229 protein-coding genes, 3 tRNA genes and 3 pseudogenes (1 of these 235 running past the window's edge) are annotated in these 220190 nt (G+C 71.3%); 107 read left to right on the plus strand and 128 right to left on the minus strand.

The window, feature by feature from the left end:
* Positions 1–377: transposase (locus AC07EG_RS16430; protein ID WP_478253940.1), on the plus strand; the 377-nt coding region annotated here is incomplete at its 5' end.
* Positions 378–920: 543 nt separating this feature from the next.
* On the opposite strand, the gene cqsA is transcribed toward AC07EG_RS16430, so the two are convergent.
* The 11 genes from cqsA to AC07EG_RS16485 all read right to left on the minus strand — a co-directional run bounded on the left by cqsA (position 921) and on the right by AC07EG_RS16485 (position 8146).
* Complete coding sequence (gene cqsA / locus AC07EG_RS16435) at positions 921–2123, minus strand: alpha-hydroxyketone-type quorum-sensing autoinducer synthase (RefSeq protein ID WP_478253941.1); 1203 nt, start codon at positions 2121–2123, stop codon at positions 921–923.
* A 604-nt stretch (positions 2124–2727) separates the two neighbouring features.
* Entirely contained in the window at positions 2728–3060 is a 333-nt protein-coding gene (locus AC07EG_RS16440) for a hypothetical protein (protein WP_478253942.1), read from the minus strand.
* Positions 3061–3312: 252 nt separating this feature from the next.
* Positions 3313–3948: a hypothetical protein gene (locus AC07EG_RS16445; protein ID WP_478253943.1), complete on the minus strand. Its 636-nt coding sequence runs from the start codon at positions 3946–3948 to the stop codon at positions 3313–3315.
* A gap of 369 nt (positions 3949–4317) precedes the next feature.
* Positions 4318–4518 (minus strand): hypothetical protein, encoded by a 201-nt coding sequence (locus AC07EG_RS16450; RefSeq protein WP_478253944.1) that lies wholly within the window; start codon positions 4516–4518, stop codon positions 4318–4320.
* Positions 4519–4679: 161 nt separating this feature from the next.
* On the minus strand, positions 4680–5138 hold the full coding sequence (locus AC07EG_RS16455; protein ID WP_478253945.1) for a BTAD domain-containing putative transcriptional regulator: 459 nt from the start codon (positions 5136–5138) through the stop codon (positions 4680–4682).
* Positions 5096–5344 carry a hypothetical protein gene (locus tag AC07EG_RS16460; protein ID WP_478253946.1) on the minus strand — a complete coding sequence of 83 codons (249 nt, stop codon included), beginning with the start codon at positions 5342–5344 and terminating at the stop codon, positions 5096–5098. Before AC07EG_RS16460 ends, AC07EG_RS16455 begins: the two co-directional genes overlap by 43 nt.
* A gap of 424 nt (positions 5345–5768) precedes the next feature.
* On the minus strand, positions 5769–6254 hold the full coding sequence (locus AC07EG_RS16465; protein ID WP_478253947.1) for a hypothetical protein: 486 nt from the start codon (positions 6252–6254) through the stop codon (positions 5769–5771).
* A 116-nt stretch (positions 6255–6370) separates the two neighbouring features.
* The gene (locus AC07EG_RS16470; RefSeq protein ID WP_478253948.1) at positions 6371–6730 is read right to left on the minus strand and encodes a hypothetical protein; all 360 of its coding nucleotides are present in this window, start codon (positions 6728–6730) and stop codon (positions 6371–6373) included.
* Positions 6730–7035, minus strand: coding sequence for a DUF6355 family natural product biosynthesis protein (locus AC07EG_RS16475; RefSeq protein ID WP_478253949.1), 306 nt, complete (start codon positions 7033–7035; stop codon positions 6730–6732). Before AC07EG_RS16475 ends, AC07EG_RS16470 begins: the two co-directional genes overlap by 1 nt.
* 11 nt (positions 7036–7046) lie before the next feature.
* Complete coding sequence (locus AC07EG_RS16480) at positions 7047–7493, minus strand: hypothetical protein (RefSeq protein ID WP_478253950.1); 447 nt, start codon at positions 7491–7493, stop codon at positions 7047–7049.
* A 179-nt stretch (positions 7494–7672) separates the two neighbouring features.
* Positions 7673–8146 (minus strand): DinB family protein, encoded by a 474-nt coding sequence (locus AC07EG_RS16485; RefSeq protein ID WP_478254352.1) that lies wholly within the window; start codon positions 8144–8146, stop codon positions 7673–7675.
* Positions 8147–8869: 723 nt separating this feature from the next.
* Between AC07EG_RS16485 and AC07EG_RS16490 the strand changes: the two genes are divergently transcribed.
* On the plus strand, positions 8870–9529 hold the full coding sequence (locus AC07EG_RS16490; RefSeq protein ID WP_478253951.1) for a lytic polysaccharide monooxygenase auxiliary activity family 9 protein: 660 nt from the start codon (positions 8870–8872) through the stop codon (positions 9527–9529).
* 276 nt (positions 9530–9805) lie between these two features.
* Here AC07EG_RS16490 and AC07EG_RS16495 read toward each other — a convergent pair whose 3' ends face one another.
* A complete protein-coding gene (locus AC07EG_RS16495; RefSeq protein ID WP_478253952.1) occupies positions 9806–10792 on the minus strand; it encodes a DsbA family protein in 987 nt (328 codons plus the stop codon).
* Between the two features lie 90 nt (positions 10793–10882).
* Here AC07EG_RS16495 and AC07EG_RS16500 point away from each other — a divergent pair.
* Positions 10883–12288 (plus strand): annotated as a pseudogene (locus AC07EG_RS16500) (MmyB family transcriptional regulator).
* On the opposite strand, the gene AC07EG_RS16505 reads toward AC07EG_RS16500, so the two are convergent.
* The 4 genes from AC07EG_RS16505 to AC07EG_RS16520 all read right to left on the minus strand — a co-directional run bounded on the left by AC07EG_RS16505 (position 12289) and on the right by AC07EG_RS16520 (position 16307).
* Positions 12289–13236, minus strand: coding sequence for a LysR family transcriptional regulator (locus tag AC07EG_RS16505; RefSeq protein ID WP_478253953.1), 948 nt, complete (start codon positions 13234–13236; stop codon positions 12289–12291). It abuts the pseudogene before it with no gap.
* Between the two features lie 46 nt (positions 13237–13282).
* The gene (locus AC07EG_RS16510) at positions 13283–13594 is read right to left on the minus strand and encodes a hypothetical protein (RefSeq protein WP_478253954.1); all 312 of its coding nucleotides are present in this window, start codon (positions 13592–13594) and stop codon (positions 13283–13285) included.
* 134 nt (positions 13595–13728) lie between these two features.
* The gene (locus AC07EG_RS16515; RefSeq protein WP_478253955.1) at positions 13729–15057 is read right to left on the minus strand and encodes an MFS transporter; all 1329 of its coding nucleotides are present in this window, start codon (positions 15055–15057) and stop codon (positions 13729–13731) included.
* A 515-nt stretch (positions 15058–15572) separates the two neighbouring features.
* A complete protein-coding gene (locus tag AC07EG_RS16520) occupies positions 15573–16307 on the minus strand; it encodes a helix-turn-helix transcriptional regulator (protein ID WP_478253956.1) in 735 nt (244 codons plus the stop codon).
* 54 nt (positions 16308–16361) lie between these two features.
* Here AC07EG_RS16520 and AC07EG_RS16525 point away from each other — a divergent pair, with 54 nt between their 5' ends.
* On the plus strand, positions 16362–17513 hold the full coding sequence (locus AC07EG_RS16525; RefSeq protein ID WP_478253957.1) for an MFS transporter: 1152 nt from the start codon (positions 16362–16364) through the stop codon (positions 17511–17513).
* Between the two features lie 54 nt (positions 17514–17567).
* Positions 17568–18407, plus strand: a complete 840-nt coding sequence (locus tag AC07EG_RS16530) for a hypothetical protein (RefSeq protein ID WP_478253958.1) — start codon at positions 17568–17570, stop codon at positions 18405–18407.
* A 152-nt stretch (positions 18408–18559) separates the two neighbouring features.
* Here AC07EG_RS16530 and AC07EG_RS16535 read toward each other — a convergent pair whose 3' ends face one another.
* Entirely contained in the window at positions 18560–19009 is a 450-nt protein-coding gene (locus tag AC07EG_RS16535) for a winged helix-turn-helix transcriptional regulator (protein WP_478253959.1), read from the minus strand.
* An 85-nt stretch (positions 19010–19094) separates the two neighbouring features.
* Between AC07EG_RS16535 and AC07EG_RS16540 the strand changes: the two genes are divergently transcribed.
* The 6 genes from AC07EG_RS16540 to AC07EG_RS16565 all read left to right on the plus strand — a co-directional run bounded on the left by AC07EG_RS16540 (position 19095) and on the right by AC07EG_RS16565 (position 24629).
* Positions 19095–20312, plus strand: coding sequence for an MFS transporter (locus AC07EG_RS16540; RefSeq protein ID WP_478253960.1), 1218 nt, complete (start codon positions 19095–19097; stop codon positions 20310–20312).
* A 34-nt stretch (positions 20313–20346) separates the two neighbouring features.
* Positions 20347–21198 (plus strand): alpha/beta fold hydrolase, encoded by an 852-nt coding sequence (locus tag AC07EG_RS16545; RefSeq protein ID WP_478253961.1) that lies wholly within the window; start codon positions 20347–20349, stop codon positions 21196–21198.
* Positions 21199–21447: 249 nt separating this feature from the next.
* Positions 21448–22410, plus strand: a complete 963-nt coding sequence (locus AC07EG_RS16550) for an ATP-binding cassette domain-containing protein (RefSeq protein ID WP_478253962.1) — start codon at positions 21448–21450, stop codon at positions 22408–22410.
* On the plus strand, positions 22407–23231 hold the full coding sequence (locus AC07EG_RS16555) for an ABC transporter permease (RefSeq protein ID WP_478253963.1): 825 nt from the start codon (positions 22407–22409) through the stop codon (positions 23229–23231). The genes AC07EG_RS16550 and AC07EG_RS16555 overlap by 4 nt, the downstream gene beginning before the upstream one ends.
* Positions 23232–23247: 16 nt before the next feature.
* Positions 23248–24126 (plus strand): helix-turn-helix domain-containing protein, encoded by an 879-nt coding sequence (locus tag AC07EG_RS16560; RefSeq protein WP_478253964.1) that lies wholly within the window; start codon positions 23248–23250, stop codon positions 24124–24126.
* 59 nt (positions 24127–24185) lie between these two features.
* Positions 24186–24629, plus strand: a complete 444-nt coding sequence (locus AC07EG_RS16565) for an SRPBCC family protein (RefSeq protein WP_478253965.1) — start codon at positions 24186–24188, stop codon at positions 24627–24629.
* A 221-nt stretch (positions 24630–24850) separates the two neighbouring features.
* On the opposite strand, the gene AC07EG_RS16570 is transcribed toward AC07EG_RS16565, so the two are convergent.
* The 3 genes from AC07EG_RS16570 to AC07EG_RS16580 are packed head-to-tail and all read right to left on the minus strand — an operon-like array spanning position 24851 to position 26841.
* A complete protein-coding gene (locus tag AC07EG_RS16570) occupies positions 24851–25780 on the minus strand; it encodes a hypothetical protein (protein WP_478253966.1) in 930 nt (309 codons plus the stop codon).
* Positions 25781–25816: 36 nt separating this feature from the next.
* Entirely contained in the window at positions 25817–26278 is a 462-nt protein-coding gene (locus tag AC07EG_RS16575; protein WP_478253967.1) for a VOC family protein, read from the minus strand.
* The gene (locus AC07EG_RS16580; protein WP_478253968.1) at positions 26275–26841 is read right to left on the minus strand and encodes a DinB family protein; all 567 of its coding nucleotides are present in this window, start codon (positions 26839–26841) and stop codon (positions 26275–26277) included. Before AC07EG_RS16580 ends, AC07EG_RS16575 begins: the two co-directional genes overlap by 4 nt.
* Before the next feature lie 62 nt (positions 26842–26903).
* Here AC07EG_RS16580 and AC07EG_RS16585 point away from each other — a divergent pair, with 62 nt between their 5' ends.
* From AC07EG_RS16585 to AC07EG_RS16595, 3 genes are all read left to right on the plus strand, one after another.
* Entirely contained in the window at positions 26904–27851 is a 948-nt protein-coding gene (locus AC07EG_RS16585) for a helix-turn-helix transcriptional regulator (protein WP_478253969.1), read from the plus strand.
* Positions 27852–27968: 117 nt separating this feature from the next.
* Positions 27969–28517 (plus strand): snapalysin family zinc-dependent metalloprotease, encoded by a 549-nt coding sequence (locus AC07EG_RS16590; RefSeq protein ID WP_478253970.1) that lies wholly within the window; start codon positions 27969–27971, stop codon positions 28515–28517.
* 303 nt (positions 28518–28820) lie between these two features.
* Positions 28821–29222 carry an arsenate reductase ArsC gene (locus AC07EG_RS16595; protein ID WP_478253971.1) on the plus strand — a complete coding sequence of 134 codons (402 nt, stop codon included), beginning with the start codon at positions 28821–28823 and terminating at the stop codon, positions 29220–29222.
* Positions 29223–29481: 259 nt separating this feature from the next.
* On the opposite strand, the gene AC07EG_RS16600 is transcribed toward AC07EG_RS16595, so the two are convergent.
* On the minus strand, positions 29482–30084 hold the full coding sequence (locus tag AC07EG_RS16600; protein ID WP_478253972.1) for a response regulator transcription factor: 603 nt from the start codon (positions 30082–30084) through the stop codon (positions 29482–29484).
* On the minus strand, positions 30081–31247 hold the full coding sequence (locus AC07EG_RS16605; RefSeq protein WP_478253973.1) for a sensor histidine kinase: 1167 nt from the start codon (positions 31245–31247) through the stop codon (positions 30081–30083). The genes AC07EG_RS16600 and AC07EG_RS16605 overlap by 4 nt, the downstream gene beginning before the upstream one ends.
* An 81-nt stretch (positions 31248–31328) precedes the next feature.
* On the opposite strand from AC07EG_RS16605, the gene AC07EG_RS16610 reads away from it, so the two are divergent.
* The 4 genes from AC07EG_RS16610 to AC07EG_RS16625 all read left to right on the plus strand — a co-directional run bounded on the left by AC07EG_RS16610 (position 31329) and on the right by AC07EG_RS16625 (position 34112).
* Complete coding sequence (locus AC07EG_RS16610; RefSeq protein ID WP_478253974.1) at positions 31329–32213, plus strand: ABC transporter ATP-binding protein; 885 nt, start codon at positions 31329–31331, stop codon at positions 32211–32213.
* A 26-nt stretch (positions 32214–32239) separates the two neighbouring features.
* On the plus strand, positions 32240–32959 hold the full coding sequence (locus AC07EG_RS16615) for an ABC transporter permease (RefSeq protein WP_478253975.1): 720 nt from the start codon (positions 32240–32242) through the stop codon (positions 32957–32959).
* A gap of 96 nt (positions 32960–33055) precedes the next feature.
* On the plus strand, positions 33056–33661 hold the full coding sequence (locus AC07EG_RS16620; RefSeq protein ID WP_478253976.1) for a VOC family protein: 606 nt from the start codon (positions 33056–33058) through the stop codon (positions 33659–33661).
* A gap of 259 nt (positions 33662–33920) precedes the next feature.
* Complete coding sequence (locus AC07EG_RS16625; protein ID WP_478253977.1) at positions 33921–34112, plus strand: hypothetical protein; 192 nt, start codon at positions 33921–33923, stop codon at positions 34110–34112.
* On the opposite strand, the gene AC07EG_RS16630 is transcribed toward AC07EG_RS16625, so the two are convergent.
* Positions 34095–34733 carry an HD domain-containing protein gene (locus AC07EG_RS16630; protein WP_478253978.1) on the minus strand — a complete coding sequence of 213 codons (639 nt, stop codon included), beginning with the start codon at positions 34731–34733 and terminating at the stop codon, positions 34095–34097. The genes AC07EG_RS16625 and AC07EG_RS16630 overlap by 18 nt on opposite strands.
* Before the next feature lie 70 nt (positions 34734–34803).
* On the opposite strand from AC07EG_RS16630, the gene AC07EG_RS16635 reads away from it, so the two are divergent.
* The gene (locus AC07EG_RS16635; RefSeq protein WP_478253979.1) at positions 34804–35742 is read left to right on the plus strand and encodes a GlxA family transcriptional regulator; all 939 of its coding nucleotides are present in this window, start codon (positions 34804–34806) and stop codon (positions 35740–35742) included.
* Between the two features lie 383 nt (positions 35743–36125).
* Here the strand turns inward: AC07EG_RS16635 and AC07EG_RS16640 are convergent, their stop codons facing one another.
* The 3 genes from AC07EG_RS16640 to AC07EG_RS16650 are packed head-to-tail and all read right to left on the minus strand — an operon-like array spanning position 36126 to position 38486.
* Positions 36126–37382 (minus strand): RNA polymerase sigma factor, encoded by a 1257-nt coding sequence (locus AC07EG_RS16640; protein ID WP_478253980.1) that lies wholly within the window; start codon positions 37380–37382, stop codon positions 36126–36128.
* Between the two features lies 1 nt (position 37383).
* Positions 37384–37752, minus strand: a complete 369-nt coding sequence (locus AC07EG_RS16645; protein ID WP_478253981.1) for a YciI family protein — start codon at positions 37750–37752, stop codon at positions 37384–37386.
* Positions 37753–37802: 50 nt separating this feature from the next.
* Positions 37803–38486, minus strand: coding sequence for a DUF998 domain-containing protein (locus AC07EG_RS16650; protein WP_478253982.1), 684 nt, complete (start codon positions 38484–38486; stop codon positions 37803–37805).
* Between the two features lie 193 nt (positions 38487–38679).
* Here AC07EG_RS16650 and AC07EG_RS16655 point away from each other — a divergent pair, with 193 nt between their 5' ends.
* A complete protein-coding gene (locus tag AC07EG_RS16655; protein ID WP_478253983.1) occupies positions 38680–40065 on the plus strand; it encodes a glycoside hydrolase family 30 protein in 1386 nt (461 codons plus the stop codon).
* A gap of 6 nt (positions 40066–40071) precedes the next feature.
* On the opposite strand, the gene AC07EG_RS16660 is transcribed toward AC07EG_RS16655, so the two are convergent.
* Positions 40072–40797: an NBR1-Ig-like domain-containing protein gene (locus AC07EG_RS16660; RefSeq protein ID WP_478253984.1), complete on the minus strand. Its 726-nt coding sequence runs from the start codon at positions 40795–40797 to the stop codon at positions 40072–40074.
* 272 nt (positions 40798–41069) lie between these two features.
* Here AC07EG_RS16660 and AC07EG_RS16665 point away from each other — a divergent pair, with 272 nt between their 5' ends.
* Complete coding sequence (locus AC07EG_RS16665; RefSeq protein ID WP_478253985.1) at positions 41070–41894, plus strand: peptidoglycan-binding domain-containing protein; 825 nt, start codon at positions 41070–41072, stop codon at positions 41892–41894.
* Positions 41895–42108: 214 nt separating this feature from the next.
* Here AC07EG_RS16665 and AC07EG_RS16670 read toward each other — a convergent pair whose 3' ends face one another.
* Positions 42109–43023 (minus strand): helix-turn-helix domain-containing protein, encoded by a 915-nt coding sequence (locus tag AC07EG_RS16670; RefSeq protein WP_478253986.1) that lies wholly within the window; start codon positions 43021–43023, stop codon positions 42109–42111.
* A 71-nt stretch (positions 43024–43094) separates the two neighbouring features.
* Between AC07EG_RS16670 and AC07EG_RS16675 the strand changes: the two genes are divergently transcribed.
* Entirely contained in the window at positions 43095–44093 is a 999-nt protein-coding gene (locus AC07EG_RS16675) for a saccharopine dehydrogenase family protein (protein ID WP_478253987.1), read from the plus strand.
* Here the strand turns inward: AC07EG_RS16675 and AC07EG_RS16680 are convergent.
* Positions 44074–44955 carry a LysR family transcriptional regulator gene (locus AC07EG_RS16680; RefSeq protein WP_478253988.1) on the minus strand — a complete coding sequence of 294 codons (882 nt, stop codon included), beginning with the start codon at positions 44953–44955 and terminating at the stop codon, positions 44074–44076. The genes AC07EG_RS16675 and AC07EG_RS16680 overlap by 20 nt on opposite strands.
* 88 nt (positions 44956–45043) lie before the next feature.
* Between AC07EG_RS16680 and AC07EG_RS16685 the strand changes: the two genes are divergently transcribed.
* Positions 45044–46207, plus strand: a complete 1164-nt coding sequence (locus AC07EG_RS16685; protein ID WP_478253989.1) for an MFS transporter — start codon at positions 45044–45046, stop codon at positions 46205–46207.
* Positions 46208–46548: 341 nt separating this feature from the next.
* A pseudogene (locus tag AC07EG_RS16690) lies at positions 46549–46782 on the plus strand (IS110 family transposase); the annotation flags it as partial.
* Between the two features lie 305 nt (positions 46783–47087).
* Here AC07EG_RS16690 and AC07EG_RS16695 read toward each other — a convergent pair.
* The 7 genes from AC07EG_RS16695 to AC07EG_RS16725 form a co-directional block, all read right to left on the minus strand.
* The gene (locus AC07EG_RS16695) at positions 47088–47585 is read right to left on the minus strand and encodes an SRPBCC family protein (protein ID WP_478253990.1); all 498 of its coding nucleotides are present in this window, start codon (positions 47583–47585) and stop codon (positions 47088–47090) included.
* A 178-nt stretch (positions 47586–47763) separates the two neighbouring features.
* A complete protein-coding gene (locus tag AC07EG_RS16700; protein ID WP_478253991.1) occupies positions 47764–48345 on the minus strand; it encodes a GNAT family N-acetyltransferase in 582 nt (193 codons plus the stop codon).
* Complete coding sequence (locus AC07EG_RS16705) at positions 48345–49724, minus strand: sensor histidine kinase (protein ID WP_478253992.1); 1380 nt, start codon at positions 49722–49724, stop codon at positions 48345–48347. Before AC07EG_RS16705 ends, AC07EG_RS16700 begins: the two co-directional genes overlap by 1 nt.
* Positions 49721–50407 (minus strand): response regulator transcription factor, encoded by a 687-nt coding sequence (locus AC07EG_RS16710; protein ID WP_478253993.1) that lies wholly within the window; start codon positions 50405–50407, stop codon positions 49721–49723. The genes AC07EG_RS16705 and AC07EG_RS16710 overlap by 4 nt, the downstream gene beginning before the upstream one ends.
* The gene (locus tag AC07EG_RS16715) at positions 50404–51255 is read right to left on the minus strand and encodes a hypothetical protein (protein WP_478253994.1); all 852 of its coding nucleotides are present in this window, start codon (positions 51253–51255) and stop codon (positions 50404–50406) included. The genes AC07EG_RS16710 and AC07EG_RS16715 overlap by 4 nt, the downstream gene beginning before the upstream one ends.
* Positions 51252–52001 (minus strand): ABC transporter permease, encoded by a 750-nt coding sequence (locus tag AC07EG_RS16720; RefSeq protein WP_478253995.1) that lies wholly within the window; start codon positions 51999–52001, stop codon positions 51252–51254. The genes AC07EG_RS16715 and AC07EG_RS16720 overlap by 4 nt, the downstream gene beginning before the upstream one ends.
* On the minus strand, positions 51998–52909 hold the full coding sequence (locus AC07EG_RS16725; protein WP_478253996.1) for an ATP-binding cassette domain-containing protein: 912 nt from the start codon (positions 52907–52909) through the stop codon (positions 51998–52000). Before AC07EG_RS16725 ends, AC07EG_RS16720 begins: the two co-directional genes overlap by 4 nt.
* Before the next feature lie 95 nt (positions 52910–53004).
* Here AC07EG_RS16725 and AC07EG_RS16730 point away from each other — a divergent pair, with 95 nt between their 5' ends.
* Genes AC07EG_RS16730 through AC07EG_RS16740 form a run of 3 tightly spaced genes read left to right on the plus strand, consistent with a single transcriptional unit; the run spans position 53005 to position 54630 of the window.
* Positions 53005–53427, plus strand: coding sequence for a hypothetical protein (locus tag AC07EG_RS16730; protein WP_478253997.1), 423 nt, complete (start codon positions 53005–53007; stop codon positions 53425–53427).
* Entirely contained in the window at positions 53411–53509 is a 99-nt protein-coding gene (locus AC07EG_RS16735; protein ID WP_478253998.1) for an ATP-grasp domain-containing protein, read from the plus strand. Before AC07EG_RS16730 ends, AC07EG_RS16735 begins: the two co-directional genes overlap by 17 nt.
* 8 nt (positions 53510–53517) lie before the next feature.
* Positions 53518–54630: an SMI1/KNR4 family protein gene (locus tag AC07EG_RS16740; RefSeq protein WP_478253999.1), complete on the plus strand. Its 1113-nt coding sequence runs from the start codon at positions 53518–53520 to the stop codon at positions 54628–54630.
* A gap of 68 nt (positions 54631–54698) precedes the next feature.
* Here the strand turns inward: AC07EG_RS16740 and AC07EG_RS16745 are convergent.
* The 6 genes and pseudogenes from AC07EG_RS16745 to AC07EG_RS16770 all read right to left on the minus strand — a co-directional run.
* Positions 54699–54815, minus strand: a pseudogene (locus AC07EG_RS16745) (hypothetical protein); the annotation flags it as partial.
* 257 nt (positions 54816–55072) lie between these two features.
* A complete protein-coding gene (locus AC07EG_RS16750; RefSeq protein ID WP_478254000.1) occupies positions 55073–56029 on the minus strand; it encodes a Gfo/Idh/MocA family protein in 957 nt (318 codons plus the stop codon).
* Positions 56017–57387 carry an NDP-hexose 2,3-dehydratase family protein gene (locus AC07EG_RS16755; protein ID WP_478254001.1) on the minus strand — a complete coding sequence of 457 codons (1371 nt, stop codon included), beginning with the start codon at positions 57385–57387 and terminating at the stop codon, positions 56017–56019. Before AC07EG_RS16755 ends, AC07EG_RS16750 begins: the two co-directional genes overlap by 13 nt.
* Complete coding sequence (locus tag AC07EG_RS16760; protein WP_478254002.1) at positions 57359–58672, minus strand: class I SAM-dependent methyltransferase; 1314 nt, start codon at positions 58670–58672, stop codon at positions 57359–57361. The genes AC07EG_RS16755 and AC07EG_RS16760 overlap by 29 nt, the downstream gene beginning before the upstream one ends.
* 132 nt (positions 58673–58804) lie before the next feature.
* On the minus strand, positions 58805–59410 hold the full coding sequence (locus tag AC07EG_RS16765) for a dTDP-4-dehydrorhamnose 3,5-epimerase family protein (protein ID WP_478254003.1): 606 nt from the start codon (positions 59408–59410) through the stop codon (positions 58805–58807).
* A gap of 6 nt (positions 59411–59416) precedes the next feature.
* Positions 59417–60610: a DegT/DnrJ/EryC1/StrS family aminotransferase gene (locus AC07EG_RS16770; RefSeq protein WP_478254004.1), complete on the minus strand. Its 1194-nt coding sequence runs from the start codon at positions 60608–60610 to the stop codon at positions 59417–59419.
* A gap of 185 nt (positions 60611–60795) precedes the next feature.
* On the opposite strand from AC07EG_RS16770, the gene AC07EG_RS16775 reads away from it, so the two are divergent.
* The 4 genes from AC07EG_RS16775 (at position 60796) to AC07EG_RS16790 (ending at position 63869) form a co-directional block, all read left to right on the plus strand.
* The gene (locus tag AC07EG_RS16775; protein ID WP_478254005.1) at positions 60796–61527 is read left to right on the plus strand and encodes a class I SAM-dependent DNA methyltransferase; all 732 of its coding nucleotides are present in this window, start codon (positions 60796–60798) and stop codon (positions 61525–61527) included.
* 39 nt (positions 61528–61566) lie between these two features.
* Positions 61567–62904 (plus strand): nucleotide disphospho-sugar-binding domain-containing protein, encoded by a 1338-nt coding sequence (locus AC07EG_RS16780; RefSeq protein ID WP_478254006.1) that lies wholly within the window; start codon positions 61567–61569, stop codon positions 62902–62904.
* Between the two features lie 107 nt (positions 62905–63011).
* The gene (locus AC07EG_RS16785; RefSeq protein WP_478254007.1) at positions 63012–63422 is read left to right on the plus strand and encodes a VOC family protein; all 411 of its coding nucleotides are present in this window, start codon (positions 63012–63014) and stop codon (positions 63420–63422) included.
* A 21-nt stretch (positions 63423–63443) separates the two neighbouring features.
* Positions 63444–63869, plus strand: coding sequence for a helix-turn-helix transcriptional regulator (locus AC07EG_RS16790; protein ID WP_478254008.1), 426 nt, complete (start codon positions 63444–63446; stop codon positions 63867–63869).
* A gap of 5 nt (positions 63870–63874) precedes the next feature.
* Here AC07EG_RS16790 and AC07EG_RS16795 read toward each other — a convergent pair.
* Positions 63875–63948 (minus strand) — tRNA-Leu (locus AC07EG_RS16795).
* Positions 63949–64058: 110 nt separating this feature from the next.
* On the opposite strand from AC07EG_RS16795, the gene AC07EG_RS16800 reads away from it, so the two are divergent.
* Positions 64059–64280 carry a DUF3618 domain-containing protein gene (locus tag AC07EG_RS16800; RefSeq protein WP_478254009.1) on the plus strand — a complete coding sequence of 74 codons (222 nt, stop codon included), beginning with the start codon at positions 64059–64061 and terminating at the stop codon, positions 64278–64280.
* Positions 64281–64535: 255 nt separating this feature from the next.
* On the opposite strand, the gene AC07EG_RS16805 is transcribed toward AC07EG_RS16800, so the two are convergent.
* Together AC07EG_RS16805 and AC07EG_RS16810 are read right to left on the minus strand one after the other, a co-directional pair.
* Complete coding sequence (locus AC07EG_RS16805) at positions 64536–64916, minus strand: hypothetical protein (RefSeq protein ID WP_478254010.1); 381 nt, start codon at positions 64914–64916, stop codon at positions 64536–64538.
* 140 nt (positions 64917–65056) lie between these two features.
* Entirely contained in the window at positions 65057–65668 is a 612-nt protein-coding gene (locus AC07EG_RS16810; protein ID WP_478254011.1) for a TetR/AcrR family transcriptional regulator, read from the minus strand.
* 89 nt (positions 65669–65757) lie between these two features.
* Here AC07EG_RS16810 and AC07EG_RS16815 point away from each other — a divergent pair, with 89 nt between their 5' ends.
* A complete protein-coding gene (locus AC07EG_RS16815) occupies positions 65758–67236 on the plus strand; it encodes a flavin-containing monooxygenase (protein WP_478254012.1) in 1479 nt (492 codons plus the stop codon).
* A gap of 55 nt (positions 67237–67291) precedes the next feature.
* Here AC07EG_RS16815 and AC07EG_RS16820 read toward each other — a convergent pair whose 3' ends face one another.
* From AC07EG_RS16820 to AC07EG_RS16830, 3 genes are all read right to left on the minus strand, one after another.
* Positions 67292–67765 carry a helix-turn-helix domain-containing protein gene (locus AC07EG_RS16820; RefSeq protein ID WP_478254013.1) on the minus strand — a complete coding sequence of 158 codons (474 nt, stop codon included), beginning with the start codon at positions 67763–67765 and terminating at the stop codon, positions 67292–67294.
* Positions 67766–67955: 190 nt separating this feature from the next.
* A complete protein-coding gene (locus AC07EG_RS16825) occupies positions 67956–69617 on the minus strand; it encodes an LCP family protein (protein WP_478254014.1) in 1662 nt (553 codons plus the stop codon).
* A 118-nt stretch (positions 69618–69735) separates the two neighbouring features.
* Complete coding sequence (locus tag AC07EG_RS16830) at positions 69736–71931, minus strand: phospholipase (protein WP_478254015.1); 2196 nt, start codon at positions 71929–71931, stop codon at positions 69736–69738.
* A gap of 274 nt (positions 71932–72205) precedes the next feature.
* On the opposite strand from AC07EG_RS16830, the gene AC07EG_RS16835 reads away from it, so the two are divergent.
* Both AC07EG_RS16835 and AC07EG_RS16840 read left to right on the plus strand, forming a co-directional pair.
* Entirely contained in the window at positions 72206–72913 is a 708-nt protein-coding gene (locus tag AC07EG_RS16835) for a response regulator transcription factor (protein ID WP_478254016.1), read from the plus strand.
* 128 nt (positions 72914–73041) lie between these two features.
* The gene (locus AC07EG_RS16840) at positions 73042–75105 is read left to right on the plus strand and encodes a BTAD domain-containing putative transcriptional regulator (protein ID WP_478254017.1); all 2064 of its coding nucleotides are present in this window, start codon (positions 73042–73044) and stop codon (positions 75103–75105) included.
* 117 nt (positions 75106–75222) lie between these two features.
* On the opposite strand, the gene AC07EG_RS16845 is transcribed toward AC07EG_RS16840, so the two are convergent.
* Together AC07EG_RS16845 and AC07EG_RS16850 are read right to left on the minus strand one after the other, a co-directional pair.
* Positions 75223–76671 (minus strand): GGDEF domain-containing protein, encoded by a 1449-nt coding sequence (locus AC07EG_RS16845; RefSeq protein ID WP_478254018.1) that lies wholly within the window; start codon positions 76669–76671, stop codon positions 75223–75225.
* Between the two features lie 580 nt (positions 76672–77251).
* On the minus strand, positions 77252–78436 hold the full coding sequence (locus AC07EG_RS16850; protein ID WP_478254019.1) for an MFS transporter: 1185 nt from the start codon (positions 78434–78436) through the stop codon (positions 77252–77254).
* A 416-nt stretch (positions 78437–78852) separates the two neighbouring features.
* Between AC07EG_RS16850 and AC07EG_RS16855 the strand changes: the two genes are divergently transcribed.
* Positions 78853–79749 (plus strand): SDR family NAD(P)-dependent oxidoreductase, encoded by an 897-nt coding sequence (locus AC07EG_RS16855; RefSeq protein ID WP_478254020.1) that lies wholly within the window; start codon positions 78853–78855, stop codon positions 79747–79749.
* 36 nt (positions 79750–79785) lie between these two features.
* Here AC07EG_RS16855 and AC07EG_RS16860 read toward each other — a convergent pair whose 3' ends face one another.
* The 4 genes from AC07EG_RS16860 to AC07EG_RS16875 form a co-directional block, all read right to left on the minus strand.
* Positions 79786–81645 carry an AMP-dependent synthetase/ligase gene (locus tag AC07EG_RS16860; RefSeq protein WP_478254021.1) on the minus strand — a complete coding sequence of 620 codons (1860 nt, stop codon included), beginning with the start codon at positions 81643–81645 and terminating at the stop codon, positions 79786–79788.
* 163 nt (positions 81646–81808) lie between these two features.
* Positions 81809–82993, minus strand: coding sequence for a TetR/AcrR family transcriptional regulator (locus AC07EG_RS16865; RefSeq protein ID WP_478254022.1), 1185 nt, complete (start codon positions 82991–82993; stop codon positions 81809–81811).
* Between the two features lie 31 nt (positions 82994–83024).
* A complete protein-coding gene (locus AC07EG_RS16870; RefSeq protein WP_478254023.1) occupies positions 83025–84848 on the minus strand; it encodes an AMP-binding protein in 1824 nt (607 codons plus the stop codon).
* 68 nt (positions 84849–84916) lie between these two features.
* On the minus strand, positions 84917–86050 hold the full coding sequence (locus AC07EG_RS16875) for an LLM class flavin-dependent oxidoreductase (RefSeq protein ID WP_478254024.1): 1134 nt from the start codon (positions 86048–86050) through the stop codon (positions 84917–84919).
* A 765-nt stretch (positions 86051–86815) separates the two neighbouring features.
* On the opposite strand from AC07EG_RS16875, the gene AC07EG_RS16880 reads away from it, so the two are divergent.
* The 8 genes from AC07EG_RS16880 (at position 86816) to AC07EG_RS16915 (ending at position 93051) form a co-directional block, all read left to right on the plus strand.
* Positions 86816–89296 (plus strand): nitrate- and nitrite sensing domain-containing protein, encoded by a 2481-nt coding sequence (locus AC07EG_RS16880; RefSeq protein WP_478254025.1) that lies wholly within the window; start codon positions 86816–86818, stop codon positions 89294–89296.
* A complete protein-coding gene (locus tag AC07EG_RS16885) occupies positions 89296–89712 on the plus strand; it encodes a roadblock/LC7 domain-containing protein (RefSeq protein WP_478254026.1) in 417 nt (138 codons plus the stop codon). Before AC07EG_RS16880 ends, AC07EG_RS16885 begins: the two co-directional genes overlap by 1 nt.
* Entirely contained in the window at positions 89709–90071 is a 363-nt protein-coding gene (locus tag AC07EG_RS16890) for a DUF742 domain-containing protein (protein WP_153029808.1), read from the plus strand. Before AC07EG_RS16885 ends, AC07EG_RS16890 begins: the two co-directional genes overlap by 4 nt.
* Positions 90052–90657: a GTP-binding protein gene (locus AC07EG_RS16895; protein WP_478254027.1), complete on the plus strand. Its 606-nt coding sequence runs from the start codon at positions 90052–90054 to the stop codon at positions 90655–90657. Before AC07EG_RS16890 ends, AC07EG_RS16895 begins: the two co-directional genes overlap by 20 nt.
* A 229-nt stretch (positions 90658–90886) precedes the next feature.
* The gene (locus tag AC07EG_RS16900) at positions 90887–91354 is read left to right on the plus strand and encodes an RNA polymerase sigma factor (protein WP_478254028.1); all 468 of its coding nucleotides are present in this window, start codon (positions 90887–90889) and stop codon (positions 91352–91354) included.
* On the plus strand, positions 91335–91928 hold the full coding sequence (locus AC07EG_RS16905; protein ID WP_478254029.1) for a methylated-DNA--[protein]-cysteine S-methyltransferase: 594 nt from the start codon (positions 91335–91337) through the stop codon (positions 91926–91928). The genes AC07EG_RS16900 and AC07EG_RS16905 overlap by 20 nt, the downstream gene beginning before the upstream one ends.
* Positions 91925–92215: a hypothetical protein gene (locus AC07EG_RS16910; RefSeq protein ID WP_478254030.1), complete on the plus strand. Its 291-nt coding sequence runs from the start codon at positions 91925–91927 to the stop codon at positions 92213–92215. The genes AC07EG_RS16905 and AC07EG_RS16910 overlap by 4 nt, the downstream gene beginning before the upstream one ends.
* Positions 92216–92439: 224 nt before the next feature.
* Complete coding sequence (locus AC07EG_RS16915) at positions 92440–93051, plus strand: superoxide dismutase family protein (RefSeq protein WP_478254031.1); 612 nt, start codon at positions 92440–92442, stop codon at positions 93049–93051.
* A 1-nt stretch (position 93052) separates the two neighbouring features.
* Here AC07EG_RS16915 and AC07EG_RS16920 read toward each other — a convergent pair whose 3' ends face one another.
* Positions 93053–93610 (minus strand): hypothetical protein, encoded by a 558-nt coding sequence (locus tag AC07EG_RS16920; RefSeq protein ID WP_478254032.1) that lies wholly within the window; start codon positions 93608–93610, stop codon positions 93053–93055.
* 310 nt (positions 93611–93920) lie between these two features.
* Between AC07EG_RS16920 and AC07EG_RS16925 the strand changes: the two genes are divergently transcribed.
* The 6 genes from AC07EG_RS16925 to AC07EG_RS16950 all read left to right on the plus strand — a co-directional run bounded on the left by AC07EG_RS16925 (position 93921) and on the right by AC07EG_RS16950 (position 99033).
* Positions 93921–94778, plus strand: coding sequence for an NAD(P)-dependent oxidoreductase (locus tag AC07EG_RS16925; protein WP_478254033.1), 858 nt, complete (start codon positions 93921–93923; stop codon positions 94776–94778).
* A gap of 168 nt (positions 94779–94946) precedes the next feature.
* A complete protein-coding gene (locus tag AC07EG_RS16930) occupies positions 94947–96251 on the plus strand; it encodes a sensor histidine kinase (protein ID WP_478254034.1) in 1305 nt (434 codons plus the stop codon).
* Positions 96248–96691, plus strand: coding sequence for a roadblock/LC7 domain-containing protein (locus AC07EG_RS16935; RefSeq protein WP_478254035.1), 444 nt, complete (start codon positions 96248–96250; stop codon positions 96689–96691). Before AC07EG_RS16930 ends, AC07EG_RS16935 begins: the two co-directional genes overlap by 4 nt.
* Before the next feature lie 62 nt (positions 96692–96753).
* Positions 96754–97095 carry a DUF742 domain-containing protein gene (locus AC07EG_RS16940; protein ID WP_478254353.1) on the plus strand — a complete coding sequence of 114 codons (342 nt, stop codon included), beginning with the start codon at positions 96754–96756 and terminating at the stop codon, positions 97093–97095.
* A 31-nt stretch (positions 97096–97126) separates the two neighbouring features.
* Entirely contained in the window at positions 97127–97762 is a 636-nt protein-coding gene (locus AC07EG_RS16945; protein WP_478254036.1) for a GTP-binding protein, read from the plus strand.
* Positions 97763–97803: 41 nt separating this feature from the next.
* A complete protein-coding gene (locus tag AC07EG_RS16950; RefSeq protein WP_478254037.1) occupies positions 97804–99033 on the plus strand; it encodes a styrene monooxygenase/indole monooxygenase family protein in 1230 nt (409 codons plus the stop codon).
* Here the strand turns inward: AC07EG_RS16950 and AC07EG_RS16955 are convergent.
* From AC07EG_RS16955 to AC07EG_RS16970, 4 genes are all read right to left on the minus strand, one after another.
* A complete protein-coding gene (locus tag AC07EG_RS16955; protein ID WP_478254038.1) occupies positions 99030–100046 on the minus strand; it encodes a medium chain dehydrogenase/reductase family protein in 1017 nt (338 codons plus the stop codon). The genes AC07EG_RS16950 and AC07EG_RS16955 overlap by 4 nt on opposite strands.
* Positions 100047–100121: 75 nt before the next feature.
* Entirely contained in the window at positions 100122–100679 is a 558-nt protein-coding gene (locus AC07EG_RS16960; RefSeq protein ID WP_478254039.1) for a TetR/AcrR family transcriptional regulator, read from the minus strand.
* Positions 100680–100818: 139 nt separating this feature from the next.
* Positions 100819–101196 (minus strand): DUF427 domain-containing protein, encoded by a 378-nt coding sequence (locus AC07EG_RS16965; protein ID WP_478254040.1) that lies wholly within the window; start codon positions 101194–101196, stop codon positions 100819–100821.
* A gap of 24 nt (positions 101197–101220) precedes the next feature.
* Positions 101221–102234 carry a serine hydrolase gene (locus tag AC07EG_RS16970; protein ID WP_478254041.1) on the minus strand — a complete coding sequence of 338 codons (1014 nt, stop codon included), beginning with the start codon at positions 102232–102234 and terminating at the stop codon, positions 101221–101223.
* A 126-nt stretch (positions 102235–102360) separates the two neighbouring features.
* On the opposite strand from AC07EG_RS16970, the gene AC07EG_RS16975 reads away from it, so the two are divergent.
* The gene (locus AC07EG_RS16975; protein ID WP_478254042.1) at positions 102361–102735 is read left to right on the plus strand and encodes a hypothetical protein; all 375 of its coding nucleotides are present in this window, start codon (positions 102361–102363) and stop codon (positions 102733–102735) included.
* A gap of 41 nt (positions 102736–102776) precedes the next feature.
* Complete coding sequence (locus tag AC07EG_RS16980) at positions 102777–103877, plus strand: calcium:cation antiporter (protein ID WP_478254043.1); 1101 nt, start codon at positions 102777–102779, stop codon at positions 103875–103877.
* Here AC07EG_RS16980 and AC07EG_RS16985 read toward each other — a convergent pair.
* From AC07EG_RS16985 to AC07EG_RS17010, 6 genes are all read right to left on the minus strand, one after another.
* Positions 103874–105361: a long-chain-fatty-acid--CoA ligase gene (locus AC07EG_RS16985; protein WP_478254044.1), complete on the minus strand. Its 1488-nt coding sequence runs from the start codon at positions 105359–105361 to the stop codon at positions 103874–103876. The genes AC07EG_RS16980 and AC07EG_RS16985 overlap by 4 nt on opposite strands.
* Positions 105358–106239 (minus strand): bile acid:sodium symporter family protein, encoded by an 882-nt coding sequence (locus tag AC07EG_RS16990; protein WP_478254045.1) that lies wholly within the window; start codon positions 106237–106239, stop codon positions 105358–105360. The genes AC07EG_RS16985 and AC07EG_RS16990 overlap by 4 nt, the downstream gene beginning before the upstream one ends.
* Positions 106240–106288: 49 nt before the next feature.
* Complete coding sequence (locus AC07EG_RS16995; RefSeq protein WP_478254046.1) at positions 106289–106909, minus strand: hypothetical protein; 621 nt, start codon at positions 106907–106909, stop codon at positions 106289–106291.
* An 84-nt stretch (positions 106910–106993) separates the two neighbouring features.
* A complete protein-coding gene (locus tag AC07EG_RS17000) occupies positions 106994–107857 on the minus strand; it encodes a 1-aminocyclopropane-1-carboxylate deaminase/D-cysteine desulfhydrase (RefSeq protein WP_478254047.1) in 864 nt (287 codons plus the stop codon).
* Complete coding sequence (locus AC07EG_RS17005) at positions 107858–108517, minus strand: peptidylprolyl isomerase (RefSeq protein WP_478254048.1); 660 nt, start codon at positions 108515–108517, stop codon at positions 107858–107860. It lies immediately after the preceding gene.
* The gene (locus AC07EG_RS17010) at positions 108514–108960 is read right to left on the minus strand and encodes a MarR family winged helix-turn-helix transcriptional regulator (RefSeq protein WP_478254049.1); all 447 of its coding nucleotides are present in this window, start codon (positions 108958–108960) and stop codon (positions 108514–108516) included. Before AC07EG_RS17010 ends, AC07EG_RS17005 begins: the two co-directional genes overlap by 4 nt.
* 87 nt (positions 108961–109047) lie before the next feature.
* Here AC07EG_RS17010 and AC07EG_RS17015 point away from each other — a divergent pair, with 87 nt between their 5' ends.
* Positions 109048–110112, plus strand: a complete 1065-nt coding sequence (locus AC07EG_RS17015) for an NAD(P)/FAD-dependent oxidoreductase (protein WP_478254050.1) — start codon at positions 109048–109050, stop codon at positions 110110–110112.
* On the opposite strand, the gene AC07EG_RS17020 is transcribed toward AC07EG_RS17015, so the two are convergent.
* Genes AC07EG_RS17020 through AC07EG_RS17040 form a run of 5 tightly spaced genes read right to left on the minus strand, consistent with a single transcriptional unit; the run spans position 110090 to position 113340 of the window.
* Positions 110090–110722: a hypothetical protein gene (locus AC07EG_RS17020; protein WP_478254051.1), complete on the minus strand. Its 633-nt coding sequence runs from the start codon at positions 110720–110722 to the stop codon at positions 110090–110092. The two genes, AC07EG_RS17015 and AC07EG_RS17020, sit on opposite strands and share 23 nt — an antisense overlap.
* Positions 110719–111429, minus strand: coding sequence for an ABC transporter ATP-binding protein (locus AC07EG_RS17025; RefSeq protein WP_478254052.1), 711 nt, complete (start codon positions 111427–111429; stop codon positions 110719–110721). Before AC07EG_RS17025 ends, AC07EG_RS17020 begins: the two co-directional genes overlap by 4 nt.
* Entirely contained in the window at positions 111426–111785 is a 360-nt protein-coding gene (locus AC07EG_RS17030; protein WP_478254053.1) for a hypothetical protein, read from the minus strand. Before AC07EG_RS17030 ends, AC07EG_RS17025 begins: the two co-directional genes overlap by 4 nt.
* Positions 111782–112108 carry a PadR family transcriptional regulator gene (locus AC07EG_RS17035; protein ID WP_478254054.1) on the minus strand — a complete coding sequence of 109 codons (327 nt, stop codon included), beginning with the start codon at positions 112106–112108 and terminating at the stop codon, positions 111782–111784. The genes AC07EG_RS17030 and AC07EG_RS17035 overlap by 4 nt, the downstream gene beginning before the upstream one ends.
* A gap of 44 nt (positions 112109–112152) precedes the next feature.
* Positions 112153–113340: an MFS transporter gene (locus tag AC07EG_RS17040; protein WP_478254055.1), complete on the minus strand. Its 1188-nt coding sequence runs from the start codon at positions 113338–113340 to the stop codon at positions 112153–112155.
* Positions 113341–113454: 114 nt separating this feature from the next.
* Here AC07EG_RS17040 and AC07EG_RS17045 point away from each other — a divergent pair, with 114 nt between their 5' ends.
* Positions 113455–115437, plus strand: coding sequence for an AfsR/SARP family transcriptional regulator (locus AC07EG_RS17045; protein ID WP_478254056.1), 1983 nt, complete (start codon positions 113455–113457; stop codon positions 115435–115437).
* On the opposite strand, the gene AC07EG_RS17050 is transcribed toward AC07EG_RS17045, so the two are convergent.
* Positions 115422–115913, minus strand: coding sequence for a sigma factor-like helix-turn-helix DNA-binding protein (locus AC07EG_RS17050; RefSeq protein WP_478254057.1), 492 nt, complete (start codon positions 115911–115913; stop codon positions 115422–115424). The two genes, AC07EG_RS17045 and AC07EG_RS17050, sit on opposite strands and share 16 nt — an antisense overlap.
* A gap of 402 nt (positions 115914–116315) precedes the next feature.
* Between AC07EG_RS17050 and AC07EG_RS17055 the strand changes: the two genes are divergently transcribed.
* Positions 116316–116708, plus strand: a complete 393-nt coding sequence (locus AC07EG_RS17055) for a hypothetical protein (RefSeq protein WP_478254058.1) — start codon at positions 116316–116318, stop codon at positions 116706–116708.
* 40 nt (positions 116709–116748) lie between these two features.
* Here AC07EG_RS17055 and AC07EG_RS17060 read toward each other — a convergent pair whose 3' ends face one another.
* Together AC07EG_RS17060 and AC07EG_RS17065 are read right to left on the minus strand one after the other, a co-directional pair.
* Positions 116749–117201 (minus strand): MarR family winged helix-turn-helix transcriptional regulator, encoded by a 453-nt coding sequence (locus tag AC07EG_RS17060; RefSeq protein WP_478254059.1) that lies wholly within the window; start codon positions 117199–117201, stop codon positions 116749–116751.
* Positions 117202–117218: 17 nt separating this feature from the next.
* Positions 117219–118067: an SAM-dependent methyltransferase gene (locus AC07EG_RS17065; RefSeq protein ID WP_478254060.1), complete on the minus strand. Its 849-nt coding sequence runs from the start codon at positions 118065–118067 to the stop codon at positions 117219–117221.
* A 116-nt stretch (positions 118068–118183) separates the two neighbouring features.
* Here AC07EG_RS17065 and AC07EG_RS17070 point away from each other — a divergent pair, with 116 nt between their 5' ends.
* The 6 genes from AC07EG_RS17070 to AC07EG_RS17095 all read left to right on the plus strand — a co-directional run bounded on the left by AC07EG_RS17070 (position 118184) and on the right by AC07EG_RS17095 (position 126039).
* Positions 118184–118621: a hypothetical protein gene (locus AC07EG_RS17070; RefSeq protein WP_478254061.1), complete on the plus strand. Its 438-nt coding sequence runs from the start codon at positions 118184–118186 to the stop codon at positions 118619–118621.
* Between the two features lie 207 nt (positions 118622–118828).
* The gene (locus AC07EG_RS17075) at positions 118829–119362 is read left to right on the plus strand and encodes an EF-hand domain-containing protein (RefSeq protein ID WP_478254062.1); all 534 of its coding nucleotides are present in this window, start codon (positions 118829–118831) and stop codon (positions 119360–119362) included.
* A 108-nt stretch (positions 119363–119470) separates the two neighbouring features.
* Entirely contained in the window at positions 119471–120907 is a 1437-nt protein-coding gene (locus AC07EG_RS17080; RefSeq protein ID WP_478254063.1) for an amino acid permease, read from the plus strand.
* A 23-nt stretch (positions 120908–120930) separates the two neighbouring features.
* The gene (locus tag AC07EG_RS17085) at positions 120931–121230 is read left to right on the plus strand and encodes a helix-turn-helix domain-containing protein (RefSeq protein WP_478254064.1); all 300 of its coding nucleotides are present in this window, start codon (positions 120931–120933) and stop codon (positions 121228–121230) included.
* 144 nt (positions 121231–121374) lie between these two features.
* Complete coding sequence (locus AC07EG_RS17090; RefSeq protein ID WP_478254065.1) at positions 121375–124614, plus strand: tetratricopeptide repeat protein; 3240 nt, start codon at positions 121375–121377, stop codon at positions 124612–124614.
* Positions 124615–124626: 12 nt separating this feature from the next.
* Positions 124627–126039 carry a phenylacetate--CoA ligase family protein gene (locus AC07EG_RS17095; RefSeq protein WP_478254066.1) on the plus strand — a complete coding sequence of 471 codons (1413 nt, stop codon included), beginning with the start codon at positions 124627–124629 and terminating at the stop codon, positions 126037–126039.
* A 69-nt stretch (positions 126040–126108) separates the two neighbouring features.
* Here AC07EG_RS17095 and AC07EG_RS17100 read toward each other — a convergent pair whose 3' ends face one another.
* From AC07EG_RS17100 to AC07EG_RS17125, 6 genes are all read right to left on the minus strand, one after another.
* Positions 126109–126525, minus strand: coding sequence for an SsgA family sporulation/cell division regulator (locus AC07EG_RS17100; RefSeq protein ID WP_478254067.1), 417 nt, complete (start codon positions 126523–126525; stop codon positions 126109–126111).
* 282 nt (positions 126526–126807) lie between these two features.
* A complete protein-coding gene (locus AC07EG_RS17105) occupies positions 126808–127467 on the minus strand; it encodes a PIG-L deacetylase family protein (RefSeq protein ID WP_478254068.1) in 660 nt (219 codons plus the stop codon).
* A 15-nt stretch (positions 127468–127482) separates the two neighbouring features.
* Positions 127483–129348, minus strand: coding sequence for an ArnT family glycosyltransferase (locus AC07EG_RS17110; protein ID WP_478254069.1), 1866 nt, complete (start codon positions 129346–129348; stop codon positions 127483–127485).
* Positions 129345–130586: a bifunctional glycosyltransferase family 2/GtrA family protein gene (locus AC07EG_RS17115; RefSeq protein WP_478254070.1), complete on the minus strand. Its 1242-nt coding sequence runs from the start codon at positions 130584–130586 to the stop codon at positions 129345–129347. Before AC07EG_RS17115 ends, AC07EG_RS17110 begins: the two co-directional genes overlap by 4 nt.
* A gap of 164 nt (positions 130587–130750) precedes the next feature.
* Positions 130751–131686, minus strand: coding sequence for a threonine ammonia-lyase (locus AC07EG_RS17120; RefSeq protein ID WP_478254071.1), 936 nt, complete (start codon positions 131684–131686; stop codon positions 130751–130753).
* Positions 131569–132246, minus strand: coding sequence for a CDP-alcohol phosphatidyltransferase family protein (locus AC07EG_RS17125; RefSeq protein ID WP_478254072.1), 678 nt, complete (start codon positions 132244–132246; stop codon positions 131569–131571). Before AC07EG_RS17125 ends, AC07EG_RS17120 begins: the two co-directional genes overlap by 118 nt.
* 255 nt (positions 132247–132501) lie before the next feature.
* On the opposite strand from AC07EG_RS17125, the gene AC07EG_RS17130 reads away from it, so the two are divergent.
* From AC07EG_RS17130 to AC07EG_RS17160, 7 genes are all read left to right on the plus strand, one after another.
* Positions 132502–133473 (plus strand): zinc-dependent alcohol dehydrogenase, encoded by a 972-nt coding sequence (locus AC07EG_RS17130; protein ID WP_478254073.1) that lies wholly within the window; start codon positions 132502–132504, stop codon positions 133471–133473.
* A gap of 3 nt (positions 133474–133476) precedes the next feature.
* Positions 133477–133875: a 6-pyruvoyl trahydropterin synthase family protein gene (locus tag AC07EG_RS17135; RefSeq protein ID WP_478254074.1), complete on the plus strand. Its 399-nt coding sequence runs from the start codon at positions 133477–133479 to the stop codon at positions 133873–133875.
* Positions 133872–134909 carry a glycosyltransferase family 4 protein gene (locus AC07EG_RS17140; protein ID WP_478254075.1) on the plus strand — a complete coding sequence of 346 codons (1038 nt, stop codon included), beginning with the start codon at positions 133872–133874 and terminating at the stop codon, positions 134907–134909. The genes AC07EG_RS17135 and AC07EG_RS17140 overlap by 4 nt, the downstream gene beginning before the upstream one ends.
* Complete coding sequence (locus AC07EG_RS17145; protein WP_478254076.1) at positions 134906–135691, plus strand: methyltransferase domain-containing protein; 786 nt, start codon at positions 134906–134908, stop codon at positions 135689–135691. The genes AC07EG_RS17140 and AC07EG_RS17145 overlap by 4 nt, the downstream gene beginning before the upstream one ends.
* A 74-nt stretch (positions 135692–135765) precedes the next feature.
* Positions 135766–136413 (plus strand): GTP cyclohydrolase II, encoded by a 648-nt coding sequence (locus tag AC07EG_RS17150; protein ID WP_478254354.1) that lies wholly within the window; start codon positions 135766–135768, stop codon positions 136411–136413.
* Positions 136413–137204 (plus strand): inositol monophosphatase family protein, encoded by a 792-nt coding sequence (locus AC07EG_RS17155; protein WP_478254077.1) that lies wholly within the window; start codon positions 136413–136415, stop codon positions 137202–137204. The genes AC07EG_RS17150 and AC07EG_RS17155 overlap by 1 nt, the downstream gene beginning before the upstream one ends.
* Before the next feature lie 69 nt (positions 137205–137273).
* Complete coding sequence (locus tag AC07EG_RS17160; RefSeq protein ID WP_478254078.1) at positions 137274–138296, plus strand: lysylphosphatidylglycerol synthase domain-containing protein; 1023 nt, start codon at positions 137274–137276, stop codon at positions 138294–138296.
* Here AC07EG_RS17160 and AC07EG_RS17165 read toward each other — a convergent pair.
* Both AC07EG_RS17165 and AC07EG_RS17170 read right to left on the minus strand, forming a co-directional pair.
* The gene (locus AC07EG_RS17165; protein ID WP_478254079.1) at positions 138210–138893 is read right to left on the minus strand and encodes a creatininase family protein; all 684 of its coding nucleotides are present in this window, start codon (positions 138891–138893) and stop codon (positions 138210–138212) included. The two genes, AC07EG_RS17160 and AC07EG_RS17165, sit on opposite strands and share 87 nt — an antisense overlap.
* A gap of 24 nt (positions 138894–138917) precedes the next feature.
* Positions 138918–139604: a TetR/AcrR family transcriptional regulator gene (locus AC07EG_RS17170; RefSeq protein WP_478254080.1), complete on the minus strand. Its 687-nt coding sequence runs from the start codon at positions 139602–139604 to the stop codon at positions 138918–138920.
* Between the two features lie 70 nt (positions 139605–139674).
* Between AC07EG_RS17170 and AC07EG_RS17175 the strand changes: the two genes are divergently transcribed.
* Positions 139675–140781 (plus strand): FAD-dependent oxidoreductase, encoded by a 1107-nt coding sequence (locus AC07EG_RS17175; protein ID WP_478254081.1) that lies wholly within the window; start codon positions 139675–139677, stop codon positions 140779–140781.
* Positions 140782–140857: 76 nt separating this feature from the next.
* Here the strand turns inward: AC07EG_RS17175 and AC07EG_RS17180 are convergent.
* Positions 140858–140930: transfer RNA gene (locus tag AC07EG_RS17180), tRNA-Lys, on the minus strand.
* 187 nt (positions 140931–141117) lie between these two features.
* On the opposite strand from AC07EG_RS17180, the gene AC07EG_RS17185 reads away from it, so the two are divergent.
* The gene (locus AC07EG_RS17185; protein ID WP_478254082.1) at positions 141118–142350 is read left to right on the plus strand and encodes a L,D-transpeptidase; all 1233 of its coding nucleotides are present in this window, start codon (positions 141118–141120) and stop codon (positions 142348–142350) included.
* Positions 142351–142562: 212 nt separating this feature from the next.
* On the opposite strand, the gene AC07EG_RS17190 is transcribed toward AC07EG_RS17185, so the two are convergent.
* Together AC07EG_RS17190 and orn are read right to left on the minus strand one after the other, a co-directional pair.
* Positions 142563–142638: transfer RNA gene (locus tag AC07EG_RS17190), tRNA-His, on the minus strand.
* Positions 142639–142697: 59 nt separating this feature from the next.
* A complete protein-coding gene (gene orn, locus AC07EG_RS17195; RefSeq protein ID WP_478254083.1) occupies positions 142698–143306 on the minus strand; it encodes an oligoribonuclease in 609 nt (202 codons plus the stop codon).
* A gap of 139 nt (positions 143307–143445) precedes the next feature.
* Between orn and AC07EG_RS17200 the strand changes: the two genes are divergently transcribed.
* Both AC07EG_RS17200 and AC07EG_RS17205 read left to right on the plus strand, forming a co-directional pair.
* On the plus strand, positions 143446–143826 hold the full coding sequence (locus AC07EG_RS17200; protein ID WP_478254084.1) for a DUF3224 domain-containing protein: 381 nt from the start codon (positions 143446–143448) through the stop codon (positions 143824–143826).
* 31 nt (positions 143827–143857) lie between these two features.
* Positions 143858–144445: an ArsR/SmtB family transcription factor gene (locus AC07EG_RS17205; RefSeq protein WP_478254085.1), complete on the plus strand. Its 588-nt coding sequence runs from the start codon at positions 143858–143860 to the stop codon at positions 144443–144445.
* Positions 144446–144496: 51 nt separating this feature from the next.
* Here the strand turns inward: AC07EG_RS17205 and AC07EG_RS17210 are convergent, their stop codons facing one another.
* From AC07EG_RS17210 to AC07EG_RS17225, 4 genes are all read right to left on the minus strand, one after another.
* Positions 144497–145390, minus strand: a complete 894-nt coding sequence (locus AC07EG_RS17210) for a S1C family serine protease (RefSeq protein WP_478254086.1) — start codon at positions 145388–145390, stop codon at positions 144497–144499.
* A gap of 87 nt (positions 145391–145477) precedes the next feature.
* Complete coding sequence (locus AC07EG_RS17215) at positions 145478–146806, minus strand: M20 family metallopeptidase (protein ID WP_478254087.1); 1329 nt, start codon at positions 146804–146806, stop codon at positions 145478–145480.
* Positions 146803–147564, minus strand: coding sequence for a class I SAM-dependent methyltransferase (locus AC07EG_RS17220; RefSeq protein ID WP_478254088.1), 762 nt, complete (start codon positions 147562–147564; stop codon positions 146803–146805). The genes AC07EG_RS17215 and AC07EG_RS17220 overlap by 4 nt, the downstream gene beginning before the upstream one ends.
* Positions 147565–147600: 36 nt before the next feature.
* Positions 147601–148383: a ribosomal RNA small subunit methyltransferase A gene (locus tag AC07EG_RS17225; protein WP_478254089.1), complete on the minus strand. Its 783-nt coding sequence runs from the start codon at positions 148381–148383 to the stop codon at positions 147601–147603.
* Positions 148384–148709: 326 nt separating this feature from the next.
* Between AC07EG_RS17225 and AC07EG_RS17230 the strand changes: the two genes are divergently transcribed.
* From AC07EG_RS17230 to AC07EG_RS17240, 3 genes are all read left to right on the plus strand, one after another.
* Positions 148710–149696 (plus strand): DNA-3-methyladenine glycosylase family protein, encoded by a 987-nt coding sequence (locus tag AC07EG_RS17230; protein WP_478254090.1) that lies wholly within the window; start codon positions 148710–148712, stop codon positions 149694–149696.
* A gap of 131 nt (positions 149697–149827) precedes the next feature.
* Positions 149828–150547 (plus strand): M50 family metallopeptidase, encoded by a 720-nt coding sequence (locus AC07EG_RS17235; protein ID WP_478254091.1) that lies wholly within the window; start codon positions 149828–149830, stop codon positions 150545–150547.
* Positions 150548–150602: 55 nt separating this feature from the next.
* Positions 150603–151844 carry an aldehyde dehydrogenase family protein gene (locus tag AC07EG_RS17240; protein ID WP_478254092.1) on the plus strand — a complete coding sequence of 414 codons (1242 nt, stop codon included), beginning with the start codon at positions 150603–150605 and terminating at the stop codon, positions 151842–151844.
* 59 nt (positions 151845–151903) lie between these two features.
* Here AC07EG_RS17240 and AC07EG_RS17245 read toward each other — a convergent pair whose 3' ends face one another.
* The 8 genes from AC07EG_RS17245 to ccrA form a co-directional block, all read right to left on the minus strand.
* Positions 151904–152119 (minus strand): ribbon-helix-helix domain-containing protein, encoded by a 216-nt coding sequence (locus AC07EG_RS17245; RefSeq protein WP_478254093.1) that lies wholly within the window; start codon positions 152117–152119, stop codon positions 151904–151906.
* A gap of 202 nt (positions 152120–152321) precedes the next feature.
* Positions 152322–153017, minus strand: a complete 696-nt coding sequence (locus AC07EG_RS17250; RefSeq protein ID WP_478254094.1) for an HD domain-containing protein — start codon at positions 153015–153017, stop codon at positions 152322–152324.
* A gap of 76 nt (positions 153018–153093) precedes the next feature.
* Complete coding sequence (locus AC07EG_RS17255) at positions 153094–153732, minus strand: hypothetical protein (protein ID WP_478254355.1); 639 nt, start codon at positions 153730–153732, stop codon at positions 153094–153096.
* Positions 153733–153738: 6 nt separating this feature from the next.
* Positions 153739–154677, minus strand: a complete 939-nt coding sequence (locus AC07EG_RS17260; RefSeq protein ID WP_478254356.1) for a hypothetical protein — start codon at positions 154675–154677, stop codon at positions 153739–153741.
* A gap of 216 nt (positions 154678–154893) precedes the next feature.
* Entirely contained in the window at positions 154894–156000 is a 1107-nt protein-coding gene (locus tag AC07EG_RS17265; RefSeq protein ID WP_478254095.1) for an adenylate/guanylate cyclase domain-containing protein, read from the minus strand.
* A gap of 1 nt (position 156001) precedes the next feature.
* The gene (locus tag AC07EG_RS17270; protein ID WP_478254096.1) at positions 156002–156451 is read right to left on the minus strand and encodes a universal stress protein; all 450 of its coding nucleotides are present in this window, start codon (positions 156449–156451) and stop codon (positions 156002–156004) included.
* A gap of 35 nt (positions 156452–156486) precedes the next feature.
* Complete coding sequence (locus AC07EG_RS17275) at positions 156487–157647, minus strand: chromosome segregation protein (protein ID WP_478254097.1); 1161 nt, start codon at positions 157645–157647, stop codon at positions 156487–156489.
* A gap of 22 nt (positions 157648–157669) precedes the next feature.
* Positions 157670–159010, minus strand: a complete 1341-nt coding sequence (ccrA, locus tag AC07EG_RS17280) for a crotonyl-CoA carboxylase/reductase (RefSeq protein ID WP_478254098.1) — start codon at positions 159008–159010, stop codon at positions 157670–157672.
* 227 nt (positions 159011–159237) lie between these two features.
* Here ccrA and AC07EG_RS17285 point away from each other — a divergent pair, with 227 nt between their 5' ends.
* Both AC07EG_RS17285 and AC07EG_RS17290 read left to right on the plus strand, forming a co-directional pair.
* Positions 159238–159600 (plus strand): SPW repeat protein, encoded by a 363-nt coding sequence (locus tag AC07EG_RS17285; RefSeq protein ID WP_478254357.1) that lies wholly within the window; start codon positions 159238–159240, stop codon positions 159598–159600.
* Between the two features lie 67 nt (positions 159601–159667).
* Positions 159668–160261 carry a TetR/AcrR family transcriptional regulator gene (locus AC07EG_RS17290; RefSeq protein WP_478254099.1) on the plus strand — a complete coding sequence of 198 codons (594 nt, stop codon included), beginning with the start codon at positions 159668–159670 and terminating at the stop codon, positions 160259–160261.
* A 7-nt stretch (positions 160262–160268) separates the two neighbouring features.
* Here the strand turns inward: AC07EG_RS17290 and mce are convergent, their stop codons facing one another.
* Complete coding sequence (mce, locus tag AC07EG_RS17295) at positions 160269–160721, minus strand: methylmalonyl-CoA epimerase (protein ID WP_478254100.1); 453 nt, start codon at positions 160719–160721, stop codon at positions 160269–160271.
* A 126-nt stretch (positions 160722–160847) separates the two neighbouring features.
* Between mce and AC07EG_RS17300 the strand changes: the two genes are divergently transcribed.
* A complete protein-coding gene (locus tag AC07EG_RS17300; protein WP_478254101.1) occupies positions 160848–162047 on the plus strand; it encodes an acetyl-CoA C-acetyltransferase in 1200 nt (399 codons plus the stop codon).
* A gap of 1 nt (position 162048) precedes the next feature.
* Entirely contained in the window at positions 162049–163014 is a 966-nt protein-coding gene (gene meaB, locus AC07EG_RS17305; RefSeq protein ID WP_478254102.1) for a methylmalonyl Co-A mutase-associated GTPase MeaB, read from the plus strand.
* A gap of 116 nt (positions 163015–163130) precedes the next feature.
* On the opposite strand, the gene AC07EG_RS17310 is transcribed toward meaB, so the two are convergent.
* Together AC07EG_RS17310 and AC07EG_RS17315 are read right to left on the minus strand one after the other, a co-directional pair.
* Positions 163131–163826: an MBL fold metallo-hydrolase gene (locus tag AC07EG_RS17310; RefSeq protein WP_478254103.1), complete on the minus strand. Its 696-nt coding sequence runs from the start codon at positions 163824–163826 to the stop codon at positions 163131–163133.
* Between the two features lie 57 nt (positions 163827–163883).
* Complete coding sequence (locus AC07EG_RS17315; RefSeq protein ID WP_478254104.1) at positions 163884–164477, minus strand: TetR/AcrR family transcriptional regulator; 594 nt, start codon at positions 164475–164477, stop codon at positions 163884–163886.
* A 112-nt stretch (positions 164478–164589) separates the two neighbouring features.
* On the opposite strand from AC07EG_RS17315, the gene AC07EG_RS17320 reads away from it, so the two are divergent.
* On the plus strand, positions 164590–165402 hold the full coding sequence (locus AC07EG_RS17320) for an SDR family NAD(P)-dependent oxidoreductase (protein ID WP_478254105.1): 813 nt from the start codon (positions 164590–164592) through the stop codon (positions 165400–165402).
* Positions 165403–165435: 33 nt separating this feature from the next.
* Here the strand turns inward: AC07EG_RS17320 and pdxR are convergent, their stop codons facing one another.
* Positions 165436–166842 (minus strand): MocR-like pyridoxine biosynthesis transcription factor PdxR, encoded by a 1407-nt coding sequence (gene pdxR, locus AC07EG_RS17325; protein WP_478254106.1) that lies wholly within the window; start codon positions 166840–166842, stop codon positions 165436–165438.
* 46 nt (positions 166843–166888) lie between these two features.
* Here pdxR and AC07EG_RS17330 point away from each other — a divergent pair, with 46 nt between their 5' ends.
* Positions 166889–167341: a carboxymuconolactone decarboxylase family protein gene (locus AC07EG_RS17330; RefSeq protein ID WP_478254107.1), complete on the plus strand. Its 453-nt coding sequence runs from the start codon at positions 166889–166891 to the stop codon at positions 167339–167341.
* The gene (locus AC07EG_RS17335; RefSeq protein WP_478254108.1) at positions 167338–168060 is read left to right on the plus strand and encodes an isocitrate lyase/PEP mutase family protein; all 723 of its coding nucleotides are present in this window, start codon (positions 167338–167340) and stop codon (positions 168058–168060) included. The genes AC07EG_RS17330 and AC07EG_RS17335 overlap by 4 nt, the downstream gene beginning before the upstream one ends.
* A 59-nt stretch (positions 168061–168119) precedes the next feature.
* Here the strand turns inward: AC07EG_RS17335 and AC07EG_RS17340 are convergent, their stop codons facing one another.
* Genes AC07EG_RS17340 through AC07EG_RS17360 form a run of 5 tightly spaced genes read right to left on the minus strand, consistent with a single transcriptional unit; the run spans position 168120 to position 172996 of the window.
* Positions 168120–169121, minus strand: a complete 1002-nt coding sequence (locus tag AC07EG_RS17340; protein ID WP_478254109.1) for an ABC transporter substrate-binding protein — start codon at positions 169119–169121, stop codon at positions 168120–168122.
* A 35-nt stretch (positions 169122–169156) separates the two neighbouring features.
* Entirely contained in the window at positions 169157–170206 is a 1050-nt protein-coding gene (locus AC07EG_RS17345; RefSeq protein WP_478254358.1) for an ABC transporter permease, read from the minus strand.
* A gap of 2 nt (positions 170207–170208) precedes the next feature.
* Positions 170209–170973, minus strand: a complete 765-nt coding sequence (locus AC07EG_RS17350) for an ATP-binding cassette domain-containing protein (RefSeq protein WP_478254110.1) — start codon at positions 170971–170973, stop codon at positions 170209–170211.
* Positions 170970–172013 (minus strand): class I mannose-6-phosphate isomerase, encoded by a 1044-nt coding sequence (locus AC07EG_RS17355; protein WP_478254111.1) that lies wholly within the window; start codon positions 172011–172013, stop codon positions 170970–170972. Before AC07EG_RS17355 ends, AC07EG_RS17350 begins: the two co-directional genes overlap by 4 nt.
* Positions 172010–172996: a LacI family DNA-binding transcriptional regulator gene (locus AC07EG_RS17360; protein WP_478254359.1), complete on the minus strand. Its 987-nt coding sequence runs from the start codon at positions 172994–172996 to the stop codon at positions 172010–172012. The genes AC07EG_RS17355 and AC07EG_RS17360 overlap by 4 nt, the downstream gene beginning before the upstream one ends.
* A 284-nt stretch (positions 172997–173280) precedes the next feature.
* Between AC07EG_RS17360 and AC07EG_RS17365 the strand changes: the two genes are divergently transcribed.
* Positions 173281–173646 carry a DUF3817 domain-containing protein gene (locus tag AC07EG_RS17365; protein ID WP_478254112.1) on the plus strand — a complete coding sequence of 122 codons (366 nt, stop codon included), beginning with the start codon at positions 173281–173283 and terminating at the stop codon, positions 173644–173646.
* Positions 173647–173693: 47 nt separating this feature from the next.
* Here the strand turns inward: AC07EG_RS17365 and AC07EG_RS17370 are convergent, their stop codons facing one another.
* On the minus strand, positions 173694–174194 hold the full coding sequence (locus AC07EG_RS17370; RefSeq protein ID WP_478254113.1) for a MarR family winged helix-turn-helix transcriptional regulator: 501 nt from the start codon (positions 174192–174194) through the stop codon (positions 173694–173696).
* An 88-nt stretch (positions 174195–174282) separates the two neighbouring features.
* On the opposite strand from AC07EG_RS17370, the gene AC07EG_RS17375 reads away from it, so the two are divergent.
* Together AC07EG_RS17375 and AC07EG_RS17380 are read left to right on the plus strand one after the other, a co-directional pair.
* Positions 174283–174573, plus strand: coding sequence for an MTH1187 family thiamine-binding protein (locus tag AC07EG_RS17375; RefSeq protein WP_478254114.1), 291 nt, complete (start codon positions 174283–174285; stop codon positions 174571–174573).
* Positions 174574–174604: 31 nt separating this feature from the next.
* The gene (locus tag AC07EG_RS17380) at positions 174605–175570 is read left to right on the plus strand and encodes a tetratricopeptide repeat protein (protein WP_478254115.1); all 966 of its coding nucleotides are present in this window, start codon (positions 174605–174607) and stop codon (positions 175568–175570) included.
* A 48-nt stretch (positions 175571–175618) separates the two neighbouring features.
* On the opposite strand, the gene AC07EG_RS17385 is transcribed toward AC07EG_RS17380, so the two are convergent.
* Positions 175619–177064 carry a neutral zinc metallopeptidase gene (locus tag AC07EG_RS17385; protein ID WP_478254116.1) on the minus strand — a complete coding sequence of 482 codons (1446 nt, stop codon included), beginning with the start codon at positions 177062–177064 and terminating at the stop codon, positions 175619–175621.
* Between the two features lie 93 nt (positions 177065–177157).
* Positions 177158–178558, minus strand: a complete 1401-nt coding sequence (locus AC07EG_RS17390) for a neutral zinc metallopeptidase (protein WP_478254117.1) — start codon at positions 178556–178558, stop codon at positions 177158–177160.
* A gap of 75 nt (positions 178559–178633) precedes the next feature.
* Between AC07EG_RS17390 and glgP the strand changes: the two genes are divergently transcribed.
* Both glgP and AC07EG_RS17400 read left to right on the plus strand, forming a co-directional pair.
* Positions 178634–181192: an alpha-glucan family phosphorylase gene (gene glgP, locus AC07EG_RS17395; RefSeq protein WP_478254118.1), complete on the plus strand. Its 2559-nt coding sequence runs from the start codon at positions 178634–178636 to the stop codon at positions 181190–181192.
* Between the two features lie 66 nt (positions 181193–181258).
* Positions 181259–182491: an SGNH/GDSL hydrolase family protein gene (locus AC07EG_RS17400; RefSeq protein ID WP_478254119.1), complete on the plus strand. Its 1233-nt coding sequence runs from the start codon at positions 181259–181261 to the stop codon at positions 182489–182491.
* A 284-nt stretch (positions 182492–182775) separates the two neighbouring features.
* Here AC07EG_RS17400 and AC07EG_RS17405 read toward each other — a convergent pair whose 3' ends face one another.
* Positions 182776–183168 (minus strand): rhodanese-like domain-containing protein, encoded by a 393-nt coding sequence (locus AC07EG_RS17405; RefSeq protein ID WP_478254120.1) that lies wholly within the window; start codon positions 183166–183168, stop codon positions 182776–182778.
* Positions 183165–183710, minus strand: coding sequence for a cysteine dioxygenase (locus tag AC07EG_RS17410; protein WP_478254121.1), 546 nt, complete (start codon positions 183708–183710; stop codon positions 183165–183167). Before AC07EG_RS17410 ends, AC07EG_RS17405 begins: the two co-directional genes overlap by 4 nt.
* 331 nt (positions 183711–184041) lie before the next feature.
* Here AC07EG_RS17410 and AC07EG_RS17415 point away from each other — a divergent pair, with 331 nt between their 5' ends.
* The 4 genes from AC07EG_RS17415 to AC07EG_RS17430 are packed head-to-tail and all read left to right on the plus strand — an operon-like array spanning position 184042 to position 187852.
* Positions 184042–184854: an ABC transporter ATP-binding protein gene (locus AC07EG_RS17415; RefSeq protein WP_478254122.1), complete on the plus strand. Its 813-nt coding sequence runs from the start codon at positions 184042–184044 to the stop codon at positions 184852–184854.
* A 58-nt stretch (positions 184855–184912) separates the two neighbouring features.
* Positions 184913–185692 carry an enoyl-CoA hydratase/isomerase family protein gene (locus AC07EG_RS17420; RefSeq protein WP_478254123.1) on the plus strand — a complete coding sequence of 260 codons (780 nt, stop codon included), beginning with the start codon at positions 184913–184915 and terminating at the stop codon, positions 185690–185692.
* 3 nt (positions 185693–185695) lie between these two features.
* Entirely contained in the window at positions 185696–186673 is a 978-nt protein-coding gene (locus tag AC07EG_RS17425; protein WP_478254124.1) for a class I SAM-dependent methyltransferase, read from the plus strand.
* Positions 186674–187852: a THUMP-like domain-containing protein gene (locus tag AC07EG_RS17430; RefSeq protein ID WP_478254125.1), complete on the plus strand. Its 1179-nt coding sequence runs from the start codon at positions 186674–186676 to the stop codon at positions 187850–187852.
* Here the strand turns inward: AC07EG_RS17430 and AC07EG_RS17435 are convergent.
* The gene (locus AC07EG_RS17435) at positions 187836–188492 is read right to left on the minus strand and encodes a response regulator (RefSeq protein ID WP_478254126.1); all 657 of its coding nucleotides are present in this window, start codon (positions 188490–188492) and stop codon (positions 187836–187838) included. The two genes, AC07EG_RS17430 and AC07EG_RS17435, sit on opposite strands and share 17 nt — an antisense overlap.
* Positions 188489–189586 (minus strand): sensor histidine kinase, encoded by a 1098-nt coding sequence (locus AC07EG_RS17440; RefSeq protein WP_478254127.1) that lies wholly within the window; start codon positions 189584–189586, stop codon positions 188489–188491. Before AC07EG_RS17440 ends, AC07EG_RS17435 begins: the two co-directional genes overlap by 4 nt.
* Before the next feature lie 109 nt (positions 189587–189695).
* Between AC07EG_RS17440 and AC07EG_RS17445 the strand changes: the two genes are divergently transcribed.
* A complete protein-coding gene (locus AC07EG_RS17445; RefSeq protein ID WP_478254128.1) occupies positions 189696–190268 on the plus strand; it encodes a copper resistance CopC family protein in 573 nt (190 codons plus the stop codon).
* On the opposite strand, the gene AC07EG_RS17450 is transcribed toward AC07EG_RS17445, so the two are convergent.
* The 5 genes from AC07EG_RS17450 to AC07EG_RS17470 form a co-directional block, all read right to left on the minus strand.
* Positions 190265–191041 carry an ABC transporter permease gene (locus tag AC07EG_RS17450; RefSeq protein WP_478254129.1) on the minus strand — a complete coding sequence of 259 codons (777 nt, stop codon included), beginning with the start codon at positions 191039–191041 and terminating at the stop codon, positions 190265–190267. The two genes, AC07EG_RS17445 and AC07EG_RS17450, sit on opposite strands and share 4 nt — an antisense overlap.
* Positions 191038–192018, minus strand: coding sequence for an ATP-binding cassette domain-containing protein (locus AC07EG_RS17455; RefSeq protein ID WP_478254130.1), 981 nt, complete (start codon positions 192016–192018; stop codon positions 191038–191040). Before AC07EG_RS17455 ends, AC07EG_RS17450 begins: the two co-directional genes overlap by 4 nt.
* A 150-nt stretch (positions 192019–192168) precedes the next feature.
* Positions 192169–192852 (minus strand): PadR family transcriptional regulator, encoded by a 684-nt coding sequence (locus AC07EG_RS17460; RefSeq protein WP_478254131.1) that lies wholly within the window; start codon positions 192850–192852, stop codon positions 192169–192171.
* Between the two features lie 66 nt (positions 192853–192918).
* The gene (locus AC07EG_RS17465; RefSeq protein WP_478254132.1) at positions 192919–194382 is read right to left on the minus strand and encodes a prenyltransferase/squalene oxidase repeat-containing protein; all 1464 of its coding nucleotides are present in this window, start codon (positions 194380–194382) and stop codon (positions 192919–192921) included.
* Between the two features lie 204 nt (positions 194383–194586).
* The gene (locus AC07EG_RS17470) at positions 194587–195216 is read right to left on the minus strand and encodes a poly-gamma-glutamate hydrolase family protein (protein WP_478254133.1); all 630 of its coding nucleotides are present in this window, start codon (positions 195214–195216) and stop codon (positions 194587–194589) included.
* A 174-nt stretch (positions 195217–195390) separates the two neighbouring features.
* Here AC07EG_RS17470 and AC07EG_RS17475 point away from each other — a divergent pair, with 174 nt between their 5' ends.
* The 4 genes from AC07EG_RS17475 (at position 195391) to AC07EG_RS17490 (ending at position 197768) form a co-directional block, all read left to right on the plus strand.
* Positions 195391–195615 (plus strand): hypothetical protein, encoded by a 225-nt coding sequence (locus AC07EG_RS17475; RefSeq protein WP_478254134.1) that lies wholly within the window; start codon positions 195391–195393, stop codon positions 195613–195615.
* A gap of 185 nt (positions 195616–195800) precedes the next feature.
* The gene (locus AC07EG_RS17480; RefSeq protein ID WP_478254135.1) at positions 195801–196199 is read left to right on the plus strand and encodes a VOC family protein; all 399 of its coding nucleotides are present in this window, start codon (positions 195801–195803) and stop codon (positions 196197–196199) included.
* Positions 196196–196927, plus strand: coding sequence for an SRPBCC family protein (locus tag AC07EG_RS17485; protein ID WP_478254136.1), 732 nt, complete (start codon positions 196196–196198; stop codon positions 196925–196927). Before AC07EG_RS17480 ends, AC07EG_RS17485 begins: the two co-directional genes overlap by 4 nt.
* Positions 196928–197066: 139 nt before the next feature.
* Positions 197067–197768 (plus strand): SRPBCC family protein, encoded by a 702-nt coding sequence (locus tag AC07EG_RS17490; RefSeq protein ID WP_478254137.1) that lies wholly within the window; start codon positions 197067–197069, stop codon positions 197766–197768.
* On the opposite strand, the gene AC07EG_RS17495 is transcribed toward AC07EG_RS17490, so the two are convergent.
* A complete protein-coding gene (locus tag AC07EG_RS17495) occupies positions 197759–198625 on the minus strand; it encodes an alpha/beta fold hydrolase (protein ID WP_478254138.1) in 867 nt (288 codons plus the stop codon). The genes AC07EG_RS17490 and AC07EG_RS17495 overlap by 10 nt on opposite strands.
* Before the next feature lie 67 nt (positions 198626–198692).
* Here AC07EG_RS17495 and AC07EG_RS17500 point away from each other — a divergent pair, with 67 nt between their 5' ends.
* Positions 198693–199511, plus strand: a complete 819-nt coding sequence (locus AC07EG_RS17500; RefSeq protein ID WP_478254139.1) for a helix-turn-helix transcriptional regulator — start codon at positions 198693–198695, stop codon at positions 199509–199511.
* Entirely contained in the window at positions 199508–200425 is a 918-nt protein-coding gene (gene pip, locus AC07EG_RS17505; protein ID WP_478254140.1) for a prolyl aminopeptidase, read from the plus strand. The genes AC07EG_RS17500 and pip overlap by 4 nt, the downstream gene beginning before the upstream one ends.
* A gap of 817 nt (positions 200426–201242) precedes the next feature.
* Here pip and AC07EG_RS17510 read toward each other — a convergent pair.
* A complete protein-coding gene (locus AC07EG_RS17510; protein ID WP_478254141.1) occupies positions 201243–202034 on the minus strand; it encodes an ArsR/SmtB family transcription factor in 792 nt (263 codons plus the stop codon).
* A 64-nt stretch (positions 202035–202098) separates the two neighbouring features.
* Complete coding sequence (locus AC07EG_RS17515; protein WP_478254142.1) at positions 202099–202656, minus strand: TetR/AcrR family transcriptional regulator; 558 nt, start codon at positions 202654–202656, stop codon at positions 202099–202101.
* Between the two features lie 82 nt (positions 202657–202738).
* On the opposite strand from AC07EG_RS17515, the gene AC07EG_RS17520 reads away from it, so the two are divergent.
* Positions 202739–203680, plus strand: coding sequence for an alpha/beta fold hydrolase (locus tag AC07EG_RS17520; RefSeq protein WP_478254143.1), 942 nt, complete (start codon positions 202739–202741; stop codon positions 203678–203680).
* Here the strand turns inward: AC07EG_RS17520 and AC07EG_RS17525 are convergent.
* Complete coding sequence (locus tag AC07EG_RS17525; RefSeq protein WP_478254144.1) at positions 203588–204325, minus strand: maleylpyruvate isomerase family mycothiol-dependent enzyme; 738 nt, start codon at positions 204323–204325, stop codon at positions 203588–203590. The genes AC07EG_RS17520 and AC07EG_RS17525 overlap by 93 nt on opposite strands.
* 42 nt (positions 204326–204367) lie before the next feature.
* On the opposite strand from AC07EG_RS17525, the gene AC07EG_RS17530 reads away from it, so the two are divergent.
* A complete protein-coding gene (locus AC07EG_RS17530; RefSeq protein ID WP_478254145.1) occupies positions 204368–205246 on the plus strand; it encodes a helix-turn-helix domain-containing protein in 879 nt (292 codons plus the stop codon).
* Between the two features lie 505 nt (positions 205247–205751).
* Here the strand turns inward: AC07EG_RS17530 and AC07EG_RS17535 are convergent.
* Positions 205752–206114 (minus strand): MerR family transcriptional regulator, encoded by a 363-nt coding sequence (locus AC07EG_RS17535; protein WP_478254146.1) that lies wholly within the window; start codon positions 206112–206114, stop codon positions 205752–205754.
* Between the two features lie 65 nt (positions 206115–206179).
* Here AC07EG_RS17535 and AC07EG_RS17540 point away from each other — a divergent pair, with 65 nt between their 5' ends.
* The 3 genes from AC07EG_RS17540 to AC07EG_RS17550 all read left to right on the plus strand — a co-directional run bounded on the left by AC07EG_RS17540 (position 206180) and on the right by AC07EG_RS17550 (position 208673).
* Positions 206180–207325: an MFS transporter gene (locus tag AC07EG_RS17540; protein WP_478254147.1), complete on the plus strand. Its 1146-nt coding sequence runs from the start codon at positions 206180–206182 to the stop codon at positions 207323–207325.
* A 43-nt stretch (positions 207326–207368) separates the two neighbouring features.
* Complete coding sequence (locus tag AC07EG_RS17545; protein WP_478254148.1) at positions 207369–207728, plus strand: MerR family transcriptional regulator; 360 nt, start codon at positions 207369–207371, stop codon at positions 207726–207728.
* Positions 207729–207794: 66 nt separating this feature from the next.
* Complete coding sequence (locus tag AC07EG_RS17550) at positions 207795–208673, plus strand: NAD(P)-dependent oxidoreductase (protein ID WP_478254149.1); 879 nt, start codon at positions 207795–207797, stop codon at positions 208671–208673.
* Here AC07EG_RS17550 and AC07EG_RS17555 read toward each other — a convergent pair.
* From AC07EG_RS17555 to AC07EG_RS17570, 4 genes are all read right to left on the minus strand, one after another.
* On the minus strand, positions 208648–209445 hold the full coding sequence (locus tag AC07EG_RS17555) for an SGNH/GDSL hydrolase family protein (protein WP_478254150.1): 798 nt from the start codon (positions 209443–209445) through the stop codon (positions 208648–208650). The genes AC07EG_RS17550 and AC07EG_RS17555 overlap by 26 nt on opposite strands.
* A 91-nt stretch (positions 209446–209536) precedes the next feature.
* Positions 209537–210952 (minus strand): FAD-dependent monooxygenase, encoded by a 1416-nt coding sequence (locus AC07EG_RS17560; RefSeq protein ID WP_478254151.1) that lies wholly within the window; start codon positions 210950–210952, stop codon positions 209537–209539.
* A gap of 274 nt (positions 210953–211226) precedes the next feature.
* A complete protein-coding gene (locus AC07EG_RS17565; RefSeq protein WP_478254152.1) occupies positions 211227–212378 on the minus strand; it encodes a C40 family peptidase in 1152 nt (383 codons plus the stop codon).
* 2 nt (positions 212379–212380) lie between these two features.
* Positions 212381–213340 (minus strand): nucleoside hydrolase, encoded by a 960-nt coding sequence (locus AC07EG_RS17570; RefSeq protein ID WP_478254153.1) that lies wholly within the window; start codon positions 213338–213340, stop codon positions 212381–212383.
* A gap of 55 nt (positions 213341–213395) precedes the next feature.
* Here AC07EG_RS17570 and AC07EG_RS17575 point away from each other — a divergent pair, with 55 nt between their 5' ends.
* Entirely contained in the window at positions 213396–214160 is a 765-nt protein-coding gene (locus tag AC07EG_RS17575) for an acyltransferase (RefSeq protein ID WP_478254154.1), read from the plus strand.
* 135 nt (positions 214161–214295) lie between these two features.
* Positions 214296–215498, plus strand: coding sequence for a M14 family zinc carboxypeptidase (locus AC07EG_RS17580; RefSeq protein ID WP_478254360.1), 1203 nt, complete (start codon positions 214296–214298; stop codon positions 215496–215498).
* Between the two features lie 12 nt (positions 215499–215510).
* Here the strand turns inward: AC07EG_RS17580 and ilvA are convergent, their stop codons facing one another.
* Together ilvA and AC07EG_RS17590 are read right to left on the minus strand one after the other, a co-directional pair.
* A complete protein-coding gene (ilvA, locus tag AC07EG_RS17585) occupies positions 215511–216782 on the minus strand; it encodes a threonine ammonia-lyase IlvA (RefSeq protein ID WP_478254155.1) in 1272 nt (423 codons plus the stop codon).
* A gap of 47 nt (positions 216783–216829) precedes the next feature.
* On the minus strand, positions 216830–218254 hold the full coding sequence (locus AC07EG_RS17590) for a short-chain fatty acyl-CoA regulator family protein (protein ID WP_478254156.1): 1425 nt from the start codon (positions 218252–218254) through the stop codon (positions 216830–216832).
* A gap of 222 nt (positions 218255–218476) precedes the next feature.
* Here AC07EG_RS17590 and aceA point away from each other — a divergent pair, with 222 nt between their 5' ends.
* The gene (gene aceA, locus AC07EG_RS17595; RefSeq protein ID WP_478254157.1) at positions 218477–219763 is read left to right on the plus strand and encodes an isocitrate lyase; all 1287 of its coding nucleotides are present in this window, start codon (positions 218477–218479) and stop codon (positions 219761–219763) included.
* A 106-nt stretch (positions 219764–219869) separates the two neighbouring features.
* Positions 219870–220190: the start of a malate synthase A gene (gene aceB / locus AC07EG_RS17600; RefSeq protein ID WP_478254158.1), read on the plus strand. It continues 1281 nt past the right edge of the window; 321 of the gene's 1602 nt are visible here — the first part of the coding sequence; it begins with the start codon at positions 219870–219872; its stop codon lies beyond the right edge, outside the window.

Consider the following 220190-nt stretch of genomic DNA (forward strand, 5'->3'; position numbering starts at 1 on the left):
CGGTCCTGCTCACCGGCGGCAACCGCAACGACGTCATCGGCCTGGAGCCGCTGCTGGACGCGGTGCCCAACGTGCGCGGCCGAGGTGGGCGTCCGCGTCGACGCCCGAAGACCCTGTACGCCGATCGCGGCTACGACCACGACAAGTACCGTCGACGCCTGCACGCCAGGGGCATCGCCTCTCGGATCGCGCGCCGCGGTGAACTTCACGGCTCCGGCCTGGGCACCGTCCGCTGGGTCGTGGAGCGCACGATCGCCTGGTACCACGGCATGAAACGCCTGCGCATCCGCTGGGAGCGCCGCGACGACATCCACGAAGCCTTCCTCGGCTTGGCCACCTGCATCATCTGCTGGCGACACGTCGCACGAATTTGTTAGGAACTCTTAGCTCCACAGTTTCCAAGATCGTCCGACTTGCCTTTGTGTGCAGGTCAGGCGATTTTTTTTGTCGCAGTGAAGCTTCGTTCTTGGCGCGGCGTCCTTCAGTTATCCCACTGTGTCGCCCAATCGGGTAAACATCCGTGATGTCTTACGGAGTCCCTGCTGTGAGGCTGACGGTCAGCTAACTCGAACTCGGGAGGCCGTGCGGCGCTGGGGCGTGTGAAAGCCTTCCGCCTGGCCGTTGATGTGGACAAGTGTCGACCGCTGTCGTCCTGTCCGAGCCTCTCGGGCTTCCCGCGGCTCGCAAGTGCCCTCGGCGGGCGTGCCAAAGGATGGGAACAGGGCTGGCCGGCGACTTCACGCGGCAGCTTGGTCGTGGAGTCATCATTCGACCTGTCTGCGCCCGAGTAGCGGCCTGGGTGACGGGCCGTTGGGACCCGTCACCCAGGCCGGGCGTTCCGTCTCCGAGTCGAGTGGCCGTAGCACTTCCTCAATCGGACCTGGAGTTGCTCCCGGTGTTGCGGGTGCTCACCGGCGGAGTCAGGAGGTGGGTGAGCGGCGTGCGGTGATGAGGGGGCGGACGGCTTCGCTGGCGTGGAGGATGCGGTCCAGGTCCTGGTCGGTGAGGTCGCAGTGAAGGGAGAGCCGTAGCGCGGTGCGGTTGCGCGGGGTGGCGGGGGGACAGAAGACGGAGCCGAACACGTCGTGGTCTTCCATGGCGTCGCGTACGCGGATGACGGTTTCGTCCGGGCCGGTGGGCAGCGACATGATGTGGGCGCCCGAACCTCGAAGGTCGTACCCGAGGCCGGTGAGACCTTCTCGCAGGACGGTGGCGACTTCGCGCAGGCGGGTACGGCGCCATTCGTCGTGGCGGACGACATCCAGGGTGGCGGCGATCTGCACCAGGTCGGAGGGCACCAGGGTGGAGGCGAACACGGCCGGGTAGGAGGTCATCTTGAAGTACTCGACGAAGTCCTCGTCCGGGCAGGTGATGTAACCGGCCCGTTTGGCGAACGCCTTCGACAGGCTCGTCGTGCGGAAGTGCACCCGCGCCGTCAGCCCCGCCTGCGCGACCATGCCCGCACCCCCGGGTCCGTGGGTGCCCAGCGAGTGCGCCTCGTCGACGACCAGGACGCAGCCGGTCTCCTCGGCGACATCGCACAGTGCGGCCAGTGGCGCGAGGCTGCCACACACGCTGTACATCGAGTCGACCGCGATCACTCCGGGCCCGTGCTCCTCGATGCGCCGCAGCAGGTGAGCGGTGTCGTTGTGCCGGAAGGGCCGTGCCGTGGCGCCGGCCGCTTTGGCCCCCGCCCACAGCGACATGTGGGCCAGCATGTCCACGTACACCGGCACCTCAGGTCCGGCCAGGGTCTGCAACAGCCCCACGTTGGCGTCGTACCCGGACTGGGTGAACACGCCCGCCTCCGAGCCGAGGTAGCGGGCGAACTCCCGCTCCAGCACGGTCTGCGGGTGCTCCTCGTGCAGCAGCACCGCCGAGGCCAGCCTCGCTCCCCGCATCGCGTCGAGAGACTCCACCACGGCGTCCACGATGCGTTTGTCGCCGGCCAGACGCAGGTAATCGTTGCTGTCGACCACCGTGGAGCCCGGACTGGGCAGGCGCCGGCCCCGCAGGATGTGACGGCCATGCCACCGGCCCCGGATCCCCGCCGCGTGAAAAGCCTCCACGCGATCCTGGACGAACGAAGGGAGCAGGGAGCCGGCGGCAGAAGAATCGGTCATGTCGTGCAATGTAGGGCCCGCAGCTCAGCGCCACGGCCTTGCTGCACAGGCACGTTCGGGTGATCCGCAGCGGCTGTGTGCGGGCGCGGCACACGCTTTTCAGCAAGGTGCCTGGTCCTGAACCGCCGTGGTGTTCCCTGACAACCGCATCCAGCCGCCCGGCCGGTCACCTTGCGGTTCGGGCAGCTGAAGAGGTGTCCGTGGTTCCGGCGCCGACCGCTACCAACCGGCTGACGTGGCAGGTTCGGCGGCTCCAGCCGATCACCTGCCCACGCCAGCGCTTGGCCTGGAAGCAGCCATTTCGGGCCGGTTTCGTCTCCCGGGCAGGCACGCCTGCGCAGGAGCTGCCGCAGCGGTGCCGTCGCCTGGCCGGACCAACTGTTGCAGCAGGAGCGCCATGCTCGTGTTCGCGCTTTGCTGCTGCCGGTCCTGCTCGTGCTCATCCAGTTCGGACTGGATGACCATGAAGGACTACCGCGAGGAGACCCACGGCGAGATCTGCCAGGACTACGGGGCCGGACATCGCGCACGGGAAGATCAGCGGTGGTGGTGCGTGAAGTCCGCCAGCGCCCGCTACGAGCAGCCGCAGACGCCTGGCGGCCGATCAGCGCACGGGCTGGGTGATACAGCTCCTGAGGGCTTCCGCAGAGGCCAGAATGTCCGTCTGGGGCACGGATGCCACGCACTGCGTCGTGGTGGCGATCTCTTCCGCGGTGGAGCTGGGAACACCGGCGCACACGGCCTGGATTTCCAGGTGCGCCAGCGATCCGCCCACCTGCTGTGCGCATCGGGCGAGCTGGTCGACCAAGCTCTGTTCCTCGGCTTGAGCGGCGACCGGTGCGGCGGCACCCAACACAGCGGCCAACATGACCGCACCAATAGCCGTTCGACGCATCATCAATCGCCTAACTCTCTTCGCGAACCGGTGGATGGTCACAGGCTGCCACATCCCGATTCCGAGGAGTGGTGGGAGGCCACCCGTCGACGCCGCCCCACTGATCGAGGCGACGTCCCGGATCCTGGTCGGCGAGCGCCACGAATGCGGCTTTACTCCCTCGGGGCGAAGAATTCCAAAGCGATGCCATCGGGCTCCGTGGCGTTGAGGTGGTGTCCCCATTGGTCTTCCACGATTCCGGAGTTCGGCACGGCCAGCTGGTCCAGCCCGGGAAAGCCAGGCTTTCCCGGCTTTTCACGTGAATGCCGAGATGGTCGAGCCCGACACGGGAAGGCCGGAACCGATCGGCCGGTGAACAAGGTGGGTGCTCAGCCGCCGGCCACGAAGCGCCCCGTCCGGAGCGAAGGCGCTTCCGCGGTCGGCGATAGTTCGGCCACCCAGGTCTGCCGATTGCGGCACGGGGGCGCTGGTGTGACGTCGTCGGGCCGGTCTACCCGCCATGGCCACCTGGTGGGCTGGCGCCGGGTCTCGGACGATCGCGATCGGCTGAACCGGCCGATCGAGGCGACCAAGTTGACGAAGAGGTTGAACAACACGGCGAGCAGGCCGACGACGCTGACCAGGCAACGCGGCGATGCCGCCAGCCCGCGGTGGAACGGGCGTGGAGGTAGGCGGCGGCAAGGTGCAGCGCGCTGGCGTACCGGGGACGAGGAACACACCGCTGGCCATGATCGCGGCGGCGACGTGGACGACGATCCAATACGGCTGCAGCGGGACGACTTCGGCGTAGAGCAGCTTGCCCGCGACGAACAGCAGAAGCACGGTGGCCAGTAGCACGAAGACCGCGGTGCGGCGGACGTGGTGTTCGGCCACGACGTAGAGCCAAGCGATGCTCGTGATGAAGCCGGCAGCGGAGACGTATCCGAGCATGTTGCCCCACGGCACCCGCGCGCTCGCGATGCCGCGGAGCGGTGCTGGGGGCGCTGGGGCTGGCCGAGACGGAAGAGTTGATCGCCCCTGCGCTGTTGGTTGAGTCGCCGGCCACCGAGGCGACGCGCTTCGCAAGCCATCCCGGCGGGTACCACGCAGGGCGGTGGCGGCAGGCTCCCGGCCCGTCTGTTGTCCAGCGCGTCCGGCGGCGTCGAATAGGACCACGTCTCCGGCTCACAGCGGTACCGGTCAACAGCGCAGCAGCACCGCGACCCCTTTGCGGGACCGCGGTGCTGGAATGGGACGAGGGCATCAGGTCACATGTCGCGGTTGCGCATCGCGGCACCTCCCCTTCTGTTCATTGTGTATCTAGTACACCAGAATGGTTTGCGACTGGGTGCGGCATTCAGCACTGGTTGAATGCTCAAGGTCCGCTCGGAGGCGTCCCATCGCGTCACGGTATTCACGGGTGAGACCAGAGGGCCAGTCGGTGTGGGTGAGCTGATCGATCGAGCCGACCTGGACGAGGTCGCGGAGCTCGTCGGTGATCGCTTCACGCAGCGCCTGCACGCAGTCCCCGGCATTCGCGGTCTCGTAGGGGCGTACGGCGTTGTTGATACCGGCCCGTAGCGAGGCTCCACGTGGCGGCTGAGGGTGAGGGTGTTGTGACGGTGATCCAGCTGGGGTCACCCCCTCTCGCAGGGCCGCTGTGGCGTTCGGTTCCGGAGCGGTCAGAGCCTGCTCCGGCAGCGGTGAGAAACGAGCTGTTCCATGACCGGGCGGCAGCGCCGGGCGGTCAGCAGGCGCTGCCGCGCCACACGGTCTCCGGGCGGAGCGGACCGGACGGGGTGTGACCACGCAGGTCCGCGTACAACTGGCCGCCGGGGAACAGGTGCAGGTTCTGGTGGGCGCAGCGCAGCGCGAGCCAGGTCTTCCCGACGCCGCCCATGCCGACCACCGCCACCAGCACGTGCGCTCCGGCGTTCTGAGCAGCCTTGTCCGACTCCACCAAGTCGGCTTCGCGGCCGATGAACAGCGATGGTGACGGGGGATCTGCCGCCAGGATGCGCTGGTGCGGTTCCCGCAGGAGGGGGTCGGGCCGACCCCAGTTCCGTGACCAGCAGGTGCCGCGTTCGCCGGTAGTGCGTCAGCGCGCCGGACTGCTGGTCGCCGCGGTACAACGCGAGCATGAGCTGAGCGACGGCGCGCTCGTCCAGCGGCCGGTGCTCGGAACGCGCCAGGCCAGCTCGGGGAGCAGTTCCCGGTGCCTGTCGCAGTCCAGCGCCTCCCCGGCCAGCGCCAGCGCGTGCCGCGGCTCCGGCTGGTCCCTGCCCAGGGCGCTCAAGTGGTGGAAGCGGGGCACGTCCACGCGGTCGACCAGCCTGTCCACCGGCACCACGCGGTTGTCGCCACTTGCTGCACCCCTATTGGACACCGGGTGTGGGGGAGTGGTCCAACGTTGGAGCCGACCTCGAGCTGCTGCTCGACCGGCCGGAGCGGGACTTTGTCGGCGGAGAGGGCACCGGGGAAACAGCGGAGGTCGACCGGGGGACGCGGCGTCGCATCGCGCGGCTGATCCTGCGCAAGCTGCGCGCCGATACCGACGATCCGCGGTGGTCCAGTTCCGTGCTCGAAGACGCGGTGGATGCGACGCCGGCGATGCCGGGTGCTGACCCACCCCACCCCACCCCGCCGACGGCGTACCTGGCGGCCCGCCCCCTGCCGGTCGAGCACGCTCCCCGGCGGCCCTGTCGTCCACGGAGGGCTCACCGTTCCACACCGAGACGACCACGCTGTACGAGGACGACTGAACTTCTGCGTCAAGCCGGTGAAATCCGCAGCACGGCCGAACTGCCCACCACCGCGACGACCCGCACGACCGCCTTGTTGAAGGTGACCGTCGCGCCGGGGCGCGCTGCCACGAGACTGCCCGGTGTTCCGGCCCTGAGCCGGTTGGTGCAAGCGTCGACCGGATCGCAACCGGAGGAGAAGTCCGTGCCGGTCGTCTCGAACGCCAGGCTCACGGAGCTGTCGTCGATCGACTCCACGGACAGCGTGGCTCCGGCGGCTTCGGGGAGGCGGATCGGCCCGGTGGCGGAGACCCGCACTTCGCAGGTGCCGTCCGTGCACGCGGCCAGCTCGGTTCCATCGGCAGCCGAGGGCAGCACGGCCGGGGGTGAAGTGCTGGGCGCTGTGGTGGACGTGACGGGCGGAGGTTCAGGCGGCGGCGGTTGCTCCTGCTCCGGCGCGCACCCTGCCATCACGAGTAGGGCGACTCCGCCCAACAGCGGCACCAATCGTGTCATGGGTACACGGAACCACGGGTCGCCGGGACCGCTCCCGGACGAGTTCGCGCCGAAGCCCGTGGAACGCTGCGCTGACGCGAGAACGTCGTGCGCACCACGGGCTCGGGCACCCCGCATCAGTAGATGTTCACCTTGGTGACGGTGGTGTTCGCGTCGAAGCCACCGCACTGCCACTTGCCGAAGTAGACCGTGCCCCGCGCGATGTCGGGGCGGGTGTACTCGATGAAACCGGCGTTGTTGTGGCTGCACCAGTACGCCGAGTTCCCGATCCACACCCCGGCCGAGCCGCGGTTGGCGAAGCAGGTGATGCGGGCGCCGTCGTTCCGGACGTACAGGTAGCCGTTGCTGCTCGCCGTGTCGTAGTCGCAGATGAACACGTTGGTCAGCACGTGCGGTTCTTCGGCGGCGGTCGCCACCCCCGTCGAAAGGGCGAACGCCGTGGCGGCCACCGCCGCCACCTTCCCCAGTGCGCCCATCAGCAGAGCCTTCCCGCGTAATAGGCGTATTGCACGTTGTTGGTGAAACCGAGCCGGGTCGTGCCGGGGCCGACGCACATTTCGTCCGGCACGAAAATGTTGCCCCGCAGCTTGATGACCACCCAGGTGCTCGAGTCGCAGTGCGTGTAGTAGGCGTTGATGCCGAGGACGTCGGTGTCGTAACCGCAATCCAGGGCCATGGTGCCCGGCGCTTCTTCGGCGGTTGCGGTCACCGCGCCGCCGAGGCCAGCGGCCGCCGTCAGTGCCAGTACCGCCGCTCCGCGGCGCAATACCCTTGCGAACATGGTGTCCCCTCTCAGCGGCTGATGGTCACGCAGGCGAACCCGCTGCTGTGCCAGGTGTTGTCCGCTTTCATGTCGGAGCAGACCTGCGAACCGTCCCGCATGTTCGCGTTCAGGCTGAAGGTGACCCAGGTGCGCATGACGCCGCACTGGCTCTTGCCGTTGCGGTGCCACTGCTGGCCGTTGTCGTAGTAGCCCCAGACGTGGAACTCCCTGTCACAGACCGGCCACGGCTTCCCGTGCGGGTGAGCCGCGGTGACGTCGGTGACGAAGAGCCCACTGCCGTTGACGTTGACGCACACCGGGCCCCACTGCGGGAAGTTGCAGTGGTCCGCGCCGGTCACACCGACCTCGCCCGACGGCGCCGGAGCCGTCTGCGTGGCGGAGGCGGGGTTCATCACCAGCAAGGACAACAGGAATGCGGCGGCGACGACCAGTACGGTCCGAAACTGTCTTTTCACGGTTCCTCCTGTGTAGTTTTGCGAGCAATCGGATCTCACCCCACGCCGTCACGATTGGTGAAGACCATTCACCGCGGCTTGAAGGGCGGACGGGCCGCTCGAGCGGCGCTCCGGTGTCGGCGAAGGCCACGGGCAGGGCAGTCGTGGGCCTGTGCTCGTGCAGGTTCCGCTGGAACGGGTCACCTGGACGCGCTGTCCGCCCCTGCGCCGCCTCGAGCCCGCGTAGGAGCGGTCAGTTGTTCGCGCAGGATGTCGCCGTGGCCGGCGTGCCGGGCGAATTCCTGGATCATCGCGAGCAGGGTCCAGCGCAGGCTGACGGTGCCTTCACGGGGGTTGTCCTTGGTGTCGTCCAGGTCGAAGCGGGCGGCGATCTCCCGTGACCGCCGGCTGGCGCGTTCGAACTCGGCGATCACGTCGGCCACCGTTTCGTCGTCGGCGACGGAGAAGGTGCCTTCGTCCCGGTTCGAACAACCGTCGCATTCGGACTCGTCCAGGCCGGCCCAGAAACGCTGGAACCAAATGCGTTCGGCCGCGGCGGCGTGCTTGAGCAACGAGATCGGGGTGGTCAGCGAAGCGACGAGCCGTCGCCGGGCTTCGGTTTCGGAGAGACCGCGGACGGTTTCGATCAGGGCTTCGCGGTTGTGGTCGAGCATGTCCTCGATGACCACTCGCTCGACGCCGTTGGTGTGCAAGGGTTTCTCCGTTCATTTCGGGCGTGCGGAAGTACCCCGCGCGGAGGGGGTGACCAGAAAGGGAAATCGCCAGAGAAGGCGTAGAAGTGGTCATCCTAGGGCGCCGCCGAGGACGGGGTCAACCTCACTCGGAGGGGGAACCGGCGGCGAGCCCGATTGAGCGGGCCGGGGCCCGGGTGGAGGCGGTGGTGCCGGTCGACCCAGTGGTCCACTTCGCCGAGGTCGATCGCCTGGAAGAGGCTGTTCCGGACGGGGCCCGCTTTTTGCCTCGCCGCCGGGCAGGTTGGGGCCGGGGTAGCGGGAGCGGTCGAGGCGACTGGTCGAACAGGGCGGAGTCGGGCTTGGCCCCGCCGTTGCTGACGAATCGCGCCGAGCCGGACCTGAGCACGAACGACTTGCGGTCGGCGTGGCCGGAGATGAAACCACCGCGTCCAGGCCCCGGACGGCCACCGGGTCGGCCGCTCGCCGCTGCTCCGGAACGACGGCCGGGGTGGGCTTGGCCAGCAGTCGGCCGACGATCCACGCCGTGCACACAGCGACGTCCCGGCCGCCACCCCGGCACGCCTGCCCGTTCCTTGGTTACCCATTGCCTCATTGCGGTTCGAGTGGGTGACGTCTACACTCAGGCCGTCTGGGAGCGCTCCCAAATCGATCACTGCTCGTCCCGAGAACGGAGGACCACCCATGCGTATGCGCAGCACCTTCCGGTCCGTGGTCAACCGGCGGAGCCTGCTCGCGCTGGTCGTCGCCACGCTGTTCAGCACGTTCGTCTGGATCCCGACGGCGTCGGCACACGGCACCATCGTGGGTCCGCGCACGCGTGCCTACCAGTGCTGGCAGGACTGGGGCAGCCAGCACACCAATCCCGCCATGCAGCAGCAGGACCCCACCTGCTACCAGGCCTACCAGGCCAACGCCGACACCATGTGGAACTGGATGAGCGCGCTGCGGGACGGGCTCGGCGGCAACTTCCAGGGCTCGACCCCCGACGGCCAGCTCTGCAGCAACGCCCTGTCGCGCAACAACGCGCTGAACAACCCCGGGCCGTGGCGGGCCACCAACATCGGCAGCAACTTCACCATGCACCTGTACGACCAGGCCAGCCACGGTGCCGACTACTTCCGGGTCTACGTCAGCAAGCAGGGCTTCGACCCCACCACCCAGCGCCTCGGCTGGGGCAACCTCGACTTCATCACGCAGACCGGTAAGTTCGCGCCGGCCAAGGACATCAAGTTCAACGTCCAGACCTCCGGCTACACCGGACGCCACGTCATCTTCACCATCTGGCAGGCGTCCCACCTGGACCAGGCCTACATGTGGTGCAGCGACGTGAACTTCAGCTGAGGTGAAGCGGCCCGGTGCTCCGGCACCGGGCCGTTTCCTTTTCCGCAGAGAGGTATCCGAGCTACCGCCGGCCCCCGAATCGGACCCGCTGCTGACCGACGCGAGAGGGCATCGCGTTACGGGACTGGAAGACCCGCGCCCTCGTCGACTGGGCGGCGGGGCGTTCCTTCGCCCGGGGCGACGGCGAAATCACCACGGCGGCACGCCCTGCTCCACCGGGTCGATCCCCGGCGAGGTCTCACCATCGACGACTACGCCGCGCTCGAAGCGTGGCTCTCATCGGCCTAGGGCCTCCCGTAGCACTTCGACGCTGGTGGCGCCGGTGATCACTTCGCCGTTGCCGAAGACGAAGTGCGGGACGGTGGTGACACCGGCTCGTCGTGCTGCGGCGGCCTGGCCGACCACGTCGGTGCGGCCCTCGTCGGAGGCGAGGAAGGCACGCACCCGGTCGCCGGGCATACCGACTCGTTCGGCCAGGTGGACGAGTGACGTGTGGTCGGCGATGTTCACGCCGTCGCGGAAATAGGCGTCGAAGAGAAGAGTCGCCAACGCGGATTGCACCGCGGCACCGCGTTCCCGGAGGGCGGGCCACCGCAGTCGGTGCGCGGTCAGGGTGTTGACGGCGATCGCCCGGTCGAAGCGGTACTCGAGTCCTTCGGCAGCACCGAGTTGCGTCATCCCGCCGAGCATCGTTCCGGCCTGGGCCGCACCGAACACTTCGACGACGGCGTCCATCGCCGGTCTGGGTTCGGAGGGCGCGCCGGGGAGCAGCTGGTACGGGCGGTGGACCAGGTCGACCGGCAGACCGGCTGCCGCGCGGTGGAACTGGTGCGTGCCGAGGCGGCACCACGGGCAGGCGAGGACCTCGTCCAGCACGGCGGCCAGCGCGCTTTCCCGGCGTTCACCGGGAGCGACGACCCCGGCGGGGGAATCGGTGAAGTCGAAGTCGTGGTACGAGCTGATCGCGACCTGGGCGTGCACGTCGGCGATCTTGCTCTCCCCCGTGGTCCGCCGCAGTTGTTCGGCGGCGCGGGTGCCGCCGAACAGCCCGTAGCTGACGATTCCGGCGGCCTTGTCGTTCCGTTCCGCGTACAGGTAGTCGATGGCGTTCTTCAGCGCCGCGGGAACGGCGCTGTTGCATTCCGGGGTGACGAAGGCAAAACCGCCGAACCCGCCGGCTTCGGCGACCCACCCGCCCACGTCCGCCACACGGCGTCCCGGCCGGGTGCTGCCCAGGATGATCCCGATTCGGAGCAAGCTCATACCGGTGAGCGTTCCGCGGCCGAGGGAACCGGGCCAGGCTCCGGTTTTCCTGCCTCGGCAGGGCACCTTCGCGTCATGCAATCGAAGTCCATGAGCGAGACGGAGCTGGGCGCGTTCCTGCGGGCGCACCGGGAAGCGGTGCCGCCCGCCGCGGTCGGGCTGCCGAACGGCCGGCGGCGCCGCACGCCCGGGCTCCGCCGCGCGGAACTGGCCACGCTCGCCGGGGTCAGCGTCGACTACCTCACCCGGCTGGAGCAGGGGCGCGACCGCAGCCCGTCCACCCAGGTGCTCACCGCGCTCGCGGAGGCGCTCGGCCTGTCCCACGAGGAACGCGTCCACCTCCACCGGCTGGCGAAGACCACCAGCGGCGGCATGTGCGAAGGGGCGCTCGCCGCGATACGGGCCCAGACGGTGCGCCCGGCCGTGCGGGCGCTGCTGGACCGGCTGGAGCCCGCGCCCGCGCTGGTGGTCAACCGGCCCGGCGACCTGCTGGCGTGGACGGCCGGGTTCGCGCGGCTCGCCGGTCCGACCGGGTGGACCCCGAGCCGCCGAACCCGATCCGGTACGCGTTCACCGATCCGCGGGCCCGCGACGCCCATCCGGACTGGGCCGTGGTCGCCGACGAGCGGGCCGCGGCACTGCGGGCCGAGGCCGCGCTCGGTGATCCGCACGCGACACTGCTCGCCGAGGAATTGACGGCCGTCGACGGCTTCCGCGACCGGTTCGCGGGCTCGGCCGCGCTGCCCGCACGCACCGGTGTCGAGCGGTGGGCACACCCAGAAGCAGGGGAATTGCGGCTGGCGTTCGAAAGCCTGGTGCTGCCCGACCCCGACGAGCAGCGGCTGGTGGTCTACCTCGCCGCCGACGAGGCCACGGCCGCCGCCCTGGACCGCCTGGTCGCGATTCCCAGCGCCTGGCCGGGGCGAGGTCGAATCGGGGGCCTGCCGTTCGTGGTCTCTGCAGAGGACACAGCGCAGAGAGGACGAACCATGGCCGAGGAGAACGTGCGTGCCACCCGGACCTTCACCGCGCCCGTCGAGCGGGTGTTCGCGGTGCTGGCGGATCCGACCACCCACGCCGCGATCGACGGCACCGGCTGGGTGCGGGCGGCGGCCGACCGGGTGCCGTTGACCGGGGTGGGGCAGCTGTTTCGGATGGAAATGCACCACGACGGCCACCCGGACGGGGACTACCGGGTGGTCAACCGGGTCGAGGTGCTGGAGCCGCCGCGGGCGATCGGGTGGCTCACCGGGTACGAGAAGGACGACGGTTCACTGGAGTTCGGCGGCTGGCTGTGGCGGTACGACCTGGTGCCGCTCGGCCCGTCGGAAACCGGGGTCACGCTGACCTACGACTGGTCGGGGGTGTCGTCGGGGCCGCGGGAGTACCTCCAGTTCCCGCCGTTCGGGCCCGACCACCTGAGCAACTCACTGGACCACCTGGCCGAGCTGGCCACCGCAACCCGGCCGGAGCAGGGAAGCCGTGGTTTCCGGTGATCAGGTGTTCGGGGCGCTCCGCAGGCAGGCCCAGGACGGCAGCCAGGCGGGTTCGGGGACCGGGGCCAGGCCCGCCAGGTGGCCGACGATGCCGCGAAGGCCGGGGTGCGCCCCTTTTTCCGGCAGCAGCAAGGAAAGCGGATAGGCGAGCGTCGGGTTCGTGATGGGGATGCGGCGCAGGTCGTGGGTGGCGGGCCACAGGTAGCGGTCGCGGGAGCCGACGAGGGTGGCCAGGTCGGCGGACTCGGCGAGGGCGTCGAAGAGGACCTCGTTGCCGAAGTTCGGGCCCGCCGCGTCGATGCGGAGGTCGAAGGTGGTGGCGAGTTCGTCGTAGAACTCCGACCATTCGCTGCGCGGGGTGATGCCCGGCACCCAGATGCGCCGCCCGCGCAGCTGGAGCGGGGTCAGCACGCGTGCCCCGGCGAGCGGGTGCCGGGGGCCGACGAGCAGTTCCAGCGGGGAGTGGAAGGCGGGGATCATCCGCACGCCCCGCGGCAGGGCGGCCGGGTCGGTGACGGTGCGGAACGAGGCGTCGACCTCACCCGACTGGACGGCGGTGGCCGCCACCCGGGGGTCGTCGGCCCGCAGGGTGACCACGTCGAGCTGGGTCCCCGGGCGGGACCGCCAGTAGTCGTGCAGCACCACGGCCTGGGCGCTGCGCAGGCCGAGCACGTCGATCCGCAGGGCCCGCGAACCCGGCCGGAGCGCGGTGGCGGCGCGGTCGACCCCGGCGACGATGCCGCGGGCGTGGGGGAGGAACGCCTGTCCGTCGAGGGTCAGTTCGACGCCTCGGGTGGTCCTGGCGAACAGGCGGACCCCCAGTTCCCGTTCCAGCGCGGCGATCCGCTTGGACACCGCCTGCTGCGTCACGCCCAGTTCGTCGGCCGCGTGCTGGAACTGCCCCAGCTCGGCCGCCCGGACGAACGATCGCACCGCCTCGGTATCCACCGGCCCAGCCTAAGCGGGCCCAACCGGTGGTTGTGGCGCACGCGGCTCAGTTGTCCTGGACGCTGCTGTCGCTGGTCAGCGTGCTGGTGCAGCTGTCCGGGGTCTGGCCGTCGGCGTCGTTCTCGCCCGGGCTCAGCACCGGCACGTCGATGCCCTGCGCGATGTCCTCCACCGGGACCTGGACGATCAGCACGTTGATGTTCTGGTCGCAGAACCCGACGACCCCGTTGACGTCGTGCAGCGCGTCCACGTCGTTGGCGTTGACCAGGCCGTCGTTGCCGTCGGCGGCGGCGACACCACCGAACACGGCGAAGCCGGCGGCCACGGTCCCGGCGACGGCTCCGATTCTCTTCAGCACGAAATACTCCTCGATGGACAGAAGGTGGGCGCCGGAAGGTAACGGGGAAGACCGAGGCGGAGCGAGCGCTGTCCGCCCATCGATACCGCGGGTGGCCCGGAAATTGACTCGATCGGCTGGTCTTGGCGTGTGGCTCACCCGGCCTCCGGTTCCGTCGTCGCCGGGGAACGGCCGATGACCACGGCACCGGCGACCAGCCCGGCGGTGGCGAGCACCGCGGCGATGAGGAACGGGTCGCCGGCGTGCACGGCGGGGGCGAACCCGATGCCCGCGTAGACCGCGACGCCACCGGCCCCGCCGAGCTGGTCGGCTGCCCGCTGGACCCCGGAGGCGATCCCGGCGTCTTCGCCGGTGGTTCCGCTGACCGCGAGGTACTGCAAGCCGACCAGGCCGAAGCCCATCCCGGCGGCGATCAGCAGCATCGCGGGCAGCAGCCACGCCGCTCCGGCCCCCAGTGCCGCCACGAGCGCGATCACCGTCATCGCGCCCGCGGTGGAGCCGAGACCGGTCAGCACGCACGCGCGAGCTCCCCAGCTGCCCAGCAGCCGGGGCACCAGCACCGAGGCCGCGATCAACGCGGCAGCCAGCGGGAGCATCAGCAGCCCGGCTCCCAGCGGGCCGATCCCGAGGCGGTCCTGCAGGTAGAAGGTGAACAGCAGGAACGAGGTCGACAGCGCCCCGCTGAGCAGCACCGTCGTCAGGTTCGCCCGCACCCGCGAGCGGTGGGCGAAGAAGGCCGGTGGCACCAGTGGGTTCGGGGACCGCGACTCGACCCGCACGAAGCCGGCGGCGGCCAGCACCGCGCCGGTCAGCGCCACCGGGCTCACCCACGGACTCGTGCCCGCCTCGACCGCGGCGCAGGCGAACAGCAGCGGGCACGCGGTCAGCAGGAGCGCGCCGGGCAGGTCCAGCCGGGCCCGCCCACGGGGAACGGGACGGTCGGCTTCGACCAGCACGAGTGCGGCCACGACCACGACCAGGGTGAACGGCACCGAGAGCAGGAAGATCCACCGCCAGCCCAGCTGGGCGGTGACCACCCCGCCGAGGGCGAAACCGAGCACCAGCCCGCAGCTGGCGACCGCGGCCCACGTGCTCAGGGCACGCGACCGGCGTGGCCCCTCGGGGAACAGCAGCACGATGGTGGCCATCGCCGAGGGCAGCGCGATGGCCTCGCCCGCGCCCTGGACGAGGCGCGCGACCACCAGGACGGCGAACGCGGGGGCCAGCCCCGCCAGCAGTGACGCCGCGCCGAACAGGGTGGTGCCGATCAGCAGCGTGCGGCGGCGGCCCAGCAGGTCACCGAGGCGGCCGCCGAGCATCAGCAGCCCGCCGCCGGTGATGGTGTAGCCGACGACCACCCAGGTCAGCGCGTGACCGTCGGCGCCGAAGTCCGCGCCGATGGAGGGCAGCGCGATGTTGACCACGGTCACGTCGACCGCGATGAAGAACTGCAGCATCGACATCGCGCACAGCACGAGCCACGCGCGCGTCGGGGACGGGCTTCGCCCGTGGGAAGAAAGCATCGAGTGCTCCGTCGCTCAGGAGAGTTCCCGGGCAGCACGAAGTGCCGCTCCGGACTGGTCACGAAGCGGCCGGACGAGCCAGGTGGGTGGTGCTGGAGGCCGGACGTCCCGCCGCTAGCGGGAGGTCCTGGTCACCGCCGCGCAGGCGGCCGAGCACGATGCGCCGGACATGCCGAGCAGCCTAGCGCCTGTCCGCGAGCCGCGTCGCGAACCGGCCTCGGCCTGCCCGCCCCACGACCCGCTCGTCCTGTGTGGACAGCGGTCCTGTCGAAGCGGGTGGTGCGGGCGCGGAGCTGGTTGATCCGGTTGACCGGCCTGGACGAGTGATGGGCAAGCCGGGGCGGTAGCTGGAGACGGGGCTGACCGTCGCCATCTGGCACAACCCCGCCACCGGCCAACCCCATCACCCGATCCCTGACCGCCTACGACCACCAACCCAGTTGCGCATCACTCGCCTAGCGGTGGTGGGTGCCCGGTGTGTGGCCGAAGGCGCGGCGGAAGACGTCGATGAAGGCGCTGGTGGACGACCAGCCGCAGGTGTGCGCCACGGTGGTCACCGGTGTGCGGCCGGCCAGCAGCACGAGGGCGTGGTAGAGCCGCAGCTGGGTGCGCCACTGCGGGAAGGTCATGCCGAGATCGGCCCGGAACAGCCGGGTCAGCGTGCGGTCGCTCGCGCCGACCTGGGCGCCGAGGGTGGCCAGGGTGCGGTTGTCGGCGGGGTCGGCGTGCAGGATCGCGCAGAGCGCCCGGAGCCGCGGATCGGTCGGGGTGGGCAGGTGCACGGGCTGCTGCGGGGCCACCCGCAACTGGTCCAGCAGCACGGCCCGCAGGCGCTCGCGTTCCGGCGAGCGCGGGGCACCGGTGTAGGCGAGGATCAGCTCGCGGAGCAGCGGCGCGACGGTCAGCACGCTCGGTTCGGCCAGGCCGAGCGGGTTGTCCGCGGCGGGCAGGCCCAGCAGGTGCAGTTCGAGTTCGCCGTGTGCGTGGTGGGCGTGCACGGTTCCGGCGGGCACCCAGATGGCCCGGGTGGCCGGGGCGATCCACGAACCCCGGTCGGTGGTGATGGCCAGCACGCCGCGGGCGGCGTAGACGATCTGGTGGTCGTCGTGCCGGTGGGCGTCGATGCCGGTGCCCGCGGTCAGCGTCTGGGACCGGGTGGGCGCCCGCGGAAAGTGGCGGATTTCCGTCATCAACCGGCAGTTTATCGGAAGCGCGACACCGCGGCGGGCGGCGAGCATGGCCGGGTGCGGAACAAGTCGATCATCCTGCTCTCGGTCGGGCACGCCTGCGTGGACGTCTACCAGGGCGCGGTGGCCTCGCTCATCCCGTTCTTCGTCGCCGAACGCGCTTACGGCTACGCCGCGGCTTCGGGCATCGTGCTCGCGGCTTCCCTGCTGTCCTCGGTGGCGCAGCCGTTGTTCGGCGCGCTGACCGACCGGTGGGCCATGCCGTGGCTGCTGCCGGTGAGCACGGTCGTCGGCGGACTGGGCATCGCGCTCAGCGGCCTCAGCGGTTCCTACGCGCTGACGCTGGCGTTCGTGGCGGTTTCCGGCATCGGTGTCGCGGCCTACCACCCCGAATCCGCCCGGGTCGCCCGAGTCGTCAGCCGGGGCAGCCACACCGCGATGGGCTGGTTCTCCCTCGGCGGCAACCTCGGTTTCGCCGCCGCGCCGGTGCTCGTCGCCGTGGTCGTGGTCGCCGGCGGGCTGCGCTGGTCACCCCTGCTCGTCGTGCCCGCGCTCGTCGGGAGCGTGTTGTGCCTGCCCGTCCTGCACGCGCTCGCCGAGTCCGCCCGCGCCACCACCGCCACCAAGGCGGTTTCCCGTGGCCGCGACGACACGAGGTCGTTCCTGAGGTTGTCCGCGGCCGTGGTGTGCCGGTCCATCGTGTTCGTCGGGCTCAGCGCGTTCATCTCGCTCTACGCCCAGCAACGCGTCGGCGGCGGGACCACGGCGGGCACCGTCGCGCTCTTCGTGCTCTACCTCGGCGGTGCCGTCGGCACCGTGCTCGGCAGCAGGCTGGCCGACCGGTGGGACCGGATCACCGTCGTGCGCTGGTCGTACCTGCTCGCCGTGGGCGCGGTGGCCGGGGTGGTGCTGGTCCCCGGACCGGCTCTGTACCTGTTCGTCGCGCTGGCGTCGGCCGGGTTGTACCTGCCGTTCTCGCTGCAGATCACGCTCGCGCAGGACTACCTGCCGACGCGGGTGGGCACCGCCAGCGGGGTCACGCTGGGGCTGACGGTCAGCATCGGCGGCATCGCCAGCCCGCTCATCGGCACCGTCGCCGACCACACCTCCCTGCAGACGGCCCTGCTGCCGCTGGTGGCGCTGCCCGCGCTGGCCTGGCTCATCGTGCGCGCCCTGCCGGAACCGGCGATCGACGGCCGGTTCGGCTGAGCACCGGCGTTCGTCGAGTGGCGGGTTTTCGGCGGTGGAACTTACGCTCGGTCGATGAAGCGATCACCGAGGGCACCGAGGGTGCTCACCGGGCCGGTGACCTGGCGCGACCGCGTCCGCCAGGTGCTGGTGCTGCTCACCGCGATCGCCCAGATCGCCGCGTCCGTCCGCTATGGACCGTCGGTGGGCGGCCTGGCCAGGGAGAACGCCTCGGCGATCCTGCCCGCCGGGTACGCCTTCGCCATCTGGGGGCCAATCTTCGCGTTGTCGCTGGCGACCGCGGTCATCGGCTTCGCGCCGCCGCTGGCCGGGCACCCGGCGATGCGGAAGACCGGCCGCATCATCGCGCTGGCCTTCGCCGCCGACGCGGTGTGGGTGCTGGTGTTCTCGCAGCGGCATTTCGTGCTCGCGCAGCTGGTGCTGATCGTCGGCCTGGTGGCCGCCATCCGCGCCACGGTCCGCCTGCAGCGCACCGTCGACGACGACCGCACGGTCGCGGTGCTCTTCGGCGGCACCTTCGGCCTGCTGGCGGGCTGGCTCACCGCGGCCACCTTCGCCGGGCTGGCGAACGCGCTGGTCGCCTGGGGCATGTCCGGCGACAGCGGCTGGTCCGGGGTGGTCGGCGTGGTGCTGCTGCTGGTGGCCACCGCGGTGGCGGTGGGGGTGGTCCGGGCGTGCGCCACCGGCCCGCTGCCGGGCTCGCTCGCCTACACCGCCGCCGTGGTGTGGGGCTTCCTCGCGATCGCCGTGGAGAACCGGGTGCCGAGCACCACGATCGCCGCGCTCGCGCTGGCGGCGGCCCTGCTCGCCTTCCTCGGCCTGGTCCACCACCGGCGGCACCACCCCCGCCCGGTCCGGCGGTTGCGCCGCCCGCGGGTGCCCCGGGCGGTATGAGCGCTTGAGGCCGCTCAGCCACGCCCAGGCCCCCTGGGGACCGCGGTGGCTCTCCTCGGTGCGCACGAGCGGGTGCACCGGCCGGGCGGCAGGCGCCAGACCGTGTGCAGCGGCGCGGCGAGCAGCAGCCGGGTGAGTGTCGACAGCGGGGGTCACGACCTCTGACCGACGTGCTGGACCACCGTGGTGTCGCTGGTCAGCGGCGAACCGTCGGCGGCGACGGGGTCCAGTCGCGGCACGGCGGTGCCGTGCTCGTCGACCAGGATCGACCGCGGCTCGCCCGCCTCGAAGGCGTGCCGCTCACCCCACTGGCGGAGCGTGAGGATCACCGGGAACAGGTCCTTGCCCGCCGCGGTGAGCGCGTACACCCGCCGCTTGCCGGACGGCGCCTCGACCTGGGTGAGCAGGCCGTGGGCGGTGAGCTTGCGGAGCCGGTCGGTGAGGATGTTGCGGGCGATGCCCGTGCGCTGCTGGAAGTCGCTGAACGAGCGGGCGCCGTCCATCGCGTCCCGGACGATCAGCAGGCTCCAGCGGTCGCCGACGACGTCCGCGGCCCTGGCGACCGGGCAGTTCGGGTCCGTCCACGCCTCGGGGGCCACCACTCCTCCAATGAGTTGCGTTTTGAAACCATCCTGCCCTAACCTGCCGAAGAGTTGCAAATTGAAACCAATTTTTTCGGAGGTGGCCGTGGGCCGGGGGACGAGGGCGTTGCTGGCGGTGGTGTGCGGGGTGGCGGTGGCCGCGGTGTACGCCGGGCAGCCGGTGCTGGCGGCGATGGGGCGGGATCTGGGGGTGGGCCGGGATTCGGTCGGCTGGTTCGTCGCCGTGGGGCAGCTGGGTTATCTCGCCGGGCTGGTGCTGCTGGTGCCGCTCGGCGACCTGGCCGACCGGCGGCGGCTGATCGCCACGCACCTGGGCCTGGTGGCGATCGGCCTGGGGGTCACCGCGGTGGCGCCGGTGGCCTGGCCGGCGTTCGGCGGCCTCGCCGTCGCGGGCCTGTTCGCGGTGGTGGTGCAGACCGCGGTCGCTTACACCGCCTCGATTTCGCCGCCGGAGGAGCGTGGCCGCAACCTCGGTGTGGTCACCTCCGGGGTGGTGCTCGGCATCCTCGGCTCCCGGGTGCTCACCGGCGGCCTGGCCGAGGTGTGGGGCTGGCGTGCGGGTTACCTCGTGCTGGCGGGCCTCGCGGCCGGGTTGTGCGTGCTGAGCCTGCTCGCGCTGCCGTCGGAGGTCCGCGCCGACGCCGATCGGTACGGGCAGGTCGTCCGGTCGCTGGGCGGGTTGTTCACCCAGCCGGTTTTCCTCGGCCGCGGGCTGATCGCCTTCTTCCTCTTCGCGTCCTTCGGCACGCTCTGGAGCGGCATGGGGCTGCCCCTGGCCGGTGCGCCGTGGCACCTGAGCGAAGCGCAGATCGGGCTGTTCGGTGTCGCCGGGCTCGCCGGTGCGCTGGGTGCCGCCCGCGCCGGCCGCTGGAGCGACGCCGGGCACACCGGGCGGGTCACCGGTCTCGCGCTGGTCCTGCTGCTCGGCTCGTGGCTCGCGATCGGGCAACTCGGCTGGTCGCTGGTCCTGCTGGTGGCCGGGGTGGTCGTGCTCGACTTCGCCGTGCAGGCGGTGCACGTCGGCAACCAGCACGTGCTCACCGCGGTGTACGCCGATCGCACCAGCAGTGCCATCGGCGGGTACATGGTCTTCTACTCGCTCGGCTCCGCCTTCGGCGCCACCGCGACGACGGCGTTGTTCGACGCCTTCGGCTGGGCGGGGTCCGCCGTGCTCGGCGCGGGACTGGCGCTTTGTGCCCTGTTCGCCTGGTGTGGTTGTGGTCTCGCTCACCGTGGCGGTCGCGCACGGCCGAATGCGTCGGTGGCGGGCGCGAACATGGCCGTGAAAGCACCAGCCGAGTGAGGAGCGGTGATGACCCCGGCGGACGGCTGCGGAGTTGAACTTCGTCGAGATCGGCGACGGGGTTCCGGTGCTGGCGCTACCCGGCTGGATGCCCGGCCACCGCCTGGTGCGCAGCTGCCTGGAGCCGGTTTTCGCGGAGCGCCCCGGATATCGGCGGCTGTACCCGGACCTGCCCGGGATGGGCGGGTCGCCGGCGCCGCCGTCCATCGCGAGCGCGGACGACGTGCTCGATGCCGTGCAGGACTTCGTGGACGAGACCCTGGCCGAGGAACCGTTCCTGCTGGTGGGCAACTCCTACGGCGGTTATCTCGCCCGTGCGCTCACCGCGTCCCGTCCCGGCCAGGTGCGTGGGCTGGCGCTGCTCTGCCCGGTGGGCAGGGCCCGCCACGCGGAACGCACCCTGCCCGAGCGGCAGGTGCTGCGCCCCGATCCCGGGCTCATCGCTGCCCTGGACGAGCGGCTGGCCGCCGAGTTCGCGGCCATTTCGGTGCTGCGGACCCCGGAGACCCTGCGGCGCTTCCGCGAGGAAATCATGCCCGGCCTCGAAGTCGCCGACGCCGGGGCGCTGGCCGTCATCGAGCGGCGTTACCAGCTCAGTGAGGATCCCGAGCGCGGGCCGCGGTTCGAACGGCCGGTGCTCATCGTGACCGGCAGGCAGGACGACGTCACCGGGTACGCCGACCAGTTCGCGCTGCTGCCGCCCTACCCGCGGGCGAGCTTCGCGGTGCTCGACGTCGCCGGGGCACAACCTCCAGCTCGAGCAACCGGAACTGTTCGAGGCGCTGCTGGGGGAGTGGCTCGACCGGGTCGCCGCCGAGAACTGAGTTCGATCGCTGACGGGCACCGCACGCGGTGTCCGTCTTTTTGTACCCAGGTGGCACCTTAGCGGTGCCATCCCGTGCCACCCGGGTCGTGTTGCGGCTGTGCCACGAGCCTTTCGGCGGGTTGCCGGGGCTTCTGTGGCTCTCTAGGCGTGCAGCCAAAGTGCAGGTCAAAGCGGGTTCAACCACTGTTTTCACCATGGTGATGCCGAGAATGTGGCAAGGTGGCTTGTATATGGCGCCAACCGTGTGCCATAGTGGTGCCAACAACGCGACGGCCCCAAGAACCGGCACCGCCGAAAGGAAACGAAGAGATGACCACCCGACAGTCCCCGCTCGCCATCACGGCGACCGGGCTGCGCAAGTCGTTCGGTGAGAAGACCGTGCTCGACGGCATCGACCTGGCCGTGCCGCGGGGCACCGTCTTCGCCCTGCTCGGCGCCAACGGCGCGGGCAAGACCACCACGGTCAAGATCCTGTCCACGCTGATCAACGCCAACGGCGGCACCGCGTCGGTGGCCGGGCACGACCTGACCGCGGAGCCCGATTCGGTGCGGGCCGCGATCGGGGTCACCGGCCAGTTCTCCGCGGTGGACAACCTGCTCACCGGCGAAGAGAACCTGCTGCTGATGGCGAGGCTGCACCAGATCCCCCGGGCCGGCCGCAAGGCGCTGGCCGCCGGCCTGCTCGACCGGTTCGACCTGACCGAGGCGGCCAAGAAGCCGGTCTCCACCTACTCCGGTGGGATGCGGCGGCGCCTCGACCTGGCGATGACGCTGGTCGGCAGTCCGCGGGTGATCTTCCTCGACGAACCGACCACCGGGCTGGACCCGCGCAGCCGCCGCGGCCTGTGGCAGATCGTCCGCGACCTGGTGGCCGGTGGCGTCACCATCTTCCTGACCACGCAGTACCTGGAGGAGGCCGACGAGCTCGCCGACCGGATCGCCGTGCTCGACCAGGGCCGGGTGGTCGCCGAGGGCACCGCCGACGAACTCAAGCGCCGCATCCCCGGCGGGCACGTGGAACTGCGGTTCCACGACGCCCGCGCCCTCGAAGCCGCCACGCGCTCACTCGGCAACGGCACGCCCGACGCCGAAGCGCTGACCCTGCGGGTGCCCGGCGACGGCAGCCTGCACTTCCTCAAGGCCCTGATCGGCCGCCTCGACGCCGACGCCATCGAGGTCGACCAGCTGGCACTGCACACCCCCGACCTCGACGACGTCTTCCTCGCCCTGACCAGCACCAACTCCCCGACCCAGAAGGTGGCGACCCGATGAGCACCACGATCCACGCGGCCCGGCCGGCCGCCGCCCCCCGCTCCCGCGCGCTGAGCGATTCGATGACCATGCTCAGCCGCACCCTCAAGCACATGATCCGCTACCCGTCGATGACCGTGCTGCTCATCGGCATGCCGATCGTCTTCCTGCTGCTGTTCGTCTACGTCTTCGGCGGCACGCTCGGTGCCGGGATAGGGGGTCCGTCCGGCGGACGCGCCGAGTACGTCAACTACGTGGTGCCCGCGATCCTGCTGATGAGCGTCTGCAGCGCGGTGCAGGGCACCTCGATCTCGGTGGCGATGGACATGACCGAGGGCATCATCGCCCGCTTCCGGACCATGGCGATCGCCAGGGTTTCGGTGCTCACCGGGCACGTGCTGGGCAGCGTGATCCAGGCGGTGATCGCGGTGGTGGTGGTGCTCGGCGTCGGGCTGCTGATCGGCTTCGACCCGGCGGCCGGCTTCGGCGACTGGCTCGCCGTCGGCGGGGTGGTGCTCGCGCTGTCCTTCGCGCTGGTCTGGCTGGCCGTGGCGCTGGGCCTGGCCAGCGGCAGCGTCGAAGGCGCGAGCAACGTGGGCATGCCGCTGGTGCTGCTGCCCTTCCTCGGCAGCGGGTTCGTGCCGACCGACTCGATGCCCGGCGCGATCCGGTGGTTCGCCGAGTACCAGCCGTTCACGCCGGTGATCGAGTCCCTGCGCGGGCTGCTGATGGGCACGCCGATCGGCAACAGCGCGCTGCTCGCCCTCGGCTGGTGCGTGGTCATCGCGCTGGGCAGCTACCTCTGGGCCAAGAAGCTGTACAACCGGGAATACCGCCGCTGAGGGCTAGGCTGGTCCGGTGTTCGACTCGCTCGACTTCGATCTGGCGCCCTACGGGGGAATCGACACCGGGCCGCTGGTGCGGCACACCTACTGCAGTCACGGCGACTCCGGCTGGCGGTCGCTGCTCGTGCAGTGCTTCGACCACGCGGCCGAAGCCGAGCAGCTCCCGTTGCCCGGGGTCGCCGATTGGCATCTGGTGCTCTACGTCTCCGGTGAGGCGGTCATGCGGACCCGCGACGACGGCAAGGCGGTGCGGCGGCGCCGCGTGCCCGGCGACCTGGAGCTGATGGTCCCCGGGCGGGCGAGCGAGCGGGACTACCGGGCGACCTCGCCGCTGCGCACCATCCAGGTCCACCTCCCGGCGGCGACCGTCGAGCGGACCGCGGCCCGGCTCGGTGGGGGAGCGCCGGACTTCGAAGCGTTGTCGGCGGCGGTGGGCGCGGGGGATCCGGTGGTGGAGCACCTCGTCCGCGCCCTGCCCGCGGCCGGTGGCGCGGACGACCGCTACCCGGAGTCCGCCGCCGCGTTCCTCACCACGCACCTGCTGACCCGTGGCCGCCACGAACGGCTGCCCGGCCCCGACCACGCGGCGGTCCGGGCGGGCATCGCGGTGATGCGGGAGCGGTTGGCCGAACCGCTGACGCTGGCCGAAATCGCCGCTGAAGCGCAGCTGAGCGTGTACCACTTCATCCGGGTTTTCCGGGCGGCGACGGGAGAAACGCCGCACCGGTACCTCACCCGGCTGCGGATCGAACTGGCGCGGCGCCTGCTGTCGGACACCACGCTGACCGTCGCGCAGATCTCCGGGCGGTGCGGATTCGCCAGCCCGGGTGCGTTCTCCACGGCTTTCACGGCGCAGGTCGGGGTGCGGCCGTCGGCCTACCGCAAGAACTGATCGATTCCCGGCAATCCGGCGCGTGTCCGGCGGGTGGCCGGGTCACCTGGGTTCGAGCCGTGCCCTGCAGCTACGACGTCACCGCTGCTTCGACCGCACCCCGTCCGCCGTCTGGCGCCTGCTGGCCCGACGCGCGCACCTGGCTCGAGTGGTCCATTGTGGACGAACTGGTCCTGGAGCGGTCCAGCGGGCTCGACCCGGGCGGCCGGGACCCGGTCGGCGCGGTGCGGGCGTTCCGCACCGGGCGGACGGTGACCGGGGAGCGGCTGACCGGGGTCGTCGAGAACCGGCGGCTGACCTGTGCGGACGCCTTCAACCGGGCCATCCACGACTACCGGGCGGTGGTCGAGCTCAAGCCGGCCGCCGACGGAAGCACGGTCATCCACTGGCACGGCCGGTACGCCGCGCGCCGCGGCCTCGGCTGGCTGGTGCGGGGTGTCATGCAGCGCACCGTGCAGCGGATGGCCGACGGGCTGGCCTCCCACGCGGCGGTGTCGTCCTGACCGCGTGGGAGGCCGGTCGTCACTGGCAGGCTTCGCAGTCGGGGTCGTCGATGCGGCAGGCGGCCCCGTCGGCCAGCTCGAAGTCGAAGTCGTCGAGCGCCGGTACGGCCAGCGTGGTTTCTTCGGTGGTGGACATGTCACTCCCTAACCTGCGAACGGTGTGCACCACTGTGTAGCGCTGAAGATCCACGGTCATTCCGTGACGCGCGCCACAGCCCCGATTACGCGATGCCGGCAAGACGGAGGCGTTCGCGGGCCTCCTGCTCCGACAACGAGGTGGTGGGCTGTCCGATCGCGTGCTGGAACTTGGCGTCGTAGGCCCGGGTCCACACACCCGCCGCCCAAGCGCGTTGGAGTTCGCCGGCGCTGAGGTCCCGGCCGCGTGCCTGACCGTATGCGGCGAGGAATCGCTGCGTGTCCTCGACGGTGGCCAGCTTGTCCGCATCGACGGTCGAATGCAGCGCGGCGGCGAAGCCGACCAGGACGTCTTCGCTGTCCGCGGTCACGCTGTCCCAGTCGTGCACCACCAGCAGCGCGTCGCCGCTCCAGCGCAGGTTGCCCGCCAGCCAGTCGCAGTGGCCGATCACCGGACCGGTTCCGCCGCTCCGCAACCGGTCGCGGGCACGACGCCCGGCTTCGTCGATCCACTCCGCGCCGGACACCTCGTCGAGGTCGAGGTCGGAGTCCTCCGAGCGCGGCCACAGGCCGTCCCCGGTGTGGTTCCAGTCCGCCCACGACGGTGCCGGGTCGAGCGCGGACACCTCGGCGGGCTCGGGGGCCAGCCGGATCAGCCACGCGAACGCCTCGGCGAAGGCAGCGGGCGCGCGGTCCGCGCTCGGCAGCACGGCCCCGCCGGGGACGTGGAGCTCCGCGGTGGCGAGGTCACCACCGAGGGGCACGGCGCCGGTGAGCGGCTGCGGAGCGGGATAACCGGCCTGGAACAGGCGACGCTGGACTTCGACGCACGCCGCTGTCCGCGGTGCGGCCGGGCGGACCTTGACCACGACCCCGCGGTCATCGGCCAGCCGGAGCCCGATGACCGCGGACAGGTGCCCGGACCGGAACAACTCCTCCGCCGGCGGGCTGCCCAACTGCTCCACGCACCAGCGGGCGAGCCCGCGGGGATCGACCACACGCGCACGAGGTGGCATTCCGGCATCCTGGCAGACGAACCCGCGTGGGGCCGCTCAGTCCAGGCAGAACTCGTTGCCTTCGGGGTCGGTCATCACGATGAAGCCGTGGCTCAGCGGGGGAGCGGGTTCGTGGCGGGCGAGCCGGGTGGCGCCCAGGGCGACGAGCCGCTCGCATTCCGCTTCCAGTGCGGCCATCCGCTCGTCGCCGCGGAGGCCGGGGGCCGCCCGGATGTCGAGGTGGACGCGGTTTTTGGCCACCTTGTCCTCGGGCACCCGCTGGAAGAACAACCGCGGTCCCGGCCCGTCCGGGTCCTCGACCGCCGAACTCGAGTTGCGCTGGTCCTCCGGAACGCCGACGCGTTCGAGGAACTCGTCCCAGGCGGCGAGCGGGTCGGCGCCATCGGGCAACTCGACCCCCGGCGGGGCCGGGTGGACGTAACCCAGTGCGTCACGCCAGAAACCGGACAGGGTCCGCGGGTCGTGCGCGTCGAAGGTGACCTGGATTTCGCGGCTCATCGGGTGGCTCCGTTCCGGTGGGGGTAGAGGTCGCGCAGCAGGCAGACCTCGGACAGGTGGTGGATCAGTTCGCGGTGGATGTGCTGCACCAGCTCCGCCATCGGCCGATCCGGGTACGGCTCCTCGTTGCCGGGGGCCCGCAGCCCGGCCTCGCCGAGGCCGCGCACCCCGGCCAGCCAGGTCGCCAGCTGGCTGTCGAGCTGGGCCAGCGCGGTGGCCGCGTCACCGGCGTACTCCCAGTCGGCCCAGGAGGTCGCCGGGGCACCGAAGTGGGTGGCGTTGCGCATGGCGAGCACGCCGACGATGACGTGGTTGAGCCGCCAGGCGATGGTGGTGACCGGCGCCGGATCCGGTGGCGGGAAAGCGAAGTCGATGGTGAGGTCCCCGGCGCCGGCCTGGATGGGTGCGGTCGAGGTGCCGCGCGGGCGCACGCTCCAGGCGTCCGGCGCCGGGGTCCAGAAGTACTCGTCGTCGGTGAGGCCGTCGAGCCGAGCGCGGACCTGGTTGGTCCAGTGCCATTCCACCTGCTCGCGGAGCACCCGGTTCCAGTCGAATTCGGTCATGGGACCATCCTGGCCTGCCTGGCGGACAGGATCGGTCCGCTATCTCTGGCAGGGTGCACGGCATGGACGAGGACCGGGGCACCACCGAGCGGGTGCTCACCCTGCTCGGGCTGCTGCAGCAGCGGCAGGTGTGGACCGGCCCCGAACTCGCCGAACGGCTCGGGGTCACCCCGCGCACGGTGCGCCGGGACGTGGAACGGCTGCGCTCGCTCGGTTATCCGGTGCACGCCAGCCAGGGCGTCGGCGGCGGGTACCGGCTCGGCCCCGGCCAGGAACTGCCGCCGCTGCTGCTCGACGACGAGGAGGCGATCGCCACCGCGGTGTCCCTGCTGGTCGGGGCGGGCAGCGCGGTCGCCGGTGACGCGGCGCTGCGGGCGCTGACCAAGCTCGACCAGGTGCTGCCCATCCGGCTGCGGAACGAGGTGCGGGCGCTGGCCGGGGCGGTGGAGTCCTTCGACGGCGGTCGCGAGCCGGTCGACCCGGAAGTGCTCGTGCAACTGGCCAGGGCCTGCCGCGACGAGGTCGAGGCCGGCTTCGACTACCCGTCCGGCGCCGGGGTCCGGCGGCGCCGGGTCGAGCCGTACCGGCTGGTCACCTCCGATCGGCGCTGGTACCTGCTCGCCTACGACCTCGAGCGCGGCGACTGGCGCAACTTCCGCGTCGACCGGATGACCGAGGTGGTCACGCGGACCTGGCGCTTCCGCCCGCGCGCGGCACCGGACGCGGCGGAGTTCGTGCAGCAGAACGTGGCCGTCCGGGTCTACCCGCACCGGGCGCGCTTCCTGGTGCACGCGCCGGCCGGCACCGTGCGCGCGCAGGTCCCGGCGTCGGCGGCGGTGGTGCGACCGCTGGATGAACGGAGCTGCGAGCTGCTCAGCGGTGGGGCCGGCCTGGACTTCATCCTCCTGCACGTGGTCCTGCTCGGGCACGCGTTCGAGGTGCTCGACCCGCCGGAACTCGGCGAGCGCTGCCGGGAGCTGGCACGGCGGTTGCGGGCCGCCGGGTCGTGATCCCGGTTATTCCATTGTGGACCAGGTGGTTATTTACCGACGATCGGCCGTGGTCGGGTACTGATGTGCGGTGATACTCCTGCTGGGTCCGGTCCTCGACCCCACCAAGGAGAGACCATGCTGATCCGACGCTCAGCGGCCGCCGCCGCGCTCGCCCTGTCGGTGCCGCTGATCGCCGCCCCGGCCGCGCTGGCCGAGGACGTCCACGCGGCCGCGATCACCATCACCTACGACGACAGCCAGGCGGCCGAGTACACCGACGCCATCACCGCCGGCATCGCGATCTGGAACGAGCACCTGGACAACGTCCAGATCGACAAGGTCGCCGCCGGTGCCCGGGCCGACGTCTCGTTCGTCTCCGACCCCGGCTGGCCGCGGGCCGAGCTGGGTCCGGCCATGCCCGGCGACAGCCTGACCATCTGGTTCGGCAAGGAGGCCGTCGACGACGGGTACCACCTGACCCGCATCGCCTCCCACGAGTTCGGCCACAGCCTCGGCCTGCCCGACATGAAGCCGGGACCTTGCTCCAGCCTGATGTCCGGCAGCACGGCCGGCGTGGACTGCGACAACCCGGTGCCGAACGCCCAAGAGGTCGCCGCGGTGGAGGAGAACTACGCGTCCGGCTTCGCCGAGCAGCGGCGGGAACCGGTCGTCGTGGTCGACTGAGCTCCCGGCCCGCTCGCCGGCGACCTCGGCGAGCGGGTCAGGCAGCCGCCGTCCGGCGCCCGGTGCGTTCGAGGATGTCGCCGGGTGGCGTCGGCAGGCACGCCGATGGCTTCGACGTCGGGGACGTGCACCACGGGTGAACCGGGCCGCGCGGGTATCGTTGGAACGGCGTGAGCCGCGGAGCGGGACGGTGCCGAGGAACACCGCCTCCTGGGGGAACCGCGCTCGCCCGCGACGCCGATGCCGCGGCGGAGGCGTCGCCCGGCACCTGACCCTGACCGCCACCGCACCGAGCGAGGACCGATGATCACTGTCCTGTTCGTCTGCGTGCACAACGCCGGCCGCTCGCAGATGGCCGCCGCGTGGCTCGCCCACCACGCCGGGGACCGGGTGCGCATCCGCTCGGCGGGCTCGGCTCCGCGTGCCGAGGTGAACCCGGCGGTCGTCGAGGCGATGGCCGAGGTCGGCATCGACATCTCCGCGGAGGTGCCGAAGAAGCTGACCACCGAGGCCGTCGAAGCCAGTGACGTGGTGATCACCATGGGCTGCGGGGACGCCTGCCCGGTCTACCCCGGCAAGCGCTACCTGGACTGGGAGCTGGACGATCCCGCCGGGCAGGGGCTCGACGCCATCCGCCCGATCCGCGACGAGATCGACCGCCGGGTACGCGCCCTGCTGGCCGAACTGGGTGTCCGTCTCGCCTGAGCGCCGCGGTGGCGCTCAGGCGAGCTTCGTGGCGGTGAACGGCGGCTGTTCCGCGTTCGTCAGGCGCCTGGACGAAACGAACTGATGTTCCTGTCCGTGTTGTACTGGGGCCGGACGCTGTGATTGATGTGCTCGAAAGCGCACCGCGCCTGCCCGGTGCCAGAGCGAGCGGGTCTTGTCGCTGAAGCCGCCCGGGTTCAGGCTGCCGCCACCGTGGGTGAACGTTTACTCCGACTCGGCCACCTCCGGCGAAGGCGAGCTACAGCCAGTCGTGTTCTCTGGCGTAGCGGGCTGCCTCGTGCCGGGTGCGGGTTTGGGTCTTCTGCATCGCGTTCGACAGGTAGTTGCGCACGGTGCCTGCGGCCAGGTGCAGCCGGACGGCGATGTCGGCGACCGAGTACCCGTCCCGCGTTCCCCGCAGCACGTCGATTTCTCGGTCGGTCAGGGGGCAGTCGTCGACCACGGCGAGGGCGGAGACGTCCGGGTCGATCCAGCGCTTGCCCTGGTGCAGCGTCCGGATCACCGAGGTGATGTGCGCGGGCTCGGCCGCCTTGCTGACGAATCCCTGCACGCCCAGCTTGAGCGCCTTGCGCAGCACCCCGGGCTTGGCGTGCCGGGTCAGCATCAGGATCACCTGCCCCGGCCGGGACCGGCGGATCTCGGCGACCGCGCCGAGCCCGTCCACGCCGGGCATCTCCAGATCGATGACCAGCACGTCCGGCTGGTGCCGCAGGGTGGCCGCCACGGCCGACTCCCCGTCCTCGGCCTCGGCGAGCACGGTGATCTCGCCCTCCAGCGGCAGCAGCGACGCCAGTGCCTTGCGCAGCAGGGCTTCGTCGTCGGCCAGCACCACCGTGGTCATCCGTCCTCCTGCGCTTCGCGGTGCGGGAACGCGGCGGCGGTGACGAACCGGCCGTTCTCCCGCGACACGGTCAGTTCACCGCCTTCACCCGCCACCCGTTCCCGGAGGGTGGCGAGGCCGCCGAGTTCGGGCAGCGGGGCGTCCTGCGCCCCGTCGTTGACGATGGTGATACCCGTCCGGGACAGGGTGATCCGCACTTCGGTGGCGTCGGCGTGCCGCAGGACGTTCGTGGTCGTCTCCCGCAGGACCTGGCCGAGCAGTTCACCCGTCCGGGGGTCCACTTCGGAATCGCGGTCGACGCGCACCCGGATGCCCGCGGCCTCGAACAGGTTCTTCGCGTTCTCCAGTTCCGCGGACAGGTTGAGCCGGCGTTGCGCGTAGGCGAGTTCCTTCGTCTGGGTGATGGTGTCGGCGACCAGCGCGTGGATCTCGCGGAGTTCCTCTTCGGCGCGGCCGGGATCGGTGCGCACCAGCTTCTGGGCCAGCGAGGTCTTCAGCTTCACCACGTGCAGCGTGTGCCCCTGGATGTCGTGCAGGTCACTGGCGAACCGCATGCGCTCGCGGACCACGGCCAGTTCGGCTTCGCGGTCCCGCGCCTTCTCCAGGTCCTCGACGACGCCGTAGAAGCTCTGGTTCGGGAACATCAGCCCGGTGGTGATCGCGGTGACCCCCGTGGGCAGCAGCACGTAGGCGATCAGCGCCTCGGTGTCACCGCCGTGCACCAGCAACCGCGTCACGCCCACCGCGGCGACGAAGGCACCCAGCCCCAGTGCCGCCGCCCGCCGGTGCCGCGGCAGCTTCGAGACGACGTGCGCGCCGACCACGGCGATGCCGTAGAAGGCGGTCTCGGCGCCCAGCACCAGCCCGCCGTAGAGCCACACCGCGGCGGAGACGAACAGGCACGGGACCGCGACGCGGAACACGTCCCCGGCGGTCCAGCGCTCGAAGGTGACCAGCGCCGTCACCACCCCGAGCCCCAGCACGACGGCGTCCCACCAGTTCCGGGCGTCCAGCGCCACCACCAGCACCCCGGCCACGGTGAGCACCGGGAACACGGTCAGGAGGTTGAGCCGGCGCAGCCGTCCCCGCGTCGGCTGGGTGGCGGCCAGCACGAACCCCAGTATTCTGCCGATCCGCCGGAGCCACCAGTGACACCGTGTCATGCTTTCCCCGGTGAGGTGTCACGGTGGATCGGTGACGCCGGTGCACTACGCGCGGCGGGCGGAAACGGCTGGAATCCCGGTATGCCCTCGACACCAGTCATCGACGTTGACCGCCTGAACCTCACCTACGGCGACTTCCACGCCGTGAAGGACCTGTCCTTCCACGTGTGGGAGGGGGAGTTCTACGCCCTGCTCGGCACGAACGGCGCGGGCAAGACCTCCACCCTGGAGACCATCGAAGGCCACCGCACCGCCACCTCCGGCACCGTGCGGGTGTTCGGCCAGAGCCCCCGCGACCGGCGAGCCGTCCGGCCGAGGATGGGCATCATGCTGCAGGAGAGCGGTTTCTCCCCGGACCTGACGGTGCGGGAGTCGGTTCACCTGATCGGGGGGCTCACCCAGCGCGAGGACCGGGTCGACCGGGTGCTCGGCGTCGTCGACCTCACCCGCAAGGCGGGCACCAAGGTCTCCCAGCTCTCCGGCGGGGAGAAGCGGCGGCTGGACTTCGCCACCGCGGTGTACGGCGCCCCGGAGCTGATCTTCCTGGACGAGCCGACCACCGGCCTGGACATCCAGTCCCGCGACGACCTGTGGTCCGCGGTGGACCGGTTGCGTGAGGACGGTGCCACCATCGTGCTCACCACGCACTACCTCGAAGAGGCCCAGCAGCACGCCGACCGCGTCGGGCTGATGCACCGGGGGACCTTCCACCGGGAGGGCACGGTCTCCGAGCTGACGCGGACCCTGCCGTCGGTCATCCGGTTCTCGCTCCCGGACCACGTGCAGACGTTGCCGTTGCAGGCCAAGCGCGAGAGCGACGGCCGGTTCCTGGTCGAGACCTTCAGCCTGCCCAAGGACCTCTACACCCTGCTCGGCTGGGCCGCCGACCACGCGGTGGACCTGCAGGACCTGGAAGCCGGGCCGACCGGGCTCGACGACGTCTTCCGCGCCATCGGCAGCGAATAACCACTTCGGACCAGAGGAACCCCACCATGTTCTCCATCGCGCGCAGCGAACTCATCCAGATCTTCCGCAACCGGCTGGTGCTGGTGACCAGCCTGGTCATGCCGGTGGCGGTCAGCGCCTTCTTCATCTACCAGCACGAAACCTTCGCCCAGCTGGGCAGCCTGGGCTACATCGCCGCGGTGATCGTGTTCACCGTCTCGGCCTTCGGGCTCTACGCCACCACGGTGACCACGCTGGCCTCCCGCAGGCAGAACCTGTTCCTCAAGCGCCTGCGGTCCACCGCGGCCGGTGACGCCGGCATCCTCGCCGGGCTGCTGCTGCCGGTCACCGCGATCACGCTGGTCCAGGTGGTGGCGATCCTGACCGTGCTGGCCGTGGTCACCGGTGCCCCGGACAACCCGGCGCTCCTGGTCGTCGCGGTGCTCGCCACGGTGGCGATGATGCTCGGCTTCGGGCTGGCCACCGCCGGGCTGACGAACTCGCCCGAGCACGCCCAGGTCACCACGCTGCCGCTCAGCCTCGGCACCATCGCCGTGGCCACCTGGGTCGGCATCAGCGGCACCGAGGAGCTGACCCTGCTCAAGCGGCTGCTGCCCGGCGGCTCCGCCACCCAGCTGGCGGTCAACGCCTGGAACGGCGGGGTGGCGGTGACCGATTCGCTGGTCCTGCTGGCGCCCACGCTGGCCTGGGTGGTCATCGCCGTCACGCTGGCTTCGCGGATGTTCCGCTGGGAACCGCGTCGTTGAGCCGGTCGAGCGCTACTTCGAGCACTGGCGTCGCACCGTGGAGACCGGTCAGGAATCGAGAAGTGCCGGCCGGGGCCGCGGAACTAGCGTGGCCGCATGACGAACATCGCCTCGATCACCCTGGACGTGCCCGACCCCGAAGCCGCGGAAGCCTTCTACCGCAAGGCTTTCGACCTGGACGGGCAGCTCCGCCTGCGAGCGTCGGCAGCACCGTCCACCGGGTTCCGCGGATTCACCCTGACGCTCACGGTGGCCCAGCCCGGTGACGTCGACAGCCTCGTCGACTCGGCGGTGGCGGCCGGTGCCACGGTGGTGAAGCCCGCCACCAAGTCGCTGTGGGGCTACGGCGGGGTGGTCCGGGCGCCGGACGGGACGATCTGGCAGATCGCCACTTCGGCCAAGAAGGACACCGGCCCGGTGACCCGGGAGTTCGCCGAAATCGTGCTGCTGCTCGGAGTGGACGACGTCGCCGCGAGCAAGCGGTTCTACGTCGACCACGGCCTGGCGGTGGGGAAGAGCTTCGGCCGCAAGTACGTGGAGTTCACCACGTCGGGACCGGTCAAGCTCGCGCTGTACCGGCGTGCCGCGCTCGCCAAGGTCGCCGGGGTCGAACCCGAAGGCAGTGGCTCGCACCGGATCGCCATCGGCGGGGACAACGGTTCCTTCACCGACCCGGACGGCTTCGCCTGGGAAGCCGCGTGAGCGCACCACCGCGCGAGGCCGCGCAGAGGCTGCGCGACACCCGCGCGAAGCTGGCGGGCGAAGTCGACTGCTGGGTCGCCACCGCCGGGCCCGCGGGCCCCCACCTCGTCCCGCTTTCGTACACCTGGGACGGCACCGCGTTCCTCATCGCGACGCCACGGGCTTCGGTCACCAGCCGGAACCGCTGGCGGACAACCGGGTCCGGCTCAGCCTCGGCCCGACCCGGGATGTCGTCATCGTCGACGGCATCGCCGAGCCGGTGGAGGCCGGCCCCCGGACCGGTGACGCGTTCGCGGCGCGAACCGGCTTCGACCCGCGTGAGCTCACCACGCCCCACCAGTACTTCTCGATCCGGCCGCGGCGGATCCAGGCGTGGCGGGAGGAGAACGAACTCCAGGGCCGCGACCTCATGCGCGCCGGTCGCTGGGCGGATTCACCGGCACCAGCGTGACTCCGCTTCCGTGCGTTCCAGCAGGGAGGTGTGCGGCGGCACCGAGCGCTCGCGGACCAGTTCGGCGACGAGGCTGTAGGGCGGTGCCTTCTCCGGGCGGCTGCGCACCTGTGCGGTGATTTCGTCGGCCAGCGTGCGCGCCATGTCCAGGCGCGGGTATGCGGTGTGGATGGCGACGGCGTCCGGCTCGCCGACGAACTCGGCGCCGACGCCGAAGTCCATGCCGGTGCCGCCCCTGGTGAGCGCGCAGATCGGGCCGCGCCGGTCGGCGATGCCCGTCGAGGTGTGCAGTGCGATCGCCTCCCACACGGTGTCCACCTCGGCGGCGGCCAGGCCGCGCCCGGTGAGGAATTCGGCGGCCAGGTCGGCACCGTCCACTTCGAACCGCTGGTGCCGGTTGCCCGCTTCGGTCAGCCCGAGGTCGTGCAGCACGCAGGCGAAGAAGAGCAGCCGGGGGTCGTAGTCGGCGACCGGGCGGAGGCCGCGGTGCCCGGCCAGCAGGCGGGCGAACAGGTAGGCGCGCACGCTGTGGTTCGCCGTGCTCACGCTTTCCGTGCGCTGCACCAGGTCGAGCGCGGCGAGCGCGTCGGCGTCGGCAGGGAGGTCGATCACTGAGGTCATGAGCCCATCATTCCGTTGCGCGACACGAAAAGTGGATGGCAGGAACGCCAACCTTGGCTACGATCCTGCCATGGAACCCCATCGCGTCGCGGTGCTCGCGCTGCCCTCGGTGATCCCGCTCGACCTGGCCATCCCGGCCGACGTGTTCACCGGGCACCACGGATTGCCGTACCGGGTGACGCTGTGCGGGGTGAGAGCCGGGCCGGTGGCCACCACCGCCGGGTTCGCCGTGCAGGCCACCGCGGGCCTCGGGGCGGTGGCGCGCGCGGACACCATCGTGGTCCCCGGGTTCGTGCCGCACCACCGCCAGCCACCGCCCGGGGTGGCCGAGGCGCTGGCCAGGGCCCACGCCAGGGGCAAGCGGGTGGTGTCCATCTGCACCGGGGCGTTCGCGCTGGCCGCGGCCGGCCTGCTCGACGGGCGCGCCGCCACCACCCACTGGAGCGCCGCGGCCGAACTGGCCGAGCGGTACCCGTCGGTGCGGGTGGAGCCGGACGTGCTCTACGTGGACGAGGGCACCGTGCTCACCTCGGCGGGGGTGGCCGCCGGGATCGACCTGTGCGTGCACATCGTCCGGCGCGACCTCGGCGCCCGCGTGGCGGACGCGGTCGCCAGGCACCTGGTCGCCGCACCCCACCGCGCGGGCGGGCAGGCGCAGTTCGCCCGCCGCGTGCCCGCCGCCGAGCCGACCGCGCTGGCGGAGACCCTGGCGTGGGCCGGGGAACGGCTGCACGAACCGCTCACCGTGGCGGACCTGGCCGCGCACGCGCACCTCTCCCCGCGCACGCTCGCCCGCCGGTTCGCCGAGGAGACCGGGACCTCACCGCTGCGCTGGCTGCTCGACGCCCGGATCGAGCTGGCCAGGCGGCTGCTGGAACGCGGTGAGCTCAGCGTCGCGCAGATCGCGCGGACCAGCGGGTTCGGCACCGGGCCGAACCTGCGCAAGCACTTCCGCCGCCAGGTGGGCACCACGCCGACCGCCTACCGGCAGTCCTTCACCTTGGCCTGACCCGGCGAGTCACGGCGACGTGGAGGCGAGTGGGGGCCACCCCGCCGTGTTCTGGCTGTGGATCGGGGTGGGGCGGGGGAGTGTGGGTGGTTGGGGTGGGTGCCCCCGGCTGCCGGTTTGTGCCCCCGATTTCCGTGGTGATTCTTCGTGGTGGCCCAGCGGGGTGGATGGCTGCCAGGTCGGTGATCAGTACCGATTCGGTTCCAGTCCTTTTGGCCTGGCCCCGGCGAGTTCGGCCGGGACCGGGCCGGGGTGCACGAGGCCGAGCCGCCGGGTGGCGCGGGTCATCGCGACGTAGAGGTCGAGCCTGCCGGAGCAGAGCCCGTCCTCGATCGATTCGAGGCGGGCCAGTTCCCGTCGCCAGACGGTTCTTCACGGTCGCTTCAGCCGGTCCCGTCGGCGGCCGCGGCTCGTCGCTCGAACAGCAGCGATTCGGCGTCGTTCCGGGTGAGGGCGGTGGCCAGGGCGTAGGCGGCCCTGGCTTCCTCGTGGCGTCCGGCCATGGCGAGCAGTTCGGCTTCCACGGCGTGTCGTTGCGGGTAGGCGGCCAGGGTTCCGGGGGTGAGGGTGGCGAGCACCGCGAGACCGGCCTGCGGCCCGTCGGCGTGGCCGTGCGCCATGGCGCGGTTGAGGGTGACGACCGGATTGGGCTGCATCCGCTCGAGCACGTCGTACAGCGAGGCGATCCGCACCCAGTCCGTTTCCGCCGCGGTGGGGGCGATGGCGTGGCAGCCGGCGATGGCCGCCTGCACCACGTACGGGCCCGCGGACCCGAGCCGGTGGGCGCGGTTCAGCGCGTCCAGCCCCCGCCGGATCAGCAACCGGTCCCAGCGGCCGCGGTCCTGGTCCGGCAGCAGCACCGGCCGTCCGCCGGCGTCGTGCCGCGCGGGTGCGCGGGCCTGGGTCAGTTCGAGCAGCGCCAGCAATCCCTGCGCCTCGGCGACTTCGGGCACCAGCGTCGCCGTGCGGCGGGCGAGGCGGAGGGCGTCGTTGCTCAGTTCGGGCCGCATCCAGTTCGCCCCAGAGGTGGCGCGGTAGCCCTCGTTGAAGATCAGGTAGATGACCTCCAGCACGGAGGCCAGCCGCGCGAGCAGGTCGTCCTGCCCCGGCAGGTCCAGCCGGATCCCCTTGTCCCGCAGGGTTTTCTTGGCCCGGGAGATGCGCTGGCCGATGACCGGGTCCTCGACCAGGAAGGCACTGGCGATTTCGTGCGTGCTCAGCCCGGCGAGGCAGCGCAGGGTCAGCGCGATGCGGTACTCGCGCTTGAGTTCGGGGTGGCAGGCGGCGAAGAGCAGGCGGAGTTCGTCGTCGCCGATCGGGTCGTCGACGGCCTCGTCGAGCGGCGCCTCCGGGGTCGAGCGGGTGGGGTCCTGCCCGAGCGTCTCGACGGCCCGCTGGTGCGTGGTGTCGCGGCGGAAGTGGTCCACCGCGCGGTTCTTGGCCACGGTCATCAGCCAGCCTCCTGGGTTCGGCGGGGTACCGGCCGACGGCCACTTCTCCAGTGCCGCGACCAGTGCGTCCTGGGCGAGGTCCTCGGCGAGACCGAGGTCGCCGGTGTACCGGGCGAGCGCCGCGATCAGCCTGGCGGATTCGATCCGCCAGATCGCCTCGACGGCGCCCCGCCCGGTTTCCGTCGGCACCTCAGGCCCCCGGCACGTCTTCGGGCCCGAACACCTTCAGCACCCTGGCCTCGCCCTCCCAGCCGGGCCAGTGCTCGGCGTGCAGCGCGAGGAAGCGCCGTGCCCACTCCACCGCTTCCTCCTTGGTGCGGGTGTCGTAGACGGCGTAGCTGATCATTTCCTTCGACTCGGCGAAGGGACCGTCGACGGTGGTCAGCCCGTTGCCGTCGAGGGTGACCTTCGCCCCGGCGGCGCTCGGGGCGAGACCGGCGTTGTCGATCATCGCACCGGCCTGCACGGCTTCCTGGCCGAGCTTCATGATCCCGGCCATCAGTTCGTCCGGCGGCGGGGTGTCGGGCTGCTCGGCTTCGAGGACGACGAGGTAGCGCATGGTTTTCTCCTGATCTTCCGAATGGATCTTCCGGACGGCGCGAAGGCTACTCAGCCGTCGGTGTCGGGCAGCTGCCGGTAGCGGTGCACCGCGAGCGCGGTGACCAGGCCGAACACCGCCACGACGGCGGCCGCGAAGGCGAGGACACCGAGCACCCCGGACGCCATGCCGGCGAAGCCGGCGAGGAACAGCGGGGCGACGACGCGGGTGGCCATGGCGAGCCCGGCGAAGCCTTCGAGCGAGAGGCGGCGGGCGAGCACCAGCAACCCGGCGGCCAGGCACAGGAAGCCGACGCCACCGGCGGCGAGGTGGACCAGCCCGCTGGTGCTCACGGATTCGGGGGCACCGGCCGGGAACCCGGCCGCGGCGTCGGCGGGGCACACCCCGGCGACGACCATGCTGGCGCCGAACACGCCGAGCAAGGCGGGCGCCCACCTGGCCGCCGGGCCGGTGGCCAGCGCCCGCCGCAGGCCCGCCGCGAACGCGAGCACCATCAGCCCGGTGACCACGAAATTCGTCACCTGCACCCAGCCGCCGTGCCCGAGCGCGAGCTGGCTCCACGCGTGCCGGGTCAGGTCGAAGCCGTCGCGGAGCGCGGCCTGGACCAGCGAGGCGGTCACGTACAGCGGCCCGGCGAGCACGCCGTACCCGAGCAGCGACTTGGTGATGCGGTCGCCGGTCAGCTCCGCGGCCGTCGACCTGGTGCCGACGCGGGTCGGGATGGTGGTGGTCATGGGGTGCTCCCTGGTGGCGGGGGCCGGTCGGTCCGGCCCGTCGCCCACTCCACGAACACCCGCCCCGGATTTTGCAGTGCCGCCCGGGATTTTTCGAATTTTTTCAAAAGTGCAGGTCAGAAAGGATATTGACGGTTCCGTGGTCAGCCGGTACTACTTGTGGGAGCGCTCCCAGGTCGCCGAGGAGGCAGCCATGGCCCGGTTCGCCCGCGTGTTCGCCGCCGTCCTGGTGGGGCTGACCCTGACCGCCGCGCCCGCCGCCGCGCGAGGGGTCAGCGGCACCGTCGAGTTCCGGAAGGACCTCCAGCGGCTCGACGGCTTCGGCATCTCCCAGGCGTTCCAGCGGGCGGCGCTGATCCGCGACCTGCCACCGCGGCAGCAGCGTGAGGTGCTCGATCTGCTGTTCAGCCGCACCGGGGGCGCGGGGCTCAGCATCCTGCGGCTCGGCATCGGCTCGTCCGACAGCACCGAGTACGACAAGATGCGCTCCATCCAGCCGGTCGACCCCGGTGGGCCGGACGCGCCGCCGAAGTACGTCTGGGACGGCGACGACAGCGGGCAGGTGTGGCTGGCCAAGGAGGCCGAGGCGTACGGGGTGGAGCGCTTCTACGCCGACGCCTGGAGCGCACCCGGGTACATGAAGGACAACGGCAGCGAGAACAACGGCGGGGTGCTCTGCGGTCTCTCCGGCACCAGCTGCGGCGACTGGCGGCAGGCGTACGCCGAGTACCTGGTCCAGTACGCGCGCTTCTACGCCGAGGAGGGCATCCGGATCACCGACCTCGGGTTCACCAACGAACCCGACCTGTCCACCTCGTACGCGTCCATGCGGTTCACCCCGGCGCAGGCGGCCGAGTTCACCGGGGTGCTCGGCCCGGTCGCCAGGAACTCCGGGCTGGGGCTGCGGCTCGCCTGCTGCGACGCCGCCGGGTGGGCCGAGCAGCGGGAGTACACCGAGGCGATCGAGGCGGATCCGGTGGCACGCGAGGAGATCACCACGCACACCGGCCACCCGTACCGGAACCCGGTGACCGGCCCGCTGCCGACCACCCGGCACACGTGGATGTCGGAGTGGTCGCCGAACGGCACCACCTGGAACGAGGCGTGGGACGACGGCAGCGGTTACGACGGCTTCACCGTGGCGCAGAACGTCCACGACACGCTGACCACCGGCGGGGCCAACGGGTACGTGTTCTGGTTCGGGGCCTCCCTCGGCACCACCCGGGGTCTGATCCAGCTCGACGGCGACAGCTACCACGTGTCGAAACGGCTGTGGGCGCTCGCCGCGTACAGCCGGTTCATCCGCCCGGACGCCCACCGCGTCCCGGCGCGGACCTCGGCGCCGGACCTGCGGATCTCGGCCTACCGCAATCCGGACGGCAGCCGGGTGGTCGAGGTGCTCAACGCCGGGACGTCGGCCATCCAGGCGGACCTCACCGTGGACAGCGTGGGGCACCCCACCGCCTACGTCACCGACAGCAGCCGCTCATCGGCGGAAACCGACGCCGCCGAGCTGATGGGCCGCCGGTTGACCGTGCAGGCCGCGCCGCGGGCACTGACCACGATCGTGCTCCACTGAGGCGTTTCAGGGGCGGACCAGCACGGAGAAGAAGATCGGCTGGCGGGACGGGAGCAGTTCCCGGTCGGCCTCGTCGACCATCTTCCAGTAGACGCGGCAGTCGACCGGGGCGGTCGGTGGTGCGCTCACCGTGACGGTGATCTGCACGTGCTGCTGCGGTGCGGTGTCGTTGATCGGGATGCGGTCCGGGGTGCGGCAGTCGTTCGCCTCCAGCGGCAGGTCGGTCCGCTTCAGGAACCGCTTCTGCCACGCCACCGTGCCGGTGTTCTGGATCTCCCACACCTTCACGAACTGCGTGCCGGGTTTGACCACGGTGTCGTCGGGAATGGTCACGTCGGCGACGAACCGGCTCGAATCACCGGGATAGGGCGGCCCGGCGGGCTGCTCCTGCGGCAGCAGCACGACAACCACGACTGTGACCACCGCGGCCACCACGGCCAGCGCCGCGGCGAGCGGGACCAGCACCCGTTTCGACCGCCACCGGGCAGTGGGCTCGGCTTCGGCCGGGGTGGTTTCGGACAGGGCCAGCCGGGTGGCCTGCCACTTGCCGTGCCATTCGTCCTCGTCCCCGCCGCAGGCGCGGACGAACTCGCGCACGGTCTCCCACGGCTGCAACCGGCGGCCGGTCACGGTCAGGTGCAGGGTGGCGTGGGACACCGCGCCGGACTTCGCCGCCATCCGCCGGAACGAGGGCTCACCGGCCCGCGTCCGCAGCTCCCGCAGCTCCGCCATGAACGACTCGAGCGCCGCTGGCCGCTCTCCCGCTCGCAGTCTCGGCTCGCTCACCGTCAATCAGACACCCGTTCCGCCACGCTGTGCGATCGCGCCGACTATACCGCGATCCAGCGCGCTGATCAGCGGACAGTGCGGGGTCGACGGTTGTCAGACGCTGTCAACCTGCGGGTTCCTGACGTCAGGTGTTCCGTCACCCGGGTTCCGGACGGGCCGCGGACCGGCCAGTGTCGGTGGTGTTCGCCCCAGCAGCATCGAGAAGAGGAGGACTCATGCGCAAGAGGACGATCGCCGCGCTGCTCGCCGCCGTTCCGGTGGCCGCGCTCACCGGCACGGTGGTGGCGGGCCCGGTGGCGGTGGCCGCACCCACGGTGAACATGGAGGCCGTGATCAAGGCGGCCATGTGGGACCCGTACAAGCCGGACCAGTCGATCACCCCGGGCTCCGGCGACAGCGTCAAGGTCGTCGAGCAGGCGCTGGCGGCGAAGGACCTGCTGGACGCCAAGCAGGTCGACGGGCACTTCGGCACCACGACGGTGACCGCGTACCAGAAGTTCCAGAAGTCGCTGGGGCACAGCGGGCTGGCCGCCAGCGGCCTGCCGGGCAAGGGCTCGCTGGCCGAACTCGGCAAGGGCCGCTACACGCTGACCGCGCAGTTCGGGCCGGGCGCGAAGACCACGGTGGACGGCAAGACGGTCAACCAGCGCACCGCCGACATGATCAAGGCGGCCGAGCAGCGGGCCGGCGTCGACTTCACCATCACCCAGGGCTCCTACAACGCCGGTGGGGTGGGTGCCTCGGGCGGCACGCACGACGGCGGCGGGGCCGTGGACATCTCCGTGCGGAACATCTCGGACAAGACCGCCGCGGTGAAGGCGCTGCGGGAGGTCGGCTTCGCCGCGTGGCACCGCACCCCCAGCCAGGGTGACTGGGTGGAGCACATCCACGGCATCGCGATCAGCGACACGGACATGTCGCCGCAGGCGCAGGCCCAGGCCGGGGACTACTACCTGGGGCGCAACGGCCTGGCCAACCACGCCAAGGACGACGGACCGCAGGTCAAGAAGGTGACCTGGGAGGAGTTCGAGCGCGGGTGACCCACTGGGGGTAGGGGCGGGCGACCCGGCCGGGCCGGGGGTCGCCCGCCCCTGCTTTGTCTTCGGGGGTCGCCGCGCCAGGCCGCTGCCCGGGTGACGTGCCGCCGGGCTGCTCCGGTGGCACCTGCGGTGGGCCGGGCGCGAGGCGGTGTGCCGTGGCCGGTGGCGGCGTGGCACCAGCGTGTCGCCGCAGCCAGGGGCACCAGCGCGAACCTCAGTTGCGGAAGGTGCGCCGGTAGGCGTCCGGTGGCACGCCGACGGTCCGGTTGAAGTGCCGCCGCAGGGTGGCGGCGGTGCCCATGCCGACGGCCGCCGCGATGGTGTCGATGCTGTCGCCGGTGGTTTCCAGCAGTTCCTGCGCGCGGCGGATGCGCTGGGTGTGCAGCCACTGCAGCGGGGTGGTGCCGGTGGCGGCCCGGAAGTGGCGGCCGAGGTGCCTGCTGCTCAGGTTCGCCCGCCGCGCCAGGTCCTCGACGGTCAGCGGCTGGTCCAGCCGCTCGGCCGCCCAGGGCAGCAGCCCGGTCAGCGGGTGGTCGTCCTCCGCGGGCACCGGCGCGGGCACGAACTGGGCCTGGCCACCGGCCCGGTGCGGCGGCACGACCAGGCGGCGCGCGGCGGTGTTCGCCACCGCGGAACCGTGGTCCAGGCGGATCAGGTGCAGGCACAGGTCGATCGCGGCGGCCTTGCCCGCCGAGGTGAGCACGCTGCCGTTGTCCACGTACAGCACGTCCGGATCCACCTCCACCAGCGGGTACCGCTCGGCCAGCACGCCGGTGTGCGCCCAGTGCGTGGTCGCGCGCCGCCCGTCCAGCAGACCGGCGGCGGCCAGCACGAACGCACCGGTGCACAGCGACGCGACCCGCGCCCCCGCTTCGTGGGCGGCGCGCACGGCGTCGACCAGCTCGGCGGGCGGGGCCTCGTCGACGTCGGCCCAGGCCGGGACGAGCACGGTGCCGGCGCGGCTCAGGTGGTCGAGGCCGGTGTCCGGCTCCAGCTGGAACCGCCCGGCCCGCACCGGGCCCGAGCCGCAGATCGCCACGTCGTACCGGTCGGGGGTGAAGATCTCGTACGCCACCGCCAGCTCGAAGTGCAACATGCCGTCGGTGGCGGCCATGGCCAGGGTGCGCATGTCCGAAAGTGTACGGATCACGTCGTTCCGGACACTGGTGCCGGGTGGCCGCCACGACCACGATGTCCTTCGTGGATGACAAGAAGGCAGTGGTGGTCTACGGGGCCTACGGGCACACCGGCCGGTTCGTGGTGGCGGAACTCCGGGCACGCGGGTACACCCCGGTGCTCTCCGGGCGCAACGAGGGGAAACTGCGGGAACTGGGCACGGCGGTCCGGCCCGCCTCGGTCGACGACGCCGGTGCGCTCGACCGCGCGCTCGCCGGGGCGGCAGCCGTGATCAACACCGCCGGGCCGTTCGCGGTGACCGCCGCCCCGCTGATCGAGGCGGCCCAGCGCGCGGGCATCCCGTACGTGGACGTCGCCGCCGAGATCGAAGCCAACGCCGACACGTTCACGCACTTCGCCGACCGGGCGCGGACGCCGGTGGTGCCCGCGATGGCCTTCTACGGCGGCCTCGGCGACCTCCTGGTCACCACCGCGATGGGCGACTGGACCTCGGCCGACGAGGTGCACGTCGCGTACGGCCTGAGCAGCTGGCACCCCACGGCCGGAACGCGGCTCGCCGGTGAGGTGTCGCAGCAGCGGCGCAACGGGCAGCGCGTCCGCTTCACCAAGGGCGCGCTGGAGTACCACGACGACGCCCTGCCGACCGTGGACTGGCCGTTCCCCGAACCGATGGGCACGCGGCCGGTGCTCGGCGAGTTCACCATGGCCGACGTGGTCACCGTGCCCAGCCACCTGGCCGTGCCCGAGGTGCGCACGTACATGGCGGTGGAAGCGGCACAGGACCTTTCGGCGGGTTCGGCTCCGGCGGCCGTCGACGAGCACGGCCGGTCCGCGCAGACGTTCCTGGTCGACGTCCTCGTGCGGGCCGGTGGTGAAGAACGCCGGATCGCCGCGAGCGGACAGGACATCTACGCGATCAGCGCGCCGCTCGCCGTCGAAGCGGTCGAACGCCTCCTCACCGGCCGGACCCGCGCGACCGGGGTCGCCTCCGCCGGGCGGATGTTCGACGCCCCGGACTTCCTGCGGGCGCTGGCCACGCACGTCAAGCTCGAGCGCCGGTGAGCGCCTCGGCGAACGCGTGGATCGTGGCGGTGGCGTGGTCGCGGTGCCAGACCAGGCCGAGGCTGGAGTCGGGCAGGCCGGTGACCGGCAGGTAGACCAGCGCGTCACGCCGGTGGTGCTCGGCGGTGGGCTGGCACAGCAGCAGCGCACCCCGGCCGGCCGCGGCCAGCGCCAGCCCCTCCTGCAGCGTGCTCACCAGCGGACCGGGTGGCACGGGCTGCCCGCCCGGGGTGCGGGCGGGTGCCTGGAACGCACGCCAGTACGCCGGCGCGGGTTCCTTGATGCCGATCAGGGTGCAGCCGGCCAGTTCCTCGGCGGTCACCGACGGGCGGGCCGCGAGGGGGTGGCGGGCCGACACCGCAAGCGTTTGCTGCTGCCGCGAGAACACCGGGCCGAGGACCAGTTCGGGTTCGTCCACCGGCAGCAGCACCACCGCGGCGTCCACCTCGCCGCGGTACAGCGGCCCGAACGGATCGGCGAGCGGGATCTCCACCACTTCGGTGGCGCAACCGGGCCAGCGGTCGCCGAACCGGCCGATCGCGGTCATCAGCTCGTCGTTCGCGCTGCCCTGGAAACCCAGGCGCAGCAGGCCCCGCACGCCTCTGGCGGCGTCGGTCGTGTCGGCCACGGCCGCGCGCAACTCCTCGTAGGCGGGCCGGACCCTGGCCAGGAACTGCTCGCCCAGCGGGGTCAGCCGCACCCGGCGGCTGGTGCGTTCCACCAGGCGGGCACCGATCCGGCTCTCCAGTGCCCGCAACAGCTGGCTGACGCGGCTCTGCGAGAGGTACAGCCGCTCACCGGTGCGCCCGAAGTGCAGTTCCTCGGCCAGCACCAGGAAGCACTCCAGTTCCCGGACCTCCATCGACACCTCCTGATCGATGAGCCAGCCTAATCGGTCGATGACGGATCGATCGTTGTTCGGTGCCACGGCCGCCGGTTGGCTGAACCGCATGGCACAACCCACGGACACCGCCCGCCCGCTGCGGGGCTGGTTCGGCGTCGCGGCCACGGCTGCCGCGACCTTCACCGTCGTCACCTCGGAAATGCTGCCGGTCGGTCTGCTCACGCCGATCGGCGCGGCGCTGGGCGTCAGCGAAGGCGTGGCCGGGCTGACGCTGACCATCACCGGCCTGGTCGCGGCCGTCTCGGCACCACTGCTCACCCCGCGCCTGGGGCGGCTGGACCGGCGGACCGCACTGGTCGCGCTGGTGCTGGTGCTGGCGGTGGGCAACCTGCTGTCGGCCTGGTCGCCGGGGTTCGGGGTGCTGGTGGCGGGCCGGGTCCTGGTCGGCGTCGGCATGGGCGGGGTGTGGTCGATCGCGGCGGGCCTGGGCGCACGGCTGGTGCCCGGCAGGCCGTCGGCCACTTCGCTGGTCTTCAGCGGGATCGCGGTGGCCTCGGTGCTGGGTGTGCCGCTGGGCACCTACCTGGGCGACCTGGCGGGCTGGCGGGCGGCTTTTGCCGGGGCGGGCGTGCTGGCGGTGGTGGTGGCCGTCGCTCTCGCGGTGCTGTTGCCGGGGTTGCCCGCCGAGGCGGGCCTGCGGCTGGGCGGGGTGCTGCGACTGGCGTTCAGCCCGCGGGTGGGTACCGGCCTGGTGCTGGTGGCGTTGCTGGTGACCGGGCACTTCGCCGCCTACACCTATGTGCGCCCGGTGCTGGAGGAGGTTTCCGGGGTGAGCAGCGCGCTGCTCGGCACCCTGCTGCTGGGGTACGGGGTGGCCGGGGTGGCCGGGAACTTCGCGGCCGGGTGGGCGGTGGCGCGTTCCCCGCGGGGGACGCTGCTGGTGATCGCCCTCGTGCTGGCGGCAGCGGTGCTGCTGATCCCGTTGGCAGGCGGTGGTTTGCTCACGCTGCTGGTCTGGGGACTCGCGTACGGCGGGGTTTCGGTGAGCACGCAGACCTGGTTGCTGGCTTCGGTGCCGCAGGCGAGGGAAGCGGGCTCGGCTCTGTTCGTCGGGGTGTTCAACGCCGCCATCGCCGCGGGCGCGCTGTTGGGCGGCCGGGCCGCCGACGGCTGGGGCGTCACTTCGGTGATGTGGCTGGGGAGCGCACTGGCTCTCGGCGCGGCGGTGGTCGCTTTGCTGGGCCGGGCCCCGGAATCCGGCAGGTTGTGAGCACGGTTCGGCTCGGCGCGTTGCCGCTCCAGCGCGGGTTGGCTTGTTGTGACGCTTGGCTGGCCGGAAACCCGGCGGAAGCCGCTGAACGACTATCCCCGGCAGCGGGGGACCGCCTCCACCGAAGCGTTGTCACCAGCCGAGGACCGGCGTGCCCGGGGACGGCCCGATCGAGGAGCTGTGGTCGCCAAGTTCGGCATGCCTGGTGCCCCAGTCGAGTCCATGATCCGGGGGGTGGTGTCACCGGGCCTGGTGGCATCGAGGACCCTGATAGGGATGCGGCCACCCTTCGGACAGGTCTCGTCGCAAACATGAGCAGCAGTTTCGGCGTGTTCCTCGGCATCAGGGGTGAACATCCGGCCCGCACCGGCAACCGCCAGCTCAAACGCGCGTTCTTCCTCGCCGCCTTCGCCGCCCTGTCCGACCCGGCCAGCCGCGCCTACTACGACCGCAAACGCACCGAGGGCAAACACAACGCCGCCCTCATCCGCCTGGCCCGCCGCCGCTGCGACGTCCTCTACGCCCTGCTCCGCAACCGCACCCACTACCGACACCCGAACCCCGCCGCGGCTTGACAACCAAATAGGAACGCCCCCACCACCTCGGGGGCGGCCCCTGCAACCAGCCTACTCGGACTCAGCTCGGAAAAGAGCGGGTCGGCTGCGCCTGTGGGCGACTCGCACCTCTGTGGACAAACTGCTTCCGAGGTCCGGCAGGTGTGGTACAACCCGCACGACGGGGACGCCTGGTGGTCTCCGCGATGGGACCTTTCCGGTGGCCTCAAGCTGACTGCTCGCTCGGGGGCGGACTCCGGCGAAAGCGGTTCGTGAGCGGCGCAGGCACCTCAAGCCGCAGACCGGGGAGGAGCGGCTCGCCGTCGTCAGTTCGCGTTGTCGAAGTGGGCTTTCAACCGCTTCAGCGTGGTGCCGATGTTGGTGCTGTTGGTTTCCGCGCGATCCGGCTGCCCGGTGATGAGGATGGCGAACGGCACGAACCAGCGCGGTACGCGCAGCCAGTTCGTCACGGTGAGCCTGCTGCCGCTGCCGTCGGGCACGATGTCGTACTCCCACCGCGAAATCGGCACGAAGAACGGCGTGCGCACCCGGTAGGCGAACCGGCGGCCGGGCTCGGCCTCGACGATCTCGGCGTGGGTGACCCACCGGCGCAGGCCGTTGCGGTTGCTGCCGGAGAACCAGTTCCCGACGGCGGCCTCGCTGGCTCCGCGGATCCAGCGGGCCTTGTAGAACTCCTCGGCGAAATCCGCCATCGCCACCGGGTCGCTGACCAGCCGGTACACCTCGTCCGGCGAGGCACCGACCGTGGTTTCACCGACGGCGAGCGGTTCGGTGTAGGTCAGTTTGTCCCTCGGGTTCACCATCGGATCGCACCTCCCAGTAGACCTGCAAGCCCACCAGTGCGGCGCGGAACCGTCAAGGTGACGGATTCACCCGCCGGACCGGTTTTCCGCATCCGGCCACGCGGTGCCGCGAAACCCGCGGCACACCCGAAAACGCTTCCGTGAATGCGCAATCGAGAAGAACGGCGTCGGCGGCGGGTCAGGGCAGCCGGGTCATCGCCCACGTCTTCGGGCCGCCCCTCGGCAGGTCGACCTCGGCGACCACTTCGAAGCCGAGGGTGCGGTAGTACTCGACGTTGCGCTCGGTCGAGGTTTCCAGGAACGCGGGCACCCCGGCCGCTGCCGCGGCGTCCAAGCCGGGCTGGATGACCGCCCGCCCGAGACCGCGGCCCTGGCAGTCCGGCCGGACGCCGACGGTGCCGAGGAACCACGACGGCCCGGACGGCCGGTGCGGGGCCAGCGCCGCCTCCACCTCGGCGGCGACCTCCGCCCGGTCACCGGCGATCTCGGCGAGTTCCGGGCCCAGGTCGGCGAACACGCGCTCGATGCCCTCGGCTTCCGGGGTGGTCCAGACGGACACGGCGTCGGCGTCGTCGCTGACCCAGACCCGGCCGTGCGGCAGGCCGACGCGGGTCAGGAACAGCCGGTGCGACCGGGCCAGGCGCTCCGGGTGGTCGTCGGCGGCCACGGTGTGCCGGGTGAACGGGTAGTCGGCGAAGGCCAGGACCAGCGTGGTGACAGCGGCTTCGACGTCTTCGGTGGTGGCGGGACGAATGGGCATCACCGCCAGTCTAGGGAAATGCGGAAGGTCGCGCCTTCCCCGGGCGCGGTGGTGACGGTGACCGTGCCGCCGTGCGCGGTCACCAGCGACCACACGATCGACAGCCCCAGCCCCGCTCCGCCGCCGTGGTCGCGGGCCCGTGAGGCGTCCGCGCGGTAGAACCGGTCGAAGACCCGCGCGACCTGGTCCGGCGACAACCCGGGCCCGCGGTCGGCGAGCTCCAGAACGGACTTCCCCGCCTCGGTGCCGACCCCGATCCGCACCGCCGAACCCGGTGGGGTGTGGGCGACGGCGTTGCCGACCAGGTTGCTCACCACCTGCCGCAGCCGGGCTTCGTCGCCGAGGACCGGGGCTGGTGCGGGATCCGGCGCCGCCCCGAGCCCGGTCAGGGTGACCTCGCGAGCCGGGTCCAGCGCTCGCAGGTCGTGCAGCGCGTCGACGGCGAGCGAACGCAGGTCCATCGGCGCCCGGCGCAGGTGCAGGCCGCCTTCGTCGAGCTGGGCGAGCAGCAGCAGGTCGTCGACCAGCCCGGCGAGCCGCGTCGACTCGCGTTCGATGCGGTCCACCGTCGCGTCGATCTCGCTGCCGCCCATCCGGTAGAGCTGCGCGAAACCGCTGATGCCCGCCAGCGGGGTGCGCAGTTCGTGGCTCGCGTCCGCGACGAAGCGGCGCAGCCGCTCCTCGGACCGGGCGCGGGCCGCCACCGCCGCCTCGATCTGCGCGAGCATGCCGTTCAGCGACCGGGTCAGCCTGCCGACCTCGGTGGATTCGGCCGCGGTGAACGGCACCCGCCGCGACAGGTCACCCCCGGCGATCGCCGCCGCCGTCTCCTCGATCCGCCGCAGCGGCCGCAACCCGGCCCGCACCCAGAACCAGCCCGCCGTGGCCAGCACCACCAGCAGCCCGGCCCCGACCAGCCCGCACACCCACCGGACCCGCGCCACCGTATCGTCCACTTGGGACAGTGCACCGGCGGCCACCACGCTGCCGCCACCGCGGGCGGGCAGGGCGAGCACCCGCCAGCCCGGCACCTCGAACGGCGTCCGAGCCCGCGCCGCCACCGCCTGACTGTCCAAAGTGGGCAATTCAGGTGCGGACGGGCCGTGCAGCGCCAGCGAAGCGCGGCCCTCGGCGTCGAGGTAGGCGAGGTAGAGGTCGGCGGGCCCGGCCTGGGGCGGCCTGCTGCTCGCCAGGTTGGCGATCAGCGGCTCGGGCACCGCCGCCAGCACCCCGGCGGCCACCGACACCTGCAGGTCCACCCGCTCCACCAGCGGTTCCCGCAACGCCACCAGCACCACGGCGCTGCTGGTCACCATGCCGGTCACCAGCAGCGCCATCGCGATCAGCAGCACCCGCGCCCGGAGCGAGAGCCGCTTCACCGCGGCGCCCGCAGCACGTACCCCACCCCGCGCACGGTGTGGATGAGCTTCGGCTCGCGGTTGTCCAGTTTGCGCCGCAGGTAGCTGATGTAGGACTCGACGATGCTGGCGTCGCCGCCGAAGTCGTACCGCCAGACGTGGTGCAGGATCTGCTCGCGCGCCAGCACCCGGTCGGCGTTCTCCATCAGGAACCGCAGCAGGGTGAACTCGGTGGGGGAGAGGGCGACCGGCCGGCCCGCCCGGGTGACCAGCCGGGCCACCGGATCCAGTTCGACGTCGCCGACGCTGAGCACGTCACGCGGGGAACCGCTGGTGCGGCGCAGGATCGCGCGGATGCGGGCGATCAGCTCCTCCAGCCGGAACGGTTTGGTGACGTAGTCGTCCCCACCGGCGGTCAGCCCGGCGACCTTGTCCTCACCGGCGTCGCGGGCGGTGAGGAACAACACGGGCACGGTCCGGGCGGGGCCGGTGCCCGCCCGCAGGCGGCGCAGCACCTCGAAACCGTCGACGTCGGGCAGCATCACGTCCAGCACCACCAGATCGGGTGGCCGCCGGGCGGCGATCGCCAGCGCGTCGGCCCCGCCGGCGGTGGCGGACACCGTGAACCCGGCGAACCGGAGGCTCGCCGCGAGCAGCTCCCGCAGCGTCGGATCGTCCTCCACCACGAGCAGAGCAGCCGTCATGACCGCTGACGATGCCAGTGCCGGGCGCCCGCGACGAGCAGGCACGCCACCGAACCGGCGACGAGCCCGGCCCCGGCCGCGACGAGCGCGTTCCCGCTCACCCCGGTGCCGAGCGGGAGCGGCCCCAGCCACAGGTCCAGCCGGGCACCGCCGAGCCAGGCCATCGCCGCCCAGCACAGCGCCACCACCCAGGGCGCGTGCCATCGCGCGAACACCGCCAGCAGCACGACCACCACCACGGCGAACGGCCACGCCCAGCCCGGCTCCGGAACCGGCAGCGCCGGACCGGCGAGCTGCCACGGCACGCCCAGCCCGCTGGCCAGCACCACGCACAGCACGTTCGGCGCGGCCAGCAGCACCACGCCGAGCAGGCGCGGCCCGTCCGCGATGGCAGGCAGCGCCCCGAGCACCGTCGGCACCCCCGCCGTGCCGACCAGGACCACGGCGACGTGCCGGACCCACGGCAGCCGCCACGTCGCCACGCGCACGCCGACGACGACCGCCAGCCACAGCACCCCGCCGAGCACGCTCCGCACACCGGGGAGGAACGCCAGCACGACCAGCCCGGCGCCGAACACCGCGACCGCGCCCGCGACCCGCCACCAGTTGCTCAGCACGGCCGTCAGCAGCACCGCGCCGACCAGCGAAACCCCCAGCGGCAGCAGGGAAACCGAGCCGGACAGCAGGCTGTGGCGGAGGTCGGCGGACCCGCCCGCGGCGAGCGCCACGGCGGCGGGGGTGGCCCCGCCACCGAGCCCCAGCAGGCTCACGCCGAGCCACGCCCACGCGGCCATGCCACCCAGCGCGGTCAGCCCGGCCGCGGCACCGGCCAGTGCGTCGCGCTTCACACGTCCCTCGTGCGCAGGACGAGGTGGCCGAGGGCGCCGATCACCGCCACGGAACCGCACAGGATGGCGAGTCCGGTCAGCGGCGGCAGCGCGCCGGGCACCGGCAGCACGTTCATGATCTTCTCCCCGGCCGATGTCGGCCAGTAGCGGTCCATCCACTCACGCAGCGCGTCGGGGAACGTCTGCGCGACCAGCCGGATGAGCAGCGTGCCCGAGACGAGCACCCCGATCGCGCCCGCGGTCGACCGCAGCAGCACGCCGAGGCCGAGCCCGAGCAGTCCCACCGCCGCCAGGTAGAGCCCGCTGCCGACCACCGCCCGGAGCACCCCCGGCTGCCCGAGCGTCGCGTGCGGCACGCCGGCCGCGGCGATCAGCGCCTGCCCGGCGAAGAACGACACGAAGCCGATCACCTGGCCGAGCAGCAGCGCGGCACCCGAGAACACCCCCGCCTTCGCGGCCAGCAGCCTGCCGCGCACCGGCACCGCCACCACGCTCGACTGGATGGTGCCGGTGCCGTACTCCGAGGTGATCACCAGCACGCCGAGCACCCCGATCGCCAGCTGCGCGACGATGATGCTGGTCAGGCTGGTCGCCGTGGGGTCCCAGTCCTCGCCGGTGTACGCGCGGGCCTGCGCCGCGGACGCCAGCGCGCTGATGCCGACCCCGAGCAGCACGGTCACCGCGGCGGTCAGCCAGGTCGAGCGCAGGCTGCGGAACTTGGTCCATTCGGAGCGCAGCGCGTTCACGCGGGCACCCCGTATTCGACGGAGTCGTGGGTCAGGGCCATGAAAACGTCCTCCAGCGAGCCGCGGGCCGGGGTCAGTTCGGTCAGCGCGATGCCGTCACCGGCGGCGAGCTTGCCGATCTCGGCGGCGGTGCGGTCCAGTACGAACAGGGCGTCGTCCCGCAGCTCGAAGGTGGCGCCGGTGCGGCGGAACAGGCGTGCCAGGCGATCCGGTTCGCCGGAGCGGACGAGCACGGCTTCTTCACCGTGGGTGCGCAGGAACTCGTCGATGCCGGTGTCGGCGATGAGCCTGCCGCGGCCGAGCACGAGCAGGTGCTGCGCGGTCAGCGCCATCTCGCTCATCAGGTGGCTGGAAACCAGGATCGTGCGGCCCTCGGCGGCGAGGTCGCGCATGAGCCCGCGGATCCAGCGGATGCCCCCCGGGTCGAGGCCGTTGACCGGCTCGTCGAACATCAGCACCGGCGGGTCGCCGAGCAGCGCACCCGCGATGCCGAGCCGCTGGCTCATGCCGAGGGAGAACGTGCCCGCCCGCTTGCCGGCCACGTTCGACAGCCCGACCAGCCCGAGCACCTCGTCGACGCGCGCGCGGCCGATGCCCGCGGTCTGGGCGAGCGCGAGCAGGTGCGCGGCGGCGGTGCGGCCGGGGTGCACGGCGCGGGCGTCGAGCAGCGCGCCGACCGTGTGCAGCGGCCGGGCGAGTTCGGCGTAGCGGCGGCCGTGCACGGTGACCGTGCCCGCGGTGGGCGCGTCCAGCCCGAGCACGAGCCGCATGGTGGTGGACTTGCCCGCCCCGTTGGGGCCGAGGAAGCCGGTCACGCGGCTGGGTTCCACGGTGAAGCTGAGGTCGTCGACGGCGAGCCGGTCGCCGTAGCGCTTGGTGAGGCCACGGGCCTCGATGGTTGCGGTCATGCGCCCGAGACTCGCCGCGCCAGGTGACGGCCCGCTGGGAACGAGCCGCCCGAGCCCGGCTCATCGAGGATTTCTCCCAGGAAACTCCCAGGAACGTGCCACCATGCGACGCGTGCTGCTGCTGGTTCCCGCGGACGTGCTGCGTCCGCGCCGCCGGGCTGGACGTCGCACCGGTCGATCACGACGCGCTGGCGAAACCCGGTGGTGCAGCCGAAGCCGTGCGCCGCGTGCCACCGGACGCGCAGGCCGTCTACCGCGGCTGGATGCTGAGCAGCGATCGCTACGCCGACTTCGACTCCGCGCTGCGGCAGCGTGGGGTGGTGCTCCGGACCACGGCCGAGCAGTACCGCCGCGCCCACGAACTGCCCGGCTGGTACGACGCCCTCGCGAAGATCACCCCGCACTCGGTTTCGCCGGTGGGTCCGTGCTGCGGCGGTTCGACCAGTTCGTCTCCGCGGAAGTCCGGACCTGGACCTGCCCTTCGTCACGGCCGATTTCGCGTTGCGGGAGGACGGTGAGTGGCGCCTGGTCGAACTCGGCGACGGACAGGTCAGTGACCGGCCTCGAAGCGTTCCGGCGGAGCGGCTTCCGCTGACATAGTGGTGCGCATGGAGTGGCGACCGTGGTTGACGCGGTGGAGTGAGGAATGGCTCAGCACCGCGGAGAAGCCGGATCCGGACGTGGCCAGGGAGCGCTGGCTCGGTTTCGCACCGGCCAGTGAGCAGGCCGTGGCCGCGGTGGAACGGCGGCTGGCGCGGGAGTTGCCGCCGTCGTACCGGGAGTTCCTGCTGACCACGGACGGCTGGCGCCACGCGGGCGAGTTCGTCTGGCGCCTGCGCGACACCAGCGACGTCGACTTCCTGGCCGTGCACGAACCCTTCTGGGGAGAGGGGTGGGAATGGGCGGTCGAGGACCCGCTGGACAACTGCTTCACCCGAGGGGTGCTGATCTCCCGGGAAGCCGACGCGGGCATCCTGTTCCTCGACCCGGGTGACGTCGACGAGAACGGGGAGTGGGCGGCCTACAGCCTGTTCTCCTGGCGCGCCGCACCGCCCGAACGCTTCCCGTCGTTCACCGCGTTGATGGAGCACCTGTACGCCGGATTCCACCAGCTGCGGCACCCGGCAGGCGAAACCCGCGACCACTGGGACGCCGAGGTCGAGCGCGCCCGGCTGCTGGCCCTCGCCGGCCAGGTCGACGAAGCCGAAGCGATCCTGGCAGCGGCCGAGAAGTTCGGCCGCGAACGGGCGGTCGTCCTGCGGGCGCAACTGCTGCTCCTGCTGGACCGGCACTACGAGGCGGGCGTGCTCCTCGGCCGGTTGCTGATCCCGGACACGGCACCGCCGGGCTTCCTGCGCGATCCGCTGTTCACCGAGGAATTCCTGCCGTGGCTGTTCTTCCAGGACGCGATGCCGGGCCGCAACTCGATCCTGAAATCGGCTTCGTACGGCGTGAAACCGGAACTGCACCAAGCCATCGCCGACCACGAGTCCCGCCCGGAGCCACCGGCCTTCGGCAACCCCGAATTCGACACCCTGGTGCGTCAGGCCCTGAACGGCGATCCGGACCACCTCTGGCCCGCCGTCCGAGCCGCCCTCCCGCACTGGCGCCCCCGCACCGCCGACCACATCGCCCCGATCGGCCTGCTCGCCAACCCGGTGCTGGCCCGCACACTCACCGCGGCGCGGGGTCGCGCCCTGCTGTCCCAAGCCCGTTCGTGATCACGGACTGAGCCGGTGCAGGTCACGGGGAACAGCGTGGCGTGGCGGATGTTGTCCAGGCCGAGCAGCCGGGCGGTCCAGCGCTCCAGCCCGATGGCGAAGCCGCCGTGCGGTGGCATGCCCGCCAAGCACACTCGACGCCCGACGTGCCAGGACAATTGCGGGGCCAGCACCAGAGAACTCATCGCGCTCTGCCGCGGACAGCAGCGGCCCCGAGAGCCACCACCCCACCGAAGCCAAACAACCAAACCCGACAACAAAACCGCCCACCCCACCAAGACAGAAGAAGCCCACACAACAACGGGCCCAAACTCAAAGCCGGCAACGGAAGCCGCCCACCACCCCACCCATCCCTCCCCATCCCCGATCCCAAGCCGAAACACGACGAAGACCCCCAGGTCAAGGCATCTTTCCCGCCTTGACCTGGGGGTCTTCGCCGTAGTCACACTAAAAAATCGGGGTGGAGCCCCCCAAAAACCCTTCCAGCCGCCCGGACAAGGCGGTCACGCGTCCGAGCGTCACTGAGCAAGGGGAAATCGAACTCCCGCGAACCCGAATGCACCGCCTCCAGCACCGCGGCGAGGAACAACTCCATGCTGTCCGCCGCCGCCACCCTCCGCGTCGAATGACGACCGTCGACTTCGATGTGGAGGTCGACGGTGAGGTCCGGCGGCGCGGAGAACGGCCTGGGGACATCGACGGCGACGCCGGGCCCGAGCAGCTGCAGGGCGTTGCGGTAGTGCGTGGTGAAGCCGAACTGCCCGACGATGGTCCGGCCACCGGGGTAACCGGCCAGCACGCTGTAGGCCAGCTCCAGGCCGTCCGCGGTGCGGTCGCCCACGATGACGTGCACGTCGTCCGGTTCGGCGTCCCACAGGACCCGGCCCAGCGACGCGAAGTACGGGCCGGTGTCGAGGAAGGCGCCGCCGCCCGAGGACCGGTCGTGCCGGAAGTCCTCCGGCGGCACGGGCGGGGTGAACACCGCGACGGCCTTGGTGATGTCCTTGGTCAGGTCCGGTGAGAACACCGGGTGGAACGAGTAGTTCGTGGCCTCGGCCAGCACCCGTCCCCGGGCCCGGGCCAGCGCGACCAGCTCCTCGGCCGTGCCCAGGGTCAGGAAGGCGGGCTTGTCCACCACGACGTGGTGGCCCCGCCGCAACGCGTGCCGCGCCACCTCGGCGTGCGTGCTGTTGACCGTCGAGACGTAGACCAGCGCGGGCTCCGTGTCGTCCAGCGCCGCGCGCCAGTCGGTGTGCCGACGCCCCGGCCCGGGCAGGTCACCACCGTGCGCGCTGGCGACGTCCACGACCTCGATGCCGTCGAGCGCGGACGCCGCGGGCAGCACCCGCCGCCGGGCGAACCGCGAGAGGCCGACGAGCAGGAGCCTCACAACAGGCACGCCATCAGGCTGCGGGCTTCGACGTTGAGGTAGTAGCCCGACTGCATCAGCCGCCCGAGCAGGCCGAGCGTCATCCACCGGTAGTTCTCCGGCGCCTCGACGTGGTGGTCCTCGGGGATCTCGAGCACCAGGTGCTCGGTGTCGGCGCGGTGGAACCGGCCGCCGTCCTCGGACTGCACCGACTTCAGCCGCACCTGCCCGACCGCCGAGTCCAGGTACTCCACCAGCGGCGGCAGGTCGCGTGCGTCGCGGCAGTACCCCGGGGCCAGCTGGATGGACGCGCCGAGTTCGAGCCGGTCGGTCGACCCCGGCTGGATCATCGCCTGGGTCAGGAACCGCAGCACGCCGTTCTGCCGCTGGCACAGGAAGGCGACCAGGTTACCCGGCACCGGTTCGAGCATCGGCTGCGACCAGGTGCCGACCTCCCGGCTGGTCGCCTCCACCGACAGCCCGATGATCCGGAAGTACAGGCCGTCGCGGTGCCGGATGCTGCCGCCGTCGGCGGCCCAGCCGGTCATCTCGGACAGGCCGATCCGCCTGACGTCGAGGGTGTAGGTCTCCTTCTGGTCGATCAGCCACGTCATCGCCTCGGCCAGGTCCGCGTCGGACCGCTGCGCGTTGTGCGAGGCGACGGTCCGCGCGTGGAACCCCTCGGCCGACTGCGGTTCGCGGGCGCCGTCGTAGGAGATGCAGGCCAGCACGGTGCGGGCGTTCATGTTGACGTTGCCGAGCGCGAGCTGCCTGCGCAGCTGGCCGAGCGTGAGCCAGGTGAAGTCGTCGCGCTCCGCGACGTCCTCGTCCGGCGGGACCTCCACGATCATGTTGCGGTTGCGTTTGTACAGGTACCAGGACGCGTGCTCGGACAGCAGCCGGTCCACCAGGATGTGCCCCCGGCTGCCCTTGAGGAAGTACTCCAGGTACGGCGTCGACCGGCCGCCGTGCACCCGCTGGTAGTTGCTCTGCGTGGCCTGCACCGTCGCCGCGTACTGCACCAGCGTGGTGTTGCCCGGCTCCATCTTCACCTGCATCAGGAAGTGGAGGACACCGTCGATCTTCTTCACCAGGATGCCGAGGATGCCGATGTCGGGCTGCACGATGATCGGCTGGCACCACTGCGGGTTCGGCCCGAAGTTGGTCCGCACCGACAGGCCCTCGACGGTGAAGAACCGGCCGGTGGCGTGCTCGAGCCGGTCGTCGAGCCGCCACGTGACCAGCGTGTCCAGCGGGATCTCGTCGACCCGGTAGCTGGAGGCGGTGAACCGCTGCTTGAGGAAGAGGTCCGGGTCCTCCGTCCGCGCGCTGATCGTGGTCAGCGCCGAAGCCAGGAAGTCATCGGCGCGGCCGGCCGAAGTCGACATCGCGGTCCTCTCCCTTCCTCCGCGGCGACGAGACCGCCGACATCGACGGCAGCGGGAAGACCAGCTTGCCGCCGCCCGCCACGTAGTCCCGCTCCCGCTCGACGAACCCGTCGCGGAAGCCCCAGGGCAGCACCAGCAACTGGTCCGGCCGCTGCGCCTTGGCGTCCTCCTCGGAGACGATCGGGATGCCGGTGCCGGGGGTGACGCGGCCGTGCTTCTCGGTGCTGACCTCGCCGATGCACGGCAGGTCGTCGGTGGTGACCCCGCAGTGCTGCAGGATCACGTTCCCCTTGGTCGACGCCCCGTAGCCCAGGGTCAGCTTGCCCGCGGCCTTCGATTCGTCCAGGAAGGACCGCACGTCGACGCGGTGCTGCTCGACGCGGCGGGTGAAGGCTTCGTACGGCGCGTCGGTGTCCAGCGCCAAGGACGCCTCGTACCGCCGGATCCGGTCGATCTGCGGGGTGTCGATCTTGTGCTTGGCCGGGTCCTTCACCAGCGTCACGCACAGGCTGCCGCCGTTGACGTCGGTGACCTCGGCGGTGGCCAGGGTCAGCCCGACCCGGTCGGCCATCCACTCGATCTGGCGCAGGAAGTAGTACTCCAGGTGCTCGTGGCAGATCGCGTCGTAGACCGGTGTCTCCAGCAGCGGGACCGCGTAGCTCATCTCGATCATCCACACGCCGTCGTCGGTGAGGATGTCGTGCACGTCGGACATGAACCCGAGCGGGTCGGGCAGGTCGTAGAACATCGCGATGGAGGTGACGACCTTGGCCTGGCGGGTGCCGAACTGCTCGGCGTAGGCGGCCTTGGTGAAGAAGTCCGGGATCAGGTCGATGTCGGCGGGGTAGTACTCGCGCCACTTCTCGCCGGTCGGGTCCACACCCACCCTGGTCAGCCCCGCGGTGCGGTAGCCCTGCAGCAGCGTCGAGTCGTTGCTGCCGATGTCGAGCACCAGGTCGCCCCGGTCCAGGTCGACCATGCCGGTGAGGACGTCGACCTTGCGGTGCAGGTGGTTGACCATGAACGGGCGGACGCTGGAGCGGTAGCCGTAGTGCTCGCCGTACATCAGCGTCAGGTCGGAGGTGTGCCGCAGCTGGAGCAGCCCGCAACCGGCGGGGCCGCACCGGACCAGCTCCAGCGGCGCGCTCGGCACCACCTGACCCGGCCGGGGGAAGATACCGGTCAACGCCTGGTTCCCCAGGTCAAGCACGGTCAGCAGCTCGGTGTTGCCGCAGATGCGGCACGCGGTGCACTCGACGATGGCCATGTTCTCGGCGATGTTCATGGCGCCTTCCAGGTGACGGCCGATCGAGTTCGGCACCCGACCGGCGGGATGGATCGCACGCGGCTCCCGGAGTTCCCGGCGCGACTCTCTTGGTGAACAGTGTGTGCCCGCGGCGGGCTCGGCAACGTCTCTTCAACTGCGCTCGTGGAGCTCTTCCTCCACGTCCACGCACTCGTAGTAGTTCGGCAGCCAGCCCTGCCGGTGGGCCTCGGCGAGGGTCGGCGCGACCTGGTCCCGCGGGGACAGGATCGGCTCGGCGGGCAGCGGCAGGCCGAGGTCGGGGTCGCGCGGCGACAACGCCAGCTCGTGCTCCGGGACGTACTCGCCGGAGATCATGTAGCTCATCACCGTGTTGTCCTCGAGCGCGACGAACAAGTGCCCGACGCCGACCGGGAAGTACACCGAGCGGAAGTGCAGCGGGTCGACCTCCACGACGTCCCAGCGACCGAACGTGGGCGACCCGACGCGGATGTCCACGACGATGTCGAGGGCCGAGCCCGCCGCGCAGTAGACGTACTTGGCGCAGCCGGGCGGCGTCACGGTGAAGTGGATGCCCCGGACGACGTCCCGGCGGGACCGGCTGTGGTTGGTCTGCGCCACGGTGAACAGCCGCTGGCCGGTCGCCCGCTGGAAGTGCGTCTCCTGGAACGGCGAGACGAACAGCCCGCGGTCGTCGTCGTGGATCGCCTCCGGCGTCAGCTCAAGGGCGCCCGCCACGGCGAGTTCGCGGACCTTCATGTCCGCTCACCCGGCCTCGCGGAGCGCGCGGCGGCCGAGGACCGAGATCAGGCTGCCCGCCACCCGCTCGACCTCGGCGTCGGTCAGCGACTGGTGCAGCGGCAGCAGCAGGGTGATCGCCTCGGCCTCGTCGGTGCCGGGCAGTTCCACCCCGGTGGCGAACAGCGGGACCTTGTGCAGCGGCGGATAGCGGTAGGTGGTGTAGATGCCCAGTTCCAGCAGGTCCTCGGCGACCGCGTTGCGCACGGTCACGTCGTCGAACTGCACCCAGTAGAAGTAGTTCGTCGAGACGTGGCCCTCGGGCGGCTTCGGCGGGCGCCGCAGCCCGGGAACGCCTTCGAGCAGCCGGTCGTACCGGGCCATGATCTCGCCGCGCCGCTGGATGAAGCCGGGCAGCTTGCCGAGCTGGACGCGGCCGATGGCGGCGGTCAGGTCGTTGCCGATCAGCCGCCTGCCGACCTCGTGGATGGTCTGGTCCCACCAGCGCCGCGTGCCGTTGTTCTTCATCGCGGCGAACGCACCCCGGTCGTCGAGACCCTGGTAGGCCAGGCGGTGCGCGCGGCGCGCCAGCTGCGGGTCCCGGACGTAGATCATGCCGCCGTCGCCGGTGGTGATGATCTTGCGCGAGTCGAAGCTCCAGATGGCGATGTCGCCGAAGGTCCCGCAGGCCCGGCCGTCGATGCTCGACCCGACGGCGCAGGCGGCGTCCTCGATGAACGGGATGCCGCGTTCCTGGCACAGCTTCGCGATCTCGGCGATGTCGCCGGGCTGGCCGCCGTAGTGCAGCAGCATGACCGCCTTCGTCCGCGGGGTCAGCACCGCCCGCACGTCGTCGACGGTCGGGTTGAGGGTGCGCGGGCGGACGTCGCAGAAGACCGGGGTGGCGCCGGCGGCGGCGACGCAGTGGCCGTTGGCCGGGAAGCTCACCGACGGGAAGACGACTTCGTCACCGGGACCGATGTTCAGCAGTTCCATCGCCAGGTGCAGGCCGGCGGTGGCGGAGTTGATGAACAGCACCGTCTCCGCCGGCACGCCGAGGTGGTCGGCGAACTCCTGCTCGAAGGCCTTGGTCTGCGGGCCGTACCCCAGCCACTGGCTGTCGAACACCTCCGCGACGGCAGCCAGTTCCTCGGCTCCGACCTGCGGCTGAAACATGTTGATCATTTCGTGCGCCCCTTCACGCGGGTCACCCCTGTCCACCGATCGATGTTGGCACGACGGGCGCCGGCGGCCTTCCTTTGTCCTGCGCACCTGTGCCGGCCGACCACGCGCCGGCGCGACGGGCGCAAGCCAGGAGACGCGGCGGCCCGCCCGGCGGCGTGACGCTGGCACGGCCGACCTGACGGCAAACCGGGGTGCGGCCCCGGTCTGGAGGAGGAGCGCGGATGGATTACGACCCGGAGCACGCCGAACTCTACGAACTGGTCTTCCACAGTCGCGGCAAGGACTTCGAGGCCGAGACCGAGAAGCACACCCAGTTGATCCGGTCCCGGTTCCCCGCGGCGAAGAGCGTGCTGGACGTCGCCTGCGGTACCGGCGCCCACCTGGCCGCGTTCGCGAAGAGGTTCGACCACGTCGAGGGCGTCGAACTGACGCCGGCCATGCGCGACGTGGCGACCACCCGGCTCTCGCCGTCCGCCGTCCACCTCGGCAACATGGTGAACTTCGACCTCGGCCGCACCTTCGACGCGGTCACCTGCCTCGGCAACGCGATCGGCGAGGTCGGCTCCGCCGAGGAGGTGGCGGCCACGGTCGCCAGGATGGCCGCGCACACCGTGCCGGGCGGCGTGGTGGTCGTCGAGCCGTGGTGGTTCCCCGAACTGTTCATCGACGGCTACATCGGCAGCCACCTGGCCGAGGAGGACGGCCGCGTGGTGGCCCGCGTCAGCCACTCCACCGTGCACGAGGGCCGCAGCCGCATCGCCTTCGAGGCGATCGTGGCCGACTCCGACGGCATCCGGAAGTTCTCCTCCGTGCTGTCGGTCGGCCTGTTCACCCGCGAGGAGTACGAGTCGGCCTTCGAACGGGCCGGCTGCACCGTCGAGTTCGTTCCCGCCCTGCGCCTGGGTGACGGACGGGCCACCAGTCCCGGCATCTTCGTCGGCGTCCGCAAGTGACACCTGCCAGCCGTCCAATCACGTTGAGGAGAAGTTCCGATGCGAGTCCTCGTGACAGGTTTTCCGCATGTCACCCACCTGAACCACCTCATCCCGCACGCCCAGGCGCTGCAGGCCGAGGGGCACGAGGTCGTCGTGGCCTGCCCGCCCGGAGCCGAGGAGCAGATCGTCGCCGCGGGCCTGCCCGCGATCAAGACCGGTGAGCCGGAGCCGCATTCGCTGCAGAACTGGGCGAAGTACGGCCTGCTGCCCAGCCCGGAGGAGATGGAGGAGCTGGCGGCCAAGCTCGACCTCAGCGGCGACGAGCGGGACAACTGGGACGCCTACTACCAGTTCTTCCTGTTCTCCGCCCGGTACTACCTGCCGCCGGAGCCGCGTGAGGACATCGACAACCTGATCGCCTTCGCCAAGGAATGGCAGCCGGACCTGGTGCTGTGGGAGTCCTGGTTCCCGTGCGGCGGGATCGTCGCCAAGGCCGCGGGCGCGGCGTCGGGCCGCGTGCTCAACGGCCCGGACTACGGTGGCTGGGCGATCGAGAAGTTCGCCGAGCGGCGGGCCGAAGGGCACGAGACCCCGGAGAACCCGCTGGCGATCTCGCTGCGCGCGCTGGCCGACCGGCACGGCGTCTCCGTCACCGACGACGTGCTGCTCGGGCACTTCACCGTCGACGCGATCCCGGCCGCGTCGATGCGCCTGTCGAAGAACATCACCACCGTGCCCGTCCGCTGGGTCCCCTACAACGGCGGCGCGGTGCTGCCGGAGTGGCTGCACGAGCGTCCCCAGCGGCCGCGCGTCGCGCTGACCGTCGGTGTCTCGACCCGGGCCTACCACGAGGGCGTCGACCTCATCCCCAAGGTCTTCGAGGCGATCAAGGGCCTGGACATCGAGGTCATCGGCACGTTCAACGACAACCAGCTGGTCGGTGCGCCACCGGTGCCGGAGAACCTGCGCGTCGTCGACTACGTGCCGCTGACCAGCCTGCTGCCGACCTGCGTCGCGGCCATCCACCACGGCGGCAGCGGCTCGTTCGTGGCCACCCTCGCCGCCGGCATCCCGCACGTCATCGCCGACACCGAAGAACCGCAGCGGATGGTCTTCAGCGGCGAGGGCGAGTCGATCTCGGTCACCGTCACCGAGCGCAGCGTCGACGCGTGGCTCACCGCGCGGCTGGTCAAGGAGACCGGTGCGGGTGTGCAGATCAACCGCATCACCCAGTCCGCCGAGGAGATCCGCGCCGCGCTGGTCGCGGTGCTGGAGGACCCGTCCTACGCCGCCGCGGCCAAGGCCATGCACGACGCGTGGCTGGCCCGGCCGACCCCGGCCGGCATCATCCCGGAACTGGAGAAGCTGGCCGAGTTCCACCGCTCCGCTCGCTGACCGGCGCACCACGCCCCGGACCGCGGCGCGGCTCCGGGGCGTGGTGCCGGGTGACCGATCAGGAATCGAGAAGCACGCCCGCCGGCTCTGCTCGTAGCGTCTTCGGCATGGACCTGACCATCAACGCCAGCTTCCTGCCGCACGACGACGCGGAAGCCGCACTGGGCTTCTACCGCGACATCCTGGGCTTCGAGGTCCGCAAGGACGTCGGTTACCAAGGGATGCGGTGGCTGACCGTGGGGCCGCCGGGGCAGCCGGACACCTCGATCGTGCTGCACCCGCCCGCCGTCGACCCCGGGATCACCGAGGACGAGCGCCGCACCATCGTGGAGATGATGGCGAAGGGCACCTACGGGGGTGTGGTGCTGGCCACCAAGAACGTCGACGCGGTGTTCGCCGAACTGCAGGGCACCGGCGCGGAGATCGTGCAGGAGCCGGCCGACCAGCCGTACGGCATCCGCGACTGCGCCGTGCGCGACCCGGCGGGGAACATGGTGCGGATCCAGGAAACCGCCTGATCCTGTGGCACGATTCCGCAGGTGAGCAAGCCGGCCGCGGAACAGCGCCTCAGCGACCTGGCACGGCTGCGCCGCGTCCGCGATCGGATCGATCGGGAATACGCGCAGCCGCTGGACGTCGAGGCGCTCGCCCGCGGGGTCAACGTGTCGGCGGGGCACCTGAGCCGCCAGTTCCGCCTCGCCTACGGGGAGTCGCCGTACGGCTATCTCATGACGCGCCGCATCGAGCGGGCGATGGCCCTGCTGCGGCGGGGGGACCTGAGCGTCACCGAGGTGTGCTTCACCGTGGGCTGCTCGTCGCTGGGCACCTTCAGCACGCGCTTCACCGAACTGGTCGGCGTGCCGCCGAGCGTCTACCGCCGCCGGGAAGCCGAAGCCACCGCCGGCCTCCCGTCCTGCGTGGCGAAGCAGGTCACCAGACCGGTGCGCCACCGCGACGCGCCCTGACGGGGTGGGCCCGGTGAGACTCGAACTCACACTGGCACGGACCTAAACCGTGTGCCTCTGCCAATTGGGCTACGGGCCCCGCTCGCGCGGTTGCAGCCTAGCGCCCGGCCCCGGCGGGTCGGATCGGCGGGCGGAGGGGCGGTGATCTAACGTTGGGGCCGGCGACAGGCTGCCTGGCGAGGAGGACCCGTGGCGCGCGACCCGGAGACCATTGAGCGTGAGATCGAGAAGGCGCGGGACGCGCTGGCGTCCACCTTGGACGAACTCAGCGTCAAGGCGAACCCCAAGCGGCTCGCGGACTCCGCGAAGACCAGCGTGCTGGCCAAGCTGAGCGAACCCAAGGTCAAGTACCCGCTGATCGGCGCCGGTGTGCTGATCGGCGTGCTGCTGCTGCGCAAGCTGGTCCGCTAGCTCAAGGGAGCTTCGCCGCTCGCCCGCTGTGGGCAGCCCTCGCCGGGGCTCAGGCTTGGGTGCTCGGTCTGGCCGCCGCGCGAGCCGTGTCGCTCACTGCTCGGCTGATCTCTCGCCGCAGGCAGGTTTAGCGGGCGTCGGGCTTGGCCTTGTGAGCGCGGGAGTCGGCCGCTTGTCGCGGCCGGGCTTCGCCGGTTTCCAGACCTGGCCTTCGCGCGAGTGGGAGCCTCTTCCTCGATCGCGCCCGGCGGGTGCTTACGCTTGAGCGACCGGCTTGACCTCAGCCGCGGCGGGCGTCTCGTCCGGCGCCTCGATCGGTTCCCCGAGATCGGTGAACACCCCGGTGGCCGGGTCGTCGATCGCTTCCTGCAGTTCGGACTTCGCCGGTGGCTCGTCGTCCGTGCGGGTCAGGCGTGCGCTCATGTACGCGTGCGTGAACTCCAGTGCGCTGCCGTTGAGCAGGTGCACCACGGTCGCCTTGGCACCCGCGGCGAGCTTCTCCACCAGCTGGTCCGCCCGGTCCCGCGCGGCGATGATGCCGGGCGCCCTGCCGGTCAGGGTCTCGTCGGGACCGCTGACGGTGACCGCCCAGTCGTCTTGCTCCGGCGTGTAGGTCGCCGTGATGGTCACCGCCATCCGCCCACCCCTCCTCGTGCTGACACCCCGTTCGGGGAATAGCCCATTGTAGTTCCGTGAACGGTTCTATCGATACCGCACGAACGACCCTGTGTCACAGCTAACCAGCAAAAAGCTACACACCGTAGTTGGTTGCTGGCTCAACTGACAACACGATCGTGCAATCCGCCCCACAGCAGGTCCATCGCGTAGCCGGTGACCACCTCGGGGGTGATGTCGTCGTGCCGCTCGCTCCAGATCGCCAGCCGTTCGCAGGCGCCCACCACGAACTCCGCCGACGCCTCCACCTGCCGGGGTGAGGCGGTGCTGAAGTAACCGGCCATCAGCGCCGCGATCAGATCGGTCTGCTGCCGCCGCGTGGCCTCGATGCCGTCGGCCGCCGGGGTCCCGATCAACGCCATCTCGTGGCGCAGCAGCGACCACGACTGCCGCCGCTCGCGGATGAACACGAAGAAGGCGAGCAGCCCCCGGCGCAACGCGTCCTCGGCGTCGGTGGCCTTCGCGACCGCCTCTTCGGTGGCCGCCCGCAACTCGGTCCGCGCCTGCTCGATGCAGGCCAGGAGCAGGCCCTCCTTGGAGTTGAAGTACTCGTAGAGCATCGGCTTCGACACGCCGACCCGCTCGGCGATCTCGTCCATCGACGCGGCCACGTACCCGCGTTCGGCGAACACCGCCTCGGCCACCTCCACCATCTGGCGTTCGCGCTCGGCCCGGGGCATGCGCTTGCGGCGGGGGGCCTGCTCGGTTGTCATGCGCCCACTCTACCGACCATCTACCGCCGGTAACCTACTCCGAGTAAGATGGACTCCGGGTAACAGTAAAACGGCGTGGAGGACAGGGCATGAACCAGCGCGACGAAACCGGTGTGCTGATCATCGGAACCGGCTTCTCGGGCCTCGGGATGGCCGCGAAGCTCCGCAAGCAGGGGCGGAGCGACTTCGTCATCCTGGAGAAGGCGCAGGAGGTCGGCGGCACCTGGCGCGACAACACCTACCCCGGCTGCGCGTGCGACATCCAGTCGCACATGTACTCCTTCTCCTTCGAGCAGAACCCGTCGTGGTCGCGGGCCTTCTCGCCCCAGCCGGAGATCTGGGACTACCTGCGCGGGTTCGCCCGCAAGTACGACCTGTACTCCTACGTCCGCTTCGGCCAGGAGATGACCGGCGCCCGCTGGGACGCCGACGAGCAGCGCTGGCACGTGACCACCAAGGCCGGGGACGAGTTCGTCGCGCGCTTCCTGGTCGCCGGGGTGGGCGCGCTGCACCTGCCGCAGATCCCCGAACTGCCCGGCATCGACCGGTTCGAGGGCCGGGCCTTCCACTCCGCCGAGTGGGACCACGACTACGACCTGCGCGGCAAGCGCGTCGCGGTGGTCGGCACCGGGGCCAGCGCGATCCAGTTCGTGCCGAAGATCGCCGAGCAGACCGCCGCGGTGCACCTGTTCCAGCGCACACCGCCGTGGATCATGCCCAAGCCCGACCACGAGATGCCGGAGTGGTCGAAGAAGCTGTTCGCGCGGATCCCCGGGGTGCAGCGCCTCTACCGGGCCCTGCTCTACTGGGTGCTCGAAGTGCGCGCGCTCGGCTTCAACGGCCGCCCGTGGCTGATGAAGCTGGCGCAGCGCCTGGCGAAGGCCCAGATCAACAAGGCGATCAAGGACCCGGAGCTGCGGCGCAAGGTCACCCCGGACTACACGCTCGGCTGCAAGCGCGTGCTGATCTCCAACGACTACTACCCGGCGCTCAACCGGGACGACGTCGAGGTGGTCACCGACGGCATCGCCGAGGTCAAGGCGCACAGCGTGGTGGACGGCGCGGGGGTGGAGCGCGAGGTCGACGCGATCATCTACGGCACCGGCTTCCACGTCACCGACGCCTTCGACGACCTGGACATCACCGGCGTCGACGGCCGCCAGCTCAACAAGGAGTGGGCCGCCGAGGGCATGCGGACCCACCTCGGCATCACCGTGGCCGGCTTCCCGAACCTGTTCTTCCTGCTCGGCCCGAACACCGGGCTGGGGCACAACTCGGTGGTGTTCATGATCGAGTCGCAGACCGAGTACATCGCCGACGCGATCCGGCTGGTGGAGCGGACCCGCTCGGGCGCGATCGAGCCGAGGCAGTCGGTGCAGGACCGGTTCAACACCGAGATCCAGCGACAGCTGGAGCGCGGCATCTGGACCCAGGGCGGCTGCAAGAGCTGGTACCTCGACGCCCAGGGCGTCAACCGGACCATCTGGCCGGGCTTCACCTGGCGCTACTGGCAGCGCACCCGCAAGGTCGACCCGGCGGACTTCCAGCTGGTCGGCCGGAGCCGGTGAGGTCGCTCAAAAGCGACCTCACCGCCTCGGCGGAGCCGAGGCAAACGGAGCCGGCTCAACCGCTCGGCGGGGCGGACAGCGTGCGCAGCCTGCCCAGCAGGTCGGCGGCGCCGAGGCCGCACAACGCGGCCAGCTGCTTGATCGCCGCCTCGTCGAGCTGGACCTCGCGGGCCGAGTTGCCGTGGTTGAGCCTGCCCTCGGCCCAGCGGCGCAGCGGCAGCAGCTCCGGTTGCGTGTCGGCGACGACCTGGCGCAGGTCCAGCCGCACGCGGCCGGGCTCGTCGGTGAACACCCGGCGGTGCACGCGGGCGAGCAGGTCCTGCGGCAGCTCGTCCATGGCCAGGCACAGTTCGACCAGCCGCACCACCGAGCACTGCCGGGTGCCGAGTTCGTAGGTGGCCAGCGTCTGCAGCGAGATGTCGCTCTGCAGGTGCGAGTTCAGCTCCTTGCGCGTCCAGCCACGCCGTCGCCGGAGCTTGCGGAGCTCCTCACCGAGGACCCGTTGGTAGATGTCTCCGTCGATCCTCACTCCGCGTCCCCTGCCTCGACCGCGTGCCTGACCGCATCCCGGTGCCGACGCCCCCGTTGGAATGCGAGCTGTGTTCACGGTTATGTAAGTCGGCCGCAGGCCATCTCTTACGCGGAATCGGCCGGGTGTTTTCGAGCCGATACTAATTCCACTCCGATCGGTGTAGCAGATTAGGCCGAACGGCGTAGGTCTAGTTGACGCAAGTGACGCCGTCGGCCTTGATCGGTTGCTCGGCGCTGCCGTCCGGTTGCGCTGTGGTCTGCTGCGGCTGGGGTGCGCTGAACTGCCGCGCGGGGGCCGGACCGGCCGCCTGTGAGCCGGTGCCCGCGCCCGAGTAGTCGCTGCCGACGTAGACGGTCACGTGCCCGGCTGCCACGGTCGGGTCCTCTTCGGCGCTGAGCTGACCACCGAGCGCATCCGCCACCGACTGCCCGGCGTCCCGCGCGCCGGTGCCGTAGCGGACCACGCTGGTCTTGCGCGGGGAGGCGTTGGAGGTCTCGCCCGCGGTGAAGCCCTGGCCGGTGAGCGCCTCGGAAACCTTCGCCGCCAGCCCGGTCACGCCGGAGGCGTTGCGCACGTCCACGGTGGTCCTGGCGTTGTCCGCGGGCGGTGGCGCCTGCTGCTGCCCGGGGTCCTGCGGCCCGGCCAGGCCCTGCACGAACTTCTTCACCTCGCCGGGGTCGACCTGGATGGCCGTGCCGTCGTTCGGGGTGGCGTAGTCCATGTTGACCACCGGGATGGTGCGGAACTCCAGCTGCCCGCCGGTCAGCCCCTTCATCTGCTGGGCGAAGGCGACGATGTCCCAGCCCTGGTTCAGCACCACCGACTTCTGCAGCGCGCCGGCCAGGTCGTTCAGCTTCACCGGATCGGCCAGCGTGCCGGCGGAGAGCACCTTGCGGGCCAGACCGGCCATGAACACCTGCTGGCGGACCACCCGGTCGAGGTCACCGCGCGGCAGGCCGTGCCGCTGGCGGACGAAGGCCAGCGCGTCCGCGCCGGAGACCGACTGCGGGCCCTTCTCGAAGTCCGCGCCGGAGAACTGGTCCTTGACCGCCTGGTTCAGGCAGACGTCCACGCCGCCGATGGCGGTGGTCACGTCGTGGAAGCCGAGCAGGTTGATCGAGGCGTAGTTGTCGATCTTCGAGCCGGTCAGCTTCTCCACGGTGGCGACCAGGGTTTTCGCGCCCTCCTGGTTGCTGCGGAGTTCGAGCTGCTGCGGGTCGGTGACGCCCTCGCTCTCCAGCTTGCGGCGCGAGTCGGTCTTCGCGCGGGCGTACGCCGAATTGATCTTGTGCTTGCCGTAGCCGCCGGGGATGTCCACGTAGGAGTCGCGCGGCAGGGAGATGGCCACCGCCTTGCTGCCGTCGTTCGGGATGTGCACGAAGATCAGCGTGTCGGTGTTCAGCTCGCCGTCGGCGGCCCCGGCCCGCAGCTGCGCCAGCACCTCCTTCGGCAGCGGGTTGCCCTGCGCGTCGGTCCGGCTGTCCATGCCGACCAGCAGGATGTCCCGCGCGCCGTCGGCCGGCTTGTCGCCGCCCGAGTCATCGGCGAGCACGTCGGTGGTGGTCAGGCCGTTGACCAGGCCCTGCATCGCCGCCCACGCGTACCCGGTCACGCTCATCACCAGCAGCGACACCATCGCCACCGCGATCTTCACCCCGCGACGGCCCCCGCCGGCCGGCGGGGGTGGCGGGGTGGCGCGGCGGGGCTCGGGCCGCCGGGCAGGCGGGCGCCGGGGTGGCTGGTCGCGGGCGGAAGGAGCCGGGCGGGGACGCCGGGTGCCGGGGGAGTCGTCCTGCCATGGCCGGGCGGGCCGGCGTGCCCCTCGGTCCCTTCGCGGCGGGTGCTCCAACTCGGACAGCTCCTCGGTCTGCTTGCCTTCTCAAGGTAGGACGTACGGGTCCGGCACATGGTTGTGCCAGCGAAGCTTCAGCGTGGCACATCACCGCCGAACTCGCGCCACAGCTCCCTCACGTCGTGGCCCTGGCCACTCTCGGGCTCGGGAAAAGCCTGGTCAGCAGCGTACCGGCGGCCGCGGCCACGGCCAGCACGGCGAGCACGCCGTGCAGCGCGACCCCCAGCCGGTCGACCACCGGGCCCGCCGTCGCCGACAGCAGCGGCGGCACGCAGGCGATCGCGGTGAGCACCCAGGTGGCGGGCGCGTCACTGGTGCCGATGCGCTGCGTGTGCAGCAGGAACACGCCCAGCAGCAGGTGGACCAGGTTCTGGATCGGGTCGGGCACGACCTCCAGCTGCCCGGCGAACTGGGTGAAGGCGAAGCCGAACAACCCGATCACCGCGAACCCGAGGCCGAGCACCACCGCGGCCCGGCCGAGCAGCCTGCTCAGGGCGCCGTCGGGGGAGGCGGACGGGGCGGGCGGGTGCGGGGAGTGGGCGTGCACCCGCCGCTCGAACCACCAGAACACCAGCACGGCGGGCCCGGCGAGCAGGCCGAGCGCGGTGATCGTGCGCGGGTGGGTCAGCCAGGCCCAGGCGTCCAGCACGTCCACCGGGAGGTAGACCACGGTGACCAGCAGCAGCATGGTGGCGAGGAAACCGAGGTAGAGGCTCATCGGGGCCCGCAGCGCGTGCGCGGCGGCCCTGGCCACGTCCTCGCGGGCGGCGAGCCGGGTCAGCGGCGCGGCGAACAGCCCGAGCAGGCACAGCTGGCTGACGCCGAGCAGCAGCACGGGCAGCGTCGGAGCGGCCAGCACCGCCGGGGCGTCCGGCACGTTCAGCAGCATCGGCGAGGTGCCGCCCGCGGTGGTGACCAGCGTCAGCGCACCCAGCCCGCCGACCGCCCCGGCGAGCAGCGGCAGCCGCCTCGGCGAGCCGGAACCGGCGTGCACGAACGCCACCTGCTGCGCCAGCAGCGCCAGCGCGAACCCGCCCGCGTACCGGGCCACCGGCGAGCCGATCAGCTCGGCGGTGAGCACCAGCGCGGCCAGCGCGCCCGCCACCGGCCAGCCGGAGCGCAGTCGGCGCTGCAGGGCCGACATGGCCGGGGTGAGCACCACGGTGAGCAGGTAGAAACCCAGCAACCACAGCGGGTGCAGGGCGATCCGGGTGACCACGGCGTTGGTGCCGGCCGGGATGTGCAGCAGTTCCAGCGCCGTCGGCACGGCGAAGGCGACCACCACGAAGATCAGCGCGGGCCGCAGCAGCCAGCTGGCCCGGTGCGCGAGGTACTGCCGGTACCCGCCGCCGTTGTCCACGCAGGCGCGCCAGCCGGCCGCGTTGGCGTGCCCGCCGGCGAAGAAGAACACCGGGGCGAGCTGGGTCAGCCAGGTCAGCGGCCACAGCCAGCCGTCGGCGACGCCGGCCCAGTGGCCCAGCGCCACCGCGGACTCACCGAGCACCAGTCCGGCGATCGCGGCCACCGCGAGCACCATCCACCGGCCGCAGGGCAGCACCGGCGGAACCGGGGCCGGCGCCGCGGTCGCCGCCGTCGCCCCGGTGGCGCGGGGCACCGCGCGCCGGGCCCGCAGCCAGCCGCGCAGCCGGAACACCAGCAGGCAGCCGATCACCGCGACCCCGGCCAGCATCGGGCCGATCGGCTCACCGGTGGGCGGGCCCCAGCGCTGGTGCCAGGAGTTGATCACCAGGCCGGCCGTGTACAGCGAGGCGACCGCCTTGCAGGTGCCCGCCGAGTCCATCGGGTTGAGCTCGCAGGTGGCGTGCATGTCGGCGGAGAGCCGGTCGTCCAGCGCCTCCCGCCACTGGGGGGCCAGCGGGTGGCCGCGGTTGTCGGCGTAGCGCAGCAGGTCGTACCCGAGGTCGTGGGACATGCAGGCGACGCCGAAGTCCCAGCGGGTGCTGTCCTCACCCCACGGTGCCGAGCAGCCGCCGCCGACGTGCACCGCGCGCACGGTGCCGTCGCGGGCCGGTTCGGCCGCCGCGGTGACGCCGAGCACCTCGTGCAGATCGGCGGGGAGCAGGGCGAGCGCGGTGGGCTCCCGGCCCGGTGAGACGAGGGCTTCCACCGCGCGTTGCGCGTCGGCGACCCCGCCCCGCGGCGGGCCCTGGTCGGGCAGGGGAGCGGACCTCGACGCGACGAAGCCGAACGCGACGACGATCAGCGTCACGAGCAGGAGCCAGGCCGAGGTCGACAGAGAAAGCCGGACGCGCCGGGGCGCGTCCGGCCGGGTGTCGGCGACTGCGGTCATGGACTCCAGGGTCTCAGTCCGATCTCGGCGAGCGCATCCGGACAACCCCCGGATGCCTCCCCCGCAGGTTACCGGGGGTGCGGGTGAGCTCGCCGCGGTCGAAGACGCCCCCCAGTTGCCCCTTCGGGCAGGCCGGGCCGGGTGTCCGCCGGTTGGCGGTGCCGTTTGCGCTGGTCAGGGCGTTGACTGGTGGGGTGGGCCGAACCGGCCGACTCCAGCCGGACTCGACCGGGCCGCGGCTAGCCTCGGTCCACTCGAACCGAGGGGGGAGTCCGTGACCTGCCGTATCCACGTCCAGCCGACCGCCGCCAGGGTGCTGCTCGGCGTCCGCGACGGCGACCTGCGGGCGGACATCGTGGTGGACCTGTCCACCCGGCCGGGGCTGGCGCTCGCCGCCCCCGCCGACGACGTCCGCCACCTGGTCCAGCGAGCCCGTGGCTGGCGCGCCGACGTGGTCGTGCTCGACCTCGCCATTCCCGGGCTCGACGTGGTCGAGGTGAGCAGGCAGCTCACCGATCCGGCCGTCGAGCCCCGCCCGCGCCCGCTGCTGCTGGTCGGCGAGGGGCAGGAGGAACTGGTGGTGGCCGCCATCCGGGCCGGGGCCCGCGGTGCGGTCGCCAGGGCGTGCTCGGCGCACGAGATCGGCGACGCGGTGTGCGCGGTGGCGGGCTCGGGTGCCTACCTCGGCGCGGCGCTGGCCCGCCGGGTGCTGGACCGGCTCACCGCGCCCGGCCGGGAACTGGCGGAGGTGTTCCCCCGGTTGACCCGCCGCGAGCAGGAGGTGGTGCGGTACCTGGCCAAGGGCATGACGAACGCGGAGATCGCCAGGGAGACCGCGCTGACCCTGCGCACGGTCAAGTACCACGTGTCCGGCATCCTGCGGAAGCTCGACTGCCGGACCAGGGCGCAGGCCGCCGCGCGGGTGGGTGCGGCGGCCGATTTCCCGCTGCCACCGGAAAAACTTCAGGAACGCGCCGGTTGAGGACAGCTGCCGACCGGGGCCGGGAGCACGGGTCCGATCGGGTGGTCTGGACCTTGATGCCGGGAAGCCGGACCCCGCCCTGCTGCAAGATGGCGCCGTTGTCGGTGAACGGGGCGGGGGAGCCACCGGTGGGGCGGGAAGCGGGAGGATTCGGGGCGGTGCTGCGGGCGCACCGCATGCGGGCGAGGCTGACCCAGCGCGAACTGGCGGAGCGCGCGGGCCTGAGCCTCCGGGCGATCCGCTACCTGGAGCAGAACCGGGTGGAGCGGCCGCGCCGGGAGTCGCTGCGGCGGCTGGCCGGGGCGCTGGAACTGCCCGACGCGGTGGCCGCGGCCTGGGCGGACGGCGATTTCCGGCTGCCGCCGGACCAGTTGTCCATCGGTGTGCTCGGCCCGCTCACGGTGACCAGGGACGGCACCCCGCTGGACCTGGGCCCGGCGAAGCAGCGGTGCCTGTTCGCCCTGCTGGCGCTGCGGGCGGGCGAAGTGGTCGACCGCGCCGAGATCATCGACGTGCTGTGGGCCGACCGGCCGCCGGTGAGTTGCCAGAACCTGGTGCACACCTACGTTTCCGGGTTGCGCAAGGCACTGGAACCCGAGCGCGGCGGCCCGTTCTCGCCCGCGCTGCGGTCCAGTTACGGCGGTTACCGCCTCGACGCCGCCGACCTCGACCTGGCGCGGTTCGACGAGCTCACCCGGCGGGCCCGCGCCTCGCGCTTCGCGGAACCGTTGGCAGCACTGGACTTGTTCGCGCGGGCGCTGCGGGAGTGGCGTGGTCCGGTGCTCGCCGGGCTGCCGGCGAACCTGCGGGCGCACCCGGTCGCCGAGGCGGTTTCGCGGCGGCGGCTGGTGACCGCGCTGCACTACGCCGACACCGCGCTCGCGGCGGGCGAAGGCGCACGGGTGGTGGAACCGCTCCGGGAGCTGGCCGGGGAGGAACCCTGGCACGAAGGGCTTTCCGCGCGGCTGATGCTGGCGCTGGCCGCGTCCGGGCAGCAGGCGGCGGCGCTGGCGTTGTTCGGCGAGGTCCGGCAGCGGCTGGCGGACGAACTCGGCGTCGGCCCCGGCGCCGAACTGCGGGCCGCGCACCTGCGCGTGGTGCGGGGCGAACTGGACACCGGGGAACCGGCCCCGGCCCGGCTGCCCGCGGACGTCCCCGATTTCACCGGCCGCACCGAATACCTCGAACAGCTCGACGACCCGGCCCCGATCACCGTGCTCTACGGCCGCGGGGGCGCCGGCAAGAGCACGCTCGCCGGGCACTGGGCCCACCGCGTCCGCGAGCGGTTCCCCGACGGGCAGCTCTACGTCAACCTCCGCGGGTACGGCCGCGAGCCGCTGCGGCCGCTGGACGCGCTCACCCGGCTCCTGCGGGCGCTGGGCGTGCCCGCCGACGGGGTGCCCGCCGAGGTCGGCGCGGCGGCGGCGCTGTACCGGACCCGGCTGGCCAGCCGCACGGCGCTGGTGCTGCTGGACAACGCGGCGGACAGCGAGCAGGTGCGGCCCCTGCTGCCGGACAGTCCCGCCTGCCCGGTGCTGATCACCAGCCGTGACCGCCTCACCGCCGAACGGGGGGCTCGGCGGATTCCCCTGGACGTGTTCGTCGACACCGAGGCGCGGAGCTTCCTGGGCGGTTTGCTCGGACCCGATCGGCTGGCCGCCGAACCGGGGGCGGTCGACGTGCTGATCACGCTCTGTGAGCACCTGCCGCTCGCGTTGCGCCTCGCCGCGGCCAACCTGGTCGCCACCCCGGGGTCCGGCATCGGCGCCTACAACGCCGCGGTGCGGGCCCACGGCAGGCTGCGCGACCGCCGGGACGCCGTGCGCGCCGCGGTCGACCTGGCCTACGCCCGCCTCGACCCGCGGGCGCGGCGGCTGTTCCGCCTGCTGAGCCTGGTGCCCGGCACGGACTTCCCGGCGCGGGCCGCGGTGGCCCTGCTCGGTGACGCGGGTGGCCGCCGCGTGCTGACCCGTTTGGTGGTGGCGAACCTGCTCACCCAGCCCGCCTCCGGGCGGTTCCGGATGCACGACCTGGTGCGCGAGTACGCGGCGGAGCGGGCGGTGGCCGAAGAAGGGGAGTTGCCGCTGGAAGCGGCGTTGTCCAGGCTCCGCGAGGACGGTCTTGGCGAACCGGAGACAAATCCCGACGCGGTGCCCGAGTCCGGGTTAGTGCATTGGCATCAGGTGCGGTAAAGGCGATTTCTTCCCACTGTCCGGGACCGCTCCGGGGAAAATGCCCTGACCACCGCTTTTACTCGCCCGCCGATTTCCGTAACACTGTGATTGGTACGGACCTATGACCTTCGCCACCTAGGCTTCACGCTTGCGGGTGGTGGTGCCGTCGGCGAAGCGGACCTGGTTGCGGCCGCCCTCCTTGGCCTCGTAGACAGCCGAGTCGGCGGCCTGCAGCAGTGCCTCCAGGGTGTCCCCGTGCCGGGGGTACAGGGCCACCCCGATCGAGGTGGTGCGCCCGGAGATGGTGGTCGGGTCGCCGCGCTTGTCGGTGCTGTCGATGCTCAGCGCGGCGATGGTGTGCAGCACCCGCTCGGCCGCCAGCTCCGCCGCGGTGGGGTCGATTTCGGGCAGCAGCACGAGGAACTCCTCGCCGCCGAACCGGCCGACCACATCGGACGGTCGCGTCACCTGGTCGAGCGCCTCGGCCACCGAACGGAGCACGTCGTCCCCGGCCGGGTGGCCGAACGTGTCGTTGATCCACTTGAAGTGGTCCAGGTCGATCATCAGCAGCGCGAGGTTGTCCTCCCCGCGGCTGGTCCGCGACAGCGCGCGCTCGGCGGATTCCGACCAGCCGCGCATGTTGAGCAGGCCGGTCTTGGGATCGGTGCGCACGTCGCTCTGCAGCTGGTCCAGCTCGGCCAGCCGGTTGAACACCACGGTGACCACGGCCATGATGGCCACCGTCGGCGGCATGGTGACCAGCAGGATCGCGGTCATCGCGCCGAGGCCGGTGGTCACCGCCTCCAGCACGTTGTCCGCCTTGCTGCCCAGGATGGTGGTGGCGCTCGGCCTGCTCTTCGACGCGGCCCAGATGGCCCCGCCGACGAAGACGATCTGGATCACCTCGTAGATCGCCGCGGTGAGCACCACCAGGCCGAACTCGCGCACCGAACCGCTGAACGTCAGCGAGGTCCAGTCCTGCGGGCCGAGGTCGGCGAAGGCCAGGTGGGCCACCGCCGCGGCCAGGCTGTGCGAGATGGTGGAGAAGACGAAGTTGTGCGCGGGCCGCCGGGCGGTGAACCAGCGCTGCCCCCGGATGATGACCACCAATGCGACGATCAGCGGTACCGGGACGACCAGTACGGCCGGGAAGATCCACACCGCGGTGAGGTCGATCAGCACGGTTTTCGTCCGACTCCGGCGCCGTTCTTCCTGGCGTTGGGTCAATTGGATGTGAATGGTGGCGCCCACCACCAGAATGGCGAACCTGATCCAGTCGAGACCGTTCGGAGCATCGGAGACGGAAAATGCGTACACCAGTCCGGACGCCGCGATCGTCTCCATTACCAGCAAATACGCGACGAGCTTTTTCGGGCGTTGCCAGATTCCCCACGCGCGGGGGTCGAACGGGTGCCTGCGAGGAATGTCCCCGGCGGCCCCGTCCGGCGATTCCGCGGGCTCGGCGGGCGGGTTCGCGGCCGCCGCGCCACCCGGCGCGGGAGCGGCCTCGGACCCGGCGGCACCGGCCGGTCGGCCGGAATCGCCGGTCGCGGGCGGTGGCCGGTCGCGGGGCATCAGGGCCATCGGCACACCTCCCGTCCACCCGGGCTCGAGCACCTGGGTAACCTTTCCGGTACGCGAGTGGGCACCGGTTCGACCTTCACGACCGGTACCATCTCACGACACCGGAAGCGCGAGGCGAGACGGGATGCAAGTCCGGCAGTTCCAGGTGTTGACGCCGGGCGTGCATGAGCGAAGATGCTGGAAGCGTCTTCTTGACCGACAATGGAACGATGCGGGTTGTGGCGTTTTGTTCGCGAGGAGGTGTTCGGCGTGGCCGGCCGTGACTTCTGATCTCTGAATGTAATGGTTTTGCAGTAGCGCTTGTGCTGGGAGGTGTCGGACGTGACCGGCCGTGACTTCTGATGCGGATTCTGTTGTCGATTTTCCGAACTTGATCGCTCCGAGGAGGTGCCCGAAGTGGCTGGTCGTGACTTCTGAGCCCCGAGCTGTTGCCAGTGTTGCCAGTGCCGTCCCTGCAGTGAGTGCAGATCGTGCAGTCCGTGCAGAGTGCGCCGTGCCTGCCGCCGGTGTGCCCCAGCCGTTCGTGAACGGCCCGGTGGTTGTGTTGTCGGCGCTCGGCGCGTCATCGTTACCGCCCACGTCAGTCCGGGCTGCCGGGGTCTCGCCGGGCGCGTGCCCACGACCAGGCCAGCGGTAGCCCGAGCACCACACCCAGCGCGCCGCCGATGGCGATCGCCGCGGTGGCCGAACCGGCCAGCTGCGCGAGCGCGCCACCGAGCGCGGCGCCGACCCCCTGGGTGACCCGCAGGCCGGTGCGGTAGAGCCCACCGGCCCCGCCCCGGAGTTCGTTGGGCACCCAGGTGATGAACGTGGCCCCCACGGTCACGATGTAGGCCCCGGCGACGCCGGCCAGCGCCAGCGCGGTCAGCGCGAGCACCAGCCCGGGGTCGACGGCGAAGACGAGCAGGATGGCGTTCGGCACCACCGCCAGCACGCCGATCACCCGGCGGCGGACCTCCGCCCGCACGTAGTTCGACAGCAGGAAGACCCCGAGGATGAAGCCGAGCGGGTCCGCGGCGAGCAGCCAGCCGACGGCCTCCGGCGGCGCCCCGATCTCCTCGGCCAGCGGGGCCGCGAGCCCCTCCGGGATCATCGCGAAGCCCACCAGCCACGACAGGCCCAGCAGCACCCGCAGCCGCCGCTGCCCGGAGACCCAGCGGATGGCCCCGAACCACGGGTCGTCCCCGTTGCCCGCGGCCTCGCGGCGGGCCACCCGCAGCCGGATGACCACCGCGCTGACGGCGAAGGTGGCCGCGTCGATGGCCAGCGTCCAGCTCACCCCGATGGTGGTGACCAGCGCCCCGGCGCCGATCAGGCCCAGCAGCATGGCCAGGTTCGTGGTGATGCCGCGGATGTCCTGGCTGCGCAGGTACAGCTCGTCGTCGGTGAACACCTCCCTGGTCAGCGCGTTCTGCGCGGCGTTGGCCGGGGCGCCGAACAGCCGGGCCAGCACCACCAGCGCGACCAGGGCGACCAGCGGGGTGCCGGGGATGGCCATCACGCCGACGATGACCGCCTGGGCGGCGGCGCAGCTCCACAGCACGGTGCGGCGCGGGTAGCGGTCCGCCAGCTGCGCCAGGCCCAGCCCACCGGCCAGGGCGGGCAGGTAGGTCATCGCGTAGGCGAGCGCCGCCCACAGCGGTGAGCCGGTCCGGGCGTAGACGGTGATCGCCAAGGCGACGGTGGTCAGCTGATCGCCCGCCACGGACTGGGCCTCGGCCAGCCAGAGCGTACGGAACTCGCCGTTCCGGAGTACCGCCCGCATCCGAGGAGGAGCGTTCGTCTTCACCGTCAGTCTTCTTCCCCCCGATCGGGTGAACTTGCTCGGGCAGTGCATTGTGTCCTGCGGGTCCGAAGGTCCAGACAGGGCCTTCACCCGGACGACACGTCCGGCGACGTTCAGTATGACGTTCACCACTGCGTAGCGAGAACCCCACCTCAGTAGTAAGCCTGCGAACGTGTTCGCCCCGTTACCGAGGGTGGCGCCGTTCGGAGTGACCGAGTGACCCGTGCGGCGATATCACTGCGCCGGTCAGGCTCACTCGTTCGGCGCAGTGAGACAGCCGTTCGTCTCCTGAGGTGCGCGCGGATGACCCTTCGTGGCCAACACTGGACGTGAGGGCTGGTAGCAGCGGGTGAGCAAATCCGCCCGTGGCCGGCCGGGGACAGGGAGGTCAGGCGATGGACGGGGTGCTGGCAGGCAAGGCCGTCGTGGTCACCGGTGGGGGCCGGGGGCTCGGCGAGGCGTTCGCGGTGCACGCCGCGCAGGCCGGGGCCGCGGTCGTGGTGAACGACGTGGACGCCGAGTTCGCCGAGCGGACCGCCGCGGGCATCCGCGCGCACGGCGGCCGGGCGGTGGCCAGCGGGCACGACGTGGCCGACCCGGGGCAGGCGCGGGCCATCATCGACGGGTGCGTGGCCGAGTTCGGCCGGATCGACGGCCTGGTCAGCAACGCCGGGCTCAACTACGAGGCGCTGCCGTGGCAGGAGGACCCGGCCAGGGTGCGCGAACTGGTCGAGGTCAACGTGCTCGGGGTGATGTACACCGGCATGGCCGCGGCCGAGGCGATGGTGGCCGCGGGTGGCGGCGGCTCCATCGTCAACATCTCCTCCGGGGCGTCGCTCGGCCAGCGGAAGCTCGGGGTGTACGCCGCCACCAAGGGCGCGGTCGCGTCGCTGACCTACTCCTGGGCACTGGACCTGGAGGAGGTCGGGATCCGGGTGAACGCGGTGTGCCCGCTGGCGCACACGCGCATGGTCTGGAAGTCGGAGCGCTCGCTGCGCAACTGCCCGCCGGACCGCACCCCCGCCCGCATCGCGCCGCTGGTGCTGTTCCTGCTCGGGGAGCGGTCGGCGGGCATCACCGGCCAGCTGATCCGCTGCAACGGCCCGCAGCTGCACGTCCTCGGCCAGCCGCACTTCAAGGCGCCCATCCTGGAGCGCGAGGTGTGGGACACCGAGAGCGTGGAACGCGCCTTCGACGAGGTGTTCAGCGCGCACCTGGAGCCGTACGGCCTGGAGAAGCGGGTCCCGCCCAAGCTGCGGAAGTGGACCGAGAACCCGTTGCGCACGGCCTGACCCCGGGGCCGGGTGAGCCCGGCCCCGGGGCCGGGCTCAGGCCGTCGGCGTGGGCGCGCCGGCGTACAGGTCGGTGATGGCCGGTCCGTAGCGCTCGTTGATCACCCGGCGCTTGAGCTTCAGCGTCGGGGTCAGCTCGCCGGTTTCCGGGGTCCACGCCTTCGGCAGCAGGTGGTACTTCTTGATCTGCTCGACGCGGGCCAGCCTGCTGTTCGCCGATTCGACCGCGCGGTCGATCTCGGCGCGGATGCCGGGGTGGGCGGCGAGCGCGGCCGGATCGGCGCCCTCGCCGAGGTCGATGCCGTTGGCCGCCGCCCAGCCCGGTGCGATCTCGTCGTCCAGCACGATCAGCGCGGAGATGAACGGCTTCCCGTCGCCGATGGCCACCGCCTGCCCGATCAGCGGGTGCTCCTTGAGCAGGCCCTCGATCCGGGTGGGGGCGATGTTCTTGCCGCCGGAGGTGATGATCAGTTCCTTCTTGCGGTCGGTGATGAAGACGTAACCGTCTTCGTCGATGGTGCCGATGTCACCGGTGGCCAGCCAGCCCCGTTCGTCGACCGCGGGCTCGATCGAGCCGTCCGCCTGCAGGTACCCGAGGAACACGATGGGACCGCGGACGAACAGCTCGCCGTCCTCGCCGACCTTCACCTCGACGTCGGCGACCGGGCGCCCGACGCTGCCCGCCCGGAAGGCGCTCGCGGTGTTGGAGGTGGCCGCGCCGGTGGTTTCCGACAGGCCCCACACCTCTTCGATCTCCACGCCGAGCCCGGCGATGAAGTAGAGGACCTCCAGCGGCAGCGCGGCGGCACCGCTGGAGGACAGCAGCAGCCGGTCCAGGCCGAGCATCTGGCGCACCGGGGCGAGCACCTGCTCGTCGGCCCGCGCGATCTTCTCGGCCAGTTCGGCGGGCACCTCCTGACCCGCGCTGCGCAGCCGGTAGCCCTCCTGCAGCAGCTCGTTGGCCGCGGTGAGCGCCTTGCGGTTCTCCTCGGGTGCCGCGGCGAGCATGTTCTTCAGCCCGGCCACCATCTTCTCCCACACCCGCGGCACGCCGAAGAAACCCTGCGGCCGCACCCGGCCCAGCGCGGCCACGATGCCGCTCGGCTCGGCCAGCGTGTGCACGTGCCCGGCGTAGGTGATCGGCATGTAGAGCGACAGCTCGCGCTCGGCGATGTGCGCCAGCGGCAGGTAGCCGATGGTGTCCACGTGCATCGGCGTGCCGTGCAGCTGGTGCACCGCGTAGGCCTGGTGGATGGCGTTGCGGTGGGAGAGCACCACGCCCTTCGGCTCCCCGGTGGTGCCCGAGGTGTAGATCATCGACAGCGGGTCGTCCGGGTTGATGCGCTGCCAGGTCTGCTCGAACACCGACGGATCGGCCGCGTGCAGTTCGGCACCCCGCGCCCGCACCTCGGCGAGGCCGACGAACCGCTTGTCGCCGGCGGGCACCGCGTCGGCGTCCATCACCACCACGTGCCGCAACGCGGGCAGGTCGTCGAAAACGGTGCTCCAGCGCTCGATCTCGGCGGTTCCGCCGAGCACCACCAGCGGGGCCGCGCTGTGCGTGGCGACGAACCGGATCTGCTCCGGGCTCAGCGTGGAGTAGGCGGTGCAGGGCAGCGCGGCGAGGTGGGTGGCGGCCAGGTCGGCGATCAGGTGCTCGGGCCGGTTCGGCGCCATGATCAGCACGCGCTCGCCGGCGGAGAGCCCGAGATCGGCGAAACCCCGTGCCACCGCGGCGATTTCGTCGCGGAAACCCGCCCAGGTCAGCGTCGGGTACGCCGCGTCGTCGAGCGAAGTCAGCGCTGGGCGGTCGGCGTGCTCGACGGCGTTGCGCGCGAGCAGCCTCGGGATGGTCTGGCCTTCGACTTCGTGCACAACGGACGGCTGAGTGGTCAACGCTGGCCTCCCTGGTCGGCTTTTCGGCCACTGTAAATGCTTGTTAACAAATGCGGAAGGCCGTGGTCCGCATGGCCTCGGCCGGTCAGGTCTCCACCAACTGAGCAGGCATACCGTTTGGTCGGTCCCTCGGCTGGGACGGTCGTCACGACGCGAATGACCGTTAACTTGTCAGCAGGGTCCGGACCAGCGTCTCGCCGAAGGGGGGATCGGTCAGCGCCGGCTCGGCGCGGGCCAGGTCGGTCACCGCGTTCAACGCCGCGTACACCCGCAGCCGGGTTTCCGCGGCGGGCTCGTCCCCGCGCGAGGAGCCGACCAGCCGCACCCACTCGTCGACGTGCCGCCGTTGCGCCGCCCGCAGCGCGTCCCGGTCGCCTGGCGGCAGGTTGTCGTTCTCGGACAGGTACACCGACACCAGTGCGGCCTGGTCGAAGGCGATCCGCACGTAGGTGGGGATCAGCCGGTCCAGCGCCTCGGCCGGGTCGCGGGCGCCGGTGAGCGCGGTGGTCGCGGCGTCGGAAAGGCGTTCGGCCGCCCGGTGGTGGATGGCCGCGAGCAGGTCGCCCTTGCCGTCGAAGTGGCGGTACAGGCTGGAGGCGTTGATCCCGGCCCTGGTGCCGATCTCCTCCATGCTCACCGCCTGGAAACCGCGCTGGTGGAACAGGTGCACGGCCTCCACCAGCAGCCGTTCGCGCCGGGAGACCAGGTGCAGCAGCTCCTCGCGGGGGCGCTGGGGGCGCGGTTCCGGCGGCGGGGGTGGCGGCAGGGCCAGCACGTTCGCGGCCAGCTCGCGGACGACCGCCTCGGTGCGGCCCCTCGCCAGGCTCACCCGGTGCGTGCTCAGGCTGCCGAACACGCTGAACACCGCCAGCGTCAGCAGCGTGGCCGGGGCGCGGTCCAGTTCCGGGCGCACGCCGAGCAGCAGCGACCGCACCGCGCGCACCGCCACCCGCGTGCGCGCGGTCGCCCGCCGCCGCTCGTCCTCGGGCAGGTGCCGGTCCTCCCACTGGTACAGCCGCGTCAGCGTGCGGCGCTCGACGGCGAACGCGGCCAGGTTCCGCAGCACCGAGTCGAGCCGCTCGGCCGGGGTGCCCGCCCGCTCGTCCGGCACCGCCGCGGTGGCGAGCCCGTCGGACAGCTCGCCCACCGCGTGCGCCAGTATCGCCTGCTTGGTGCGGAAGTGCCGGTAGATGGCGGGACCGGTGATGCCGACCGCGTCGGCGATCTCGTCCACCCCGACGCTGTGGTAGCCGCGGCGGCAGAACAGTTCGGCGGCGGCCAGCGCGATCTGCGCCTTCCGGTTCTTCGGCCGGCGGGCGCGGGCGGCCGGGGTGCTCGGAGCTGCCATCGGGGGCAGCCTACGCGCCCGGCCGCCGGGTTCACCCCAGATCGACCACCTGCGGGCCCGGCGCGGGCTCGTACAGGCCGTCGATCTCCGACCGGTACTTCTCCGCGATCGGCTTGCGCCGCAAGGACATCTTCGGGGTCAGCTCGTCGCCGCCCGGGTCCCAGGACGAGGGCACGATCCGGAACCGCTTGATCTGCTCGGCGCGGCTCAGCTTCTCGTTGCCCGCCCGCACGGCCTCGGCGACCGCGGCCCGCACGGTCTCGCTCTCGGCGGCCACGCCGACCGACGGATCGCTCAACCCCAGTTCTTCGGCGCGCGCGGCCACCATCTCGGGGTCGAGCACGACCAGCGCGGTCACGTACGCCTTGGCGTCGCCGATCGCCACCGCCTGCGCGATCAGCGGCGACGCCGCCTTCAGCGCGTTCTCGATGTTGGTCGGCGACATGTTCTTGCCCGCCTCGTTGATGATCAGTTCCTTCTTGCGGTCGACGATGGTGACGAAGCCGTCCGCGTCGATGGTGGCGATGTCGCCGGTGTGCAGCCAGCCGTCGGCGTCGATCGCCTCGGCGGTCTGCTCCGGCTGCCCGTGGTAGCCGGGGGTGACCAGGGCACCGCGGCAGAGCAGTTCGCCGTCCTCGCCGAGCTTGAGCTCGACGCCGTCCATCGCCTTGCCGACCGAACCGATCTTGAACGCGTCCGGCGCGTTCGTGGTGGCCGCCGCGGTGGTTTCGGACATGCCCCACACCTCGTAGACCGGCAGCCCGAGGCCGAGGAAGTACTCCAGCGTCTCGGCCGGGATCGCGGCGGCACCGGACACCGCCCAGCGCAGCTGGTCCAGGCCGAGCGCGTGGCGCAGCTTGCTCAGCACGAGCTTGTCGGCGATGGCGTGCTGGACCTTGTCGGCGGGGGAGGGCCGCTGCCCGGACACCTCGGCCACCGCCACCCGCCTGCCGACGCCGATCGCCCAGTTCGCCAGGTTCCGCTTCACCGCCTTGGGTTCCGCGGCGAGCTTGGTTTCGATGCCACCGCGGATCTTCTGCCACACGCGCGGCACCGCGACCCAGATGGTCGGGCGGGCGTCCGGCAGCGCGGCGGCGATCGCCCGCGGGTCGTCGACGCAGGTGATCTGCACACCGCGCACCAGGTTCAGGTAGTGCGCGGACATCCGGTCGGCCACGTGCGCGCTGGGCAGGTACGAGGTGATCCGGTCGTCGATGCCGGGGTTGAGGTGCGGCATCAGCGCGCGGGCCTCGGCCATCACGTTGGCGTGGGTGATCTTCACGCCCTTCGGCGGCCCGGTGGTGCCGGAGGTGTAGATGAGCGTGGCGACGTCACCGGGTTCCACCGCCCGCCACGCGGCGTCGAAGTCGAAGTCGGCGGCCCCCGAGGATTCCAACTGCGCCAGTGGGATCGTGCCCTCGGCCTCGCCGTCGACGAGCACCACGTGGTCCAGTGCCGCACCGGCGGCGGTGATCCGGTCCAGGAACTGCCGCTCGGTGATCACCACCCGGTTCCCCGCGTTGCCGAACAGGTAGGCGATCTGCTCGGGGGAACTGGTGTTGTAGATGGAGAACGGCGTCGCGCCGAGGTGCAGCGCGGCGGTGTCGACCAGGTGCGCCTCCGGGCGGTTGCTCAGCATCAGGCCGACCGTCGCGCCCCGCGTGACCCCGTGCGCGGCCAGTCCGGCGGTGAGCGAGCGCACCCGCTTCTGGTACTCGCGCCAGGTGAGGTCCTGCTTCCCGCCGGGCACCCGCAACGCGACCGCGCCCGGGCGCAGCTCGACCGTCCGCTGGAACGCCTCGCCGAGGGTCCGCACCGTGCCGCCCGCGGCGTGCGGGCATTCGACGTCCGTCATCGCTGACCTCCGCTTCCTTCGCCTGAGATTGGTGCAGGTTAGTGGCGAGGGGGCAAAACGGACAGCGCTCAGCCGGTCACAAGGCGGCCACGAACGGGTTTTCCGCGATCCAGCAGCCCGCGGCGGCCGAGTTCCGGCCGGACCCCCTCGCCGAACCAGTACGCTTCCTCGAGGTGCGGATAGCCCGACAGCACGAATTCGGTCATGCCGAGCGAGTGGTACTCCTCGATCAGGTCGGCGACTTCGGTGTGGCTGCCCACCAAAGCGGTGCCCGCCCCGCCGCGCACCAGGCCGACGCCCGCCCACAGGTTCGGGTGAATTTCCAACCCGCGCACCCCGCCGTCGAGCTTCCCGTGGTGCAGCGCCACCATCCGCCGCTGGCCGGCCGATTCGCTGACGGCCAGTTGTGCCTGCGCCTCGGCCACCTGCCGCGGGTCGAGCGCGTCGAGCAGCTTCTGCGCCTCGGCCCAGGCTTCGGCCGAGGTGTCGCGGGAAATGGTGTGCAGGCGGATGCCGAACCTCAGCTCGCGGTTCTGCCGTGCGGCCAGCTCGCGCACCCTGCCGATCTTCTCGGCGACCTGGGCCGGCGGCTCCCCCCAGGTGAGGTAGACGTCGGCGTGCGCGGCGGCGACCGGCAGCGCGGCCGGTGAGGAGCCGCCGAAGTACACCGGCGGCACCGGATCCGGCGGTGCCAGCACGGTCGCGCCCGCCACCCTGAGGTGCTCGCCGTCGAAGTCGAACGGCTGCCCGCTCCACACGCCGCGCAGGACGGTGAGGAATTCGGCGGTCCTGGCGTACCGGGCGTCGTGGTCGTGCCAATCGCCGAAGCGGCGCTGTTCCACGGCGTCGCCGCCGGTGACCACGTTGAGCAGCAGGCGTCCGCCGGAGATCCGCTGGTAGGTCGAGGCCATCTGCGCGGCGAGCGTCGGGGAGATGGCGCCGGGCCGGAAGGCGACCAGGAACTTCAGCCGGGAGGTCTCGCGGATCAACGCGGCCGTGGTCAACCAGGCGTCCTCGCACCAGGTGCCGGTCGGCGTCAGGACGCCTTCGAACCCGAGGTGCTCCGCCGCCCGCGCCACCTGCGCGAGGTACTCGATGGTCGGCGGCCGCTGGGCGCCGGGGCCGAGGGAACGCTTGGCGTGGAACCGTTCCACGATCGTCCGCCCGTCCCCGGTGGTCGGCAGGAACCAGTGCAGCCGCACGCTCGCCCCTCAGCATTCCGAAGTAGACGGTCCACGGACTTCCGCGGGCGGTGCCGAGTCTGCGATCGCCCCGGGGTCGCGGCAACCACTCCCGGATGCTGGACCTCGAACTCCCGCGATGCTCGACGCCGCCGTCCGGCCCTCGCCGTCGCGGGGCGGTCGCGACGAAGGTCGGGCCGGGGTGGGTGGAACGGGGGTACGGGTTCGGCCGGCTGTGCCACGGTGACGGTCGGGTGTTCCGCGCCGCATTCCGGACCGGCGCATCAACGCATTCTCGCGCGCGCGTTACGGATATCCACCCTGAAAGTTCTCGTGACGATTCTCACGGTAACCGCATTGACGATCATGCCCGCGCCCCACAAAATGGTCGCAGCGCGATTTCCGCGTCTCCCGCACGCCGGTGCCTGCCGGTGACCCGACCCTTGGCCGTGCGGTATGCTACCGGGCGGTAATGTGCCGTGACCAGCACGTGGCGCCGGGTAGTCGGCTGGGTTGCCCGGGTGCGGGAGGGTCGGCGAAAGGGACTGCCGGTGACTGGAGTTGGCCTATTTCCGGTTCTGCCTTTCGGTGGTCAAAGATCAACCCGACCGGTTGGTCTGTACGGAGCAGCGGATTTGACTCCCGCTGGTCGTGCTGCCTAATGTCTTTGCCGCCAAGCGGACGGGGACAGTTCGACCAGAGGGCTGATCCGGCTAGCTGACCCCGGGTGTGGGGACCCGGGATCGACTCACATCGAAGAAACAGCCGGAAGGACAACGGACCGCGGTGAAGAAGAACCCCACTCGGCGCACCTCGTCGATCCGCTCGCGCGTGCTCGCCATCGCCCTCGTCCCGAGTGTCGCCCTGCTGGCCGTCGGCATCGCGCTGTCCGGGTACCTGGTCTACGACGCGATCCAGGTCCGCGACAAGGCGAGCCAGGTCCGCGACATCGAGCGCCCGGCGGTGCTGTTCTTCGCGAACTTCCAGGAGGAGCGCCGGCTCACGCTGAAGGAGCTGGCCAGCCCCGGCTCGGAGAGCGCCGCGCTGGGTCCGCAGCGCGCCAAGGTCGACGCGGCCGCCCAGGAGGTCGTCTCCCGGCTGCAGGCGATGTCCGGTGACGCCGCCCCGGACGTGCAGAAGAACATCGTCGGCGCGGCCACCCAGCTGGGCCAGCTGCCGCGGTTCCGCCAGGAGGTCGACGCCGGCCGCCCGCAGCTCGACGAGGCCTACACCTACTACAACGGCATCATCGACCTGTTCACCGACGGCCTCAACGGCCTGGCGCAGGACGCCCCCGACGCCCAGGTCGCCTTCCTCCGGGTGATCGCCGTGCCGCTGTTCTCCAGCGCCGACCGGATGCAGCGCGGTGACGCGCTCGCCGCGGCCGGGGTGGCGGGCGGCGGCCTGACCGAAGCCGACTTCCGCACCTACATCGGCGAGATCGGCGCCTACCGGGTCGACCTGAACGCCGCCGTGCCGCGCATGCCCGCCGACGTCAAGGCGAAGTACGACCAGCTGCTCGCCAGCCCCGCCTGGAACACCGTGACCACGGTGGAGAACGCCTTCCTCCGCGGCAACCAGACCGTGCTGCCGGTGCCGGAGCAGGAGTGGCGCACCGCGGCCCGGGAGGTGGGCAGCGCGCTGATGGGCCTGTTCATCCAGCAGAGCGGGCAGGCCACCACGCTGGCCATCGACGAGGGTGAGGAGACCCTCATCACGTCGATCATCGCCGCCGCCGTCGCCCTGCTCGTCGCCATCGCCGTGTTCTTCGTCGCCCTGCGCCTGTCGAACCGGCTCATCGGCAGGCTCCACCGGCTCCGCGAGGAAACCCTCGAGATGGCCGACACCCGGCTGCCCGAGCTGGTGGACCGGGTGCGCGCGGGTGAGGACGTCGACCTGGACAGCGACGTCCGCTTCCTCGACCACGGCGGGGACGAGATCGGCCAGGTCGCCGCCGCCTTCAACCGCGCCCAGCAGACCGCCATCGCCGCCGCGGTGGACGAGGCGAAGACCCGTGAGGGCACCAAGACCGTCTTCCTCAACATCGCGCACCGCAGCCAGGTCATCGTGCACCGCCAGCTCAAGGTGCTGGACCAAGCCGAGCGCAAGCAGGAGGACCCGGACCAGCTGGACACCCTGTTCCAGCTCGACCACCTGTCCACCCGCGCCCGCCGCAACGCGGAGAACCTGATCATCCTCGGCGGCGGCCAGCCGGGCAGGCAGTGGCGCAAGCCGGTCAGCCTGGCCGCGGTGGTCCGCGGTGCCTCCGCCGAGACCGAGGACTTCACCCGCGTCGGGGTGGCGAAGCTGCCCGCGGTGGCGGTCAACGGCCCGGTGGTCGGTGACCTGGTGCACCTGCTCGCCGAGCTGATCGACAACGCCACCTCGTTCTCCCCGCCGGAGTCCAGGGTGGAGATCCGCGGCAACGTGGTCGGCCGCGGGGTGGTCGTCGAGGTGGAGGACCAGGGCCTCGGCATCGAGCCGGACCACCTGGCCGAGCTGAACGAGATGCTCGCCGACCCGCCGGACTTCGGCATCATGGCGCTGTCCGACGAACCGCGGCTCGGCCTGTTCGTGGTGGCGCGGCTGGCCGTGCGCCACGGCATCGCGGTCACCCTGCGCGAATCCGCCTACGGGGGCACCAGGGCGATCGTGCTGGTCCGCTCGGAGCTGCTCGGCGCGCTGGACGAGCCGGAGCCCGAGGACGAGGCCGACGTGCCCAAGCAGGGTGAGCGCCGTCCGCTGCGGCGCCCGGAGCAGTCGGGACCGCCGTCGCTGCCCATGCCCGAACTGCCCCAGCCGCCCGAGCGCCCGCGGGTGCCCGAGGCGACGCCGTCGTGGCCCGCCGAGTCCCCGGCCAACGGCAAACTGCCCGAACCGCCGCCGCGCGAGGACCTGTTCCGCCCGCGGCACCAGTGGCTGCCGCCGGAGCAGCCGCCCGCCGAGAACGGCGGCCGCCCGCCGGAGGTCCGCCGTCCGGCGGAGGCCCGCCCGCCGCAGGACGTGCGCCCGCAGCAGCCGCGCCGTCCGGCCGCCCCGGGACCGGCCGCTCCGGGCCGTCCGCCGCTGCCGCAGCGGCGACGGCAGCAGAACCTGGTACCGCAGCTGAGAAACGACGGACCCGCGGTGGTCGATGAGCAGGAGTGGGAGGAGCCGGCCGACGGCGCCGAACAGGCGCGCAACCGGCTGGCCGCCTTCCAGCAGGGCACCCGCCGCGCCAGGGAGCAGGAGCTGGGCAGGCACGACAGGTATGGAGAACGAAGCTGATGGTCAACGCCGGAGTCAGTGAACTCGACTGGTTGCTCGACGATCTGGTCAAGCGGGTGGCGGGCGCCGACCGGGCCGTGGTGCTCTCGGCCGACGGCCTGCTGATCGGCCGTTCGGGCAACCTGTCCGAAGAGGACGCCGAACACCTGTCCGCGGTGGCCTCGGCCTTCCAGAGCCTGGCCAGGGGCACCGGCCGCCACTTCGGGGGCGGTAACGTGCGGCAGACCATGGTGGAGATGGACCACGCCTTCCTCTTCGTCACCGCGGCCGGGCGCGGGGCGTGCCTGGCGCTGCTCGCCGCCGAGGACGCGGACATGGGCATGGTCGCCTACGAGATGAACCTGATGGTGAAACGGGTCGGGGCCGTTCTCACCGCGGCCCCGAGAAGCGCGCCACCCCAGCGCACCTCGCCATGACCCCGCGGCACGAGGCGTGGTTCGACGACCCGCTCGTCCGCCCCTACGCGGTCACGGGCGGGCGCACGCGCTCGGAGAACGTCTCGCTCGACCTGATCACGCTGGTGGTCGCCATGCCGTCGATCGCCGAAGCGGCGGGCATGGACCCCGAGTACGGCCAGATCGTGCGGCTGTGCCAGCGGCCGATCTCGGTCGCCGAGGTGGCGGCCAGGGTCGACCTGCCGCTGCCGGTGGTCAAGGTGCTGCTGTGCGACCTGATCGAGCAGAACCTGGTGCTCTTCCGCACCGCGGCGCCGCTGACCGAAACCCCCAACAAACACGTACTGCAGGCGGTTCTTGATGGCATCCGGAAACTCTGAGGCCCGGCGCGGGCTGACCGCAACCGCGGTCAAGATCCTCATCGCCGGTGGCTTCGGGGTCGGCAAGACCACGATGGTCGGCTCGGTCAGCGAGGTCCCCCCGCTGCGCACCGAAGAGGTGATCACCGAGGCTTCGGCCGGGGTGGACGACCTGTCCGGGGTGGAGGCCAAGACCACCACCACGGTGGCGCTGGACTTCGGCCGCATCACCATCAACCCGGAACTGATCCTCTACCTGTTCGGCACGCCGGGGCAGGACCGGTTCTGGTTCATGTGGGACGAGCTGGCCCACGGCGCGCTCGGCGCCGTGGTGCTGGCCGACACCCGGCGGCTGGAGAGCTGCTTCGCCGCGGTCGACTTCTTCGAACGCCGCGGCCTGCCGTTCATCGTCGGCGTCAACTGCTTCGACGGCGCCTACCGCTACGGCACCGAGGAGGTCCGCGCCGCGCTGGACCTGGACCAGTCCACCCCGCTGCTGCTGTGCGACGCGCGTGATCGCGAGTCCACCAAGCAGGTGCTGATCGTGCTGCTCCAGCACCTGCTGGCGGGCAGCGAACTGGCCGACAGCGTGCCGTTCGGCCGCTGAACCTCACGTTTCCGGCCGTCCCCGCGTCTACCCGGTACAACGGGTCTTCGAGGAGAGGGACGGACATGGTCGTAGCGCAGATACCGGCGCGAGGTCGCGCCGGTCACCGGGCTGAGGCGCGTCCGGTCGCCCCAGCGGCCTGGCGTGCGTCGGCCCGGTGACCGGCTCAAGAGCGACCTCGCCCGCCGTGCCGGAGGCGCGGCCGGGGAAACCGCCATTCGACGAGGTCGTGAGTGAGTACGGTGCGGTGGTCCTGCGGGTCTGCCACGCCGTGGTGGGGGCGGCCGACGCCGAGGACGCCTGGTCCGAGACCTTCCTGTCCGCGCTGAAGGCGTACCCGGACCTGCCCGCCGACGCCAACGTGGAGGCGTGGCTGGTCACCATCGCCCACCGCAAGGCCGTCGACGTGCGGCGGGCCGAGGCGCGCCGGGCGGTGGTGCCGGGGGAGCCGCCGGAGCGGCCGTCCACGCTGGGGCGCCCGGAGGACTGGGACGGCGACCTCTGGGCCGCGCTCGGCTCGCTGCCGGACCGCCAGCGGACCGCGGTCGCCTACCACTACCTCGGTGGCCTGCCGTACCAGGAGATCGCCGCCATCACCGGCGGCTCGGCCGACGCCGCCAGACGCGCCGCCGCCGACGGGATCAGAAAACTGAGGACTGTCTACCCGGGGAGCCACCGTGTCCGAGCTGTTCGCTGACCTGCCCGAAATCGACGAGGGCACCACCACCCGGCTGCGCGCCAGACTGGTCGAGGCGGCCGACCGCGACGGGGTGCTCGACGTGGCCTACCGCACCATCGACTCGCCGGTGGGGGAGCTGCTGCTCGCCGCCACCGAAGCGGGCCTGGTCCGGGTGGCCTTCGCCCGCCAGGACCACGAGGCCGTGCTGGCGGACCTGGCCGACGTGGTGAGCCCGCGCATCCTGCGGGCACCGGCCCGGCTGGAGGCGGCGACGCGCCAGCTCGGCGAGTACTTCGAGGGCCGCCGCCGGTCGTTCGACCTGCCGCTGGACTTCCGCTTGTCGCGCGGGTTCCGCCTCGCCGTGCTGAACCACCTCGCGGAGATCGGCTACGGCAGGACCGAGAGCTACGCCCAGGTCGCCACGGCCGCGGGCAGCCCGCGTGCGGTGCGGGCGGTCGGCACGGCGTGTGCGACGAACCCGTTGCCGCTGGTGGTGCCGTGCCACCGGGTGGTCCGCTCGGACGGTTCGTTCGGCGGGTACGCCGGTGGCCCCGAGGCGAAGCACCGGCTGCTGACCATGGAAGCGGCGTGAGCGGCTCGCTGACGATCGGCTGCGCCCGGGACCCGGAGTGCCGGGCGCTGGCCGCCACCGCCGCCGCCGGCTGGACCGCCCGCGGCGGCACCGTGTTGGCCGTCGTGGACTGGCCGGAGGCGGCGGCCTCCTGGTTGCGCCAGGCCAGGCGGTTCGTCGAGGGCGGGCCGGACACCTGGCTGGTGATCGCCAGGCCGGCGGGCTGGGCCGGGATGCGGCAGCGGCTGCTGCGCTCGACCGACTGGGACCCGGCGAGAACGCTCACCGTGTTCCCCGGCACCGGCTGACTCCGCCCTGGAGCTGCCCCGCGGACGCCGAACTCGTGGCTGCGTGCCCGCGACGAGACCGCGTTCGCGCTCGTCGCTCGGCAGGCCGCGCACGCTCCCCCCGGTGTGCGGTGCTGGTCACCCTCGCGCGGGTCGCTGCGCGACGCCGTGCCCTCGACCGTCCGGCCGGGGGTGGCGTCCGCGCACCGTGATTAGCGATCGGGCATTCCGGGAAGTCACCGGGCATGCGCAGGAAGCAACTGGTGGTCGGGGTCATGGCGGTCGGGCTGTTCGCGACGGGGTGCGGCGACGAACCGGACGGGGACGACACCGCGCAGCCGCAGGCGAGCGGGGCACCCGCGGTGAACATCGAGCAGGAGGGGCGGCTGGCCGCGCCGGAGCAGGCGACGAACGCGTTCACCTACGACCAGGCCGTGGCGCCGGTGGGGGCGGGGCTCAGCGTCTCGGCGCGCTCGACCGGGGTCGGCACGGCGGTGGAGTTCGAGGTGGACGGCATGGCCCCGGACCGGGGTTACGCCGTGCACCTGCACGCCAAGCCGTGCGGGCCCAAGGGGGACGCGGCGGGCCCGCACTTCCAGAACCGGCTCGACCCGGCCGCCACCCCGGAGCAGCCGTCGAAGGACCCGGCGTACGCGAACCCGCAGAACGAGTTCTGGCTCGACCTGCGCACGAACGCCGAGGGCGACGGCGAATCCCGCACCGAGGTGCCGTTCGGCTTCACCGACCGGGTGCCGGCTTCGGTGGTGGTGCACGCCGAGGAGCACACCGCCACCGAGCACGGCAAAGCCGGGCAGGCCGGCGGCCGGGTGGCCTGCCTGACCGTGCCGTTCCGCTGAGCTAGCCCTCCGCCGTGACGCGGTCCTCCTCGAGCACCTTGTTGGCGGCCTCCAGCTGGCTGATGATGTGCGCGCGGAGGTCCTCGGCCTCCTCGGACCGGGCGCGTGCCTCGGCGAGGATGCGCTCGGCCGCCTCGGCGGCTTCGGCCCGCTGCACCTCGATCTCGTGCAGGGCCGCCTTCCGCCGCGCCGCCATGGCCAGCTCGAAGTCCTGCTCGGCCTGTCTGCGCTGCTGCTCGTCGCGCTCGCGCAACGCGTGCGCGGTCGCCTTGATCTCGGTGGCCTCCAGGCGGGCCAGCTCCATCATGTGCCGCAGCCGCTCGGTCAGCCCGTCGGGCTCGATCGGCGCGCGGCACACCCGGTCCAGCGCCTCCTGCAGTTCCTGGTTGTCCTCGAGCAGCACGGCCACCTGCTTCTCGAGGTCTTCCACTTGGGACACCGCGGCTTCGTGCCCGGCCACCGCCTCGGCCAGCTCGGCTCTGAGTTCGTCGAGGCACTGCTCGACCTGACCGCGGTGATAGCCACGCCACACCACGCCGAAGTTGGGGTTCTCCGCCACGTCACCTCCAGAACCTCGGAGAAGTCCAACATATCAACGAATTCGCCCCCGGTCTGCCGCCGATCGCGCGGTCCCCGCGATTTTCCTTGTACGCCAACGAGAAATAAAAAACCTTGCTGTGGCAAGGCATCCCGCCCGTCGGACGGCGACGGCGAAACGGGACGAATTCCGCCGTCGGACCACCGGCGGCGACTGACCCGGAAAGGGTAACCGGATCGGGTGGCCGGGCGGATACCGCGTCCCCGCACGGGATCCGCGGGGGTGGCACGGGTGGCATGCTGGTGGGGAGCCAGGAGAAGGAGGCCGGGGGATGACGAGCGAGGTGACCGTGCTCGGTACCGGGATCATGGGCGCGGGCATGGCGCGCAGCCTGCTCCGCGCCGGGCACGAGGTGACGGTGTGGAACCGCGACCGGGCGAAGGCGCAGCCGCTCGCCGAGGCGGGCGCGGTGGTGGCGGACGACCCCGCCGCCGCGGTCGAGGGCGCCGACGTGGTGCTGACGATGTTGTTCGACGCCGACGCCGTGCGGGAAGTGATCGAAATCGCGCTGCCCGGACTGTCCGGCGTCTGGGTGCAGTCGGGCACGGTGGGCGTCGAGGCCGCGGAGGGCTTCGCCGGGCTGGGTGCCCGGTACGTGGACGCGCCGGTGCTCGGCACCCGCAAACCGGCCGAGGAGGGCCAGCTCGTGGTGCTCGCGGCCGGGGCCGGGGAACTGCGGGAAGCGGTCACCCCGGTGTTCGACGCGATCGGCGCGCGCACGGTCTGGGTGAGCGAGCGGCCCGGCGACGGCCACCGCCTCAAGCTGGCCGCCAACGCCTGGGTGCTCTCGCTCACCGCCGCCGCGGCGCAGAGCGTGCGGCTGACCGAGCAGCTCGGCCTGGACCCGCGGCTGTTCCTCGAAGCGATCTCCGGCGGTCCGGTGGACACCCCGTATGCGCAGCTCAAGGGGGCCGCGATGATCGACGGCGAGTACCCGCCCGCGTTCACCGCCGCCGGCGCGGCCAAGGACGCCGGGCTGATCCTGGACGCCATGAGCGGCACCGGGGGCACGGACGACCGCCTGATGCGGGTGCTGCACGAGCTGTTCGGGGAAGTCGTCGACGCCGGTGGCGGCGAGCAGGACATGGCCGCCGTCGCCAGGGTTTTCGGTGTCCACAAAGGACGGTGAAGATCACGGGTGAACACGTGGCGCGGTAACGGTATGACCGAGGGTAGTTGAGCCGAAGCTTTTTGTGGACATCGGCAGCGGTCTCTGATTGCATGTTGCACTACGACCGTCGGCGTAGGCCCGGTGGTCGAAATGGAGCCGTAGGCGACGAAGAGGGTAAACAGGCAGATGGCGACGCGGGCTCGGGAACTGCTGGATCGCTCGCGGGTGCTGCGGGAGCGCGCACGCGCGGCCGCGGTCCAGTTCCTCAGCAACCCCGGTCAGGAACCGGTGTCCCAGCACGGTCCCCGGGTGATCGAAGCACCCCCGCCGCCGGTGGACAACACCGAGCAGGAGGCGCTGGCGGGCATCTGCGCCAGCGTGGCGCTGCGCGACCTCAACCTGGTCGACTCCCTGCTCTCCCAGCTGGAGGAGATGGAGGCGCGCGAGGAGGACGACGAGCGGCTCGCCGAGCTGTACCGGCTCGACCACCTCGCCGCCCGGCTGCGCCGCAACGCGGAGAACCTGCGGGTGCTGGCCGGGCGCGAGGCCGGGGACAACGCCTCGGAGACCGCTTCGGTGGTCGACGTGATCCGGGCGGGCATGTCCTCGATCACGCACTACGCCCGGGTTTCCATCGGCCGCGTGGTCTCCCTCGGCGTGGTCGGCTTCGCCGCCGAGGACCTGAGCAGGCTGCTCTCCGAACTGCTCGACAACGCCACCGGCCAGTCCTCGCCGAACACCCCCGTCCGGGTCAGCGCCCACCTCACCGAGCAGGGCAGCGTGCTGATCCGGATCGAGGACGAGGGCATCGGCGTACCGGCCGAGCGGCTCGCCGAACTGAACGACCGGCTCGCCGCCGAGCCGGTGCTCGACCACGCCTCGGTCCGGCACATGGGCCTCGCCGTGGTGCGCCGGCTCGCCGCCCGCCACGGCATGAAGGTGCGGCTGGAACGCCGCGTGCCGCACGGCACCACGGCCACCGTGCTGCTGCCCGCCGAGCTGGTCGGCGAGCTGCCGGAAGCGAGCTGGTCGGGCACCTCGACGGTGGTCGTGCCGCCGTCCGCCCCGGCCAACGGCTTCACCCCCACCCCGGCCCCGCAGGCCGAAGCCGTGCCGCTGGCCCGCCGCCCGCAGGGCGGCTCGGCGGGCACCCTGCCCAAGCGCACCGTCGGCGCTTCGGGCGCCACCGCCACGGCCGAGCCGCTGACCCAGCGCAAGCCGTCGCCCGCACCCCGTGGCGAGGCGGAGGGCGGCAGCACCCCCGGCGGCCTGCCCCGCCGGGTGCCCCGCAGCATCAAGGGCACCGGGGAGGACGAGCCGCCACCGCCACCCCCGGCGCCGGAGGACCCGATCGACGGCCACGACCGGCTGATCGCCGACCTCGGCGCCTTCTCCGACGGGGAACGCGCCGCGCTCGAGGAGCAGCAGCGCGGCCCCGCCGGTCCCCGTGACGACGACCCAGCGAAACCACCCGAGGGACCCCAAGCGTGACCGCCGCCCAGCACAGTTCCGGCAAGCAAGACTTCACCTGGCTGATCAACGACTTCGTGCAGAAGGTCCACGGGGTCAGCCACGCCCTGATCATGTCCGCCGACGGCTTTCCGCTGACCTCGTCGGACAGCATGAACAACGACGACGCCGAGCAGCTCGCGGCCATCGCCAGCGGACTGCTCAGCCTCGCGGGCAACAGCGCCGCGTTGTTCAACAAGGGCAGTTGTGAGCAGATCATCATCCGGCTCACCCACGGCTACTTCCTGTTCATGGGCATCGGCGTCGGCGCGGGACTGGCCGTGCTGACCGGCCCGGGAAGCGACATGAAGGTCGTCGCGTACGAGATGACGCAGTTCGTCCGCAACGCCGGCCACGTGCTGACCCCCGAGATACGGGCCGATCTCCGGCGCGTGCTCACCGCCCGCAGGCCGCAGGTCTGACCGGCCGGGAGGATGTGAACAACGTGTCCACTGACGAACTGAGCGAGCAGCCGGTCGGCCGGATGCGCAGCAGGCGCGTCCGCCCGTACACGCTCACCGGTGGCCGGACCAGGAGCAGACACCACCTGCTGGTGGAAACGCTGATCTCGGTGCCGAGCTACGACCCGGCGCTGGCCGACGCGCTGATGCCGGAGTCGCGCGCGATCTACGAGCGGGCCCGCACGCGGGCCTCGATCGCGGAGCTGTCCGCCGGGCTGACCATGCCGCTCGGGGTGGTCCGCGTGCTGATCAGCGACCTGGCGACGCAGGGCGCGGTGTACATCCACCCGACCGCGCACACCTACTCCCACGACCTGTCGCTGCTGGAACGGGTCCTCGACGGGCTCAAGCGGCTCCCCGTCTAGACGAGGCATCAGGCACCGCGGAAAGGACATGATGAGCAACTCGAGCCTCGCGCACGCCGAAGACGGCGATCCCCTCGCGGCGATCTCGGCCAAGATCGTCGTCGCCGGTGGGTTCGGGGTGGGGAAGACCACGCTGGTGAGCGCCGTTTCCGAGGTGCCGCCGCTGAACACCGACGCCTGGATGACCGAGGCCGGTCAGGGCGTGGACGACCCGCCGGACGGCGGCAAGAAGGCGACCACCACGGTGGCGATGGACTTCGGCCGGATCACCCTGCACTCGGACCTGCTGCTGTACCTGTTCGGCACCCCGGGCCAGCCCCGGTTCTGGTTCCTCTGGGACGACCTGTGCCGGGGCGCGCTCGGCGCGGTGGTGCTGGTGGACACCCGGCGGCTGGACCAGTCCTTCGCCGCGATCAACTACTTCGAGAACGACTCCGACCTGCCGTTCATCGTCGCGATCAACCTGTTCGACGGGGAGCTGACGCACTCCGTGGACGAGGTGCGCGAGGCGCTGGCGCTGAGCGAGGACGTGCCGCTGATCACCTGTGACGCCCGCGACCGGGGCTCGGTGCAGCGGGTGCTCCAGGACGTCGTCCGGCACACCATGTCGATGGCGCGGCTGTCGGTGCCCGGCGGGGCGCCCACGGCCGAGTTCAGCCCCGCCTGAGTTTTCTCGAAGCACCTTTTTCCTGGAGGGATGGTCCCCACATGCCCAAAATATTGATCGTCGGCGCCGGTCAGTCCGGGCTCCAGCTGGCGCTGAGCCTGCTCGAGCACGACGGCTACGAGGTCACCGTGATGTCGGCGCGCACGCCGGAGGAGATCCGGGCCGGGCGGGTGATGTCCACCCAGTGCATGTTCCACCTGGCGTTGGAGCACGAGCGCGAGCACGGGCTGAACTTCTGGGAAGCCGAAACGGTCAAGGTCGAGGGCCTCGGCGTGTCCATCGCCGCTCCGGACGGCAGCCGCGCGCTGGACTGGGTGGGCAGGCTGGACCACTACGCGCAGTCGGTGGACCAGCGGGTGAAGATGGCGGGCTGGCTGGAGAAGTTCGAGGAACGCGGCGGCAAGCTGATCATCCACGGGGTGACCACCTCGGACCTGAACTCGCTGGCCGGCATGTACGACCTGGTGGTGGTCGCGGCGGGCAAGGGCGAACTGGTGCAGTTGTTCGACCGCATCCCCGAGCTCTCGCCGTACACCCAGCCGCAGCGCGCGCTTTCGCTGGCCTACGTGCACGGCATGAAGCCGCGGCCGGAGCACCCCGATTTCTCCGCGGTGCGGTTCAACATCATTCCCGGGGTCGGCGAACTGTTCGTCATCCCCGCGTACACGCTCAGCGGGAACTGCGAAATCCTGTTCTTCGAAGGCATTCCCGGTGGTCCGCTGGACGTGTTCACCGACAACCCGGACCCGCAGGAGCACCTGCGCCGCATCCTCGACCTGATGCGCCAGTACCTGCCGTGGGAGTACGAGCGCGCCACCGAGGTGGAGCTGACCGACTCGCGGGCCACGCTGGCGGGCGGGTACACCCCGGTGGTCCGCAACGCCGTCGGTGAGCTGCCCTCCGGGCACGCCGTGCTCGGCATGGCCGACGTGGTGGTGGCCAACGACCCGATCACCGGGCAGGGTTCCAACAACGCCAGCAAGTGCGCGGCGTCCTACCTGGACTCGATCCTGGCCAACGGGGACCGGCCGTTCGACCGGCAGTGGATGAAGGGCGCGTTCGACAAGTACTGGGAATACGCCCAGCACGTGACGATCTGGACGAACGCGATGCTGCAGCCGCCGCCCCCGCACGTGCTGGAGATCATCGGCACCGCCGGGGCGAAGCCCGCCGTGGCCAAGCGCTTCGCCAACGGCTTCCAGGACCCGGCCGACTTCCAGCACTGGTTCCTCGACCCGGACAAGGCGGCGGCGTACCTGGCCAGCGTTTAGTTCACCAGTACGACCTTGCCGGTCACCGTGCCGGATTCGGCGAGCCGCAGCGCGGCTCCCGCTTCGGTGAGCGGCAGGCGTGCGGCCACCTGCGCCCGCAGCACGCCCTCGGCGAGCAGGGTGAACAGCTCGCCGAGGTCCTCGGCCACCCGCGCCTGGAAGGCCGCCCGGTTCCGGCGGCCCGCCCACAGGTTGTAGAAGTGCGCGCGGTGGCCGTTGGGCAGCGCGTTCCACCACAGCAGCCGGGCGAACAGCTTCAGCACCGGCAGCCGGGACGAGCCTTCGACGTCCTTTGTGGACGCTGTGCCGTAGGCGACCAGCGTGCCGCGCCGGGCGAGCAGGCGGTACGAGTCGACGATGCCCGGCCCGCCGACGTGGTCGAACACCGCGTCCACCCCGGACGGTGCCAGTTCGCGCACGCGGGCGGGCACGTCCGGGTCGCGGTAGTCGATCGGGGTGGCGCCGAGCGCCCGCACGGTCTCGTGGTGCCGGGCCGACGCGGTGCCGATGACGCGGATCCCGGCGTGCCGGGCCAGTTGCACCAGGGTCGAGCCGACCCCGCCGCTCGCGCCGTGCACCAGGATCGTCTGTCCACTGCGGACCTTGGCGACGCGGTGCAGCAGCTGCCAGGCGGTGATCCCGTTGACCACCAGCGTTTCCGCCTCGCCGGGGTCGACGCCGTCGGGCACCGGCACCGCGTCACCGGCGTCGGCCACCAGGTGTGAAGCCCAGCCGCCGATCTTGCTGAGCACCGCGACCCGGCGGCCGAGCAGCGCCGGGTCGGCGGTGGTGCCGACCTGCTCGACCACACCGACCGCGTCGTACCCGGGCACGAACGGGAACGGCGGCTGGTCGAAGTACTTCCCGCGGCGCATCTGCTGCTCGGCGAAGGAGACGCCGGTGGCTTCGACCCGGATGAGGACCTCGTGGCCGGCGATGGCGGGTAGCTCCCGCTGGCGGAGCTGCAAGCCTTCTGGCTCGACCTTGCCCGGCAGCACGACTTCGTTGATCATCTTTTCCTCCGCGGACATAGAGTGGTTGACCACTCACTGAATGGGTGAGGGAGAAAGCCTCGTGAGTGGGGGAGTTCAGTGGCGGATGCCGTGGTTGAGCAGGTTGGCCCAGGGGGCGTCCACCTCGTCGGCGCCGATCGCGACGACCAGGTGGCACAGCATGCCGACGGCGAAGAACTGCTGCACGGCGGCCTCGGCCGCGCCCGAGACGCTGCGGGTGTACTCGACCAGGCGGGCGTACCCGGCGCGCACCGCCTCGCGCACCGACGGCTCGGCCACCGCGGCGGCTTGGGCGTGCATCTGGACCAGGAGCAGGTCCTGGTCGCGGATGAGTTCGGCGTAGGAGACCGCCATCGCGTCGAGCACCGCGTCGGGTGCGCTGCTCGACGCGCCGGCGGCACCACGGGCGAAGCTGTCGCGTACGCGGTCGAAGCAGTGCTCGACCACCGCGACGAACAGGGCTTCCTTGTTCGGGAAGAGGCGGTAGACGTACGCCTGCGAGATGCCGGCGCGTTTGGCCACCTCGGTGGTGGTGGTGCCGTAGTACCCGCGGGCCGCGAAGGTGCCGACAGCGGTGGTCAGCACCGTCTCGCGACGCTCCTCGGCGGTGGAGAGGGTTCGGGTGGAACGCATGGGAGTAATAAACCACTCACACTTGCTCCGGTCAAGCGGGCGCCAACCTCGTCGAGTCCACCGCAACCTCGGCCACGCCGTCGGCGACGAGCACGTCACCCCCGGCCTGCTGACCGAGTTCCTCTCTCCTGGTTGCCGACTACCGCGGGGTTTCGGTGATCTCGTCCACGCGGTCCGGGTAGAACGCCATGTGCCCCTTGATCTGGGCGACGGCGTCGTGCGGCTCGTCGTAGGTCCAGATCGCGTTCACCGACTTGGCGCCCCCGGCGGTGATGCTGTAGTACGCCGACTCGCCCTTGTACGGGCAGTACGTCTGGTGGTCGGTCCGCTCCAGCGCCGAAAGGTCCACGTCCTTGCGCGGGATGTACTGCACCGCCGGGTACCCGGCCTCGCTGAGCGCGAGCGCCTCGGTGGTGTCGGCGATGGTGCGCCCGGCGACGGTGACGACGATCCGGTTCGGGTTCGGCTCGATGGTGATCGGGTGGGACGGTCCGGGGACCAGCACCTGCTTCGACATGGGGAACTCCGTTCCTGACACGGGTCAGCCGCCGTTCGACGGCTGGTAGGCCCTCGCCCTGAACGTCAACGCCGTGTCCGCCGAGAACCTTCCCGCCGAGTCCACCAGCGTCCGCCCGATCGCCTGCCGCGCCCGCAGGGCCGGGTGGGTGGCGCCGAAGTTCGTGTCGTTGGCGGCGGCGTCCCCGCGGAACGGGCCCGAGGCGAACAGCGCGTAGGTGATCATCGGCCTGCCCTCGGTGTCGAAGACGACCCCGGCCTCGTTGCGCCCGTCGTTGAACCAGCCTGCCTTGGTCGCCACGCGCAGCCGTTCTTCGGAGCTGAGGTCGAGGCGGATGCCGTCGGTGAACGAGCTGAGCGAACGCAGCACGTTGAGCAGGTACTCGGTCGACGCCGCCGAGAGCAGCGTGCCGCCGACCAGCTTCTGCAACAGCGTGCAGGTCTCCCTCGGGGTGGTGGTGCCGAGGAAGAACCGGTTCGGATTGGCCACCGGCACCACCCGGGTGTGCTCGAAACCCTTGGCCCGCAGGATTTCGTTCAGCTCGGCGGCCGGGCAGACCAGCCCGCACAGGCGCACGGCGGTGTTGTCGGACAGCGTCAGCAGCGCGGCCATCGCGTGCCCGAGCGTCACCGAACTGGGGTACGCGCCGTCCAGGCCGAAGATGCCGTCGGTGTCCTGGATGACGATGTCGGCGGTGACGTCGACGCGCTGGTCCAGGGTGAGCAGGCCGCGGTCGACCTTGTCCAGCACCGCGGTGGCCACCGCGATCTTGTTCACGCTGTACGCCTCGACCACCTCGTCGGCGCGCTCCTCGACCGCGGCGGTCTTCGCGCCGGTCACGCTGATGCAGGACGACCAGGTGCCCCGCGCGCGGGCGGTCTCGCGGGCGTGGACCCGCGCGATCCGGCGATTGGCCGACGCCGCGTCGGTGACGACGATCTCTTCTTCGGCAGCGGACGCGGGAGCGGTGGAACCCAGCGCCACCCCGGCGGCGGCGATCCCGCCCAGGCCGAGCAGGTGCCTGCGGTTGACGGTCATGGCGGCGATCCTAGCCACGCGTCACCCGTCCGTGGTGCCGATCGGCCATTACCTCCCGCGTAATCGACTGTCCTCGCCGGAACCGCGAGAGTTGGGGCATCGGAACGGAAACACCTGGAGGACAAGATGTTCGGACTTCGCAACGTGCTGCGGATGGACGCCCTCGCCTCGGGCGCGCTGGGCCTGCTGCTGGCGGCGCTGTGCGTGGTGCTGGAGGAACCGCTGGGCCTCCCGGTGCCGCTGTCGCTGGTGGCCGGGATCGGGCTGGTGGGCTGGGCCGTGTTCGTCGGCCGGGTGTCGGCCGGGCTGCGGGCGGGCCTGGTCCGGGAAGTGATCTGGATCAACGCGCTCTACGTGCTCGGCAGCGTCGCCTACGCGGTTTTCGGCGGCCTCACCGGCCTCGGCACGGCGTTCGTGCTGGTCCAGGCGGCGGCGGTGCTCGGGCTGACGGCGTTGCAGGTGACCGGGCTGGCCGCGGCTCGTCCGGTGGCGGCCGGGTGAGTCGGCGGGCGGGGCGGCCGGGGGTCTGGTTGGCTGGCGGCATGGCCACTCGATCTCCGGCGCTGTCCTGGACGACCGTGGTCCCGGTGGTCGCGGTGCTGGTGCTGGCCGCGACCTGGGGCCGTGAGCTCGGCACCCTGCTGGTGGTGCTGGTCGCCCTGGTGCTCGCGGGCACCGTGCTGGCGGCGGTGCACCACGCCGAGGTGGTGGCGCACCGGGTGGGTGAACCGTTCGGCTCGCTGGTGCTCGCGGTGGCGGTGACCATCATCGAGGTGGCGCTGATCGTCACGCTGATGGTCTCCGGCGGGCCGGAGTCGGCTTCGCTGGCCAGGGACACGGTGTTCGCCGCGGTGATGATCACCACCAACGGCATCGTCGGCATCGCGCTGATGGCGGGCGCGATCCGCCACGGCTTCACCCACTTCAACGCCGAGGGCACCGGCGCGGCGCTGGCCACGGTGGCCACCCTCGCGACGCTCAGCCTGGTGCTGCCCACCTTCACCACCAGCCAGGCCGGGCCGGAGTTCTCCACCCCGCAACTGGCCTTCGCCGCACTGGCCTCCCTGGCGCTGTACGGCATGTTCGTGTTCACCCAGACCGTGCGGCACCGCGACTTCTTCCTGCCGGTGGAAACCGACAGCGGCTCCACCGACGCCGACGGCGACGGCCACGCCGACCCGCCCACCGGCAAGGCGGCCCTGGCCAGCCTCGGCCTGCTGCTGCTCGCCCTGGTCGCCGTGGTCGGACTGGCCAAGGTGGAGTCCCCGGCGATCGAGGCGGGGGTCAAGGCGGTCGGCTTCCCGCCGTCTTTTGTCGGGGTGGTGATCGCCCTGCTGGTGCTGCTGCCGGAAACGCTGGCCGCCCTGCGCGCGGCGTTGCGGGAGCGGGTGCAGATCAGCCTGAACCTGGCCTACGGCTCGGCGATGGCCAGCATCGGCCTGACCATCCCGGCGATCGCGCTGGCCACCATCTGGCTGGAGGGCCCGCTGACCCTGGGGCTGGGCGCCACGCAGATGGTGTTGTTCGGCTTGACCGTGGTGGTCAGCGTGCTGACCGTGGTGCCGGGCCGGGCGACCCGGTTGCAGGGCGGGGTGCACCTGGTGCTGCTGGCCGCGTTCCTGTTCCTGGCGGTCAACCCCTAGATCCGGCGGTCGCGGCCCGTCCAGTACGGCTCACGCAGGCTGCGTTTGAGGATCTTGCCGGTGGCGTTGCGGGGCAGCGCGTCCACCAGGTCCACTGTGGCCGGTCGCTTGTAACCGGCCAGCCTGCCTTCGCAGTGGGCCAGCAGTTCGGCCGGATCGAGGTCGCCGGCGGGCACCACGATCGCCTTGACCGTCTCGCCCCACTTCTCGTCCGGGACGCCGATCACCGCCACTTCGGCGACGCCGGGGTGTTCACCGAGCACCCGCTCCACCTCCGCCGGGTACACGTTCTCCCCGCCGGAGATGATCATGTCCTTCACGCGGTCCTCGACGTGGTACCGGCCGTGCTCGTCGCGGTGCCCGGCGTCGCCGGTGCGCAGCCAGCCGCCCGCCAGGGTCGCCTCGGTCTCCTCCGGGAGCCGCCAGTACCCGGCCATCACCTGGGCCCCGCGCACCTGGAACTCGCCGACCGCGCCGTCCGGCAGCGGCGCACCGGTCGACGGGTCGACCACCCGCATCTCCACCCCGCGCACCGGCCGTCCGGCCGCGGCGATGTGCTCGGGGTGGTCCTCCGGGCCGAGCACGCAGAACACACCGGACGCCTCGGTCATGCCGTACACCTGGTAGAAGTCCACCCCGAAGGCCGCCATCGCCCGCCGCAGCAGCGGTTCCGGCATCGGCGAGCCGCCGTAACCGAGGCAGCGCAGGTTCGAGTAGTCGTGCTCCTCGACGCCGGGCGTCTGCAGGAAGAAGCCGAACACGGCGGGCACGAAGAACGCGTGCGTCACCTGGCCGAGCTGCGGCAGCAACTGTTCCGGCACGACCTCGCGCACCACCACGGTCTCGCAGCCGACGCTCATCCCGGCCAGTGCCCAGCTGGTGCCGCCGACGTGGAACAGCGGCATGGCCACCAGGTTCACCGACTCGCGGTCGAAGCCGAAGGCGTCGACGGCGGCCTCGCTGTGGGCGGCCATCGACCGGTGGGTGAGCAGCACGCCCTTCGGGTGGCCGGTGGTGCCGGAGGTGTAGAGCTGGAGGAAGCAGTCGCCCGGCTCCCCCTCGGCACCCGTTGCGGTGGCGAGGAAATCCTCGTAGTCGTCGACGCCGACCACCTGCTCGACGGTCTCCAGCCGGTCGCGGATGCCGTCGACCACCGGCCGCAGCTCCGCGCCGGCGAACAGCAGGCGCGCGGTCGAGTCGTTGAGCACGTGCACCAGTTCGTCCGGGGCCAGCCGGAAGTTGACCACCACGCTGACCGTGCCCGCCAGCGCGCAGGCCAGCGTGGTCTCCAGGCAGGCGGGGTGGTTCTTGTCCAGGAAGGCGACGCGGTCGCCGGGGCGCAGCCCGGCCGCGAGCTGGGCGGCGGCGTTGCGGCGGACCCGGTCCGCCAGCTCCTGCCAGGTCCACGCCCGCGCACCGAAGCGCAGCGCGATCCGGTGCGGGTCCTCGGCGGCCCAGCGCTGGACCGCGCTGAAGGCGGTCACCGCGGCGAGCCCACGGCAGGCGCGCTGACCCGGCGGCTGATCAGGAAGCCGAACGCACCGGCGGTGAAGAACATGACGATGCCGTAGACCGCGCCGGGAATGGCGATGCGGGTGTTGTCCAGCAGGGTGAGCGCGATGGTGATGGCCAGCACGCTGTTGTGGATGCCGATCTCCATCGCGGCGGCGATCGACTGGCGGCGGTCCACCCGGAACAACCGCGGTGCCAGGTAACCCACCCCGATGGACAGCACGCTGAACAGCAGCGTCGCCAGCCCGACGTCGGCCAGGTACCCGCCGATGTTGGCCCGTTCCTGGTAGACGGCCACCAGGATGGTGCCGACCAGGAACACCACCGACAGCAGCTTCACCGGTTTGCGGGCGCGTTCGGCCAGTCCCGGTACCCGGTGGCGGGCGAGCATGCCGAGCGCCACCGGGACCAGCACGATCGCGAAGATCTGCACGGTCTTGCCGAACTGCAGGCCGATCCCGCCGTCCCCGGCGAGGAAGTGGCCGAGCGAGAAGTTGACCACCAGCGGCAGGGTGACCACGGCCAGCAGCGAGTTGACCGCGGTGAGCGTGACGTTCAGCGCGACGTCGCCGTGGGCGAGGTGGCTGAACAGGTTCGCCGTGGTGCCGCCGGGGGAGGCGGCCAGCAGCATCATGCCGACCGCCAGTTCCGGCGGCAGCGCCAGCGCGTACACCAGGCCGAAGCAGATCGCGGGCAGCAGCAGCACCTGGCAGAACAGGGCCACCACCACCGCCTTCGGGTAGCTGAGCACCCTGGCGAAGTCCTTGGTGGTCAGGGAGAGGCCGAGCCCGAACATGATCACGCCGAGCGCGATGGGCAGCAGCACGGTGGTGGCGACCGAGGATTCCACTGTGAAACCTCCGCGGGACGGGCGGCCCAGTCTGGCAGCCGCCGCCCGATCAAGCCAGGTTCGAAGCCGGTTCGTGGCCGAACCGAGCGGTGGTCCCGCGCAACGCGGGCAGCGCCACGCACAGGGCCACGCCGCCGAGCACCATCAACGCGGTCACCTGCGTGCCCACGCTCACCGTCGCGGCGACGAAGGTGACGGCCGCCCACGGCGGGGCGTCGCGGCGGACCGCCAGCAGCACGACCAGCAGCGACACCGCGACCAGCAGCAGCGACGGCACGACGCCGTAGAAGGCCACCTCGAAGCCGGGGATGTCCTGGTAGCTCCGGAACAACGGGCTCATCCCGGCGCGGTCGGCGGCCCGGAAGCCGACGAGCAGATCGATCACCATCTGCCCGAGGATGCCGATCAACCCGGCCACGCCGACGACCCCGAGCAGATCGGCCAGCCCGCGCTCACCGCCGCCGCGTGCGTTGCGCCTGGCTCTGCCCCAGAACACCGCGAGCACGATGCCGAACGCCAGGTACCCGAGCACGTACGCGAGGTGCGCGCCGGTCCACAGCGGAAGGGCCACGCCCCAGTCGAGGCCGGTGTTGCCCTTCCAGCCGAACTTCATCGCGATCACCCCGGCGAGCAGCAGAACCGGCGCCGCGGCAAAAGCTCCCTTGTGCATTGATCTCCCCGTTCATCCCGTGGTGGATGAACTCTGGCAGCGCCGAACCCCTGGGACATCGGGGAATTCCCCGCCGCCGCACCCCTAGGTGGCGCCCGCGAGCACGGCGACGATCCGCGTCCCGGCGGCGAATTCGCCGTTGCGCAACAGGTCGAAAATTCCGTACACCATCTTGGCTTCGTAAACCCAGTCCAGCCGAATCCCGTGCCGCGCCTCGAAATCCTCGACGAAGTCGAGCAGAACCGCGTTCTTCTTGGCGTAACCGCCGAAGTGGTACCGGAGATCGATGCGCCAGTTGTCCGAAGTGGCGCCGAAGGCTTCTTGTTGCATCCGCGCCACGTCGTCACGGAGGAACTGCCCGCCTTTGAGCACGGCGAAGCCCAGCGCTGTCCGGCCGGGTGGGAGGGCGTGGGACAGGCCCGCCAGGGTGCCGCCGGTGCCGCAGGCGCAGCACACGAGGTCGTAGTCCGAGGAGAGCTCATCGGTGATCGCCGTGCAGCCTCGGACGCCGAGCGCGTTGCTGCCGCCTTCGGGGATCAGGTGGAAGTCGCCGAACCGCTCGTGCAGTCCGGCGAGGAAGTCCGGTTCGGCCTTGCGCCGGTAGGTGGTCCGGTCCAGGTAGTGCAGTTCCATGCCGCGGCGCCTGGCGTGTTCCAGCGTTTCGTTCAGCGGCAGGTGTGCTTCACCGCGGATCAGGCCGATCGTGCGCAGGCCGAAGTAGTACCCCGCCGCCGCGGTGGCCCGGATGTGGTTGGAGTGGGCACCGCCGAAGGTGAGCACGGTGCCGCGGGCGGCGGCGATGTTGCCGTTGAGCTTGCGCCACTTGTTGCCGGGGAACTCCGGGTGGATGAGGTCGTCCCGCTTGAGCACAACGGACACCCGCCGCTCCCGCAGCCGGTCGTCGTGGAGTTCGGTGACCGGCGACGGGAGCCGCAGGCGCAGGTCCACCTACGTGGTGAGGGCGAAGTGGATGCGCACCGGGTGCGCCGGTGCACCGTCGTCCGCGCCGTCCGCGATGCCGGCGGCGACGATCCGGTCGAGCGTGTCCATGCCCCACACCACCCGGCCCAGCACGCTGTACTTCGGGTCGATGTTCGCGTGCGAGTGCACGACGAAGAACTGGCTGCCGTTCGTGCCGGGACCCTGGTTGCCCATCGCCACCGTGCCGCGCGGGTACGTTTCCTCGCCGGTCACCTCGTCCGGGAACCGGTAGCCCGGCCCGCCCTTCTCCACCTCGTAGATGTCGCCGCACTGCAGCACACCCAGCCGCTGCGACGCGGTCAGCCGGAAGCACTGCGTGTGCTGGTAGAACCAGCTGCGGACGAGGTGCCGGAAGTTGTGCACCGCGCAGGGGGCGTTCGCCTTGTCCAGCTGGATCGCGACCAGCCCGTAGTTGGTCTGCAGCACCGCCTTCGCCGTGCCCTTCGCCGACGCGGTCGGTGACGGCGGCTGGACGGGCCTGGCGGCCGGGTTCTCCGGCGTCGGCGTGAACTCGCACTGCACGGTGGGTGCGGCGGACACGGCGGGCACGGCCTGGGCGGGGGTGGCCAGCCCGGTCAGGGCCAGCGCGGAGACAACGGCGACGGTCAACCGGTGCGTGGATTTCATGCGCGCACGTTAGCGGGTTCGGCCACCTGCCGTCCCGAATCGGCTCGGGCGGTGATGCCGGTGAGCGCCTCGGTGAGCAGCGCCCGGGTTTCGGCGGGCAGGTCCTCGGCCAGTTCCTCCAGCCGGGCGACCACCCCCTCGTGCGTGCGCCTGCCGAGTTCGGCCCCCGTCTCGGTCAGCTGGATCTGGCAGGCCCGCCGGTCGTGGCCGTCCCGCACCCGGTCCGCCAGCCCCCGCCGTTCCACCCGGTCCACCAGCCCGGTCAGGCTCGACTTCTCCAGGTGCAGCAACCGGCTCAGTTCGGTCATGCCCACCGGCCCGGGGGACAGCGTGCACAGCAGTTGCGCCTGCTGCTGGGTCAGCTCGTTCTCCCGGCTGACCTCGGTGAACACCCGTTGCACCAGGTGCGACAGCTGCACCAGTGCGCCCGCCAGCTCGCTCATGTCCCCGAGTGTAGTTGACGGTGGTTCGTTCCACGAACTATCGTAGTTCGCGTTGCGAACAGTATGTACTGCGAACAAGGAGACGGTATGTCTGCGACCGTGGTGGTTGTCGGCGGTGGGTACGGCGGGGCGTCCGCCGCGAAGGCGCTCGACGACGTGGCCGACGTGGTGCTCGTCGAGCCGAAGGACCAGTTCGTGCACCACGTCGGCGCGTTGCGCGGCCTGGTCGAACCGGAGTTCGCCGAGCGGCTCTTCCTGCCGTACGACCGCCTGCTCAAGCGCGGCCGGGTGGTCCACGACCGCGCGTCGGCGGTGGACGCCGGGGTCGTCACGCTCGCGTCCGGCGAGCGCATCGAAGCCGACTACCTCGTGCTCGCCACCGGCACCGCGTACCCGTTCCCGGCCAAGTTCGCCGAGCACGACAGCGCCGTGGCCAAGGCGAAACTGCGTGCGGCGTACGACGAACTCCTCGAAGCCGGGAGCGTGCTACTGCTCGGCGCGGGCCCCGTCGGCCTCGAACTGGCGGGGGAACTCCGGGCGAAGTGGCCGGGCAAGGCGGTCACCGTCGTCGACCCGGCGCCGGAGCTGCTGGCCGGGTTCCCCGAGGAGTTCCGCGCCGCGGTGCGGTCCCAGCTCGACGAACTCGGGGTGGAACTGCTGCTCGGCACGTCCGTGGAAACCCCGCCGGCCGAGGGCGGTTTCACCGTCGAGACCGCCGACGGCACCAAGATCACCGCCGACCTGTGGTTCCGCTGCTTCGGCAACGTGCCCGCGACGGACTACCTCACCGGCGAACTGGCCGCGGCCCGCCAGGCGAACGGCAGCGTCGCGGTCACGCCGGAACTCCGCCTGACCGGGCAGGAACGGGTGTTCGCCATCGGGGACATCACCGACGTGCCGGAAACCAAGATGGCGCGGGCCGCCGGTCAGCACGCCGAAGTGGTGGCGGCGAACATCCGCGCGCTGATCAGCGGGGACGGCGAACTGTCCACCTACGAAGCCGCGGCACCCGCCATCGCGTTGCCGCTCGGCCCGAAGCACGGCGCGTCCTACACCCCGGACACCGGTTTGCTGGACGCCGCGACCACGTCCGAGCTGAAGGGCGCCGACCTGATGATCGGCCACTTCGTCACCCTGCTCGGACGCGGCTGACCACCACGCCGGCCACCGCGGCCAGCACCAGCGCCAGTCCGGCGTCGAACAGCAGGGCGGGCAGCGAAACGGGGGTCTCCACCAGGGTGCGGGCGGCCGAGCCGACCGGGGGCAGCCACCGCTGGAACCCGGTCGCCGCGACCACCCCGGCGCCGAGCACCGCGGACCAGCCGATGCCGTGCACCACCGGCCGGGCGCACAGCAGGCCGACCGCGGTGCCGGTGGCCCCGGCCGCGAAGTGCGCCAGCGCCCCGGCCGCGAGCAGGTGCGGCGGGTGGTCGTAGGCAGTGGTCAGCACCGGCCACCCCACGGCGAGCGCCACCAGCACCAGGTCGGCGAGCAGGCAGGTGGCCAGCACCCCGGCGGTGACCCGGCCCCGGCCGCCCGCCGCGGCGATCGTCACCTGGCGCTGCACCGGGTCCTCGGTGTTCGCCACGGTCACCGCGAGCCACACCGAAACCGGGTACAGCGCGAGCACCGAGGCCGCCCAGGTGGCCGGTGGCGGACCGGGATCACCGCCGAACAACGGCGCCAGCAGCATGCCGTAGAGCAGGAAGGGGAGCAGGAAGCGTTGTGAGCGCAGCAGGTCCGCGCTGTAGTAGCGGATCACCGGTGCCGCACCCGTTCGACCGCGGCACCGAGCCGGGCCACCTCGGCGAGCAGCGGGTCGGCGAGCCGGGCCGGGCAGGTCAGGGTGATCACCACGGTGCCTTCGCCGTCCGGTTCGTCGTGGAGCCGTCGTTCGCTCAGCCGCAGCTTCCGGCGCCGGGGCAGGGCGTCGGCGGTGCCGGTGTGATCGGTCAGCACCAGTGCCGTGTCCGGGGCGAGCGCGGTGAGCACCTCGGTGAGCACCGGCCGCACGCCGACGTCCAAACCGGACCACGGTTCGTCCAGCACCAGCAGCGGCGCCCCGCTGGTCAGCGCCTGCACCAGCCCGACCTTCTGCGCGTTGCCCTTGGACAGGCGGCTCATCGGCGTCGAGAGGCCACCGGAGAAATCCAGGCGGCGCAACAGTTCCAGCGGATCCCCGGACTGGCGGCGGCGGATGCGCCGGAGGTGGCGCAGGTAGCTCGACGCGGGCATGCGCAGGTGGGCGGGAAAACGGTCGGGCAGGTAACCGACGGTCGGCGGGCGGCCGGTGACCCGCCCTTCGACCGGGGTGCCGCAGCCCGCGATCACCCGCAGCAGGGTGGACTTCCCCGAACCGTTCTCACCCAGGACGACCACGGGTTCACCCGGTTCGAGCACCAGGTCGACGCCTTCGACCACCAGCGGTCCGCGGCGGTAGCGCTGGCCGACCGATTCCAGCCGGATCACCGGTGCACCCGGCTGGAGATCGCGGTGGCCGGCAGGGCGGCGAGGAAACCGAGGGCCTGGCGCCGTCGCTCGGGGCCTTCGCAGGCGTGCAGCACCGCGACGAGTTCGGCGCGCCAGTGCGCCCGCTCGGTGCGGGGGAGCACGATCGCCAGCCGGTTCAGCAGCGTGACGCCGTTGGGCAGGCAGCGCCGGGTGAGCCCGAGCAGCGCGGCGGCACCCAGCAGCGCGGCGGTGCTCGACCAGACCAGGCTGACCGCCGCGATCAGCCATTCGTTGCGCGCCAGCAGCAGGGAAGCGGTCGCCACCGAGAAGGGCAGGAGCCACCAGCGGGGGCTGCGGACCAGGGAGGCCGTCACGCGCCCTCCTCGGCCGGGCCGAGCAGCCGGGACAGGCTCGCGCGCTTCTTCGCGCCCTCGGCGAGCGCGTGCACCGCGCGGGCGCGGCCCTCGGTGGTGAGCTGGTAGTACCGCCGCGGCGGGCGGCCCGCTTCCTGCGCGTGCTCGGCCTGCTCCCAGCGGCTGGTGATCCACCCGGCCGCGGTCAGGCGCTGCAGGATCGGGTAGATCGTGCCCGCCGGGAGGCCGCTGGCCCTGCTCAACTCGAACCCCCACAGCTCACCGGCTTCGCGCTCGAGGAACACCGCGAGCACGGCCTGCGTCTGCAACGTCATCCTCGGCATAGGCAGAACTCTATATAGCCCCCGAGCGTCCGGGCAAGCCGGTGTCAGCGCAGGCGGAACCGGTCGGTGGTCTGCGGGGTGGCCAGCGCGGCCAGCACGGTGAGCACCGCGCCCGCCAGCAGGGACAGGAAGGCGGTCCGGTAGGAGAAGTGGTCCACCAGCGCCCCCATCACCACCGGGATCACCATGCCGGCGGCCTGACCGCCGAACACGATCAGCCCGGCCCCGGCCCCCGCCAGCCCGGCGGGCAGGCTGCGCAGCGGCACGGCGAAGATCGGCATGTAGCAGAGCGCCGCGAAGGTGCCTGCCAGCGTGAGGAAGACCGCGAACAGCGCCACCGGTTCCGAGAACGCCATCACCACCAGGCAGAGCGAACTCGCCGCCATCGCGGGCAGGACGACCAGCCGGTGCCGCCCGCCGAGCCGGTCGCTCCACCGGCCGCCGAGCACCACCGCGATCCCGCCGAACACCGCGGGCAGCGCGGTGATGGCGCCCGCCTCGGTGAGCGAAAGCCCCCGTTCGCTCTGCAGGTAGGACGGCACCCAGGAGGACAGGCCCCAGACGATCACGTCGTAACCGAAGAACATCAACGCGAACCGCCACATCACCGGCGAGAGCAGGACGCGCCGCGCCCCGCCCGGCGGCCGTTCGACCGCGACCCGCGGCGCGGGCAGCCACGCCCGCACCGCCAGGAACACGAAAACGCCGAGCACGGCGACCCCGGCGAACGCGCCCCGCCAACCCCACCAGGCGATCAGCGGCGCCGCGATGGCCGGGGCGAGCAGCACCCCGAACGCGTTGGAACTCTGCATCCAGCCGTTGGCCGTCATCCGCTGGCCCGGTTCGGTGCGTTCGGACAGCGCCTTGATCGACGCGCCGGGGAAAACGCCTTCCGCCGCACCGAACAGGAAGCGCACCACCAGCAGCAGCGCGAACGAGCCGACCAGCCCGGTGAGCGCGGTGAACGCGGACCAGGCGAGCACGGCGGCCAGCATCACCCGCACCGCCCCGAACCGGTCGGCGAGCAGCCCGCCGGGGATCTGGAACACCGCGTACGCCAGGAAGAAGGCCGAGAGCACCATGCCCTGCTCGGTGTGGTCCAACCCGAACTCCGCACCGATGTGCGGCAACGCCAGGTTGACCAGCAGCCGGTCCACGTAGTCCACCGTCCACGCCGCGAACAGCAGCAGCACGGTGATCCTGGCCGTCCGGTCCAGCGGTTGCTTCGGCACGCGCACGACCTAACCACGACCTGGCCGCACCCGCCGGAACGAGTAGGTGAATTCCGGGCCGATGTGACAGCGCGAACTGCTACCGTCACTCGAGTCGGACACCTGGGGGTGCACGTGACGAGCTTTTATCGGGTGCTCGGTCCGCTGCTGGTGGAGCGGGCGGGCACGGAACTGCGGCTCGGCAGGCCACAGGCGTGCCGGTTGTTCGCCGTCCTGCTGGCGGAGGCCAACCAGGTGGTCTCGGTGGACCGCCTCGCCGCCGCGCTGTGGGGTGCTTCGCCGCCGCCCAGCCACCGCGTGCAGATCCAGGGCCTGGTCTCGCAACTGCGCCGGGCGCTGCGGGAACCGGGTGACGCCGATCCGATCGTCACGGTGGGGCACGGGTACCGGCTGCCGGTGGCCCCCGGGCAGTCCGATGTGGACAGATTTGCCGAGTGCGCGCGGCAGGGCAGGCGGCTGCTCGCCGACGGTGAGCCGGCTGCCGGGGTGCGCCGCCTGCGTGAGGGGCTGGCGCTGTGGCGCGGCCCGGTGTTCGAGGACCTCCGGCTCGACGCGCTGACCGAATTCGTGGCCGGCTGGGAAGAACGGCGGCTCGCGGTGCTCGAGGAGTGCATCGACGCGCAACTGCGCCTCGGTGCGGAGGACGAGCTGAGCACCGAACTGCGTGAGCTGATCACCGCGCACCCGTTCCGCGAGCGCTTCTGCGGGCAGTTGATGACCGCGCTGGCCGAGCGGGGCCGCCCGGCCGAGGCGCTGGCGGTCTACCAGCGGTGGCGCGGGCGGCTGGTCGAGGAACTGGGCGTGGAACCGTCGGCGGCGCTGCGGGAGGTCCAGCTCGGCATCCTGCGTGCCGAACCCGGTCACGTCCTCGGCGCCCTCGCCCCGCAACCGCGGCGCCTGCTCACCCGGCTGGCCGTGTTGCCGATGCCCGAGTTCTCCGCCTGGATGGCCGCCGCGGCGGTCGACGGCGACCCGGCCGAGGCCGAGCGCCTGGTGCGTGAACTGCACGAGCGGCAACTGGTCCGGGAGAGCGGGCGGCGGTACCGGCTGCACGACCTGGTGCGCACCTCGGTCCCGGAAACCACCGGGGCGGACCGGGAGGCGGCGCTGGAGCGGGTGCTCGGCGGCCTGCTCTGGCTGACCGAACGGGCCGCCGAGCGGTTGCCGGGCAGCGTGCTGCGGCCGGAACCCGGTGGGGCGAAGCGGTGGCCGGTGGCCATTCCGCCGCCGGTGGACCCGCTCGGCTGGTTCGAAGGGGAACAGCAGGCGATCGAGGACGCGGTCGGTTACGCCGCCGCGGCCGGATTCGCCGGCCTGGCCTGGGAGATCGCCGCGACGGCGGCCTCCTACTTCGACTACCGCGGGCTGTACCGGGAATGGGCCCGCTGCCACTACCTCGCGCTCACCGCCGTGCGCGAAGCCGGTGACCCGCGCGGGGAAGCGGCGCTGCTGCGCGGGATCGGGCAACTGCACATCTACTGGGACGAGTTCGACGACGCGGTGAAGGCGCTGACCGCGTCCTACCGGCTCAGCGAAGCACTGGGCGACCGCCTCGGCATGGCTCGCGCGCTGACCGGGCTCGGGGTGGTGTCCCGGGTGACCTGGCGGCCGGAGCAGGCGCACGCGCGCAGCGTGCGGGCGCTGGAGATGTTCGTCGACTGCGGTGACCGGCTGGGTGCCGCGCACAGCCACACCTCGATCGCCGCGGTGTGCCTCGAACTCGGCAGGCTCGCCGACGCGGAGTCCGCGTTGCACCAGGCGCGGCAGCTCTGCGACGAACTCGGCGACGACCACCGGATGGCACTGGTGCTGCGCCGGTTCGGCCAGCTCCACCTGCGCCGGGGTGATCCCGAGCGCGCGCTGGCCAGCCTGTACCAGGCGCTCGAACGCTTGGAATCCCAGCGCGACGACCAGTGCGCGGCACAGGTGCGGCTGGACATCGGCCGCGCCTACCGCGTGCTCGGCGAGTGCCAGGACGCCGCCCGGCTGTTCAAGGCGGCGTCGTCCCGGTTCACCAGGGTCGGCAACCGCAGCAGCGCCGCGGCTTGCGTGCTGGAGATCGACCGCACCGGCGTGGACGGTCAGGTGGTTTCCTGAGCTTCGCGCAGGCGGTCCAGCGCGCGCTGCTGGACGCGCCGCACCGAGGCGGCGGTGCTGCCCAGCGCCTCCGCGGTGTGCTCGGCGCTCAACCCGACCGCCACCCGCAGCACCACGACCTCGCGCTCGACCTCCGGCAGCTCGCGGATGAGCACGCCGAGCTGGTCACCGCCGCCGAAGCGCGCCTCGCCGACCCGGTGGCACGCGATTTCGTAGACCAGCGCCCGCAGCGAGCCCTCGTCCCGGCGGGTGGGCAGCGCGGTCAGCACCGAGATGCAGACCTCCTGCGCCACCTCGTCCGCCGGGCCGAAGGAATCCCCGTGCTTGCCGATGCGTGCGCGGCAGTAGCGGACCACCGGCGCCCGGATGGCCGCGAGCAGCCGCTCGATCGCGGCCGGGTCCCCGGCCGCCGCCTCGGCGACCGCGGCGCCGCAGGTCTCGGAAGGTTGGACGCAGAGCTTCTCCGCTGTCTCCATGCGAAAGGAACTCCGCCCGGGTTACCCCATGACGAGGTGTTGCCGATTCGAGATATGGTCAGCCGAATTGTCGCACCAGGGCGGTCGTCGGGCTTGGAAAAGCCGGGTTCGCCGAGTCGTCTTCCGGCTTGGTGCTGGGCCGAACGCGGGCCCGCCGTTGATGCGGTGGTGCACCGGACTGCTCCGTTCGCCGCAACCGAGCCACTTTCCGCGGTCGCTTCTCGCTTCGGTGAATGGGCCACCGGATGCGGGAGGAAATCGTTGCGTTTCGCCCATTGTGCACCCGTGTTGGTGATCGGGATCACTTCTCCGGTCGTTGTGTTCGCCCGGTGGGGGTTTCACCCGGTCGAGCGCGGGGTATCAGTTAGCGCCACTGTCCAGGCCACAGCGGAGGTGTCGAAGGTGACCGTGCCGAGGCGTGAACAGATCCTGAACGCGAGGATGACCCTGACCGACGGCCCGGAGAGCGCCTCGTGGGCCCGCAGCCAGGTGCGCCTGATGCTCGACGGGGCCACCCCGGAAGCCGTGTACCGGGCCCTGCTCGTGGTCGACGAGCTGATCTCCGACGCCGAGCGCTACCACGAACGGGTCGAGGAGATCCGGCTCGGCCTCAACCGCCGCGCCGCCCGCCTCCACGTCGAACTCGACGCCCAGCCCACCGGCGAGCCCCTCCCCGGCCCCATCGAGGACGACATCGACGGCAGGCTGCTGCTGGAACAACTCCCGCTGGACTGGGGCGTGCGCACGGACGGGACCAAGCGCACGGTGTGGGCGGTGCTGGACCTGGCCCACTGACGCGCTCCTGGTTTCAGGATCGACGATCAGCCACCGCTGGTCAGACGGTGCGCGCCGCTTCGCGTTCGTAGGTTTCCAGGGTTTCGACGAACAGTTGCCGCTGCTCCGGCGTGAGCGGTTCGAGCGCCTTCCGCCACGCCCGCGCCCCGGCCGACAACCAGGCGTCCACGGCATCGCGGTGCTGCTCGGCGATGCTCACGATGGTGCGCCGCCGGTCCCGGTCGTCCTCGCGGCGGTCGAGCACGCCCTGCCTGCTCAGATCACCGACCATCAGGCTCACCGTGGCCGGGGCGACCTCGAGCAGCCGGGCGAGTTCGTTGACCGTCATCGGCCCGTCGAAGAGCAGGTACGCCAGCAGCGACAGGTGCCGCGGCGCCAGCGAGAACGACCGCAGCTGCTCGGGCACCGGAATCCGCTTGATCCGCCCGGCCATCCGCGGCATGAGCAGCAGCAACGTCCGGATTTCCTGGTCAACGCCGATCCCGTCCGCCATACCGCCGATCCTACGAGCTACGGCTTCCGGCCCAGCCCGGCGAAGGCGCTGCTGGTGGCCGGTTCGGCGAGGAACTCCCGCGTCGCCGGGGATTCGCGTTCGTCGGTCCGCCACTCCGGGACCCAGGTGATGCCCGGTTCCACCAGCTCGAAGCCGTCGAAGAAGCGGGTGAACTCGGCGCGGGAGCGCAGGTGCAGCGGGGTCGCCGAGTTGCGGTACTGCCGCCGGACCGCGGCCCGCTCCTCCTCGCCCTCGGCGGGCACCCCGTCCACGGTCATGTGCGAGGACAGGAAGTACGAACCCGACGGCAGCAGGTCGCGGTACTGGCCGATGATCCGCTCCGGCCCGTCCTCGGGGCTGACGAAGTACAGCACGTTCACCATGATCAACCCGATCGGCTCACGCGGGTTCAGCACGCCGGTGTCCATCGCGCGCTCCCAGACGTCCTCCGGATCACGCAGGTCGGCCTGCAGCACGGCGTGCCGCCGCAGGTCGCCCTCGCGTTCGAGCAGCACCTGCGAATGCGCCACGGCCACCGGCTCGTTGTCCACGTAGACGCAGCGGCTGTCCGGGTTCACCGAGTCGGCGATCTCGTGCACGTTGCCCACCGTGGGCACGCCGGAACCGAGGTCGAGGAACTGGGTGATGCCCTGGCGGGCGAGGTGGTGCACCCCGCGGCCGAGGAACTCGCGGCCGACCTTGGCCATCGACCGCACCATCGGGAACGCGGCCACCGCCTTCGCGCCGAACTCCCGGTCGATCGCCCAGTTCGCCGAGCCGCCGAGGAACCAGTCGTAGATCCGCGCCGGATTGGGGTGGTCCAGGTCCACCCCGTCGGGAACGAGGTCGGGATCGTGGTCGGACATGAGCTCTCCTCGCCTTCGCCTGGGGCACACCGTAGCGGGTCGGCGCGGGCGCACTTCCGGTGGAACCGGGCGCCGATCGCTTCCGCCACCGGCGGCGGCTGCATAGCGTGGTGGCGGTGCCGCAAAAGGACGTGCGCCGGAGAACCACCCGGCTCCTGCTCGCCGCACTGGGGGTCGTTTCCGGGGTGGTGGGCCTGTGGGCGCTGCTGGCCCCGATGTCGTTCTACACCGGCTTCCCCGGTTTCCGGCACGGCTGGCTGACCTACGAGGGCCCGGCGAACACCCATTTCATCCGCGACTACGGCGGGCTGAACCTGACCCTGGCGGTGATCGCCTTCGGGGCGGCGTGGGTGGGCACGCCCACCGCCGCCCGGCTGACCGGGCTGGGTGCGCTGGCCTCGTCCGTGCCGCACGGCATCTACCACCTCTCGCACCTGCCGCACTACCCGGCGGGCGAACGCCCGTTCATCGCGGCGGTCATGCTCGGGCACGCCCTGCTCCCGCTGGCCATCGTGCTGGTACCGGGGTGGCGGCCGGGTCACCGCAAGCAGTGACGCGCTCACGCGATCGCGCGGTCCGGGGGTGACCGGGGTCGACCGTGCGTCAGCGGCCGGGGCGGGGTCACCCCGCCGATCAGGAAGTTCCGGACCCAACCGGTGGCTTTGCGCCGCGATCCCTTACCCGGCCACCGATCCCGTGGTTACGCTGGAATTCCGCCAGCCGGGAATTGCGCCGGAACCCATTTTCCGAAAGGAGTCCCCATGACCACTGCGAGCGCGAACACCAGGCTCGAGCAACGATTCAAGTCCTGGGACGCCAATGGCAACGGTGCCTTGGAACGCGCCGATTTCGAGCAGGAAGCGGAACGCATCACCCGGGCGTTCGACAAGCAACCCGGCTCACCGGAGGGGCAGCGCGTGCGCGAGGCGCTCCTCGGCATCTTCGACTACCACGCCAAGGAAGCCGGGGTCGGGCCGAACGGCACGATACCCAAGGAGAAATTCCTGCAGATCGACGAAAAACTGATTTCCGAGCAGAGCGGTGCCACCTTCAACCGCGTGGTGCGCCCGCTGGTGGAGGCCGTGGTGGGACTTTGCGACCGGGACCGCGACGGCACCATCAACCGCGACGAATTCGCTGCCTACATGAGCGCCATCGGCGCCGACCCGGACAAGGCCCGCGCCGACTTCGACCAGATCGACACCAACCGGAACGGGCAGCTCACCGTCGACGAAATGCTCGGAGCCATCCGCGACTTCCACTACGGCAAACTGGAGATCGATCTCCTGGGGTGATTGCGGGCCGCCGGCGCCTCCCGGTGGTAGAGGCGCCGGCGGCCGATCCCCCGGCGAACGGTGAAGGCAGCGCTGCGGAACGCGGCCGGAACTCCTACGGTTCCCCGCATGGGAATCATGCGCACCATGGACGTCGACACGGTGCTCCAGCGGCAGGGAGCCGGCGACCTCAAGCGCCACCTGCGCGGGCGTGACCTGGTCGGATTCGGGGTCGGCATCATCATCGGCACCGGCATCTTCACCCTCGCCGGGGTGGAGGCGAAGACCCACGCCGGGCCCGCGGTGACGCTCTCGTTCGTGATCGGCGCCGTGGTCGCCGGGCTGGCCGCGCTCTGCTACGCCGAACTGGCGTCGAGCGTGCCGACCGCGGGCAGCGCGTACACCTACGCCTTCGCCACCCTCGGCGAGGTGTTCGCCTGGATCATCGGCTGGGACCTGCTGCTGGAGTTCGCGCTCGGCGCGGCGGTGGTCTCCCGCGGCTGGTCCGGTTACCTGGCGAACCTGCTCGGCCTGCCCCCGGAGTGGTTCGGCGAGGACGCCACGGTGAACGTCGGCGCGGTGCTCGTCATCGCCGTGCTGACCGCGGTCGCGGTGGCCGGGATCAAGCAGTCCGCCCGGTTCACCAACCTGCTGGTGGCGGTCAAGGTGGCGGTGTGCCTGCTGATCCTCGGCGTCGGCGTCTTCTTCGTGCAGGGGTCGAACCTGACCCCGTTCATCCCGCCGTCGCAGCCCGCCGGTGCGGACGCCGACCTGCTGCACCAGCCGGTGGTGCAGGCCGGGCTGGGGCTGGAGCAGTCGGCGTTCGGCCTGGCCGGGGTGCTCACCGCGGCGGCGATCGTGTTCTTCGCCTACACCGGGTTCGAGGCGCTGGCGAACCTGGGCGAGGAGACCAGGAACCCGCGCAAGGACCTCCGGGTCGGCATCCTCGGTGCGCTGGGCATCTGCGCGCTGCTCTACATCGGGGTCTCGCTGGTGCTGACCGGCATGGTGCCGTTCACCGACATCGACGAGGGCGCCCCGCTGGCCGACGCCTTCGACTCGGTGGGCATGCACTGGATCAGCGCGCTCATCTCACTCGGCGCGGTCACCGGGCTGACCTCGGTGATGATGGTGGAACTGGTGACCATCGGCCGGATCGGCTTCGCCATGGGGCGTGACGGCCTGCTGCCGAAGAAGCTCGGCACGGTGCACCCGCGGTGGGGCACACCGCACCGGGTGACCATTCTCGGCGCGGTGCTCATCGCGCTGCTCGCCGCCTTCGTGCCGATCACCGAGCTGTCGGACATGGTCAGCATCGGCGCCCTGTCCGCGATGATCATCGTGGCGGTCGCGGTCCCGGTGCTGCGGCGCAAGCGCCCGGACCTGCAGCGGCCGTTCACCGTGCCGTTCTCCCCGGTCCTGCCGGTGGTGGCGGCGCTGGCGTGCCTGTACCTGATGCTGAACCTGGACGTGCTGACCTGGCTCCGCTTCGCCGCCTGGCTCGCCCTCGGCCTGCTCATCTACTTCGCCTACGGCCGCCGCCACTCCCGCCTCCGCGGCGAGTGAGCGGGTGGTCAGGGGCGCTGGTAGTGCAGGCCGAACTCGGGGCCAGCGGCGCGGGCGTGGCCAGGACCGCGGCTTCGGGCCGGTTCGCCGAGCTGACCCCGCAGGAACTGCAGATCACCCAGCTCGCCGCGCGGGGACTGGCCAACCGCGACATCGCCGCCCAGCTGTACCTGAGCCCGCGGACCGTGGCTTACCACCTGTACAAGGCGTACCCCAAGCTCGGCAGCACGTCGCGCGGTGAACTCGCCGGAGCGCTGAACTGGAACGAGGGCACCCGCCGTACCCCACGCGGCGGGTGCCCTCGGTGGTGTCTCCCACGGTAATCGGCACTGGTGGACGGTGCGCTGTACTCGCGCCTGTACTCGAAATCCACCGCGTTGACCTGCGAAAACGATCCTGTGGTGCATTTGGCGGTGGCCGCCGGGCGGCATCTTGGGGAAGCTGGACGGGCATGTCTGGAGGTGCCGGTGGACAAGAAGCTGCGGGAGCGGCGCCTGCTGGCGGGGCTGACCCAGGCGCAACTGGCCGAACGGGCCGGCGTCAGCCTGCGTGCGGTGCGCAACGCCGAACTCGGCCACGTGCGCAGCTCGCGGGCCGAAACCGTGCGCCGCCTGCTGGCCGTGCTGACCGCGGAGGACCCGGTCGCCGCGCTGCGCATCCGGGTGCTCGGGCCGCTCGCGGTCGAGCAGGCCGGGGCGCCGGTGGAGCTGGGTGCCGAGAAGCAGCGGCGGTTGCTGGCGCTGCTCGCCATCCAGCCGAACCGGCTGGTGGGGCGGGACGAGATCGTCGACGTGCTGTGGGGGCACGATCCGCCGTCCTCGTGCCTGGAGCTGGTGCACACCTACGTCGCGAGGCTGCGCAAGGTGCTCGAACCCCGTCGGGTGCGCCAGGAACCGGCCCGGGTGATCACCACGGTCGACGGCGGGTACCTGCTCTCCGCCGACGAGGACCAGCTGGACCTCCTGCAGTTCGAGGCCGCGGTGCGGCGCGCCGAGGCCGCCGACGACCCGGCCACCGCGGAACGGCACTGGCTCGAGGCGCTCGGCACCTGGCGCGGCCCCGTGTTGTCCGGTTCGGAGGGTTTCCGGCAGCACCCGGTGTGCCACGCGCTCACCGCCCGCCGGTCGGCCGCCGTGCTCGCCTACGCCGGGATCGCCGGTGCGCGGGGCCACCACGAGGACGCCGTGCCGCACCTGCGGGCGCTGGTCGCCGCCGAACCCCTGCACGAAAGCGCGCACGCCGCGCTGATGCTCGCGCTCGCGGGGGCCGGGCGGCAGGCGGCGGCGCTGGAGCTGTTCGACGAGGTCCGCCGCCGGCTGGCCGACGAGCTGGGCATCGAACCGGGTGCCGAACTGCGGCAGGCCCACGAACGCGTGCTGCGGCCGGACGCACCGCCCGCCCGGCACCGCCCGGCCCAGCTGCCCGCCGACGTCCGCGGGTTCACCGGCCGGTCCGCGGAACTGGCCGCACTGGACCACCTGCTGCCGGACGACGGCACGGCGGTGCGCATCGCCGTGGTGTCCGGCACGGCGGGGGTCGGCAAAACCGCCGTGGCCCTGCGCTGGGCGCACCGGTCACGCGAGCGCTTCCCGGACGGCCAGCTCTACCTCGACCTGCGGGGGTACGGCCCGGAACGCCCGGTCGAGCCGGGTGACGCGCTGTCCGGTTTCCTGCGTGCGCTGGGCGTGCCCGGCTCGGACATCCCGGCCGAGCAGGACCAGCGCGCGGCGAGGTTCCGCACCGAACTGGACGAGCGGCAGCTGCTGCTGATCCTGGACAACGCCGGTTCGGCCGAGCAGGTGCGGCCGCTGCTGCCGGGCTCGCCGGCCTGCTCGGTGCTGGTGACCAGCCGCCAGACGCTGCCCGCGTTGATCGCCCGGTACGGGGCCCACCGCGTGCTGGTCGACCTGCTGACCCCCGGGGCCGCGCTGGCGCTGCTGCAGACCCTGCTCGGCCCGCGGGTCACCGCCGAACGCGTGGCGGCGGAGGCGCTGGCCGAGTACTGCGTGCGGTTGCCGCTCGCGCTGCGGCTGGTCGCCGAACTGGCGCTGGCGAGGCCGGAGGTGTCGCTGGCCGAGCTGGCCGCGGAACTGGCCGACGAGCGGCGGCGGCTGGACCTGCTCGACGGCGGTGGCGACCCGCGCACCGCGGTCCGCGCGGTGTTCTCGTGGTCGTACCGGCACCTGCCGCGTGACGCCGCGCGGATGTTCCGCCGGTGGGGCCTGCACCCCGGTCGCGCGATCACCGCCGACGCGGCGGCCGCGCTCGCCGACGTCGACCTGGCCGAGGCGCGGCGGCTGCTCGCCGTGCTGGTCCGCGCGCACCTGGCCGAGGAACTGCTGCCCGGCCGGTACCAGCTGCACGACCTGCTCCGGGTGTACGCCGCCGAACTGGCCGGTGAGGATCGCGACGCGCTGACCCGGTTGTTCGACCACTACGTGGCCGCCGCCGCGGTGGCGGTGGACCTGGATTCCCCGCAGGAACGGCACCTCCGGCCGAAGGCACCGCCGCCGCGGTTCCCGGACTGGCGGCCGGAGAACCCGCAGGGGTGGCTGGAGGCCGAACGCGGCAACCTGCTCGCCGTCGCCTCGCACGCCACGCGCCACGGCTGGCCCGAGCACGTGCGGCTGCTCTCCGGCCTCCTCTGGAAGTTCCTGGACCTCGGCGGTTACCACGAGGACGCGCTGATGCTGCACACGCACGCGTCCGCGTGCACCGACGGCGGCGAGCGCACCGACCCGCTGACGCTCATCGGCCTCGGGTACTGGCGGGTCGGGCGGTCGAAGGAAGCCCTGAGCTACCTCGAAGAAGCACTGGACGGCGCGCGGAAGAGCGGCAACCGCAACACCGAGAGCTACGTGCTGAACACGCTCGGCCTGGTCTGCCGGGGGCTCGGCCGGTTCGCCGACGCGCTGGGGTACCTGGAGCAGGCGCTGGACCTGGCCAGGGAAACCGGCGACCGGACCAGCGAGGGACTGGTGCTGGTGGTGCTGGGCGCGACCTGCCGCGGCATGGGCCGCTACCACGACGCCGCGCGGTACCTGCACCTCGCGCTCGCCGCCGCGCGGGACACCGGTGACCGCACCAGTGAGGGTTACGTGCGGGTGAACCTTGGAGATGTGCTTTCCGCACAAGGAAAACACGAAGCCGCGGTGTCCTCTTTGGAGCAGGGGCTGGCGTTGTTCGCCGAGACCGGCACGCGGACCAGCGAGGGGTACGCGCTGGGCATCCTCGGTGGTGCGCTGCGTTCGCTCGGCCGGTGCGACGAGGCGCTGGAGCGGCTGGACCAGGCGCTGGCGGTGTCCCGCGAAACCGGCGGGCGGATCAACGAGGGTGTGGCGCTCAAGCACCGCGGGGACGTCCACCGGGACCTGGGCCGGTACGACGAAGCCGCCCGGTGCCTGACCGAAGCGCTGGCCATCGCACGCGAATGCGCGGACCGCGGGGTCGAATCGCGCGTGCTGAACTCGCTGGGAGCACTGGCCCGCGCCCGCCGGGAACCGCTCGAAGCCGCCGGGTTCTTCCGGGACGCACTGGGCATCGCGGTCGAAACCGGCTGCATCGGCGACCAGGCGGCCGCGCACCACGGCCTGGGCGAGGCCACCGGCGAACGCGAGCACTGGGACCACGCACTGGCGTTGTACGCGGAGATGGGGGTGCCGGAGGCGGACGAGATCCGGGCCCGGCTCGACCTGGCCCGGGTCTGACACCATGCGGGCATGGATTCCGAGCGCGTGACGCGGGCCTACGAACGGTTCTTCGCCGGCGAACCGGCCGCGATGGACCCGGTGGCCCTGTTCCACCAGGTGGCCGGCTCGGTGCCGGCCTACCGGAAGTTCCTGCACGAGCACGGGGTCGACCCGGCCACCATCACCTCGCGGCCGGACTTCGAACGGCTGCCGTTGCTGGACAAGGCCACCTACCACCAGCGGTACCCGCTGCCGGAGCTGTGCCGCGACGGCAGGCTGGACGACCTGGACATGATCGCGGTCTCGTCGGGGTCGAGCGGCACACCGACGATCTGGCCGCGCTCACTGGCCGACGAACTGGAAGTGGCGCGCCGGTTCGAGCAGGTGTTCCGCGGGTTCGCCGCGGACGAGCGCCGGACCCTGGCGGTGGTCTGCTTCCCGCTCGGCACCTGGGTCGGCGGCCTGTTCACCACGGCTTGCGTGCGGCACCTGGCGGCCAAGGGCTTCCCGATCACCGTGGTGGCGCCCGGCAACAACAAGGCGGAGATCCTGCGGGTGCTGCCGGAATTGGCGCCGCACTTCGAGCAGGTGGTGCTGCTCGGCTACCCGCCGTTCGTCAAGGACGTGGTGGACAGCGGCGGTGACTGGTCGCGGTACCGCACCAAGCTGGTGCTCGCGGGTGAGGTGTTCAGCGAACAATGGCGCGACCTGATGGCCGAACGCGCCGGGATGGCCGATCCGGTGCGTGATTCGGTCTCCCTGTACGGCACCGCCGACGCCGGGGTGCTGGGCAACGAGACCGCGTTGTCGGTGGCCGTCCGCCGGTTCCTGGCGGCCCGGCCGGAGCTGGCCAGGGCGGTCTTCGGCGCCGACCGGCTGCCGACCCTGGTCCAGTACGACCCGGCGAGCCGGTACTTCGAGGTGACGGACGGCACACTGCTGTTCACCGGTGACAACGGGATTCCGCTGATCCGCTACCACATCGCCGACGAGGGCGGGGTGTACGCGCACGACGACCTGCTGGAGATCTGCGTGCGTCACGGCTTCGAACCGCCGGGGGGCGAGGAGTTGCCGTTCGTCTACGTCTTCGGCCGTTCGCTGTTCACCGTGTCCTTCTTCGGGGCGAACGTCTATCCGGAGAACGTGACCGTGGGGCTGGAGCAGCCGGGGATCAGCGACTGGGTCACCGGCAAGTTCGTGCTCGAGGCGGTCGAGGACGAGCAGCGGGACCGGCGGCTGAGGGTGACCGTGGAACTCGCGCCCGGCCGGGGCGGGGACCCGGCCGCGGTGGCGGAGTCGATCCGGGCGCAACTGGTGCGGTTGAACAGCGAGTTCGCCCACTACGTGCCCGCCGACCGGCAACTGCCCGAAGTGGAGCTGCGGGACGCGGGTGATCCGGAGTACTTCCCGGTCGGCGTGAAGCACCGCTACACCCGCCGCTGACCGCCGTGGCGGTCCGGAGTGGACGGGGAGTGGCGGCCGGCTGACGCGCCGTGTCCACTGTGGCCGGGCTCAGCCGTGCGGCGAGGTGAGCTTGATCAGTTCCTGCTCGAAGTCGAACCACTGGTGCTCGGAACCGGCGGGGATCTTCTCGTAGGTGCGGTCGAGGAACGCGGCGATCTCCGCCGACGGGGCTTCCATCACCGCTTCGCCGTCCGGCGTGATCAGCTCGAAGACCACGAACTCCGGGTCGTTGGCCGGGCTGATCCGCAGGTCGCCGAGGCCGGCCGGGGCCAGCAGGCCGTCGGCGAGCAGGTCGCGGGCGCACATCCACTGCACGTTGCCGCGCCCGGTGTGGAACGTGACGGCCACCGCGTACGGGTCGCTGGTGTCGTACACCAGCTCCGCGGGGAGCGGCGCCGGGTCCGCGGCGAAGGTGCGCAGTCCGAAGACGATGTTGGCGCGGGTGGTGTCCTGGTAGTCGGGCATCGTCGGGGGTCCTTCCGATTTCGTAACTCGGCTCTCCCTATAGAGAACGCGCGAACACTCCTCGTGGAACATGAAATGACTTCGCTTCATCCCAAAGGAGGAGTGCCGGGTGATCTTGACTCACCCATCCGCGCGAACGGACTGTGACCCGGGTAACTTCCGGGGCAGTTTCGGGGTCCGTTGCCGACACCGGGTACAACGATCCGGCCCCGGGGGCGATTCCGGTCGGAAGGATCGCGAACGCCACATACCGAACGAGTGACGGAGCGCCCGCGAGGAGGTCTAGACGCCGGTGAGCACGGGCAGCAGCGCCTTCGACACCACGAACGCCTCGTAGTAGCGCGGGACGCCGTTCTCCACCGCCCCGGCTTGCCGCGCCCACCACCGGGCGCGGTCCAGCACGGTCTCGCGGTGCATGAAGCCCTTGTCCGCTTCGGACTTGTAGCAGGCCAGCGCCTTCAGCTTGACGTCGATGTGCGGGGTGATGTCGGTGTAGAGCTGCGGGGTGAACGAATCCGCCAGGCACGGCGGCTCACCCTGCAGGACCAGCCCGACGTGCCCGGCCCGGTGGGCGACCGTGGTCGCCACCGTGCCGACCACCTGGTGGTCCTGGTGCTCACGCGGGCCGGGGTAGTGGGTGAGCACGATGGACGGCCGCACCCGGCGGATGTGCTGCTCGATCCGGTCGAACAGGGCCCGCCCGGCGGTCAGCGCGCCGTCCTCGAAGTCCTCGACGACCAGCTCGGTGCCGACCACCGCGGCGGCCAGCCTGGCCTCCTTGGGCCGGAGGTAGGACTGCTCGACGTCGCTGTTGGCGCCGTCGGTGAGCGACAGCACCGACAACGCGTAACCCCGCGCGCGCAGGGCGGCGAAGGTGCCGAAGCAGGCCAGTTCGGCGTCGTCCGGGTGCGCGAACACCGCGAGTGCGACCGGTTTGTCCATGGGTCCTCCCCAACCTCAGGTGCAGCTGAACAACTTCTGGGGCGGCTGACCGCCGCCGTAGGCAGCGGGGTCGACCAGCACGCACCGCCGCTCCAGCCACGCCGCGCGCTCCTGCTGCGCGGGTGCGCTCGGCCCCCGCCCGAGGCTGCTCAGCACGAACCGCAGCCTGCCCTGCGCCACCCAGTCCGAAAGCTGCGCCGTCGAGGGCGCCGGGTCCGCGCCGGCGTACCCGCCGAGGCCGACCACGGTGGCGTCGGTGTGGATGAGGAACGGCGAGGTCGCGGTCGAGCCCCGTTCGACCGCCAGCACGATCTCCGCTCCGCCACCGTTCTCCTCGGCGTAGGCCAGCACGCGCCGGTTCTCCTGGCTGAGATCGGCGGTGAGCAACCCGCCGAACCCGCCGGGGCTGCCCTTCATCTTGGCGAACAGTTCACTGAGTGGACCGGCGGACGGCAATACCCCGATCCGGTTGCCGTCCAGCGCGGTGCCGACGGACCACACCGCGGGCGCCAGCACGAGCGCGGCCAGGGTCAGCCCCAGCGCGGGGCGGCGCAGGTCGGCCCGCCGCTTCGCGAGCACCAGCGCGAGCACCGCCGCGACCCCGGCCACCAGCACGGCCCAGCGCAGCCAGCCGTGCCAGGTGAGGTTGCGGGAAACCACCACCCACGCCCAGCCCGTGGTGAGCACCACGGCCAGCGGCAGCAGCACCCAGGCGGCGGTGCGCCCCAGGTGGTGCCGCCACAGCAGCGGGATGCCCGCCGCGCACAGCGCCGCGACCGCCGGGGCCAGCATGGCCGAGGTGTACGGGTGCATCACGCCCTGCGCGAAGCTGAACAGCAGCCCGGCCAGCAGCAGCCAGCTGCCCCACAGCACCCAGCCGGCGCGCTGCCCGCGCTCCGCCCGGCGGAGGCCGGCCACCGCGGGCACCAGCACCAGCAACGCCAGCGGCAGCAGCCAGGAGATCTGCCCGCCGCCCGCCGCGCCGAACATCCGGGTGATGCCGGAGGCGCCACCGGCCACGCCAACGTTGCCGCCGCCAGGCTGCGCGGCGGCGGCAACGCCGCCTTCGGCTCCGAACAGCCTGCCGAAACCGTTGTAGCCGAAGATCAGGTCCATCGCGGTGCCGTCGGCGGTCGAGGCCATGTACGGCTTCTCGCCCGGCCACCAGTCCCGCAGCGCGGGCCACCAGAACGACGAGACGAACAGCACCAGCCCGGCGGCGAGCAGGTCGAGCAGCCGGCGGCGGACCGGGCCGCTGGTGCCGGCGAGGTAGGCGGCGGCGAACCCGGGCACCACGATCCACGCCTGCAGCATCTTCGTGGTGAACGCGCAGCCGACGAAGAACGCCGACCACAGCAGCCACCCGGGGTGCCTGCCGCCGTCGATCGAGCGCGTGAGCGCGTACGCGGCGGCGACCAGCAGCAGCACCAGCAGCGTGTCGGGCAGGTTGACCTGGTTGACCGCGACGGTGATCGGGGTGAGCGCGAGCAGCAGCGCGGCGAACAGACCGGCCGGTTCCCCCGCCCACCGGCGCACGGTCCGGTGCAGCAGGAACACCGCGCCGACCCCGGCCAGCACCTGCGGCAGCAGGACGGCCCAGCCGTGGTAACCGAAGATCCACACCGACACCACCTGCGGCCACAGCGCCATCGGCGGTTTGTCCACCGAAACCGCACCCGCCGGGTCGTAGGCGCCGAACAGGAAGTTGGTGAAGCCGGACGACATCGCCTTCACACCGGCGGTGTAGTAGGTGTTGCCCCAGCTGCCGGAGGTGAAGCCCCAGGCGTAGAGCAGCGCGGCCAGCAGGCAGGTCCCGGCCAGCGCCCAGACCGGCCAGCGCGGGCTCGTGGTGACCGGTGCCCGCTGTTCGGTGGTGGTCATTCCGCCGCTCCCCTCCGGCGGAACACCCAGTTGCGCAGCAACAGGAACCGGCCCGTGGTGCCGAGGATCGACGACACCAGCAGCACCACCAGTTCCAGCACGCGTGACGCGTCCGGGACCAGCCAGTGCAACAGCAGCAGCGCGCCCGAGGTGAACCCGTAGTACAACGCGAAGACGATCAATCCCTGGAAATGCACCCGTCCGGTGGAATGCCGTCGGCCCGCGAAGGTGTACCGGCGATTGGCTTCGGTGTTGAACAGGGTGGTCAGCGTGAGCGCGGTCAAATTGGCCAGCAGCAGCGGCAGCCATTCCCGGAAAATCGCGTACAGGGTCAGCGTCGCGACCGTGGAAATGGCGCCGACGATGGCGAACGAGAGCAATTGCCAGGAAAGCGCGCCCGCCTGCCCGCCGAGCACCGGGTCGGGGTGGATCGGCTTCGGGTCGGGCCGCTGCGGCAGTTCGTCCACCCGCGCGGTGCCCCGCGCCTTGGCCCTGGCCACCCGGATCAGCCCGCGGATGTCGTGCCAGGCGGTGCTGGTCACCTCCACCCTGGTGTCCACGTCCTCGATCCAGTCGACCGGCACCTCGTGCACGCGCAGCCCGTTGTGCTCGGCGAGCAGCAGCAGTTCGGTGTCGAAGAACCAGCCGTCGTCGTGCACGTGGTGCAGCAGCGGCCGGATGATGTCGGCGCGGGCGGCCTTGAAACCGCACTGCGCGTCGCGGAACCGGGCGCCGTGGGTGAGCCGGATCAACGCGTTGTAGGAGCGGGAGATGAACTCGCGCTGCAGGCCGCGGATGGTCCGCGCGCCGGGGGCGTGGCGCGAGCCGATGGCCAGGTCGGAGTGCCCGTTGGCGAGCGGGGCCACCAGCGGCAGCAGTGCGTCCAGCCCGGTGGACAGGTCGGCGTCCATGTAGACCACCACGTCGGCTTCGCTGCCGCCCCACGCCTCGCGCAGGGCCCGGCCGCGACCGGCCACGTCGAGGTGCCGCACCCGGACGCGCTCGTCGTTGCGCGCCAGCGCGCTGGCCACTTCGAGCGTGCCGTCCTCGCTGCCGTTGTCCATCACCGTGATGGTCCAGTCGTACGGGAAGTTCTCGCGGAGGTAGGCCCGCAGCACCTCGACCGTGCCGGTGAGCGCGCGTTCTTCGTTGTACACCGGCACCACGATGTCCACCGTGGTGGTGCTCAGCGAAATGGGGGCGGCCGGAATCGGGGTGGCTTCGGCAGATCTTGGCATCGCCTCTCGTTTCCTTCCAAGGAGGTCGAAATGCGCGCGGAGCAAAAAGACCGGTCCGGATTACTGTGCCAGCCGGAACCGCGCCCGCCCAACCCCCTAATTGCGCACCCGTTTCCCCCCTTACCGGTGAACGGCAGCGGTTTCAGGAAAAGCCAAGCCCGGTATCAGTGCACGGCGGCGGCCAGCGAGGACGGGGTGATGTTGCGCCCGGTCACCACGGCGACCGCCCGGCCCCGCGGTTTTGCTTTGCCCGCAAGCAAAGCCGCCACCGCGACGGCTCCGGCGGCCTCGGCGACCACCCCGCGTGCGGTGAGCAGGTACCGCATGGCCGCGCGGATTTCCCCGTCGGTCACGGTGTGCAGTTCGGCCACGTGCTCGGCGATCAGCCCGATGGTGACCGAACCCGGTTCCACCCCACCGGCGACCCCGTCGGCGATCGTCTCCCCGATCGGCACGTCGATCGCGCGGCCCGCGCGCACGGACTCGGACACCGCCGTCGACGCGGCGGATTCGACGCCCACGATCCGGACGTCGTCCCGGCCGGCGGCCCACAACCCGAGCCCCGCGGCCAGGCCACCGCCGCCGATCGGGCACACCACGGTCACCGGCCCGGGAACCTGCTCGTCGAGTTCGAGGCCGATGGTGCCCTGGCCCGCGATCACGTCCGGATCGTTGTAGGCCGAGAGGTAGTGGGCCCCGGCCGCGGCCAGCTCCAGCGCGTGCCGCTCGGCGTCGTCGTAGGAACCACCCGTCTCGACCAGGTCGACGCCGTACGCGCGGAGCGCGGAAACCTTGGCGGGAGAGGCGTTCCCGGGCACCACCACGGTGGCGCGGCGGCCGAGGACCCCGGCCGCGTGGGCGACGCCGAGCCCGTGGTTGCCCGCCGACGCGGTCACCGGTACGACGTGCCCCGGCAGGTTCGCCAGCGCGTTGAGCGCACCGCGGACCTTGAAGGCGCCGGTCGGCTGGAAGGTCTCCAGCTTCAGCAGCAACCCGTCGTCACCCGCGTGGACGGGGGTCGGGGCGAGCCGTGCGGAGAGCGTGCGGCCCGCCTCGGCCACGGCCGCGCGATCCGGGGTGCGGACTCGGCGAATGCCCATGCCGCCAGATTAGGCGTGAACCGGAACTCGTGCCGCGACCACAGCCGGCCGGTGTCGCGGCCGAACGACCACACCAGTGCCGCCAGCGCCGCGGCCGCGAGCACCGCGGGCAGCGGGTCCGGCAGCACCCGCGCGCTCACCACGACCAGCACCACGCCCTGCACCACGCACACCGCCTTGCGGGCCGTGCTCGGCGGCAACTCGCCCCGCAGCCACGGCGCGACCCACGCGGCGGCGGCGAACAGGTACCGCATCGCGCCGATGGCGAGCACCCACGGCCCGGTCACCGCGGCGGCCGGCACGCTGAGCACCAGGATCAGGAAGGCGTCGACCTCCATGTCGAACCGGGCACCCGCCGCGGACGCGCTGCCGGTGCGCCGCGCCACCCGCCCGTCCACCGCGTCCAGCACGAGGGCCACCGAGGCGAGGACCACCAGCAGCGGCCGGTGGGTCCCTTCGGCGACCAGCAGCACCACCCCGCCGACGAGCGCCGCCCGCCCGACCGTCACCCGGTTCGCCGGCCCGAGGTCCCACGGCCCGCCGAACGCCGCGGTCAGCACCCCCCCACAGCGCCGCGGTGTACGCACCGGCCGCCAGCCAGCCCAGCGGACCGGCACCGGTGTACCCGCCCAGCGCGGTGAGCAGCACCAGCTGCCCGAGCAACCAGCGTGCTGCTTCCCGGCCCAGTGGGAACTTCATGGGGTCCTCCCTCTGCTCACCCGGTCCCACGTACCACCGGCCCGAACGGTTCAAGCGGGCCGGAACCCCGTCCGTCGGCATATCCTGGCGAGGCGATCTTCGAACCCGGGAGGGAAATGCACCGCGCTTTCTGGCTCCGCGCTCCTGGCGAGGGCGAACTCCGGCCGGTCGACCCGCCACCACCCGGCGACGACGAGGTCCTCGTCCGGACCCTGTTCTCCGGCGTCAGCCGCGGTACCGAAACGCTCGTCTTCCGCGGGCTGGTGCCGGAAAGCCAGCACCGGGTGATGCGGGCGCCGTTCCAGGAAGGGGAGTTCCCGGGCCCGGTCAAGTACGGCTACCTCAACGTCGGCGTGGTCGAACGGGGCCCGGCGCACCTGCGCGGTCGCACCGTCTTCTGCCTCTACCCGCACCAGACGGCGTACGTGGTCCCGGCGAGCGCGGTGACCCCGGTACCGGAGACCGTGCCGCCCGAGCGCGCCATCCTGGCGGGCACCGTGGAAACCGCGGTCAACGCGGTCTGGGACGCCGGGCCGCAGGTCGGGGACCGGATCGCGGTGGTCGGCGGGGGCATGGTCGGCTGCTCGGTGGCCGCCATCCTGGCGGGGTTCCCCGGGGCGCGGGTGCAACTCGTCGACGCCGATCCGGCACGGGCGGGTGTGGCCGAAGCGCTGGGCGTCGGTTTCGCCGGTCCCGAGGAAGCCGCTGGTGACTGCGACCTGGTCGTCCACGCCAGCACCACCGAACGCGGGCTGGTGCGCTCGCTGGAACTGCTCGCCACGGACGGCGTGGTGGTGGAACTGAGCTGGTACGGCGAGCAGCGGATCACCCTGCCGCTGGGGGAGTCGTTCCACTCGCGACGGTTGGCCATCCGCGCCAGCCAGGTCGGGGTGGTCTCCCCGGCCCGGCGCACCCGCAACACCTACGCCGACCGCATGGCGCTGGCGCTGGACCTGCTCGCCGACGCCCGGTTCGACGCCCTGATCACCGGGGAGAGCCCCTTCGGCGAACTGCCCGAGGTGCTGCCCCGGCTGGCCGCCGGTGACCTGCCGGCGCTGTGCCACCGCATCGTCTACTCAGGAGAGTGAGCCTTGTTCAGTGTGAACGTCCGCGGGCACATCATGGTCGCGCACAGCTTCCGCGGGGCGGTGTTCGGCCCCGCGCAGCAGTTGCACGGCGCGACCTTCGTGGTGGACGCCACCTTCAAGCGGCCGGAACTGGACGCGGACAACATCGTCGTCGACATCGGCCTCGCCACCGAGCAACTGGGCGCGGTGCTCGGTGAACTGAACTACCGCAACCTCGACGAGGTGCCGGAGTTCGCCGGTACCAACACCTCCACCGAGTTCCTGGCCAAGGTGATCGCCGACCGCCTCGCGGTGAAGGTGGCCGAAGGCGCGCTGGGCGAAGGCGCGAGCGGGCTCACCGGCATCACCGTGACCCTGCACGAATCACACGTCGCCTGGGCCAGCTACGAGCGGTCGCTGTGACGGCGGTGCACGTCGTCCTGCCGGGGGACGTGGACGACCCGCTGGTGCCCAGCGGCGGCAACACCTACGACCGCCGGATCTGCGACGGCCTGCGTGAACTCGGCTGGCAGGTGCACGAATCGGCGGTCGACGGCAGCTGGCCCGAACCGGGTGACCAGGCGTGCGACCGGCTGGCGGGCCTGCTCACCGGCCTGCCGGCGGGCGCGCTGGTGCTGCTCGACGGACTGGTCGCCTGCGGGGTCCCGGAGATCATCACCCCGCACGCGGAACGGCTGCGCCTGGCCGTGCTGGTGCACCTGCCGCTGCGGGTCGAGCACCCCGGTCTGGACCACCTCGAACGCGCGACGCTGCACGCGGTGCGGGCGGTGATCGCCACCAGCGAATGGGCGGCCGGGCAGCTGGCCGCCCACCACGGTCTCGGCCGGGTGCACGACGTGCCGCCGGGCACCGACACCGCCCCGGTCGCCGCCGGGACCGACGGGGTGCGGCAGCTGCTCTGCCCGGCCGCGGTGACCCGTCGCAAGGGCCAGGACCTGCTGGTGCAAGCGCTTGCGCAGCTGACCGGCCTCGACTGGCACTGCCGGTGCGTCGGCACGACCACCCGTGACCCCGGCTACGCCGCCGAGGTGGCGGAACTGGTCACCGAACGCGGTCTCGGCGAGCGGATCGAACTGCCCGGCCCCCGCACCGGCGCGGAGCTGGCCGCCGAGTTCGAACGGGCGGACCTCGTCGTGCTGCCGTCGCGGGCGGAGACCTTCGGCATGGTGATCACCGAGGCGCTGGCCCGCGGCATCCCGGTGCTCGCGAGCGACGTCGACGCCGTGCCGGAAACCCTCGGCACGGCTCCGGAAGGAGTCGTGCCCGGCCTGCTCGTCCCACCCGAACCGGACGCACTGGCCAAGGCCCTGCGCGCCTGGCTGACCGACGGCCCGTTGCGGGAACGCCTGCGCGAATCGGCTTACGCCCGCCGCGCCACGCTCTCCGGCTGGGACCACACCGCGAGAAAACTCGCCCACATCCTGGAGCACGCATGACGGGGTTCTCCACCGAATGGCTCGACCTGCGCGAACCAGCCGATGCGGCAGCACGCGCCGGGGAACTGCTGGAACCGCTGCGCGAGCGCCTGAGCCCGCCGCTGCACATCCGCGACCTCGGCTGCGGCACCGGTTCGATGGCCCGCTGGCTGTCCGCCGAGCTCCCGGGGCCGCAGCGGTGGACCCTGCACGACCGCGACACCGCGCTGCTGGCCGAGGCCGCCAAGCGCCTGCCCGGCGGCGTCGAGGTGCGCACGGCCCGGGGTGACGTGACGAACCTCGACGCCACCGACTTCGCCGGGACCTCGCTGGTCACCGCCTCGGCGTTGCTCGACCTGCTGACCGCGGAAGAGGTCTTCGCACTGGCCACGGCCTGCGCGGGCGTGCCCGCCCTGCTGACGCTGTCGGTGGTGGGCGAGGTCGAGCTGACCCCGGCCGAGCCGCTGGACGCCGACCTCACCGCCGCGTTCAACGCGCACCAGCGGCGGGTCGACCGCGGCAGGCAACTGCTCGGCCCGGACAGCGTGCCGGTGGCCGCCGAAGCGTTCGGCGCGCACGGCGCCACCGTCCGGGTCGCCGCCAGCGACTGGCAGCTGGACGCGGCCCATTCGGCGCTGCTGCCGGCATGGCTCACCGGCTGGGTCGGCGCGGCCGTCGAGCAGGAACCCGCGCTCGGGCCCGCCGCCGAGCGCTACCTGCGGGCGCGGCTGGCCGCGTGCGCGGCCGGTGAGCTGCGGGTGGCGGTGCGCCACCGGGACCTGCTGGCTTTGCCGCCGGGTTGATCGAACACGTGGACGTTCCCCCCGATCTTGGTTAGCGTGTGTGGCCGGGGCTGAGCGTTGATGAGGAGTTGTTGATGCGGGAGCACGCTGTCGAGTTCGAGGACGTCGCCGAAGCGGATCTGGTGACCAGCCGGGGAAAATTCCGCACCGTCGCATTCCGGGACGGCGGCCACGAACACATCGCGTTGGTGCTCGGTGACCCGTGGCAACAAGAGGGCGTGCTGGTCCGCGTGCATTCGGAATGCGTCACCGGCGACATATTCTCGGCGCAGCGCTGCGAATGCGGGGAACAGCTCGGCGCGGCACTGGACATGATCGTGCAGCGGGGCCGTGGCGTGCTGGTCTACCTGCGCGGACACGAGGGCCGGGGAATCGGCCTGGTGGCCAAGGTGCGCACCCACGTGCTGCAGGACGAACAGGGTTTGGACACCGTTGATTCGGCCACCTCGCTGGGTCTCCCGGTGGACGTCCGCGATTTCGGCCCGGCCGCCCGGGTGCTGCAATACCTCGGTGTGCGCTCGGTCGAACTGTTGTCGAACAACGCCGACAAGATCAAGGCGCTGGAAAAGCACGGAATCGGAATTTCCGCCCGCGTACCACTGCTCATCCAGGCCACCGATCACAATATCCGTTATCTCACCGCGAAACGGGATCGGCTCGGCCACGACCTGCCGCACCTCGATTCCGTGGTGACCGGACTGGCCGGCCGGGCCAGCAGCTGATGGGTGAGTACACCGACCTCCAGGCGGTGGCGGCCGGCGCGCTGGCGGTGGCCGGGCGGATCTTCGGTTCCCGCATCCCGGACACCGTGACGCTCAAGGGCGACCGGGATCTGGTCACCGACGTCGACCTCGCGGTGGAGGACGCGGTCCGCGAGTTCCTGGCCGCCGAGACCCCGGAGATCGGCTTCCTCGGCGAGGAACACGGCCATTCCGGCCCCGGCGGCCGGTGGTGGGTGCTGGACCCGGTGGACGGCACCTCGAACCTGGCCCACGGCATCCCGTTGTGCGGGGTGGCGCTCGGCCTGGTCGACCGGAACCGGGCCGTGCTGGCCGCGATCGACCTGCCGTTCCTCGGCACCCGCTACACCGCGGTCGACGGCGGTGGTGCGTTCGCCGGTGACGAGCCGATCCGGATCGCCGACGTGGACCGGATGTCCGGCGCGGTGCTGTCGGTCGGCGACTTCGCCACGGGCGAGGGCGCCGAGGCGAAGAACCGGGTGCGGCTCGGCCTGCTCGCCCGGCTCGGCGCGCGGGCGCACCGGATCCGGATGCTCGGCAGCGCGGCGATCGACCTGGCCTGGGTCGCCCACGGCAAGCTGGCGGGCACGGTGATCCTGTCGAACCTGCCGTGGGACACCGCCGCCGGAGCGCTCCTGGTCCGCGAAGCGGGCGGGTTGGTGCTCGACGGCGACGGCAGCGAGCACACCGTCGACTCGGCCGCGACCATCGCGGTCGGCCCCGCGCTGCACGCCGAACTGCTGGAGTTGCTGCGGCAGGCCGAACTCGATTGAACCCGCCACCGGCACCGCACGTGGTGCTGGTTGCCGGGGCCACCCGGCCGCGGCAGGAGGGAACTCGAGATGACCACCGCAGCGCCCACCCCGGAGCGGCGCGGGTGCTGGCGGTGGGCCCGCCTGCTCGCGGGTACCGCCGTCCTCGGTTTCCTGTGCTGGCAACTCGGTACCGGCGCCCTGCTCGACGGGGTGCGCGCGGTGACCGCACCGGCGGTCGCCGGGGCGCTCGCGCTCGGCCTGCTCACCACCGCGCTGTGCGCGGGCCGCTGGGTGCTGGTCGCCCGCGGGCTGGGACTGGGCCTCGGGCTGGGTGCCGCGATCGCGGCGTACTACCGCGCGTTGTTCCTCAACGTGGTGCTGCCCGGGGGAGTGCTCGGTGACGTGCACCGCGCCGTCCGCCACGGGCGGGACGAAGGTGATCTCGGCCGCGGGGTGCGGGCCGTGGTGCTGGAGCGCACCGGCGGTCAGGTGGTGCTCATCGCCGCCGGGGTGGCCGTGCTGACGGTGCAGCCGTCGCTGGTTCCCGCGCCGGCCCGCGAAACCGTCACCAGCATCGGCATCGCACTGGTGCCGGTGGCGCTGTGCCTGTTCGCCGTCGCCCCGGTGGTGACCCGGCGCTGGGCGGGCAGCGGGTCGAAGTGGCGCCGCGGCACCGCCGCCGCGGTCACCGACCTGCGCACCGGCCTGCTGTCGCGGCGGACCTGGCCGGGTGTGCTGGGCCTGTCGGCGGCCGCGCTGGCCGGGCACCTGGCGTTGTTCCTGCTGGCGGCCCGGGTCGCGGGCACCGGGGCGCCGATCACCGAGCTCCTGCCGATCTTCCTGCTGGCGCTGCTGGCGATGGGCCTGCCGGTCAACGTCGGCGGCTGGGGGCCGCGCGAAGGGGTCACCGCGCTCACCTTCGGCGCGGCGGGCCTCGGTGCGGCGCAGGGGTTGACCGTGGCCGTGGTGTACGGCCTGCTGAGCGCGGTGGCGAGCCTGCCCGGCGCCGGGGTGCTGGTGCGTTCAGCGGTCGAGCGCCGCCAGGCAGTCCCCGAACGCCTCGACGAGCCGGTCGAGCACGTTGCGGCCCTTGGCGGCCGTGGCCAGTGACGGCCTGCCGACCACCCCGCTCCCGGTGTACGCCGAAAGCCCGAGGGTGAGCAGGTCCCGCCGGTCCTCGGCGAGTTCGTCGGCGGCCTGGTAGCCGGGGCGCACCAGGTCCGGCTGGGCGTGCAGCAGGATCGAGGTTTCCAGCTCACCCGCGTGCATGTCGCTGTACGAAGTGGTTTCCAGCCCGGCCGCGGCACGCACGTCGTCCCAGCACTCCGCGCTGGGGAACAACGCCATGCCGGTGGACTGCTGCACGACGTTGCCCAGCACGTAGTTGCCGCCGTGCCCGTTGACCAGCACCAGCTTCTCCACCCCGCTCGCCCGCAGCGAAGCCGCGACGTCGGTGACGACGTGGAACAGCGTGGTCGCCGAGATGCTCACCGTGCCCGGCCAGGCGGCGTGCTCGTGGGAACAGGAGATGGTGACCGGCGGCAGCCGCAGCACCGGGTGCGCCCCGGCCACCGCCTCGGCGATGGTGCAGGCGATCACCGTGTCGGTGGCCAGCGGCAGGTGCGGGCCGTGCTGCTCGTGGCTGCCGATCGGCAGCACGGCGACCGCGGCCCCCGCCGCTTCGGCCGCGGTGTGCAGCGGGATCATCGATACCTCCACAGTGGACGGACGTCAGCCGGCGCCGGTGATGCGGGCCCCGATGCCGTCGAGCAGGCAGTCGAGGCCGAGCCGGAAGGTCTGGTCGGCGGTCAGGTGGGCGGCGTCGCGCACCACCGTGGCCAGTGCGGGGAACCGGCCGCTGGCGAAGGTCCGCTCCAGGTAGGGGCCGTGGGCGGCCTGCCAGCTCTCCTCGTCCATCCCGGTGGCCCGTTCGGCACGGCGTTCGGCGATCTCCCGGCGCACCGCGCCGATCACGTAGGCGTTGACCGCGGCGACCACCGGCATGACGGCGTCCAGGTCGACGCCGTCCAGCGCGGCCACCACGGTTTCGCCCTCGGCCAGTGCGTTCGGCCCGAGCTGGGGCCTGCCGCCCAGGAGGTCGGCGAGCCACTCGTGCTCGTGCACGGCGCGCCGGGTGGTTTCGGCCAGTGACCGCAGCACCTCCCGCCAGCCGTCGCCGGTCGGCCGGATCTCGGCGTGGACGGCGTCGACCATCAGGTCGAGCAGCTCGTCCTTGCCGGTGATGTAGCCGTAGAGCCGCATCGGGCCGACGTCCAGCGCGGTGGCGACCTTGCGCAGCGACACCGCTCCCAGGCCGTGCGCGTCGGCCAGCCGGATCGCCGCGCGCACGATCCGCTCCCGGCTCAACGGGGACGGCACGGGTCGCTCCGGCGGCTCCGGCCGCTCCCACACCAGCATGCGGGTGACGATACATCGCCCGCCGCGATACAGTGTATCGACGAATACGGTGTATCGAAGGAGCGCGAGCATGACCATCGCCATCATCGGAGCCGGCCTCGGCGGCCTGACCCTCGCCAGGGTGTTGCACGTGCACGGCATCGACGCCGTTGTGTACGAACGCGAAAGCTCGCGCGACGCCCGTGGCCAGGGCGGCATGCTCGACATCCACTCCGGCCAGCGGGCGCTGCACGAGGCCGGGCTGATCGAGGGGTTCCACGCGATCGCCCGCGGGGAAGGCCAGGACATGCGGCTGCTCCAGCCGGACGGCACCCTGCTGCTCCAGGAGGACACCCCCGACGACGCCCCGCTGCTGCGCCCCGAGGTCGACCGCGCCGATCTGCGTGCCCTGCTGCTGGACTCGCTGCCGGAAGGCACGGTGCGCTGGGGGCACGCGTTCGAATCCGCCGCCGACGGCCGGGTGCGCTTCGCCGACGGCCGCAGCGCCCCGTACGACCTGCTGGTCGGCGCGGACGGGGCGCACTCCCGGGTCCGCCCCCTGCTCACCGACGCCCGCCCGGTGCACATCGGCCAGCACCTCGTCGAAGTCGGCATCCCGGACATCGACCGCACCCACCCGGACCTCGCGGCGATGGTCGGCCGGGGCAGCTACTGGGTCCTCGGCGACGGTGTTTCCCTGGCCGCCCAACGCAACGGCGACGGCCGGGTGCGCATCGGCGTCAGCTTCTACCGCACCGGCGAGGACTGGTTCGCCACCAGCGGCATCCCGTTCGACGACCCGGCCGCCGCCCGAGCGCACCTGATCAACCTGCTGCGCGACTGGGACCCGCGGTTCACCGCCCTGCTCGCCGCCTGCGACGACACGGTCGTCGCGCGCTCGGTGTTCTCCCTCCCGGCGGGCCTGACCTGGCCGTCGACCCCGACCGCCACCCTGCTCGGCGATGCCGCGCACCTGATGCCCCCGGTCGGCGAAGGCGCCAACATGGCCCTGCTGGACGGCGCCGTGCTGGGCCTCGCCCTGGCCACCCACCCGGACTTCGGCACCGCCGTCGAGGAGTACGAAGCGGAGATGTTCGCGCGCACCAGCGCCGCGGCCCACCTGTCGGCGAGTGTGCAGGAGTTGCTGATGGCCCCGGACGCCGCGCAGCGGATGCTGGCCTTCTTCCAGCCGAGCTGACCACAAAGGACAGCCGGGCCACCACCCCGGAAAGCACAAGGCTCCAGGCCGGCAATGCCGACCTGGAGCTTGGGAGTGCGCCATCAGGGACTCGAACCCCGAACCCGCTGGTTAAGAGCCAGCTGCTCTGCCAATTGAGCTAATGGCGCCGGGCGGGTTTCTTGCTGTCCCGCACCAACGAGAAGAACTTTAGCACGCCCTCCGAGGCCCCTCCGCGGGGGTCCCCCGAAGCGAGTTCGACCCACTTGACCAGTCCCGTACACACGTCGCAACCCGTTCGGGCACACTGTGGTCGGACACTTGGGGCATTCTTCTAATCGAAATGGACGGTCTTCCATGAGCGGTCGGGGCGGAGTGGGGCGTCGCCCGATTACGGGGCGTTCCGGGGTGCGGTTGTCGCTGCTGGCGGTCGCGGCCGGGCTGATCATCTCGGGTTGCACGTCGTCGCCGGGTGCGGAACCCGGCTCCGGGGGCCAAGATGCCCCGAAAGAGACCTCGGCGGCTCCGCCGAAGCCGGTCGCGCTGGCGCTGACCCCGGCGCAGGGCGCGGCGGACGTGGCCCCCGGTGAGCCGGTGCGGGTCAACGCCACCGACGGGAAGATCAACGACGTCAAGCTGGTCAACGCCGAAGGCAAGGCCGTGGCGGGCCAGCTCGCCCCGGACGGCGCCGGCTGGGTGTCCAGCGAGCCGCTGGGTTACGGCAAGAGCTACACGCTGACCGCGTCCGGCACCGGCACCAACGGCCAGCCCGCCACCTCGACCTCCGCCTTCACCACCGCGAAACCGGCCAGGCAGACCACCGTGTCGATCAACGCGCAGGAGGGGGAGACGGTCGGCGTCGGCATGCCGCTGATCTTCACCTTCGGCATGAAGGTGGCCGACAAGGCCGCCGCGGAGAAGGCGCTGGAGATCAAGTCGGAGCCGGCCGTCGAAGGCGCGTTCCACTGGTTCAGCGACACCTCGGTGATCTGGCGGCCGAAGGACTACTGGCCATCGGGCACCAAGGTCTCGGTCAAGGCGGCGGTGTACGGCAAGCACCTCGGCAACGGCACCTACGGCAAGGAGGACCGGGCGGCGAACTTCACCATCGGCGACAAGCTGGTGGCGGTGGCCGACGGCGCGACCTTCCAGATGAAGGTGTCGATCAACGACCAGGAAGCCAAGGTCATGCCGATCTCGATGGGCAAGAAGTCCTCGAGCACGCCGAACGGCAACTACACGGTGATGAGCGAGCACAACGGTTACACCATGGACTCGAGCACCTACGGTGTGCCGACCGACAGCGCCGCCGGGTACCGCACCTACGTCCAGTACGCGGCGCGCATGTCGAACAGCGGCATCTTCTACCACTCGGCGCCGTGGTCGGTGGGCTCGCAGGGCAAGCGGAACGTGAGCCACGGCTGCCTGAACCTGTCGACCGAGAACGCGAAGTGGCTGATGGACACCTCGAAGAAGGGTGACATCATCACCGTCCAGAACGGCGGCCCGCAGACCCTGGCCGCCACCGACGGCTGGTCCGTCTGGCAGATGTCCTGGGACGACTGGAAATCCGGCGGCCAGAAGAACTGACCCCCCACTCCCCGCGAAGGCCCGTGCACCCCCCGGTGCGCGGGCCTTCGCCGCGAAAACCGTGACCCACCACACACGCACCAACGCGCCCAGCCAAGATGGGGGTGCAGGGAGCTCCGCCCCCCTGCCGGGGGCCCGGGGGTCCGACCCCCGGAAAAACGACGAAACCCCAGCGCGGAAAGGGAGGAACTCCCTGACCACGCTGGGGCCACTGGGGTGAGTGACGGGACTTGAACCCGCGACTTCCTGGACCACAACCAGGTGCTCTACCAACTGAGCTACACCCACCGTGCGAGGTGTCTGACGATCACCTCGGCTCGACCATCGTAGCGTGCCGGGAAACCGGGTTATCCGCGGGGCTGCCTGAGCACTTCGGCGGCGGCCGCGCGGGCCTGTTCGGTGGTGGGCCCGGGTTGCGGCACGAACGCGACGCGCCGGTAGTAGTCGAGTTCGCCGATGGACTCCCGGATGTCGGCGAGGGCGCGGTGGGCGAGCCCCTTCTCCGGCTTGGCGTAGTAGATCCGCGGGTACCAGCGCCGGACGAGTTCCTTGACCGAGGACACGTCGACCATGCGGTAGTGCAGGTGGGAGTCGAGCGCGGGCATGTCGCGGCCGATGAAGCCGCGGTCGGTGGCGATGGAGTTCCCGGCGAGCGGTGCGGTGTTGGGTTCGGGCACGTGCTCGCGGACGTAGTCGAGCACCCGGCGCTCGGCTTCGGCGAGGGTGACCGTGGACCGGCGGACCTCTTCGGTGAGCCCGGACCGGGCGTGCATCTCGCGGACCACGTCGGGCATGTTGGCGAGTGCTTCCTCATCGGCGTGGATGACCAGGTCGAGCCCTTCGCCGAGCACGTTCAGCTCCGCGTCGGTGACCAGGACCGCGATCTCGATCAAGGCGTCCTTGGTCAGGTCGAGGCCGGTCATCTCGCAGTCGATCCAGACAAGACGATCGTTCACCCGGGCACCCTAACTCTTCCGGGGCCGTTTCGGCGGCGCGACCTGCGGTTCCCGGTGGCTCGACCAGTGTCGGAAAACCTGCCACGAGCTGTCGGGTATCGGTGCGAAGCTGGTCGGCGAGCACAACGAGAGGAGCACCATGCCGAAGATCACCGCCGCCTTCACCGTGGACGACTGGGAGCCGTCGGCGCTCGACGAGGCCGACGGCGCGGAACTGGGCCAGGTGCGGTTGGCCAAGACGTTCACCGGTGCCGTCGAGGGCACCAGCACGGTCACCATGCTCAGCGCCATCAGCGAGACCGCACAGGCGTACGTGGCGTTCGAGCGGCTCAGCGTGTCGGTCGAGGGGCGCAAGGGCGGCTTCGTGCTGCAGCACGCCGCGTTCGCCGACAGCTTCGACCTCAAGATCCTGCCCGGCTCCGGCGTCGGCGAACTGGCGGGCATCAGCGGCACCGCGATGGTGGCCAAGCACGAGGACGGCAGCCACACGCTGGAACTCGACTACGCGCTGGCCCATTGACAAAAAAACTTGTCGGTGGGACGGTTGGCGGATGAACGAGATCGCGGTGATCGACGACCCGGAAGCCGCCGGCGCGTCGCTGGACCCGATGCGTGCCCGCCTGCTCGCCGAACTGGCCGAGCCCGGATCGGCCACCACCCTGGCCAAGAAGCTCGGCCTGGCCCGGCAGAAGATCAACTACCACCTGCGCTCGCTGGAGCAGCACGGGCTGGTCTCGCTGGTGGAGGAGCGGCGCAAGGGCAACGTCACCGAACGCGTGCTGCGGGCCACGGCGACCTCGTACGTCATCTCGCCGAGCGTGCTGGGTGCGGTCGAACCCGATCCGAGCCAGTCGCCGGACCGGTTGTCGGCGCGGTGGCTGCTCGCCGTCGCGTCCCGCCTGGTGCGTGACGTCGGTGAGCTGCTCACCGGTGCGCAGCGGGCGGGCAAGAAGCTGGCCACCTTCACCATCGACGGCGACGTCCGGTTCGCCTCCGCGGCGGACCGGGCCGCGTTCGCCGAGGAACTCACCGAGGCGGTGACCTCGCTGGTCGCGAAGTACCACGACGATTCCGCCGAGGGCGGCCGTGCGCACCACCTCGTCGTCGCCGTGCACCCCGAGGTGAAACGCCAGGAGTGAGGAGAAAGGGTGGACCGCCCCCGAATGCGGTCCACCCCTCCCTTCCCCCTCTTACCCCTGCTCGAGGTTGCCGGCGATCTTCACCGCGTCGTTGATCGGGATGGCGAAGCCGATGCCGATGCTGCCGCCCGACGACGGCGAGTAGATCGACGTGTTGATCCCGATCACCTCACCGTTCGCGTTGACCAGCGGCCCACCCGAGTTGCCGTGGTTGATCGACGCGTCGGTCTGGATGGCGGTGTAGCTCGGCTGCTGCTGCGAGCTGGTCCGCCCGAACGGCGACTGCTGTTCGGGTTGCCCCAGTTCGGACAGGTCCCGCCCGACCGCGCTGACGATGCCCGAGGTCACCGTGTTCTGGAGCCCGGCGGGCGAGCCGATGGCCACCACCTCGGCCCCGACCCGCACCTGGCTCGAATCCCCGAGCTTCGCCGCGGTCAGCCCGCCGGCGTTCTTCGCCTGCAGCACCGCGACATCGGCCCTGCTGTCCGCGCCGAGCACGCTGGCCTGGTACTTCGTGCCGTCGGACAGCGTGACCGTGACGTCCCCGCCGGCGCCGTCGACCACGTGCGCGTTGGTCAGGATCTTGCCGTCGGACGAGAGGATGACGCCCGAGCCGAGCGCTTCGCCCTCGCGGGTGGTCACGTTGATCTGCACCACGCTCGGCAGCACCTGCTGGGCCACGGAACTGACGTCCGAGCCGGAGTTGGCCACGGTCTGGCCGGTGACCGTGCCAGCCGAACCGGTGCTGGTGGCCGCCGGGCTGTCGGCGAGGCCGACGAGCGCGGCCCCACCGGCGCCGCCGACCAGTGCGGCGGCGACGGCGGCGGCGCTCACCAGCACGGCGAGGCGTTTCGGCTGGCGCTGGCGTTGCTGGGGCGCCGGGTAGAACGGCGTCGCGGCTGGCTGCTGGGGGGTGAACAACGGGTGCTGCCGGTTCTCGTCCATGTCCCCAGGTTCGCGCTCCACCTTGTGCGCAACCTGTGGATTACCCGCCGTCTTGCCTGAGAAGAATCAGCTGAGAAAACCCTGTGGTCAACCGAAGAACGACGGCACGTCCAGGGCCCCACCGGCCGCTTCGAACTCCTCGGCCACCGCCGCGCGCAGCTGTGCGTCGGCCAGGTAGTCGGCCGCGGTCAGCGCCAGGCCGACCGCGCCGTCGACCACCGCGCGATCCCCGGCGGGCGAACCGGCTGCCGCGGCGAACTCCTTGGTGTGCAAGGCGACCGTCGGCTCCGAGACGGCCAGCATCGGGTGGATCGCCGGCATCCGGTAGCTCAGGTTGCCCAGGTCCGTGGAGCCGGTCAGGAACTCCGGCACGATCCCGGTCGGCAACGGCTTGCGGCCGCAGCCCTCCTGGTTGACCGCCCAGCGCCCGGCCAGCGCGCTGTTGAACCGGATCGGCAGGTACGGCGGCTGCTCGTCCCAGCGCAGCTCCACCCCGCAACCGGTCATCTCCGCCGCCCCGCGTGCGATCCCGGTGATCCGCTCCGCCAGGTCCCGCAGCGTTTCCGGTTGCCCGGAGCGCAGGTAGAACAGCAGTGCCGCGCGGTCCGGCACCACGTTCGGCCGCGCGCCGCCGTCGGTGAACACCCCGTGCACGCGGTCGGTGCCGGGCAGGTGCTGGCGCAGCGCCGCCACGCCCTGGTAGGCGGCCACGGCGGCGTCGAGCGCGTTGCGGCCCATGAACGGCTGGGCCGAAGCGTGCGCGGCGACGCCGTGGAAGACCATCTCCAGCTGACGCCTGCCGAGGAACGGGTGCATCGCGATGTCGTGGCTGAACGGGTGCAGCATGAGCACCGCGTCCACGTCGTCGAACACCCCGGCCCTGGCCATGGTTTCCTTGCCGCCACCGCCTTCTTCGGCCGGCGTGCCGAACAGCGACACCCGGCCGCCGAGGCGTTCGGCGACCGCCGCGGCTCCCAGGAAACCGCCCGCCGCGGTGGCGCAGATGATGTTGTGCCCGCAGCCGTGGCCGATGCCCGGCAGCGCGTCGTACTCGGCGAGCAGCGCGATGTGCGGGCCGCCGTTGCCGACGGTCGCGCTCAGCGCCGTCTCCAGCCCGCCGACGCCGACGGTCGCCTGGTGGCCGTGGTTCTGCAGCAGTTCGGCGAGCGCCCGCACCGAACGCGTCTCCGCGAAGCCCTCCTCCGGATGGGCGTGCAGGTCCTGGCTCAACGCGACGAGGTCCGCCGCGCGGGTGTCGATCACGCTGCCGACCTCGGCGCGGACGTCCTCGGGCGCACCCCGGTGCGGCGAACCGAGCGGTTCGGCGGCTTCGACCGCGTCCGCGGTGCCGGCGACGATCGCGCGGAGGTAGGACTCGTCGGGCTGGCTGAGGCTGGCGTGGTGGGGAGCCGTCATTCCGGCATGTTAATCCGCGTGGCGCCGACGATCTGGGTGACGCCGGAACAGCGCTCGCTGATCTCGGTGAACCCGCGCTCGCGCAGCTTGCCGCCGATCTCCCCGCGGTCGAACATGCGCTGGCCGCTGGCGATGCCGACCAGCGTGTCCAGGCCGCGGAGCGGCTGCCCGCGGTGGCGGGCACTGGTGAGCAGGGCCAGCCGCCCGCCCGGTTTGAGCACCGAGGCGAAGGAGTCCAGCGCGGCGTCGGGATCGGCGAACATGTGCAGCGCCGCGAAGCAGCACACGGCATCCGCAGTGGACGGCCGCAGTGGCAGCCGCACGGCGTCCGCCCGCAGGTAGGTGACCGATTCCGGCCCACCGGACTCGACCGCCCGCGCCAGCATGGTGCGCGAGCCGTCGAGTCCGGCGGCGAGCCCGCTCCGGCCGACCGCTTCCCCGAACGCCCGGGTGAAGCGGCCGGTTCCGCACGCCACGTCGAGCACCACCTGCCCGGGCCGCAGCCGCAGCAGGCCGGTGGCGAGGTCCACCTCACCGGCCATGCTCGGCCCGGACAGGCCCTTCGCGATCCGGCCGAGCCCCGGCCGCCAGTACCGCTCGTAGACCGCGGACACCAGGCCCACGCTCATCAGCGACTGGGCCAGCCCGGTCGGCGGTCCCGCCTGCGTGCGGTCGCCGAGCAGGTCCAGGTACCCGCCGGTGCTCCGGCCGGGCGGGGCTTCGAGCAGGTCGAGCAGGCGGGACTGGCTGGTCGGCATGGCGGTCTCCCGGGCAGTTGGGATACCGACAGTATGTCAACGCCCGTCGCCGCGCAAAGCCTTCGGCAGCGGCGGCCAGTGCAGCGCGCGGTCCGCGGCGAGCTGCCGGGCCAGCGCGGCCCAGGCGGGCGGCGGCACGGTGCCCGCCGGCCGTTCGGGATCGACGCCACCGGCACTGAGCAGCCGGTGGGGTTTCCGCCCGAGGAAGCCGACGGCGGTCCGCGCCGGGGCGTGCGGGGTGCGGTGGGCCGCCTGCAGGAGTATCCACAGTGCTCGGTCGGCGAGCCGGTCCGGCCGGCCGCGCCGCCGGACGGTCAGGTGGGCCGAGTCCACCTTCGGGGCCGGGCTGAAGTGCCTGGCCGGGATGCGCCGCACCAGCCGCAGCTCGAACCTCGCGGCCCACCAGGCGGTTTCGAGCTCACGCGGGGCGGCGGCGCTGAGCCGTTTCGCGAACCCCCATTCGACGATCAGCGCGGCCCGGTCCAGTGCCGAGGCGGTCGGGCTGAGCAACCGTCGCATCAGCGCGGTGGACACCGCGTACGGAATGCTCGCCACCACGGCGAACTTCCTGCGGGGCAAGGAGAACGTGCGGGCGTCCGCGGGGACGACCCGGACGTTGCCGGAGTCGGCGAGCCGGTGCCGCAGCCGCTCGGCGAACTCCGGATCGCGTTCCACGGCGAGGACTTCGGCGCCGGTCCTGGCCAGCGGCGCGGTGATCGCACCGAGACCGGCGCCGAAGTCGACCACCAGGTCGGACGGCGTGATGGCCACCGAGCGGACCAGTTCGTCGGCGATCCGGGGGGTGGCGAGGAAGTGCACACCGGAGGGGTTGGGGGAGGGGTGTTTCCGGGCAGGCCGGCGGGACCCGTTGGCGGGCATGGTCGCTCCACGTCAGGACGGAGGAAGCGTGCGGAAGGCACGCGTGGACGTCGAGACGCGGCGACCGGAAAGGGTCGCGCAGACGGGTTCAGGCGCGGTTGGTCAGCGCCGGTGACTGGAGGAGGTGGGCCGCCGCGTCAGGCGAGCCGGCCCCAGGGCCGGGCGATCGCCGCGCAGCAGATGCTCAAAGCTCCCATGGCCCCGACGGTAACAGCGGGCGCAATCGGTTTTCGCCCCGGAACTGTCGGGGGTGCGCGCTAGCGTCCGTGCGCGACGAACTCGAGGAGGTGTCCATGGCGGCGATCACCCGATGGCGGCCGGGTGCGACCGTGGCGCTCACCCCGCGCGGCCCGTTCGACCTGCGGGCGGCGGGGCGGTTCCTGGCGGAGTTCACCCCGGCCGGGCGCCCGGAGGCGGCCGCGGAGCCGGGCGCGCTGCGGCTGGCCTTCCCGGTGGACGGCTGCTGGCGGCCCGCGGGGGTGGTGGCGCGGCAGCACGCCGACGGGGTGGTCGAGCTGGCGGCGGAGGGCGCTTCGCCAGCCGAGGCTTGCCGCCAGGCCGAACGGATCCTCTCCCTCGACTTCGACGCGGGCGCCTTCGCCACCGCCGTCCGGCGGGACCGCGTGGCCGCCGGTTTGGTGGCAGCCGACCCGGGCCTGCGGCCGGTGCTGTTCCACTCGCCGTACGAGGCCGCCTGCTGGGCGATCATCGGCCAGCGCCTGCGGGTGGTCCAGGCGGCGGGCATCAGGCGCCGGATCGCCGAACGCCACGGCCACCGCCTCACCGTGGACGGCCACTCGCTCAACTCGTTCCCCGCGCCGGCGGCCCTGCGGCAGTTGGTGCACCCACTGGGCCTGCCGGAGACGAAGGTGAGGCAGTTGCGCAGCCTCACCTCCGCGGCCGAGCAGGGCCACCTGGACGCCACGCGCCTGCGTGCCCTGCCCGCCGAGCAGGCGCTGGCCAAGCTGCGGAGGCTGCCGGGCATCGGCCCGTTCTCCGCCGAACTGGTGCTGATGAGGGGCGTCGGCCACCCAGACGTCTTCCCCCGCCACGAGCGCCGGTTGCACCAGGCGATGGCCAAGACCTACTCCACCGACCCGAACGACGTCGACGCACTGGCGCGCATCGCCGAGGGCTGGCGCCCTTACCGCAGCTGGGTCGCCTTCCACCTCCGCGCCGCGGCGAGCAGCGGACCGTCGGACCCGGGTCGTTGGATGCCCTGCCCGGCCGGAGGGGGTGATGCAGCCGGGTAGCCACGCCCACGACCGCGCCCACCGTGGGCAGTCCACGCGCATCCCGGCCTCTTCGCGGCGACCACCCCGGTCCAAACCCTGGGAAAGGGGGGTCACACCGATCCAACCCCCCGTGTGCTGAGGTGTGCGGCGTGAATGTGGCCGACACCGATGGGTTCTGGGGTCTGTTCGACGCGCAGCCCGATCCGCCGGAGCTGGTGGCGCTGATCACCGGCGTGGCCGCCCTGCTCCTGGTGGTCTCCGGCACGCCGTGGCGCCTCGCGCGCAACCTGGTGACGATCGTGCACGAGGCGGGCCACGCCTTCGCGGCGGTCCTGGTCGGCCGCCGCCTGCAGGGCATCCGGCTGCATTCGGACACCTCCGGCGTCACCGTCTCCCGCGGCAAGCCGACCGGCCCCGGCATGGTGCTGACCGCGCTCGCCGGCTACCCGGCGCCCGCGCTGCTCGGCCTCGCCTTCGCCGCGCTGATCGCCGCCGACCGCATCTCGATCCTGCTCGGCATCGCCGCGGTCCTGCTGCTCGGCGTGCTCGTGATGATCCGCAACGTGTACGGCGCCTTCTCGGTGGTCGCCGCGGCGATCGGCCTCGGCGCCGTCGCGTTGCTCGCCCCGCCCGGCGTGCAGGCGGTCTGCGTGTACGCCATCACCTGGTTCCTGCTGCTCGGCGGCGTCCGCCCGGTCTTCGAACTGCAGGCCAAGCGCCGCCGCGGGGCCGCCCGCGATTCCGACGTCGATCAGCTCGCCCGGCTCACCGGCGTGCCGGTGGCGTTGTGGCTGCTCGTGCTCGGTGTGCTCGCGTTCGGCAGCCTGTTCCTCGGCGGCAGCTGGCTGCTCGAACCCGTGCTCACCTGAGTTCACGCGTGCGGCAGACTGGACGCCTCGGTTCGGATGTCCGGAGGGATTTGTCGTGAGCGACGAGGTGGCCAAGGCAGTCGAAGAGTGCGCGCGTGCGGCGAAGCGGGCCGCGCCGTCACTGGCCGCCGCGCCGGACGAGGCGATCGACGCCGCCCTCAACGGCATGGCCGAGCGCCTGCTCTCGAACCGCGCCGCCGTGCTCGAAGCGAACGAAGCCGACGTGGCCAAGGCCGGGGAAGATGGCATGAGCGCCGGCCTGCTCGACCGGCTGACGATCACCGAGGAGCGGCTCACCGGCATGGCCGAGCAGCTGCGCCTGCTGGCCGCCGCCCCGCACCCCGAGCGCGCCATTCCGCTGTCCACTCTGGAGGGTGGCCTGCGGTTGGTGGAACGCCGCCGCCCGGTCGGCGTGATCGGCGCGAACTACGAGGCCCGGCCGAACGTGACCGTGGACGTGGCCTCGCAGCTGGTGAAGTCGCGCAACGCCGGGGTGCTGCGCACCGGGTCCGCCGCGCTCGGCTCCGCTCAGCGCCTGCTCGAAACGGTGATCGCCCCGGCACTGGCCGAGGCGGGCATCGACCAGGACGCGGTGCAACTGGTGCCGCGGGCCGAGCGCCACGCCGCCGCCGCGCTGGTCGCCCAGCCCGGCTTGATCCCGCTGGTGATCCTGCGGGGGAGCGGCGACAGCACCCGTGCGCTCGCCACCGAAGCCGCCCAGCACGGCGTGCGCACACTCGCGCACGCCGACGGCGGCGGGGTGCTCTTCGTCGACGCGGACGCCGACCTGGAGAAGGTGCGTGAGCTCGTCTCCGGCAGCCTGGATCGCCTCGGCGTGTGCAACCGGCTCAACCTGCTGCTCATCGACGCACGCGTGCACGACCAGGCGTGGCCGGTGGTCAGCGAGGCGCTGGCCGGTCGCGGGGTGACGGCTTCGCTGCCGCCGCACGAGCACGCCATCGGGTACGAATGGGCGCTCGATTCCGACCGCGAGGCCACCGTCACCGTGTCGACCGTGACCGGGGTCGAGGAGGCCACCCGCATCGCCAACGAGCAGACCTCCGGACTCGCCGCCGGCATCGCCACCGAGAACGCGGCCACCGCCGAGGCGTTCTTCGACGGCTACACCGGCACCGGCGTCTTCTGGAACGCCCCCACCAGGCTGCTGGACGGCTTCAAGCTGCGTGGTGTCCCCGAGACCGGGATCAACCTGGACAAGGTGCCCGGTCCCCGGGGCCCGGTGACCTACACCGATCTGCACGTCCGGCAGTACGCCGTACTGCCCGCCGATCGCTGATTCAACTTTCAAGCATTGATGCGTTCGATGGCGACTGTGACATCGAACGCACCAGTGTGTCAGCGAGCCTTCTCCAGATAATTCTCCACCGCCTGGCGCACGATATGCGCCATACTCACACCACGTTTCCTGGCTATTCTTTCAGTCGCCTCGTAGGTGTCACTGGACACCCTGGTCCGCAGGTCCTTGCCCAGCGCGCTGAAGCCCTGGGGCTGCGGTTCCCTTCTGGCGACCCGGGTCCCCGTCCGGTTCGCCAACCCTTTGTCCGGCACCATGACTCCTATCCGATTCCATTCGACGGCCCCTTGCACGGCCACAATAGTGGTGCCGGGTTATCCGTGGACCGAATTCAGCCGTGCGGGGCGCAGAAACGTCCGAATGGCGGGCTGGTGCACTAGTGGGATCATCATCGGGTGTGAATGAATTCACGCATCCACCCCCGATGTGTCCCCTGACGGGCGGTAGACGGGTCGTGGCTCAGGAAGCGACCTCGTCCACTTCGTCGACCGCGTCGAGCAGCTCCTCGACCGCCGGGTCGTCGACGGCCTCCTTGATGCACTGCCACAACTCCAGGTTCGCCAGCGCCCAGCGCGAGTACTCGGCGGCGGCTTCGGCGTTGTAGAAGTAGTAACCCTCGTCGTGCACGTCCCGCTGCTCGCCGACGATCTTGTGCGCCAGCTCGCGCAGGCTCAGCCCGTTCTCGCGCAGGTACTTGTGCGCCAGCACGACCGGTGTCACCGGCAACGCCTTGAACAGCGTGTCGGCGTCGCTGAGCGCCTGCGCCTCGAGCGAGATGTCCGGGCCGCGGTTGGCCATCTCGGCCTCGTCGATGATCGCGTCGATCCGCTGCGCGGCACCCAGCGGCACACCGGCGTCGGCGAGCAGCTGCAGGCGCAGCCCGCTGCCCTCGGCGGCGGCGGAGTTGCGGCGGACCAGGTAGTTGACGTCGTGCACCAGCGCGGCGGTTTCGACGATGCTCACGTCGGCGCCGTTGTGCTGGGCGAACCCGACGGCTTTCGAGCGGACGAAACTGACGTGGTGCCAGCCGTGGAACGGCAGCCGGTCGGCATAACGCAGGCAGAGCCGGCGGACGGCCTGCTCGACGGCGGTGAGCGCCGCGGCGGGCACGGTGGTGAAGGTCGCGTGGACAACGGTTGTTTGCTGGGCGCGCATTATTGATCCCCTCCGAAGCGGCTGGGAAAGGCAGCCGGGTGGAGTGATGGTAATCGCTAGCGCGCAGCCGGTGACTTCAGATTCGTTCCAGAAGCTCCCCCAAACGGGTCTCCACCGGAACGTGCCGATGACTCGTTCGGGTCAACGGGTCATAGGAAACGCTCCATTCGTTCACTGGTCGTGACTTCACCAAGAAGGTCATGGTGTTGTCAGCGGCTTTCGGGATCCGGTGGAACTCGTCGGCCAGCAGCACGCCGGTGGTGCCCGCCGGGTAGTCGTCGCCGTGGATCAGTTCGGCGGAGGTGATCAGCCCGCTGGTCGCGTCCAGGGTCGCGGAGTACCGCTCGTGCAGGTAGCTGCCCCGCAGGATCGTGGTCCAGAAGTGGTACCGGTGGTTGTGCACGGAGTCGGCGTACCCGTGCCGCCAGTCCCGCTGCGGTTTGTACTCGTGCAGCCAGAACGAGAACGGCTCGTCGCGCTCGTCGCGCAGGCACCAGGCGAAGTGCGTGGTGGTCTCCCTGGACCGCCGGATCATCGCCGCGGCGGGCTCCGGTGGCATGGACCGGATGTGCGTGCGCAGTTCCGCCCGCAAGCCGGGCCGCGCGGCCCAGCGTCGGAACGGTTCCGCGAGCGACTGCCAGTCTCCGCCGGAGCCCGCCCGTTGAGCGGCCACGTCGGCGGCCAACTCGGTCAGTGGACAGGTACGGGTCAACACCATCTATCAGCTCCTCAGCCCAGCGGCGGTGGAGAATTCCCGCGAGAAGGCCCGGAACCGGTCCTCCAGCTCGCTGAACTGCTCTTCGGTCAGCGGACGCCCGGAGACCTTGCCGAACAGCGAGATGAACTCGGCCCGGGTGGTCTCCGGGGTGATCTGGAAGTGCCTGCCGTTCCGGCCACCGCCGAGCCGGAGGAACTCGGCACGTTCCATGTTGTAGACGAACGAACCCTCGAGGAAGCGCAGCGTCCGCGGGTACAGCGCGCTCTCCGGGCCCACATCGCTGTAGAGCGTGACCCACACGCAGTCGTCGAAGATCTCCAGCCGGTCGAGCGGGGGATCGGTGACCACGGTGAGGTCGATCCGGGTGCACCGGCTCCTGGCCAGGAACAACCCGACCAGCCCCATGCCCATCTCGTCCTGCAGCCGCCGCTGGATCGCGTCGTAGTCCGCTTCGGGGCCTTCCTGGCGCAGCAGGTAGCGGGCCCGGCCGCTGATCGTGGTGGCGTCGCTGGGGTCGGCCAGCACCGCCCGCATCTCCCACTCGGCGTGGGAGAGCAGCAGGCGCGCGGCGGCGAACCGTCCGGAGAACCCGCGGAAGAAGTACTGCCTGCTGCCCGCGAGGTCACGCATCATCAGCTCGTTGAACTTCGGGTCCGGCTCGGGGGTCGCCTCGAACACGTCGGTGGGGAAGAACTCCTTGTTCAGCGACCGGTACTCGGCGGCGAGCTTCTCCAGCGCCCGCCTGCTCTCGTCGATCACCGGTGCCACCAGTGCCCGCTGCGAAGCCGCCGCCGTGATCAGCGTCTGCCCGAAGCCGACCACCGCGGAGATCATCGTGCCGGTGCCGACCGAATTGACGAAGTTCTTGCCGTTCCCCGGCGCCATGCCGCTGGACAGGAACAGGCAGCTGATCGAGACCACGACCAGGACCAGCAGGAGCAGGCTCGTCCGCGTCCAGAAGATCTCCTGGAGCGGGGATCGCGTCCGCTTCCGGTCTCGGCCGGGGTCGGCGCGCACAGGGGTCACCTCCTCAGGAAATGGGCTAACTCAACAGGATGAGAGCTGAGAGTGTCCGTTTGAGTGCGCGGAGTCACTCTACGCGTGCTCAGACGTAGGCGAAATAAGGAAAACGGGCGATGCTTAGCGCACCCGTTCCGGCTACGGGCGGTAGCCGGGAAAATCCGGTTCGATCTCGTTGTCCGGGCCTTCGGCGCGGGCTTGTCGCAGGCCAAGCATCTCCGCGGCCAGTTGCTGGCTGCTCTCGAAGCGGTTGCCCGGCCGTTCACGCGCCCGGCGTAACGAGCACGGTTTCAGCCTGCTGTACCCGCGAACGGAAACCGCACGCCGTGAACGCAATTCGTAGGCCGGTCTCCCGGACAGGTCGGCGGCCAGTTCGCGGTCCACCACGATGGTGCCGGGCTTGGCCACCGAGGTGAGCCGGGCAGCCAGGTTGACCACCGATCCGTAAACGTCACCGAAACGGCTCAGGATGCGCCCGGCTGCCATCCCGGCGCGCACCGAGGGCAACGTGGGGTCGGCTTCGACGCGTTCGCTGAGCGTGAGCGCGATCTCGGCGGCGTCGGCCGCGGTGTCGGCCACGAACAGCACCTCGTCGCCGATCATCTTCACGATCCGGCCGTGGTGCTCGGCGATCACCTCGGCGGCGATCGTCTCGAAGGCGTCCAGGATGCGGTCGAGCTGGGTTTCGTCGATCCGCCTGGTCAACCGGGTGAAGCCGACCATGTCCACAAAGCCGACGACCTGGCTGCGGGCCTCCAGGTCCTCGTCCGGGGTGGCCAGCGCCCGCCCGGCGTAGGCGGCCAGGTGGCGGCGCCAGACGAAGTTCTGCACGCGCTCGAGTTCGGGCAGCAGCCGGTCCACCAGCCGCGCGATCTGCCGTTCGTTCCGCCCCAGCTCCGGGCTCTCGTTGATCAGCTCCCACAACATGTGGACCTGCCACTCGGCCAGCCGCGACAGGTGCTGGCCCAGCGCCCTGGTCACCGCGGTCTCCACGCGGGCGTCGACCAGACCGGCCCGGATCAGGTTGTCCGCCGTGCGCATGGCCTCGACGTCGGCTTCGGTGAACACCACCTCGTGGTCCTCGACGGTGGCGAAACCCAGCGCCCGCCAGAGCCGCCGGGCCCGGTCCTCGGGCACGCCGGCCTTCTCGACCACCTGCAGCCGCGTGTAGCGGCGCCTGCCGCCGAGCAGCACCTTCTCCAAGCGCTGTTGCAGCTCGCCGGGATCACCCCCGTCCGTCGGCACCTCAGGTCGTGTGCACGATGAGCACGTCCACACCCGACTTGCGGGCCACTTCCGACGGCACCGAGCCGAGGAGCCGCCCGGCCAGCGTGTTCAGCCCCCGGTTGCCGACCACGAGCAGGTCGGCCGAGTGCTGCGCGACGATCTTGCGCAGCGATTCCACCGGCTCACCGACCACCGCGACGGTCTCGACCTTCGTCGCACCCGCCTTGGCCGCCCGGTCACGCGCGGAGATCAGGGTGTCCTCCGCGGGCGCGGAGCCCACCACCTGGTACGCCTCGTCGCCCAGCACGTCCTGCGCCTTCTCCACGTCCTGCTTGGCGGCGGGGTAGTAGGCGCAGGCGATCACCAGGGTCGCCCCGGCGTCCCCGGCGACCGCGGCCGCCCGGTCCACCGCGGCGAACGAAGAGTCGGAACCGTCCGTGCCGACAACCACGGTCTGGTAGGCGCTCATTCGTCTTCCTCCTGCGATCGGCGTGTGCTGGTGGGTCAGGGTTGCTGCCGGGCCTGCGCCGGACGCTGCCCCGGAGCCGGTTTGCGCGGGGCGGGCTGGGGAGCGGGCTTCGGCAGTTTCACGGTTGCTTCGGCGGAGCCGCCCGAGGGCTTCGGCTGCTCCGGTTCGGGCTTCCTCGGCGGGGTCACCGTGGCGCCGCCGGGGGTTTCCTGGTGCAGCACGGCCTCGGCCTCCGAAAGCACCTTGCGTGCCGCCTGCACCTGGTTGGCGATGCCCTCGCGGAGCTTGCGCAGGGCCTCCACGCGCTCGAGGCCGTGGTTGATCCGGCGGTTGGCCTCCTCGGTGGCCTCCCGCACCCGGCGCCGGGCCTCATCCGCGGCTTCGGACAGCCGCGCGTTCGCCTCGTTCGTCGAGTCCTGTTTGCGCTTGTTCGCGTCCTGGATGGACTCGCGTTGACGGCGTTCGATGTCCGCCTTCGCCGCGGCTTCCTCCTCGGCCACCTTCGCGCGGATCCGCGCGGCTTCCTCGGTCGCCTCGCGCAGCCGGCGCTCGGCCTCGGCCTTGCTGGTCGCCTCCTGCTCGGCGAGCACCCGCATGGCCTCGGTCCGGCGCGCCGCCATGGCGATCTCGAAGTCTTCCTCGACCTGCGTGCGGCGCTGCTCGGCTTCGGCGTCGAGGCGGTCGCGCTCGTCCTTGGCCGCCTGCAGGAGCTTGTCCGCTTCGGCCCGCGCCTTCTCCAGGACGCTGCGGTGCTCGGCCTCCATCTCCTCGCGGCGCTCGTCGAGCTGCTTCAGCCGCACCTCGTGCTCGGCCCGCAGCGCCGCCGCGTCCGACTCACCCTTGGCACGGATGTGCGCGGCCTCGGCTTCGGCACGGGCTTGAGTGTCCGAAGCCTCTTCCTGCGCCAGCCGCAGCATGCGCTGCAGGCGCTCGGAAAGCCCTTCGAGGGTGGTGGGCGGCAGCGACAGCCGGTCGACCTGACCCCGCAGCTCGGCGATCTCGCTGCGGGCGATCTCCAGCTGGCGGGCCAGGTCGCCGGCCTGCGAAATCGCCGCGTCGCGGTCTGAGGTGAGCATCTTCAGCTCACCGTCGAGCCGTTCGAGGTGGTCATCGACCTGGGCGCGGTGGTAACCCCGCTTCTCCAGGTCGAAGCCGGCTCCCAGTGGGACGAGTTCCCTGTCGTCGCCAAGACTCATTGGTCCACCCTAGCCCGCGGCGTCACACACCTCTGAAGGTGTTTATCGCAGCTATGTGCTTCGCGCGCAGTTCGTGGTCACGGACGCCCAGCCCCTCTTCCGGAGCCAGGCACAGCACGCCCACTTTGCCCTGATGAGCGTTGCGGTGCACGTCGAGCGCGGCCTGACCGGTCTCGGCGAGCGGGTACGCCTTGGACAGGGTCGGGTGGATCAGCCCCTTCGCGATCAACCGGTTCGCCTCCCACGACTCGCGGTAGTTCGCGAAGTGGGAGCCGATGATCCGCTTGAGGTTCATCCACAGGTATCTGTTGTCGTACTGGTGCAGGTAGCCGGAGGTGGACGCGCAGGTGACGATCGTGCCGCCCTTGCGCGCGGCGTAGACCGAGGCGCCGAAGGTCTCGCGGCCCGGGTGCTCGAAGACGATGTCCGGGTCCTCACCACCGGTCAGCTCGCGGATCTTCGCCCCGAACCGCTGCCACTCCCTAGGGTCCTGCTCGTGCTCGTTCTTCCAGAACTTGTAACCCTCGGCGTTGCGGTCGATGACCAGCTCGGCGCCCATCTTGCGGCAGATCTCCGCCTTCTCCGGGCTGGACACCACGCACACCGGGATGGCGCCGCCGTTCAACGCGAACTGGGTGGCGTAGGAGCCGAGGCCACCGGAGGCGCCCCAGATCAGCACCACGTCACCCTGCTTCATGTCGGCACCGTTGCGTGAGACCAGCTGCCGGTAGGCGGTCGAGTTGACCAGCCCCGGTGAGGCGGCTTCCTCCCAGGTCAGGTGCGCGGGCTTGGGCATCAGCTGGTTGGCCTTGACCAGTGCGATCTCGGCGAGACCGCCGAAGTTCGTCTCGAAGCCCCAGATGCGCTGCTCCGAGTCGAGCATCGTGTCGTTGTGCCCGTCCGGGCTCTCCAGCTCGACGTTCAGGCAGTGCGCGACCACCTCGTCGCCCGGCTTCCAGGTGTGCACCCCCGCCCCGGTGCGCAGCACCACGCCGGACAGATCGGAGCCGACCACGTGGTACGGCAGGTCGTGGCGCTTGGCCAGCGGCGAGAGCCTGCCGTAGCGCTCCAGGAACTTGAACGTCGGCAGCGGCTCGAAGATCGAGGTCCAGACGGTGTTGTAGTTGATCGCGCTGGCCATCACCGCCACCAGCGCCTCACCCGGCCCGAGCTCCGGTGTGGGCACCTCGTCCAGGTGCAGGGACTTGCGCGGGTCCTTGTCGCGGCTCTCGAGGCCCTCGAACATGCCGACCTCGTCGGCGTGCACGGTGATCCCGCGGTAGCTCTCGGGCACGGCGAGCGAAGCCACCTCGCGCGGCTCCCCGGACAGCACAGCTTGGGCGATCTGCTGGATCTCGCTCATCGGACCTCCGTGGGTCGGCGCGGTTCGCTAGAAACTACTGGCGAGTAACGCCGGGCTCAACTGGAAGAGATTTCGACCACGCCGAAATCCCCCGACGAGCGTATTGGCGCTACCCGGGTTCGTTACCTAGTCATGTTTGACCGGCTGGCCAACCAAGGAGGAAAATCGGAGGCGGACCGCGAGACACACGGTCCGAGTGGCAAACGGAGGTGATCTCGGTGCGCGAGATGTCGACGAGCCCGTGGACCCGTCCGCACGACTGGGCGGAGGTCCTGCTCGGGGTGGTGGCGGTGCTGACACCGCTGTGGATGGAGACCGAGAACGCGGCCATGTGGACGCTCATCGTGCTGGGCGCCCTCGTCGCCGTCGACGGCCTGGTCTCGCTGGCCATGCCGGGTTTGGTCTACGGCGAGGGCATCCAGATCGTGCTGGGTGCGCTGCTGTTCATTTCGCCGTGGGTGATCGGGTACTCGGACATGATGGGCGCCGCGTGGTCCTCGTGGATCATCGGCGGGCTCACCATGATCGCCGGCGCGACCGCGCTGCCGGTGGCCAACGCCGCCCACGACCGGACAGCCGGGCAGCACTGACGATTCGCGTGGCCCGGGCCCCGGCGGGATACCGTGGGGCCCGGCACACGCAGAAGGGGTGGGGTCGGTGGCACGGGGCAAGACCGGCGAGGACGCATCGGCCAAGGAACGCATCCTCACCGCCGCCGAGGAGCTTTTCGCGGAGCACGGGTTCGACGCCACCCCGACCTCCCGCATCGCCGAACGGGCCGGCGTGCCGAAGGGCCTGGTGCACTACTACTTCAAGCGCAAGGCGGACCTGCTGAGCGCACTGGTCGAGCGCCTGCCCGACGAGCACGTGGAACCCTCCCGCGTGGTGGTCCCGGGTGACCTGGCCGAGAGCCTGCGCCGCCTGGTCTCCGAGCTGGACCAGCGGCTCGGCGCCTCGCAGGTGCTCTCCCACCTGCTGTGGCGTGAGGCCGACACGCACCACGCCGTGCGCGACGCGCTTCAGGATCGATTCAAGGTGCTCGTCCGCCAGGTCGAGGCGGTGATCCTGGCCGCGGGCGTCGGCGGCCTCGCGATGACCGACGTGGAGAGCGCGGCCGGGCTGCTCGCCCTGGCCGTGAGCTACCGGCATTCGGTCGCCCGGCACGCCGAAGACGATCAGCCGGAGCAGATGGAGCGCGAACTCAACTTCATCGCCAGGGCGCTGACCTTCAAGGCTGCCCCGGCCACGTAGCCGCCGGTCAGTCCTCGGCCTTGGCCGCGGCGGGCTCGACGAGTTCGATCAGCACGCCACCGGCGTCCTTGGGGTGCACGAAGTTCACCCGGGACCCCGCGGTACCCGGCCGCGGGGTGTCGTAGATGACCCGCAGCCCTTTCGCCTTCAGCGCGGCCATCGCCTCTTCCACATTGGACACCCGGCAGGCGAGCTGCTGGAGCCCCGGCCCGCGGTTGTCGAGGAACTTGGCGATGGTCGAATCGGGGTACAACGGCGCGAGCAGCTGCACGGCCGGTCCGTCGTGGTCGCCCGGCGCGTGCAGCATCGCCTCGTGAACGCCCTGGTCGTGGTTGGTCTCGACGTGCGTCGCCTCGAGACCGAAGGTGTCGGCGTAGAAGGCGATCGCCGCGTCGAGGTCAGCGACCGCGACGCCGACGTGGTCGATCGTCGTGACGAACGGCTTCAGCGCTTCATTCATGGGAAGCGACAATAGGTGCTGTTCCGCGAAAAGGCGTCGTGCGTCAGCTCACACTGACTCATTCAAGAAGCCACACCGCCCGGTATGGTCGAGCAGACCGCCGTCGTTCGCCGTTGGAGGCTGCACATGTCCGGAACCCAGTCCAGCTCGGTCATCCTGAGTGCGGCCAGGACGCCCATCGGCAGGCTGCTCGGTTCGCTGAAGGACTACTCGGGTGCGCAACTCGGCGGAATCGCCATCAAGGCGGCGCTCGAGCGCGCCGGAGTTTCACCCGAATCGGTGCAGTACACGATCATGGGTCAGGTGCTCACCGCCGGCGCGGGCCAGATCCCGGCCCGGCAGGCCGCCGTGGCCGCCGGCATCCCGATGGACGTCCCCGCGCTGACGATCAACAAGGTGTGCCTCTCCGGCCTCGACGCCATCGCCCTGGCGGACCAGCTGATCCGCGCCGGCGAGTTCGACCTGGTGGTGGCCGGTGGCCAGGAGTCGATGACCCAGGCGCCGCACCTGCTGCCGAAGTCACGCTCCGGCTTCAAGTACGGCGACACCACCCTGCTCGACCACATGGCGCACGACGGCCTGTTCTGCGCCTTCGACCAGGTCGCCATGGGCTCCTCGACGGAGAAGTACAACGAGCGCTACGGCCTCACCCGCGAGGAGCAGGACGAGTTCTCCGCCCGTTCGCACCAGCGGGCCGCCGCCGCCATCGAAGCCGGCCGCTTCGCCGACGAAATCGCGCCGATCGAGATCCCGCAGCGCAAGAAGGACCCGATCGTCTTCGACACCGACGAGGGTGTGCGCGCCGACACGACCACCGACGCGCTGGCCAAACTGCGCCCGGCGTTCGCCGCCGACGGCACCATCACCGCCGGCTCCGCCTCCCAGATCTCCGACGGCGCCGCCGCCGTGGTGGTCGCCAGCCGCGCCAAGGCCGAGGAACTGGGCATCACCCCGCTCGCCGAGATCGGCGCGCACGGCGTTGTCGCCGGTCCGGACGCGAGCCTGCACGAGCAGCCGTCGAACGCGATCAAGGCCGCACTGGCCAAGGCCAAGCTCGACGTCAGCGCCCTCGACCTGGTCGAAATCAACGAGGCCTTCGCTGCCGTGGGCCTGGTCTCGGCCAAGAAGCTCGGCCTCGACCACGACAAGGTCAACGTGGACGGTGGCGCCATCGCGCTCGGCCACCCGATCGGCGCCTCCGGTGCCCGTCTGGTCGTCCACCTGGTGCACGAGCTGCGCCGTCGCGGCGGTGGCCTCGGCGCCGCCGCCCTGTGCGGTGGCGGCGGCCAGGGTGACGCGCTGCTGCTCTCGGTGCCCAAGGCCTGAGTTGCCCGTCCAGGTCGACGTCGGCGAACTGGTCGCCCGTGCCGCGGATGGGGTCCCCCGCGCCATCGCGAGACTGATCTCGCTCGTGGAGGACGCCCATCCGCAGCTACGCGAGGTCGCTGCCGCGCTGACCTCGCACACCGGCCGGGCCCGGCTCGTCGGCCTCACCGGACCACCGGGCGTCGGCAAGTCGACTTCCACCTCGATGCTCATCACGGCGTTGCGCGCCGCGGGCAAGCGCGTCGGCGTGCTGGCGATCGATCCCTCCTCTCCGTTCTCGGGCGGTGCGTTGCTCGGCGACCGGGTGCGGATGGGCGAACATGCCACCGATCCCGGCGTGTTCATCCGCTCCATGGCCACCCGTGGTCACCTCGGCGGCCTCGCCTGGGCCACCCCGCAGGCGGTCCGCGTGCTCGACGCCGCCGGGTTCGACATCGTGCTGATCGAGACCGTCGGCGTTGGGCAGTCCGAAGTGGATGTCGTCCGGCTCGCCGACACCACCGTCGTCCTGCTGGCCCCCGGCATGGGTGACGGCATCCAAGCGGCCAAGGCCGGTGTGCTGGAGATCGCGGACGTCTTCGTGGTGAACAAGGCCGACCGCGAAGGCGCCGACGCCACCGTGCGTGAACTCAAGCAGATGATTGCGATGGGCCGCCGCGAGATGCGTGGCCCCAGCTGGCGCCAGCCCATCGTGCGCACCGTGGCCTCCCGCGACGAAGGTGCCGACGACGTGCTCAAAGCACTCGGCGAGCACCACGACTGGCTGGTGGCCGAAGGCGAACTCGATCGCCGCCGAGCAGCTCGCGCCGCCGGCGAGATCGAGGCGATCGCACTGCAACGCCTCCGCGCCGAACTGGTCGACCTACGCGGTGGTGACCGGCTCGCCGAGCTGGCCGACGCTGTCGCCGGTCGCGAACTGGACCCCTACGCCGCGGCCGAGCGCCTGATCGACGACCTCCGCACCTGACACCTTCGAGTCAACCACCGCCCTTCCTCGGCAAGCTCCAATGACTCCTTTGTGGACATGCCGTCCACGCTTCGCCCGCCTCTCGGCGGGTATCGTTCGATCGCCTTCGCTTTCGGTCAGCCGAGTGCTTCGGCCGACCTCCGCAGGGTCCGGCCGGCGTCCGTGGTCAGTGGATCGCCGTGGCCAAAGCACGCCACCTCCGTCTCCAATGCCGCCAGCTCACGGAACGACTGGTGCACTCGTTCCACGTCCAGGTTGAACACGCCGGGAATGATCTGCCCCTCGTGCTCGGCGATGGTGTCCCCGGTGAAGAGCACACCGTGCCGCGGCAGGTGCACGGCGATGCTGCCCTCCGTGTGCCCCGGAATGGCGAGCACCCGGGCGCCACCACCGAAATCGATCTCGTCACCATGTTCGAGCTCGTGGTCCACCGGCGACGGGGGACCGACGAGCTTTCCGCTCGTCACCCGCTCGTACAACGGCCGTTCCCACTCGGTGAGCCGAGGCTCCGGTGGCGGCGCCTCACCACGGATCACCGGTGCGTCCAGCCGGTGCGCGAGCACCGGCGCATCAGCCCACGCGCGAAGTTCCGCAGCCGCTCCGGCGTGGTCCTCGTGGAAATGGGTGAGCACGATACGCGTCAGGTTCTCCCGGTCGAGCCCGAGTTCCCTGATCGCCTCCGCGATCTTCGTCCCGTCACCGGCCCAGCCGGTGTCCACCAGCGTCAGCTCGTCGTCTTCTCGCCACAGGTAGGCCTGGCCGACCGCGAACCGGAGCAGGCGCAGGTTCGGAACGACCTCGATCATCTTCATGCCGCCGACAGTAAGCAGCACCTTCGTCGTGCGCGGGCGAGTTCGCCGACAGCGCAGTTATCGGCTCAACGCTCGCATGGCCAGGTCGACCACGGCGTCCGCGTGTTCGGCGGAAACCGGCGCGGTCTGCAGGAGCCAGCGGTGGTAGAGCGGTCCGTAGAGCAGTTCGACCACCACGTCGAGATCGAGGTCGGCTTCGATCTCACCGCTGCGCTGCGCGCTGCGCAGCCGGTCCTTGGTGGCGTCCAGCGCGGGACCGAGCATCTTCTCCCGCCAGTGCGTCGCCAGGCTCGCGTCGTACTGGATCTCGATCGCCAGTGCCCGGAACGAAACATCGAACTTCGGATTGGCCAGTTCCTCCGCGGTCGCCCGCAATGCCTGCTTCAGGTCTTCTCTCAGGTCACCGGTGTCGAGCAGGCTGAAGCCCTGCTCTCCCTCGGTCAGGTCGAGGACCGCGTCGAAGATCACCGCGGCCTTGGACGGCCACCAGCGGTAGATCGTCTGCTTGCCGACGCCGGCTCGCGCGGCGATCCCTTCGATCGAGGTCTTCGCGTATCCGCTCTCGGTCACCAGTTCCATCGCGGCGGACAGGATCGCCTTCCGCGAACGTTCACTGCGGCGCGTGGGATCCGGGCCCCGGGCCTCACTCATGACATCACCATAGCACGAGACGAGTCGATACGTCTCGTCTTGACATCGTCGAATCGTTGGGTCATGCTGAGCGGGCAACGAGACGTCTCGTCTCGCGATTGGGAGGAAATCAATGACTCGAGCGGATTCATCGCGCGTCTGGTTCGTCACGGGCGTCGGCCGGGGCTTCGGCCGTGAGTTCGTGCTGGCCGCGCTCGCGGCCGGGGACAAGGTCGTCGGCACGGCAAGGCGGCCATCTGCACTGGACGACCTGGTCGCGGAACATCAGGGACGGCTCGTCGTGCTGCCCCTCGACGTCGATGACCGGACGGCGGTCTTCGACACGGTGGGCAAGGCGATCGCGGCGTTCGGCAGGCTCGACGTCGTGGTCAACAACGCGGGTTACGGTCTGCTCGGCGCGGTCGAGGAGGTCACCGAGGAAGAGGCTCGCGCGCAGCTGGACACCAACTTCTTCGGTGCCCTCTGGGTGACCCAGGCCGTGCTCCCGCAACTACGTGCCCAGGGCTCGGGGCACATCGTGCAGATCTCGAGTGTCGGTGGAGTGGCCACCTTCGGCACCGCGGGGCTGTACGCGGCGAGCAAGTTCGCCTTGGAGGGAATGAGTGAGGCGCTGGCCCACGAGGTCGGCCGGTTCGGCATCAGGGTGACGCTGGTGGAACCGGGCGGCTACGCCACCGACTGGGGTGGCTCCAGCATGAGGATCGCCGTCGCCAATCCCGCGTATGACGCCGTGCGCGAGGAGTTGGCGGCCGATCACGGCGACTTCGTGGAAGGCGATCCGGCCGAGGTCGCGGCGGCGGTGCTGAAGGTGGTCGGCACTGAGGACCCGCCGCTGCGACTGCTGGTGGGTGACGCGATCTTCGACGGCATGGTGGCGGCCACCGAGCAGAAGATCGCCGGCTGGCGGAAGGCGAGGGCCCTGTGACCGTGTGGCGCGCCGGGCACGCGGAAAGGAGGGTCAACCTTCTGGAGAACTGACGCCGGCGTCCCGCAGGGTGGCCATCAGGGCGTCGACGGCAGGGGTGAAGGCATGCTCGGCAGGCGCGGCATAGCCGACGACGATGCCTTGCCGATGAGGACCGGGGGAGATCCAGGTGCTGCGGAGTGTTTCGAGCGCGAGCGAATGCCGGCGCGCGTGAGCGAGCACTTCCGCTTCACTTGGCCCAGCAGCGGGCAGCGGGATCAGCAGGTGCAGTCCCGCGGAAATCCCCGACGGTCGCAGCGGCCGCGGCAGCAGGGACAGCAGCCGGTCCCGGCGATTGCGGTAGGCCGCTCGGCGGCGGCGCACGTGCTGGTCGTACTTGCCGGATTCGAGCATCTCGGCGAGGACGTGCTGGCCGAGTGCCGGTGGCCGTGCACCGCGCTCGGCCATCGCGGCACGCACCGGTTCCACGAGGGCACGGGGGAGCACGAGCCAGCCCAGGCGCAGCGCGGGCGCCAGGGTCTTGCTCGCCGTGCCCGCGTAGATGACACGCTCGGGAGCGAGCGACTGCAGGGCGCCGACCGGTTCCCGATCGAACCGGAATTCGCCGTCGTAGTCGTCCTCGACCGCGAACGCCCCCGAACTCGTCACCCACCGGGCGAGTTCGGCCCGGCGCTCGGGAGCGAGGGTGACCCCGAGCGGGAACTGGTGGGCGGGCGTCACCACGGCCACCGGACTGTCCAGTTCGGGCACCCGGAGGCCGGATTCGTCCACCGGTACCCCGGTGATGCGCTGCCCCGCGGCCCTGGCCAGGTCGCGGAAGCGGGGCAGGGACGGGTCCTCGAAGGCCATCTCGTGCACGTCCCGGTGGTGCAGGGCCGTGGCGAGCAACGAGATGGCCTGTGCGAAGCCCCCGCACACGAGGATCCGGTCCGGTTCGGCGACCACGCCACGGCTGCGGGCGAGGTACCTGGCGAGAGCGGTGCGCAACGCGGGCGCGCCGAGGTCGTCGGTGTAGCCGAACACGTCGGGAGGTGCGTGCTGCAGCACCTTCCGGGTGGCCGCCAGCCATTCCGCGCGAGGGAAGGCGGCCAGATCAGGCCGGCCGGGCAACAGGCTCCAGCGGGCGTCAGCTGGTGCCCCGTTGCCCGGTCCCGGCCGGGCCGGCGAGGCCGGTGGAGCGGCGATGGCGGCCACCCTGGTCGGCGCTCCCTGGCTGGTCCGGAGGTAACCCTCGACCGCGAGCTGGGCGTAGGCCTTGGTGACGGTGCCCCGGGCGAGACCGAGGTCTTCGGCCAGCGCGCGGGTCGAAGGCAGGGCGGTTCCGGTCTCGAGCCTGCCGGACCGGATCGCCCGCCGGATCGCTTCGGCCAGGCCGCGCTGGCCGGAGCCCGGCTGCCAGTCGAGGTGGACATCGCGGGAACTGGACCACTGAGCTGCCACGAAAGTGGACTATAGTGGTGAACCAGTTGCCGGTAGCGTGCCAGACGTGACGAAGCGAATCCAACTGTCTGCGGATACCACCCTCTTCAACTCCCTGCTGGCCCTGCACACGGAAGTGGAGAAGGCGGCGGCGAACGCGGGACTCGACCAGAAGCTGATCGAGCTGGTCAAGATCCGTGGGTCGCAGTTGAACGGCTGTGCCTACTGCCTGGACTCGCACAGCCGGGCGGCTCGTGAACTGGGTGAGGACGAACGCCGGATCTTCCTGCTCGGTGCGTGGTGGGAGACCGAGCTCTACACCGAGCAGGAGCGGGCGGCGCTCGCGCTGACCGACGCGATCACGAAGTTGTCCGAGCGGCAGGACGTGCCCGACGAGGTGTACGAGCAGGCGACCAAGGTCCTGACCGAGGACCAGTACCGGGCGGTGTGCTGGGCGGTGGCCGTGATCAACGTCTGGAACCGGCTGGGTGTCACGAGCCACAAGCCGCTGCCCCGGTGACGGCGGCGAAGCTCCGGGAGCTGCACGTCCCGGGACGTCCGCTGGTCCTGCCGAACGTCTGGGACGCCGACAGCGCGCGGTTGGTGGTGGCGGCGGGACATCCGGTGGTGGCCACCAGTTCGGCGGCGGTCGCGGAGTCGCTCGGCTACGCGGATGGCCAAGGGGCTCCGGCGGCGGAGATGTTCGCGGCCGCGGCACGGATCACGCGTGTGGTCGACGTTCCGGTCACCGTTGACGCGGAGTCGGGTTACGGGCTCGAGCCCGAGGAACTGACCGGGCGGTTGCTGGAGATCGGTGTGGTGGGCTGCAATCTGGAGGACACCGAACCTGGTCAAGGGGTTCGTCCGCTCGGCGAGCAGGTCGAGATGCTCGGTGCGGTCCGTGAGGCAGCCGGTGCCGGATTGGTGATCAACGCCCGGGTGGACGTGTTCCTGGGGGTGGAGGACGAGAAGGCCGTGCTCGATGAAGCCGTGGAACGGGCGCGGGCGTATCTCGGCGCCGGTGCGGACTGCGTGTACCCGATCCACGTGCGGTCGGCTGAGGTGTTGCAGGCGTTCGTCGCGGCGGTGGGACCGGCGGCCGTGAACGCCACGCTGTGGCCGGGCGGGCCGCAGCGGGCGGAACTGGTGGGACTGGGGGTGGCGCGGATCTCGCTGGGGGCCGGACTCTGGCGGGCGGCCCGCGCCTGGCTGGCGGAACGGCTCGCCGAACTCGGCTGAACCGGCGGTGAGGACTGGCCACGGTTGCCTCGTCTGGACAGTCCCCGCCGCCGGGCCGGTCAGCACTGCTGCTTGTAGAAGTACTGCTGGTTGGCGTCCATGTTGTCCTTGGTGATGGAGTGCAGGTCGGCGGTGATGTTGCGCTGCACCGGCTTGCCCTCCAGGGCGGCCACGGCCTGCTGCACGCCCTGCTGGCCGATCGACGCCGGGTCCTGGGCGATCAGGCCCTGGTACTCGCCCTTGCGCAGCCCCTCGACCTCGGACGGGCTGGCGTCGAAGCCGACCAGGTTGACCTGGCCGATCTTGCCGGCGTTGCGCAGGCCGGTGGCCGCGCCTTCACCGGTGTTCAGGTTGGTGGCGAAGATGCCGACCAGGTCCGGGGTGGAGGCGAGGGCGGCGGTCACCTTCGAGGCGGCCTGGTCCGGCTCGTTCTGGGTGAACTGCACACCGGCGGACTTCAGGTTCGGGAAGTTCTTCAGCTCCTCCTCGAAGCCCTTGGCGCGGGCGTTGGTGGTAGAGGTGCCGGCGATGGTGTCCAGCACCAGCACCGAGCCCGGCTTGTCGCCGATCAGCTTGGCCAGGGTCTGGGCGGCGAGCTTGCCGCCCTCGGCGTTGTTCGAGGAGATCGAGGAGACGGCCACGCCGGTGTCCTTCAGCGCCGTGTCCACTTCGACGATCTTGGTGCCGCGGTTCTTCACCTGCTGGATCGGGGCGAGCATTGCGGTGTCGTCGGTCGGGGCGATCAGCAGGCCGGCCGGTGGGGCGGAGCCGAGCGCGTTGACCTTTTCGGTCTGCATGGCGGCGTCGAACCTCTGCGGGGCGGAGGTGTTCAGTTCGTAGCCGAGCTTCTTCGCCTCGGCTTCGGCGCCGCACTGCATCGAGATGTAGAACGGCTCGGCCTGCACGCCGGGGATCAGGGTGAGCTTCTTGTTGTTCTGCGTGGGCTGGTTGCCGGCGTTGTTGCTCTGGCCGACCTGCCCCGAGCCGCCGCAGGCGGACACCAGTGCGGCGATGGCGAGCGCCGAACCGACGGCGGCGAAGGTCTTCCGGTTGAACTTCATGGGTGCACCCCTTTGTGCGGTTGCCGGGAACGGGATCAGCGGCTGTTGCGCAGCCGCCGGCGTCGCTGGTCGAACCAGACCGCGGCGATCAGCACCGCGCCGACCGCGATCATCTGCCAGAAGTCGGGGACCTGGGTGATGTTGAAGCCCTTCTTCAGCACGGCCGGGATGAACACCCCGATCACCGTGCCGAGCACCGAGCCGATGCCGCCGAAGAGGCTGGTACCGCCCATCACCGTGGCGGCGATGGCGTTGAGGTTGTCGGTGGTGTGCGCGGAGATCGTCGTCGACGCGTAGTAGGCCAGCGACATGAAACCCGCCATGCCCGCCAGGAACCCGGTCAGCGTGTACACCTTGAGCAGGTGCGCGGTGACGCCGATGCCGGAACGCCGTGCGGCCTCGGCGTTGGAGCCGACCGCGTAGGTGTAGCGGCCGAACCTGGTGGTGTGCAGCAGCCACGCTCCGATCAGCGTAATCACCGCCGCCACCAGGACCAGGTTCGGGATGCCGAACCAGGTGCCGTAGCCGAGGGTGTTGTTGAGCACCGTCGGCACGCTGCGCACGTCCGAGCCGTTGTTCAGCAGGTACGCCGCGCCCAGGGCGGCGCCCATCGTGCCGAGCGTGACGATCAGCGGCGGGATCTTGGCCACGGCGATCAGCAGCCCGTTGATCAGGCCCCACACCGTGCCCGCCACGACCCCGGCGACCAGGCCGACCGAAATCACGTCCCAGCCGGCGTTGGTCGCGGTGCCGCCCGGGCTGAGCGCCTCCATCGTCTTCGCGGACACCATGCCGGCGAAGATCAGCACCGAGCCGACGGACAGGTCGATGCCCGAGGTGATGATCACGAAGGTCATGCCCACCGAAAGCACCAGCAGCACCGCGATTTCGATGAGCAGCGTCTGGAAGGTGAACACCGTGGCGAACTCGCCCGGTGCGGCGATGGTGAACACCACGCACAGGGCGAGCAGGACCAAGGCGATCCAGAAGGTGTTCGCGGCCACCAGCCGGGCACCGAGCGGGCGCTTGGCGAAGCCGCCGGTTCCGTCTACTTCGGACTGGACCTTGGCGGGACCGGTCGTCATGCTCACGCCACCTCCTCCTGTGTCAGAGCGCCGGTCATCGCGGCCACCAGGTCCTCGAGCTTGGTGTCCGCGGCCTGGAACCGGGCCACCCGCTTGCCCAGCCGCAGCACCTCGACCCGGTCGGCCACCGACAGCACCTCGGGCATGTTGTGGCTGATCAGCACCACGGCGATGCCCTGGTCGCGCACCTTCTTGATCACGTCGAGCACGCGTTCGCGCTGGACCACGCCCAGTGCCGCGGTGGGTTCGTCCATGAACACGACCTTGCTGGCCCACACCACCGACCGGACCACCGCCACGCTCTGACGCTGCCCGCCGGACAGGGCGGCGATCGGGACCTCGGTGCTCTGCAGGCTCACCCCGAGGCGCTGGAAGTGCTCGACCGCCTGACGGCGCATCTCGGCCTTGTCGAGCATGCCGAGCTTCCCGAGGAAGCCCTTCCGATGGATCTCCCGGCCCAGGAACAGGTTGGCCGCCGGGTCGAGTTCCGGGGCCACCGCGAGGTCCTGGTACACGGTTTCGATGCCGAGCCGCCGGGCGGTGGTCGGCGAGTCCAGGGTGACCTCCGCGCCGTCCAGCACGATCTTGCCCGCGGTGGGCTGCTCCGCCCCGGACAGGCACTTGACCAGGGTGGACTTGCCCGCGCCGTTGTCCCCGATCAACGCGGTGACCTCACCGGCGTACGCCTGGAACGAGGCACCGCGCAGGGCTTCGACCGAGCCGTAGCGCTTGGTCAGCTCCTGGGCGTCGAGCAGCAGTTCACTCATGGACCGGGCCTCCGTTCCGGGGCCGGGGGGCGGCAGCGGATGAGGGTCACATCCCCCGACAACTCAGTGGCACCGGCGCCGAACGGCACCACCAGGGTTTCGCCCTTGCTCAGCTCCAGCTCGTCCCCGTGTTCGGTGCGGAGCGTGCCGGTGCCGTCCATCACGACCAGCACCGAGAACGACGGGTCCAGCGCCAGCGGCTGGCTGGGGCGGAGCTGCTCGGCGCGGAAGAACTCGCCGGAACCGTCGGCGAGGAGGTCCACAGTGGACTCTTCGGCGTCCGCGGTGCGGCGGATGATGGTCTCCAGGCGGTCCGGGTCCCAGCCGGTGGTGTCCAGGGCCTCCAGCGCGGTGTCGAAACCGAGGCCGAGGTGGCCCTTTTCCGGATTGTCGAGGAAATCGCGCCATTCGATGGTCAGGGAGAAGTCGGTCGGCTGCTGCAGCTCGACCACGAACACACCTTCGCCGATGGCGTGCGGCAGCCCGGCCGGGATGTACACCGTGTCGCCGGGGGTGACCGGCACGCTGTTCAGCGCGCCGAGCATGGACGGGGTGTCCTGCTCCCGCACCCATTCGTCGATGGTCTGCTTGCTCAGCGTCTCGCGGAAACCGGGGTAGACCCGCGGGTCGTCGCCGTAGGTGCCGACCACGATCCACGCCTCGGTCTTGCCGAAGTGGGAGTCGAAGTGCTTCTGCGCGAACGCGTCGGTCGGGTGGAAGTGCACCGGGAGGCGCTGACCGGCGTCGAGCAGCTTCACCAGCAGGCCGGTCGAGTCGGAGAACGCCTCGACGTGCTTCGCGCCGAGCCAGCCGGTGGGGTCGGCGCGGACCACGTCCCGCAGCCAGCGGCCGTCGGCGAGCTTGGTCAGGCCGTTGGTGTCCTGGCCGTACAGCGTGGTGGTGGAGCCGACCCAGTCCTCCGGGCCGAAGTCGCTGGCGGAGGCGGAGAGCCCGCGCAACCTCGCGATGGCTTCACCACCGCGGTAGAACTGCGGCGGCTGGTTCGCGGGGAGCCGGAGCGGAGCGTAGGGAGCGCTCATCGAGGTGCCACCTCGCCGGAACCGCGGGCTACAAGACGCACTGGCAGGACTACCTTTCTTGGGGTGGACTGATCGCCCTGGATCCGGGCGAACAGCAGGTTGGCCGCGGCCTCGCCGAGCGCGCTGACGTCGTGCGCGATCACGCTGACCGGAGGGTTGAGCAGGTCGGCGAGTTCGAAGTCGTCGAAACCGACCAGGGCCGGCCGGTGGGGGCTGTGCGCCAGGGCACGCAGCAGGTGCACGGTGACGCGGTTGTTGCCGGCGACCACCGCGGTCGCCGGTTCGGGACCGGCGAGCAGGGTGCGGATCGCCTCGCCGACGCTCTCCTCGGTCGGCTTGCGCATGATCACCAGGCGCTCGTCGTAGCGGATGCCGGCTCGGGCACAGCCCTCCCGGAAACCACGCAGGCGCTCGCTGGCGGTGTAGATGCCCGCGGTGTCGGCGAGGAAGGCGATGCGGCGGTGCCCGTGCGCCGCCAGGTGGGTGACCGCCTCGACGGTGCCGCCGATGTTGTCCACCAGCACCGTGTCGGCCACGATGTCGCCGGCCGGGCGGTCGATGAACACCACCGGCGTACCCGCGCGCATCTCCGGAACCAGGTAACCGTGCTGCATGCCGGCGGGCACGATGAGCAGGCCGTCCACCCGGCGGGAGCAGAATTCGAGCGCCAGCTCGCGCTCCTGCTCGCGGTTCTCTTCGGACGAACCCGTGAGCACCTGCCGTTCGTGGGCGCCGGCCACCCGCTCCACGGCCCGGTTGAGCTCGGAGTAGAAAGGGTTCCCGACGTCCTCCACGATCAGCCCGATCGTGCCGGTGGTCGAGCCGCGGCGGAGGTTGCGCGCACCGAGGTTGCGCCGGAAGCCGAGCTGCTCGATGGCGGACATGACCCGCTCGGCGGTGTCGGGGTGAACCGCTGGTTCGTCGTTCACCACACGTGACACGGTTTTGATGCTCACGCCCGCGAGCCGGGCCACATCGCTCATCGTGGCGCGGCGGGCGCTGCCCCGGCCGGGAGACGACAACGTTGTCATAGTGCCGAAATTGCACACCAGGGCGCGGTGCACTGTCAATACCCGGCCCTCATCGGAGCGTGACAAGGTTGTCGCTCACCGCTGCGGTGAGCGTGATCACGCACCCCCGGTGTTCCGGTGATCGCGATCACGGCTCACACTGGGATCACATCGTCCGACAACGCGGTTGACGTGGGCAGGAACGCATCTGTCCGCACCCGTTGTACGGACGTTTTTTCGACTTATAGGAGGAAGTCGTGTCCAGCAAGGCCGCTGTACTTTTCCGCGTGGCCGCCGTGGCCGAGGCGCTGTCCTGGGCCGGTTTGCTGATCGGGATGTTCTTCAAGTACGTCGTCGAGTCCGGCGACGGTGGCGTGCCGGTGCTGGGCATGGTGCACGGCGTGGTCTTCGTGGTCTACGTGCTCTCCTCCCTCGTCGTGACCAAGCCGCTGGGCTGGAAGGCGAGCACCCTGGTGCTGGCGCTGGTGGCGAGCATTCCGCCGCTGGCCACCTGGGCCTTCGAGAAGTGGGCGCTGCGCACCGGCAAGCTGGACGGCCCCGAGCTGGTCGCGCACGGTGGCACCGGCCTGTTCGCCGAGAAGGCCGAGCCCGTCGCCGCCTGAGCGGGACAACACTCGAACGGGGGTCGCCACCGGCGGCCCCCGTTCGGTCATTCGGTGAAGTCGCCGGTCGCCTTGCGGACCTTCGTCAGCAGCTCGATCAGCTGCTGGGTCTGCCGGTCGGTGAGCCCGTTCAGGCCGAAGTCGATCGCGGTGACCGCCTCGGTGGCCTGCTCCCGGCGCACACGGCCCTCGTCGGTGATCTCGACCAGCGTGGTGCGGCGATCGGTCGGGTGCGGTACTCGCTTGACCAGACCGTCCTTCTCCAGGCGGTCCACGATGTTCGTCACACTCGTCGGGTGCAGTTGCAGGCGTTCGCCCATCACCCGCATCGGCAGGCTGGACCGCTTCGCGAAGGTCAGCAGGACCAGCGCTTCGTACCGGGCGAAGGTCAGGCCGTGCGGCTTCAGCGCACCGTCCACGGCGGACTGGATGATCTGCTGGACCCGCATGATCCCGGTCACCGCGGCCATGGTGCCGGAGTCGCCGATGCGCTCTTCCCACAGCTCGGCGGCGCGGGCGATGGGATCGAAGGGCAGCGGGCTGTTCATGGCTGCCGAAGTTACCAGCGGGTACCGCGTCGGTGGGGCAGGGTGGTGCCTATCCAGCCGGTTTCCGCTCCCTTCGGAGGTACTTCCCATGATCGTCGCATTCAGCGTGTCCCCGCTCGGTGAATCGGCCGGGGTGGCCGAGGCGGTGGCGAAGGCGGTCCAGGTGGTGCGCGACTCCGGGCTGCCCAACGAAACCAACGCCATGTTCACGCTGGTGGAAGGGGAGTGGGACGAGGTCATGGCGGTGGTGAAGCGGGCGACCGAGGTGGTGCAGGCCGAGGCGCCGCGGGTGTCGCTGGTGCTCAAGGCGGACATCCGGCCCGGCCACACCGGGGAACTGACCGGCAAGGTGGACCGGCTGGAGCAGCACCTGCGGTGAAGCAGGGGCCGGGCCGTGCCAGGATGGAACCGTGACACACCCACGCGGATCCGCAGCCAAGTCAGCAGCCCTTTCCGCCGCGCTGTCCGGCGCGGTGGACCTCTCCGCGCTCAAGGCCCGCGCCGACGCGGCGCGACAGCAGCGCCCGGCGCAGAGTTCGCCCCCACCCGCCGGTGGCGACGGCCCGCCCGCCGCCGCGGACGCGGTGATCGAGGTCAGTGAGGCGACCTTCCAGTCCGACGTCGTGGAACGGTCGCTGAAGCAGCTCGTGGTGGTCGACCTGTGGGCGGAGTGGTGCGGCCCCTGCAAGCAGCTCAGCCCGGTGCTCGAGCGCCTGGCCGCCGAATCCGGCGGGGCCTGGGTGCTGGCCAAGGTCGACGTGGACGCCAACCCCCGCATCGCGCAGCTGTTCGGCGTGCAGTCCATTCCGACGATCGTGGCGATCGCCGGTGGGCAGCCGGTCGACGCCTTCTCCGGCGCCCTGCCGGAACCGCAGATCCGGGAATGGCTCAAGTCGCTGCTCGACGCCCTCAAGGACAAGCTGCCCGGCATCCCGAACGCGGCCGGCGCGCCCGCCGAGGAGCCGGAGGACCCCCGCTTCACCGAGGCCGAGGACGCCTTCGAACGCGGTGACTACGCCGCCGCCAAGACCGCCTACCAGCGCATCCTCGACGCCGAGCCGGCCAACGAGCAGGCCAAGGCGGCGCTGGTGCAGGTGAGCTTCGCCGAGCGGTCGGCGCAGGTCGACCCGTCGTCGGTCGCCCGTGCGGACGCGGACCCGAATGACCTCGACGCCCAGCTCGCCGCGGCGGACTTCGAACTGGCCCAGATGCAGGTGGACGAGGCGTTCAACCGGCTCATCGACGTGGTCCGGCGGACCGCGGGCGAGGACCGCAACCGCGTGCGCGAGCACCTCGTGGGCTTGTTCGAACTGTTCGACGCCAGCGACGAGCGGGTGCTCAAGGCCCGCCGCAACCTCGCCTCCGCACTGTTCTGAGCACAAAAAAGGGGGCTTCGCCACTCGGCGAAGCCCCCTTTCCGTGCCTTAACCGTACTGCTGCGAGCAGGCGCCCGAGCCTTCGAGGTAGCCGCGCCGCAGCGACTCGACCCGCTCGAACCCGTTCTCCACCTGCTTGCCGTTGACGTCGGCAGCGATCACGCTCTTCGGCTGCAACAGCTCCGCGATCGCCTCGTCGAGGTCTCCGGAGGACAGCCGCAACGTCGCCCCCGGCTTGTTCGACTCGGCCGCCCACGCGCCGACCAGGCACGAGGTCCGCAGCCCGGCGTTCGCGTTGTCCAGCGACGCGCCGACACCCTTCTGGATGCCCTGCGTGTACCGCGACGCGACCTCCGCGAACGCCGCGAAGTCGCCGAGCCCGCCCGGGTCCTCGCCCTCGAACTCGGCTTTGCGGTCACCGGTGCGGCCCAGCGCGTTCAGCGCCTGCAGGTCGATGTTCACCGTGTTGGTGTCCGGGCAGTACGACGCCGGCGGGGTGGCCGGGCCGCCGGGGCAGGTCCCGCCCTCGTCGACGATCTTGGGCGGTTGCGCGCCCGCCTTGCCGAACGCCGCGTCCAGGCTCTTCTGCAGGTGCCCGATCGCGGTCATGTCGATCTTGGTGTCCCCCTTGCCCTTGTCCTGCTTGTCGAAGGGGCGTTCGGTGATGCGCTGGTCCACGTTCTGCTGGTTGATCCCGGCGCACTCCTTGGCGCCCTTCTCGAACCCGAGCTGGAAGGCGTAGGTGCGGTCGAAGCCGGTGCCGTGCGCGGACCTGTCCTTGGCGGACTGACCGGCCTGGTCGCGGATCATGTACAGCGACGCGAGCACCTGGTTGATGCCCTCCGAGGTGGACACCCGGAAGTACTTGCTCTTCTCCTCGGCCATCCAGCGGAAGTAGCCGCCGGTGAAGCAGTCGGCCTGCTGTTCCTTGACCAGCGTCGAGGTGTTCTTGGTCATGCCCGCCTTCTCCCCGAGGCGGTACTGCACCGCGTGCCCGAACTCGTGGCCGAGCACGGTCACGATGGCCATCGGGCCGAACTCCTCGCGCAGCAGCGGGAGCAGCTGCTTGCGGTCCCAGGCGACCAGGTCCTCCGGCGGGCAGAAGAACGCGTTCATCGCGGCTTCCTTGAGCGACGCCCCGCAGACCTCTTCGCGATCGGTGGTCGGGTCGTAGGACTGCAACTGCTTGACCGGCTCGAACTCCTGCCCGAAGTGGACGGGCATCTCCTGGGCCCAGTACTCGCTGACGTCGGCGATCGACGCGATGGCGATCTGGTCCTCGACGCTGTCGGTGGCGTTCTTGACGTTGAGGTTCGGCTTCGGCGCGTCGTCCTTCAGCCCGCTCTCGAAGTGCGTGACCGGCAGGCCGGCGACGTTCCCCTCGGTGGTCTTGTTCTCGTCGGTACCGGCGTTGTCGCCCTTGCCGTTGCACGCGCTCAGCGTGAGCACGGCGGTCAGCGCGAGCAGGGCCCCCCGCCCCCAGTTCTTAACCATCGTCGCTCGTTTCGTTCTCCGGCCCCTCACCAGGGCTGAAACCAAGTCCGGCACAGCGCACCCTACTAAGCGGGTACGGCCGCCGTGCGGGGATCACCCCAGATCGCACGCCTCGGCCCCGCCGACCACACCGCCGCGGAAAGCGGACACGCGGTCGAAACCGGACTTGATCGAGCCACCGTCGAGGTCGCGGGCCGGGTAGTCGTAACCGAGCAGGACCTGCACGGCTTCGTCGAGGTCACCGGGCGACACGGTGAACTTGTCGCCCTGCGGGTTGAGCAGGGAACCGGTGTAGGCGCCGGCCAGGCACAGCGTGCTCCGCTGCGCCGGTTCGCCGGTGGTCGGCCTGCCCGCGGCTCCCAGTGCGCCGAGGGCGTAGCGGCTGGCCAGCACGGTTCCGGTGCCGAAGTCGCCGATGCCGGTGTGGATGTCGCCGACCGTGCCCTCCTCGCGCACCTGCACCACGTTCTCGTCCGGGCAGAACGCCACGGCGCCCTGCGCCCCGCCGGCGCAGCTGGGGTCCTTGGCCACCGGCTCGACCTTCGGCGGGGTCCACTCGTGGCCCGACTCCGAGAGCGCGCCGGTGAAGTACGTGCCGAGGTCTTCGGAGATGGCGGGCAGCAAGTCCGGCAGCGGCAGGTTCCCGCCACGCGCCTCGTCCTCGGCGCTGATGAAGGCGCGCTGGGTGAACGCCCGGTTCGCGGCGGTGATGTCGGCGCACAGCTTCGGGCCCGACTCGAAGCCGTCCTGGAAGGCCGACACGCGGTCGAAGGCGTCGCCGTGGGCCGACTCCTCGCGGTGGGAGGTGCCGAGCGGGTCGCGGAAGGTGATCAGCGCCCGCATCAGCGAATCGAGTTCGTCCCGGCCGACCTGGAGGTGTTCGGCGTTGCCGTCGACCACCCATCGGACGAACGAACCGGCGTAGCAGTCGGCCATCGCCTCGATCACGATGCCGGGGTACAGCGCGGCGCTGTCCCGGTCACCACCGCGGCCGAGCCCGGTGCGCTGCTGCACCGCGTGCCCCATCTCGTGGGCCAGCACCAGCAGCACCCCGCCCCCGCCGAACCGCTCGGTCAGCACCGGCAGCAGGGCGGCGCGGTCCCAGACGATCACGTCGCCGTTGCCGCAGTAGTAGGCGTTGCCGCTGATCGTGGCCGCCGACTCGGTGCACGGCGGTGGTTCGGCCGACGCGTCGGCGGTGTCCACGGAGTAGAAACCGCCCTGCAGGTCGACCCACTGGCCGCCGAACACCTCCGGGAAGGTCCGCGTCCAGTACGCCTGGATGTCGGTGATCGCGGTCGCGGCGAGCCGGTCCACGTCGCCGCCGTCGGAGCCGTTGACGAAGTCCGGTTCGACCACGCTCTTCGTGCTGCGGGCGAGGTCCTCGGCGATCACCGCCGGGCTGCGGACGGCGGTGCCCCGCACCGGCGTGCCGCAGGCAGCCAGCGACACCACGGCGAGGGCGAGCGCGAGCAGGGTCGCGGGCGTGCGCATGGGTCCATTGTGGGGCAGGTGACCGGCTGTAGTGGGCGAACGGGCGAACAGGGCCCGGAACGCTAGGGTCACGGCATGAGAGCAGTACGCCGGTTCACCGTCCGCCCGAGTCTGCCGGAGCCACTGGCCGGGCTCCGCGAGCTGGCCACCAACCTGCGCTGGACCTGGCACCCGCCGACGCGGGACCTGTTCGCCTCGATCGACGCCAAGCTGTTCAACGAGATCAGGGACCCGCTGCGGCTGCTCACCGCGCTGCCACCGGCCCGGCTGGAGGAACTGGCGCTCGACGACGACTTCCTCGCCGCCGCCCGCGCCGCGACCGAGAACCTCGAGCACTACCTGACCGAGCCGCGGTGGTACCAGCGGCGGGCCCAGGACGGCGAGGGCCGGTTGCCCGCCGCGGTGGCCTACTTCTCGATGGAGTTCGGCGTCACCGAGGCGCTGCCGAACTACTCCGGCGGCCTCGGCGTGCTCGCCGCCGACCACCTCAAGGCCGCGTCCGACCTCGGTGTGCCGATGCTCGGCGTCGGCCTGCTCTACCGCGCCGGGTACTTCCGGCAGGCGCTCTCGCTCGACGGCTGGCAGGTGGAGCACTACCCGGTGATCGATCCGATCGGCCTGCCGCTGGAGCTGGTCACCACCGAGAACGGCACGCCGATGCACGTCGCCGTCGCCATGCCCGGCGGCCGGGAGCTGCTGGCGCAGGTGTGGAAGGCGCGCGTGGGCCGCATCCCGCTGCTGCTGCTGGACACCGACACCGAGGTCAACGACGACGACCTGCGCGGGGTCACCGACCGCCTCTACGGCGGTGACGCCGACCACCGCATCCGCCAGCAGATCCTGGCCGGCATCGGCGGCATGCGCGCGGTGCGCCAGTACTGCGCGCTGACCGGGCACCCGCAGCCGGAGGTCTTCCACACCAACGAAGGGCACGCCGGTTTCCTCGGCCTCGAACGCGCCGGTGAGGTGATGCGCGACGGGCGGCTGGAGTTCGACCAGGCGCTGTCCGCGGTGCGGGCCGGGACGGTGTTCACCACGCACACCCCGGTGTCCGCCGGCATCGACCGCTTCCCGGTCGACCTGGTGCAGCGCTACTTCGGCGACGGCCGCCTGGTGCCGGACGTGGACCTGCGCCGCGTGCTCGCCCTCGGTGCCGAGGAGAACCCCGGCATGTTCAACATGGCGCACATGGGCCTGCGCCTGGCGCAGCGGTCGAACGGGGTGTCCGAGCTGCACGGCCGGGTCTCGCGCCGGATGTTCGCGCGGTTGTGGCCCGGGTTCGACGAGCGCGAGGTGCCGATCTCGTCGGTGACCAACGGGGTGCACGGGCCGACCTGGGTGGCGCGCGAGCTGAGCGCGCTGCTCGGCGGCAGCCACGAGGAGTGGGGGTACGACGGCGATTCCGACAACTGGTCCGGCATCCGCGACCGGGTCAGCGACGAGCAGCTCTGGGCGCTGCGCCGGGACCTGCGGCAGAAACTGGTGATGGAGGTGCGCCGCCGGGTGCGGGCCGCCTGGCTGCAGCGGGGGGCCTCCGCGCTCGAACTCGGCTGGACCGACCACGTCTTCGACCCGGATGTGCTGACCGTCGGCTTCGCCAGGCGCGTGCCGACCTACAAGCGGCTGACCCTGATGCTGCGCAACCCGGACCGGCTGCGGGCGCTGCTGCTCGACGAGGAACGGCCGGTGCAGGTGGTGGTCGCCGGGAAGTCGCATCCGGCCGACGAGGGCGGCAAGGCGCTGATCCAGCAGATCGTGCGGTTCGTCGACGACGCGCGCGTGCGGCACCGGATCGTCTTCCTGCCCGACTACGACATGGCGATGGCGCGGTACCTCTACCGGGGTTGTGACGTCTGGTTGAACAATCCGACGAGGCCACTGGAGGCCTGTGGGACTTCCGGGATGAAGTCGGCGCTGAACGGTGGGCTGAACCTGTCGATCAGAGACGGCTGGTGGGACGAGTGCTACGACGGCAGCAACGGCTGGGCGATCCCGACCGCCGACGGGGTGGCCGACCCGCTGCGCCGCGATGACCTCGAGGCCGCCGCCCTGTACGACCTGCTGGAGTTGCAGATCGTGCCGTTGTTCTACGACCGCGGTCCCGGGGGCACGCCGGAGGGCTGGCTCTCGCGGGTGTGGCACACGCTGCAGACGCTCGGGCCGCGCCTGCAGGCGTCGCGCATGGTGCGGGAGTACGTCGAGACCGGGTACCGCCCGGCCGCGGAGATGGTGCACGGCGCCGTTTCCGCGGACTACCGCGGGGCGCGGTCGCTGGCCGAGTACCGGACGAAGGTGGAGGTCGCCTGGCCGCGGCTGGTCATCCTGGACACCGATCTGCAGGTGGAGGCGCCGGACGCGCTGATGGTCGGCACCGAGGTGCGGGTCGGCGCGCGGATCGACCTGGCGGGCCTCGATCCGTCCGAAGTGGACGTCCAGGCGGTGATCGGCAAGGTGGGCGACACCGACGACCTGGCCGAAGCGGTGACCGTGGCGATGGAACCGGCCGGCATCGGCGCGTTCACGGCGAAGCTCCGGTTGCCCTATGCGGGCTCGCTCGGTTACACCGTCCGGGTGCTGCCGCGCCACCGGCTGCTGGCCACCCCGGCCGAACTGGGCCGCGTCATCCACGCCTGAGCCTCGTTTTTGTCGGACCCCTTCGCTAGCGTTCGCCACACCTGGAGAACTGGGAGGTCAGGTCCGATGAAACGAAGAGTGCTCGGCTTGCTGCTGGGTCTGGTGACCGCGGCGGGGCTCGCCACGGCACCCGCCGCGGCCGCCGCGCCGGAGGCGGGGCTGTGGGCCGGAACCTGGGCGACGGCGGCGCAGAAGCCGTCGTTCGGCCTGGGGCCGAACTGGTCGGAGGAGGGCTTCGCCGACCAGTCGGTGCGTCAGGTGGTCCGGGTGTCCTCGGGCGGGGTGGCCGCGCGGGTGCGGTTGTCGAACGAATACGGCGCTCAGCCGATGCGGCTGACCGGCGCGACGGTGGCGCGGTCGGCCGAGGGCGCCGCGGTCAAGCCGGGCTCGGTGCGGAACCTGACGTTCCGCGGCCGGCGGGCGGCGGAGATCCCGGCGGGCGGGGAGCTGCGCAGCGATCCGCTGCCGCTGCTGGTGGGGCCGCTGGAGCGGTTGACGGTCACGCTGTACTTCCGCGAGCCGACCGGCCCGGTGACCGCCCACCTGAACGCGAACGCGACCAGCTACCGGGCGGCCGGTGACCACCGCTCGGACACCGGCGCCGCGGCGTTCACCGAGACGTCCACCACCTGGTACCTGCTCTCCGGGGTGGAGGTGCTCGCGCCGGGCAAGGGAGCGGTGGTCACCTTCGGCGATTCGATCACCGACGGTGCGCTGTCCACAGTGGACGCGGACAACCGGTACCCGGACGAACTGGCCGAGCGGCTGGGCGGCAAGCGCCCGGTGGTCAACAGCGGGATCAGCGGCAACCGGGTGCTGACCGACTCGAACTGCCTGGGGGAGAAGGCCACCGCCCGGTTCGAGCGGGATGTGCTGGACCAGCCGGGGGTGCGCTCGGTGATCGTGCTGGAGGGCATCAACGACATCGGCATGAGCGCCTTCCCGCCGGACGACTGCATCGGGGCGACGCCGTCGGTGAGCGCGGCGGACCTGATCGCGGGGCACCGCGACCTGATCCGGCAGGCGAAGGCCGGTGGTGTCCGGGTGATCGGCGGCACGCTGACGCCGTTCAAGGGTTCGTTCTACTTCAGCGCCGAGCGGGAAGCCGTGCGGGACGAGGTGAACCACTGGATCCGCACCTCGGGCGAATACGACGCGGTGGTCGACTTCGACCGGGCGCTGGCGGACCCGGCCGACCCGGACGGAATGCTGCCCGCCTATGACAGCGGCGACCGCCTGCACCCGAACGACGCCGGTTACCACGCCATGGCTGCCGCCATTGATCTGAAGCAGCTTTGATCCCGGGGGCCGGGTGGCACCACCCGGCCCCCATTCGAAGGCTTTCGGGCGCCCGGTTCCGGGCTGGGATTGAAGCACCCTGCGCCACGCCGCCACCCCCGCTGGCCCGCACCCCCGTCCTCGGCGACCTGGACTACCAGGGCAGCCGGCGGTCCGGCCCTGGCGCAAAACGCCCCAGTCGCCATGGGCACGTGCCCGCCATCCTCCGCGTCATCGCCGTTCACTCGATTGGGCAGGCCAGAAGCAGGCTCAGGCACCGGCGGCTCTGAAAGCGATGTGCCGGGTTACGGAACGGCGGGGCGACCGCCCGGAATGGTGGGCAAGCCGGCGGCCTTCCACGCCCGGTAACCCCCGATCAGGTCGGTGGCGTGGGGCAGGCCCAGCCGTTTGAGGTCGGCGGCGGCGAGGCTGGAGGCATAGCCCTCGTTGCAGACCACGACGACCGGGCGGTCCGGGTGCACCTCGGGCAGGCGGTGGTCCCCGGTGGGATCGAGCCGCCATTCCAGGTGGATGCGTTCGACCGGGAGCGAGTCGGGGATTTCGCCCTCTTCGGCGCGGTTGGCGTGCGGGCGGATGTCGACCACCAGGGCACCGTCGGCTTGCAGGCGGCTGGCCGCCTCCGGCTCCACCCTGGTCAGGGTGGAGCGGGCGGCGGCGAGCACGTCGTTGATGTTCACCGGGTCAGACTGGCAGGGAGCGGCGGGATCTGCGCGGGCACGTCAGCCAGGCTGGTGTACGAGCGCGTGGGCACGAGCGGGGGCGAGTAGGCGTGCACGCTGGCCGCCGGGGTGGCGCCGGCGCCGGTGACCTGGTGGGCCCGGCCGGCGCCGAAACCGATGCCGTCGCCGGTGAAGTGGGAGCGGCGGCGGATCGGACCGCCCGGGTAGCGGTACTCCTCGGCCAGTTCGCCCTGCAGCACGGTGAACGAGCCGGCGGCACCGCCGTGGTCGTGCGGGGTGGTGTGCTGGCCCGGCAGCCACGACAGCAGCCACAGCTCCACACCGTCGGTGAGCGCGAGGCGGGCCCACCACCGCTGCTCCTCGTCGAACCGGAGGATCGAGCGCAGGCTGCCGGTCAGCTCGTTGGTCACCGTCCTGGTCAGGTCGGCCAGCTCACGCGGGGTCCACAGCTGCCGTTCCGGGTGCAGCAGGTCGGGGAGCAGCGGATCGGTGATGCGGGGGTGGATCTCGATGTCGGCGCGGGCGAGCGACTGGGTCATGACGGGTGCCTCCGGGGCGCGTGCGTGAACGGGAAAGGGGTGCACTGCGCGCGGCACGGAGCGGACCGAGAAGGGTCACACCGAACAGGAAGGAGGAGAACTCAACTGCCGTGCCGCGCGGTGGTACACCCGCAGGAGGCGACGAGCAGGAGGTCGACGGTCAGGTCGGACCACATGTTGCGCCACCCGGTGCGGCGCCATGCGGTTGTCGGCCTGATCACCCCACGAGAATGCCACAGATCGTGCACACCGCGTGAGGTGTTCCACGCGGTGGACGCACTGGGGGTAGGCCGTTGAGCGCGGGCCCGGTCGCGTCGGTGACAATGACGCCGTGACCGAGCTGACGCAGCCGAACGAACTTGACGACCTCGTGGTGCGGATGAGCGGCGTGGGGGTGCGGCGCGGCCAGAACGACCTGCTCGCCGACCTCGACTGGGCGGTGGAACTCGACGAACGCTGGGTGGTGCTCGGCGCGAACGGGGCCGGCAAGACCACCTTGCTCCGCCTGGCCGCCGCCGAACTGCACCCGACCACCGGCAGCGTGGACCTGCTCGGGGAACGCATCGGCAAGGTCTCGGTGTTCGAGCTGCGGCCGCGGATCGGGTTCACCTCGGCCGCGCTCGCCTCGCGGGTGCCGAATGAGGAGACCGTGCGGGACGTGGTGGTCAGCGCCGGGTACGCGGTGCTCGGCCGCTGGCGTGAGGTGTACGACACGCTCGACACCGAGCGCGCCGAGGAACTGCTGGGCGCGATGGGCATCAAGCACCTCGCCGACCGCACCTTCGGCACGCTGTCCGAAGGGGAGCGCAAGCGCGTGCTGATCTCCCGCTCGCTGATGACCGATCCCGAGCTGCTGCTGCTCGACGAGCCCGCGGCCGGGCTGGACCTCGGTGGCCGCGAGGACCTGGTGGCGCGGCTGTCCGAGCTGGCGATGGACCCGGACGCGCCGGCGATGGTGCTGGTCACGCACCACGTCGAGGAGATCCCGCCGGGCTTCACGCACGCGCTGCTGCTGCGTGACGGCCGCGCGGTCGCTTCCGGACTGGTGGACGACGTGCTGACCAGTGAGAACCTGTCCGCCACCTTCGCGCAGGACCTGGCGCTCGAGCGCTGGGGCGAGCGCTACTTCGCCCGTCGCCGCTGAGTTCGCGTACTGCCCGGTAGCCTGCGGGAACCAGTCAAGCTTGCCGAGGAGGATGGGCGTGGGAGAGTTCGTAGCTGTCGAGGTCGACGCCGGGGTGGGCACGATCCGGCTGGACCGCCCGCCGGTCAACGCGCTGAACAACCAGGTGCAGGCCGAGCTGGCGGAAGCCGCGAAAGAGGTGACCGAGCGCGCCGACATCCGCTCGGTGATCCTCTACGGCGGGGAGAAGACCTTCGCCGGTGGTGCGGACATCAAGGAGATGGCCGCCCGCTCCTACCCCGAGATGGTGACCTTCGGCACAGCGCTGTCGAACTCGCTCAGCCTGCTCGCCGCCATTCCGAAGCCGACCGTCGCCGCGATCACCGGGTACGCCCTCGGTGGCGGGCTCGAGCTGGCGCTGACCGCGGACCGCCGGGTGGCCGGGGACAACGTCAAGGTGGGCCAGCCGGAGATCCAGCTCGGGGTGATCCCCGGGGCCGGTGGCACGCAGCGGCTGGCCCGGCTGATCGGCCCGAGCAAGGCCAAGGACCTGGTTTACACCGGCCGGTTCGTCAAGGCCGAGGAGGCGCTGGCGCTCGGCATCGTGGACGAGGTCGTCGCCCCCGACGACGTGTACGCGGCGGCGCACAAGTGGGCCGCGCAGTTCGTGAACGGCCCGGCGGTGGCGCTGCGCGCGGCCAAGGCCGCCATCGACGGCGGGCTCGACCTCGACCTGGCCAACGGGCTCAAGCTGGAGACGCAGCTGTTCGCCGGGTTGTGGGCGACCGAGGACCAGGCGGCGGGCATGCGGTCGTTCATCGAGAACGGCCCCGGCAAGGCCACCTTCGAGGGGAAGTAGCCGATGACCGAGGTGAACGACCCGGCGCCGCACCCGCACGCGACCGAGGAAGAGGTCAAGGCCGCCTTCGGCGACCCGAAGCTGGCCAACGTGCTCTACCACGACTGGGAAGCCGGGACCTACGACGAGAAGTGGTCCATCTCCTACGACGAGCGCTGCATCACCTACGCCACCGACGTGTTCCGCGCGGTGGCCGGTGAGGAGGACAGCCCGTACCCGACCGCGATGGAGCTGGGCAGCGGAACCGGCTTCTTCCTGCTGAACCTGATGCAGGGCGGGGTGATCAAGAAGGGCTCGGTCACCGACCTGTCGCCCGGCATGGTGCAGGTGGCGCTGCGCAACGCCGAGAACCTGGGCCTGGACGTGGACGGCCGGGTGGCCGACGCCGAGCGCATCCCGTACCCGGACAACAGCTTCGACCTGGTGGTCGGGCACGCGGTGCTGCACCACATCCCGGACGTGCCCGCGGCCTTCCGCGAGGTGCTGCGGGTGCTCAAGCCGGGTGGGCGGTTCGTCTTCGCCGGTGAACCGACCAAGATCGGCAACTTCTACGCCCGCCGGCTCGGCCAGCTGACCTGGTGGCTGACCACCAACGTGACGAAGCTGCCCGCGTTGTCGGGCTGGCGGCGGCCGCAGGAGGAACTGGACGAGTCCTCGCGGGCGGCGGCCCTGGAAGCGGTGGTCGACCTGCACACCTTCGACCCGTCCGAGCTGGAGGGCATGGCGCTGGGCGCGGGCGCGGTGGACGTGCGCGCGGTGACCGAGGAGTTCGCCGCGGCGCTGGCGGGCTGGCCGATCCGCACCTTCGAAGCCGCGGTGCCGCAGGAGAAGCTGACCGTGCGGTGGCGGCTGTTCGCCTACCACCTGTGGCTGCGGCTGTCCGCCGTGGACAAGAAGGTGCTGGCGAAGGTGCTGCCGCGGCAGCTGTTCTACAACGTGATGATCACCGGCACCAAGCCGCCCGCCGCGACCGGGCTGTAGTTGGCCTACTCGTTCACCCTCGGCGACGTCGCCTTCCTGCGTTCCGGCGCGGGGGAGGCGGCGCTCGCCAGGTGCGCGGAGCTGCCGCTGACCGACCGCACCCGGATCGCCGACGTGGCCACGGCCAAGCGCGAGATCGGTGAGCACTACGCCGCGGTGCTGGAAACGGTGCTGCTGCGGCGGAAGGCCGTGGCCAAGGTGGACGACGCGGCGAACTGGCTGTTCACCGGGGACGCGTTGCAGCAGGCGAGCGCCTCGGTGGTGGCCCGGCACCGGGCGGAGCGGCTGACCGGCCGCGAGGTCCACGACGTCACCTGCTCGATCGGCGCCGACCTGGTCGAACTGGCGAAGACGGCGAGCGGGTGCACCGGCTCGGACCTCGACGAGGTGCGGCTGGCCATGGCGCGGCACAACTGCGCCGAGGCCGGGGTCGAGGCCGAACTGCTGCGGGCGGATGCGCTGCGGCCACGTGACGGGAACGCCGTCGTGGTCGCGGATCCGGCTCGCCGGGATTCGTCGGGCCGCCGCACCTGGAAACCGGCGGACTTCGCGCCGCCGCTGGACGAACTGGCGGCCGCGTACACCGGCCGTGACCTGGTGGTGAAGTGCGCACCGGGCCTGCCGCCGGAGGCGGTGCCGTGGGCCCGCGAGATCGAACTGGTCTCGCTCGACGGTCAGGTCCGCGAAGCCTGCCTGTGGGCGGGTGAGCCGGCGACGGTGTCGAGGAGGGCCACCGTGCTGCGGTCGGACGGTACACAATGGACGATCACCGACGCCGAGCCGGACGACGTCCCGGTGGCCCCGGTGGGGCAGTGGATCGTCGATCCGGACGGGGCGGTGGTGCGGGCCGGGCTGGTCCGGCACTACGGCGCGCGGCACGGGCTCTGGCAGCTGGACGGGCGGATCGCCTACCTGACCGGGGACACGCCGCCGCCGGGGGTGCGGGCGTTCCGGGTGGTCGAGCACGGGCCGTACCAGGAGAAGAGCCTGCGGGCGATGCTGCGGCGGCACGGGATCGGGCGCCTGGAGGTCCTGGTGCGCGGGCTCGACGTCGACCCGGACGCGTTGCGGCGCCGGATGAAGCTGGCCGGTACCGGGGAGGCGAGCGTGGTGCTCACCCGGATCGGGCGGGCGCCGTTCGCCTTCCTGTGCCGCGCCGAGGTCATCGCCGCGGCGTGACCAGGCCGGACTCGTACGCGGCGATCACCAGTTGCGCGCGGTCGCGGGCGTGCAGCTTGCTCAGCAGGTGACCGACGTGCGTTTTCACGGTGGCCTGGCTGACCCGCAGCTGCTCGCCGAGCTCGGTGTTCGACAGGCCGCGGGCGATCAGCGCCAGCACCTCGCGTTCGCGGGCGGTGAGCAGGCCGAGTTCGCGGGCCGGTTGCCGGGCGGGGGCACCCTGCCGGGCGAACTCCTCGATCAGCCGCCGGGTGATGGCGGGGGCGAGCAGGCTGTCACCGGCGGCGACCACGGCGATGGCGGAGAGCAGGTCGGCCGGCGGGGTGTCCTTGAGCAGGAAACCGCTGGCGCCCGCGCGCAACGCGGCGAACACGTATTCGTCCAGGTCGAAGGTGGTGAGCATGAGCACGCGCACGCCGGTGGTCTCCTGGCAGATGCGGCGCGTGGCCTCGATGCCGTCGACCTCCGGCATGCGCACGTCCATCAGCACGACGTCCGGTCGGCAACGCCGGACCGCCTCGACCGCCTCGGCACCGTTGCCCGCCTCGGCGACCACCTCGCAGTCCGGCGCGCTGTTCACCAGCACGCGGAAACTGCCGCGCAGCAGGGCCTGGTCGTCGGCCACCAGCACACGGATCACCGTTCCCCCTCGTCCGGTTCGCGGGGCAGGCGGGCGCTGACGCGGAACCCGCCGGACGGTGCCGCGCCCGCTTCGAAGGCACCGCCGTACATCATCGCCCGCTCGCGCATGCCGAGGAGACCGTGCCCGCCGGTGCCGGAACCGGGGCCGCGGCCGTCGTCGGTCACCTCGATCCGCAGGTGGTGCTCGTCGGCGGCGACCACCACCTCGCAGTGCTTCGCCCCGGCGTGCTTGACCACGTTGGTCAGGGATTCCTGGACGATGCGGTGCACCGACAGGCCCAGGCTCTCCGGCAGGTCCACGTCGTCGACGCGCAGGACGACGTCGATCCCGGCTTCACGGGCGTGCTCGGCGAGCTTGCCGAGTTCGCCGAGGCCCGGTGACGGCGCGAGTTCCGCGCCCTCGGGACTGCGCAGCACACCGAGCAGGCGGCGCAGTTCGGTGAGCGTGCCGCGGCTGGTCTGCTCGATGACCCGCAGGGCGTCACGGACTTCGCCGGGGTCCTGCTCGGCGACGTGGTTGGCCACCGACGCCTTGACCGCGATCAGGCTCATGCTGTGCGCCACCACGTCGTGCAGTTCACGGGCGATGCGCAGGCGTTCGCCGCTCAGCGCCTCCGCCGCACGCCGGGCGTGCCGCCGCGCCTCCCCGGCCCGCAGCACGCGCACCGCCCGACCGGCGCCCCAGGCCGCGGCCATGAACACCCACAGCATCAGGGCGGCTTCGACCGGGGCGCCGAACAGCGAGTCCGGTGACCCGGCGAGCAGCACCGCCGCCGTGGCGATCAGCGTGGTCACCAGCGCGGGAATCGCGCGGACCGCCGGAACCAGCAGGCCGACCGCGTAGAGCACGAACGAAACCGGCAGCAGCGGCTCCTTGGTCAGGTCCAGCAGGACCGCGGCGAACGAGCCGGCGGCGACCACGGCCAGCACCGGCAGCGGCCACACCCGCCGCACCGCCAGCGGCGGGCCGATGGCCGCCACCACCAGCGCCACCACCCAGAACGGGCGGCCGCCGTCCTGGAAGCCGAAGTAGGCCGCGGTGACCAGCGCGGCCGCGGCCAGATCGGCGAGCAGCAGGTGAATTTTCGGCACGGGCTGAACCTAAACCGGCCGCCGTGCCGTCTACCTCGGAGTCCGGGCTGTCATACCCAGGGCTGAGGCATATTCTTCGGCTGTCGACGACCTCGAGGAGAACCCCGCGATGAAGCGCACCGCCGTGTCGCTGTTCCTGACCGCCTTCGCCCTGCTGGCCACCGCCGGACCGGCGGGTGCGCACGCCAAGCTGGAGTCCAGCGATCCCGCGCAGGGCGCCACGCTCGAAGCCGCGCCGGCGCAGATCACGCTGCGGTTCAGCGAACTGGTGAAGGTCGAGACCAGCAAGGTCACCGTGACCGGGCCGAACGCCTCGGAGTGGCAGGTCGGCCAGCTGGCGGCGAAGGGCCCGGTGCTGACCGTGCCGGTGACCCCGGCGGGCCCGGCGGGGGAGTACGCGGTGAACTACGAGGTCACCAGCGCCGACGGGCACGCGGTCACCGGCACCACGCGGTTCACCCTGACCAAGGAGGCGACGCCGGCGGGCGCGGCCCCCACGTCCGCGCCCACCGTGCCGAACACCCCGGCGACCGAGGTCGCCACCCAGTCCGCCGATCCGCAGCCGCAGGCCGCGGAGGAGAGCAGCAGCACCCCGGTGTGGCCGTGGCTCACCGGTGCCGTGGTGCTGGTGGCCGCCGCCGTCGTGGTGCTGGTGCTCGTCCGCCGCCGCGGCAACCGCTAGTTCGAGCGCTGGTAGACCCGGAACGCCCGGGTGGCCAGCCAGCCCAGCACCGCGGCCAGCGCCAGCAGCAGCCCGCCGTGGCCGAGGACCACCGCCCAGTCCGGATCCGCGGCGAGGGCCTCGCGCCCGGCGACGGCGGCCCAGTCCACCGGGTTGTACTCGGCGACCGCGCCGACCCAGTCCGGCAGCAGCGACGGCGCCATCATCACCGAGGACAGGAACGCCAGCGGCAGCGCCAGGAACTGCGAGACGCCGATCAGCGCCTCCTGCTGGCGCACCAGCAAGGCCAGCGCGTCGGACAACGCGCCGAAGCTGATCGACAGCAGCACCGCGCAGGCCAGCACCACCAGCACGCCGGTGAACCCGCCGTCGTAGCGGGCACCGGCGAGCAGGCCGACGCCGAACACGATCAGCGACTGCACCACGGTGACCACCGACTGGTGCGCCAGCGAACCCGCGATCAGCGCGCCCCGGCTCACCGGCGAGGTCAGATTGCGGTCCATCACGCCGCGTTCCATGTCCTCGATGAACGAGGCGCCCGCCCAGCCCGCCGACATCATCGCGGTCATCACGATCACGCCGGGGGTCAGGTAGCTCAGGTAGTCGCCGGTGGCGAAGCCGGGCAGCTCGGCCACCCGGCGGAACAACTCGCCGAACAGCAGCAGCCACACCATCGGCTGGATCAGGTTGAACAGCAGGTAGGCCGGTTGCCGGGACAGGCGGCGCAGGGCGTGGGCGGTGAGCCTGCCGGTGTGCGAGGCGAAGGTGGTCACCGGACACCTCCGGCCACGGTGTCGGCGGTGCGGAAGTCGCGACCGGCGTGCCGCAGGTACACCTCGTCCAGCGACGGGCGCGCGGTGCCGATCGACACCGGTTCGACGCCCGCCCGGCCGAGCGCCGCGAGCACCCCGGGCAAGGCGGTCGATCCGGTGGCGACGCGGGCGCGCACGGTCAGCCCCTCCACGCTGATCTCACCGGCCACCGGCTCCAGCGCCCGCCGCGCCGCGGCCAGGTCCTCCACAGTGGACAGTTCGGCGTGCACGCTGTCGCCGTTCAGCTCGTTCTTCAGCTGCTCGGGGCTGCCGGTGGCGACCACCTGACCGCGGTCCACGATCACCAGCTGCGCCGCCAGCTTGTCGGCTTCTTCGAGGTAGTGCGTGGTCAGCAGCACGGTCAGGCCGTCCTCGCCGGAGAGCCGGGCGATCTCGGCCCACATCTCGGCCCTGGCCTCCGGATCGAGGCCGGTGGTCGGCTCGTCCAGGAACAACACGCTGGGCCGGGCGACCAGGCCGAGCGCCACGTCGAGCTTGCGCTGCATGCCGCCGGACCACTTGCCCGCCTGCCGGTCGGCGGCGTCGGCCAGGCCGAACCGGCCGACCAGCTCCTTCGCCCGTGCGCGGGCGTCCGCCGCGGACAGGCCGTGCAGGTGACCCTGCAGCACCAGGTTCTCGCGGCCGGTGCTGACCGGGTCGAACGCCGGTTTCTGCGAGACGCTGCCGATCACCCGGCGGACCCGGCCGGGGTGGCGGCGCACGTCGATGCCCGCCACGGTGGCCTGGCCGTGGTCGGGCGCGGCCAGCGTGGTGAGGATCTTGACGGTGGTGGACTTGCCCGCACCGTTGGGGCCGAGCAGCCCGAACACGATGCCGGCGGGCACGGTGAAACCGAGGCCGGAGAGCGCGCGGACGGCTTTGGCGCCCTTGCCGTAGGTCTTGACCAAGCCGGCCGCCTCGATGGCGTGGGTGGACATGGTGGTGCTCCTTCGATGAGGAGCCACCGGCCGCGGTGCACTACCCTGGCGTTCGCAGGCGCGCTCCGGGTGACTGTCCGCGGACGGGGCTCGGGTGTGTCGGATGGCTCCCGGCCGCGGTGTTGCCGCACCCCGGCCGGGGCCATCACCTCAGTTCTCGTCTGGTTTGCTGAGCCAGTCGGTCTCCTCCGCGAATTCGGCGGTCAGTTGGGCTTCGAACTGCTCCGAGGTGACTCCCGACGCACGCAGCTCGTGCATGCGCGTCCAGATGCGCAGGCCGTCGAACTCGCCGGACTTCAACTCCCGCAGCAGGTTGCGCACGAAGGCGATCTCGGTGTCCAGCAGGGTCTGCCGGAACTCGTCTTCGATCATGAACAGCCGGGGCAGGCTCTCGCGTGCCGACGCCGCGGCCGCCTCCTGGACCCGCTTGCGGTGCAGCTGGGCGCGGAGCCGGGCTTCGAGCAGCGGCACCACCTCCTCCGGTGGCAACACGGGCATCAGCGACAACGCCGCCTCGAACTGGGCGAACTCCTTGACCGGATTGGCCAGCAGATCGCTGAGCCAGTCGTGCATCTCGGCCACCCCGGCCGGGGTGATCCGGTAGACCGTGCGCTCGGGCCGCCTGCCCTCGCGCACGGTCTTCAGTGAGGCGATCAGCCCGCGCTTGTGCAGCGCTTCGACCACGGAGTACAGCGAGCCGTAGTTCAGCTTGATGCTGTCTTCCTTGTGCCGCTCGCGCAGCGTGCCGGAGATCTCGTAGGGGTGCATCGGGCGTTCGTTGAGCAGCGTCAGCACCGCCAGTGCCAGCGGATTCGCCCTGCCCCGCGGTGCCATCGCCCGATGCTCCCCAGCTCGCTGCCGAATACTCGACTCAGAGTACCCGTGGCCGAGTGATCGGTGTCAAGCGCCGCGGACCTGGTCCGGCGTCAGCGTCGGCTTGGCCGTGTTGCCGAACGCCCACGCCTCGATGCTGCCCAGCGGCGGCGCGTAGGTGGACGGGCCCTGGTTGCTGTACGTCCACGCGGTCGCCCCGGTGTTCGCGTGGTAGTAGGACCAGTGGGCGTTAGCCGGTGGGGTGTTCACGCACGGGTCCTGCGCCGGTGTCGGCAGCGCGTTGATGCGGCAGATGAACGCCATGCCCCAGCGCGAGGTCCCGGCGGGCGTGAACCCGGCGTTCTGCAGCGCGGTCACGCCGTTCGCCTGCGCACCCGGTGCGCAGCGCGTCTCCTGGGTGCCACCGAAGGCGGCGAAGTCGACGGTCACCGTGACGCCGCTGGTCCCGGCACACGGCCCCGGCGTACCGGCGGCCTGCATCGCGACCTCACACGGCACCTCGGGCACCGCGGTGGACGGCGTCGACGGCGGCAGCGGGAACGCCTTCCCCGCGGCGGCGGGCACGGCCTGCACGGTGGCCAGCAGGTTGACCGCCCGGCTGCCGGGGTAGAAGAAGGCACCGCGGTCGGCGGCCGGGTCGGCGCAGCCCAGCTGGAAGCTCGCCAGTGCGGCGTGGGCGTTGCCGGGCTTGCCGCCGGCGGCCACGATCGCCTGGATCGCCAGCGCCGTCGAGTTCGGGTCCGACGCCTGCCCCGGCGCGGCGATGTAGGCGAAACCGCCGTCGGCGGACCTCGCCGCGTTCAACGCGGACAGCACCTTCTTGGCGGTGGGCAGCTTGCCGTGGGCGGCCAGGCCCTGCACCGCCATGCCGGTGCTGTTGGTGTCCGGGCCGCTGAAGGTGGCCGGGTCCGCCGGGGCGCACGGCACCGAGGTGTCCGCGCGGTAGGCCTGCCAGAGCCCGTTGGCGCACTGCTGGCCGGTCAGCCACGCGGTGGCCGCGGTGACCTTCGGGTGCGTGGCGGGTACCTTCGCCGCCTTCAACGCGGTGAGCGCGACGCCCTGCCGGAACGCGCCGTCGTAGGCCGGGTCGGCCGAGCCGAACAGGCCGTCGGCGCGCTGGGTGGCGAGCAGTCGGTCGACCAGGTTCTCCCCGCCGAAGCGACGCGGGTCCTGCTTGCCCGCGACGGCCGCGAGGATGACGTAACCGACCCGGCCCGGGTCGTCCTTGCCGTCGGGACCCTGGAGCGGTGCGCCGAGCTGGGTGCTGAGGTAGGCGACGCCGTCCCGCGCGGCCTGGCGGCCGACCCCGGCGGCGTGCAGGCCGAGCACGGCGTACGCGGTGCTGGTGACGTCGGCGTTGAGGTTGCCGCCGCCCGCGGTGATGGCGCGGGCCAGGTAACCCGCGCCGTGGTGGGCGACGGTGTGCTGCTGCTCGCCCGCGGCGGCCACCGGGGTGAGCAGTCCGGTGGTGAGCGCGGCCACGACCGCGGCGGTGGCCACCGGTCTGGCTCGGAAGAACTTGGGGCGCAAGGGGTTCCCTCCTTCGGACCGGCGCGGTCACCCACGCGTGCCGGGAGGCCAGCGCAGGCCCCGAGCCGCAGTCCACGACGGTTCGACGGAGCCCGTCCCCCGGCGGGCGGTCCGGCTCGCCCGCGCCGGAACGCGGGCCCACGGTTGCGGGTCAGCGCCGGCTTCCGACCGGCTTTCCCCAGCGAGGGACGTGCACCGGGAAAGCTACCCGGTCACCGGCCCGTCCCGCCAGACCCGGCGCACCGCGGTACCCACTCCGTCCACAAAGGACTGGAACAGCGCGGGGTCGGCCCGCAGCGCGTCACGCAGGCCCATCGGCAGCTCCAGCTGCACCCCCATGCCGGTGCGGGTGCGGTTGACGATGTTGTGCGGGGAGCGCCCGGCGAGCGCGGGGTGGACGGCCGCGTCGACGGTCGCGATGCCGCGCGCCCGGAGCTCCGCGTGCACGATCCCGCCGAACCCGGTGTCCAGGCCGCCGACCACCACCTCCGCCCGCGGTCCCGTGGTGCAGCCGTGCAGGCTGAGCGCCCGGTCGGTGCCGGCGCACAACGCCACCGCGACCGGGTCGTCGCAGCGGGCGGAGGTCACGTGCAGCGCCCGGTTGTCGCGCAGCGCTTCGAACACCCAGTAGTCGCATGTGGACTGACGGGCCACCGCGAGGCACAGCTCCGCGGTGCCCGGTTCCAGCCTGCCGCCGTGCGGGGCCAGCAGCACCGGGGTGCCGCCGCGGTGCCGGTACCACCTGGCGTAGTCGACGTGTTCGCCCAGCGCGGGATCCGCGTACAGTGCGGTGTTGGCGGGATATCGGTCCGTAGCCGCGCTCAGTGCCGTCATGGGGGCAAGATACGGCCATTCGGCCGGACCCCGGTGTTCGAATGGCGCAATCGTGGTCGTACGGCGGCAATTCACGTTTCCCTCACCCGTTCCGGGGAACTCCCAAGCATGTCCAGATTGCGAGTTTCCAGCGGCCGCTCGACGGCCGCGCGAGTGATTACCGGCGTCGGGGCAGTGATCGCGCTCATCGAGGTCGTCTACATCCTGATGATCCTCCTGGGTGCCAACAGCGCCAACGCTTTCGTCGAGTTCATGCGGGCCATCGCCGAGCCGCTGGCGTTGTTCTTCCCCGGTTTGTTCCAGCTGGAGAACTACCAGGTGGGCGTGCTGGTGAACTACGGTCTCGCCGCGGTTTTCTGGCTGGTGCTGACCGGGCTGATCGCCCGCATCGTCCGCTGACCCCTCCGGTGGGGACCGGGTCCGGCCACCTCCTCGTGCCCGTTTAGTCGGGGACGGGCGCCGGGAGGTGGCACCCGGGGGCCGTGGCCAACACGCCGTCCACCGACAGGATGCGGTTTCTTGACAAGCCAAGTTGTCGGTGCAACGGTGGGCGCTGTCCGTTTCCGAACAGTCGGGAGGCAGCGTTGAAGGCACAGGTCGTCAGCATCATGGTCAACGACCAGAACCGGGCCGAGCGGTTCTACACGGAGAAACTGGGGTTCCGGGTCAAGCACGACATCCCGGTGGGCGGGGAGAACCGCTGGCTGACCGTGGTGTCGCCGGACGAGCCCGACGGCGTGGAGATCCTGCTGGAGCCGATCGGGTACGAGTTCGCCCGCACCTACCAGTCGGAGCTGTACGGCAAGGGCATGCCGCTGACCATGCTGCTCTCCGAGGACGTCCGCAAGGAGTACGAGCAGCTCGTGGCGGCCGGGGTGGAGTTCCGCGGCGAGCCGGCCGAAACCATGGGCGGGATCAGCGCGATCTTCGACGACACCTGCGGCAACCTGATCCTGCTGATGCAGGTGGTCGAGCCGGAGTGAGCGAAGAACGGCGGCTGCGCAAGGAAATCCCCCTCGACGCGACGCCGGAACAGGTGTGGGCGGCCATTTCCAGCGGGCCCGGTATGTCGATCTGGTTCGTCCCGCACGAAATGGGGTCCCGGGGCGAAGGCGAAGCCGACTTCGGGGGCGGCAACACCCAGGCGGGGCAGGTGCTCGCCAGGGAAGAAGGCAGGCGGATCGTCTACGGTGCCGACGATTCCGGCGGTGCACTGGAGTTCCTGGTCGAAGGCCGGGGCGGTGGCAGCACCGTGCTCCGGTTCACGCAGAGCGGTTTCTTCGGGGACGACTGGGCGGCCGAGTACGACAGCTTCGACCGCGGCTGGAACCTGTTCTTCCACAACCTCGCGCAGTACTTCCGGTACTTCCCCGGGCTGCCCGCGACCACGTTGATCACCGGCTCCACCACTTCCCTGGAGCCGGACGAGATCTCGTCGAGATTCGGTGAAGCCCTCGGCGTGGCTCCCGCCGTGGCGCTCGGCGACCGGGTGCGGCTGATCCCGGCCGGGCTGCCGCCGTTCGACGGTGAGGTCGACTACCTGGTCAGCGGCGTGCTCGGCGTCCGGGCGGCCGACGGCCTGCACCGCTTCCAAGGGGGCGGCGGCCGGGTCAACTCGATCCACTACTACTACGGCACCGCGCCGGATCGCGATGCGACCACCGCCGCGTGGCAGCGGTGGCTGCTGGGAGTCTTCCCGGCGACGACCTGATACGTCCGAAGCAAGGCCTCCCTCGCAGCGTCCGCGAGGGAGGCCTTTTTGCGTGCCGGGCCGAAAGTCAACGTTGTCTTGACAAAAAAAGTTGTCGGTTAGAACCTGGCTCCACCAGCGAGGACGACAGGAGAAGCCGATGAACCGAGAGTTCCAGGTCCGCAGCGAGCGCGAGGTCGACGCCACTCCCGAGCAGGTCTTCGAGGCGATCACCACCGGCACGGCGGGCTGGCTGTGGCCGATCGACTGCGAACCCCGGCTCGGTGGGGCCATCGACATCGCCCCCGGCGCGAAGATCACCGCCTGGGAGCCCGGCAGGCGCTTCGCCAACCGCGTGGAGCGGGGCGACTGGTTCAACGAACTGGACCACGTGATCGAGCCGCGGCCGGGCGGGCGGGCCTACCTGCGTTACGCGCACAGCGGCACGTTCCCCGAGGAGAACTGGCAGAACCTCTACGACGGCTGCCGGCACCACACCGAGGTGTACCAGGCGACCCTGGCGACCTGCCTCAAGCACTTCGCCGGAAAGCCCGCCACCTACCTCAGCGTGGACGCACCGGCGTCGACCGCCGGTGACCCCGGGGCGTTCGACCGGCTCGTGCGTGCGCTGGGCGTGACCGGCGAACGGGTTTCCCTCACCGTTCCGGAGGTCATCGACGGTGAGGTCGACCTCCGTGCCGAGCACTTCCTCGGCATCCGCACCGAAGACGCCATCTACCGGTTCTTCGGCCGCAACGCCTGGGGGGACCCGGTGGCCGTCGCGGCGCACCACTTCGGTGACGTCGACACCAAGCGGGCGGCGCGGGCGTGGGAAGCCTGGCTGGCCGAAATCTATGCCTGAACCGCGGTGAAGGCGAGGACGCGCCCGGCCACCCGCGGAAGATCGGCGGGGGAGAAGTGGTGGCGCAGGCCGGGCCAAAGCTCCACTTCGGACTTCGGCAGCCAGGCACCGGCCCGGTCCGCCGCGAGCGCCGCGTCGTGCACCGCACTGCGGGCCCCGAGGACCACCAGCGTCGGCACGGCCAGCCCGCGCAACTCCGCTTCGGACGGGCAGAACTGGAACGGCACCGCGGGCCGGTAGGCACGGGTGAGGGTACGCACGAGCCGGATGGCGGGATCCCCGGAGATGTCCGCGCCCGCCGCCCAGCGGAAGAACCGCCGCCACATCCAGTCGAACGGGAACAGCTTGAGCAGCAAGCCGTAGCGGATCGCGCCGGCGGAGAAGTTCGTGAAGACCGTGGTGGGCTCGAGCAGGGTCAGCGTGGCGAGCCGATCCCGGTGGTGCAGGGCGTAGTTGGTGGCCTGCCAGCCGCCGGAGGACATGCCGACCAGGTGCACGTCGCCGAGGCCGAGCGCGTCGAGCACTTCGTCCAGGCAGTGGGCGCGATCGGCGTGGCCGGCCAGCGGCGCGGTCTGCACGCTGTGGCCGCCTTCGCCGAGGATGTCGAGCGTGTAGACGGTGTGCCCGGCGGAAAACGGCGTCCAGAACGGGGCGCAGCTGGGGGCGCCCGCCAGCAGTCCGGGCACCAGCACCATGGGCGGGCCGTGGTCGCCGTGCCGGTAGACCCGGGTGGTGCCGAACGTGGTCCGCACGTCGAGTTCGGCCGCGGGCGGTGGGCCCAGCGCCATCGCTTCCCGGTAGCGGGCGAAGTACTCGGCCCGGCCGGTTTCACTGGTGAATTCCCCTGTTCTCCCCATGTCCGCGAACGGTAGGGCCCGCCGAATTCCGTCGTCTTGGACGAATGGAAGACCGTAGGGTGTGGGCATGGGGAGCTGGGCGCTGGTGGTGCCGCACGAGGAGGTCGACCGGCTCGACGGCACCCACGTCTTCGCCACCCCGCACCCCGGGCTCGCCGCGCACGTGCTCAGCTACACCGCGCAGGACTACCACCAGCACGAGCACCGGCGGTGGCGGATGGCCCCGCTCGGTGTGGTCACGCTCGCCATCGACTTCGAAGCACCGGTCCGGCGGCTGGACAGCGGGGTGCTGCTGCCGTGCCACTCGGTGTCCGGGTTGCGCGACGGGCCGATGGTGGTGGCGGAGGCGCCCGGTCGTTCGCGCGGCATCTCCGTCGCCCTGACCCCGCTCGGTGCGCACGCCCTGCTCGGCCTGCCCTTGCGGGAAATCGCGAACACCAGCGTGGGACTGGTGGACCTGCTCGGGGCGCGGGGCGGGCTGCTGGTCGAGCAACTCGCCGGAACCCGCGGCTGGGCGGCGAGGTTCCGCCTGCTCGACGACTGGTTCACCGCGTGCCTGCGGCGGGGCCGCGAACTCGACGCGCCCGTGCTCGGGGCGTGGCGGTGGCTGGAGCACACCGCCGGCCGGGTGCGCGTCGACCGGCTCGCGGACGAGATCGGCTGGACCCGCCAGCACCTGAACTCCCGCTTCCGCGAACAGATCGGGCTCGGCCTGAAAACCGTTGGCCGGATCGCGCGCCTGCGTCACGCCGCGTTGCTGATGGACGGGCCGCGTTCGCTCGCCGACATCGCCGCGCTGGCCGGATACGCCGACCAAGCGCACCTCAACCGTGATTTCCGCGCTCTGACCGCCTGCACACCCACGGAATACCGGAGGAAACGGTGATCGAGCCGTACCGTCACGGAATGCTCGACGTCGGCGATGGCCATTCGCTCTACTACGAGGAATGCGGCAACCCCGGCGGAAAACCCGCGCTCGTGCTGCACGGCGGGCCCGGTTCGGGGTGCACGCCGGGGGCCCGGCGGCTGTTCGACCCCGAAAAGTACCGGATCGTGCTGTTCGACCAGCGCAACTGCGGCCGCAGCACACCGCACGCCGGTGAACCGGACGTCGACCTGTCGGCGAACACCACCGATCACCTGGTCGCCGACATCGAACTGCTGCGCACCACGCTCGGCGTCGACCGCTGGCTGATCACGGGCGCCTCCTGGGGTTCGGTGCTCGCACTGGTCTACGCCGAACGCCACCCGGACCGGGTTTCGGAACTGGTGCTTTCCGGGGTGAACACCGGGCGCCGGCTGGAAACCGATTTGCTGACGCGTGATCTCGGCCTGATGTTCCCGCAGGCGTACGCCCGGTTCCGCGAACTCGTCCCGGACGGCGATCCCGCCGACGGGTACCACCGGCTGTTGTTCGACCGGGATCCGGAAATCCGCGAACGCGCGGCTCGCGCCTGGTGCGATTGGGAAGACGCGATCATTCCGACCGCGCCGGGGCCGAGTCCGCGTTATGCCGACGCGCGGTTCCGGCTGGCTTTCGCCCGCATCGTCACGCACTACTGGCGCAACGGCAGCTGGCTGGACGAAGGCGTGGTGTTGCGGGACGCGCCGAAGCTGGCCGGCATCCCCGGGGTGCTCGTGCAGGGGGTGCTCGACCTGTCGAACCTGGTGGGCACCCCGTGGCAACTGACCGCGGCGTGGCCGGACGCCGAACTGGTGCTGATCCACGACACCGGCCACAACAACAGCCCCCGCCTCGACGAGGCGTGGATCGCCGCCATCGACGGGTTCGCGGGTTAGGGACTCGAAGTCAGAGCGCTCGACTGGAGTTCCTTGTCCGCAGTTCTCCCGGCTGGGACGGCCCGGGTCCCGCCTGCTGAGCCGGGTTCCGCCATGGCCGGGGAGAATTGGTGACTCCGGCGGCTAACCAGCCCAAGTGGCTTGTTGGCCAAGCGGCCAGGTTGCCAAGCGGCAATGCTGCCAAGCGGCCAGGCTGCCAAGCGGCCAGGCTGCCAAGCGGCAATGCTGCCAAGTGGCCAGCCAGCCCGAGTGGCTCAGTGGCCAGCCCACCAAGCGGCCAACAGCGCAGGGGCCTCAGCGGCCAAGCCACCAAGCGGGCAACAGCCCAGGGGGCTCAGCGGCCAACCAGCCAAGCCGCCAAGCGGCCCCATGGCCGAGCGGTCCAGTGGTCGAGCGGCCCCATGGCCGAGCGGTCCAGTGGTCGAGCGGGCCAATGCTGCGTGGTCCAGTGGCTGCGTGGCCCGGTGGCCACGTGGCGGAGAGGGTGAGCGGCCGGAGGTTGGGTGGCCAAGGGGCTAGTGGCCGAGAGGTCCAGGGTTCAAGTGGCCAAGTGACGGGGAGGCCGAGCGGCCGGGAGGCTGAGTGGCCAAGGGGCTAGCGACCGAGAGCCCAGTGGCTTGGTGGTCTAGTGGCTGAGCCACTAAGCCACTAAGCCACTAAGCCAGTAACCACTAGACCACTGAGCCACTGAGACGCTGCGGTCATTGACGTTGCTACCGGTCAGCGCCACCGGCAGCGGTCGGCCGTGGCCGTCACCGGCGAGGTGGATCTCGGTGCTGGGGTTCACTCCGCGATCACCTGCCACCGCTCGTGCCTGCTAGGCCGGGTCCGGCAGCGGTTCGCCGGTCTCCAACAGGGACTTCAGGCTCGACAGGATGTGCGGCCAGCCCTGGCCGACCGCCTCCAGCACCACGCTGCCCGGCTCGAAACCGTCGTGCCGCACGGTCAGCTTCACCAGCTCACCCGCCGGTTCGAGGTCGAAGGTCACCTTCGACCGCGGTTCGGCGGCGGCCCGCTCGTTGAACTCGGCCTCCACGCCCAGCAGCGCGGCGAAGTCCGGGGTGAAGGTGTGCCAGGTGTAGGACAACCGCCGGTACGGGTCCGCCTCCAGCACCACCTGTTCGGGATCGGCGCACTTCCAGCCGTTCTGCTCCCAGGTCACGGTCGAGCCCTTGGTCCAGTCCGACTCCAGCACCGCGCCCCAGTAGCGGATGGTGAAGGCCGGATCGGTCAGCGCCTGCCACAGCTGTTCGGGCGTGGTCCTGATGTAGCTGGTGTGCACGAATTCGGGCTTGCTCACGGGAACGCTCTCCAATGCGGTTTTCAGGTCGGCGAGTGCACGCACCCGCTCGCGGTGGTACCGGCTGATCCAGCGCTCGGCGATGGCGTTGATCGGCTCGGCGTTGACGTAGTGCCACTTCTCCCGGCCCTGCCGCACGGTGCTGACCAGGTTCGCCGCCTCCAGCACGGCCAGGTGCTTGCTCACCGACTGCCTGGCCATGTCCAGCCCGGCGCACAGCTCGCGCAGGGTCTGCCCGTCGCGGGCGTTCAGGCTGTCGAGCAACCGGCGGCGGCTCGGATCGGCCAGCGCTTTGAACACTTCGTCCATCGCTCCCACCTCGAACAGGCAGCCAAACGGCTGCCAATACGATAGGCAGCCTTCCGGCTGCCTGTCAATCGAACAACGCAGCCAGCCGGTAGTCCACCTGGGCCACCGCCTCCTCGGCGGTGTAGCTGCCGACCAGCATGCCCATGGCCAGGCCGGTCACCATCGCCACCAGGCCGTCCATTTCGGTCAGCGCGTCCGGCCGGTCCAGTGCGGGGGCGAAGGCCGCGGCCATCTCGCGGGGGATCTGGTTGAGCAGGGCGGCCATCTCCGGATCGGTGATGGAGTAGGCGAGGTAGGCGTGGTGCACCGCGCTGAGCAACCGGCTGCGGTCGTCGACCGGCAGCACGCCGAGCAGGGCGGCCCGCAGCACCGCACGCGGGCCGGACGCGGCCCCGGTCTCCTTCCGCAGCCGGTCGGCGGCGGCCTCCACCAGGTGCAGCAGGCCCGCCCGGAGCATCTCGTCCTTGGCGGGGAAGTAGTACTGCACCAGGTTCATCGAAATGCCCGCCGCCGCGGCCACCCGGCGGAGGGTGACCGCGGCGAGGCCCTCGCTCCTGGCGATCTCCCAGAGCGCACCGGTGATCTGCCGGCGCCGTTGGTCGTGGTCCACCCGCTTCGGCACAGCGTCACTGTAGGTGAGCCTTGCCGCGCGGTTCGCCGCTGGTTTATGGTGCAAGTGCACGATAAAAACTGAAGGGGGCGCGATGATCAGCGGATTCGTCAACGAGCGGAGCGAGCAGCGGTACCACGAGGTCTACGACTCGCTGCTCGACTGGCCCGAACCCGTGCAGGAACTGGCCATCGAGACCTCCTTCGGGACGACGAACGTGCGGCGCAGCGGCGCCACGACCGGGGTGCCGCTGGTGCTGCTGCACGGTTTCGCCACCACTTCCCTGGTGTGGCAGCGCTACGCCGCCGAACTCGGCGAGCGGCACCCGCTCTACGCGGTCGATTCACTGGGGGAGGCGGGCCGGAGCGTGCAGACCGCGCCGCTGCCCGACGCGCAGTCCATTGCGGACTGGCTGGGCGAGGTGCTCGACGCGCTGGGGCAAGAGCGGGTGCACCTCGCCGGGGTGTCCCGGGGCGGCTGGCTGGCGTTGAACCAGGTGGCCCGCCGCCCGGCCGGGATCTCCGGGGTGACCGCGATCGATCCGGGCGGGCTGGCCGACTTCGGGCTCAAGCAGCGCCTTTGGCCGTTCGCGGGCCTGTTCGCGATGCTCGCCCCGCGGGCGATCCGGCGGCGGTTCGGCCCGTCGTCGTCCTTCAGCGGCTTCATGGACGAGACCATCCGTTCGCTGGTGCTCGCCCAGTTCGCCTTCCACAACAAGGCGTTCATGTTCGACACGCTGACCGACGACCAGTGGCGCTCGATCCCCGTGCCGGTGGACGTGGTGCTCGGCGAGCGCAGCGTGCTCCACGACTCCGCGCGGGTCGAGCGGCGCCTGACGCCGCTCAACCCCAACGTGCGGATGGAAGTGGTTCCCGGCGTGGGACACGGGCGGGACCTGCTGGACCTGGCGAAGACCCGGACGCTGCGTGCGGTGAGCGGAACGTCAGAGCGCGGTGTGGCGGAGCCAGTGGTCGAGCAGGGCGCGGTCGCCGGTGACGGTGAGCTGGTCGGGGGAACGGCGGCGGGTGAGCAGTAGCAGCAGGTCGCGCTCCTGGCCGGAAACGGTGACGTCCGCGCCGGCGAGGGTGCGCGTGTAGCTCGGGCCGTTCGTGGTCCGGGTGAGCAGCCATCCGGTGCTTTCGGTGCGCAGCAACAACCTCTCCCCGTTGCCGCGCAACTCGGCGAGGGCCGGTTTGACCGCTTCGGCGCCGGGGGCGGTGAGCAGGCCCAGTGCTTCGTCGATGCCGTCGGCGGCCACCTCCGGCGCGACCTCGAAGGTGGTCCGGCCGGTGGTGAGCACGGCGTCGGCGTGGTGCACCACGAGGTCGTGCAGCATGCGGCGCAGCCAGAACACGGCGGGACCGGGGCCGAGGAGGGTGGAGACGGTGGTGCCGGGACCGGACGTTCGCACGGCATCGACGAGTTCGGTGGCACCCTCGGTGAGCCAGCCGGTCCAGTCGGCGGGGGGATCGGCTTCGCGGGGGTCCGGCACGGGGGCGGGTTCCCGGGTCCGCACCAGCCCGGCTGCCCAGCGGTGGGCCTGACCGATGTGGCCGACCAGGTCCCGCAGCTGCCATTCCGGGCAGGTCGGCACGCGCGCGGCCGGGTCGGCGCCGTCGACGGCCGCGGCGAAGGCGGTGGTGTGGGTGTGCAGGGCGTTGGCGAGCGGGTCGAGGTGCATGTTGCGTACGGTAGGAATTCCACTGGGGTGGAGGTTCAACGAATGGTGACGCCGATCACAGCACTGGGCATCGGGGAGCTGGCGCGGCGCACCGGCGTTCCGGTCCGCACCATCCGGTTCTACTGCGACGAGGGCCTGCTCGAACCGCTGCGCAGCGCGGGCGGGCACCGCCGGTTCGACGCCACCGCGGTCGACCGGCTCACGCTCGTCCGCCGGTTGCGCGGGCTGGGGCTCGGCCTGCCGTCGATCCGGCTGGTGCTGGGCGGTGAGCGCACGGTCGCCGAGGTGGTCGCCGCCGAGCGGGCCGAACTGGACGCCGAACTGGCCGCACTGGCTTGGCGCCGCGCGTCGCTGCGGGCGGTCGAAGAGGACGGCGGTCGGCTGGACCTGCTCGCCGCGGTCCGCGACGGCCGATCGGCTCGCGAGGTGCTGACCGGTTTCTGGCGCAACGACTTCCTCGGTCCCGCTCCGGCGGAAACGGTGGACATGTTCCTCGCCAGCAGCGTGCCGGTGCCACCGGCGGATCCGACGCCGGCGCAGGTGGTCGCCTACGCGGAGATGGTCGCGCTGGTCGACGACCCCGCCTTGCGGTCGCGGTTGCGGCGGCGGCCGCGCATCGCCGACCAGGCCGCTCTGCACGACGGTGTCGGGTTGGCCTGCGCACTGGCCCGGCCGCTGGTGCTGGCCGGGTGCCCGCCGGAACCGGGGGCCGCACTGGACCAGTTCGTCGACGCCTACGCGATGGTCGGCCGGACCAGGGACAGCCCGGAATTCCGGCGGTCGCTGCGCGCGGACCTCGCGGTGGAGCGGAGTCCACGGTTGCGCCGGTACTGGGACCTGGCCGGTGAGGTGACGGGGGAGGCGGTCAACGTGGGGCAGGCACACGGGTGGCTGCTCGATGCACTCGCTGTTCGCGGGTAGGGGTGGTGGCGTTTCCGGGTTGTACGAGCTCCAATGATTGGCTGAGTGGCTAAGTGGCTCAGCCACTAGACCACTAGGCCATTGATCCACTGAGTCAGCAGTCCATCGACCAGTCGTCCCGGCGTGCGCTGGCTGGTGGGGTGGTCAACGTTGATCAGTCGCCTGCCTGATTGCTCGGCGCTCGCTGTTCATCGGTAGGCATCGGCGGCGTTTCCGGGTTGTGCCAACTCCACTGATTGGTCAATTGGCTCAGCCACTAGACCACTGACCCACTGATCCCGCAATCCACCGGTCAGGCGCCCGCCTCATTGCTCGGCGTGCTCGCTATGCGCGGGTAGGCATCGATGGCGTTTGGGTGTGTCGGCTCCGTTGATTGGCTAAGTGGGTCAGCCACTTGCCCACTAGGCCATTGATCCACTGAGTCAGTAGTCCACTGCCCAGTCGTCCTGGCGCGCGCCGGCTGGTGAGGTGGTCAACGTCGGTCAGGTGCCCGACTGCGCGCTGTTCACCGGTAGGCGCGAACGGCGTCCAGGTAACCGGAGATGGCGTCGCGGTTGTGGGTGAGCTGGGTGATGCGGTTGCTGAGCCGGTCCCGTTCGGCTTCCAGTGCGGCCAGCATTTCCGGGGTGGCATCGGGGAAGTGGATGGCCCGCGGGCGGTTCAGGCACGGCAGGATCTGCTTGATCAGCCGCGTCGGCAGGCCGGCGTCGAGCAGCCCGCGGATCTGCGCCACCCGGTCCACATTGGACTCGTGGTAGTCGCGGTAGCCGTTCGGCAGGCGGTCGGCGGCGATCAGGCCCTGTTCCTCGTAGTACCGCAGCAACCGGCGGGGGGTGCCGGTCCGCTCGGACAGCGTGCCGATGCGCATGTGTGCCACCTCACTGGGTTCGTGGTTGACCTTCACACCGGTGTGACGGTTCGAGCATGGGCGTCATGCGACTCCCCGCCCTGCCGGCGTTGACCACCGCCGCCTTCATCACCGTGCTCACCGAAGCCCTGCCCGCCGGGGTGCTGCCCGCGTTGAGCGGCGACCTCGGCGTCACCGAATCCGCCGCCGGGCAGACGGTGACCAGTTACGCGCTGGGCACCGCGCTCGCCGCGATCCCGTTGTCCGCGGCCACCGCCGGCTGGCGGCGCAAACGCTTGCTGCTGACCGGGATCGCCGGTTTCGCGGTGGCCAACACGGTCACCGCGGTGTCCGCGGACTACGCGCTGACCATGGCCGCCCGGTTCCTCGCCGGGGTGGCCGCCGGAGTGGTCTGGGCGCTGCTGGCCGGGTACGCCCGCCGCCTGGCGCCGGAGGGTGCGCCGGGCCGGGCGATCGCGGTGGTGATGGCGGGCATCCCGCTCGCCCTTTCGCTCGGCGTGCCCGCCGGGACCTTCCTCGGCGGAGCACTCGGCTGGCGGGCCACCTTCGCGGTGATGTCCGTGCTCGCCGTGGTGCTGCTGGGCTGGATCGCCGTGGCCGTCCCGGACTTCCCCGGGCAGCCCCGCGGCGGCCGCATCCCGCTCCGGCGCACGCTCGCCGTGCCGGGGGTGGCGCCGGTGCTGGTGGTGACCCTGGTTTTCGTGCTGGCGCACACGATCCTCTACACCTACATCGCCACCTTCCTGGAACGGGCGGGGCTCGGCGCTTCGGTCGACCTGGTGCTGCTGGTCTTCGGGGTCGCGTCGATGGTGAGCATCTGGGTGGTCGGCGCGTTGATCGACCGGCGGCTGCGGGTGCTGACCATCACCGGCACGGTCCTGGTCGGCGCGGCGGCCGTGGGGCTCGGGGTGTTTTCCGCCAACGCGTTGCTGGTCCACCTCGCCGCCGCGGTGTGGGGGCTCGGGTGGGGCGGGGTGCCGACCCTGCTGCAGACCGCCGCCGGCCAGGCCGGTGGTGACGCGGCGGACACCGCGCAGGCCGTGCTGGTCACCCTGTGGAACGCGGCGATGGCCGGTGGCGGGGTGCTCGGCGGGCTGCTGCTGGACCGGTTCGGCGCCGGGGTTTTTCCTTGGGCCGCAACGGTTCTGCTGGTGCCGGTGCTGGCGGTGGTGCTCGGTGCGCGTGCCCGCGGGTTCGCCCATGCGCGCTAGGGTAGAAGTTGACACCAGTGTCAGGTTCAACCCCGGAGGCGGTATGCGGATCGGTGAACTGGCCCGGCGCACCGGCGTGAGCGAGCGCTCGCTGCGGTACTACGAGCAGCAGGGCCTGCTCGCCGCCGCACGCACGCGGGGTGGGCACCGCGACTACCCGGACGCCGCGGTCGACCGGGTCATCCGCATCCAGGAACTGTTCGCCGCCGGTCTGCCCAGCCGGAAGATCGCGCGCCTGCTGCCCTGCCTGCGCGACGCCGACGGCGGCCCGTCCGAAACCGCCGACGCGCAACTGGTCGCCGACCTCACCGCCGAACGCGACCGCATCGACCGCACCATGGCCGACCTCGCCCGCTCCCGCGAAGTCCTCGACCAAGTCATCGACGCGGCCGGCGGCACCTGACGGGTTGACCTGGACTTCGCTGGAGGTTGCAGGCTGCCGTTGTCCGCACCGATGTGGAGGAACCTCATGACGGCAGCAAAGCAGGTCACCGTGCTCGGACTCGGTGACATGGGTTCGGCGATCGCCAGGACCTTCGTCGACCGCGGTTACCGGACCACGGTCTGGAACCGCACCGAGAGCAAGGCGGAGCCGCTGGCCGACGCCGGGGCGGCGGTGGCCGCGACGGCCGCGGAAGCGGTCGCGGCCAGTCCGCTCGTGGTGCTCTGCCTGCTCGACAGCACCGCCGTCGAGCAGGTGCTGGGTTCGATCGAGGAAGTGGCCGACGGCAAGGTGCTGGCCAACGTCACCAGCGGTTCTCCCGACCAGGCGCGGGCGAACGCGCGCTGGGCGGAGGAACGCGGTGCCGTCTACCTCGACGGCAAGGTCATGGGCGATCCGCCGTACGTCGGTACGCCGGATGTCATGTTCCCGTTCAGCGGCGCCCGGAGCGCGTTCGAAGCCCACGAGGCCGCGCTGCGCGAACTGGGCACCGTCGCCTACCACGGGGAGGACGCCGGTGCGGCGGCCGTGGAGTTCCTGGCGCAGGTCGCCATGGGTTACGAACTGCTGATCGGCTTCCTGCACGTGCTCAAGCTGGTGCGGGCGGAAGGCGGTGACGTGGTGGCCTTCGCCGAGCGCGTCGCCGGTTCGCTCGGCGGTTACCCGGCGCTGCTGACCTCGTTCGGCGAAGCGGTCCGGAGCGGTGAATACGGCCCCGACCTCGGTTCGCTGAACGTCCAGGCGGCGCTGATGGACGACCTGATCAGCCACCGGGAGTCGGTCGGCGTGGAGACCGTGCGGATGCGCGAGGTCAAGGCGCTGATGGACCGCCGGATCGCCGACGGGCACGGTGACCAGGGCTTCTCCAGCCTGTTCGAGGTCATCGGCCCAGCCAGCCGGCGGTGAGTTCGGTGAGCTGCGCGGCACCGCGGTCGTCGAGGTGGACGTGGTCGACGAGCAGGGCGCGACCGGCACCGCGGGTGACCTCGTCCCAGCTCCGGCCGAACACGTAGTGCTGGGTGGCGGCCCAGAGCGCCGTCGGGAAGCCGAAGTCGTAGGGCTGGCCGGTGCCCTCGGCGAGCAGGCCGGTCAGGCGTTCGTGCACCGGGAGGTAGTCCACTCGCGTCTGCTCGGCCGTTTCCTTGATCACGGCGTTGTACCCGGCCAGCCTGTGGTTGATCTCGGTGCCCGGGTCCTCGCCGAGCGGTGGCAACGACATCAGCGCGATGCGGGCGGTGGTGCCGGTCTGGATGCGCTGCACGATCGCGGTGAGGTTGGCGCGGTAGTCGGCTGGCGGCACGTCGCCGCGGACGTCGTTGGTGCCGACCAGGATCGTCACCGCCGTGGGAGCGCACGCGAGGACGTCGGTGTCGAGGCGGGCGAGCAGGTCGGCGCTGGTGTCGCCGTTGACGCCCGCGTTGACGAACTCGAGGCCGGCGAACTCCGCTCTGGTGCGCAGCGCGCCGACCCAGTCACCGCCGAGCGTGCCCTGCGTCATGCTGGCTCCGGCGTTGACCACGACCGGGCGCGTGCCGGGGCTGCCGCACACCTCGGCTGGGGTGTTGGCCGGTCCGCGGACGAAGGCGAGATAACCGGCGGTGCCGAACGTGCCGAGTGCGGCGACGAGCACCAGGCAGACCGTGAGGAGAACGCGTCTTTTGGTGACGACCTTGGTCATAGGAAGTCCTCGATTGAGTGGGTGAGTGCTTACTAACCAGCGTAGTTAGTGAGCACTCACCCACGTCAAGGTGACCGAGGTCACGACTGGTTCAGTGGCCGAACCACCGCGCCAATCCGGCGTCCAGGTCCCGCTGGTCGTCGCCGATCCAGGCGACGTGACCGTCCGGGCGGAGCAGGACACCCGGGGCGTCCAGCGCCGCGGTCGGATCCGCCAGGTGGTCCACCCGGTCGGCCCAGGCCCCGGCGGTCAGGCGGCCGGTGCGGTCCAGCAGCAGGCCGCGACCCCGGCGCAGCAGGTCGTAGAGGCGGCCCGTTCGCACGTCGAGGTCCGGCAGGCGGCGGCCGAGCAGATCGGGGCCGTCGCCGAAGTCGTAGCGGACGCCGATCGCGGTGATCTCCTCGAACAGGCGGCGGTTGACCTCGTCGAAGTCCATCAGCTCGGTGAGCAGCCTGCGCACGGCCCGCGCGCCCGGTTCGGCGGAGAGCAGCTCCAGCTGGGCGCGGGTGTTGTCCAGCACGCCTTCGGCCACCGGGTGGCGTTCCGCGTGGTAGGTGTCCAGCAGGGTTTCCGGCGCCCAACCGCGCACCTGCCCGGCCAGTTTCCAGCCGAGGTTGACCGCGTCCTGCAACCCCAGGTTGAGGCCCTGCCCGCCGATCGGGGGGTGGATGTGGGCGGCGTCCCCGGCCAACAGCACCCGCCCGACCCGGTAGCGGTCGGCCAGCCGCGTGGCGTCCCCGAAGCGGGACAGCCAGCGCGGGGAGTGCACGCCGAAGTCGGTTCCGACCACGGCCCGCAACTGCCGCTTGAAGTCTTCGAGCGTGGGCGGCTCCGTGTGGTCGCCGACCTCCGCGGCGGGGACCACCACCCGGTGGAACCCGCCGCCGAAGGGCCGGAAGTCGAACCGCTGGTGGGTCTCGTGGATTTCGGCCACCTTGGCGGCGACCTCCTCCTGCGACACCCCCACCCGCAGCTCGCCCATCAGCGTGTCGGTGCGCGAAGGCTCACCGGGGAAACCGACGCCGAGCAGTTTGCGGACCGCACTGCGTGCGCCGTCACAGCCGACGAGGTACCGCGAACGCAGCTGTTCGCCGGTGGCCAGTTCGACGGTCACCCCCTCGTCGTCCTGCTCGAAGCCGGTCACCGCGTCACCACGCCGGAGCTGCGCGCCCAGCTGGACCGCGTGCGCCGACAGCAGGTCGACGAGGACCGGCTGCGGAATGCCCAGCAGGAAGGCGTGCGGGGAAGCCAGCCCCCGCGGGGCGGGTTTGTCGATGGCGGCGAAGAAGGCGGCGGCCGGGCGCCGCCTGCCGTGCTCGAGCAGGCGGTCCAGCAGACCGCGCATGGCCATCAGCTCGATGCTGCGCATGTGCAGGCCGACCACGCGGACGAACGACGCGGGCTCGGTTTCCTTCTCGAGCAGGAGAACGCGCACGCCGTGCAGCCGCAGTTCGGCGGCCAGCACGGCGCCGGTCGGACCGCAACCGGCGATGATCACGTCGAACACAGGTGTGTTGCCTTTCGGGAGTGCCTGGTGGTCAGGGCGCTCCCGGCGACACCCGCGTCAGTCGCCGGCCGTGACGGGAAGGGGGAGCACCCACGTCGCTACCGCGTTCATGGGTCTCACCTCCTCGGGCCGGGTCACGGGCTTCCGCAAGCTACAAGCCCGGACGGCACCCCGTCCACTGCTTTTCGCCAGGCAGGCAGCATGCCGACCGGGCCAAGGCGGCTCCGAGCTGAGGGGGCCCGCGAAGAACCACCACCGGTGGTGCGCCACACCATCACGTGGCCGGGCGCCCCGCCCCGGCGTAGTCGTCGCCGGGGCGGCGGTAGGCGTGCACCTGCACGGCCTGGCCGAAGGTGGGCGCGTCCACCATCTGCTTGTTGCCCACGTAGATGCCGACGTGGTGGATCTTGGTCGACGGGTTGCCGAAGAACACCAGGTCGCCGAGCTGCGGCTCCTCCTCGGCCGGGACCAGCGGCACGCTGCCGTACTGCCAGTGCGCGGTGCGCTTGAGCGTGATGCCCGCGTTGCCGTAGGCCGCGGTGGTCAGCCCCGAGCAGTCGAAGCCCTCGTGGCCGCCTTCGATGCCGTTGCCACCCCACACGTACGGCAGGCCGATTTTCTCGATGGCGAAGTAGACCGCCTTGAGCACCGAGGTCTTCGGCGGCGCGTCGGTTTTCGCGACGGTGCCGTAGACGTTGGCGGTGGCCAGCACGCGGTGCAGGAACAGCGGCGCGTCCTGGATCGAGGCGACCGCGTTCCACCAGGTCGGGCCGTCGGACAGGTCGCGGGTGCCGTCGGCGCACAGCGCGCGGGCGGTGGTCAGCGCGGCGTCGTCGAGGTTCTGCGGGTCGGGCGTGCCTTCGCCGCCGGCGCTGCGCGCCCACTTGTCCCAGACGGCCGGGGTCAGCTGCATCGGCCCGTTCGCGTCCCGTTCGGAGACCACCGTGCCGTTGAAGTCGAGCAGTTCCACCGTGCCGATCGGCTGCGCCGGGCGCCCGTCCTCGCCGATCAGGCCACCGGCGCGGCCGTGGTCGGAGGCGTTCTTGCCGATGCCGGCCAGCGTCACCCAGGACACGTGGCAGGCGGGCTGCTCCTGGCTCATCGTGATGGTCGCCTTGGCGTAGGCGAGCATCGAGCGCTGCGGGATCTCCAGCCACGCCGAGTACTTGGCGGCCCAGTCGTCGAGCTGCTTGCCGGGGGACGCGGGCAGCGCCGCGCCCGGCTGCGGCTGCGGGGTGCTCGGCGGCGGAGCCGGTGGCTCGGTGGTCACCGGCGGGGCGGTGTTCGCCGTGTGGTCCGTGCTCTCCGCCAGCGGGACGTCGCCCGGCCGGTTGACCAGCACGAAAACCCCGGTCGCCACGGCCACTGCGACCAGCGCGATCACCACGGCGCGCCGGATCGGCCGCTGCCCGGCTTCCTCCGCCACCACTACCCCCTGATCCCGTCGAGCACGAACTTGCGCAGGCCGTCCAGATCGGTCTCGACGGCCACCTCGATCGACGTGCCCTCCGGCTCGCCGTTCGCTTCCCGATGTGTCCAACGACGCTGATCGAGCAGGGTCGCGCCCCGGTACGGGCCGAACGAGCAGTCCACGTCCACCGGGAACCGCTCGGTCTGCAGGATGCCCGGCCGGATCGCCTCCGCCACCGCGACCGCGTCGTGCAGCACGATGCCGTCGAAGCCCAGTTCCTTCCGGTAGTGCGCCAGGTAGTCGCCGGTCAGCGAGACCAGCACCTCACCGGTCGGATCGCCGTCGGCCAGTTCGGCCAGCCAGTCGGCGGACACCGCGCAGCGGCGGGTCAGGTCCATCGGCACCAGCGTGACCGGCACCCGCTCCTCGACCAGCACCCGCCGGGCCGCCTCGGGATCGGCCCACACGTTGAACTCGGCGGCGGCGGTGATGTTGCCGCGGCCGATCGCGCCACCCATGATCACCAGCCGCTCGATCCGGTCGCGGATGCGCGGGTGCGCGGCCAGGAGCAGGGCGATGTTGGTGAGCGGCCCGATCGGCGCGATGGTCACCGGCTCGTCGGCGCGCTCCAGCAGCGAGACCAGCATGGTCACCGCGTCGGCCGTCTCCAGTTCGCGCTCGGCGGCGGCCAGCGAGGACGACCGGCCGGACAGCCCGTCGGCGCCGTGCACCGAGGAGGCGCGGCTCTGCGCGTGCACCAGCGGCCGCTCGGCGCCGGCCGCGACCGGCACGTCGGCGCGGCCGAACAGGTTGAGCAGGCGGCGGGCGTTCTCCGTGGTCGAGGCCAGCGGCACGTTGCCGAACACGGTGGTCACGCCGATCAGCTCGACCTCGGTGCTGCGTGCGGCCAGCGCCAGCGCGAACGCGTCGTCGACGCCGGGATCGGTGTCGATGATCAGTTTCGTGCCCCGGTTCAACACTGCAACTCCCTAGCCTGTCACCCGCCGACGGCTACAGGTTACGGTCAGGCCCATGACATCCATGTGGGGTTCCCCGGTGGTGGCCAGGGCGAAGGCGTGGCGGCGCGCGCGGCGCGACCCGCGGCAGGCCCGGTTCCTCACCGCCGACTCGCTGCGCTGGGTGCTGCGCAACCGCGCCTACACCCCCTGGTACCTGGTGCGGTACTGGCGGCTGCTGAAGTTCCGCCTGCTCAACCCGCACATCATCCTGCGGGGCATGGTGTTCCTCGGCAGGGACGTGGAGATCCACTGCCGCCCCGGTTACGGGCGGCTGGAGATCGGCCGCTGGGTGCACATCGGCGACGGCAACGCGATCCGCTGCCACGAGGGCTCGCTGCGCATCGGCGACAAGGCCGTGTTCGGCAGGCAGAACGTGGTCAACGGGTACCTCGACATCGAACTCGGCGCGGCCACGCTGGTCGCCGACTGGGTCTACATCTGCGACTTCGACCACGTGACCACCGACATCACCCGGCCGATCAAGGACCAGGGCATCGTCAAGTCGCCGGTGCGGATCGGGCCGGACACCTGGATCGGCACCAAGGTCTCGGTGCTCAAGGGCACCCGCGTCGGCCGCGGCTGCGTGCTCGGCGCGCACGCGGTGGTGCGCGGCGACATCCCGGACTTCGCCATCGCGGTGGGTTCACCGGCCCGCGTGGTGCGTGACCGGCGGGCCGACTACGAGGCCGACGCCGAACGCCGCGAGGCCGTGCGCGACATGGCGCGCAAGGCGGACGAGGCGCTCGAGAAGACGCTGCGTGACCTCACCGCCAACTGAGGGCGAACCGGACGAACGGCGGATTGTCGTTCGTTGCCGCAACTAACTAGCATCGACTCCTCACCGCGAAGTGGAGGAGCCGTGCGAGTACGCAGACGTTCAGCTTTCGCCCTGGTCACCCTGTCCGGCATCGCCCTGCTCGGCACGGCCGCGCCCGCGGTCGCCGCGCCGGACGACGGCCTCTACACCGCGGCCGCGACCTGCAGCGAAACCCCGCGTGAGCTGCCGATCAACGAGTTCACCGACCACCGCGAGCTGGGCGTGGAACTCGACCGGATCGAGCGCGTCAGCGGGGGCAAGGTGCAGGTCGAGCAGCTCGGCCGGAGCAACCGCGGGCGCGAGATCTACTCGGCGCGCGTCGGCACCGGGCCGAAGGCCGTGCTGGTGACCAGCGAGATCCACGGCAACGAGAAGACCGGCACGGACGCCGTCCTCGACCTGCTGGACTTCGTCGGCACCAGCGACTCGGCCAAGGCCAAGCGCTGGCGCAGCGAGCTGACCATCGTGGCCATCCCGAAGATGAACCCGGACGGCGCCGAGCTCGACCGCCGCGGCAACGACATGACCTGGCAGGAGGTCACCGCGCGGCACCCGCAGCTGCGGGGCGTGCAGCCCGCGTGGAACTACTACACCGGCTCGCTGCAGGGTGACGACTACTCGAAGCGGCCGGGCTTCGACATCAACCGCGACTACCACCCCGATCTGAACTACGTGCCGCGCAAGGAGGACTTCCCCGGCACCTCGGCGCAGACCGGCTGGTACCTCTCGCCGGAGACCTCGATCGTGCGGGACGTCTACCGCGGGCTGACCGCCGAGTTCGGCAAGGTCGACACCTACGTCGACCTGCACCACCAGGGCGCCTGCTACGTGATGCCGGACGACCCGGAGGAGTTCGTCACGCTGTCCATCTCCGGCAAGTTCGTCGACGACCCGGCCACCACGCCCGGCTACGAGAAGTACGCCTCGAAGTACGACCTGAAGTACTCGAAGCAGCTGAACGTGGCGGTGCACAACGCCTTGCAGGGCGCGGCGAACAACCGGCCGGTGTTCGGCAACGTCACCCTGTACCCGCAGGACACCAACCTGCCGGGCACCGGGCTCGGCTCGTTCGCGCTCAACGGCAGCGGCACGGTGCTGTTCGAGGTGCGCGGGCAGACGCAGACGCTGGGGCAGCAGTACCGGGCGGTGCTCACCAAGTCCGTCTACATCGGATTGGACGGGATGCTCTCGGCGGTGGCCAGCGGCCAGGCGCGCAAGCTGGACCCGGCCGAGTACGACCGGATCCCGCCGCGCGGCCCGAACATCGGCACCGCCGCCGACGCCCGGCTGGACGACTAGCGCAGGCAGCGGCTAAAGCAGGAAGTGGAACAACGGGCTGCCCGGTTCCACCCGTTCCACCCGGAGCGGGCTGGCGTCGAGGCGGTCCAGCAGGCCGGGCAGGTCGGCCGGGCGCTCGATCTCGATCCCGATCAGCGCCGGGCCGGTCTCCCGGCTGTTGCGCTTGACGTACTCGAACAGGGTGATGTCGTCCTCCGGGCCGAGCACCTCGTCGAGGAAGCGGCGCAGCGCCCCCGGCTCCTGCGGAAAGCCGACCAGGAAGTAGTGCTTGAGTCCCTTGTGGACCAGTGAGCGCTCGAGGATCTCGCTGTACCGGCTGACGTCGTTGTTGCCGCCGGAGACCACGCAGACCACCGTCTCCTCCGGCCCGATCTCCAGCGCGCCGAGCCCGGTGCTGGCCAGCGCGCCCGCCGGTTCGGCGATGATGCCGTCGGACTGGTACAGCTCCAGCATCTCGGTGCACACCGCGCCCTCTTCGGCGGTGGTCAGCTCGACCCTGCTCTCGACAACGCTGTCGCGGATGATCGGGTAGGTCACCGAACCGGCGATGGCCACCGCGGCGCCGTCGACGAACGAGTCGACCCCCTCGATGCGCACCGGTTCACCGGCGTCGACGGCGGCCGCCAGGCAGGCCGCGCCCGCCGGTTCCACCCCGACGACCCGGGTCGACGGGTGGCGTTCGCGCATCCAGCTGACGATCCCGGCGAGCAGGCCGCCCCCGCCGACCGGCACCACCAGCACGTCCGGCGCGAAGCCCAGCTGGTCGACGATTTCGCGGGCCACGGTGCCCTGCCCGGCGACCGTGCGCGGGTCGTCGAAGGCCGGGACGAGGGTGGCGCCGGTGCGGTCGGCTTCGCGGCGGGCCTCGGCGGAGGCGTCCTCGTAGCTGTCACCGGTGACGATCACCTCGACGTGTGCGCCGCCGAGCGTGGCGATCCGCTCGCGCTTCTGCCGCGGGGTGGTGCGCGGCACGAAAACGCGGCCGTTGGCACCGAGCCGGCGGCAGGCGTAGGCCACGCCCTGCGCGTGGTTGCCGGCGCTGGCGCAGACCACACCGCGGGCGCGGACCTCCGCGTCGAGCTGCACGATGAAGTTGTAGGCCCCGCGGACCTTGTACGAGCGCACGGTCTGGAGGTCCTCGCGCTTGAGCCAGACCCTGGCGTTCTGCCGCGCCGACAGGCGGGAACTGGGTTCGAGCGGGGTCCGGGTGACCACCCCGGCCAGTCGGTCCGCGGCCGCGTCGACCAGGTCCGCGCTCACTTCCGCGGTGCGTACGCCGTGCATGCCGCCGGAATCTACTCCCGGCGGCCGCGGCCCGATCGAGGCCCCGGTCAGGGCTTCGGCACGGCGGGGTAGGGCACGAAGGTGCTGGTGTTCTCGTCGACGGTCAGCTGCTTGCCGATCGTCGGGAAGGCGCGCTGCGGGCAGGCCGGGCGTTCGCAGACCTTGCAGCCCATGCCGATCGGGGTGGCCGCGGCGCGGTCGTCCAGGTCGAGGCCGGTCGAGTAGACCAGCCGCCGGGCGTGGCGGAGTTCACAGCCGAGGCCGACGGTGAACATCTTGCCCGGCGACCCGTAACCGCCGATGTTCCGCGAGATCGTCCGCGCGATCCAGAAGTAGCTCTTGCCGTCCGGCAGCGAGGCGATCTGGGTGAGGATCTTGCCCGGCGACGTGAACGCCTCGTAGATGTTCCACAGCGGGCACGCGCCGCCGACCCGGGAGAAGTGGAAACCGGCCGCCGACTGCCGCTTCGACATGTTCCCGGCCCGGTCCACCCGCACGAAGGAGAACGGCACCCCGCGCAGCTTGGGGCGCTGCAGGGTGGACAGCCGGTGGCAGGCGGTTTCGAAACCGACGCCGAAGTGGTCGCAGAGCCGCTCGATGTCGTACCGGAACTCCTCGGCCCGCCGGTGGAACGACTCGTACGGCAGGATCAGCGCGCCGGCGAAGTAGTTCGCCAGCCCGACCCTCGCCAGCGACCGCGCGGCCGGGCCGGAGAACGCCCACGAGTCGGCCAGCTCGGCGATCAGGTCGTCGTACTCCAGCAGGGCGATCTGCGAAGCCATCCGGAACGCCTGCTGCCCGACCCGCAGGCTCGGCGCCATCCGCAGCACCCGTGCCTGCGGCTCGTACCGGTGCTGCTCGCCGACCGTCTCGTCGATGCCCTCGCTGGTGACGTGCACGCCGTACCGCTCGGTCAGCCGGTCACGCAGCGCGGAGAGCACCTCACCCCGGCGCAGCGGCAGCTCACCGGCCATCCGCTCGGCGCGTTCGTCCAGCTCGGCGACGTAGTTCTCCCGTTCGTAGAAGAAGTCGCGCACCTCCTCGTGCGGCAGCGGCGCGGCCGCGCTGCCGTGCACCCCGCTGCCGTCCTCGGTGACCAGCGCGGCGGTGTTCTCCACCGCGTCCCGGTAACGCCGGTGCAGCCGGACCAGCGCCTGGGCGATCGACGGCAGGTTGGTCGCCAGCTCGTTGATCTCGCCGTTGGTGGCCTGCACGCCGAGCGACTCGTCGAGCAGGGCTTCGCGCACGTCGGCGACCAGGCGCGCGGTGTCGTTGTTGGCGAAGAACTCGGCGTCCACGCCGAACGCCTGGGTGATGCGGAAGAGCACCGGCACGGTCAGCGGGCGGGCGTTGTGCTCGATCTGGTTGAGGTAGCTCGGCGAGATCTCCAGCAGCCGCGCGAGGTCGGCCTGGCTCATCGAGCGCGTCTCACGCAGGTGGCGCAGTTTCGCGCCGGCGAAGGTTTTGTCCACTGAACCGGTCCTTTCCGGAAGGTTTCCGGGCCTGAACGATCCAGTTAACGATCAAGCTCGGGTAATTCCGCAGGTCTGCGAACCAAGCGTTCGCAACCTTCGCTCGCATGCTACGTAAAGTTTGCAAAATTTGGCAAATTGGAGCTGTAGCCGCGTTTCCCCAGCGCATGTCATGGTCAAAACCGGAAGCGAGACATCGCAAAGTTCGCAAAGGTGGGAAAGATGGCTGACACGGTCAACAGGGAGCAGGCAGCGGCAGAGCTTGCGGAGCAGTGGGAGACCGACGCCCGCTGGCAGGGTGTGGACCGTACCTACAGCGCGGCCGACGTGATCAAGCTGCGCGGTAGCGTGGTCGAGGAGCACACGCTCGCCCGCCGCGGCGCGGAGAAGCTGTGGAACCTGCTGCACACCGAGGACTACATCCACGCGCTGGGTGCCCTCACCGGCAACCAGGCCGTCCAGCAGGTGCGCGCCGGGCTGAAGGCGATCTACCTCTCCGGCTGGCAGGTGGCCGCCGACGCGAACCTGTCCGGGCAGACCTACCCGGACCAGAGCCTGTACCCGGCCAACTCGGTGCCCGCGGTGGTCCGCCGGATCAACAACGCGCTGGGCCGCGCGGACCAGATCAACTGGGCCGAGGGCAACACCGACATCGACTGGTACGCCCCGATCGTCGCCGACGCCGAGGCGGGCTTCGGTGGCCCGCTCAACGCGTTCGAGCTGATGAAGGGCATGATCGCGGCCGGTGCCGCGGGCGTGCACTGGGAGGACCAGCTGGCCTCGGAGAAGAAGTGCGGCCACCTCGGCGGCAAGGTGCTGATCCCGACCAAGCAGCACGAGCGCACGCTGAACGCCGCCCGGCTGGCCGCGGACGTGGCCGGCGTGCCGTCGCTGATCATCGCCCGCACCGACGCGCAGGCCGCCACGCTGATCACCAGCGACGTGGACGAGCGCGACCAGCAGTTCATCACCGGTGAGCGCACCGCCGAGGGCTTCTACAAGGTGCGCAACGGCATCGAGCCGTGCATCGAGCGCGGCCTCGCCTACGCCCAGTACGCCGACCTGCTGTGGATGGAGACCTCCGAGCCGGACCTGGAGGTGGCGCGGAAGTTCGCCGAGGCGATCAAGGCGAAGTACCCGAACCAGCTGCTGGCCTACAACTGCTCGCCGTCGTTCAACTGGAAGAAGCACCTGGACGACGCGACCATCGCGAAGTTCCAGCGCGAGCTGGGTCACATGGGCTACAAGTTCCAGTTCATCACGCTGGCCGGTTTCCACGCGCTGAACTACTCGATGTTCGACCTGGCCAAGGGCTACGCGAACGAGGGCATGACCGCCTACGTCGACCTGCAGGAGCGCGAGTTCGCTTCGGAGGAGCGGGGTTACACCGCCACCAAGCACCAGCGCGAGGTCGGCACCGGCTGGTTCGACCAGGTGGCCACCGCGCTGAACCCGGACAGCTCGACCACCGCGCTGACCGGGTCCACCGAAGAGGCCCAGTTCCACTGATACCCCGGAAGCCGCCGGGCCGCTCCGCGATGGTCGCCCGCACGACCGGAGCGCTCCGGCGGCTTCCCTTCCCCACCCCCGAAACGCCAGTTCCCGGAGGAACCAGATGTCCGACAAGCTCGCCTGCCGCATCGACCTGACCGGTCCGCGCGCCGACCGGTTCGACGAGATCCTCACCCCGGCCGCGGTGGAGTTCGTGGCCAAGCTGGACAACGAGTTCGCCGGCCGCCGCCGCGAGTTGCTCGACGCGCGGCGCCTGCGCCGGGAGAAGCTGGCCAGTGGCGAGGAGCGGCTCGGGTTCCGGCCGGAGACCGCGCACATCCGCAACGACGACTCGTGGCAGGTCGCCCCGGCCGCCCCCGGCCTGGAGGACCGCCGGGTGGAGATCACCGGGCCGACCGACCGCAGGATGACGGTCAACGCGCTC

Source organism: Amycolatopsis sp. NPDC045836 (assembly GCF_056431745.1).

What these genes read in the sequence shown, in the direction of transcription:
- cqsA (WP_478253941.1), bottom strand. Translation starts at nt 2,123, where the DNA reads ATGACCGATTCTTCTGCCGCCGGCTCCCTGCTCCCTTCGTTCGTCCAG.
- AC07EG_RS16445 (WP_478253943.1), bottom strand. Translation starts at nt 3,948, where the DNA reads ATGCTCGGATACGTCTCCGCTGCCGGCTTCATCACGAGCATCGCTTGG.
- AC07EG_RS16455 (WP_478253945.1), bottom strand. Translation starts at nt 5,138, where the DNA reads ATGCTCGCGTTGTACCGCGGCGACCAGCAGTCCGGCGCGCTGACGCAC.
- AC07EG_RS16465 (WP_478253947.1), bottom strand. Translation starts at nt 6,254, where the DNA reads ATGACACGATTGGTGCCGCTGTTGGGCGGAGTCGCCCTACTCGTGATG.
- AC07EG_RS16470 (WP_478253948.1), bottom strand. Translation starts at nt 6,730, where the DNA reads ATGGGCGCACTGGGGAAGGTGGCGGCGGTGGCCGCCACGGCGTTCGCC.
- AC07EG_RS16475 (WP_478253949.1), bottom strand. Translation starts at nt 7,035, where the DNA reads ATGTTCGCAAGGGTATTGCGCCGCGGAGCGGCGGTACTGGCACTGACG.
- AC07EG_RS16485 (WP_478254352.1), bottom strand. Translation starts at nt 8,146, where the DNA reads ATGCTCGACCACAACCGCGAAGCCCTGATCGAAACCGTCCGCGGTCTC.
- AC07EG_RS16490 (WP_478253951.1), top strand. Translation starts at nt 8,870, where the DNA reads ATGCGTATGCGCAGCACCTTCCGGTCCGTGGTCAACCGGCGGAGCCTG.
- AC07EG_RS16495 (WP_478253952.1), bottom strand. Translation starts at nt 10,792, where the DNA reads ATGAGCTTGCTCCGAATCGGGATCATCCTGGGCAGCACCCGGCCGGGA.
- AC07EG_RS16515 (WP_478253955.1), bottom strand. Translation starts at nt 15,057, where the DNA reads ATGTCGATGCTGCAGTTCTTCATCGCGGTCGACGTGACCGTGGTCAAC.
- AC07EG_RS16520 (WP_478253956.1), bottom strand. Translation starts at nt 16,307, where the DNA reads ATGACGGAAATCCGCCACTTTCCGCGGGCGCCCACCCGGTCCCAGACG.
- AC07EG_RS16530 (WP_478253958.1), top strand. Translation starts at nt 17,568, where the DNA reads ATGAAGCGATCACCGAGGGCACCGAGGGTGCTCACCGGGCCGGTGACC.
- AC07EG_RS16550 (WP_478253962.1), top strand. Translation starts at nt 21,448, where the DNA reads ATGACCACCCGACAGTCCCCGCTCGCCATCACGGCGACCGGGCTGCGC.
- AC07EG_RS16555 (WP_478253963.1), top strand. Translation starts at nt 22,407, where the DNA reads ATGAGCACCACGATCCACGCGGCCCGGCCGGCCGCCGCCCCCCGCTCC.
- AC07EG_RS16570 (WP_478253966.1), bottom strand. Translation starts at nt 25,780, where the DNA reads ATGCCACCTCGTGCGCGTGTGGTCGATCCCCGCGGGCTCGCCCGCTGG.
- AC07EG_RS16575 (WP_478253967.1), bottom strand. Translation starts at nt 26,278, where the DNA reads ATGAGCCGCGAAATCCAGGTCACCTTCGACGCGCACGACCCGCGGACC.
- AC07EG_RS16580 (WP_478253968.1), bottom strand. Translation starts at nt 26,841, where the DNA reads ATGACCGAATTCGACTGGAACCGGGTGCTCCGCGAGCAGGTGGAATGG.
- AC07EG_RS16585 (WP_478253969.1), top strand. Translation starts at nt 26,904, where the DNA reads ATGGACGAGGACCGGGGCACCACCGAGCGGGTGCTCACCCTGCTCGGG.
- AC07EG_RS16590 (WP_478253970.1), top strand. Translation starts at nt 27,969, where the DNA reads ATGCTGATCCGACGCTCAGCGGCCGCCGCCGCGCTCGCCCTGTCGGTG.
- AC07EG_RS16595 (WP_478253971.1), top strand. Translation starts at nt 28,821, where the DNA reads ATGATCACTGTCCTGTTCGTCTGCGTGCACAACGCCGGCCGCTCGCAG.
- AC07EG_RS16600 (WP_478253972.1), bottom strand. Translation starts at nt 30,084, where the DNA reads ATGACCACGGTGGTGCTGGCCGACGACGAAGCCCTGCTGCGCAAGGCA.
- AC07EG_RS16605 (WP_478253973.1), bottom strand. Translation starts at nt 31,247, where the DNA reads ATGACACGGTGTCACTGGTGGCTCCGGCGGATCGGCAGAATACTGGGG.
- AC07EG_RS16610 (WP_478253974.1), top strand. Translation starts at nt 31,329, where the DNA reads ATGCCCTCGACACCAGTCATCGACGTTGACCGCCTGAACCTCACCTAC.
- AC07EG_RS16615 (WP_478253975.1), top strand. Translation starts at nt 32,240, where the DNA reads ATGTTCTCCATCGCGCGCAGCGAACTCATCCAGATCTTCCGCAACCGG.
- AC07EG_RS16620 (WP_478253976.1), top strand. Translation starts at nt 33,056, where the DNA reads ATGACGAACATCGCCTCGATCACCCTGGACGTGCCCGACCCCGAAGCC.
- AC07EG_RS16630 (WP_478253978.1), bottom strand. Translation starts at nt 34,733, where the DNA reads ATGACCTCAGTGATCGACCTCCCTGCCGACGCCGACGCGCTCGCCGCG.
- AC07EG_RS16635 (WP_478253979.1), top strand. Translation starts at nt 34,804, where the DNA reads ATGGAACCCCATCGCGTCGCGGTGCTCGCGCTGCCCTCGGTGATCCCG.
- AC07EG_RS16645 (WP_478253981.1), bottom strand. Translation starts at nt 37,752, where the DNA reads ATGCGCTACCTCGTCGTCCTCGAAGCCGAGCAGCCCGACACCCCGCCG.
- AC07EG_RS16650 (WP_478253982.1), bottom strand. Translation starts at nt 38,486, where the DNA reads ATGACCACCACCATCCCGACCCGCGTCGGCACCAGGTCGACGGCCGCG.
- AC07EG_RS16655 (WP_478253983.1), top strand. Translation starts at nt 38,680, where the DNA reads ATGGCCCGGTTCGCCCGCGTGTTCGCCGCCGTCCTGGTGGGGCTGACC.
- AC07EG_RS16660 (WP_478253984.1), bottom strand. Translation starts at nt 40,797, where the DNA reads ATGGCGGAGCTGCGGGAGCTGCGGACGCGGGCCGGTGAGCCCTCGTTC.
- AC07EG_RS16665 (WP_478253985.1), top strand. Translation starts at nt 41,070, where the DNA reads ATGCGCAAGAGGACGATCGCCGCGCTGCTCGCCGCCGTTCCGGTGGCC.
- AC07EG_RS16670 (WP_478253986.1), bottom strand. Translation starts at nt 43,023, where the DNA reads ATGCGCACCCTGGCCATGGCCGCCACCGACGGCATGTTGCACTTCGAG.
- AC07EG_RS16680 (WP_478253988.1), bottom strand. Translation starts at nt 44,955, where the DNA reads ATGGAGGTCCGGGAACTGGAGTGCTTCCTGGTGCTGGCCGAGGAACTG.
- AC07EG_RS16685 (WP_478253989.1), top strand. Translation starts at nt 45,044, where the DNA reads ATGGCACAACCCACGGACACCGCCCGCCCGCTGCGGGGCTGGTTCGGC.
- AC07EG_RS16695 (WP_478253990.1), bottom strand. Translation starts at nt 47,585, where the DNA reads ATGGTGAACCCGAGGGACAAACTGACCTACACCGAACCGCTCGCCGTC.
- AC07EG_RS16700 (WP_478253991.1), bottom strand. Translation starts at nt 48,345, where the DNA reads ATGCCCATTCGTCCCGCCACCACCGAAGACGTCGAAGCCGCTGTCACC.
- AC07EG_RS16710 (WP_478253993.1), bottom strand. Translation starts at nt 50,407, where the DNA reads ATGACGGCTGCTCTGCTCGTGGTGGAGGACGATCCGACGCTGCGGGAG.
- AC07EG_RS16725 (WP_478253996.1), bottom strand. Translation starts at nt 52,909, where the DNA reads ATGACCGCAACCATCGAGGCCCGTGGCCTCACCAAGCGCTACGGCGAC.
- AC07EG_RS16740 (WP_478253999.1), top strand. Translation starts at nt 53,518, where the DNA reads ATGGAGTGGCGACCGTGGTTGACGCGGTGGAGTGAGGAATGGCTCAGC.
- AC07EG_RS16755 (WP_478254001.1), bottom strand. Translation starts at nt 57,387, where the DNA reads ATGTCGACTTCGGCCGGCCGCGCCGATGACTTCCTGGCTTCGGCGCTG.
- AC07EG_RS16760 (WP_478254002.1), bottom strand. Translation starts at nt 58,672, where the DNA reads ATGAACATCGCCGAGAACATGGCCATCGTCGAGTGCACCGCGTGCCGC.
- AC07EG_RS16765 (WP_478254003.1), bottom strand. Translation starts at nt 59,410, where the DNA reads ATGAAGGTCCGCGAACTCGCCGTGGCGGGCGCCCTTGAGCTGACGCCG.
- AC07EG_RS16775 (WP_478254005.1), top strand. Translation starts at nt 60,796, where the DNA reads ATGGATTACGACCCGGAGCACGCCGAACTCTACGAACTGGTCTTCCAC.
- AC07EG_RS16780 (WP_478254006.1), top strand. Translation starts at nt 61,567, where the DNA reads ATGCGAGTCCTCGTGACAGGTTTTCCGCATGTCACCCACCTGAACCAC.
- AC07EG_RS16785 (WP_478254007.1), top strand. Translation starts at nt 63,012, where the DNA reads ATGGACCTGACCATCAACGCCAGCTTCCTGCCGCACGACGACGCGGAA.
- AC07EG_RS16805 (WP_478254010.1), bottom strand. Translation starts at nt 64,916, where the DNA reads ATGGCGGTGACCATCACGGCGACCTACACGCCGGAGCAAGACGACTGG.
- AC07EG_RS16810 (WP_478254011.1), bottom strand. Translation starts at nt 65,668, where the DNA reads ATGACAACCGAGCAGGCCCCCCGCCGCAAGCGCATGCCCCGGGCCGAG.
- AC07EG_RS16815 (WP_478254012.1), top strand. Translation starts at nt 65,758, where the DNA reads ATGAACCAGCGCGACGAAACCGGTGTGCTGATCATCGGAACCGGCTTC.
- AC07EG_RS16830 (WP_478254015.1), bottom strand. Translation starts at nt 71,931, where the DNA reads ATGACCGCAGTCGCCGACACCCGGCCGGACGCGCCCCGGCGCGTCCGG.
- AC07EG_RS16845 (WP_478254018.1), bottom strand. Translation starts at nt 76,671, where the DNA reads ATGGCCCTGATGCCCCGCGACCGGCCACCGCCCGCGACCGGCGATTCC.
- AC07EG_RS16850 (WP_478254019.1), bottom strand. Translation starts at nt 78,436, where the DNA reads ATGCGGGCGGTACTCCGGAACGGCGAGTTCCGTACGCTCTGGCTGGCC.
- AC07EG_RS16855 (WP_478254020.1), top strand. Translation starts at nt 78,853, where the DNA reads ATGGACGGGGTGCTGGCAGGCAAGGCCGTCGTGGTCACCGGTGGGGGC.
- AC07EG_RS16865 (WP_478254022.1), bottom strand. Translation starts at nt 82,993, where the DNA reads ATGGCAGCTCCGAGCACCCCGGCCGCCCGCGCCCGCCGGCCGAAGAAC.
- AC07EG_RS16870 (WP_478254023.1), bottom strand. Translation starts at nt 84,848, where the DNA reads ATGACGGACGTCGAATGCCCGCACGCCGCGGGCGGCACGGTGCGGACC.
- AC07EG_RS16885 (WP_478254026.1), top strand. Translation starts at nt 89,296, where the DNA reads ATGGTCAACGCCGGAGTCAGTGAACTCGACTGGTTGCTCGACGATCTG.
- AC07EG_RS16890 (WP_153029808.1), top strand. Translation starts at nt 89,709, where the DNA reads ATGACCCCGCGGCACGAGGCGTGGTTCGACGACCCGCTCGTCCGCCCC.
- AC07EG_RS16895 (WP_478254027.1), top strand. Translation starts at nt 90,052, where the DNA reads ATGGCATCCGGAAACTCTGAGGCCCGGCGCGGGCTGACCGCAACCGCG.
- AC07EG_RS16915 (WP_478254031.1), top strand. Translation starts at nt 92,440, where the DNA reads ATGCGCAGGAAGCAACTGGTGGTCGGGGTCATGGCGGTCGGGCTGTTC.
- AC07EG_RS16925 (WP_478254033.1), top strand. Translation starts at nt 93,921, where the DNA reads ATGACGAGCGAGGTGACCGTGCTCGGTACCGGGATCATGGGCGCGGGC.
- AC07EG_RS16930 (WP_478254034.1), top strand. Translation starts at nt 94,947, where the DNA reads ATGGCGACGCGGGCTCGGGAACTGCTGGATCGCTCGCGGGTGCTGCGG.
- AC07EG_RS16940 (WP_478254353.1), top strand. Translation starts at nt 96,754, where the DNA reads ATGCGCAGCAGGCGCGTCCGCCCGTACACGCTCACCGGTGGCCGGACC.
- AC07EG_RS16945 (WP_478254036.1), top strand. Translation starts at nt 97,127, where the DNA reads ATGAGCAACTCGAGCCTCGCGCACGCCGAAGACGGCGATCCCCTCGCG.
- AC07EG_RS16950 (WP_478254037.1), top strand. Translation starts at nt 97,804, where the DNA reads ATGCCCAAAATATTGATCGTCGGCGCCGGTCAGTCCGGGCTCCAGCTG.
- AC07EG_RS16955 (WP_478254038.1), bottom strand. Translation starts at nt 100,046, where the DNA reads ATGATCAACGAAGTCGTGCTGCCGGGCAAGGTCGAGCCAGAAGGCTTG.
- AC07EG_RS16960 (WP_478254039.1), bottom strand. Translation starts at nt 100,679, where the DNA reads ATGCGTTCCACCCGAACCCTCTCCACCGCCGAGGAGCGTCGCGAGACG.
- AC07EG_RS16965 (WP_478254040.1), bottom strand. Translation starts at nt 101,196, where the DNA reads ATGTCGAAGCAGGTGCTGGTCCCCGGACCGTCCCACCCGATCACCATC.
- AC07EG_RS16970 (WP_478254041.1), bottom strand. Translation starts at nt 102,234, where the DNA reads ATGACCGTCAACCGCAGGCACCTGCTCGGCCTGGGCGGGATCGCCGCC.
- AC07EG_RS16975 (WP_478254042.1), top strand. Translation starts at nt 102,361, where the DNA reads ATGTTCGGACTTCGCAACGTGCTGCGGATGGACGCCCTCGCCTCGGGC.
- AC07EG_RS16980 (WP_478254043.1), top strand. Translation starts at nt 102,777, where the DNA reads ATGGCCACTCGATCTCCGGCGCTGTCCTGGACGACCGTGGTCCCGGTG.
- AC07EG_RS16995 (WP_478254046.1), bottom strand. Translation starts at nt 106,909, where the DNA reads ATGCACAAGGGAGCTTTTGCCGCGGCGCCGGTTCTGCTGCTCGCCGGG.
- AC07EG_RS17005 (WP_478254048.1), bottom strand. Translation starts at nt 108,517, where the DNA reads ATGAAATCCACGCACCGGTTGACCGTCGCCGTTGTCTCCGCGCTGGCC.
- AC07EG_RS17010 (WP_478254049.1), bottom strand. Translation starts at nt 108,960, where the DNA reads ATGAGCGAGCTGGCGGGCGCACTGGTGCAGCTGTCGCACCTGGTGCAA.
- AC07EG_RS17015 (WP_478254050.1), top strand. Translation starts at nt 109,048, where the DNA reads ATGTCTGCGACCGTGGTGGTTGTCGGCGGTGGGTACGGCGGGGCGTCC.
- AC07EG_RS17035 (WP_478254054.1), bottom strand. Translation starts at nt 112,108, where the DNA reads ATGCCGAGGATGACGTTGCAGACGCAGGCCGTGCTCGCGGTGTTCCTC.
- AC07EG_RS17050 (WP_478254057.1), bottom strand. Translation starts at nt 115,913, where the DNA reads ATGGAGACAGCGGAGAAGCTCTGCGTCCAACCTTCCGAGACCTGCGGC.
- AC07EG_RS17060 (WP_478254059.1), bottom strand. Translation starts at nt 117,201, where the DNA reads ATGGCGGACGGGATCGGCGTTGACCAGGAAATCCGGACGTTGCTGCTG.
- AC07EG_RS17065 (WP_478254060.1), bottom strand. Translation starts at nt 118,067, where the DNA reads ATGTCCGACCACGATCCCGACCTCGTTCCCGACGGGGTGGACCTGGAC.
- AC07EG_RS17075 (WP_478254062.1), top strand. Translation starts at nt 118,829, where the DNA reads ATGACCACTGCGAGCGCGAACACCAGGCTCGAGCAACGATTCAAGTCC.
- AC07EG_RS17080 (WP_478254063.1), top strand. Translation starts at nt 119,471, where the DNA reads ATGGGAATCATGCGCACCATGGACGTCGACACGGTGCTCCAGCGGCAG.
- AC07EG_RS17095 (WP_478254066.1), top strand. Translation starts at nt 124,627, where the DNA reads ATGGATTCCGAGCGCGTGACGCGGGCCTACGAACGGTTCTTCGCCGGC.
- AC07EG_RS17100 (WP_478254067.1), bottom strand. Translation starts at nt 126,525, where the DNA reads ATGCCCGACTACCAGGACACCACCCGCGCCAACATCGTCTTCGGACTG.
- AC07EG_RS17105 (WP_478254068.1), bottom strand. Translation starts at nt 127,467, where the DNA reads ATGGACAAACCGGTCGCACTCGCGGTGTTCGCGCACCCGGACGACGCC.
- AC07EG_RS17110 (WP_478254069.1), bottom strand. Translation starts at nt 129,348, where the DNA reads ATGACCACCACCGAACAGCGGGCACCGGTCACCACGAGCCCGCGCTGG.
- AC07EG_RS17115 (WP_478254070.1), bottom strand. Translation starts at nt 130,586, where the DNA reads ATGCCAAGATCTGCCGAAGCCACCCCGATTCCGGCCGCCCCCATTTCG.
- AC07EG_RS17120 (WP_478254071.1), bottom strand. Translation starts at nt 131,686, where the DNA reads ATGGGCATTCGCCGAGTCCGCACCCCGGATCGCGCGGCCGTGGCCGAG.
- AC07EG_RS17130 (WP_478254073.1), top strand. Translation starts at nt 132,502, where the DNA reads ATGCACCGCGCTTTCTGGCTCCGCGCTCCTGGCGAGGGCGAACTCCGG.
- AC07EG_RS17145 (WP_478254076.1), top strand. Translation starts at nt 134,906, where the DNA reads ATGACGGGGTTCTCCACCGAATGGCTCGACCTGCGCGAACCAGCCGAT.
- AC07EG_RS17150 (WP_478254354.1), top strand. Translation starts at nt 135,766, where the DNA reads ATGCGGGAGCACGCTGTCGAGTTCGAGGACGTCGCCGAAGCGGATCTG.
- AC07EG_RS17155 (WP_478254077.1), top strand. Translation starts at nt 136,413, where the DNA reads ATGGGTGAGTACACCGACCTCCAGGCGGTGGCGGCCGGCGCGCTGGCG.
- AC07EG_RS17160 (WP_478254078.1), top strand. Translation starts at nt 137,274, where the DNA reads ATGACCACCGCAGCGCCCACCCCGGAGCGGCGCGGGTGCTGGCGGTGG.
- AC07EG_RS17165 (WP_478254079.1), bottom strand. Translation starts at nt 138,893, where the DNA reads ATGATCCCGCTGCACACCGCGGCCGAAGCGGCGGGGGCCGCGGTCGCC.
- AC07EG_RS17170 (WP_478254080.1), bottom strand. Translation starts at nt 139,604, where the DNA reads ATGCTGGTGTGGGAGCGGCCGGAGCCGCCGGAGCGACCCGTGCCGTCC.
- AC07EG_RS17175 (WP_478254081.1), top strand. Translation starts at nt 139,675, where the DNA reads ATGACCATCGCCATCATCGGAGCCGGCCTCGGCGGCCTGACCCTCGCC.
- AC07EG_RS17185 (WP_478254082.1), top strand. Translation starts at nt 141,118, where the DNA reads ATGAGCGGTCGGGGCGGAGTGGGGCGTCGCCCGATTACGGGGCGTTCC.
- AC07EG_RS17200 (WP_478254084.1), top strand. Translation starts at nt 143,446, where the DNA reads ATGCCGAAGATCACCGCCGCCTTCACCGTGGACGACTGGGAGCCGTCG.
- AC07EG_RS17205 (WP_478254085.1), top strand. Translation starts at nt 143,858, where the DNA reads ATGAACGAGATCGCGGTGATCGACGACCCGGAAGCCGCCGGCGCGTCG.
- AC07EG_RS17210 (WP_478254086.1), bottom strand. Translation starts at nt 145,390, where the DNA reads ATGGACGAGAACCGGCAGCACCCGTTGTTCACCCCCCAGCAGCCAGCC.
- AC07EG_RS17215 (WP_478254087.1), bottom strand. Translation starts at nt 146,806, where the DNA reads ATGACGGCTCCCCACCACGCCAGCCTCAGCCAGCCCGACGAGTCCTAC.
- AC07EG_RS17220 (WP_478254088.1), bottom strand. Translation starts at nt 147,564, where the DNA reads ATGCCGACCAGCCAGTCCCGCCTGCTCGACCTGCTCGAAGCCCCGCCC.
- AC07EG_RS17245 (WP_478254093.1), bottom strand. Translation starts at nt 152,119, where the DNA reads ATGGTGCCGGACAAAGGGTTGGCGAACCGGACGGGGACCCGGGTCGCC.
- AC07EG_RS17250 (WP_478254094.1), bottom strand. Translation starts at nt 153,017, where the DNA reads ATGCGCGCCCAGCAAACAACCGTTGTCCACGCGACCTTCACCACCGTG.
- AC07EG_RS17270 (WP_478254096.1), bottom strand. Translation starts at nt 156,451, where the DNA reads ATGAGCGCCTACCAGACCGTGGTTGTCGGCACGGACGGTTCCGACTCT.
- AC07EG_RS17275 (WP_478254097.1), bottom strand. Translation starts at nt 157,647, where the DNA reads ATGAGTCTTGGCGACGACAGGGAACTCGTCCCACTGGGAGCCGGCTTC.
- ccrA (WP_478254098.1), bottom strand. Translation starts at nt 159,010, where the DNA reads ATGAGCGAGATCCAGCAGATCGCCCAAGCTGTGCTGTCCGGGGAGCCG.
- AC07EG_RS17285 (WP_478254357.1), top strand. Translation starts at nt 159,238, where the DNA reads ATGTCGACGAGCCCGTGGACCCGTCCGCACGACTGGGCGGAGGTCCTG.
- mce (WP_478254100.1), bottom strand. Translation starts at nt 160,721, where the DNA reads ATGAATGAAGCGCTGAAGCCGTTCGTCACGACGATCGACCACGTCGGC.
- AC07EG_RS17300 (WP_478254101.1), top strand. Translation starts at nt 160,848, where the DNA reads ATGTCCGGAACCCAGTCCAGCTCGGTCATCCTGAGTGCGGCCAGGACG.
- AC07EG_RS17310 (WP_478254103.1), bottom strand. Translation starts at nt 163,826, where the DNA reads ATGAAGATGATCGAGGTCGTTCCGAACCTGCGCCTGCTCCGGTTCGCG.
- AC07EG_RS17315 (WP_478254104.1), bottom strand. Translation starts at nt 164,477, where the DNA reads ATGAGTGAGGCCCGGGGCCCGGATCCCACGCGCCGCAGTGAACGTTCG.
- AC07EG_RS17320 (WP_478254105.1), top strand. Translation starts at nt 164,590, where the DNA reads ATGACTCGAGCGGATTCATCGCGCGTCTGGTTCGTCACGGGCGTCGGC.
- AC07EG_RS17340 (WP_478254109.1), bottom strand. Translation starts at nt 169,121, where the DNA reads ATGAAGTTCAACCGGAAGACCTTCGCCGCCGTCGGTTCGGCGCTCGCC.
- AC07EG_RS17345 (WP_478254358.1), bottom strand. Translation starts at nt 170,206, where the DNA reads ATGACGACCGGTCCCGCCAAGGTCCAGTCCGAAGTAGACGGAACCGGC.
- AC07EG_RS17350 (WP_478254110.1), bottom strand. Translation starts at nt 170,973, where the DNA reads ATGAGTGAACTGCTGCTCGACGCCCAGGAGCTGACCAAGCGCTACGGC.
- AC07EG_RS17355 (WP_478254111.1), bottom strand. Translation starts at nt 172,013, where the DNA reads ATGAGCGCTCCCTACGCTCCGCTCCGGCTCCCCGCGAACCAGCCGCCG.
- AC07EG_RS17360 (WP_478254359.1), bottom strand. Translation starts at nt 172,996, where the DNA reads ATGAGCGATGTGGCCCGGCTCGCGGGCGTGAGCATCAAAACCGTGTCA.
- AC07EG_RS17370 (WP_478254113.1), bottom strand. Translation starts at nt 174,194, where the DNA reads ATGAACAGCCCGCTGCCCTTCGATCCCATCGCCCGCGCCGCCGAGCTG.
- AC07EG_RS17375 (WP_478254114.1), top strand. Translation starts at nt 174,283, where the DNA reads ATGATCGTCGCATTCAGCGTGTCCCCGCTCGGTGAATCGGCCGGGGTG.
- AC07EG_RS17385 (WP_478254116.1), bottom strand. Translation starts at nt 177,064, where the DNA reads ATGGTTAAGAACTGGGGGCGGGGGGCCCTGCTCGCGCTGACCGCCGTG.
- AC07EG_RS17390 (WP_478254117.1), bottom strand. Translation starts at nt 178,558, where the DNA reads ATGCGCACGCCCGCGACCCTGCTCGCGCTCGCCCTCGCCGTGGTGTCG.
- glgP (WP_478254118.1), top strand. Translation starts at nt 178,634, where the DNA reads ATGAGAGCAGTACGCCGGTTCACCGTCCGCCCGAGTCTGCCGGAGCCA.
- AC07EG_RS17400 (WP_478254119.1), top strand. Translation starts at nt 181,259, where the DNA reads ATGAAACGAAGAGTGCTCGGCTTGCTGCTGGGTCTGGTGACCGCGGCG.
- AC07EG_RS17410 (WP_478254121.1), bottom strand. Translation starts at nt 183,710, where the DNA reads ATGACCCAGTCGCTCGCCCGCGCCGACATCGAGATCCACCCCCGCATC.
- AC07EG_RS17425 (WP_478254124.1), top strand. Translation starts at nt 185,696, where the DNA reads ATGACCGAGGTGAACGACCCGGCGCCGCACCCGCACGCGACCGAGGAA.
- AC07EG_RS17445 (WP_478254128.1), top strand. Translation starts at nt 189,696, where the DNA reads ATGAAGCGCACCGCCGTGTCGCTGTTCCTGACCGCCTTCGCCCTGCTG.
- AC07EG_RS17455 (WP_478254130.1), bottom strand. Translation starts at nt 192,018, where the DNA reads ATGTCCACCCACGCCATCGAGGCGGCCGGCTTGGTCAAGACCTACGGC.
- AC07EG_RS17460 (WP_478254131.1), bottom strand. Translation starts at nt 192,852, where the DNA reads ATGGCACCGCGGGGCAGGGCGAATCCGCTGGCACTGGCGGTGCTGACG.
- AC07EG_RS17470 (WP_478254133.1), bottom strand. Translation starts at nt 195,216, where the DNA reads ATGACGGCACTGAGCGCGGCTACGGACCGATATCCCGCCAACACCGCA.
- AC07EG_RS17490 (WP_478254137.1), top strand. Translation starts at nt 197,067, where the DNA reads ATGAACCGAGAGTTCCAGGTCCGCAGCGAGCGCGAGGTCGACGCCACT.
- AC07EG_RS17495 (WP_478254138.1), bottom strand. Translation starts at nt 198,625, where the DNA reads ATGGGGAGAACAGGGGAATTCACCAGTGAAACCGGCCGGGCCGAGTAC.
- AC07EG_RS17500 (WP_478254139.1), top strand. Translation starts at nt 198,693, where the DNA reads ATGGGGAGCTGGGCGCTGGTGGTGCCGCACGAGGAGGTCGACCGGCTC.
- AC07EG_RS17510 (WP_478254141.1), bottom strand. Translation starts at nt 202,034, where the DNA reads ATGGACGAAGTGTTCAAAGCGCTGGCCGATCCGAGCCGCCGCCGGTTG.
- AC07EG_RS17520 (WP_478254143.1), top strand. Translation starts at nt 202,739, where the DNA reads ATGATCAGCGGATTCGTCAACGAGCGGAGCGAGCAGCGGTACCACGAG.
- AC07EG_RS17525 (WP_478254144.1), bottom strand. Translation starts at nt 204,325, where the DNA reads ATGCACCTCGACCCGCTCGCCAACGCCCTGCACACCCACACCACCGCC.
- AC07EG_RS17530 (WP_478254145.1), top strand. Translation starts at nt 204,368, where the DNA reads ATGGTGACGCCGATCACAGCACTGGGCATCGGGGAGCTGGCGCGGCGC.
- AC07EG_RS17535 (WP_478254146.1), bottom strand. Translation starts at nt 206,114, where the DNA reads ATGCGCATCGGCACGCTGTCCGAGCGGACCGGCACCCCCCGCCGGTTG.
- AC07EG_RS17540 (WP_478254147.1), top strand. Translation starts at nt 206,180, where the DNA reads ATGCGACTCCCCGCCCTGCCGGCGTTGACCACCGCCGCCTTCATCACC.
- AC07EG_RS17545 (WP_478254148.1), top strand. Translation starts at nt 207,369, where the DNA reads ATGCGGATCGGTGAACTGGCCCGGCGCACCGGCGTGAGCGAGCGCTCG.
- AC07EG_RS17550 (WP_478254149.1), top strand. Translation starts at nt 207,795, where the DNA reads ATGACGGCAGCAAAGCAGGTCACCGTGCTCGGACTCGGTGACATGGGT.
- AC07EG_RS17555 (WP_478254150.1), bottom strand. Translation starts at nt 209,445, where the DNA reads ATGACCAAGGTCGTCACCAAAAGACGCGTTCTCCTCACGGTCTGCCTG.
- AC07EG_RS17575 (WP_478254154.1), top strand. Translation starts at nt 213,396, where the DNA reads ATGACATCCATGTGGGGTTCCCCGGTGGTGGCCAGGGCGAAGGCGTGG.
- ilvA (WP_478254155.1), bottom strand. Translation starts at nt 216,782, where the DNA reads ATGCACGGCGTACGCACCGCGGAAGTGAGCGCGGACCTGGTCGACGCG.
- aceA (WP_478254157.1), top strand. Translation starts at nt 218,477, where the DNA reads ATGGCTGACACGGTCAACAGGGAGCAGGCAGCGGCAGAGCTTGCGGAG.